The 230,686-nt window shown below is 46.0% G+C and carries 198 protein-coding genes, 4 tRNA genes and 4 pseudogenes (2 of these 206 only partly in view); 63 read left to right on the top strand and 143 right to left on the bottom strand.

What is annotated here, in order from left to right; genetic code table 11:
* Both AC3RV5_RS16410 and AC3RV5_RS16415 read right to left on the bottom strand, forming a co-directional pair.
* Positions 1-812: the 5' portion of an acetyl-CoA C-acetyltransferase gene (locus AC3RV5_RS16410; RefSeq protein ID WP_489728671.1), read on the bottom strand. 373 nt of this gene lie to the left of the window's left edge; only the first 812 of its 1,185 coding nucleotides appear in the window; its start codon is at positions 810-812; its stop codon lies off the left edge, out of view.
* Positions 813-1,239: 427 nt separating this feature from the next.
* Positions 1,240-1,635 carry a VOC family protein gene (locus AC3RV5_RS16415; protein ID WP_489728672.1) on the bottom strand — a complete coding sequence of 132 codons (396 nt, stop codon included), beginning with the start codon at positions 1,633-1,635 and terminating at the stop codon, positions 1,240-1,242.
* Positions 1,636-1,757: 122 nt separating this feature from the next.
* On the opposite strand from AC3RV5_RS16415, the gene AC3RV5_RS16420 reads away from it, so the two are divergent.
* The 3 genes and pseudogenes from AC3RV5_RS16420 to AC3RV5_RS16430 all read left to right on the top strand — a co-directional run.
* Complete coding sequence (locus tag AC3RV5_RS16420; RefSeq protein WP_489728673.1) at positions 1,758-2,489, top strand: helix-turn-helix transcriptional regulator; 732 nt, start codon at positions 1,758-1,760, stop codon at positions 2,487-2,489.
* Positions 2,490-2,964: 475 nt separating this feature from the next.
* Positions 2,965-3,990: pseudogene (locus AC3RV5_RS16425) on the top strand (IS110 family RNA-guided transposase).
* 962 nt (positions 3,991-4,952) lie between these two features.
* Positions 4,953-5,372: pseudogene (locus tag AC3RV5_RS16430) on the top strand (IS110 family transposase); the annotation flags it as partial.
* A 290-nt stretch (positions 5,373-5,662) separates the two neighbouring features.
* Here the strand turns inward: AC3RV5_RS16430 and AC3RV5_RS16435 are convergent.
* The 5 genes from AC3RV5_RS16435 to AC3RV5_RS16455 form a co-directional block, all read right to left on the bottom strand.
* The gene (locus AC3RV5_RS16435) at positions 5,663-6,340 is read right to left on the bottom strand and encodes a hypothetical protein (protein ID WP_489728674.1); all 678 of its coding nucleotides are present in this window, start codon (positions 6,338-6,340) and stop codon (positions 5,663-5,665) included.
* Positions 6,341-6,342: 2 nt separating this feature from the next.
* Positions 6,343-8,049 carry a hypothetical protein gene (locus tag AC3RV5_RS16440; RefSeq protein WP_489728675.1) on the bottom strand — a complete coding sequence of 569 codons (1,707 nt, stop codon included), beginning with the start codon at positions 8,047-8,049 and terminating at the stop codon, positions 6,343-6,345.
* A gap of 68 nt (positions 8,050-8,117) precedes the next feature.
* A complete protein-coding gene (locus tag AC3RV5_RS16445; RefSeq protein WP_489728676.1) occupies positions 8,118-8,552 on the bottom strand; it encodes a hypothetical protein in 435 nt (144 codons plus the stop codon).
* 1 nt (position 8,553) lies between these two features.
* Positions 8,554-23,700, bottom strand: coding sequence for a two-partner secretion domain-containing protein (locus AC3RV5_RS16450; protein ID WP_489728677.1), 15,147 nt, complete (start codon positions 23,698-23,700; stop codon positions 8,554-8,556).
* A 15-nt stretch (positions 23,701-23,715) separates the two neighbouring features.
* A complete protein-coding gene (locus tag AC3RV5_RS16455) occupies positions 23,716-25,407 on the bottom strand; it encodes a ShlB/FhaC/HecB family hemolysin secretion/activation protein (protein WP_489728678.1) in 1,692 nt (563 codons plus the stop codon).
* 523 nt (positions 25,408-25,930) lie between these two features.
* Between AC3RV5_RS16455 and AC3RV5_RS16460 the strand changes: the two genes are divergently transcribed.
* Positions 25,931-26,695, top strand: coding sequence for a hypothetical protein (locus AC3RV5_RS16460; protein ID WP_489728679.1), 765 nt, complete (start codon positions 25,931-25,933; stop codon positions 26,693-26,695).
* 306 nt (positions 26,696-27,001) lie between these two features.
* Here AC3RV5_RS16460 and AC3RV5_RS16465 read toward each other — a convergent pair whose 3' ends face one another.
* From AC3RV5_RS16465 to purL, 3 genes are all read right to left on the bottom strand, one after another.
* Complete coding sequence (locus tag AC3RV5_RS16465; RefSeq protein WP_489728680.1) at positions 27,002-28,903, bottom strand: M1 family metallopeptidase; 1,902 nt, start codon at positions 28,901-28,903, stop codon at positions 27,002-27,004.
* A gap of 467 nt (positions 28,904-29,370) precedes the next feature.
* Positions 29,371-29,583, bottom strand: a complete 213-nt coding sequence (locus AC3RV5_RS16470; protein WP_489732242.1) for a hypothetical protein — start codon at positions 29,581-29,583, stop codon at positions 29,371-29,373.
* A gap of 339 nt (positions 29,584-29,922) precedes the next feature.
* Positions 29,923-33,816, bottom strand: coding sequence for a phosphoribosylformylglycinamidine synthase (purL, locus tag AC3RV5_RS16475; protein ID WP_489728681.1), 3,894 nt, complete (start codon positions 33,814-33,816; stop codon positions 29,923-29,925).
* Between the two features lie 247 nt (positions 33,817-34,063).
* On the opposite strand from purL, the gene mltF reads away from it, so the two are divergent.
* Positions 34,064-35,467 carry a membrane-bound lytic murein transglycosylase MltF gene (mltF, locus tag AC3RV5_RS16480; protein ID WP_489728682.1) on the top strand — a complete coding sequence of 468 codons (1,404 nt, stop codon included), beginning with the start codon at positions 34,064-34,066 and terminating at the stop codon, positions 35,465-35,467.
* 143 nt (positions 35,468-35,610) lie between these two features.
* Entirely contained in the window at positions 35,611-35,760 is a 150-nt protein-coding gene (locus AC3RV5_RS16485) for a hypothetical protein (protein WP_489728683.1), read from the top strand.
* Positions 35,761-35,773: 13 nt separating this feature from the next.
* On the opposite strand, the gene tadA is transcribed toward AC3RV5_RS16485, so the two are convergent.
* Positions 35,774-36,286: a tRNA adenosine(34) deaminase TadA gene (tadA, locus tag AC3RV5_RS16490; RefSeq protein WP_489728684.1), complete on the bottom strand. Its 513-nt coding sequence runs from the start codon at positions 36,284-36,286 to the stop codon at positions 35,774-35,776.
* Positions 36,287-36,491: 205 nt separating this feature from the next.
* Here tadA and AC3RV5_RS16495 point away from each other — a divergent pair, with 205 nt between their 5' ends.
* Positions 36,492-36,725: a hypothetical protein gene (locus AC3RV5_RS16495; RefSeq protein WP_489728685.1), complete on the top strand. Its 234-nt coding sequence runs from the start codon at positions 36,492-36,494 to the stop codon at positions 36,723-36,725.
* 109 nt (positions 36,726-36,834) lie between these two features.
* On the opposite strand, the gene AC3RV5_RS16500 is transcribed toward AC3RV5_RS16495, so the two are convergent.
* The 4 genes from AC3RV5_RS16500 to guaB all read right to left on the bottom strand — a co-directional run bounded on the left by AC3RV5_RS16500 (position 36,835) and on the right by guaB (position 41,853).
* The gene (locus tag AC3RV5_RS16500) at positions 36,835-37,968 is read right to left on the bottom strand and encodes a 1-acyl-sn-glycerol-3-phosphate acyltransferase (RefSeq protein WP_489728686.1); all 1,134 of its coding nucleotides are present in this window, start codon (positions 37,966-37,968) and stop codon (positions 36,835-36,837) included.
* Positions 37,969-38,082: 114 nt separating this feature from the next.
* Positions 38,083-38,616 (bottom strand): YaeQ family protein, encoded by a 534-nt coding sequence (locus tag AC3RV5_RS16505; protein ID WP_489728687.1) that lies wholly within the window; start codon positions 38,614-38,616, stop codon positions 38,083-38,085.
* Between the two features lie 112 nt (positions 38,617-38,728).
* Positions 38,729-40,306 (bottom strand): glutamine-hydrolyzing GMP synthase, encoded by a 1,578-nt coding sequence (gene guaA, locus AC3RV5_RS16510; RefSeq protein ID WP_489728688.1) that lies wholly within the window; start codon positions 40,304-40,306, stop codon positions 38,729-38,731.
* Positions 40,307-40,383: 77 nt separating this feature from the next.
* Positions 40,384-41,853 (bottom strand): IMP dehydrogenase, encoded by a 1,470-nt coding sequence (gene guaB / locus AC3RV5_RS16515; RefSeq protein WP_489728689.1) that lies wholly within the window; start codon positions 41,851-41,853, stop codon positions 40,384-40,386.
* 102 nt (positions 41,854-41,955) lie between these two features.
* On the opposite strand from guaB, the gene xseA reads away from it, so the two are divergent.
* On the top strand, positions 41,956-43,290 hold the full coding sequence (gene xseA / locus AC3RV5_RS16520; RefSeq protein ID WP_489728690.1) for an exodeoxyribonuclease VII large subunit: 1,335 nt from the start codon (positions 41,956-41,958) through the stop codon (positions 43,288-43,290).
* 63 nt (positions 43,291-43,353) lie between these two features.
* Here the strand turns inward: xseA and der are convergent, their stop codons facing one another.
* From der to AC3RV5_RS16625, 21 genes are all read right to left on the bottom strand, one after another.
* On the bottom strand, positions 43,354-44,811 hold the full coding sequence (der, locus tag AC3RV5_RS16525) for a ribosome biogenesis GTPase Der (protein WP_489728691.1): 1,458 nt from the start codon (positions 44,809-44,811) through the stop codon (positions 43,354-43,356).
* A gap of 97 nt (positions 44,812-44,908) precedes the next feature.
* Positions 44,909-46,138, bottom strand: coding sequence for an outer membrane protein assembly factor BamB (bamB, locus tag AC3RV5_RS16530; RefSeq protein WP_489728692.1), 1,230 nt, complete (start codon positions 46,136-46,138; stop codon positions 44,909-44,911).
* 10 nt (positions 46,139-46,148) lie between these two features.
* Positions 46,149-46,772, bottom strand: a complete 624-nt coding sequence (locus AC3RV5_RS16535; RefSeq protein WP_489728693.1) for a YfgM family protein — start codon at positions 46,770-46,772, stop codon at positions 46,149-46,151.
* Between the two features lie 194 nt (positions 46,773-46,966).
* The gene (gene hisS, locus AC3RV5_RS16540; protein ID WP_489728694.1) at positions 46,967-48,247 is read right to left on the bottom strand and encodes a histidine--tRNA ligase; all 1,281 of its coding nucleotides are present in this window, start codon (positions 48,245-48,247) and stop codon (positions 46,967-46,969) included.
* 114 nt (positions 48,248-48,361) lie between these two features.
* Positions 48,362-49,480, bottom strand: coding sequence for a flavodoxin-dependent (E)-4-hydroxy-3-methylbut-2-enyl-diphosphate synthase (gene ispG / locus AC3RV5_RS16545; protein WP_489728695.1), 1,119 nt, complete (start codon positions 49,478-49,480; stop codon positions 48,362-48,364).
* 26 nt (positions 49,481-49,506) lie between these two features.
* Positions 49,507-50,454 (bottom strand): RodZ domain-containing protein, encoded by a 948-nt coding sequence (locus AC3RV5_RS16550; protein ID WP_489728696.1) that lies wholly within the window; start codon positions 50,452-50,454, stop codon positions 49,507-49,509.
* Between the two features lie 10 nt (positions 50,455-50,464).
* Complete coding sequence (gene pilW / locus AC3RV5_RS16555) at positions 50,465-51,502, bottom strand: type IV pilus biogenesis/stability protein PilW (RefSeq protein WP_489728697.1); 1,038 nt, start codon at positions 51,500-51,502, stop codon at positions 50,465-50,467.
* 12 nt (positions 51,503-51,514) lie between these two features.
* Positions 51,515-52,657 (bottom strand): dual-specificity RNA methyltransferase RlmN, encoded by a 1,143-nt coding sequence (gene rlmN / locus AC3RV5_RS16560; RefSeq protein ID WP_489728698.1) that lies wholly within the window; start codon positions 52,655-52,657, stop codon positions 51,515-51,517.
* A gap of 122 nt (positions 52,658-52,779) precedes the next feature.
* Positions 52,780-53,211, bottom strand: coding sequence for a nucleoside-diphosphate kinase (ndk, locus tag AC3RV5_RS16565; RefSeq protein WP_489728699.1), 432 nt, complete (start codon positions 53,209-53,211; stop codon positions 52,780-52,782).
* Between the two features lie 510 nt (positions 53,212-53,721).
* Complete coding sequence (locus tag AC3RV5_RS16570) at positions 53,722-55,602, bottom strand: SurA N-terminal domain-containing protein (RefSeq protein WP_489728700.1); 1,881 nt, start codon at positions 55,600-55,602, stop codon at positions 53,722-53,724.
* Between the two features lie 155 nt (positions 55,603-55,757).
* Positions 55,758-56,030 carry a nucleoid-associated protein HU-beta gene (gene hupB, locus AC3RV5_RS16575; protein ID WP_489732189.1) on the bottom strand — a complete coding sequence of 91 codons (273 nt, stop codon included), beginning with the start codon at positions 56,028-56,030 and terminating at the stop codon, positions 55,758-55,760.
* Between the two features lie 236 nt (positions 56,031-56,266).
* The gene (gene lon, locus AC3RV5_RS16580; protein ID WP_489728701.1) at positions 56,267-58,633 is read right to left on the bottom strand and encodes an endopeptidase La; all 2,367 of its coding nucleotides are present in this window, start codon (positions 58,631-58,633) and stop codon (positions 56,267-56,269) included.
* A 270-nt stretch (positions 58,634-58,903) separates the two neighbouring features.
* Entirely contained in the window at positions 58,904-60,181 is a 1,278-nt protein-coding gene (gene clpX / locus AC3RV5_RS16585; RefSeq protein ID WP_489728702.1) for an ATP-dependent protease ATP-binding subunit ClpX, read from the bottom strand.
* Between the two features lie 93 nt (positions 60,182-60,274).
* Positions 60,275-60,913 (bottom strand): ATP-dependent Clp endopeptidase proteolytic subunit ClpP, encoded by a 639-nt coding sequence (clpP, locus tag AC3RV5_RS16590; RefSeq protein WP_489728703.1) that lies wholly within the window; start codon positions 60,911-60,913, stop codon positions 60,275-60,277.
* A gap of 89 nt (positions 60,914-61,002) precedes the next feature.
* A complete protein-coding gene (gene tig, locus AC3RV5_RS16595; protein WP_489728704.1) occupies positions 61,003-62,313 on the bottom strand; it encodes a trigger factor in 1,311 nt (436 codons plus the stop codon).
* Positions 62,314-63,045: 732 nt separating this feature from the next.
* Positions 63,046-63,130 (bottom strand) — tRNA-Leu (locus tag AC3RV5_RS16600).
* 3 nt (positions 63,131-63,133) lie between these two features.
* Positions 63,134-63,209: transfer RNA gene (locus tag AC3RV5_RS16605), tRNA-His, on the bottom strand.
* A 37-nt stretch (positions 63,210-63,246) separates the two neighbouring features.
* Positions 63,247-63,323 (bottom strand) — tRNA-Arg (locus AC3RV5_RS16610).
* A 32-nt stretch (positions 63,324-63,355) separates the two neighbouring features.
* Positions 63,356-63,432 (bottom strand) — tRNA-Pro (locus tag AC3RV5_RS16615).
* 157 nt (positions 63,433-63,589) lie between these two features.
* A complete protein-coding gene (locus AC3RV5_RS16620; protein WP_489728705.1) occupies positions 63,590-63,853 on the bottom strand; it encodes a DUF5062 family protein in 264 nt (87 codons plus the stop codon).
* A 115-nt stretch (positions 63,854-63,968) separates the two neighbouring features.
* On the bottom strand, positions 63,969-64,148 hold the full coding sequence (locus tag AC3RV5_RS16625; protein WP_489728706.1) for a hypothetical protein: 180 nt from the start codon (positions 64,146-64,148) through the stop codon (positions 63,969-63,971).
* A gap of 244 nt (positions 64,149-64,392) precedes the next feature.
* Here AC3RV5_RS16625 and folD point away from each other — a divergent pair, with 244 nt between their 5' ends.
* Both folD and AC3RV5_RS16635 read left to right on the top strand, forming a co-directional pair.
* Complete coding sequence (folD, locus tag AC3RV5_RS16630; protein WP_489728707.1) at positions 64,393-65,250, top strand: bifunctional methylenetetrahydrofolate dehydrogenase/methenyltetrahydrofolate cyclohydrolase FolD; 858 nt, start codon at positions 64,393-64,395, stop codon at positions 65,248-65,250.
* Positions 65,247-65,807, top strand: a complete 561-nt coding sequence (locus tag AC3RV5_RS16635; RefSeq protein WP_489728708.1) for a DUF1415 domain-containing protein — start codon at positions 65,247-65,249, stop codon at positions 65,805-65,807. The genes folD and AC3RV5_RS16635 overlap by 4 nt, the downstream gene beginning before the upstream one ends.
* Positions 65,808-65,812: 5 nt before the next feature.
* Here the strand turns inward: AC3RV5_RS16635 and AC3RV5_RS16640 are convergent, their stop codons facing one another.
* From AC3RV5_RS16640 to AC3RV5_RS16655, 4 genes are read right to left on the bottom strand one after another with little or no spacing between them, the layout of a single operon-like run.
* Entirely contained in the window at positions 65,813-66,856 is a 1,044-nt protein-coding gene (locus AC3RV5_RS16640; protein ID WP_489728709.1) for a DUF4340 domain-containing protein, read from the bottom strand.
* Positions 66,849-68,741: a GldG family protein gene (locus AC3RV5_RS16645; protein ID WP_489728710.1), complete on the bottom strand. Its 1,893-nt coding sequence runs from the start codon at positions 68,739-68,741 to the stop codon at positions 66,849-66,851. Before AC3RV5_RS16645 ends, AC3RV5_RS16640 begins: the two co-directional genes overlap by 8 nt.
* 2 nt (positions 68,742-68,743) lie before the next feature.
* On the bottom strand, positions 68,744-69,478 hold the full coding sequence (locus AC3RV5_RS16650; RefSeq protein ID WP_489728711.1) for an ABC transporter permease subunit: 735 nt from the start codon (positions 69,476-69,478) through the stop codon (positions 68,744-68,746).
* Between the two features lie 2 nt (positions 69,479-69,480).
* The gene (locus AC3RV5_RS16655) at positions 69,481-70,401 is read right to left on the bottom strand and encodes an ABC transporter ATP-binding protein (RefSeq protein ID WP_489728712.1); all 921 of its coding nucleotides are present in this window, start codon (positions 70,399-70,401) and stop codon (positions 69,481-69,483) included.
* 223 nt (positions 70,402-70,624) lie between these two features.
* Between AC3RV5_RS16655 and AC3RV5_RS16660 the strand changes: the two genes are divergently transcribed.
* Positions 70,625-71,251 carry an AhpA/YtjB family protein gene (locus tag AC3RV5_RS16660; protein ID WP_489728713.1) on the top strand — a complete coding sequence of 209 codons (627 nt, stop codon included), beginning with the start codon at positions 70,625-70,627 and terminating at the stop codon, positions 71,249-71,251.
* A 3-nt stretch (positions 71,252-71,254) separates the two neighbouring features.
* Here the strand turns inward: AC3RV5_RS16660 and AC3RV5_RS16665 are convergent, their stop codons facing one another.
* From AC3RV5_RS16665 to rpoE, 10 genes are all read right to left on the bottom strand, one after another.
* Positions 71,255-72,019: a TatD family hydrolase gene (locus tag AC3RV5_RS16665; protein WP_489728714.1), complete on the bottom strand. Its 765-nt coding sequence runs from the start codon at positions 72,017-72,019 to the stop codon at positions 71,255-71,257.
* Positions 72,020-72,036: 17 nt separating this feature from the next.
* Complete coding sequence (gene pdxH, locus AC3RV5_RS16670) at positions 72,037-72,684, bottom strand: pyridoxamine 5'-phosphate oxidase (protein WP_489728715.1); 648 nt, start codon at positions 72,682-72,684, stop codon at positions 72,037-72,039.
* Between the two features lie 67 nt (positions 72,685-72,751).
* Positions 72,752-73,651 (bottom strand): GTPase Era, encoded by a 900-nt coding sequence (era, locus tag AC3RV5_RS16675; protein ID WP_489728716.1) that lies wholly within the window; start codon positions 73,649-73,651, stop codon positions 72,752-72,754.
* On the bottom strand, positions 73,644-74,327 hold the full coding sequence (gene rnc / locus AC3RV5_RS16680) for a ribonuclease III (protein WP_489728717.1): 684 nt from the start codon (positions 74,325-74,327) through the stop codon (positions 73,644-73,646). Before rnc ends, era begins: the two co-directional genes overlap by 8 nt.
* Positions 74,328-75,233 carry a signal peptidase I gene (lepB, locus tag AC3RV5_RS16685; RefSeq protein WP_489728718.1) on the bottom strand — a complete coding sequence of 302 codons (906 nt, stop codon included), beginning with the start codon at positions 75,231-75,233 and terminating at the stop codon, positions 74,328-74,330. It lies immediately after the preceding gene.
* Entirely contained in the window at positions 75,234-77,030 is a 1,797-nt protein-coding gene (lepA, locus tag AC3RV5_RS16690; RefSeq protein WP_489728719.1) for a translation elongation factor 4, read from the bottom strand. It abuts the gene before it with no gap.
* A gap of 183 nt (positions 77,031-77,213) precedes the next feature.
* Positions 77,214-77,705, bottom strand: a complete 492-nt coding sequence (locus tag AC3RV5_RS16695) for a SoxR reducing system RseC family protein (protein WP_489728720.1) — start codon at positions 77,703-77,705, stop codon at positions 77,214-77,216.
* Entirely contained in the window at positions 77,698-78,750 is a 1,053-nt protein-coding gene (locus AC3RV5_RS16700; RefSeq protein WP_489728721.1) for a MucB/RseB C-terminal domain-containing protein, read from the bottom strand. Before AC3RV5_RS16700 ends, AC3RV5_RS16695 begins: the two co-directional genes overlap by 8 nt.
* Positions 78,701-79,306: a sigma-E factor negative regulatory protein gene (locus AC3RV5_RS16705; RefSeq protein ID WP_489728722.1), complete on the bottom strand. Its 606-nt coding sequence runs from the start codon at positions 79,304-79,306 to the stop codon at positions 78,701-78,703. Before AC3RV5_RS16705 ends, AC3RV5_RS16700 begins: the two co-directional genes overlap by 50 nt.
* A 133-nt stretch (positions 79,307-79,439) precedes the next feature.
* A complete protein-coding gene (gene rpoE, locus AC3RV5_RS16710; protein WP_489728723.1) occupies positions 79,440-80,018 on the bottom strand; it encodes an RNA polymerase sigma factor RpoE in 579 nt (192 codons plus the stop codon).
* A gap of 247 nt (positions 80,019-80,265) precedes the next feature.
* Between rpoE and nadB the strand changes: the two genes are divergently transcribed.
* Entirely contained in the window at positions 80,266-81,867 is a 1,602-nt protein-coding gene (gene nadB, locus AC3RV5_RS16715) for an L-aspartate oxidase (RefSeq protein ID WP_489728724.1), read from the top strand.
* On the opposite strand, the gene AC3RV5_RS16720 is transcribed toward nadB, so the two are convergent.
* From AC3RV5_RS16720 to AC3RV5_RS16730, 3 genes are read right to left on the bottom strand one after another with little or no spacing between them, the layout of a single operon-like run.
* Entirely contained in the window at positions 81,860-82,801 is a 942-nt protein-coding gene (locus tag AC3RV5_RS16720) for a MaoC family dehydratase (protein ID WP_489728725.1), read from the bottom strand. The two genes, nadB and AC3RV5_RS16720, sit on opposite strands and share 8 nt — an antisense overlap.
* Before the next feature lie 32 nt (positions 82,802-82,833).
* Positions 82,834-83,271, bottom strand: a complete 438-nt coding sequence (locus AC3RV5_RS16725; protein ID WP_489728726.1) for a protein YgfX — start codon at positions 83,269-83,271, stop codon at positions 82,834-82,836.
* A complete protein-coding gene (locus tag AC3RV5_RS16730; protein ID WP_489728727.1) occupies positions 83,258-83,509 on the bottom strand; it encodes an FAD assembly factor SdhE in 252 nt (83 codons plus the stop codon). Before AC3RV5_RS16730 ends, AC3RV5_RS16725 begins: the two co-directional genes overlap by 14 nt.
* A gap of 166 nt (positions 83,510-83,675) precedes the next feature.
* On the opposite strand from AC3RV5_RS16730, the gene ygfZ reads away from it, so the two are divergent.
* The gene (gene ygfZ, locus AC3RV5_RS16735) at positions 83,676-84,629 is read left to right on the top strand and encodes a tRNA-modifying protein YgfZ (protein WP_489728728.1); all 954 of its coding nucleotides are present in this window, start codon (positions 83,676-83,678) and stop codon (positions 84,627-84,629) included.
* A 70-nt stretch (positions 84,630-84,699) separates the two neighbouring features.
* A complete protein-coding gene (locus tag AC3RV5_RS16740; RefSeq protein WP_489728729.1) occupies positions 84,700-85,185 on the top strand; it encodes an FKBP-type peptidyl-prolyl cis-trans isomerase in 486 nt (161 codons plus the stop codon).
* Positions 85,186-85,273: 88 nt separating this feature from the next.
* Here AC3RV5_RS16740 and glnB read toward each other — a convergent pair whose 3' ends face one another.
* The 6 genes from glnB to AC3RV5_RS16770 all read right to left on the bottom strand — a co-directional run bounded on the left by glnB (position 85,274) and on the right by AC3RV5_RS16770 (position 90,511).
* A complete protein-coding gene (gene glnB, locus AC3RV5_RS16745) occupies positions 85,274-85,612 on the bottom strand; it encodes a nitrogen regulatory protein P-II (RefSeq protein ID WP_489728730.1) in 339 nt (112 codons plus the stop codon).
* 23 nt (positions 85,613-85,635) lie between these two features.
* Positions 85,636-86,466, bottom strand: coding sequence for an NAD(+) synthase (gene nadE / locus AC3RV5_RS16750; RefSeq protein WP_489728731.1), 831 nt, complete (start codon positions 86,464-86,466; stop codon positions 85,636-85,638).
* A 110-nt stretch (positions 86,467-86,576) separates the two neighbouring features.
* The gene (locus tag AC3RV5_RS16755; protein ID WP_489728732.1) at positions 86,577-88,241 is read right to left on the bottom strand and encodes a type IV pilus modification PilV family protein; all 1,665 of its coding nucleotides are present in this window, start codon (positions 88,239-88,241) and stop codon (positions 86,577-86,579) included.
* Positions 88,242-88,243: 2 nt separating this feature from the next.
* Positions 88,244-89,377 carry a PilX N-terminal domain-containing pilus assembly protein gene (locus tag AC3RV5_RS16760; protein WP_489728733.1) on the bottom strand — a complete coding sequence of 378 codons (1,134 nt, stop codon included), beginning with the start codon at positions 89,375-89,377 and terminating at the stop codon, positions 88,244-88,246.
* The gene (locus AC3RV5_RS16765; protein ID WP_489728734.1) at positions 89,367-89,999 is read right to left on the bottom strand and encodes a prepilin-type N-terminal cleavage/methylation domain-containing protein; all 633 of its coding nucleotides are present in this window, start codon (positions 89,997-89,999) and stop codon (positions 89,367-89,369) included. Before AC3RV5_RS16765 ends, AC3RV5_RS16760 begins: the two co-directional genes overlap by 11 nt.
* A complete protein-coding gene (locus tag AC3RV5_RS16770) occupies positions 89,993-90,511 on the bottom strand; it encodes a GspH/FimT family pseudopilin (RefSeq protein WP_489728735.1) in 519 nt (172 codons plus the stop codon). The genes AC3RV5_RS16765 and AC3RV5_RS16770 overlap by 7 nt, the downstream gene beginning before the upstream one ends.
* A gap of 120 nt (positions 90,512-90,631) precedes the next feature.
* Between AC3RV5_RS16770 and AC3RV5_RS16775 the strand changes: the two genes are divergently transcribed.
* Complete coding sequence (locus AC3RV5_RS16775; protein WP_489728736.1) at positions 90,632-91,009, top strand: type IV pilin protein; 378 nt, start codon at positions 90,632-90,634, stop codon at positions 91,007-91,009.
* Positions 91,010-91,107: 98 nt separating this feature from the next.
* Entirely contained in the window at positions 91,108-91,662 is a 555-nt protein-coding gene (locus tag AC3RV5_RS16780) for a GspH/FimT family pseudopilin (protein ID WP_489728737.1), read from the top strand.
* A gap of 23 nt (positions 91,663-91,685) precedes the next feature.
* Here AC3RV5_RS16780 and AC3RV5_RS16785 read toward each other — a convergent pair whose 3' ends face one another.
* The 11 genes from AC3RV5_RS16785 to murJ form a co-directional block, all read right to left on the bottom strand.
* Entirely contained in the window at positions 91,686-92,159 is a 474-nt protein-coding gene (locus tag AC3RV5_RS16785; protein WP_489728738.1) for a type IV pilin protein, read from the bottom strand.
* Complete coding sequence (locus tag AC3RV5_RS16790) at positions 92,159-96,226, bottom strand: pilus assembly protein (RefSeq protein WP_489732190.1); 4,068 nt, start codon at positions 96,224-96,226, stop codon at positions 92,159-92,161. The genes AC3RV5_RS16785 and AC3RV5_RS16790 overlap by 1 nt, the downstream gene beginning before the upstream one ends.
* Before the next feature lie 26 nt (positions 96,227-96,252).
* A complete protein-coding gene (locus AC3RV5_RS16795; protein ID WP_489728739.1) occupies positions 96,253-96,816 on the bottom strand; it encodes a pilus assembly PilX family protein in 564 nt (187 codons plus the stop codon).
* Positions 96,813-97,634 (bottom strand): PilW family protein, encoded by an 822-nt coding sequence (locus AC3RV5_RS16800; RefSeq protein ID WP_489732191.1) that lies wholly within the window; start codon positions 97,632-97,634, stop codon positions 96,813-96,815. Before AC3RV5_RS16800 ends, AC3RV5_RS16795 begins: the two co-directional genes overlap by 4 nt.
* A 56-nt stretch (positions 97,635-97,690) precedes the next feature.
* Positions 97,691-98,272 (bottom strand): pilus assembly protein PilV, encoded by a 582-nt coding sequence (locus AC3RV5_RS16805; RefSeq protein WP_489728740.1) that lies wholly within the window; start codon positions 98,270-98,272, stop codon positions 97,691-97,693.
* Positions 98,273-98,436: 164 nt separating this feature from the next.
* On the bottom strand, positions 98,437-99,381 hold the full coding sequence (ispH, locus tag AC3RV5_RS16810; protein ID WP_489728741.1) for a 4-hydroxy-3-methylbut-2-enyl diphosphate reductase: 945 nt from the start codon (positions 99,379-99,381) through the stop codon (positions 98,437-98,439).
* 51 nt (positions 99,382-99,432) lie between these two features.
* A complete protein-coding gene (gene fkpB, locus AC3RV5_RS16815; protein ID WP_489728742.1) occupies positions 99,433-99,876 on the bottom strand; it encodes an FKBP-type peptidyl-prolyl cis-trans isomerase in 444 nt (147 codons plus the stop codon).
* Entirely contained in the window at positions 99,869-100,363 is a 495-nt protein-coding gene (gene lspA / locus AC3RV5_RS16820; RefSeq protein ID WP_489728743.1) for a signal peptidase II, read from the bottom strand. The genes fkpB and lspA overlap by 8 nt, the downstream gene beginning before the upstream one ends.
* Positions 100,356-103,184, bottom strand: a complete 2,829-nt coding sequence (gene ileS / locus AC3RV5_RS16825; protein ID WP_489728744.1) for an isoleucine--tRNA ligase — start codon at positions 103,182-103,184, stop codon at positions 100,356-100,358. The genes lspA and ileS overlap by 8 nt, the downstream gene beginning before the upstream one ends.
* A gap of 42 nt (positions 103,185-103,226) precedes the next feature.
* Positions 103,227-104,153, bottom strand: a complete 927-nt coding sequence (gene ribF, locus AC3RV5_RS16830) for a bifunctional riboflavin kinase/FAD synthetase (protein WP_489728745.1) — start codon at positions 104,151-104,153, stop codon at positions 103,227-103,229.
* 136 nt (positions 104,154-104,289) lie between these two features.
* Positions 104,290-105,861 carry a murein biosynthesis integral membrane protein MurJ gene (murJ, locus tag AC3RV5_RS16835; protein WP_489728746.1) on the bottom strand — a complete coding sequence of 524 codons (1,572 nt, stop codon included), beginning with the start codon at positions 105,859-105,861 and terminating at the stop codon, positions 104,290-104,292.
* A 322-nt stretch (positions 105,862-106,183) separates the two neighbouring features.
* Between murJ and rpsT the strand changes: the two genes are divergently transcribed.
* Complete coding sequence (gene rpsT / locus AC3RV5_RS16840; RefSeq protein ID WP_489728747.1) at positions 106,184-106,447, top strand: 30S ribosomal protein S20; 264 nt, start codon at positions 106,184-106,186, stop codon at positions 106,445-106,447.
* 199 nt (positions 106,448-106,646) lie between these two features.
* On the opposite strand, the gene AC3RV5_RS16845 is transcribed toward rpsT, so the two are convergent.
* Genes AC3RV5_RS16845 through AC3RV5_RS16855 form a run of 3 tightly spaced genes read right to left on the bottom strand, consistent with a single transcriptional unit; the run spans position 106,647 to position 108,229 of the window.
* The gene (locus AC3RV5_RS16845) at positions 106,647-107,093 is read right to left on the bottom strand and encodes a flavodoxin domain-containing protein (RefSeq protein ID WP_489728748.1); all 447 of its coding nucleotides are present in this window, start codon (positions 107,091-107,093) and stop codon (positions 106,647-106,649) included.
* 33 nt (positions 107,094-107,126) lie between these two features.
* A complete protein-coding gene (truC, locus tag AC3RV5_RS16850; RefSeq protein ID WP_489728749.1) occupies positions 107,127-107,885 on the bottom strand; it encodes a tRNA pseudouridine(65) synthase TruC in 759 nt (252 codons plus the stop codon).
* Positions 107,882-108,229 carry a YqcC family protein gene (locus tag AC3RV5_RS16855; RefSeq protein WP_489728750.1) on the bottom strand — a complete coding sequence of 116 codons (348 nt, stop codon included), beginning with the start codon at positions 108,227-108,229 and terminating at the stop codon, positions 107,882-107,884. Before AC3RV5_RS16855 ends, truC begins: the two co-directional genes overlap by 4 nt.
* Before the next feature lie 80 nt (positions 108,230-108,309).
* Between AC3RV5_RS16855 and AC3RV5_RS16860 the strand changes: the two genes are divergently transcribed.
* Together AC3RV5_RS16860 and AC3RV5_RS16865 are read left to right on the top strand one after the other, a co-directional pair.
* Positions 108,310-109,332, top strand: a complete 1,023-nt coding sequence (locus AC3RV5_RS16860) for a DUF3549 family protein (RefSeq protein WP_489728751.1) — start codon at positions 108,310-108,312, stop codon at positions 109,330-109,332.
* A complete protein-coding gene (locus AC3RV5_RS16865) occupies positions 109,332-109,637 on the top strand; it encodes a DUF3301 domain-containing protein (protein ID WP_489728752.1) in 306 nt (101 codons plus the stop codon). The genes AC3RV5_RS16860 and AC3RV5_RS16865 overlap by 1 nt, the downstream gene beginning before the upstream one ends.
* 822 nt (positions 109,638-110,459) lie before the next feature.
* On the opposite strand, the gene AC3RV5_RS16870 is transcribed toward AC3RV5_RS16865, so the two are convergent.
* Positions 110,460-111,104, bottom strand: a complete 645-nt coding sequence (locus AC3RV5_RS16870; protein ID WP_489728753.1) for a GNAT family N-acetyltransferase — start codon at positions 111,102-111,104, stop codon at positions 110,460-110,462.
* A gap of 110 nt (positions 111,105-111,214) precedes the next feature.
* On the opposite strand from AC3RV5_RS16870, the gene AC3RV5_RS16875 reads away from it, so the two are divergent.
* Positions 111,215-111,445, top strand: coding sequence for a DUF2789 family protein (locus tag AC3RV5_RS16875; protein ID WP_489728754.1), 231 nt, complete (start codon positions 111,215-111,217; stop codon positions 111,443-111,445).
* Between the two features lie 46 nt (positions 111,446-111,491).
* On the opposite strand, the gene AC3RV5_RS16880 is transcribed toward AC3RV5_RS16875, so the two are convergent.
* Positions 111,492-111,860, bottom strand: a complete 369-nt coding sequence (locus AC3RV5_RS16880; RefSeq protein WP_489728755.1) for a DUF3192 domain-containing protein — start codon at positions 111,858-111,860, stop codon at positions 111,492-111,494.
* 191 nt (positions 111,861-112,051) lie between these two features.
* On the opposite strand from AC3RV5_RS16880, the gene AC3RV5_RS16885 reads away from it, so the two are divergent.
* Entirely contained in the window at positions 112,052-112,348 is a 297-nt protein-coding gene (locus tag AC3RV5_RS16885) for a hypothetical protein (protein ID WP_489728756.1), read from the top strand.
* Positions 112,349-112,362: 14 nt separating this feature from the next.
* Here the strand turns inward: AC3RV5_RS16885 and syd are convergent, their stop codons facing one another.
* Positions 112,363-112,935 carry a SecY-interacting protein gene (gene syd, locus AC3RV5_RS16890; RefSeq protein ID WP_489728757.1) on the bottom strand — a complete coding sequence of 191 codons (573 nt, stop codon included), beginning with the start codon at positions 112,933-112,935 and terminating at the stop codon, positions 112,363-112,365.
* Between the two features lie 127 nt (positions 112,936-113,062).
* Here syd and queF point away from each other — a divergent pair, with 127 nt between their 5' ends.
* The 6 genes from queF (at position 113,063) to AC3RV5_RS16920 (ending at position 119,182) form a co-directional block, all read left to right on the top strand.
* Positions 113,063-113,902, top strand: coding sequence for an NADPH-dependent 7-cyano-7-deazaguanine reductase QueF (queF, locus tag AC3RV5_RS16895; protein ID WP_489728758.1), 840 nt, complete (start codon positions 113,063-113,065; stop codon positions 113,900-113,902).
* 88 nt (positions 113,903-113,990) lie between these two features.
* Entirely contained in the window at positions 113,991-115,349 is a 1,359-nt protein-coding gene (gene ppnN, locus AC3RV5_RS16900; RefSeq protein ID WP_489728759.1) for a nucleotide 5'-monophosphate nucleosidase PpnN, read from the top strand.
* 121 nt (positions 115,350-115,470) lie between these two features.
* Complete coding sequence (locus AC3RV5_RS16905) at positions 115,471-115,845, top strand: DUF3192 domain-containing protein (RefSeq protein ID WP_489728760.1); 375 nt, start codon at positions 115,471-115,473, stop codon at positions 115,843-115,845.
* 13 nt (positions 115,846-115,858) lie between these two features.
* Complete coding sequence (locus tag AC3RV5_RS16910) at positions 115,859-117,598, top strand: HDOD domain-containing protein (RefSeq protein WP_489728761.1); 1,740 nt, start codon at positions 115,859-115,861, stop codon at positions 117,596-117,598.
* 120 nt (positions 117,599-117,718) lie between these two features.
* Positions 117,719-118,726 carry an isocitrate dehydrogenase gene (locus AC3RV5_RS16915; RefSeq protein ID WP_489728762.1) on the top strand — a complete coding sequence of 336 codons (1,008 nt, stop codon included), beginning with the start codon at positions 117,719-117,721 and terminating at the stop codon, positions 118,724-118,726.
* 153 nt (positions 118,727-118,879) lie between these two features.
* Positions 118,880-119,182, top strand: a complete 303-nt coding sequence (locus AC3RV5_RS16920) for a ComEA family DNA-binding protein (protein ID WP_489728763.1) — start codon at positions 118,880-118,882, stop codon at positions 119,180-119,182.
* Positions 119,183-119,235: 53 nt separating this feature from the next.
* On the opposite strand, the gene galU is transcribed toward AC3RV5_RS16920, so the two are convergent.
* Together galU and AC3RV5_RS16930 are read right to left on the bottom strand one after the other, a co-directional pair.
* Positions 119,236-120,129: a UTP--glucose-1-phosphate uridylyltransferase GalU gene (gene galU / locus AC3RV5_RS16925; RefSeq protein WP_489728764.1), complete on the bottom strand. Its 894-nt coding sequence runs from the start codon at positions 120,127-120,129 to the stop codon at positions 119,236-119,238.
* A 1-nt stretch (position 120,130) separates the two neighbouring features.
* On the bottom strand, positions 120,131-121,471 hold the full coding sequence (locus AC3RV5_RS16930) for a UDP-glucose dehydrogenase family protein (protein WP_489728765.1): 1,341 nt from the start codon (positions 121,469-121,471) through the stop codon (positions 120,131-120,133).
* A gap of 357 nt (positions 121,472-121,828) precedes the next feature.
* On the opposite strand from AC3RV5_RS16930, the gene AC3RV5_RS16935 reads away from it, so the two are divergent.
* The 7 genes and pseudogenes from AC3RV5_RS16935 to tnpC (AC3RV5_RS16965) form a co-directional block, all read left to right on the top strand.
* Complete coding sequence (locus AC3RV5_RS16935) at positions 121,829-122,185, top strand: hypothetical protein (protein ID WP_489728766.1); 357 nt, start codon at positions 121,829-121,831, stop codon at positions 122,183-122,185.
* 157 nt (positions 122,186-122,342) lie between these two features.
* A complete protein-coding gene (locus AC3RV5_RS16940; RefSeq protein ID WP_489728767.1) occupies positions 122,343-123,020 on the top strand; it encodes a YjbF family lipoprotein in 678 nt (225 codons plus the stop codon).
* 21 nt (positions 123,021-123,041) lie between these two features.
* Positions 123,042-123,782: a capsule biosynthesis GfcC family protein gene (locus tag AC3RV5_RS16945; protein WP_489728768.1), complete on the top strand. Its 741-nt coding sequence runs from the start codon at positions 123,042-123,044 to the stop codon at positions 123,780-123,782.
* 56 nt (positions 123,783-123,838) lie between these two features.
* Complete coding sequence (locus AC3RV5_RS16950; RefSeq protein WP_489732192.1) at positions 123,839-125,911, top strand: YjbH domain-containing protein; 2,073 nt, start codon at positions 123,839-123,841, stop codon at positions 125,909-125,911.
* Between the two features lie 153 nt (positions 125,912-126,064).
* Positions 126,065-126,736 (top strand): annotated as a pseudogene (locus AC3RV5_RS16955) (DUF6444 domain-containing protein); the annotation flags it as partial.
* A gap of 101 nt (positions 126,737-126,837) precedes the next feature.
* On the top strand, positions 126,838-128,241 hold the full coding sequence (tnpC, locus tag AC3RV5_RS16960; RefSeq protein WP_489728769.1) for an IS66 family transposase: 1,404 nt from the start codon (positions 126,838-126,840) through the stop codon (positions 128,239-128,241).
* A gap of 139 nt (positions 128,242-128,380) precedes the next feature.
* A pseudogene (tnpC, locus tag AC3RV5_RS16965) lies at positions 128,381-129,109 on the top strand (IS66 family transposase); the annotation flags it as partial.
* A 352-nt stretch (positions 129,110-129,461) separates the two neighbouring features.
* On the opposite strand, the gene wecA reads toward tnpC (AC3RV5_RS16965), so the two are convergent.
* The 16 genes from wecA to AC3RV5_RS17045 form a co-directional block, all read right to left on the bottom strand.
* Entirely contained in the window at positions 129,462-130,520 is a 1,059-nt protein-coding gene (wecA, locus tag AC3RV5_RS16970; protein ID WP_489728770.1) for a UDP-N-acetylglucosamine--undecaprenyl-phosphate N-acetylglucosaminephosphotransferase, read from the bottom strand.
* A 530-nt stretch (positions 130,521-131,050) separates the two neighbouring features.
* Positions 131,051-131,791, bottom strand: coding sequence for a glycosyltransferase family 2 protein (locus AC3RV5_RS16975; protein ID WP_489728771.1), 741 nt, complete (start codon positions 131,789-131,791; stop codon positions 131,051-131,053).
* A gap of 40 nt (positions 131,792-131,831) precedes the next feature.
* A complete protein-coding gene (locus AC3RV5_RS16980; RefSeq protein ID WP_489728772.1) occupies positions 131,832-133,010 on the bottom strand; it encodes a glycosyltransferase in 1,179 nt (392 codons plus the stop codon).
* Positions 133,011-134,179: 1,169 nt separating this feature from the next.
* The gene (locus AC3RV5_RS16985; protein ID WP_489728773.1) at positions 134,180-134,929 is read right to left on the bottom strand and encodes a glycosyltransferase; all 750 of its coding nucleotides are present in this window, start codon (positions 134,927-134,929) and stop codon (positions 134,180-134,182) included.
* On the bottom strand, positions 134,926-135,894 hold the full coding sequence (locus AC3RV5_RS16990; protein WP_489728774.1) for a glycosyltransferase family 2 protein: 969 nt from the start codon (positions 135,892-135,894) through the stop codon (positions 134,926-134,928). Before AC3RV5_RS16990 ends, AC3RV5_RS16985 begins: the two co-directional genes overlap by 4 nt.
* A gap of 40 nt (positions 135,895-135,934) precedes the next feature.
* Positions 135,935-136,891 (bottom strand): glycosyltransferase family 2 protein, encoded by a 957-nt coding sequence (locus tag AC3RV5_RS16995; protein WP_489728775.1) that lies wholly within the window; start codon positions 136,889-136,891, stop codon positions 135,935-135,937.
* Positions 136,860-137,399, bottom strand: a complete 540-nt coding sequence (locus AC3RV5_RS17000) for an acyltransferase (protein WP_489728776.1) — start codon at positions 137,397-137,399, stop codon at positions 136,860-136,862. Before AC3RV5_RS17000 ends, AC3RV5_RS16995 begins: the two co-directional genes overlap by 32 nt.
* Positions 137,400-137,409: 10 nt before the next feature.
* On the bottom strand, positions 137,410-138,651 hold the full coding sequence (locus tag AC3RV5_RS17005; protein WP_489728777.1) for an oligosaccharide flippase family protein: 1,242 nt from the start codon (positions 138,649-138,651) through the stop codon (positions 137,410-137,412).
* 154 nt (positions 138,652-138,805) lie between these two features.
* Entirely contained in the window at positions 138,806-139,912 is a 1,107-nt protein-coding gene (locus AC3RV5_RS17010) for a DegT/DnrJ/EryC1/StrS family aminotransferase (protein WP_489728778.1), read from the bottom strand.
* 4 nt (positions 139,913-139,916) lie between these two features.
* Positions 139,917-140,498 (bottom strand): acyltransferase, encoded by a 582-nt coding sequence (locus tag AC3RV5_RS17015; protein ID WP_489728779.1) that lies wholly within the window; start codon positions 140,496-140,498, stop codon positions 139,917-139,919.
* Positions 140,499-140,552: 54 nt separating this feature from the next.
* Positions 140,553-141,497 carry a Gfo/Idh/MocA family oxidoreductase gene (locus AC3RV5_RS17020; RefSeq protein ID WP_489728780.1) on the bottom strand — a complete coding sequence of 315 codons (945 nt, stop codon included), beginning with the start codon at positions 141,495-141,497 and terminating at the stop codon, positions 140,553-140,555.
* Positions 141,498-141,515: 18 nt separating this feature from the next.
* Entirely contained in the window at positions 141,516-142,784 is a 1,269-nt protein-coding gene (tviB, locus tag AC3RV5_RS17025; RefSeq protein WP_489728781.1) for a Vi polysaccharide biosynthesis UDP-N-acetylglucosamine C-6 dehydrogenase TviB, read from the bottom strand.
* Between the two features lie 89 nt (positions 142,785-142,873).
* Positions 142,874-143,836: a GDP-L-fucose synthase gene (fcl, locus tag AC3RV5_RS17030; protein WP_489728782.1), complete on the bottom strand. Its 963-nt coding sequence runs from the start codon at positions 143,834-143,836 to the stop codon at positions 142,874-142,876.
* Positions 143,837-143,897: 61 nt separating this feature from the next.
* Entirely contained in the window at positions 143,898-145,013 is a 1,116-nt protein-coding gene (gene gmd, locus AC3RV5_RS17035; RefSeq protein ID WP_489728783.1) for a GDP-mannose 4,6-dehydratase, read from the bottom strand.
* A 44-nt stretch (positions 145,014-145,057) separates the two neighbouring features.
* Positions 145,058-146,038, bottom strand: a complete 981-nt coding sequence (locus tag AC3RV5_RS17040; protein WP_489728784.1) for a Wzz/FepE/Etk N-terminal domain-containing protein — start codon at positions 146,036-146,038, stop codon at positions 145,058-145,060.
* A gap of 30 nt (positions 146,039-146,068) precedes the next feature.
* Complete coding sequence (locus AC3RV5_RS17045; protein ID WP_489728785.1) at positions 146,069-148,894, bottom strand: SLBB domain-containing protein; 2,826 nt, start codon at positions 148,892-148,894, stop codon at positions 146,069-146,071.
* Between the two features lie 327 nt (positions 148,895-149,221).
* Between AC3RV5_RS17045 and AC3RV5_RS17050 the strand changes: the two genes are divergently transcribed.
* The 3 genes from AC3RV5_RS17050 to galE all read left to right on the top strand — a co-directional run bounded on the left by AC3RV5_RS17050 (position 149,222) and on the right by galE (position 152,167).
* Positions 149,222-150,739, top strand: a complete 1,518-nt coding sequence (locus tag AC3RV5_RS17050) for a peptide MFS transporter (RefSeq protein ID WP_489728786.1) — start codon at positions 149,222-149,224, stop codon at positions 150,737-150,739.
* A 110-nt stretch (positions 150,740-150,849) separates the two neighbouring features.
* Complete coding sequence (locus tag AC3RV5_RS17055) at positions 150,850-151,149, top strand: DUF6170 family protein (protein WP_489728787.1); 300 nt, start codon at positions 150,850-150,852, stop codon at positions 151,147-151,149.
* A 4-nt stretch (positions 151,150-151,153) separates the two neighbouring features.
* Positions 151,154-152,167 (top strand): UDP-glucose 4-epimerase GalE, encoded by a 1,014-nt coding sequence (gene galE / locus AC3RV5_RS17060; RefSeq protein WP_489728788.1) that lies wholly within the window; start codon positions 151,154-151,156, stop codon positions 152,165-152,167.
* A gap of 482 nt (positions 152,168-152,649) precedes the next feature.
* Here the strand turns inward: galE and AC3RV5_RS17065 are convergent, their stop codons facing one another.
* Positions 152,650-154,203, bottom strand: coding sequence for a Fic family protein (locus AC3RV5_RS17065; protein WP_489728789.1), 1,554 nt, complete (start codon positions 154,201-154,203; stop codon positions 152,650-152,652).
* 565 nt (positions 154,204-154,768) lie between these two features.
* Here AC3RV5_RS17065 and abiEi point away from each other — a divergent pair.
* Together abiEi and AC3RV5_RS17075 are read left to right on the top strand one after the other, a co-directional pair.
* Positions 154,769-155,293: a type IV toxin-antitoxin system AbiEi family antitoxin gene (gene abiEi, locus AC3RV5_RS17070; protein WP_489728790.1), complete on the top strand. Its 525-nt coding sequence runs from the start codon at positions 154,769-154,771 to the stop codon at positions 155,291-155,293.
* Between the two features lies 1 nt (position 155,294).
* Positions 155,295-156,185 carry a nucleotidyl transferase AbiEii/AbiGii toxin family protein gene (locus tag AC3RV5_RS17075; protein ID WP_489728791.1) on the top strand — a complete coding sequence of 297 codons (891 nt, stop codon included), beginning with the start codon at positions 155,295-155,297 and terminating at the stop codon, positions 156,183-156,185.
* Positions 156,186-156,684: 499 nt separating this feature from the next.
* On the opposite strand, the gene AC3RV5_RS17080 is transcribed toward AC3RV5_RS17075, so the two are convergent.
* From AC3RV5_RS17080 to ccmA, 11 genes are all read right to left on the bottom strand, one after another.
* Entirely contained in the window at positions 156,685-156,792 is a 108-nt protein-coding gene (locus tag AC3RV5_RS17080) for a hypothetical protein (protein WP_489728792.1), read from the bottom strand.
* A gap of 196 nt (positions 156,793-156,988) precedes the next feature.
* Positions 156,989-157,744 (bottom strand): MlaA family lipoprotein, encoded by a 756-nt coding sequence (locus tag AC3RV5_RS17085; protein WP_489732193.1) that lies wholly within the window; start codon positions 157,742-157,744, stop codon positions 156,989-156,991.
* 5 nt (positions 157,745-157,749) lie between these two features.
* The gene (gene ccmI, locus AC3RV5_RS17090) at positions 157,750-159,009 is read right to left on the bottom strand and encodes a c-type cytochrome biogenesis protein CcmI (RefSeq protein WP_489728793.1); all 1,260 of its coding nucleotides are present in this window, start codon (positions 159,007-159,009) and stop codon (positions 157,750-157,752) included.
* Positions 159,006-159,455, bottom strand: coding sequence for a cytochrome c-type biogenesis protein (locus AC3RV5_RS17095; RefSeq protein WP_489728794.1), 450 nt, complete (start codon positions 159,453-159,455; stop codon positions 159,006-159,008). Before AC3RV5_RS17095 ends, ccmI begins: the two co-directional genes overlap by 4 nt.
* Positions 159,452-160,024, bottom strand: a complete 573-nt coding sequence (locus AC3RV5_RS17100; protein ID WP_489728795.1) for a DsbE family thiol:disulfide interchange protein — start codon at positions 160,022-160,024, stop codon at positions 159,452-159,454. The genes AC3RV5_RS17095 and AC3RV5_RS17100 overlap by 4 nt, the downstream gene beginning before the upstream one ends.
* Positions 160,021-162,027 (bottom strand): heme lyase CcmF/NrfE family subunit, encoded by a 2,007-nt coding sequence (locus AC3RV5_RS17105; RefSeq protein ID WP_489728796.1) that lies wholly within the window; start codon positions 162,025-162,027, stop codon positions 160,021-160,023. The genes AC3RV5_RS17100 and AC3RV5_RS17105 overlap by 4 nt, the downstream gene beginning before the upstream one ends.
* Before the next feature lie 2 nt (positions 162,028-162,029).
* Complete coding sequence (gene ccmE, locus AC3RV5_RS17110; RefSeq protein WP_489728797.1) at positions 162,030-162,527, bottom strand: cytochrome c maturation protein CcmE; 498 nt, start codon at positions 162,525-162,527, stop codon at positions 162,030-162,032.
* A complete protein-coding gene (ccmD, locus tag AC3RV5_RS17115) occupies positions 162,528-162,749 on the bottom strand; it encodes a heme exporter protein CcmD (protein ID WP_489728798.1) in 222 nt (73 codons plus the stop codon).
* Positions 162,749-163,498, bottom strand: coding sequence for a heme ABC transporter permease (locus tag AC3RV5_RS17120; RefSeq protein ID WP_489728799.1), 750 nt, complete (start codon positions 163,496-163,498; stop codon positions 162,749-162,751). The genes ccmD and AC3RV5_RS17120 overlap by 1 nt, the downstream gene beginning before the upstream one ends.
* A complete protein-coding gene (gene ccmB / locus AC3RV5_RS17125) occupies positions 163,498-164,166 on the bottom strand; it encodes a heme exporter protein CcmB (RefSeq protein WP_489728800.1) in 669 nt (222 codons plus the stop codon). The genes AC3RV5_RS17120 and ccmB overlap by 1 nt, the downstream gene beginning before the upstream one ends.
* Positions 164,163-164,792: a cytochrome c biogenesis heme-transporting ATPase CcmA gene (ccmA, locus tag AC3RV5_RS17130; RefSeq protein WP_489728801.1), complete on the bottom strand. Its 630-nt coding sequence runs from the start codon at positions 164,790-164,792 to the stop codon at positions 164,163-164,165. The genes ccmB and ccmA overlap by 4 nt, the downstream gene beginning before the upstream one ends.
* 128 nt (positions 164,793-164,920) lie before the next feature.
* On the opposite strand from ccmA, the gene fliK reads away from it, so the two are divergent.
* The gene (fliK, locus tag AC3RV5_RS17135; protein WP_489728802.1) at positions 164,921-167,161 is read left to right on the top strand and encodes a flagellar hook-length control protein FliK; all 2,241 of its coding nucleotides are present in this window, start codon (positions 164,921-164,923) and stop codon (positions 167,159-167,161) included.
* A gap of 55 nt (positions 167,162-167,216) precedes the next feature.
* Complete coding sequence (locus tag AC3RV5_RS17140; RefSeq protein ID WP_489728803.1) at positions 167,217-167,549, top strand: EscU/YscU/HrcU family type III secretion system export apparatus switch protein; 333 nt, start codon at positions 167,217-167,219, stop codon at positions 167,547-167,549.
* Between the two features lie 119 nt (positions 167,550-167,668).
* Here the strand turns inward: AC3RV5_RS17140 and recA are convergent, their stop codons facing one another.
* From recA to AC3RV5_RS17160, 4 genes are all read right to left on the bottom strand, one after another.
* Positions 167,669-168,712 carry a recombinase RecA gene (gene recA / locus AC3RV5_RS17145; RefSeq protein WP_489732194.1) on the bottom strand — a complete coding sequence of 348 codons (1,044 nt, stop codon included), beginning with the start codon at positions 168,710-168,712 and terminating at the stop codon, positions 167,669-167,671.
* 139 nt (positions 168,713-168,851) lie between these two features.
* On the bottom strand, positions 168,852-169,340 hold the full coding sequence (locus tag AC3RV5_RS17150) for a CinA family protein (protein ID WP_489728804.1): 489 nt from the start codon (positions 169,338-169,340) through the stop codon (positions 168,852-168,854).
* A gap of 102 nt (positions 169,341-169,442) precedes the next feature.
* Entirely contained in the window at positions 169,443-169,904 is a 462-nt protein-coding gene (locus AC3RV5_RS17155; RefSeq protein ID WP_489728805.1) for a hypothetical protein, read from the bottom strand.
* Positions 169,905-169,908: 4 nt separating this feature from the next.
* Positions 169,909-170,031, bottom strand: coding sequence for a hypothetical protein (locus tag AC3RV5_RS17160; protein ID WP_489728806.1), 123 nt, complete (start codon positions 170,029-170,031; stop codon positions 169,909-169,911).
* A 463-nt stretch (positions 170,032-170,494) separates the two neighbouring features.
* Between AC3RV5_RS17160 and mutS the strand changes: the two genes are divergently transcribed.
* Positions 170,495-173,146: a DNA mismatch repair protein MutS gene (mutS, locus tag AC3RV5_RS17165; RefSeq protein WP_489728807.1), complete on the top strand. Its 2,652-nt coding sequence runs from the start codon at positions 170,495-170,497 to the stop codon at positions 173,144-173,146.
* A 20-nt stretch (positions 173,147-173,166) separates the two neighbouring features.
* Here the strand turns inward: mutS and AC3RV5_RS17170 are convergent, their stop codons facing one another.
* Complete coding sequence (locus tag AC3RV5_RS17170) at positions 173,167-173,310, bottom strand: hypothetical protein (RefSeq protein ID WP_489728808.1); 144 nt, start codon at positions 173,308-173,310, stop codon at positions 173,167-173,169.
* Between the two features lie 295 nt (positions 173,311-173,605).
* On the opposite strand from AC3RV5_RS17170, the gene pyrG reads away from it, so the two are divergent.
* The 9 genes from pyrG to AC3RV5_RS17215 all read left to right on the top strand — a co-directional run bounded on the left by pyrG (position 173,606) and on the right by AC3RV5_RS17215 (position 182,985).
* Complete coding sequence (pyrG, locus tag AC3RV5_RS17175) at positions 173,606-175,237, top strand: CTP synthase (RefSeq protein ID WP_489728809.1); 1,632 nt, start codon at positions 173,606-173,608, stop codon at positions 175,235-175,237.
* Between the two features lie 52 nt (positions 175,238-175,289).
* On the top strand, positions 175,290-176,582 hold the full coding sequence (gene eno, locus AC3RV5_RS17180; protein ID WP_489728810.1) for a phosphopyruvate hydratase: 1,293 nt from the start codon (positions 175,290-175,292) through the stop codon (positions 176,580-176,582).
* Between the two features lie 36 nt (positions 176,583-176,618).
* Positions 176,619-177,260, top strand: a complete 642-nt coding sequence (locus AC3RV5_RS17185) for a hypothetical protein (protein ID WP_489728811.1) — start codon at positions 176,619-176,621, stop codon at positions 177,258-177,260.
* Positions 177,261-177,582: 322 nt separating this feature from the next.
* Positions 177,583-179,142, top strand: coding sequence for a 2-isopropylmalate synthase (leuA, locus tag AC3RV5_RS17190; protein ID WP_489732195.1), 1,560 nt, complete (start codon positions 177,583-177,585; stop codon positions 179,140-179,142).
* A gap of 7 nt (positions 179,143-179,149) precedes the next feature.
* Positions 179,150-180,256, top strand: coding sequence for a 3-isopropylmalate dehydrogenase (leuB, locus tag AC3RV5_RS17195; protein WP_489728812.1), 1,107 nt, complete (start codon positions 179,150-179,152; stop codon positions 180,254-180,256).
* Positions 180,256-181,662 carry a 3-isopropylmalate dehydratase large subunit gene (leuC, locus tag AC3RV5_RS17200; RefSeq protein ID WP_489728813.1) on the top strand — a complete coding sequence of 469 codons (1,407 nt, stop codon included), beginning with the start codon at positions 180,256-180,258 and terminating at the stop codon, positions 181,660-181,662. The genes leuB and leuC overlap by 1 nt, the downstream gene beginning before the upstream one ends.
* 15 nt (positions 181,663-181,677) lie before the next feature.
* Complete coding sequence (gene leuD, locus AC3RV5_RS17205) at positions 181,678-182,304, top strand: 3-isopropylmalate dehydratase small subunit (protein WP_489728814.1); 627 nt, start codon at positions 181,678-181,680, stop codon at positions 182,302-182,304.
* Between the two features lie 238 nt (positions 182,305-182,542).
* Complete coding sequence (locus tag AC3RV5_RS17210; protein WP_489728815.1) at positions 182,543-182,866, top strand: hypothetical protein; 324 nt, start codon at positions 182,543-182,545, stop codon at positions 182,864-182,866.
* Positions 182,863-182,985, top strand: coding sequence for a substrate-binding domain-containing protein (locus tag AC3RV5_RS17215; RefSeq protein ID WP_489728816.1), 123 nt, complete (start codon positions 182,863-182,865; stop codon positions 182,983-182,985). The genes AC3RV5_RS17210 and AC3RV5_RS17215 overlap by 4 nt, the downstream gene beginning before the upstream one ends.
* Positions 182,986-183,077: 92 nt before the next feature.
* On the opposite strand, the gene AC3RV5_RS17220 is transcribed toward AC3RV5_RS17215, so the two are convergent.
* Entirely contained in the window at positions 183,078-184,640 is a 1,563-nt protein-coding gene (locus AC3RV5_RS17220) for a sodium/sugar symporter (protein ID WP_489728817.1), read from the bottom strand.
* 483 nt (positions 184,641-185,123) lie between these two features.
* Between AC3RV5_RS17220 and AC3RV5_RS17225 the strand changes: the two genes are divergently transcribed.
* Complete coding sequence (locus AC3RV5_RS17225; RefSeq protein WP_489728818.1) at positions 185,124-185,585, top strand: CreA family protein; 462 nt, start codon at positions 185,124-185,126, stop codon at positions 185,583-185,585.
* 671 nt (positions 185,586-186,256) lie between these two features.
* On the opposite strand, the gene AC3RV5_RS17230 is transcribed toward AC3RV5_RS17225, so the two are convergent.
* Complete coding sequence (locus AC3RV5_RS17230; protein WP_489728819.1) at positions 186,257-187,285, bottom strand: general secretion pathway protein GspB; 1,029 nt, start codon at positions 187,283-187,285, stop codon at positions 186,257-186,259.
* Complete coding sequence (locus tag AC3RV5_RS17235) at positions 187,278-188,189, bottom strand: ExeA family protein (protein WP_489728820.1); 912 nt, start codon at positions 188,187-188,189, stop codon at positions 187,278-187,280. Before AC3RV5_RS17235 ends, AC3RV5_RS17230 begins: the two co-directional genes overlap by 8 nt.
* Before the next feature lie 193 nt (positions 188,190-188,382).
* Between AC3RV5_RS17235 and AC3RV5_RS17240 the strand changes: the two genes are divergently transcribed.
* The 3 genes from AC3RV5_RS17240 (at position 188,383) to srmB (ending at position 191,758) form a co-directional block, all read left to right on the top strand.
* Positions 188,383-189,600 (top strand): multifunctional CCA addition/repair protein, encoded by a 1,218-nt coding sequence (locus AC3RV5_RS17240; protein ID WP_489728821.1) that lies wholly within the window; start codon positions 188,383-188,385, stop codon positions 189,598-189,600.
* Between the two features lie 92 nt (positions 189,601-189,692).
* The gene (locus tag AC3RV5_RS17245) at positions 189,693-190,346 is read left to right on the top strand and encodes a dUTP diphosphatase (protein WP_489728822.1); all 654 of its coding nucleotides are present in this window, start codon (positions 189,693-189,695) and stop codon (positions 190,344-190,346) included.
* 167 nt (positions 190,347-190,513) lie between these two features.
* Positions 190,514-191,758, top strand: a complete 1,245-nt coding sequence (gene srmB / locus AC3RV5_RS17250; RefSeq protein ID WP_489728823.1) for an ATP-dependent RNA helicase SrmB — start codon at positions 190,514-190,516, stop codon at positions 191,756-191,758.
* A 150-nt stretch (positions 191,759-191,908) separates the two neighbouring features.
* Here srmB and AC3RV5_RS17255 read toward each other — a convergent pair whose 3' ends face one another.
* The 4 genes from AC3RV5_RS17255 to AC3RV5_RS17270 all read right to left on the bottom strand — a co-directional run bounded on the left by AC3RV5_RS17255 (position 191,909) and on the right by AC3RV5_RS17270 (position 194,172).
* A complete protein-coding gene (locus tag AC3RV5_RS17255) occupies positions 191,909-192,703 on the bottom strand; it encodes a DUF3108 domain-containing protein (protein WP_489728824.1) in 795 nt (264 codons plus the stop codon).
* Positions 192,704-192,804: 101 nt separating this feature from the next.
* A complete protein-coding gene (locus tag AC3RV5_RS17260) occupies positions 192,805-193,404 on the bottom strand; it encodes an LNS2 domain-containing protein (protein WP_489728825.1) in 600 nt (199 codons plus the stop codon).
* Positions 193,405-193,738: 334 nt separating this feature from the next.
* Positions 193,739-193,960, bottom strand: a complete 222-nt coding sequence (locus tag AC3RV5_RS17265) for an energy transducer TonB (protein WP_489728826.1) — start codon at positions 193,958-193,960, stop codon at positions 193,739-193,741.
* The gene (locus AC3RV5_RS17270) at positions 193,924-194,172 is read right to left on the bottom strand and encodes a hypothetical protein (RefSeq protein WP_489728827.1); all 249 of its coding nucleotides are present in this window, start codon (positions 194,170-194,172) and stop codon (positions 193,924-193,926) included. The genes AC3RV5_RS17265 and AC3RV5_RS17270 overlap by 37 nt, the downstream gene beginning before the upstream one ends.
* 123 nt (positions 194,173-194,295) lie before the next feature.
* On the opposite strand from AC3RV5_RS17270, the gene AC3RV5_RS17275 reads away from it, so the two are divergent.
* Both AC3RV5_RS17275 and hemW read left to right on the top strand, forming a co-directional pair.
* Entirely contained in the window at positions 194,296-194,898 is a 603-nt protein-coding gene (locus AC3RV5_RS17275) for an XTP/dITP diphosphatase (RefSeq protein ID WP_489728828.1), read from the top strand.
* Positions 194,899-194,932: 34 nt separating this feature from the next.
* Positions 194,933-196,093 carry a radical SAM family heme chaperone HemW gene (hemW, locus tag AC3RV5_RS17280; protein ID WP_489732196.1) on the top strand — a complete coding sequence of 387 codons (1,161 nt, stop codon included), beginning with the start codon at positions 194,933-194,935 and terminating at the stop codon, positions 196,091-196,093.
* A gap of 153 nt (positions 196,094-196,246) precedes the next feature.
* Here the strand turns inward: hemW and AC3RV5_RS17285 are convergent, their stop codons facing one another.
* From AC3RV5_RS17285 to AC3RV5_RS17380, 20 genes are all read right to left on the bottom strand, one after another.
* On the bottom strand, positions 196,247-197,035 hold the full coding sequence (locus AC3RV5_RS17285; RefSeq protein WP_489732197.1) for a YggN family protein: 789 nt from the start codon (positions 197,033-197,035) through the stop codon (positions 196,247-196,249).
* Positions 197,036-197,124: 89 nt separating this feature from the next.
* Complete coding sequence (locus AC3RV5_RS17290) at positions 197,125-197,622, bottom strand: Lcl C-terminal domain-containing protein (protein WP_489728829.1); 498 nt, start codon at positions 197,620-197,622, stop codon at positions 197,125-197,127.
* Positions 197,623-199,356 carry an Lcl C-terminal domain-containing protein gene (locus AC3RV5_RS17295; RefSeq protein ID WP_489728830.1) on the bottom strand — a complete coding sequence of 578 codons (1,734 nt, stop codon included), beginning with the start codon at positions 199,354-199,356 and terminating at the stop codon, positions 197,623-197,625.
* A gap of 52 nt (positions 199,357-199,408) precedes the next feature.
* Positions 199,409-200,116, bottom strand: a complete 708-nt coding sequence (locus AC3RV5_RS17300) for an LrgB family protein (protein ID WP_489728831.1) — start codon at positions 200,114-200,116, stop codon at positions 199,409-199,411.
* Positions 200,097-200,477: a CidA/LrgA family protein gene (locus AC3RV5_RS17305; RefSeq protein ID WP_489728832.1), complete on the bottom strand. Its 381-nt coding sequence runs from the start codon at positions 200,475-200,477 to the stop codon at positions 200,097-200,099. The genes AC3RV5_RS17300 and AC3RV5_RS17305 overlap by 20 nt, the downstream gene beginning before the upstream one ends.
* 29 nt (positions 200,478-200,506) lie before the next feature.
* Entirely contained in the window at positions 200,507-201,862 is a 1,356-nt protein-coding gene (gene prsR, locus AC3RV5_RS17310; protein WP_489728833.1) for a PEP-CTERM-box response regulator transcription factor, read from the bottom strand.
* A 26-nt stretch (positions 201,863-201,888) separates the two neighbouring features.
* The gene (prsK, locus tag AC3RV5_RS17315) at positions 201,889-203,907 is read right to left on the bottom strand and encodes an XrtA/PEP-CTERM system histidine kinase PrsK (RefSeq protein WP_489728834.1); all 2,019 of its coding nucleotides are present in this window, start codon (positions 203,905-203,907) and stop codon (positions 201,889-201,891) included.
* Positions 203,908-204,001: 94 nt separating this feature from the next.
* Positions 204,002-205,126: a beta-ketoacyl-ACP synthase III gene (locus tag AC3RV5_RS17320; protein WP_489728835.1), complete on the bottom strand. Its 1,125-nt coding sequence runs from the start codon at positions 205,124-205,126 to the stop codon at positions 204,002-204,004.
* Positions 205,127-205,471: 345 nt separating this feature from the next.
* Complete coding sequence (locus AC3RV5_RS17325) at positions 205,472-206,407, bottom strand: hypothetical protein (RefSeq protein WP_489728836.1); 936 nt, start codon at positions 206,405-206,407, stop codon at positions 205,472-205,474.
* 10 nt (positions 206,408-206,417) lie between these two features.
* A complete protein-coding gene (locus AC3RV5_RS17330; RefSeq protein WP_489728837.1) occupies positions 206,418-207,068 on the bottom strand; it encodes an anti-sigma factor family protein in 651 nt (216 codons plus the stop codon).
* Complete coding sequence (locus AC3RV5_RS17335) at positions 207,055-207,603, bottom strand: RNA polymerase sigma factor (protein ID WP_489728838.1); 549 nt, start codon at positions 207,601-207,603, stop codon at positions 207,055-207,057. The genes AC3RV5_RS17330 and AC3RV5_RS17335 overlap by 14 nt, the downstream gene beginning before the upstream one ends.
* A 124-nt stretch (positions 207,604-207,727) precedes the next feature.
* Complete coding sequence (locus AC3RV5_RS17340; protein WP_489728839.1) at positions 207,728-208,639, bottom strand: hydrogen peroxide-inducible genes activator; 912 nt, start codon at positions 208,637-208,639, stop codon at positions 207,728-207,730.
* 181 nt (positions 208,640-208,820) lie between these two features.
* A complete protein-coding gene (locus AC3RV5_RS17345) occupies positions 208,821-209,729 on the bottom strand; it encodes a porin (RefSeq protein ID WP_489728840.1) in 909 nt (302 codons plus the stop codon).
* Between the two features lie 198 nt (positions 209,730-209,927).
* Positions 209,928-210,644 (bottom strand): phosphate signaling complex protein PhoU, encoded by a 717-nt coding sequence (phoU, locus tag AC3RV5_RS17350; RefSeq protein ID WP_489728841.1) that lies wholly within the window; start codon positions 210,642-210,644, stop codon positions 209,928-209,930.
* Between the two features lie 21 nt (positions 210,645-210,665).
* Positions 210,666-211,490 (bottom strand): phosphate ABC transporter ATP-binding protein PstB, encoded by an 825-nt coding sequence (gene pstB / locus AC3RV5_RS17355; protein ID WP_489732198.1) that lies wholly within the window; start codon positions 211,488-211,490, stop codon positions 210,666-210,668.
* Between the two features lie 90 nt (positions 211,491-211,580).
* Positions 211,581-212,903, bottom strand: coding sequence for a phosphate ABC transporter permease PstA (pstA, locus tag AC3RV5_RS17360; protein WP_489728842.1), 1,323 nt, complete (start codon positions 212,901-212,903; stop codon positions 211,581-211,583).
* Positions 212,896-214,284, bottom strand: a complete 1,389-nt coding sequence (pstC, locus tag AC3RV5_RS17365; protein ID WP_489728843.1) for a phosphate ABC transporter permease subunit PstC — start codon at positions 214,282-214,284, stop codon at positions 212,896-212,898. Before pstC ends, pstA begins: the two co-directional genes overlap by 8 nt.
* A gap of 119 nt (positions 214,285-214,403) precedes the next feature.
* The gene (locus tag AC3RV5_RS17370; protein ID WP_489728844.1) at positions 214,404-215,492 is read right to left on the bottom strand and encodes a PstS family phosphate ABC transporter substrate-binding protein; all 1,089 of its coding nucleotides are present in this window, start codon (positions 215,490-215,492) and stop codon (positions 214,404-214,406) included.
* Between the two features lie 241 nt (positions 215,493-215,733).
* A complete protein-coding gene (locus AC3RV5_RS17375) occupies positions 215,734-217,002 on the bottom strand; it encodes an inorganic phosphate transporter (RefSeq protein ID WP_489728845.1) in 1,269 nt (422 codons plus the stop codon).
* Positions 217,003-217,014: 12 nt separating this feature from the next.
* The gene (locus tag AC3RV5_RS17380) at positions 217,015-217,692 is read right to left on the bottom strand and encodes a TIGR00153 family protein (RefSeq protein WP_489728846.1); all 678 of its coding nucleotides are present in this window, start codon (positions 217,690-217,692) and stop codon (positions 217,015-217,017) included.
* Positions 217,693-218,000: 308 nt separating this feature from the next.
* Here AC3RV5_RS17380 and AC3RV5_RS17385 point away from each other — a divergent pair, with 308 nt between their 5' ends.
* From AC3RV5_RS17385 to AC3RV5_RS17405, 5 genes are all read left to right on the top strand, one after another.
* A complete protein-coding gene (locus AC3RV5_RS17385; protein ID WP_489728847.1) occupies positions 218,001-218,507 on the top strand; it encodes a glycine cleavage system transcriptional repressor in 507 nt (168 codons plus the stop codon).
* 98 nt (positions 218,508-218,605) lie between these two features.
* Complete coding sequence (gene ppk1 / locus AC3RV5_RS17390) at positions 218,606-220,693, top strand: polyphosphate kinase 1 (RefSeq protein WP_489728848.1); 2,088 nt, start codon at positions 218,606-218,608, stop codon at positions 220,691-220,693.
* Positions 220,680-222,212 (top strand): exopolyphosphatase, encoded by a 1,533-nt coding sequence (ppx, locus tag AC3RV5_RS17395; RefSeq protein WP_489728849.1) that lies wholly within the window; start codon positions 220,680-220,682, stop codon positions 222,210-222,212. Before ppk1 ends, ppx begins: the two co-directional genes overlap by 14 nt.
* A gap of 140 nt (positions 222,213-222,352) precedes the next feature.
* Complete coding sequence (locus AC3RV5_RS17400) at positions 222,353-222,667, top strand: DUF4282 domain-containing protein (RefSeq protein ID WP_489728850.1); 315 nt, start codon at positions 222,353-222,355, stop codon at positions 222,665-222,667.
* A 122-nt stretch (positions 222,668-222,789) separates the two neighbouring features.
* Positions 222,790-223,380: an HD domain-containing protein gene (locus tag AC3RV5_RS17405; protein ID WP_489728851.1), complete on the top strand. Its 591-nt coding sequence runs from the start codon at positions 222,790-222,792 to the stop codon at positions 223,378-223,380.
* Positions 223,381-223,405: 25 nt separating this feature from the next.
* Here the strand turns inward: AC3RV5_RS17405 and AC3RV5_RS17410 are convergent, their stop codons facing one another.
* From AC3RV5_RS17410 to tkt, 5 genes are all read right to left on the bottom strand, one after another.
* Positions 223,406-223,744 carry a hypothetical protein gene (locus AC3RV5_RS17410; protein WP_489728852.1) on the bottom strand — a complete coding sequence of 113 codons (339 nt, stop codon included), beginning with the start codon at positions 223,742-223,744 and terminating at the stop codon, positions 223,406-223,408.
* A 131-nt stretch (positions 223,745-223,875) separates the two neighbouring features.
* Positions 223,876-224,775 (bottom strand): fructose bisphosphate aldolase, encoded by a 900-nt coding sequence (locus AC3RV5_RS17415; RefSeq protein ID WP_489728853.1) that lies wholly within the window; start codon positions 224,773-224,775, stop codon positions 223,876-223,878.
* Between the two features lie 105 nt (positions 224,776-224,880).
* Positions 224,881-226,059: a phosphoglycerate kinase gene (locus AC3RV5_RS17420; protein ID WP_489728854.1), complete on the bottom strand. Its 1,179-nt coding sequence runs from the start codon at positions 226,057-226,059 to the stop codon at positions 224,881-224,883.
* 21 nt (positions 226,060-226,080) lie between these two features.
* Entirely contained in the window at positions 226,081-227,100 is a 1,020-nt protein-coding gene (gene epd / locus AC3RV5_RS17425) for an erythrose-4-phosphate dehydrogenase (RefSeq protein ID WP_489728855.1), read from the bottom strand.
* A gap of 92 nt (positions 227,101-227,192) precedes the next feature.
* The gene (gene tkt, locus AC3RV5_RS17430; protein WP_489728856.1) at positions 227,193-229,196 is read right to left on the bottom strand and encodes a transketolase; all 2,004 of its coding nucleotides are present in this window, start codon (positions 229,194-229,196) and stop codon (positions 227,193-227,195) included.
* A 384-nt stretch (positions 229,197-229,580) separates the two neighbouring features.
* Here tkt and metK point away from each other — a divergent pair, with 384 nt between their 5' ends.
* A protein-coding gene (metK, locus tag AC3RV5_RS17435) for a methionine adenosyltransferase (RefSeq protein WP_489728857.1) crosses the window boundary here: on the top strand, positions 229,581-230,686 show its 5' portion. Its footprint extends 43 nt past the window's final position; only the first 1,106 of its 1,149 coding nucleotides appear in the window; its start codon is at positions 229,581-229,583; its stop codon lies off the right edge, out of view.

The raw sequence follows: 230,686 nt of genomic DNA on the forward strand, positions 1-230,686 counted from the left end.
AGACCAAGCTTCTCAGCGTTAGCACGCGTCATGACGATTACCGCTGCTGCACCATCGTTAATACCCGAAGCATTACCTGCGGTAACAGTTCCATCTTTTTTAAAAGCAGCGCGTAATTTACTTAGGCTTTCTGCCGTTGTTCCGTGACGAGGAAATTCGTCTTCAGCAAATACAAGCGGATCGCCACGGCGTTGTGGAATTTCAACAGGAATAATTTCATCCTTGAACTTGCCCGCTTTTTGTGCAGCTTCCGCTTTTTGCTGTGAACCGGCGGCGAATGCATCTTGCTCTTCACGTGTAAAACCGTATTTGTTCGCGATGTTCTCTGCAGTATTACCCATATGGTAATCATTGAATACATCCCAAAGACCATCCGTGATCATAGAATCTTTCATAGTCCAGTCCATCATCTTCTGGCCGCTTCTTGAGTGTGGTAAAACGTGAGGTGCAGCAGTCATATTTTCCTGTCCTCCTGCAATTACGATATCGGCATCTCCACATGCGATTGCCTGATAAGCAAGTACCACCGACTTTAAACCACTACCACACACTTTATTGATGGTCATAGCGGGTACTGATTCCGGAAGTCCAGCTTCGATAACAGCCTGTCGGGCAGGATTTTGCCCTAACCCAGCGGTCAATACGTTTCCCATAATCACTTCGTCAATACTTGCAGGGTCAATACCAGTCTGCTTAAGTAAGTCTTTGATGACGATTGCTCCCAATCTTGATGCTGGAACAGAAGCTAGGCTTCCATTGAAATTGCCGACTGCGGTACGGCCAGCTGCAACGATTACGATGTCTTGGCTCATAATTTTATTTCCTTTTAGTTTATTTAAGATTCAGCGTTAAATAATTTACACCTTCGTCAAAATTATATCTTTAAAAATTGTTGATTCGAGCGGGTATTATCTTGTGGCTTTTGACACGCGGCTCGACGGTAATGGCAGTAGCCAACCGCACCCCCAATTTAATCTTAGTGCATAACGGTAAAACTAGCTTACAGATGTAAACCACCATCAACTTCAATAACGCGCCCTGTGAAATAGTCGATCTCGAACAAGAAAAAAAAGACAAATATAGAGACACCTATTGTAACTAAATTGAATCTGGCCTTCAAAAAACAGACAAGATTATCATGGCTGTCCGGTAAATTGGGCCAGCAATATTCAGGGCTTTTGGAGACTGTAACGAAAACCTCCCAAATTTCGGAAGGTTTACACAACACTAGTTACATGATTAACCGGCCTCGCCCACTATACAAAACGCATTCAGCTTATTGCCATCTAAGTCTCTAAAATAACCCGCATAAAAGCCTGACTCAGCGTCTTGAGGACGAAAACCCACTTCACCTTCACATGTACCACCTAACTCGAGTGCTTTATTATAGAAGGCGTTTACCTGTTCTTGGTTTTCAAGTGCAATAGCAACCATCGTGCCATTGCCTACCGTTGCAGGCTCTTTATTAAATGGCAATGTTACGCCAAGTGACGGTTCGCCTGGCGCTTTCGCCCAAGCAATAAAGTAGTTGGGCTCTTCCATGAACCGTGTTGCACCTATGGTGCCAAGCAAGGCATCGTAAAAAGCGCCTGATTTAGCTAAATCTGCAGTTCCTATCGTTACGTATCCAATCATTGCGTTCTCCTGTAAGTTATTAATTAACGCAACCTCATAGTAGCCATTGACTACTGACAGTTAATGTCAGTAGTGTTTGCATATAATAAAAACAGACATTCAAAGAGATGAAGTAATCACATATGCGCAAAGCCGAGAGACTAAACGATATTGTTCATCACTTAAGAAGAATGCATCAAGCTGTTACAGCGCATACATTGGCTGAGACATTTGAAGTTAGCCACAGAACCATTTATCGCGATATCCAAGATCTGATTGATTCAGGTGTACCTATTTTAGGTGAAGCAGGTGTAGGTTACGTAATAGATAAAAAATATCATTTGCCGCCGATTATGTTCGACGTGGATGAATTAGAGGCGATAGCGTTAGGTATTGGCATGGTAAGTAATTGGACCGATGAAAAATTCGCGGAAAAAGCACAAAGCGCATATCGAAAAATTCAGGCTACATTGCCCGCGCCGTTAATAAACGAACTTCATCAGATCAGTACGTTTTCTGCACCTAGTCGTTACAAGATTCCATGGGAGGTAAATTTCACTGAAGTAAGAGAGTGCATTAGACGCAAGTCCGTAGTCAGCTTTACGTATTTAGACCTTAACGAACAACAAACTCAGCGCGTCATTCGACCTCTCGCCCTCATATCGTTTAGTCCGATTTGGTTGCTGGCCGGTTGGTGTGAGCTACGAAGAGCATTTAGAAATTTTCGTCTTGATAGGATATCTGAATTTACAAGACTTGATACCCGCTATAAAGATGAAAAAGAAAAGAGTCTATCTACTTATCTCAAGCTAGTGAAAGAAGAGGAAGACGCATCTAGTAATGCTAATAGCGATTGCTCACGGTCAAGTGGCTAGCTTTGGCTCTAAACGATTCTCCGTGGTCACAAGGGTAAGATTCTGACACTGGACATCCTGTTTAAAAAATTCACCTTAAACATTATTAAATACAGAGACATCCACTGTAACTAAATTGAATAGTCAAACGCCAAATGAAGTCTATGATGAACTTAGTGGTGCGCTTCATTTTAGAATCTAGGCTTCAAAAAACAGACAAAATTATCAATCGCCGTCCTGGTAAATTTTGTTTTTTGAAGAGGCACTTCAACTGCTCGAAGAACTTAAGTTAATCAATAGTAGACCGTGGGAAATTAACAAGACACCCATTGTAAAAAAGTAAAAATTAACTAGCTGATATCATGACTAACCTGATTATCAAGGTTCAAGAAACAGGCGAAATTAACATGGGTGATGAGATGGACACTCCCTAATACGGCGTCAATGCGCCAAAATAGTAGTGTTAACCAAACTATTTACATAAGGAGTGTCCACCATGAAGTTTAAAACAATTAGTATCGATTTGGCAAAGAATGTATTCCAAGTATGTGGCGTGAATGAGTACATAAAACCGCAGTTTAATAAGAAGCTTAAACGCAATGAATTACTTGATTTTATGCGCCAGCAATCGCCGACTGTGGTGGTAATGGAAGCCTGTTATTCATCACATTATTGGGGCAGAGAGTTAAGCAAACTCGGTCATGATGTGAAGCTTATCCCAGCGCAGCATGTCACGCCTTTTGTACGTGGAAATAAGAATGACCACAATGATGCCTTTGCCATAGCGGAAGCCAGTCAACGGGCACATATTCGGTTTGTGCCGGTTAAATCAGAATATCAACAAGAAGTGTTGTGTTTACATCGCATTCGAGAGCGTTTAATCAAGAATAAAACCGCATTGAGCAATCAAATACGTGGCTTACTCAGTGAATTTGGCGTGGTGTCACCTTGTGGCCACAAGTCTCTGTTAACCGGCCTGGCCAGGGTGATTGATCACCCACAATACAGCGCCAGATTGCAAAACATGATGGACGAGATGCGCAATGAATATCAAGATATACGTAACCGTCTCCAGCGTATTGAACAACAGTTACGCCACTTTGTAGATGAGTCCCAAAGCGGTAAAATATTACTCAGCATCCCCGGTATTGGCTATCTGAATGCTTCGGCTTTTTTAGCGGCTATCGACAAAGGCCAGGCCTTTAATAACCCCAAAGAATTTGCTGTATGGTTAGGGCTCACGCCCAAACAACACGCCTCAGGAGATATCAGTAAAATGGGCGGCATCACCAAACGGGGAGATCGTTACTTACGCAAACAACTGATACACGGTGCCAGAGCCGTGGTAAGTCGAGCCGCTAAAAGCGCTGATCCTTTAGCGTTATGAGCGACCAAGCTTAGGGCAACCAAACCATTTAATAAAGTGGCGGTAGCAGTCGCCCACCGCCTCGCTCGGTTGATCTGGATATTACTCACTCGCCAGGAATCTTATCGCGCTATGCCTGCGCAGGCGAGCGCATGAGATGAGACAGTTTACGTTATCCCGGTCTGGTTCAAATCCGGTGAAGATAAAGGCTCCAAGCCTGTATGGATGTTGTGGAAGGTTAGACACGGGATAACACTTTTTTACCCAACCAGCTTAGTCGACACATGATGAAGAAAACGGTCTACCCTACCTCATCAAAGCCATGACGCGGTCACCGGACAAGGCACGGATATAACAATCCGTATGGGTGAATAAAAAGGCGATAAGGTACGCGGTACCCGGTACGGAGTTCATCAGAGGCCTGGAATAATAAACCTATTCCTATTAAGAGCCTGAATATATGTCAGAACTAAGCCACTTTTAGACTTAACTTCACACGATTAGACGAGCTGGAACAAGAAAAGAAACAAGACTTCATGCTGCTGCGCAGCATGAAAAGATCACGGCTGTGTTGACATAGCGGGAGTGTCCATATATGTCTTTGTAATTTTATTTGAGCTATTTTTTTATTAATATCGCATTTACGTGCGTGAAAGGTTTGAAGATGGATATTGTGCTTTACACAATATTCAGGCGCAGTTAAATCGCTATCTTGCTGGGCAGCAAGTATGATTTCCCACTCATCTTTTGTTCGGCGTTGTCGGCGCATAATATCCTCGAACAATTATCAAAGATATTATTGTGCTGTACCACGCGGATATTTATAAGACGGTCTTTAAGCTACGCTTACGACAGGTAAGTTAGTCCCCGTATTTGAATCTTTCACTGTCACAATAAATTCTGGTTGCTGTTCCGTAGCAAAAATTAACAAAAAAATTAACAAGACACCCATTGTAAAAAAGTAAAAATTAACTAGCTGATATCACGACTAACCTGATTATCAAGGTTCAAGAAACAGGCGAAATTAACATGGGTGATGAGATGGACACTCCCTAATACGGCGTCAATGCGCCAAAATAGTAGTGTTAACCAAACTATTTACATAGGGAGTGTCCACCATGAAGTTTAAAACAATTAGTATCGATTTGGCAAAGAATGTATTCCAAGTATGTGGCGTGAATGAGCACATAAAGCCGCAGTTTAATAAGAAGCTTAAACGCAATGAGTTACTTGATTTTATGCGCCAGCAATCGCCGACTGTGGTGGTAATGGAAGCCTGTTATTCATCACATTATTGGGGCAGAGAGTTAAGCAAACTCGGTCATGATGTGAAGCTTATCCCAGCGCAGCATGTCACGCCTTTTGTACGTGGAAATAAGAATGATCATAATGATGCATTTGCTATAGCGGAAGCCAGTCAACGGGCACATATTCGGTTTGTGCCGGTTAAATCAGAGCATCAACAAGAAATATCCTGCTTGCATCGTGTTCGTGAATGTCTCATCAAAGCCATGACGCGGTCACCGGACAAGGCACGGATATAACAATCCGCATGAGTGAATAAAAAGGCGATAAGGTACGCGGTACCCGGTACGGAGTTCATCAGAGGCCTGGAATAATAAACCTATTCCTATTAAGAGCCTGAATATATGTCAGAACTAAGCCACTTTTAGACTTAACTTCACACGATTAGGCGAGCTGGAACAAGAAAAGAAACAAGACTTCATGCTGCTGCGCAGCATGAACAGAGCACGGCTGAGTTGACATCACGGGAGTGTCCATATATGTCTTGATAATTGTTATGATGATTTTTATGTTCTCGTGGTAACTATTTAATATTGGTTAAAAACTCTGGTTCCCATTCCCGTAGTAGTTCCTCTAACACATCTAAATTCCATTTTCTATTGAGATCATTTTCAGGCCTCTGGATAAAGTCTAAATAACACCTTTTAAAAACCGGTAAATATTCAACCCACCCTCTCGACCTTATTTTATTGCTCAGTGTCTCAATATCCAATACGAGCTCTTTAGATAACTTAATGATTTTTACTAAAGGAATATTAATGCGCTTTCTAGCTTTTTCACCCAAAGGACCATTATAAGTTTTGAATTTAATGTAGTCTCTTTCTGTGTATCTTACATGGTACTGAAATAGCGAATCAGCCACTCTTTCAAACGTTGTATCGTAACATGTATGCAACCTGTGAGGATCTAAGTTACCTAAGCGGTCTATACGTTGATCAATGCATACTTCAAAATAATCAACTGCTTTCTCAGAACCCCAAGCGGCTAATAATTTAGCTGCTTCAATGGAGATTTGGGAACTTCTAGCATCAGTAATCGGTATCAATAAAGCTTCTAACTTGAGGATACGGTCTTGAGAAATATCCTTTTCATCACAATAAAACACATCCGCCATATCCTCAATGAGTTCACCGCTGTGGTCATAATGTGTATAAAGTAAGTCATACACTTCCTGTCCCATTAACTTTTGTAAAGTCACCATTACTAACCTCCTTTAATATATTCACTAGGAACACACCCCTTAATTAAGCACTCGTTATCTCTTACAGCATGGTGAAAGTCACGTTTGGCATCATCAAGTTTATCAATATTTTTTTGTGAAGGGTTAGCATCATACCGTGCTTGAGCTTCATTTATTTTCTTATGTAATTCTGTTTGAACAAGCTGTGGAGATATTATTTCAACATCTTGCACTTTGCCCGTATTAATATCTTGCTGCAAACGTTGAGTATCAATTTCAATAGTGTTGTTGCCGTAATCCTTTGGTACTGTAGCAACATCATCAACCGCAGTGGTTGATGTATATTGACTATTACCTTTCGTGGGATCGGCGCCTCTTACATGTTGCTGAATAGTAATGTTCCCATCAGGATTAGCTGGCGTTAAATTACCATCCCCATCAAGGTAAGATTTTTTCTTATGCTGATAGTTTGTCGTCGCGGAAAAATCATTGTCACTTCGAGTTACACTATCAGGAACTGATTGTGGGTTTGTTTTCGTAAAATCATTTGCACCAACTTCACTACCATCATTAGAACCACTCCCACCCTTCCCTTTGGCGCCTTTCAGTCCAATCAACAAGCCCGCCAACTTGACGACACCCTCACCACCGCCTTGCATGCTGTCAAAAAAGTCGCTGCCGCCGTAGCGTTGCTCGGCAGTAAGATCGTCGGTGAACTCATCAATATTTTCACTGCCTGCTGCAACAGTACCGACGTGGTTACCCAGCGTCGTCATACTGTCATCTAACGTAGCAAGCACCGCCTGCCCTGCCTCTGTTTGTGCCAAGATCTCCATCACGACCTCGGTCACAATAGAGGCCGCGCCACCTGCAGCAACTAACACCATATTGGTGACTGTAGCTATTTCATCTGGCGCAGAATCAATGATTTTCATCAGACTATTAACACCATCCACCACCTGAGTAACTGCGGCGACCTCCCCGCTACCTGTAATGGTGATGTGATTTTCGCCTTGTTCGTCGGTAATAAATTTGACTTCCAGCCCCTGTGCTAACTGGGCTTTTAATGCTTGTGGATCAGACTTTGCCAGTTCAGCCAAAGGCGCGAAGGCCGCTATGGATTCTTTAACTCTGCCTGTGCGCATCACCTGCAACACCTCATCCACATCCTTACCGTCCAAAATGGCTTGGTCGATGATGGCTTCTATTTCAGGCAGCACAGCCTGTATGGCGGCGGGTGCCTGGTCGCCCCAGGTTTGTATTTCACGCTTTACTGCAATGGTTACTTCTGCGACTTTCTCAGCATCTTGCGCAATCTGTGCCCACCCTTCCTTGGATAACAACCTATGGTCAACCGTCAGCTCAATATTCCCTTGCTGGCGATCTACGTCATATATCTCTTTATCAAGGTTAGCGGTATCGCGGTTTAATCCTTCCAGGTCAGTGCTGTCTTGCTCGTTGCCTACACTGATATTACCTTGGCCAATCGTGGCTAGCGTTTTATCCAGGCTTTGGCTGTTGGTGTTGCTGTAACCAAGGTTAGTGCTGTTGAGTGCCAGGTCGGTGTTGCTTTGATTTGGGTCGTTGGGGTTGGCAGAGTCACTCACGCCGACACTGGTGCTCAGCCCCATGCTTTGTTCGCTGCTGTAGTCGGTGTTGCTGAGGTTGGTGTAGGTCAGGCTATCGGTGCTTAAATTGAGTTGGCCTAAGTCGTTGCCCTGTGCGTCCACATTGGCAATCAGCGCCCCGGTGAGCTGGGTATTACCTTGTACAGTAATGTCTGCTGTGCCACCTTAAATTAAATTTCTAACCTTTCGTATTTTTCTTTGAGTTCATTAGCAAGTTTTCGATCCATTAGCAAGAATTTATAATCTTTGAAAAATTTCAAACAATTCTTTACTTTTTCTAATTTATGCATTTTACTTGGTAAATACTCTTCCTTTAACTTTCCACCCAAATACTCCACTATAGTCCAACCAATACTATACCTTTCCCAAGAATCGCTAGTATTCCCACTACTTATACATGGCAATAAGTAATCAATCCAAACTGTCTCACCATAACGTTCAAATATAATTTCAATAATTAATTCATTAGATCGATAAGTGATTTTAAACTCGTTATCAAGCTTATAATACATTCCTTCCTTTTCAAGAAAGTGACATATTTCACGGATTTCTTTTTCGTAATCCGTTATATAATAACCATTAGGGGGTAGTGTATTACATGTCACTTTAGTTGCCTTTTGTCATTTTCTTAGTTTTAGGATCGTAAGTATACCCATGCTGTATTAAGTATGCGTACTCCTTACCAAAACCCGTTAACTTGCCAGTTTCTTCGTTTTTCAATAGACTTATTTTTGGTTGCGTAGCTAACACGATATCATCACCACGATTAATAGCATTATCCAAAAATGGTTTGTTATATTGCTCCCAAAATTGATCTGCACTTTTGAACTGACCATCTGGTACATTTAAAATATTCAGCGAACCAAGCTTTGCATCAAAATTACTTGTTTTAGGATAACCTATATCATCAATAATAGGTTTCATGTCTAGTATATAATTACCAAGAACAGTTGTCGTTTTATCAGGAGCAATGGCCAGCTCTAAGCCGCTAGTTGGCTCATGAGTTATAGTATTAGCAATATATTTATAGAAATCCCCGCTAACACCATAAACTTCTGTGCCTGCATAAAAGTCCACTTCGCCATTGCCATTGATATCACTTGTGCCATTAGCATTTGGCTTAGGTCTCCCTGTACCAATTAGATTATCCAACCCTGATTTAAGTTTTCTCAGGGTAACTATCGCTTCACCTTGCAACGTTCCTGCTGTCTCAGCCGTGCTCTTCAGTACCCCAGTTGCTTGAGCGATGTCGGTAACCCCGGCCGCCACCATTTTCACTATCAACTGACCTGATGCGTAGTTTTCCAGGGCCTCGTATAACTCACTATTATCGTTGTAACGGTCTAACCATAGCTGCGCGGTCTCTTTCGCTTCGGCAACGGTATCGGTGTTTGATACACTGGCTAAATCTGCGCTTTCGAGTACCTCAACAAAGTGGTGCAAGGCATCCACGCCACGGTTGGAGAAATCAGCAATGACCTCGCCATAACTGATACTAACGGTTTGACCTTTGGCATCCACCACGGTGACCGTATCCGTGAGCTTAACATTCTCCCCAAAAAGCTGCATAGCAAGCTGTTGTTGCGCTTCTTGCTCAAATTGAGCTGCTTGCTGCTCACTCTTGACGTTGATTGCAGCTAAATCTGCCGGTAAGGCATTGTTAATATCATCCTCTAAGGCGACTAACTCGTCCTGAGACAAGTTCGTTATACCCCAAGCATCGGTGAGCTGTTCAACCCCGTCGGCCGCAGCGATTAGCACTTCACCTGCTGCCTTTTGGATCGATTGCACATCCTCTGCTATCTGCTTTCTACCGTCCTCACTGAGCAACCTATGGTCAACCGTCAGCTCAATATTCCCTTGCTGGCGATCTACGTCATATATCTCTTTATCAAGGTTAGCGGTATCGCGGTTTAATCCTTCCAGGTCAGTGCTGTCTTGCTCGTTGCCTACACTGATATTACCTTGGCCAATCGTGGCTAGCGTTTTATCCAGGCTTTGGCTGTTGGTGTTGCTGTAACCAAGGTTAGTGCTGTTGAGTGCCAGGTCGGTGTTGCTTTGATTTGGGTCGTTGGGGTTGGCAGAGTCACTTACCCCGACACTGGTGCTCAGCCCCATGCTTTGTTCGCTGCTGTAGTCGGTGTTGCTGAGGTTGGTGTAGGTCAGGCTATCGGTGCTTAAATTGAGTTGGCCTAAGTCGTTGCCCTGTGCGTCCACATTGGCAATCAGCGCCCCGGTGAGCTGGGTATTACCCTCTACAGTAATGTCTGCTTTGCCCCCTGCGGTGATACTGCTTAGCTGCGTGTCTTGGTTGCTGTAACGGCTGTTGCTGGCATTTATGCCGCCGTTAACGCTGCTCACGCCTTCGCTGGTATCGCCCACAGTATTAACACTGGTCGCGGCTGTCTTGCCGGTATGGGTTGTACTGTCGCCACCAAAACCAAAGCCGCCGCTGATACCCGCGCCTTTGCTGCTGCCGCTTTGGCGGTTTTGCGCCGACTCTAGGGTTAAATTACCGCCGATATTCATGCTCATATCGTTGGCGGCCTGCACCGTAGCCCCGATAAAGTTGGCATCGCCTTGGGTGCTGATAGTCAAGTTATCGGCACTCAGGGTGCTGTTGTTGTAAGTGGTGCTGGAGTCTTTACTTTGGTTACGGTTATAGCTGGCATTTACCGTGGGGCCACCCGCTGCCCCCCACACTGTTTGGGCAACCGTGATATGGCCGCTCTGGTCTTCTGAGGTGCTGCTGGTCGTATCGCGACTGGCCAGTACATTGAGCTTATCGGTGTGAATATTCAGTTGGCCGGTGGCGTCAATCTGGCTGCCTTGAATCAGCATTTGTGCCGCGTCTTCAGTATTTTGGCCGCTGACTAGATTAACATTCGCCCCGCTAACGGTTGAGGCCAGTGAGGTGGTTTCTTGATAATGACTAACCGTTTTGCTGGCGTCTATATCCAGCTGTAAGCCAGCATTAAAGCCATAAGTGCCAGTGCTTTGCGCCGCAGTTGCTGTCTGCTGTAGCAACAAGGTGCTTTTGGAAACCACATTGGCGGTGGCGGTAGCCAACCCCGCTCGATACCAGGCTTCATCATCTTGCACATCAGCCAGTAATTCGCGTAGCGCCAGTACATCGTTGTGATCCACCCCTGGTGTGCTATTGGCGTATTCTGCTTCTCGCTGTGCGAGTGTGCCTGTTAGCTGGTCTCGCTCTTTTTCATATTTGCGGTAATCTTGCTCGGCCTGTTTTAACTGGTCTTTAGCTTCATCGACTGCCACAGCAGCCTTCACCACTTCGACCGCCTGGTGCTGCACCACCACACTTAGCTGGGCACTGCCTTGGGTTTGTTCTGTGGTTTCACTGTAGGTATTGTCAGCTTCTTTGATGATGAGGTCGTTGCCGGCTAGCAGGCTGGCTGCGCCTTGGCCGTTTTGCTCAGCATCACCGATTATATCGGAGCCTTCCACCCGGATATCCGCCACTGAGTCTAAAGTGAGATTGCCATTGGCGGCTAAGGTTGAGCCCTGCTGGGTAGTACTGCTGCTAGCAAAATCCGTTTCGGTATAATTGGCATTGCCAATAGAGAGCTTGAGTTGGCCGTCTTCTTGTTTAATGAGCTCACTGGGGTTGGTTAAACCTTTTAAGGTATCACCCAAACCCACATCGATTTTGCGCGCGTGAGCGTAGGTTTCCAGGGTTTCTTGTGCTGCCAGCACTTCAATGTCACCAATGTCGGCGTTGATGGCGGTGTCACCGGCGGCGATTATATCTGAGCCCACCACGGCGGCGCTGCCCGCATCCACAGTGATATTGCCACCGGCATCCAGCAACGAGCTATAGGCAGTGGTCGCCGTTTCACCCTGCATGCTCTCTTTTGAGGAATATAGGCTGCCGCCACTTAACAAGCCGCCTTTTTTACGCAGGCTCTCAACCTGGCTACTTTCTTCGCCAGCACTGATGAGCAGCTCATCAAAGGCCGCGATATTGATATCCCCATCAGCCAATAACTCACTGCCGCCTATGGTCACATCATCCCCTGAAATCAGGGTTAAATCACCCGTAGATACCAGTTGGCTGGCGCTTAACTGCTGGGTTTGTTGTGCATCCAGCTTGGCTTTAGATTTTAAACCCCCAAAGCTTTTTTTACTGACCGATTGCATTTCATAATCGGTATACGTTTGGGCCAGCACGTTAATGTCATTACCGGCAATAACCGTGTCGCCGCCTGATTGCAACTGTGAGCCAATAATATTCACATCACCGCTTTGCTGGATGGCAAGCGTGCCATCCGCATTTTTCTGGGCGTTAATTAATACATCGCCCCCCACCACTACTGAGCTACCAAGCACCTCGTCATGCTGTGACTCGTTAAGGGTGACTTTCTTGGAGAAGGTCTTTTTCTTGGTGGTTTTACTGCTACTGGCGTGAGACTCCACCACCGCTAACAGATTCAACTCATTACCCGCGGCTAAACTTACATCGCCGTTGGCGGTAAATTGTGCGCCATGGGATTGCAGGTTGTTGCCGGCCATCACGCTGAGGTTGCCGCCGCTTGTCAGGCTGGCGACGTCATAGGTGGTGTCGGCGGTGATGTCATAGCCGCCTTTAAAATATTTTTCGCTGCCGCTGGTGCGCTCAACTGCGCCTAATAACACATCGTTACCGGCACTTAAGCTGATGTTGTTGGCCGCGGCTAATTGGCTGCCTTGCAGGTCAATATCATGTGCCGCGTTCATGCTCAAACTGTTAGTCGATACAATCTGCGCCGCGGGCCCAACTGTGGTGTACGTAGTGCTATTGGTGCCGTGTTTACCCGCTTGGCTGGCGGTATGTTGGCTAAACTCGGTACGATTGATAATGTCGTTGCCGGCGCTTAAGGCCACATCAGCGCCTTGTATCAGCGCACCGCCTTGGTTGATCAGGTTGTGTCCGGCGTTTAGGTTCAGATTACCGTTAGCGATTAGGGCACGGTTATTGAGCAAGTCCCCCCCGGTAGTGATATCAAGTCTATTAGCTTGCACCAGAGCATTGTTGGTAAAGTCGCCGCCTATATCTAACCACAGGGTTTCACTGGTTAAATCCTGGGTATTGGTAAAATCGCCGCCCAGTTGCAGGCCTAAGAGGGTATCGCTGGCAAATGAGCCGGTAGCGGTAACAGTAAATGCGCCGTCGGTACGTAGGATCAAGCCGGCGTCTCCCTGAATACCGGCATCCAGATATATGCCGCCATCGGCGCGGATATCGATAAGCCCGGCTGAGCCGATGGTCACGCCATCGGCCAATAGATCATTTTGGCTGATAGTGGCATAAAGCACGTCTTGGCCGGCCTGAATATGGGCTTGATCAAACCCCAAGTCTTCGGTCAGTACTCTGACCTGCTCGTCGCTGATAAAAATATTCTGCCCGACTTGAGTATTAGCTGGGTTTGTTGCCAGCGGCTTGCGGGCTGTTTGGGCGATGTCGGTATTGGCCTTTACTTGTTGGGCTTGTTGCTCGGTCATATTTTTGAAAATATGCTCCGGGTTAGGCATGGCATCAAGTGGCAGTGCGGATTGCTGCTGATTTGTGGAGCCGCCACTAGCGGTTGGCAGGGTGATGTCAGGTGCGTTGTTAGTTTTTGGAGCATTGATGTTTAGCTGGTCAACATCAGCGGATAACGCACCCTCATGGGTATTTTGCCCGTCAAATTGGGCCGGGGGCAGCGCATCTGGATCATTCAAGGTTTGCCCAAAATTGGCATCGTTGGCACTGAGCAAGCTTCGCTCATCTTGGCTTAGCACCTTGCCTGAGCCGGCAACAGGGTCAATTTGAGCAGGTAAAAGTGCAACATCTGCAAGCTCATTACCCCCAGCCTCAGAGCCTGTATTAACGGTCTGACGCTGGGCCAATGTATTGCCTGCTGCGGTTTTGTCTACTGACGTGAGGTTGCGCTGGGTGTTTGTTAGATCATCGTTGAAGTTTTTATCTTCACGATTGATGGGTGCGGTAGTGTGTGCATTACTGGCGGCTTGACCGGCGATGACAGCTGTTGCCCCAGCGACGGCGGCACTGGCCTGTTGCTGGCCTGCGTAGTTATTGTCCGCCACATACGCCACCCCGCTTATGGCCGTTTTACTGGTTGCGCTGGCAGCGCGTTGGGCGCCCCCTGTGCTGCGGGCGGTGCCACTTTTTTGCTTTACTGAGGTGCCTGCGGCACTTTGCGTGCCGGTATTGGTGCCCCGCGTTGCTGTACCCTTAGAGCCGCTGGCGGATGTGTCGACCGTTTGGCCACCGACACCTTCTGGATTAAGTTCGACGTTTGTTATGGCGCCCACCAAATTGCCGGTGATGCCGCCGCCTGCGGCGATGGTACCCAAAGCGCCGCCGGTAAAGGTGGTTTTGCTATAGGTATCAACTATCGTTTCGCCATTATAACTTAGTCCATCCGGCTCAGTGCATCTATCTATCTCACTAAACTGTAAACAAATAGAAGTCCAACTTTCCTCAGTCACTTCTACTGAGGATACTTCTTTGTTTTGTGCCGTATTGTTGGTTAGGCCGGTACCCGCCAAAGTTAATACGCCGCCGGCTGAAATCGTGCTGTAGTTATTGGTAATATTGCCTGTCAGGCTGAGGTTATTACCCGCGGCAATCACACCCGCTTGACCTGTTGACGTGGCGGCATAGGTGGTGGTAGTACGAGTTTCTTTGGTTATACTGAAATGTTCAAGTTTACGCGTTTGACCAGCACTCTCATAACCGGACTCGTCCCCATAGGGATAACGGGTGCTGACCGTGGTTTCCCCTAGGCTAAAACTAGTCGTGCCACTGCGGTTGTTATTGATGGTACCGGTGAGCGCCAGGTTATTGGCCGCCGAGATCGACCCGGCATTATTGTCTATGGTCGTGCCTACTATACTGGCGTTGCCTGCAGAAAAAATGCTGCTGCTATTGGTCACTGAGCCATCTATGCTCAGATTACTGCCGGCATACAACAAGTTGCTGTTGTTAATACTGCTATTGATATCCAGGGTGTTGGCTGCCGCCAAGGTGCCGCTATTGGTGATAAAGCTGGCGTCGACGGTCAGGGTAGTATCACTGCTGATGGTGCCTTGGTTATCAAGGCTAGTACTCAAATCCAGGTGATTATTACCCTTGGCCTTGATATCGGTGTAGTTCGTTAACTTTCGCGCCGCTAACGCCATATTGCCACCGGCTGACAAGGTGCCATTATTGCTAATGTCAGCGCCTGAGCTAAGTACTAAATTATTGCTGGCACTGAACATATCCCCCGTAAACAGCGTTATCCCGGCCGTAATATCAACGTTCACATTGCCGCCTGTCACCTTACCTACGGCCGGTAAACTGGCAGCAATCAGGTTAACGCTGCCGTCTGATTGGATTTGGCCGCCGGCGTTATTAACCCGGTTGGCCGTCACATCGGTCACGGTTTTAGCGGAAATACTACCTTGGTTGGTTAAGGTGCCGCCAGTATCCAGGTCCAGTTTGGCGTTACGACTGGCCATGGTCCCCTGATTGGTTATGGCGCTTGCGGTGATAGTTAGGTTACCAGCCGAGGATATTTGCCCGGCGTTGGTAATTTCACGGCCGCCATTTATGCTCAGCGCGCCGTTACTGTTAATATTGCTGCCTACCACATCGTTGAATACAGCGGAGGCGGTGATAGCCAACGTACCGCTACCGGCCAACAAAATATCACCCCTACGGTTGTTTAGATCCCCTGCGCTTATGCTCAGGCCGTTGCCATTGGCTGCAATCAAACCATCGGTATTATACAAGGCATTGGCACGAATACTGGCACTCCCCGCGCCTGTACTTAACACCTTTCCATTGGCATTGTTTAGGTTGCCAAGGCTGTTAATCGCCACACTCTTGGCGCTGATCATTCCAAGTTGATTGTTAAGGCTGCCCACTGTCAGGTTCAAATTACCAGCGGATGTAAGGCTGCCATTGTTTTGTACCAGTGCCCCGGTGCTACTGAGCACAAGATTACCGCTCCCAGTGTGGCTTATTTCACCATTGCTATTATCTACACCACCATTCGTGGTGATTATGTTGAAGTGGGTGTTGTTGGACTGGATGGTACCGCTACTGTTATTAATGCTGCCGGCGCTTAACATGCCGCTGCCACTGCCCAGTGAGGTAATAGTGCCACCGGTGTTGCTGATACTACCGGCGTTCACATTCAGGTTATTGCCTTGCAGTACACCGCTGTTATTGATCACCGCACCAGTGGTATTGATCCCCAAGGTACCGTCGGCAATCAGGCTGCCCCCTTGATTGTTAAGGGCGCTATTGATTTGCACATTGCCCTGGGTGTACAAAGTACTGTTGCTGTTGGTAAAGGTGCCTGTGGTGTCGACCCTTATCGCTTTTTTGGCAAAGACACTGCCCGCGCCGCTTACACTGCCTTTAAACTGCGCCGTACCGGCTGTGGCAACTGAACCACCGGCAATATTAACACTGCCGTTATTGCCAAGGGTTAAGGTGCCGCCCCCGGCATGCACCAAGGTGCCGCTATTGGTTAGGCTGCCACCCAAGATCATGTTAGCGCCGCTGTTGTACAGGGTGCCTTGGTTAGTTAATTGGCTAACATTGAGCAGCAAAGAATTGGCTGAGGTCGAGCTATTGATCAATACACCGCTATTACGCAATTCATTGCCGCTGTAGCTGGCCGTTACGCTCTCTACCCTGCCCAGGTTTTGTAAACCGCTAAAATCCGCCGACAGGTGGTTGGCAGAAAGGGTGCCACTGTTGGTGATGTTAAGCGCAGCTAAATCCAGCGTGGCGGCGCTATATAGCAGCTTGGTGTTGCTCAGGTTACCGGCCCGAATAGCCAAGGAATCCGTGGCGGAGATTGTACCGGCGTTCATCACATTATGCGTGCCTGCATTGATGGCGATATTGCTTGCCACTAGTTTGCCGGCAGCGCCATTAGTTAGCCCGCCATCCAGACTTAAGGTGTTTTGCGCCTGCAAATTGCCTTGATTGTTCACCCCAGTGGCTAATAACGATAAATTCGCCGCCGAGGCAATAGTGCCGCTATTTTGTAATGTACCGCTGTGGGTCAGGGTAAAATCCCCCTGCCCCAGATGAAGTAATTCACCGTTTTGGTTGTTCAGCTTAGCCAGTGACAATGACAAGCTATTACCGTAACTGGTGATATTGCCACCGGTATTGTTCAAGCTATTGAGGTTGGTGACGCTCAGCGCATTATTCATGTTGCCACTGGCCAGCAGCAAACCAGCGTCGTTGACGATGGTGGCAGCATTCAAGGTGAGTTGTGCTCCTTGGGTAGCGCCTTGGGTGTTGGTCAGTTGACTAGCTGATAGATTAACCTGGTCAGCCTGGATTGCGCCGCGGTAGTTATCGAGCAATCCATTTGTATTGATACTTAACTGTTGGCCGGCAACCAGTTGGCCGTTGCGGTTGGTAACACTCTGTTGTGCATCCAGGGTTAGCGCGGTGACAGCTTCAACTCTGCCGGCGTTATTAATAATACTATTGGCATTGATACTGGCATTGTGGGCAGCGGAAATCAGCCCATTGTTATTAGTAAGTTGCTGAGCTACCAGCGCTATGCTGCCGTTACTTTGCAAAGCCCCGGCACTGTTATCAAAGCCGTCTTGGGCAACAAGCTGCAACACCCCTGCACCTAAATGGCGTATCTGCCCTTGGCTGTTGTTTACCTGCCCCAACTGATCCAGGGCTAGATCGTAAGCATAACTTTCTAACACTCCGCCGACGTTATTAAACGTATCGGCGGCTAAGGTCAGTGAATCATTGCCAGTACCGAGGGCCAACAATAAACCGTTATTGTTGCTAACAGTTGCGGCATTGATTGCCAGGTTTTGGGCTTGAATGGCACCGTTTTGATTATCAATACTCTCGTTAACATTCAGTTCAACAGTTTCACCGACCACCTGACCGTCAGCTTGATTGCTTAGATTATTGGCTGATAACTCAACCTTCCCCTGGGAGCTTATATTGCCGTTAGCATTGTTGATATCGCCACTAGTAATCACCAATACACCGGCGCCTTGCTGGGTTAACACACCACCAGTGTTAGTGACGGTTTGGGCGCTGATTGTCATATCGTCAGCGCTACTGGCCATGATGCCGTTATCGCTGTTGTCCAGCTCGCTCGCTACTGTTATTGCAAATTGGCTGCCGGTGGCGGAGATTTCACCCTGTTGATTGCTCAGGCTAGTGGCTGCTATCGCCAATTGCCCAGCGCTTTGAATTAAACCTGCCTGGTTGCTCAAGGCACTCGCGGTGATTGTCAGCGCCTGTTCTGCTTGCAGCACACCGCCATCGTTATTCAATGCCCCTTGGCTCACTATCGCGCCTGTGCTGTATACCTGGCCGTAACTGTTATTCAGCTCACCCAGCAGTAAACTGCTCTGGCTAAGCAGTAAAATTTCGCCTTGGCGGTTATCCACTTGCCCGGTTAAGACCATATCTCCACTTTGGCTTTGGATAACACCCTGATAGTTGATGATCTGTGTATCAGCGCTGAGCTGTAGCGCCTGCCCTGTTTGCCCCTTGGCGGCCAGAATACCTTGGCTGTTGTCTAATACATCGGCATCAATGCTGATATGATCCGCCACCAGTTGGCCACTGTTAAGCAGATTGGCGGCGCGTAGCTGTGCTGTACCGGCCTCTATCACACCACTGTTATTGATCTGCTGAGCTTCGATGGCCAGCACTGAAGAAACACCGATTTCACCTTCATTAAACAAACGCTTCAGCGTCAGACTTAGACGCTCTTGGGCCTGTTGCAACACTAGCCCATTGCCGTTATCGAGTGTATCGGCTTCGATGTTGGCGTTGCCCTGGGCGTTATACAACAAGCCATCTTGATTGTAGATAAGGCCGCTACTTTGTAGGTTAAGGCCTTGGCCCGCTAAGACTTGCCCTGCGCTGTTGTTAATGTCTGCACTTTGTAACTGCATCTGCCCTTGGGCCTGCAACACTCCGCTGGTATTATCAATGGCGTAGGGGCTAGTGATCTGCAAGTCGCTGGTAGCTTGAATAGTTCCTTGCTGGTTGTTCAGTGCCCAACCACCCAACTGCCCATTAAGCGCCAGCTCCAGCGCTCCTGTACTTGCTATCACGCCCAATTGGTTGTTCAGCATTGCATCACTTTGGATGCTCATTGTACCTTGCCCAAGGTGGGCCAACGTGCCGCCCTGATTGTTTAGCTGCATCACGCTAAGCGTTGCATCCTGGCTGTGAATTTCCAGTAAACCTTGCTGACTGTTGTCAAATTCTTGGCTGACAGTCAATCCAAAGTCTTGGCCCAAGGCCAAGATTTGCCCGCCGTGATTGACCAGTTGGTCCGCCTCAATGTTCATGCTGCTGGCCGCTTCAATCAGTCCCTGATTGTTATCCAAGGTATTGGTATTCAGGCTCAACTGCGCCGCGCTTAATACCCCTTCACCCCGGTTGCTTAGCTGCTGAGCAGTAATGGTTAATCCTTGTTCGGACTGGATCAGCCCGCCAAGGTTATGGAGATTATCTGCGCTGATCGCCAAATCACCGCTGCTGGTGATGGTGCCATCACCTTGCACAATGTCAGTTGCGGCAATCGCACTGCTGAGGCTACTGAGTAAAATCTGCCCCTCTTGGTTTTGCAACGTGTCGCTTAGGTTAATCCTGGCTAGTTCGCCCTGGCTGGCTATTTCGCCATTGCGGTTATCAATTGATGTCAACTCAAGGACGAGATCACCCTGGGCTTGTAGCTGACCATGTTGGTTGTTCAACTCTCCTCCAGTTATGCGCAGGGCTTGTTGGGCGTAGATTTTGCCCAGATGATTGTCGAAATACTCAGCTATCAGCGATAACTGCCCGGCGCTCTCTATCTGCCCGGCATTTTGCAACACTGCGCTAGTATTAATGCTCAGGCCCTGGCCATCACTGCCGGTAGCTAAAATAACCCCTTGGTTATGTATATCTGTGCTGTTGATCTGCAGTTCGTCGCTTTGCATCACGCCCTGATTAACCAGGTGCATAGTGTTGGCAATCATCTGGCTGGCGTTGATCAGACCTTGATTATCCAGGGTGCTCACATCAAGCACTAAATCGCTGCTGGCTGTGAGCGTTCCGCCGCTATTACTTAGCGCTTGTGCCTTTATTGCCAACTGACCAGCCCCTTGTAGGCTGATCAGGCCCTGATCATTGTTTACGTCGCCTGCGGTGATAATTCCTTGCCCACCAACACCGATGATTTCCCCCTGGTTATTATCCAGTAAACCGCTAGTGATATTGAGCCCTTGCTGGGCGGTGATACGTCCCTGCTCATTGAGCAAACGCTCGGTGTGTAATGTTAGCTGGCTGGCATACAGTGTACCCTCGCGATTATCCAGTTCCTTGCTTGTCAGCAGCAACTGCTCAGCTTGGACTTGCCCCTGGTGATTATTGAGCTGGGCGATATCCAGCTTGAGCTGACCGCCACTATCGATAACGCCGCCTTGGTTAGTCAGACTGTCGGCGCTTATGTAGCCAGAAAGATCACTGCTGATCCGGCCGCTATTGCTTAATGTACCAGCAACGAGCTGTAAATCATCGCCATAGATCATGCCCTGATTGTCCAGCTCATCAGCGGTGACTGTTAGTACTTTGGCATTCATCTGTCCGGCCGCGGCGTTGGTCAGTTGTGTTGCGTTGGTAACTAGGCTCTTGGCAGTAATCAATCCCTGAGATGTCAGCTGCTTGCCGGTTATGTCCAGACTACCGATAGCTTGAATTTGCCCTGCGTTATCCAGGTTATCTACCTGCAAAGCGGCGTTATTGACTGCGATATCACCGCCGGTATTAAGTAGTAGCGCTGCGCTTAGTAGACCAGCGTCGCTATTTAAAGCAATCTCACCCTGACTATTATCCAGGCTAGTAGTGGCGCTAATCTGCTGCTGTTGTTGGCCGAGCAGTAATATCTGCCCTGCCTGATTAATTAGGCTGTCAGTGCTGATAAGCGCACCTTGCTGGGCCTCAATCAGCCCATCAGTGTTGTCTAGTTGTTCGGTGGTAAGCTCAAGATATTCAGCCACCAACCAGTCACCACTGTTTACTAGCATTTGGCTTTGTACCATTGTATTGCCGGAGTGTATTTGCCCCTGATTGATTAACTCAGGTGCAGTGATGAGCAAATCAGCGCTTTGAATACGTCCGGTTTCTTTGTTGGCTAACTGCTCGAGCGTTAACTGCATCCCTTCATGAGCCTGGACCAAACCCTGATTTTCTAGGCTAGTCGATGCAATTATTAATTCGTTTGCCTGCAGAACTGAGGTTTCATCGTTGTAAATGCTGGCGCTATTAATACTGACCGTTACTGCACTTATCTCTGCTTGTAGCGTGTTTTGTAGCTCATCCGTGGCAATTGATAATTGACTGTCGGACACAATCTGCCCGCCCATGTTAAACAGCTCGCCGGTAATGAGAGATAAGTCTCCCCCTGCCTGTATGGCGCCACCATCATTGTTAATTTCATCGGCGCTGATGGCGAGTTGGCCTACAGCCGACAGTAAGCCTTGATTATGTAAGCTCGCCATATCCAGAGTCAGATCGCCGTTGGAGGCAATACTGCCATTGGTGTTTTGCAGCTCAACGTTTTCCACTTTCAACTGACCATTGCCCGCCAACTGAATTTGCCCATCCTCGTTATTGAGGTTCAACGTGCTGAAGTGCAGGTTTTGGCCTGCGCTGTGGATAAAGCCCTGAGCGCTATTATCTATAGCAGTTTGATAGTCAAGGCTGAGCGTCTCAATTCCTGTGCCCGTAGCCCAAATCACTCCCGCGCTGTTTAATAATGTATCGCCGTGCAAATCTACTTGTTGAGCTGTCAATTGCCCCGCTGAATTATCAAATTGGTTGGCATTAATGGTTATACTGTCGGCACTAATATGACCACCAACATTCCCCAGATTTGCGCTGGTGATCACCAATTGTTCTGCCCCGTGCAAGCTACCGAGTTGATTGTTGAGTTGTGCTGTTGTTAACGCCAGCGAGCCATCGCTGATTATCTGACCGGCGACATTACTTATTGATTGCTCGGCATGGATCGTGAACTCCCCTAAACCGGCGTGGTAAATCGTACCGTTATCATTACTCATTAACTCAGTTTCAAGTAAAACGTCGTTGCTACTAAACTGAATTACCCCTTGATTGGTAAAATCATCAGCAATATTTAGCTCAGGAATGCTTTGCGCCAAAAATTGTATGACGCCGTTATTTTCCAGCATGTCAACTTGCAACAGGCTGGCAGCATGAAATTCCATGGCGCCACTATTGGCCAGGGCTTGAGTGGTAAACGTGGCGCCGCCGCGCAATAGCCAATCGCCATTATTGGCAAAGGAATCGGCCAGTAGTAAGGCTGTGCCATCCACGATCACTTGCCCACTTTCAATGGCAATATCCTTGCCCTCTAAGTGCAGCGTTCCGTCCTGCCCGAACTGATATATTGTGCTTTCGATTAACTGCACAGTTCCCGCATTGAGCTGAATATTGCCCGCTTGCACTTGGCCACCACTTATTAGCACGTCGTCGGCCGCAATACTTAGCTCACCGCTGGCATCAACATTGCCATCAGCATCCAGCCCCGCCACTACATTTCCCTGGTTGCTAACGCTACCTGCTGCCAGAGTTATCGATTCAACAGCGGCTAAACTGCCGGTATTCACCAATTGTTGGTTAACGTCTATATTGACTGTCTGGGCGTAAGTTGTGCCACTGGTTACCAATCCGTCATTGACAGATTGCAGCTTGAGGCTGCCATGGCTAATGGTGTCTTTGAGGCGTAATTCTCCTTCTGCGGTTAGTTCAAGACTGCTAACCGCATTGATCAGGCCTTCACTGCGCACGCCAAGCCCGGCTTCGGTACCCAGCAATGTAATGCTATTGGCATACATGGCTCCAAGCGCTGAGGCATCCAGTGCAAATTGCAGCGGATTTACCGATGTATCGGAGGTGCTCGCGGTGACTTTCCCGCTGGCATAATCGTAATAATTCTGCCCGGTAACAATATTGATCTCATTGGCATACAGCGCGGCATTCAGTTGCATTGCCCGGGTGACAATATCAAACTTGCTGATATTGCTAGCATTTAACCCTTCCCCCTCGAAGGCGACAGTCCCGCCACTAACATTGATCCCCTGTAAGTTGCCGTTCACCATATCGGGTGTCCCAGTAGCAAACACCACTCTAGGGGTATTGATAAAACCACAACCGTTACAGCTAATGCCATTGGGATTGGCCAGCACAAACTCAGCGGCAGAGCCGAGGATCTCGGTATAACCCAATAGTGACGATATGCCAGAGCCGGTTACCTCGGCCAGAATGATATTGGCCGCGCCCCCAGCCAGACGCCTGTTACCGTCTGTCCAGCCTCCCAATACGGATATGGCGGGCGCCGCACTGTTGTTGAGAATGACGCCATTGGCTGAGACATTAAACTGATTAAATTGGTTATGAGATACCCCGGCGAGGCTTGGCTCGACTATATCAATTACGCTGGTGCCGTTGGCCGATAGCCTGCTACCAGGCTGGCGACTATTTTGCGTAAAATTGCCAATGACAATATTGGTACTGACAGGGGCTTCAAACGAACTGGCCAGTCGTAAAGCAGCCTCCCTCCTGTCGGTAGGATCCTCACTTGCTATTCTTTCAATACCTTTTGCTGCTACCAGTACAGGGTTGAAACATAGAATATAAACTAGAGCACGAGCTGTTTGGCGCTGGATATTGGTAGTAAACATAGTGATGGCAGTCCTTTAAAAACTTAAACGAACGGAAAAATCTATTTCCTGTTGCTGAGTATCCAAAAAATCCGGGGTGCGCAGGGCTCTAGCATAAGAAAGTGTCACCATTAATCTTTCATCAGAAAGAACCAGCCCTAAGTAACCGCCGGCAACCCACTCGTTATCTTGCCCACTGACTCCTTGTACATTCGTACTGCCAGCATCAAGCCCTAACTGCAAACGCAGGCGATTTAACACTGGCCAAGATGTTTCAAAAGGCAGGCTAAAATCATTTCTAACGTAACCTCCTCGATAGCCAAATAAACTGCCTTGCGACAAACCACGCACCGAGTAACGGCCACCGACAGTAATGCCTTCTGAAGCTAAAATGATTTCGGGGGAGTACAGAAGATATAACTTGACGGAATAGCCAACGGCTTGCTGGTTGAGTTGAAATTGCGTATTGAAGCCAAAATCAAACAAATATTTAGTAAATTGAAAATCGTTTTCTGCGCCAGCTAATTCTTGTGTGGCATCTAACCAAGCAACGCTTTTATTAATGTGAAAGGTTGCATCTACACTGCCAGAGGTAACAAAACGCACATATTGAGCCGAGCCATCCCAGACATAAATTACGCGAGAGGAGGTGTCTAAAAAAATGTCTTCAATAAAATTGCGACTTTCTTTGCGGGTCAGCGTCAGCGCTAGATCAAGTTTATCTGCTTGCCCGCGATAATAGGTATGTTTGCTAGTAAGGCTAGAGTTAAACGATGAGCCATGAGTCAAAAAATCAACACTTTCGCCCATCACTGTCTGCTCGTACTCAAAAAAACTGTTATTTAAGCTGAATAACCAATAACCATAGGGGATGGAGTTTGATAGCGAATAGCTGCGAGACGTAGCCTGTGGTAATTCATGTTTTCCTACATTAGACGATGCAGAGGCGACAAAGCTGTCATTTAGGCCAAATAGATTATCGTATAGAAAGTTAGCATCTAGTTGATATTTCCCGGTTTCTTTGACACCGGTATTATCAACCCCAATCGAACCGTGCCATGGCTTAGAAAACTGATTTTGGATGTTGACGATACTGCCGCCTTGCTCAACCCCGGGTACCAATTCTAGTTTGGCTTGATTTTGCCCCAAGCTATTGAGATTTTCTAAGCCTTGCTCCAAGTCACGAAGATTCAACACTTCATGTAACTCAATTGGAAAAGCCGTTTGCAACTGAGTCGCGTTCAAACCATCACCATGTAGTGCCTCTACTACCCCTTCAAGCACCACAATCTGCAAAATACCCTCGGATAGGTCTTGAGGGACGACATAGGCGCGGCTGGTGACAAAACCGCTTTCAAGATAAAGGTTAGAAATCGCCGCGACCAGACCATTAATTTTCTGTAAACCAAGGCATTTATTCTCATAGGCGTTGGTTATTCGTTTAACAACGCTTGTTTGAAGGAGTGTTGCCCCCTCAATAATAATTTTTTGAATAGCAAAGCAGGTATCCGCATTATCATCGACTTGAGAACCCTGCTCCACAGAGGTGTAACTTTCTTGCAGAAACACATTCTGGCGTTGCAACAAAGGATCGATTTGATGATTTAGTCTGTCATTGCCTTGTTTGATTTGTTTTTCATGATTGCTAATAGTTTGCGCTTGCGCCCACAATGGTAAAGAAAAAGCAGACAGCAATATACCGATGTAAATCGTCCTTAATCCGCACATTTCCCTACCATCTCCTAAAGAATCAACACTTTTCGACTATTATTCGAGCTAAAATAGTCTACGGCGCAGAACTCATAAGGAAAGTTTTTTTCTTTATTTGGGAGCATTTATACTCATACAAAGGTATAAAATCCCATGCTTACTAAAGGCAATGTAAAGAGCGTAATGCAATTTTTGAAGAGGCACTTCAACTGCTCGAAGAACTTAAGTTAATCAATAGTAGACCGTGGTAGATGTACATAGACAGTATGAATTAATAATGTATTTTTAAACCTGTTTGCACGTTTATGCCACAATTAACCAACCGCAGTTATATCTACTATTTAGCGTTATATTTTATCTGGGTAATGGATATCCATTCCTTCTGGACAGACATCGTAAACGTGTCGCTTGCCAATTATCTGCCGACTTAAAACCTTTCCTTCAGCCAAAAAAAACGGGAGGAAAATACACACTTGGTAATTTCCTCAAGATCAAAGGTATAATCCTTTTTAAGTTACTCGCAAAGGATCACCCAACGTTTATGTCGACCGATAAAAATAACGACGAAATGCCGTCACTTGTGCTGGATAAAGATGATCTTGATTCCTATCACCGCGCTCGTTCTGTCGGCGCCAAGAAATCCCCTAACGTGGATAAAACCGTAAAACCTGGTAAACAGGGCAGAACTGGCGGCCCATCCTGGTTAGCAGTGTTGTTTTTCGTTATTCTGCTGGCAGGGGCTATAGGTTATGGCTTTTACAATATGCAACTTCAACAACAAGTTGTCATCAAAGCACAAGAGCGGATCAGTGAGCTCGAACGCCGATTATCCGCCACAGGGGAGGAAATGGGCGAGTCTGCGGTGGCCATGCAAGTCAGGGTCACTGAGTTAAGTGATAAAACGCAAGATCTGTGGGAGCAAATGGATAAGTTATGGGCTTCAGCATGGCGCAAGAATCAGTCAGAAATAAAGGATTTAACGGCCAGCCTGAAATCCCAGAATACCCAACTGGCACAAAGCATTAGTGCGGTAAAAGGTGAAAATGACGTGAATGCAACCACTATAGGTTTGCTTCAGGAGCAACTGGATTTTAACGTAAAAGCCTCGGAAAAAATGTCGACTTTATTGAGGAAAGTAGAACAGACAGCCAATGAATCGGATCAACAATTAGCCAGTTTGCGCGAAAAGCTTATGTCTACCGCCTTGGCAAACAACGACCTTGCCAGCCGTTTAAATCAACTTGAAAGATGGCGTAAAGACGCAGAACAGAAACTAAACAGCAGTCCCCAGGGTTCAGCGCCATAATCCCCTCTTAATGGATGTTAGTTCTAGCACTGAAAAGGAGACCATCGGGTCTCCTTTTTACTACGCGCTATCCCTGCGCTTCACCTAAAGGCCGTCCGATGGACGTTCAAATAGGCTCCCGGCCTATTTGTACTACGCGCTATCCCTGCGCTTCACCTAAAGGCCGTCCGATGGACGTTCAAATAGGCTCCCGGCCTATTTGTACTACGCGCTATCCCTGCGCTTCACCTAACGGCCGTCCGATGGACGTTCAAATAGGCTCCCGGCCTATTTGTACTACGCGCTGTCCCTTTCGACTATTTCGGCTTATTCCACAAAGCCTTCATTAGCTTTAACCGTCAACGGGTGATAACCCGGCTTAGCTTCGGCGAATGCCTTACGGGCTAATTCTTTGCCTTTAGGGGTTTGTGATAACGCCTTATAGATGGGTTTAACCAGCTTATTTCGTCCGATACTAACCAAGTAACTATGCACCCGTGGTAAGGCTGGCTGATACCAGTTCTTCACCGCCATCAATAACCAGCTATGCGCAATTTCATTATTCTTGCTCTGGGTAAGATTAAACACGTCATCTAGCTCAGTAAGTTGAGCCTGGGTGAGTTGTTCTGGCATATTATTTAAAAAATATAACCATTGGTGCACGACCCAGTCGTCGCTTTCGATTTCATCGGCGGCTATCTCTCCTGCTAACCAGTTGTTACGTGCATCATCAACTTCAGTGAACGCATCAGACTCGGCCACGGGTGCCCCTGACGGAATACCTGGTTCGAAAATCCACTGCTGGATACGTTTGCCAGACAGTTGTTGAGGGTAGTCTTTTAACAAGGTGCTACCCAGATAATCGATAAACTGATCTGTGGTGATACTCTGAAAGGCAAAGTGCTCAAAATATTCAAGCAGGAAGGCATCAAAATTCTCACGCCCGACTTTTTGCTCCAGTTCGCGTAAAAACAGTGCACCTTTTTCATAGGGAATATTACTAAAAACCACATCGGGATCCCGGCCTCTAAGATCAATGGCTAAAATCTCGTCACTGTCTGGCAGCGAATCAATATCCGCCTGCAAGTCTTGCTGGCCCAATACCGATTCCATGGCGTAACGCTCGTCGCCGTAGACCATCTGCATGATGCGATAGGTCAGGTAGGTAGTGAAGCCTTCGTTTAACCACAGATCACGCCAGGTGGCGTTAGTAACCGTATTGCCTGACCAGGAATGGGCCAGTTCATGGGCAATCAACGAAACCAGGCTTTTATCACCGGCAATAACTGTCGGGGTAATAAAGGATAGACGCGGGTTTTCCATGCCACCAAAGGGAAAAGATGGCGGTAAAATGAGTAAATCGTATCTATCCCAACGATAGGGGCCATAGGTTTTTTCGGTCATTTCTAACATGGATTCGGTATCAGAGAATTCCTCAGCCGCGGCATCCAGCAAAGCTGGCTCAGCATATACGCCTGTACGTTTGCCCATAGGTTTAAATTGCAAATCGCCCACCGCTAACGCGATTAAATATGCGGGTATAGGTTGAGGCATAGAAAACTCATACACACCGTCACGGGCTGTATCTGGATCGTTGGACGCACTCATCACCGCCAGCAATTCCTTAGGTGTATGAATGATCGCCTCGTACGTTACCCTCACCTGAGGGGAGTCTTGCAACGGCATAAAACTGCGGGCATGGATCGCCTGAGATTGTGTAAATAAAAACGGCTGTTTTTTACCTGCGGTTTGCGCCGGGGTTAACCACTGCACACCGGTCGCCTGGGGAGAGGTATGGTACGAAACGGTGACTTTATCTGCTTCTTTAGGAACCGTGATCTGTAAGGCCGCGCCCAGGAATGAATCTTCTTTGACAAGGGTATAGGGCACGGGTACACCGTTTGCGGTCACGCCATTAATTGTCAGATCTCGGGTGTCCAGGATTAAGGTATTGGCGCCTGGCTGCACGCGCTTAAAGCTGATTTGTACATCGCCTGAAATAACTTTTTGGGTGAAATCAACATTCAAATCCAGCGCTAAATGGGTGGTTTTCATCACCTCGGGGTTAGCAAACGAATGATAATCTTTACCCACCTCCAGCGCCTTGTCAGTGGTGACCGCCTCAGTAGAGGGAGTTGAGTTAAAAGGTTGCACGGCAACTTCTTTGTCTGAGCAGCCGCTGATAAGCAATAGCGCAGAAATGGTGGTTATTAAAAATGTCGGTCTCATTATTATTCCTGTTTTAGGGTATCGGATAAATTGTTGCATACTCTGCAAGCGAACAGAACAGTAAGCCCTCATTGAACCATGTAAACACATGTACAGTGAATGTTACCCTCAGGCTCTCTAGCCTATTTGGCAGTTGGCAAGTCAAAACGCTAATAACGACGAAAAACAGCTTTTCTGTGGGCTTTTTAACTGCCAGTCGGGAGTATGGCTATATTTGGGTTCCAAGCGGTATATTTAGGCATTAAACACGCGAGATAAGAATTTTTTGGGTATTTTTTTGGGTGTAGTGAACGGCAGTTTACTCAGAGCTTATAAATGTTGAGGCGATAGAAGCGATGTTTCTCACTACCGCGAGCGTCCCGCTTCGCAAGAACAGCCCCAGCAGAGATTATGCAAAAAAGTCAGCACCCCCTAAGTAACGAGTGACAAAGGCTGGCAATAACCCACTAACGGCTTTGGTTTATTAACTATTTTTTGTTCGCCAGGCATACCTGGAACAGGCGTACCTGGAGCAGACTGATCTGACGTGGGCTTAATTGGTTTGCAGATCCATGTTTGCTCAGCATGCATGAGTCAAAGGTCTGAGATTTTGCAGACGCACTAAATATGGCTGCAACAATCAAAAAGACTACAGTGGCTAGCACACCGGCCAAACCAAAACCTTTCGATGAACGATTCATAAACGTCTCTTATTATTTTCATTAAAATTTGTACTGATATTCATAACGTTCTCATAATTTATTAACAATCAGATTTGCAACGTCCTGTCAACAAACGAGCAAATAATAATCAGATATTATCCGCGATACAAGGTTTTATTTAATTAAATCAAAGAATTGACTCAAAATAACTGAAAATAGCCTAATAACTGCCGTAAAAAGACCAGCAACGCCATTAATATTTTCACCTTTGACAAATAAGTGTTTCCCGCTAAAGCCGACCGCAGGCCTTTGAATACCTGGCTATTGGGCTGTCTTTCATATCAAATAACCCCTGCACGGGGTTATTTTTGTCAACTTTTAGCCTAGATATACCCGTGCATTACGAAACATACGCATCCAGGGGCTATCTTCTTGCCAATCAGCGGGATGCCAAGAATTTGCCACTGTTCTAAATACCCGCTCGGGATGGGGCATCATGATAGTGGCTCGACCGTCGGCACTGGTTAAACCGGAAATCCCCAGGGGAGAACCATTGGGGTTTGCGGGATACTGTTGGGTTAAATGACCATAATTGTCTACATATTGCAGGGCAATAGTGCCACTTTCTTGCATGGTTTGCAGCCCATTAGCAGCGGCAAATTCCGCGCGTCCTTCACCATGAGAAACGGCAATAGGAATACGTGAACCTTGCATGCCTGCAAATAAAATAGACGGTGAGGCGTTGACTTCAAGCATGGCCACCCTGGCTTCAAACCGTTCTGATTGGTTAGTGACAAAATGCGGCCAGTGCTGTGCGCCCGGGATCAGCTGTTTCAAATTTGATAACATCTGACAGCCATTACAAACCCCTAAGGTAAAGGTCTCATTACGGGCAAAAAACGCCTCGAATTGATCCCGCGCCACGGGGTTAAACAAGATCGATTTCGCCCAACCCTCGCCCGCTCCCAGTACATCACCGTATGAAAAACCGCCGCAGGCTACCAGCCCCTTAAATTCGTCCAGAGACACTCGCCCTGCCAACACATCACTCATGTGCACATCTATTGCAGTAAACCCTGCGCGGTCGAAGGCTGCCGCCATTTCCACCTGAGAGTTAACCCCTTGCTCTCGTAAAATGGCAATTTTAGGTGCCACACCTTTAGCAATATAAGGAGCAGCTATATCTTGGTTAATATCGAAACTCAACTTGGCGTGTAAACCGGGATTCAGGGCGTCGTTTTTGCTGGCTAATTCCTGTTCGGCACACACTGGATTGTCACGCATACTTTGCATTTGGTGGGTGGTTTGCGCCCACAAGTTACGATAAAACCCACGACTGTTTTGCAATACCCGTTGCTTGTTACGGCTAAAACGGATTTGATCGTCATCATTAGTGGTGCCAATTACATGTAACATATCCATCAGGCCATGCTGCGTAAACACCTCCTGTACGTGTGCCAATTGGCCGGCATCAAATTGAATGACCGCACCGAGTTCTTCATTAAAGAGCGCGCTGAGATCATCCCCCGCAAGGGTATCGAGCACAATATCCACCCCAGTATTAGCAGCGAAGGCCATTTCGGCAACGGTTGTGAACAAGCCACCATCAGAGCGATCATGGTACGCAAACAAACATTTTTCGTGCAGCAACTGCTGGATGGCCAGAAAGAAACCTTTGAGTATTTCAGGAGAGTCTACATCAGGCGTACTTTGACCTAACTGCTGGTAAACCTGAGCTAAACACGAGGCACCCATTCGGTTTTGACCCGCACCCAAGTCAATTAACATCAGCAAGGTGTCGCCCTTGTCGGTATTAAGTTCAGGGGTCAGGGTTTTACGAATATCCTGGACCGCACCAAAGGCGGTGATCACCAAGGACAAAGGTGAGGTCACGGCTTTGTCACCACTATCTTCTTGCCACTGGGTTTTCATCGACATCGAATCCTTACCCACGGGAATGGTTAAACCTAAAGCCGGACATAACTCCTCACCAATGGCTTTAACCGCCGCATACAAACCTGCATCTTCCCCGGGGTGACCTGCGGCCGCCATCCAGTTGGCCGACAGTTTGATGCGTTTTAAGTCGCCGATATCCGCCGCGGCTATATTGGTCAAGGCTTCGCCCACTGCCAGGCGCGCTGAGGCTGCGTAGTTTAACAACGCAGCAGGCGTGCGCTCTCCCAGTGACATGGCCTCTCCTTGATAGGTATCAAAGGCCGAAGCGGTGACAGCGACATCCGCCACGGGTATCTGCCAGGGGCCGACCATCTGATCCCGATTAACCAAACCCGTTACCGAGCGATCGCCTATGGTGATCAGAAAGGTTTTTTCGGCTACAGCAGGCAAACACAGGATGCGCTTGGCGGCCTCCTGCAAATCGATATGGGCCAAGTCCAACGGCTCGCTGTGCACTGTTTTAGACACCACGTCTCGATGCATTTTGGGCGCTTTACCCAACAGTACATCCAAAGGCATATCTATGGGTTTGTTGGCAAAATGGCTATCATCCAACATGAGATGTCGTCGCTCTGTGGCTTCTCCGACCACCGCAAAAGGAGCCCGTTCTCTGGCACATATATCGGCAAAGGTAGCCAGATTTTCTGGGGCAACTGACATGACATAACGTTCCTGGGATTCATTACACCAGATTTCAAGGGGTGTCATACCTGGCTCGTCATTTGGCACGCTGCGCAGATCGAAGCTCCCACCACGTCCGCCGTCGTTAACCAATTCAGGAAACGCATTGGACAGGCCCCCCGCTCCCACATCATGAATAAACTGGATGGGGTTGTCTTCACCCAACTGCCAACATTTATCTATGACTTCCTGACAGCGGCGCTCCATTTCCGGGTTGCCCCTTTGCACTGAGGCAAAATCCAGATCCTCGCAGGATTCACCGGACGCCATAGATGACGCAGCCCCGCCGCCCAAACCAATGTTCATAGCCGGGCCGCCCAAGGCGATTAACTTGGCGCCCAGGGTAATTTCACCTTTTTGGGTATGTTGTTTGCGAATATTGCCCAGCCCACCAGCCAACATAATAGGTTTGTGATAGCCCCGCACCTCCACCCCGTTAAAGCTGTTGACCTGCTGCTCGTAAGTGCGGAAATAACCCAAAATATTCGGGCGGCCAAACTCATTATTAAAGGCTGCGGCACCCAGTGGGCCTTCCTGCATGATATCCAAAGCCGTCACGATCCGCTCAGGCTTGCCATAATCCACTTCCCAGGGTTGCTCAAAACCGGGGATTTTCAAGTTGGAAACACAAAACCCGACCAATCCGGCTTTGGGTTTTGAGCCCCGCCCCGTCGCCCCCTCATCACGGATCTCACCACCTGAACCGGTAGCTGCGCCAGAGAAAGGTGAAATGGCGGTGGGGTGATTATGGGTCTCTACCTTCATCAAAATATCGATATCTTCATGATGGTAAAGGTATTGGTTGTTTTGGGCTTGGGGGAAAAAACGGCCAGCAAAGCTGCCTTCCATCACGGCGGCATTGTCGGAATAAGCTGAATGCACAAAATCCGGGCATAGTTCATAGGTATTTTTGATCATTTTGAATAAGGACTTTGGCTGTTTTTCACCGTCGATGGTCCAATCCGCATTAAAAATTTTGTGCCGGCAATGTTCAGAGTTTGCCTGGGCAAACATATACAGCTCTACATCGTGGGGGTTACGGCCGAGTCTATTAAAACTCGTGAGTAAATAATCAATTTCATCTTCAGCCAAGGCCAGACCCAAACGCAAGTTTGCGTTCACCAACTCATCCCGTCCGCCATTGATAATGTCGATACTGGTCACGGGTTTGGGTGTGTCATGGTTAAATAATACATCGGCGGCCTGCACATCGCTGATCACAATTTGGGTCATGCGGTCGTGCAACAAGGTTTTTAACTGGGCCAGTTGGCTGTCACTTAACAACTCGTTTGAATCGATGTAATACACGCAGCCACGCTCTAACCTGACAACCTTTTGCAATCCGCAATTGTGAGCGATATCAGACGCTTTGGAAGACCAGGGTGAAATCGTGCCTGGCCTGGGGATCACAACTAATGCCTGGCTCTGGGGTTGTTGCCGGGCAATTTTTGGCCCATAGGTTAGTAGTTTATTTAATACCTCCTGCTCATGGTCGCTCAAAGGCTCAGATAAACGCGCAAAATGCACAAATTCGGCAAACAGATCGTTCACAGGCAGATTAAGGCCAGCAATAGATTGCATCAATTTTTTACTACGAAATTCAGAAAGGGCTGGAGCGCCGCGCAGGACAAGCATAAGGTAGTCACCAAGTTGCAGGGCTCGCCCACTTATCGTGATGGCAAACCGATTTTCGGGAAATTTTTAAGCGCAGGATTATATACTGAATTTACTAGAATTGATAAGCACTTAAGTACCAGTAAATCAAATTTCCAGCAATAATAAAGAGCTGGATGAAAATCGATAATTTGTTCACAATACCCGGTGATTTCCTTTTATTGAGGTGTGTTTTATCTCCATCCGTTACTACTTAGTACTTTCGCTGTTGTTATTTGTCAGCGCCTGCGATGAACCTAAACAACCAGACAGCTTGCAAGATGTATTGGATACGGGCGTGTTAAGAGTGGGTACCACCTATGGCCTGACAACCTATTTTAATGGTCCCAGTGGACCAGAAGGTTTTGAGTACGACTTGGCGGCAGGCTTCGCTGATTACCTCGGTGTAAAGCTGGAAATATTTCCCTACTACACGGTCAATGAACTATTTCCCCAGCTCGACAATGGCCATCTTGATGTGGTTGCTGCCGGTATCAATGTGACACCGGAACGTTATGCGAATTTCCGTTTTGGTCCCGCTTACCAGACTGTCAGTCAAAAACTGGTCTTTAAACAAGGCAATGTACGCCCCAGACAGTTGTCTGATTTAATAGGCGATTTAACGATAGTGGCGGGGGGCGCCCACAGTGAGTCATTACGTCGTTTCAAACGTGAAAATGAAGCATTGCAATGGACTGAAACCAATGACAGAGATGCCGAAGAGCTGCTGGAAATGGTGCTCGATGATGAGCTGGATTACACCATAGCGGACTCCAACATTTTGGCTTTAATGCGCCGTCGTTATCCCGAACTTAGCATAGGTTTTTCCCTTAGCTCTTCACAAGGGATCGCCTGGGCCACCAGTAAAAATCGTGATAACGCGCTTCGGGCGGCAGTGATCGAATATTTCGGTCGAATAGACGCAGACGGTACCTTGGCTGCACTGGAAGACAAACACTTCGGCCACGTACGGCAATTTAACTACGTGGATACACGTGATTTTATCCGCTCTGCAAATCAGGTATTACCCCAATACCGGGCACTTTTTGAGCGTTATTCTGATGAGCTTGACTGGCGTTTACTGGCGGCACTTAGCTATCAGGAGAGCCACTGGAAACCTAACGCCCGATCGGTTACCGGCGTGCGTGGCATGATGATGCTCACGTTGACCACTGCCAAAGATCTCGGCGTTGACTCGCGCCTCGATCCGGAACAAAGCATTGCCGGAGGGTCGCGGTATTTAGCCAGTTTATTAGTCCGTTTGCCGGACCGTATTCCGTTTCCTGACAAATTATGGTTTGCCTTGGCAGCCTATAACGTGGGTCTGGGGCACTTGGAAGATGCCCGGGTCCTAACACAGAGGCAAGGTGGTAACCCGGATATGTGGGTCGATGTAAAAAAACGTTTACCCCAATTACGTCAGAAAAAATATTACAAAACGACCCGTTATGGGTATGCCCGAGGCAACGAAGCGGTGATCTATGTAGCCAATATTCGCCGTTATTACGATACCCTGGTATGGCTCAATGATCAGCAGCCCGAACTTCTGGAAGAATTACAAGATTTGTCAGTTCAGCCCCCCCTCTCCCCTCTTATGGAACCGCTAAAATCAGCGGTTGGTGAGCAACAATAATCCCTTGTCATTTTTTCTTCACGGAGAGGTGTTACAAATGATATTTGAATTGTTCCCAGACAATGAAATAACCGGGGAACTTTTGGGTCACTTAAGTGCTCTATGAAAAAGGAGCGCCACGGCCAACAACAAGGAGGATCGCCATGAAGAAACGTGCAACTATCAATAATCGTCCACGAGTGTTAACCGCCAACCGAAGAAGACATCTTCTCAAACGTGTGCATCACAAAATTGCACTGAGAAGACAGCAGTTCCAAACAACTGAGCCGGAAGATATTTCCTTAGCAAGCTAAGCGGTTGGTCTTTTCAAGGCTTTTTTGGCAGCCGGCTGGACGCAGCCCGGCTGGACGCAGCTCGGCTGGCAGCCCGGCGCTGACGAAAAAACGCCGACAACAGATCACCGCAATCTTTGCCTAACACTCCTCCCTCAACTAACACTTGATGATTTAAGCGTGGGTCCGCTAACACGTTCATAATACTGCCCGCTGCGCCAGTCTTGAAATCGTAAGCCCCAAATACCAGGCGTTGGATACGGCTATGCACCAATAAACCGGCACACATAGTGCACGGTTCCAGCGTTACATAGAGGGTGGTGTCAATCAGACGGTAATTTTCTACTATTTGGCCTGCCTGCCTGATGGCCTGCATTTCGGCGTGGGCTGAAGGATCATTGAGCATGATGGACTGATTCCACCCTTCACCAATAAGTTTATTATCCTTGAGCAACACCGCTCCCACCGGGATTTCGTCCTGGGCTGCGGCTTTTGCCGCTAATCCCAACGCATATTGCATCCAATATTGATCTTGTGGTGAACTCATCTTACTCTTAGTCGTGATAGAAACAGGGATGCTTGAGTTGGTGAAAATGAATAAATAATTCGTCAAATTCGCCAGATTGAGCAAGTGAAAATACAAAATTAAAACATAACTTATTGATAATAATCGATTATAAATTTTGGTCGATTAATTGCTTTACTAAGATAATCGCAAAAATAATATTATCATAACTAACCGAGGAATTGACATGAACCTAACCGCAATTGCAATAGTCGCTATCATTTGCTGGGCCATTGTTGAATTAACACAAGGCTCAAAATCCAAAAAAAAAGACAAAGCCGACAGTCAGCTAAATGACGAGCTTAGGCAGCAAGTGGCCGATTTAAAAGCCCGGATTGAAACACTGGAGAAAATTGTCACCGATGAGAAATATGATCTGAATCGCCAATTTGATAACTTAAACAAAGATAAGGTAGCTTGAGAGGATCACCGGGATTTGGTGCCTCCCGTCTATGACGGGGTTTAAAAGAATAAATAGGTATGCAAAGTGCCCGTCAGGCCAATGGCAACTTCAAGCGGCCCCAAGTCAGTTATGTTTTGCTCTGCGTAAGGGGCATAACATACATTTGCAGTAATTTCGTGGCCACCTGTGGATCCAGCTTCTGGGTACGCTTTGCCATATAATCTTTGGCCACGGACATTTCCCGTTCTGAAAAGTCCAGCTTAGCGGCATACTCCGTCAGTCCGAGATGTTCTGCTGCCACAACGGCTGAAGCAAACGGACGATAACCCGCCATAATTTGCTTATCTAGATGCTCTGCTACTTCCTTGGCGCTGGCAAACTCCCCGTGCAAGACCTCACCGAAATGCACATGTACCTTGCCCTTGTAGCCAGTTATGCCATCGATGATACTTTTGATGTCTTCGCTGTCCTTTTTATCGTAAGCGCCGGTTAATTCTGTTTCGTGCAACTCCGTGGCCTTACTGATATCACAGGGGTCAAATTCGTAGGATATTGACACAGGTACTATGCGTAGCTGGCGGATATAACTTGAGAATTCCTCTGTTTTAGGTTTATTTAGGCTTAACATTGAGATGATTGCCGGGTTGGTTACATCTCTTCCGTCCTTGGCTCTACCTTCGCGCTGGGCGATCCAGATATGTTGATCATCAGTTTTCAAGGTATGAAATATATATTCACTAAGCAGTTTAGCGTCGGCTAATTTTTGCCGCCTGTCTTTGGCCGAGCGATTAACGATAAAGCATTTATTTAGCCGGATTAAGTCTGTGATCCAGTCTTGGGTTAGCAGATTGTCGCCTACGGCAATTCGTACCGTATCCTGGCCATTTACATGCAAGGCCCAGTTAACAAAAGCCGGATCCAGGGCGATATCCCTATGATTGCTGACAAACAGACAGGGGACGGTCAAATCGACCTGCTCTAACCCACTGATGCTGAATTTATCCGTGGTTTTGTCGATCATACGTTGCATGTAAGGTTCGACCAATACCTGAAAATCCCGCAAGCTACGAATATTTTTGCTCTGCTTGAGCACATATCTGCGTGTTAACCAACCTAACAGTGGGTGCAATGACTTTGGCCAGGAGGAAAAACGAAAAGATAGCAAACTTGCCATTAGTTGACGGTTATTGACCAGTCTATCGAGCACACATGGCAAATCACTGTCATTAAAGGGTCGTATGGAGTCAAACTTTGCGGTCATGCGTCTCGTTAACTGTAGGTTATTAAAATGGGGCCAGCATTTTGCCTGTGAAATAGCCAATCGGCAAACCTAAATGTATCATTTAGCGATAAAAAACACCTATCAATTAAGCTGTTAAGCGCTAAGTTCAAGGCAATGCACTTCAACTTCACCCGTTTGTGCTGCGATATACGCTGAGTCTCCGGTAATAGTCACAGACATATCTGTGGTGCGCTGTACCAAGGATGCCATCGTCTGCACCGCCAGCCATGGAAACTGAAATACGCATACTTTCACAGTTGAAAATTGCGTCCGGTTTTGTTGCCACCAGGTATCTGATTTGGAATTGAAACTATAAACCTTAACCGACTTGGCAAGACGGCTGGCTTTTTTGATCCGCTCAAATGCCGGCTCTCCTACGTCTATCCATTGATTAAGCTGGCCGTCCAAGCCTATCAACCAAATGTCTGGCTCATCCACCGAGCTAAGTCCTTTAGTAAAACTTAGATGGTCCTGGGCATTAAAACAAAATGCCAAGACACGCACCATCATGCGTTCAAGGGTTTCAGACGGATGCTGAGCGACTGTTAGGTTCAGTTGCACATAATGATCTCGGTTTAGATCAGACAAGGCAATTTTAAATTTATAAATAGTCGGCTTTAACGCCATAATTGAGCCTTAAGGGTAAACAAACAATGACAGACAGCTGATGCAGTGGTGAAAAAAACGGCCAATAAATATTGGCCGTTAAATTCGCTATGCAAAACTTCTAACAGCAGGGTTATTCCCACTCAATGGTGGCGGGTGGCTTACCTGAGATGTCGTAGACGACTCGGGAAATGCCGTCTATTTCATTGATGATGCGATTGGACACCTTACCCAAAAATTCATAGGGTAAATGTGCCCAATGAGCCGTCATGAAATCTATGGTTTCTACCGCGCGCAACGACACGACCCAATCGTATTTGCGCGCATCGCCCATCACCCCAACCGACTTAACCGGTAAAAACACCGTAAAGGCCTGGCTAACTTTTTGATATAGATCATGGGCGTGTAATTCGCTGATGAAAATGGCATCCGCCCGGCGCAGCAAATCACAGTATTCTTTTTTCACTTCACCCAACACTCGCACACCTAAGCCTGGCCCAGGAAAAGGATGACGGTAAAGCATATCGTAGGGTAGCCCAAGCTCCAGGCCGATTTTGCGCACTTCGTCTTTAAACAGTTCCCGCAATGGCTCAACCAGCCCCATTAACATGTCGGCTGGCAAGCCGCCGACATTATGATGTGATTTGATGACATGGGCTTTGCCCGTGGCCGAACCCGCCGATTCGATAACATCGGGATAAATGGTACCCTGGGCCAGCCATTTAGTGTTGGCTAGTTTTTTGGCTTGCTCGTCAAATACTTCCACGAATACCCGGCCAATGATTTTACGTTTGGCTTCCGGCTCATCTTCCCCCGCCAAGGCGGATAAAAATCGCTCTTCGGCATCCACTTTAACAATATTGAGGCCAAAGTGATCACCGAACATGTCCATCACTTGTTTACCTTCATTGAGCCTTAACAAACCGTTATCCACAAACACGCAGGTTAGCTGCTTGCCTATCGCACGGTGCAATAACATGGCCACAACAGAGGAGTCCACTCCACCAGATAACCCCAAGATAACGTTATCATCACCGATCTGCTTTTTCATGCGTGTTATGGCATCTTCAATTATGGCATCCGCGGTCCACAATTTTTGACAGCCACAGATGTCTAATACGAAATGGGATAAAATACGTTGTCCCTGGCGGGTATGGGTAACTTCAGGGTGAAACTGCACACCATAAAACTGCTTTTGGGGGTGCACTATGGCGGCAAAGGGGCAACTGTCAGTTTTCGCAGCACTAATAAAACCTTCAGGCACGGATGCCACTTTGTCCCCGTGACTCATCCATACATCAAGCAAGGCATTACCATTGGCGCCAACGTGATCTTCAATATTATTCAACAGGGCCATATCGGCTGTCACTTCGACCTGGGCATAACCAAATTCCCGTATATCAGAACCCAATACTGCCCCACCTAACTGTTCGGCCATGACTTGCATGCCATAACAGATGCCAAACACTGGCACGCCGGCATTAAATACATATTGGGGTGCCCGGGGAGAATCTTTAGCGTGCACAGATTCCGGCCCTCCGGATAAAATGATGCCATTGGGATTAAATTCACGAATCTGCGCTTCGGTCACATCCCAGGCCCAAAGCTCGCAGTACACACCGATTTCACGCACTCGACGGGCGATAAGCTGAGTATACTGAGAACCAAAATCGAGGATTAGTATGCGTTGTTCGTGAATATTTGTTGTCATCTTGTACTCATTTATTAAAAGCGCGTTTACGATAAAAGAAGGCTGGTTCACCCCAGCCCAATCGAATGTCGTTGTTCTTAACCTAAGCGATAATTGGGTGCTTCTTTGGTAATGCTCACATCATGCACATGGGACTCGCCCATACCCGCAGCGGTCACTTTTACAAATTGAGATTTGGTGCGCAGATCATCAATAGTCGCTGAACCGGTGAGGCCCATGGCCGAACGTAGACCGCCCATTTGCTGATGTATAATGTTGGCAATCGGGCCCTTGTATGGCACACGGCCTTCAATTCCTTCCGGTACCAGTTTGTCAGCACTTTTACTGTCTTGGAAATAACGATCCGACGAACCGTTGTTTTGATCCATGGCGCCAAGTGAGCCCATACCGCGGTATGACTTAAAATAACGGCCTTGGTAAAGTTCGACCTCTCCCGGGGCTTCTTCGGTTCCCGCTAACATACTGCCAACCATCACCGAACTGGCACCGGCTGCCAGGGCTTTGGCTATATCCCCGGAAAAACGAATGCCGCCATCGGCGATAACAGGTACATCGGTATCTTTGAGGGCTTCGACCGCATCCGACACTGCCGTGATCTGTGGCACACCACAGCCTGTGACTATACGTGTGGTACAAATTGAGCCTGGGCCTATACCTACTTTCACCGCATCGACACCGGCATCGGCCAGGGCTTTGGCGCCCTCACCTGTGGCTACATTACCGGCAATAAGCTGAATATCGGGATAATCGGCCCGCACTTTCTTAACTCTATCGATTACGCCTTGTGAATGACCGTGAGACGTATCAATGAGCAACACATCAACCCCGGCTTCAATCAACAGTTTGATGCGTTCGTCTGTCCCTGGTCCTACACTGACCGCTGCACCCACTCGCAAACGACCCAACTCATCTTTGCAGGCATTGGGTTTACTTTCGGCTTTTTGGAAATCTTTCACGGTGATCATGCCAGTGAGTTTAAAGGCATCGTCCACCACCAATATTTTCTCAATACGATGTTCATGCATCAATTCCAGTACCTGCTCGGACTTCGCCCCTTCTTTAACCGTGACGAGATCTTCTTTGGGAGTCATAACTCTGGAAATGGGATAATCGAAACGCTTTTCAAAACGTAGATCGCGGCCGGTAACGATGCCCACCAGCATGTTTTCTCTATCGACGACTGGAAAACCGGAGAAACCATGATGTTTACTCAGGGCATTAATTTCGCCAATAGTGGCGTCGGGGAACACAGTAACGGGATCAGATACCACACCGCTTTCGTATTTTTTGACGCTGCGCACGTGATCTGCCTGTTGCGCTGCTGGCATATTTTTATGAATAAAACCTATACCACCTTCTTGCGCCAGGGCAATAGCCAATCTAGCTTCGGATACCGTATCCATAGCGGCTGAAATCAGGGGAATATTTAGGCTGACTCCGCGAGTTAATTTGGTTTTCAAATCTGCGGTATGGGGGAGAACGGTTGAGTGCCCAGGCACTAACAACACATCATCAAACGTGAGAGCTTCTTTAACGATCCGTAACATGCAACAACACCTGTAAATGGGTTTTTATTGCGGCGCAATTGTAGCTGCTTTGCCTTATCAGGTAAACTGTATTCCTATTATTTATGAAAGATTTTATTTGTTATGTTTAGTGCCACACCAGCCAATCGCAATATTTTTACCGTCAGCAAACTAAATCACCTCGCCCGTTCCATTTTAGAATCGGAAATCGGCCAGATTTGGTTATCTGCTGAAATCTCCAATTTCGTAGCTGCCAGCTCCGGTCACTGGTACTTCACCCTCAAAGATAATCGCGCCCAGGTGAAAGGGGCGATGTTCAAAGGTGCCAACCGCAAGGTCATCGCTGCCCCTAAAAACGGTGACAAGGTACTGGTGCGGGCCAATCTTAGCTTATACGAGCCCAGGGGCGACTATCAATTGATCGTTGAACACCTGGAGCCTGAGGGTGAAGGGCAACTCAAACAAGCATTTGAACAATTAAAAATTAAACTGGCAGCTCAGGGTTTATTTGCTCAACAACACAAACACCCCTTACCCCAACGTATATTACGGGTGGGGATCATCACTTCGGCGACAGGTGCAGCCCTGCATGACATATTAACCGTTATGAAAAGGCGCAACCCCGCAGTGCAGGCGATCATCTATCCCAGCCAGGTACAAGGCGACAGTGCCTGCGGACAAATTTGCCGGGCGATCCAACTGGCCAATACCAGAGCTGAAGTGGATATATTGATCGTTGGCAGGGGCGGCGGCTCGCTGGAAGACCTATGGTGTTTTAATGAAGAGCAACTGGCTTTGGCAATATACGCCTCTACGTTGCCGATCGTCAGCGCTGTGGGCCACGAAGTTGACATTACCATAGCGGATTTTGTGGCCGATATTCGTGCCCCAACGCCTTCGGCCGCTGCCGAGCTGGTATGTCGCGATCAGGCAGAATTGTTAACTAGCCTCAAGGTAGCCCAGGATAAACTGCTCAGGTTGACAGCAAATCGACTCAAAGAGCTTAACTATCAGCAACAAACAAGTGAACATAAACTGCAAAAGTATCACCCCAAGAATCAGTTGCAGCAGCACGGTCAACAAATAGACAGATTACAGGCTAGCCTGACAACGGGGTTTAGCGCCCACTTGCAACGTAGCCAGCAATATAACGCGCAATTACTCAGTCAATTACACTTGGCATCCCCCAAACATTTGCTCAGCGAACATAATCAGTCGAGCAAGGCCCTCAGCCAACGTTTAGCGTTAAGTTGGCAACAGGTGTTGACCAACAAACAGCAAACACTGGCCACTAATAGCCATTTATTAGACACGGTCAGTCCCCTGGCCACCCTAGCTCGGGGTTACAGTATCAGCTTTAAAGACGGAGAAATTGTTAAAAGTCGTAAGGCATTAAATCCGGGGGATGAATTGACCAGCCGTTTTATCGACGGAGAGGTCATCAGTAAGGTGTTATGAAAAACAGCCCCGCACAGAGGCGGGGCGTAAATAGCAAGCTAAATTCCCTAGGTGAAAAAAACGCTAGCCCTTGCTCTTGCCGGTTTGATGCAAACGCATCAAACGATTGCGTTTACGGCGCTGGGAATCTGTCATCATATTTTTATTACTTTCATAGGGGTTAGCCCCTTCACGAAATTCGACTTTAATCGGCGTGCCCATGATCTTGAGCGACTTGCGAAAATAGTTCACCAAATAACGTTTATAGGAATCCGGCAAGTCTTTTACCTGGTTACCATGCACCACAATAAGGGGAGGATTATAACCACCGGCGTGGGCATATTTCATTTTAACCCGTCGGCCACGCACCATCGGAGGTTGATGATCCCCTTGGGCCATATCCATGATCCGGGTCAGCATGGCGGTATTCACCCTTTTGGTTGCCGAATTATAAGCTTCTTGAACCGATTCGAACAAATGCCCTACCCCGGTGCCGTGCAAAGCTGAGATAAAATGTAACCGGGCGAAGTCAATAAAACCCAGACGTCTGTCGAGCTCGCGTTTAATCTCTTCTTTAACATCTTTTTCAAGGCCGTCCCACTTGTTTACTGCTACTACCAGTGAACGTCCTGAATTTAAAATAAAACCCAGCAGGCTGAGATCCTGATCGGTGATCCCCTCTTGAGCATCGACGATGAGCAATACCACGTTCGATTCTTCAATGGCTTGCAGGGTTTTAACAATGGAAAATTTCTCCACCGCTTCAGATATTTTTTTGCGTTTGCGTACGCCAGCTGTGTCGATCAGTATATATTCCCGGCCATCACGCTCCATGGGAATAAAGATACTGTCTCGGGTCGTACCCGGTTGGTCAAAAACCACCACCCGCTCTTCACCCAAAATGCGATTGGTCAGGGTTGATTTACCTACGTTGGGTTTACCCACTATAGCCAGTTTGATCGGCAGACCAAGGAGCTTTTCCAGCTGGGCCTCGGCATTTACTTCTTCGGTCCCCTCTTCCACAGGCTGGACATGCATATCAGGGAACTGTTCAGAAATCGGCCCCAGGGTATGCTCCAGCAACTGAGCCACGCCGCGGCCGTGGGCAGCAGCGATTTGGCTCACATCACCCAAGCCAAGGGCAAAGAAATCCGCGCATTCGCTGTCACCATCAATACCATCGACCTTATTGGCAACCACATAAACAGATTTATCCTGTTTGCGTAAGTGGGTGGCAATGCCCTGATCGGCAGGTGTCATACCGGCTCTGGCATCCACCAGAAAAAGCACCACATCCGCCTCTTCAATGGCCAGTAACGACTGTTGGGCCATAGCCATATCAATACCCTGCTCGTTACCGCTTATCCCGCCGGTATCCACCACAATAAATTGTAAACCCTCATAATTTACCTGACCGTATTTTCGATCACGGGTTAGGCCTGGAAAATCGGCCACCAGGGCGTCTCGGGTCCGCGTCAGACGGTTAAATAATGTGGATTTACCCACATTAGGGCGGCCAACAAGGGCAACAACGGGTAACATATAACTATCCTTAAAACAAAAACGGCTCAGGAATGCTTTTTCCCAAGCCGATAAAAATATAAACAAACGGCCTACAAGCCGTCTATCAACCGCAAATCTAAGGCGTTTTTAACGCGACCAGTTTGCCGTCACGAGTTTGAGTATACAGCACCTTGTCCTCGACAACAGGATCGCTATAAATGCTTTCATCCTCATCATCATCGCCTACAGCCAAACGCGCCACGATTTTTCCGTCACTTTGGTTAAACCAATGTAAGTAACCCCACTTATCACCAGCTACCAAATACTCACCTATGGGCACAGCAGAAGTTAACGAGCGTTGCTTGAGTGCACCTTGACTCCAAAGTTCGATACCATTGCGGCTATCGAGGGCAAAGACATTGCTGTTTGCATCAACTAAAAACAGGGTATTGCCCACGGCAGTCAGTCGACGATAAGATTTATACTCGCGCTTCCAAATCACCCGGCCACTTTTCAACTCAACCGACGCCAGAGAGCCATCATAGGAAATCACATAAATCACGCCCCCGGCAACCAGGGGTTGGCTGTCGATATCCACAATTCGGTCCAACTCAGTCGCACCCGTAGGTGACGAAATGACTTGCTCCCACGCTGTCTGACCGGTTCCCAAAATATTAACCGCCAATTTACCCGAAGCCGTCCCCACTATGGCGCCACCACTGGCCGCAACAGGAGAAGCGATACCCCGCAAAGATAACGGCGGCACTTCTGACTCATAAGACCAAAGCTGGGCACCTGTCTCGGCATCTAGTCCAAACATCAAACCGGAGCCGGTATTAACGACCACTACACCTTCATCAATGGCGGGCTCTGCCAGCACTTCACCTTTGACTTTAACCAACCATTTCTGCTCGCCGGTAAGTGCATCCAGGGCGACCACTTCACCGTTTTCGGTACCGAAAAACAGGGTTTCGTAGGCAACGCTCAAGCCACCGGAAATTTTGGCTGCTATGCCACTTGACCACAAATTTGTGATACTGGAGGTAAAACCTTCATGTTTAAACTGGGCGAAATTCTTGCTCCACACTTTTTTGCCGCTATCTTGCTTAAATGCTACGACACGCCCCTGGCGATTAGCGGCAAAAACCATTTCATAACCCACAGCGGGACGCAGATGGGAGAAATAATGCCCCACACCATCCCCCAAATCCGCTGACCAGATTTCTTCAGGCGTAAATTGGGCCTCGATAGGTTTTAAAATCCGCACTTCCAACTCTTCGTCATCGGCAAACCAATTGGAGACAGTGCTGCATGCAGATAATCCAAATGTGCTAACTAACAGCAACGGCAATAAGGCTTTTTTCACTATACTGTCCTTAACCATTGGCAGTTAATGCCAGGTTATCTAATTTCATTTTTAAAATACTGTTAGCGTTATTCGCTTCCAATGCGGCGCTATAGGCGGCTCTGGCTTTATCAAACAGTTTTTGCGAGACGTATATATCCCCTTTGATCTCTTGTTGTTGAGCGGCAAAGGCTTTATCGGACGCTTTATTTATGGTCGCTAGTGCGTCATCGCTATTGCCCAGTTCAAGTTGCACCCGCGCCAAACGAAGATTGGCAATAGACTCTACCGCAACGTTATCAGCATTGGCTGCAGCAAAGGAGAGTTGTTTAGCTGCTTCAGCCAAATCACCTCGTTCAATCGCTTGTTGAGCCAGTTTAAAGGCCATCAATAAGGCATAACCGGTATCAGAATACTCATCGATATATGCTTGAGCTTGACTGAAACCAGATTCATTATCCCCAAGTTGAGCCGCTTGCTTTTCGAAATTGGCAGATGCTAGTTCCTGCGAACCCACTTGCTGTTCGTTGTAATAACGCCAGCCATAAAGGCCGCCTAACCCCAGTACTACGCCGACTATGATCGCCGTACCGTTTTCCTTCCAAAAGCGCTTAATGGCTTCGATTTGTTGTTCTTCTGTTTCGTAATGTTCCATCGCCAATTCCTCTTACTGCTGCACCGTCATCTATTATGCGGTGATAATTAATGCTATGTATACCCATCCCCCTTGAAGCTGCAGCGTTGTTGGCTGCTGTCACTCACCCCAATCACTTAGTAGGTCTAAGCTCATGGGCCGGAGACCTTTGCCGCCTGGCTGCAACTCCAATGGCTTTGGGAATATAACGTTGCCTAGGCTAACAGCAAAGCTGCTAAAAATGGCGCTAATTCATCCCGGGATACACTTTGCTGCGGTTTGTCTTCGCGCAGGTACTTGACTGTCACCAGATTTTCCTGCAATTCACTTTCACCCAATACCAAAGCCAAAGTAGCCGCGCTTTTATCAGCCCGTTTCATCTGCTTCTTGAAATTACCGCCACCACAATGACTCTGCACCTTTAGCCCAGGCAACTGGTCGCGCAGTGCTTCGGCAACGTGTAGGGCATATAATTCAACCTTGTCGCCCATGGCTGTGACGTATACATCCACAGGTGTTGCTATTTTTTCACCGATCCCCTTGGCCTGTAACATCAATACCAGACGTTCAATACCCATGGCGAAACCGACCCCCTGGGTCGCTTTACCACCAAGTTGTTCAACGAGTCCATCGTAGCGTCCACCGGCACAGACTGTGCCTTGGGCGCCTAAACTTTCCGTTACCCATTCAAAAACGGTACGATTGTAATAGTCCAAACCACGTACCAGTCTGGGATTAACCCGATATTGGATGCCTAAGCTATCTAATCGTTCACACAGCAATTGAAAATGTTGTCTGGACTCGTCGTCCAGGTAATCAAGCAGGCTTGGTGCATCTTTGATGGCGGCCTGCACCTGAGGATTTTTACTGTCAAGGACCCGAAGTGGATTGGTCGCCAAACGGCGCAGGCTGTCTTCGTCCAGCTCAGATGTCCGCTGGGTCAGAAAGGCGACCAGGGCTTCACGATAATCCGCACGCGCCTGAGTCGAGCCCAAAGAATTGATTTCCAGACTGACCTGGTCGGCAATGCCAAATTTTTGCCACAAACGGGCGCTTAATGCTATGACTTCTACATCAATATCCGGCCCGGGCAAACCGAAAACTTCTACCCCGAACTGGTGAAACTGTCGATAGCGGCCTTTTTGCGGTCGCTCATGGCGGAACATTGGGCCCAAATACCACAACCGTTGTTGTTGATTGTACAACAAACCGTGTTCGTTACCGGCGCGCACTACACTGGCAGTCCCTTCGGGACGCAAGGTCAAACTGTCATCATTACGATCGGCGAATGTGTACATTTCTTTTTCAACAATATCCGTCACTTCACCGATAGAACGTTTAAAAAGATCCGTACTTTCCACTATAGGCGTGCGTATTTCTTGATAGCCATAGCTGGCTACGACCTCACGAATGGCATTTTCTGCCCATTGCCATACACCGGATTGCTCTGGGAGGCAGTCGTTCATGCCGCGTATTGCCTGTATTTGTTTGGACACTAAAGAAATTCTCTTTGACTAGATAACATTAAAAGCCAGGCATTATAGGGGCTTTGCCGATAAACGTAAAACGCTAGCGACGCTTATTTGCCCATTTACCTATCAAGATAGGAATTAACTGACATCTTTGATTTGAATTTGCCTGGTTTGATCTAATTTAGCTGCTTTGGCCCGGATCCGTTTTTCCAATTGATCCACCAGGTCATCGTTGGACAAGCGTTCTTTTTGGCGCTTGCCGTCAACATAATAACCACTCATGTTACGTGCCCCCGTGAGTCCCAAATCTGAAACTTCCGCTTCCCCGGGACCATTTACCACACACCCGATGATGGATACGTCCATAGGCGTGAGTAAGTCTTCCAGGCGTTGCTCCAGTGCATTGACTGTGCTTATCACATCGAATTCCTGGCGTGAACAACTAGGACAGGCGATAAAATTGATCCCACGGGCGCGAATGCGCAAGGATTTAAGTATATCAAAGCCAACCTTGATCTCTTCCACCGGATCCGCCGCCAGTGAAATACGAATAGTGTCACCAATACCTTCTGCCAACAACATACCCAGCCCAACGGCACTTTTGACCGCTCCGGCCCGGAATCCGCCAGCTTCGGTTATACCTAAATGCAGGGGTTGATCAATTTTTTTGGCCAGGGCCCGATAGGCACCTACAGCCAAAAAGACATCCGAGGCTTTGACACTGACTTTGAACTGGTCAAAATTCAACTTATCCAAGATATCCACGTGGCGCATGGCCGATTCGACTAACGCTTCTGGTGTAGGTTCACCATACTTTTCTTGTAAATCTTTTTCTAACGACCCGCCGTTAACCCCGATACGGATAGGAATACCCATATCTTTGGCACAATCCACGACCGAGCGCACGCGATCCAGACTGCCAATATTGCCTGGATTGATACGCAGGCAATCCACCCCGTATTCCGCCACTTTCAGGGCGATACGATAATCAAAGTGAATATCGGCTATCAGCGGTACGCTCACTTGTTGCTTGATCAGCTTGAACGCTTCGGCGGCATCCATAGTAGGTACCGACACCCGGACAATTTCTCCGCCCACGGCCACAATACGTTTGATTTGCGCCACAGTCGCTGCAACATCTGTGGTCGGCGTATTTGTCATGGACTGCACCGCTATGGGAGCCCCGCCACCTATAGGCACGGTTCCCACATTAATCCGAGTAGACACTCTGCGCGTAATGGGTGATTCTGCAAACATGCTTATTCCTAACTTTTTTGCTTAACTTACTGAATTAATGGCAACGAAAACTCTGCGGTATGCTTGGCGTTGAACCTTGTCATATCCAAATCCTCTCCAGAGTAATTAATTTTCACTACGCCGGGGGCGCCTAATATAACCTTAAAAGGTGGCACGCCAGATACCGTCATCACTCGCCCGGATACCTTTACTCCGTATGCAATAGCTTCACCCGTGGCGTCGGTTAAACTCATCCAGCAGTCATCCATAAATTCAAACACCAGTTGCACTTTTTCCAGCCCGGCGTCTGAGGCATTCACAGCTGTATCTAATAAACCAGTCAGCTGCCCGGCGTCTTGCTGCAAAGAGGGTATATCGGTTTGCTCTTGCGGCAGTTCCTCTGGCTCTATTGGTGCATCGTCCTCTTCGACTTGTGTCACGGCAGGTTGGGCAATAAAGGGTTCTGACGTGACGGCTTTGGTACCTTTTATCGCCGATCCCCCGTCTAATGCAATAGGATCCGTAACAGCCGCAATGGGCGCTGGCGACTCAGCTAAAATTTGTGGCCCCGAGACCGAGGTGTCTTTATTATCTTGCTGGAACCACCATACAACGACCAACGCAACCACGGCCGCTAGAATAAGATATGTCACTAACATTAACTTGTCGTCATTGGCCTGGTGCGCCACCCGCCTGGAAAAACTCTGTAGCTTGGCCGGCTCTTTTTTATGCATGTTAAGCGTATCCAGGGCGTCAAGAATTTCGGCATCGGTGACGCCTACTTGACGCGCGTACAATTTCAAATACCCCTTGATAAAGGTCATTGAAATTCCCTGATCGTAATGATCATTTTCCAGCTCTGTCAGTAAACTCACTTTGAGGTGGATGCGGCTACCGATTTGTTCGAGACTTAGATGATTCGCCAGACGAGCATTTTTCAATAGTTGGCCCGGGCCGATAGGTTGTGGTACTTCTGGTTGTTGTACTTCACTCATTAAACTGGCACTACTCTTCAATTTTAGGGTCTACGACAATTAATTTTTTGCCAACATAAATAGCTGACGGATCTTGCATTTGGTTCCATTCCATCAGACTTTGTATTTTAACGTTATACTGCAGCGAAATGCGATAAAGGTTTTCTTTGGGTTGTACAACATGATAACGCGTTTGCCCGTCGGGGTCTTGTGCGGAAATATCAACTGCAGCTTGCTTATTTTGTTCAATCTGAGCAGCGACTGGTTTGATGGTTTTGCGAGCATTAGGTGCGGATTTAACCCTATCGCGCTGCCCAGCCAAATAGTCTTTTGCCGCTAGATAATTGGGGTAAAGACTGACTATCATGTTGGCATAATCGATAGCAGCTTGCTCTTTGCCAGCGGCTTGCTCTATACGACTGGCTAACCACAAGCTCTGGGCAGATACTTGACTGACATTTTCATAACGGCGCAGGGTCTCTCTTGCCGCATCTGGTTGTTTATTGGCCAACAACATGTCCGCCAACAAAAATAGACTCTTGGCCCGTCCCGGTTGATGATTCAGAGCACTGCCCACATATTCTATGGCGTCGTGCAACTGCCCGTGGCGCTGGCTACACAACGCCAAATTTTCATAAGTTTCGGCAGAAGAGATATAAGAATCGCTATTAACTGCTTTTAAAAAATACACTTTGGCCTTGGTGTAGTTGCCCCTTGCGCATAAAAAAGCGCCATAGCTGTTGGCAATATCCGCATCCCTGGGTGCCAAATTCAAGGCCAGCTGATAGGATTGCTCAGCAGAATTAAACTCTTCTACTGTTTGATAGTAGTAGGCCATGCCGTAATGATTTTGCGCAGAATGCGGAGCAAATTCCAGTGCCTTATCCAGATTGTATTTAGCTTGGCTAAAATTACCGTTTTCTAAATAAGTCAGTCCCAAAGATAATCGGGTTTTGGCTGCTTTAACTTTATCGAAATCCTGATTTTTAGGGACGCTTTGACTGCTACACGCGCAAAGTAACAACAGCGAAAACACCAGCATAACCCGCAAATTTGTCATCAACTTCATGTTATTCCTCAGCTACTGAGCCATTTTCACCGAAATTTCCTCGCCCTTGAGCTGTTTTTTTAACATTCTTTTGGTTCTATCTACCACATCACCAACCAATTGACCGCAAGCCGCATCAATGTCATCACCGCGGGTTTTACGCACCACAACCATCAAGTCGTAGCTGCCCAATACCTTTGCAAAGCGATCGATGCGTGAGTTGCTCGAACGCGTATAAGGTGAGCCAGGATAGGGATTAAACGGGATCAAGTTTATCTTGCAAGGTGTATCGGCCAAAACCTTAGCCAGCTCGTGGGCTTGATCAGTACTATCATTGATGCCATTTAACATCACATATTCTACTGTCACCTTACCCTGATTAGCATTAGATTTCGCCAAATAGCGACGCACCCCGGCTAAAAATTCTTCAATCGGATACTTTTTGTTCACTGGTACCAGCACATCGCGCAGTTTATCGTCAGGGGCGTGCAGGGAAATCGCTAGAGCGACATCGATTTGGTCTCCCAACATATCCAAGGCAGGCACCACTCCCGAAGTACTTAACGTCACTCTCCTTTTGGATAACCCAAAGGCTAGGTCGTCCAGCATCAGGTCCATCGCCGGCACTACATTTTTCAGATTGAGCAAGGGTTCCCCCATACCCATCATCACTACATTTGAGATAGGGCGTTTGGCAGAGTCATTGGATAAACCTATGGTTGTGGCAACGCGCCATACTTGACCGATGATTTCAGAAACACTGAGGTTGCGGTTAAATCCCTGTTGGGCCGTTGAGCAAAAGGTGCATTCCAGCGCACAGCCGACCTGGGAAGACACACACAATGTGGCCCTGTCACCATCCGGGATCCAAACTGTTTCCACTTCTTGGCCACCCTCAAGACGTAAGGCAAATTTTATGGTGCCGTCACTAGCGGTTTGTTGGTAAGCTATTTCTGGCGCCTTAATCTCACAGCGTTCAAGCAGTTTACCGCGCAGGGTTTTATTGAGATTGGTCATTTGCTCAAAATCTGCCACACCCTGCTGATAAATCCATTTCATCACCTGATCGGCACGAAAGGGCTTTTCGCCCATGGCACTAAAAAACTCACGTAAACCCTTACGGTTTAAATCGAGTAAATTAATTTTGCTTGATTTGGCTGAAATAGGCTCAGACATGGATCGGGGTACCTCGGATAAAAGAAAATAGTGTACATTTTTTGCACTGAAACTACTATTTTGTTGGGTTTAAAAGATCACAAAAGGGAGCCTAGGCTCCCTGTCAAAAAATTTTGTTTACATTAACGCGTCCGTGGACAAATTTCTTCGTCAGAGAAAAAATAGGCAATTTCTCGGGCCGCTGACTCGGGAGCATCAGAACCATGACAAGCATTTTCGTCAATTGAAGCGGCATAATCTGCGCGCAGAGTACCGGCTAGTGCATCAGCTGGGTTAGTCGCGCCCATGATTTCACGGTTTTTAAGTACAGCATTTTCGCCTTCTAAAACCTGAACCATAACTGGACCAGATGTCATAAACTCAACCAATGCGCTGAAAAAAGGACGTTCGCTATGCTCAGCGTAAAAGCCTTCTGCTTGTTCTTTGCTAAGGTGTAACATTTTAGAGGCGACTATGCGCAAGCCCGCTGACTCAAAACGATTGTAGATAGCGCCAATAACATTTTTAGCGACTGCGTCAGGTTTAATGATGGAAAAAGTACGTTCTAAGGCCATGTGAGGTCTCCGATGAAAAAATAGCTGATTAAAAATTCGCGCGGATTATAAGGGTTTACCACCTAAAAGCCTAATAATACCCGCGGATATTTTCCAGCCAAGTTTATAACCCTGGGTTGGTGTACTATCTGCTCGCTGGTTGAGTTAGGTATTACTGCACAGGCTTAAACGTAGTACCTGTGAGCCAGGCATTTATAAATGCCTTAAAAATGCGTAGACTGCCCCTATCAGTAACAGTCACTACATAGGGAATCGCTTGCTTAAATTACTCTTTATGCTGCCCTTGGGCCTTTGTCTTCTCTGGTTTGGTTATTTACGACTCAGGGGTTACAGTTTGTCGGATGGAAAACAAGGTTTTGTCTATATCCTGATTTTTTCTTTAGTCGTAGCAGCATTTTATACCCTGATGATGTGGTTAACGGCAACCTGATTGTCAATAAAATACGGCTCTTAGGAGTAAATAAAAAAGGAGCCTAGGCTCCTTTTTTATGGCATTAGCAAAATACTTGGCTAATAAATCGTTATATCCGCTTGAGCCCTCAGAGATTGGATAAATTCTCCATAGGTAAATTGGGCTCGAGTTGAGGCTAAACGATTACGTAAACTTAGCACTTCATTCTCAGGTATGGCGGGGGCTGGATTAACCTTAGTCAGTTGAACCAGGGCGACATCACCATTATATAATTCCACAACATCAGCATTTTTCTTGGCATCAAGACTCAACTGAAACAGCGTGTCCACTATACCCAATTCAAGACTTGAGCCTACGCGTGCCACGCCTTCTTGTAACTGCCACTGGAGTTCCATCTCGGCAAGTTTGGTGCTGATATCCTCACCGGTCTGCATTTGTGTTAGTAGCTCATTAGTCCAAGTTTTAGCAGCCGCTTGTGACTTTTCGGCCAACAAGGTTAATTCAATATCGGCACTGACTTCGTCCACGGATTTGGTTCGTTGTGGCTCTTGCTCAGCCACCCTAACCACAATCACATGATTATCACCCAGTTCGATAACGTCGCTGTTAACATGATCCCTAAGCAACTCATCTGAAAACGCCGCGTTTAATACATTGGGCGTAACCACTTTTGGCGGAGCACTGCGTGGGAAAAGAGCCGTTGTTTGCACTTTTTTATTGGCAATGGCGGCTACTTCATCCAAGCTGTCTGGTAATTCAAAAGCCACCTCAGCCATACGTTGCTGCAAAGCGTAAAACTCTTCTTCGGCTTTCTGGGTTTTCAGTTTGCTCAGTACTTCATCCTGAACTTCACTAAAAGGCGTAGTTTGGGCTTCTTTGATCTCTGTTAACTTGATGATGTGATAGCCGAAGGTACTTTTAACAACAGCCGACACGGCCCCGGCTTCTGGTAGCGCAAACGCTGCTTCTTCAAAGGCTGGATCCATCATGCCTGGGGTTATCCAGCCCAGATTGCCGCCGTCTTCGGCACTAAAAGTGTCGCTTGATGCCGTTTTGGCCAACTCAGCGAAATCATCTCCTGCTTTAACCTTAGCTAAAATATTTTCAGCTTGGGTCTGGGCAGCATCTTCATCATCTGCAAACTCAACTAATATGTGTGAGATCCGGCGCTGCTCTTCGCTACCAAACTCCTGGATGTTTTGCTGGTAATAGGTTTGTGCATCTTCGGCACTAACACTGATTGCTGGCAGCAAATCAGTCAATTCCAGTTCAACATAGGCCAAACTAACTTTCTGTTGGGTATCAAACTGGGAAATATTATTTTGATAATAAGCCGCGATATCTTCTTGGGAAACTTTTATCGCTGATTTGAAAGGACCAGTAGCAACCTGTAAGTAACGCCCGTCACGGGTTTGCTCTTGTAACAGATAGGCAAGCTGAGATTCGCTGCCTAACGTAAACTCACTAGCTAGCAACGCGCTGGACAACTGCCGGCGGGTCATATCAATACGCATATAATCACGGAATTCGTTGGGCTGAAATCCGGCTTGGCGCAATACGGCCTGATAACGCTCGTTATCAAATTTACCGTCGAGTTGGAATTCAGGCATCGCCACAACAGCTTGCTTAATTTGGGCATCGCTGACTCGTAGGCCCAGATCGTCAGCCGTTTGTTCAAGTAACTTCTCGCCAATCAAGCGGTCGAGGATCCCTTGCTTAAACTGCTGCAAATAAGCAGAATCTGCCGCCAGGGCGGAAAAAGCTTCACCAAACTGCGACTCCATGCGTGCACGCTCATTTTGATAGGCGCGTTCCAGGCTAGCCTGACTAATAGATTCATCGTTTACTTCAGCGGCCGACGTATCAGCCGAGGAATTGATGTAACTGCCAACACCGGCAAACACAAAACTTAAAACGACCAATCCTAGGATCCCCATGGCCCATACGCCCTGAGAGCCTTCTCTGATTCTTTCCAACATGTTCGTTTAAAACTCCCAATGAGTTGCTTTAGGTAAGCTGAATTTTTTACTGACTAACTAAGAGGCGGGATTATATATTAATAGTTGTCATTAATTAACCGCAGATAAACAAAAGGCGATGATAAATCATCGCCTTTTCATCAAAAAAGTAGAGCTTAGTTACAAGCGTCTTTTAACGCTTTACCAGCTTTGAACGACGGTACTTTCGCCGCTGAAATTTGGATGGTTTCACCAGTTTGTGGGTTACGACCGCTTCGGGCAGCACGTTCACGTACTGAGAAAGTACCGAAACCTACAAGTGCAACCTGATCGCCTTCTTTAAGAGCCGCGGTAACTGCATCTGTTAATGCATCCAACGCACGGCCTGAGGCAGCTTTAGAAATGTCTGCACTAGCAGCGATGGTGTCGATAAGTTGAGACTTATTCACAATATGATCCCCTTCAATTGTTATTATACTATTACCCGCAAAATGCGATGCGGAAAGTGTTATACCAAGCCTAAAATTTAACTTCAAGCTTAAATTCACAAATCTTTAACTTCTTGGTATCGCCGCAATCCCTTTTGTGACAAGGCCTAAGGCGAAACTGCGACAAAGGCTACCACAACTTTTTGTAGAGTGAAGCCCTAAAATCCAATAAAATCAAAAAAAAACAGGTTTTATGGCTACTTTTTAGCCAATTTGGTCACAACTGGGACAAACTTTTCCGGATTGTCTTGCAGGGCTAACTCCAAAACTTCGTCAATCCAACGCACTGGGTGGATATCTAAATCCTGTTTGACGTTGTCCGGGATCTCTTCTAAGTCCCTTTCATTTTCCTTAGGAATGATCACCGTCTTGATCCCACCGCGGTGGGCAGCCAATAATTTTTCTTTCAAACCACCAATAGCCAGCACTTCACCACGCAGGGTAATTTCACCTGTCATTGCCACATCACAACGAACGGGGTTACCCGTTAATGTCGACACAAGGGCTGTACACATGGCTATACCGGCACTGGGTCCATCCTTTGGCGTCGCCCCTTCAGGGACATGCACATGAATATCGCGCTTTTCATGAAAGTCGTTATTAATTCTCAGTTTTTCGGCACGGCTTCTGACCACTGTCATAGCGGTTTGGATCGACTCCTGCATAACGTCCCCCAAAGAGCCGGTAAAGGTCGTTTTCCCCTTACCTACCACAGAGGTGGTTTCAATGGTTAGCAAGTCACCACCAACCTGAGTCCAGGCTAACCCTGTGACCTGGCCAACCTGATTGTTTTTATCTGCTTTACCATAATCGAAACGTTGTACACCTAAGTACTCCGACAAATTATCCTGGTTTACCCGCACTTGTTTGATATCGTTATCAAGTAAAATACGTTTTACCGCCTTACGACAAATTTTAGAAATTTCTCGTTCGAGGTTACGCACTCCAGCTTCCCGGGTGTAATAACGAATAATGCCAATTATCGCCGACTCGTCAATCACCAGCTCCTTGGCTTTAAGTCCATTGCGGGATATTTGTTTGTCGATTAAGTGACCGGTGGCGATATTGAGTTTCTCGTCTTCGGTATAGCCCGAAAGGCGGATAACCTCCATGCGATCCAGTAAGGGCCCCGGTATATCCATGCTGTTTGACGTCGCAACAAACATCACGTCTGACAAATCATAGTCGACTTCCAGATAATGGTCGCTAAAAGTGCTATTTTGTTCCGGATCCAGCACTTCCAACAGCGCTGAAGCGGGATCACCACGCATATCCGATGAAATTTTATCTATTTCATCGAGTAAAAATAACGGGTTTTTCACGCCTATTTTGGCCATTTTCTGGATCAGTTTACCTGGCATAGAACCTATGTAGGTACGGCGGTGCCCGCGGATCTCAGCTTCATCTCTTACGCCGCCAAGCGCCATACGCACATACTTGCGCCCTGTCGCTTTGGCAATGGATTGACCCAAGGATGTTTTACCCACACCGGGGGGGCCAACCAAACAAAGTATGGGTCCTTTGAGTTTCTTGACCCGCTGTTGCACGGCCAGATACTCGAGAATACGTTCTTTGACTTTTTCCAGACCATAATGGTCTGTATTGAGCAGCGTCTCTGCGGCGGCTAAGTCTTTTTTGACCGCACTGCGTTTGAACCAAGGTACATTCGTTAGCCAGTCAATGTAACTGCGCACCACCGTTGCCTCGGCAGACATGGCTGACATCATTTTTAATTTTGCTAATTCAGTAGTGGCCTTTTTCTTGGCCTCTTCCGGCATTTTTGCATTTTCGATTTTTTGATTCAGCGCTTCAAATTCATCTGGCGCATCTTCCAACTCGCCTAATTCTTTCTGAATGGCCTTCATTTGCTCATTAAGATAATACTCGCGCTGGCTTTTTTCCATCTGCTTTTTAACCCGGGTACGGATCTTTTTCTCAACTTGCAGTAAATCGATTTCACTTTCCATCAAGGCCATCAGATATTCCAGACGGTCGTTGACACCGTCCATTTCTAATACCTTTTGCTTCTCCGCAAGTTTCAAAGGCATATGTGCCGCCATCGTGTCAGCCAAGCGTGCAGCCTGTTCTATACCACTTAGGGAGGTCAAAACCTCGGGCGGAATTTTTTTATTGAGTTTGACATAACCTTCGAATTGGGAGATGGCTGAGCGGATCAACACTTCCTGCTCATTTTCTGGTGCGTCAATGTCTTGTTTGCCGTTAACCTGAGCCACAAAAAAATCATCGGTGCTCACAAACTCGGTGATTTCGCCACGGTGGTTACCTTCGACCAACACCTTGACTGTGCCATCGGGTAATTTAAGCAATTGTAAAATAGTGGCAATAGTACCGACTTGATAGATATCGTCAGTTTCTGGTTCGTCGACCCCTGCATCTTTTTGGGCGACCAAAAATATCTGTTTGTCCTTATCCATTGCAGCTTCCAGGCAACGAATGGATTTTTCTCGACCGACAAATAAGGGAATAACCATATGCGGATAAACCACTACATCACGCAATGCCAAAACTGGCATTTCTGTATAATTAATATTCTCTTTGGTCATATTTGCTCTCGGATAATAAATAGTAAAACTGGCACAATGAAATTGTATATGGGGCTGGGCTGCTAAAGTTCAAACGAAAAAGTCAAACAAACCTGTTTTAACAACGATTAATTATTAGCTCAGAATAAATTCCGCAAAAATTTAACGATAACAGATATAAGATGAATGTTTTGAATTTGTCTGTTTACTCAGCCTAAGACGCAAAGTGACAACCTTATTTAGGACGGGTCAAAACCAATAAAAAAGGCTCCCTGGGGAGCCTTTTATCAATTATTCAGATACGGATTTTTTATCTGGTGCACTGTCATAGATAAGAATGGGTTTGGATTCCCCTCTGATGACAGTTTCGTCCACAACGACTTTGCTTACATTGCTCATAGATGGCAGTTCGTACATGGTATCGAGCAACACCGCTTCAACGATTGAGCGCAGTCCTCGAGCACCTGTCTTGCGTGTCATGGCCTTTTTGGCTATGGCTTGCAGAGCATCATCTCGAAACTCCAATTCGGCCCCCTCCATGGCAAACAAAGCGGAGTACTGTTTGGTCAAAGCGTTTTTAGGTTCCCGTAGGATCTGGATCAAGGCTTCTTCGCTTAGCTCTTCAAGACTGGTCAATACCGGTAATCGCCCGATAAACTCAGGGATTAAGCCATATTTAACGAGATCTTCAGGTTCAACCTTTTTGAACAGTTCGCCTTCTCTGGCTTTATTGCTCGTATCTTTTAAATCAGAGCCAAAGCCAATCCCGGTGCCCTTATTGGCCCGTTGCTCAATCACTTTGTCTAGTCCGGCAAATGCGCCCCCACAGATAAACAGTATCTTTGAGGTATCAACCTGCAAAAATTCCTGCTGAGGATGTTTACGTCCACCTTGGGGGGGTACCGATGCTACCGTACCTTCGATAAGTTTAAGCAAGGCCTGCTGTACACCCTCACCTGACACATCCCGGGTAATAGACGGGTTATCAGATTTGCGTGATATTTTGTCTATTTCATCGATATAAACAATACCGCGCTGGGCCTTCTCGACATCGTAGTCACATTTCTGTAACAGCTTCTGAATGATGTTTTCAACATCTTCCCCCACATAACCTGCTTCGGTCAAAGTCGTGGCATCTGCCATAGTGAAAGGCACATCGAGTAACCTAGCCAAGGTTTCAGCCAACAACGTCTTACCGCTTCCCGTCGGTCCCATCAGCAGAATATTACTTTTACCCAGTTCCACACCATTGTGCACATCACCTTTGCGCAGGCGTTTATAATGATTATAAACCGCTACCGACAACACCTTTTTGGCGTGCTCCTGACCGATAACATAATCATTAAGATGGCTGTGGATCTCCTTGGGAGAAGGTAACTCATCATGCTTTTGCTTAGGGGCAATTTCTTTGATTTCTTCACGAATAATATCGTTACACAGCTCAACACATTCGTCACACACGAACACTGAAGGACCGGCAATTAACTTTCTGACTTCGTGCTGGCTTTTGCCACAAAAAGAACAATACAGTAGCTTGTTATCGCCATCTCCGTTTTGCTTATCACTCATCTATTATCTCTTCTTCATTTTGGCTAACACTGTTATGCATCAGCTCACTATCCGCTTTACTCAAACTTCACGCACAACATCTAGGGTCAGCGGTTACTTCTTAATGTCTAGTTTACCAACATCAGGACGGCTGGCTAGCACTTGATCGACAATTCCGTAATCCACTGATTCCTGGGCTCCTAAAAAGTTGTCACGGTCGGTATCTCGCGCTACTTTTTCATAATCCTGACCAGTATGTTCAGCCATTAAACGGTTCATCTTCTCTTTAATAGACAGAATTTCTTTGGCATGTATTTCAAAATCCGACGCCTGTCCTTGAAATCCTCCCAGAGGTTGATGGATCATCACTCTGGCGTTCGGTAAGCAATAGCGCTTTCCTTTGGTACCACCTGAAAGCAAAAAAGCTCCCATACTGGCGGCCTGGCCAATACAAACTGTACTGACATCAGGTTTAATAAAGTTCATGGTATCGTAAATCGCCATGCCTGCTGTTACTGAACCTCCAGGAGAATTAATATACAGAAAAATATCCTTCTCAGGATTTTCTGCTTCTAAAAATAACATCTGGGCGACAATCAAGTTAGCCATGTGATCTTCAACTTGGCCAACCATAAAAATCACGTTTTCTTTTAATAAACGTGAATAAATGTCATAAGAACGCTCGCCCTTGGCGGTTTGTTCAACCACCATTGGAACTAACGCATTTGTAGGATCAAACGGTGTATTCATCATAAATAGGATTCTTCACAAATAAAAATGCTCGGTATTTACCGAGCATTTAAGCAGCTGCAGACTAGATAAGTCAAATAACAAAGGGCAAATTAAGCCTGTTTGTTCATGATCTCATCAAACGCTTTGGTAACTTCTTTTACTTTCGCTTTAGCGAGTAGTACTTCAACGGCCTGTTCTTCCAGGGCAACATTATTCATTTGTTGCAATAACTCGTCGTTAGTCTTGTAGTACTCAATCACTTCTTGCGGATCTTCATAAGCTGAGGCCGCTGTTTCAATTAGCGCATCAACCTTAGCAGTATCTACTTTCAACTTCTCGGTTTTGATCACTTCACCAAGTAATAAACCTATAGTGACTCTCTTGCGGGCGTTTTCTTCGAACAAATCGCCAGGCAATTCAGGTAAATTAGCTACATCCCCTCCTTGCTGTTGACTAAAGCGCTGTTTAGCTTGCTCTCTAAGTGCACCAATTTCTTGCTCAACCAAAGACTTAGGCAAATCAATTTGGTTTTTTGCTAACAAACCAGCAATCACTTGCTCTTTTACATTAGCTTTTAAGGTTTGATCCAGCTCTCGCTGCATGTTTTTGCGTACTTCAGCTTCAAGAGAATCGATGTTGCCATCTTCAATGCCAAACAACTTGGCAAATTCTTCATCTACCTTAGGTAAATCTAACTGTTCAACTTTCTTGATGGTGATAGTGAACTGTGCTTCTTTACCCTTAAGTTTATCTGCATGATAATCGTCTGGAAAGGTGACATCGGCAATGACTTCTTCACCGGTTTTATTGCCAACAATCGGCTTTTCAAAACCTGGGATCATGCGGTCTTTGCCCATTTCCAACTGGAAATCTTCGGCCTTACCACCTTCAAACTCTTCTCCGTCAATGGTACCAACGAAATCTAGCGTGACGCGATCGTCGCTCTTGGCTTTACGCTTAACTTCTTTGAAAGATGCATGTTGCTTACGCAAGGTGTCCATCATGTTAGCTAAGTCTTTGTCAGAAATTTCAACAACTGGTTTTTCAACTTCGATCTTGTCGGCGTCTTTAACTTCAACTTCAGGATAAACTTCAAATGCCGCCACAAACTCTAGGTCTTGGCCGTCTAGATCTGTTTTCATTTCAAAATTTGGCATACCCGCTGGGGTAATTTTTTCTTGAACGATGGCTTCATAGAAGTTGCGCTGCATGGCTTCGCCAGCAATTTCTTGACGCACAGCTTGACCATAACGCTTCTGTATAACACTGACAGGAACTTTACCTGGACGGAAACCATTAATGCGCTGAGTCTTAGCTAATTGTTGTAAGCGTGACTTGACTGCTGTATCTATGGATTCAGCAGGAACAGTGATGGTAAGACGGCGTTCTAAACCTTGAGTCGTCTCAACGGAAACTTGCATTCTTCTACCTCAACTTTGCGCCGTTTGGCGTTTTATTCGATCATACTGTGGATAACTACAGCAAACTTATGTCAAGCAGCGTAAATTAACTTATCACAGTGTGTAGCGAACCTACTGCGGCCCGCCTCAGTTAAATTTAAGACGCAGAAGTATACAGCCAGGTAAAAACAGAGTCGAGCTTAAAAGTGATATAGGCCAACCTTTTGTCTAATTTGTGGAAAAATAACGAGAATGGCTAAACCAGACCGAATCTCGATTGCTGCCCTTGACTAAAGATTGGGAAGTATTTTTTGGTGCCCGAAATTTTCTTGGGAAAATCAAGGCTTAAGATAAATGACTTAAAATTAAATTAAGGATCAGCCAGAAGTAGATACACCAAGGGGCAACGAAATTGCCAGTGGTCTCTCATCAGGTTACCGCGAACAACTTATTGGTCGTTTTAATTGTGCGTTGTTTGTTGTTTACTATGGATTTTGTGGCCAACAAACGAAATATATTCGTCTGTTTCGAAAAAAATTATAATTTTTGTTAAAGAAAAGACAATCTAAGCAGAGGTAATTATGAGCTTAATTGAGATAACTACGTTGAACGTTGAGAAGTAAAGTTTATTATTCTGACCGGTATTAAATCATCACTATGTAAACCGGAGACTGGCTAACCGATAGATAAGTGATCAATGATACAAAACGCTGCGTTTAACAAACCAAATATCGATTTATTTAACGCTAAATATGGTGCGGAAGGAGAGACTTGAACTCTCACGCCGTGAAGCACTGGAACCTAAATCCAGCGTGTCTACCAATTCCACCACTCCCGCGAATGGGGTGGACGATGGGATTTGAACCCACGACAACCGGAATCACAATCCGGGGCTCTACCAACTGAGCTACGCCCACCAAAGTTATTACTCTTGCTGCCCAGAACCCCAAAAGATGGTGCGCCCGGCAGGATTCGAACCTGCGACCCACGGCTTAGAAAGCCGTTGCTCTATCCAGCTGAGCTACAAGCGCTTGGGTTACAACCTTTACAGCAAATCAGAGAATGGTCGGTGAGACAGGATTCGAACCTGCGACCCCTTGGACCCAAACCAAGTGCGCTACCAAGCTGCGCTACTCACCGACTTAACCCGTAAAGTTATTCTCTGTCTCTCTACGGGGAGCGCATACTAACCAGTTGTTTTTGCCTCGTCAAACACTTTTTCAAAGAAAAATGTCGAGTGCGGTTTTTTTTATCGGATTGGGTACAATTCAAGCAAAAACCTGCCGTTTTTGCCAATTTAGGCATTTCGTAACGGATGGTCTTCAGGGAGTTTATTACGCAACCACATCGCCAGCTTGTGTTTCATACTTAATAAATCTTCTGAGTCGGCTGGTAAAGGGATAACTAATTTATCATTTACCAGCAACCGGTAGATACATTCAACCTTTTGTTTGGCAGAGTCAGTTGGCGAAAATGTTTGATAACCGCGATTTTTGGCATAAGCCTCACCAACTTGCAGCGCTTTTTTAACTAACTGGGTTTCATTGGGTAATTTTTTCATGGTACTGCCTTATTTAACGATCAAGTATTAATGTTGGCCATCGTAGGTCCAACGTCCATTTTTTTGGGTGTTAAGCCCAGAGCAGTCAAATAGTGTTCGTGTTCATAGCTGTCCGCTAAGGCGAGACCTCCTGGTCGTCAAATTGCTTGGCCAGCTGCTGACCATGACCCAGGGTGTAATGCCCTAATCTGCAATCTCGATAAACGGGGATCACAAAATCCAAATCCTCCACAAAGATCCCGGGCCCCTGTTCATAACCCGATAATATACCAACCACTGCTGTGCGTTCGGTCAAAAAATAATAGTCCCGCTTGGGGCCGGCCGCGACCTTTAAGAAGCGAGAGAAAAGGTGTTTGATTTTTTCGCGATGATAACTCAGGAAAAAATCCACATAGTTAGAAAGACGGCTTATCTTTGTTTAGAAACGAGCGTTGAGCAAGCAGATTCATCACAATTGTATTTTTTATGGATGGGTCGATTGCCTGGGTAGGCCGCATTATGTGACAATAGCCAACATAATCCTTTCAGTTGTTTTTCCTATGTCTGCACAAAAAATTGATGGTAAATTAATCGCTAAACATGTTCGTCAACATGTTGCCGCTCATGTTCAGTCCATTGTATCTTCCGGAAAACGCCCCCCCGGCTTAGCGGTGGTACTGGTCGGCAGCGATTCAGCTTCCCATGTCTATGTGGCAAATAAACGTAAAGCTTGTGAAGAAGTAGGTTTTGTTTCAAAGTCCTTTGATCTGCCCTCAACGACGTCCCTGCAAGATTTGCTAGAACTGATTGACAAGTTAAATGCTGATGAAGCCATAGATGGCATTTTAGTGCAGTTACCCTTGCCTGCGGGGTTAGATAAAGAACAGATATTGGAGCGCATTCATCCCCATAAAGACGTGGACGGCTTTCACCCCTATAACATAGGCCGCCTGGCCCAGCGTACCCCGGCTCTTAGGCCTTGCACCCCAAAAGGCATTATGACCCTCATTGAATCGACCAAAAGACCGATCAAAGGGTTAGACGCTGTCATAGTAGGTGCTTCTAATATAGTGGGCCGCCCCATGTTTATGGAATTGCTGCTAGCCGGTTGTACCGTCACCAGTTGCCATAAATTTACCAAAGATTTGCAATCCCACGTGCAGCGCGCCGATTTATTGGTAGTCGCGGTAGGCATTTCAGCGTTTATTCCAGGGGAGTGGATCAAGCCAGGGGCAATAATAATAGATGTGGGTATCAATCGACAAAGTGATGGCAGCCTGGTTGGGGATGTAGAATACAGCTCAGCTGAACAACGGGCCGGCTGGATAACGCCAGTGCCAGGGGGAGTAGGGCCGATGACGGTGGCTAGCCTGCTCGAAAATACCCTGGAAGCCTATGTTAAATATCATTCACAATGAACACCCCCTCACACACTGAGCCCGTCGTGCAGATTGTCCGTACCTGGCTGACTGAGATCATCATCGGCCTTAATTTTTGCCCATTTGCCAAACGTGAATTTGAGCGCAATAGCATTCGCTACCAAATCAGCCATGAACAGAATGTTAAACAGGCCTTGTCAGTGTTGCTAGATGAATTGGCGCTACTGGATGGCTGCAGTGAAGTGGAAACCACATTAATCATTTTCGATATTGGCTTTGGTCAATTTGAGGATTACCTGGATTTGGTTGACTTAAGCAATGCCCTGCTTGAACAGGGTGGGTATGCCGGGATTTATCAGTTGGCAACCTTCCATCCGAATTATTGTTTTGCCGATGAATCGATGGATGACCCGGCAAATTTCACCAACCGAGCCCCCTACCCGATCCTGCATATCTTGCGTCAAAGCAGTATAAACAGAGTATTGCGCACCTACCCCAACCCAGAATCTATCCCCGATAACAACATGGCAAAAGCCAGGGCATTAGGCCTCAACCATTGGCAAGGGGTAATGTCTCGTCTTAGAGGCGTGAAGTAACGCAGCTATAGCGGCGATTCGCCTTCATCTACCTCTCTTGCACCAGACGTTATCACACCGGTTTTGTCCTCTTGGGGTTGCATTAAAAAATCACGTTGGCTTTTATCCAATTGCTCAGCGGCAAAAGTCGATATTTCATATACCCAGTCCAACCAATAATCCTTGGTCAATTCACTGCTCAAGCGCACATAAACCTTGTCGTTGCCCTTCGCCACCTCGGCAGTAAAGGCATGTCCGTAAAAAGTAGTGACATCCAACTCTACTAAGGTGCTTAAGTTGTGCCACTGCAATCTAGCAGGCGCAATTAATCCGTCGAAATTCAAACTGGCAAGATTGATAGCTAACGCCTCCAATACACCTGCATATTTCAACTGGCGATCCTGGGGCATGTTGGTTAAGGTAAACGGAGCATTGGCATCCGCCCGTTGTATATGCCAGGGATTTTTGTCCACTCGGGCGATTTTTGAAAAATCCGTGTCCTCAAAGGGTAAAATAGGCTGTTTAAACCATGCGCTATTGGTCAAGGGCAGTTCAATATTTTTATCCACTAACCATGCCTGTTTACCTTGGGGTAAACGCACATAACTGCCATTGCCCACTGTGGCGTGATTACCGACTAATACTTGCCAACTCTGTTTATCACTACTCAAGCTAACCAGGATGGCTAAGCTATCAGTAGCGTCTACCGCCTGCACCCCAAGGTGATGATAATTACTGGTCTTTGCGGTCTTGGCTTCTATCAACCTCGCCTCGGCCAAAGCAGATACCAAGGCCCCAAGTTCGTCCTTTGCAACCGGGTAACTGCCGATGGTCTGCCCCTGTTCGTCCTGCACCGTCGCCAACCATCGTTCCTGGGTGCGTTTGGCCTGAAATAAGGTGCCCGAAGCGTTGCTCAATTCAATCTGAGTAATAGCGCTCGCCTGCTCATCCAGATTTGGGAACAAAGCTGTTTTGTCCGTTTGGGGCACGACTGCGGTAAATTGCACCCAGTACCCCCCAGCGACAGCGAATACAGCTAACAAAAACAGAACTATTAACGACTTATTCACTCTTTAGCTCCGTCATATTTGATTTGTTTGATTTGTTTGATTTGGGTCGTTTGAATTTACTGCGTAGCAGTCGCCCAAAAAACATCAATAACAATACAAGTATCCAAGGCGCGGCGACAATATTAATAAACTTCAAGCCATTGCCCAGCCGCTCTATATCCTTGTCCAGTTGGTGCCTGACGTCCCTGAGGGCTTTGCGGATTTGGATTTTCTGAGCCGTAAAATTATCAATGGCTTGCTGCTGTTGTGGGGTGATGACCAAAGCGCCATCCTCACTTTGTTGTTCTTGAAGTTGCCTTAACTGGTTCTCGGTATCTTCCAACTGTTGCTGCAGCAATTGTTCTTGTTCACGAAACTTCTCTTCCGCGACAACAGTCAACTGGTCAACCTTATTAAATGGACGGGCAAAAGTTCCCCTGCTGCGGATACTGATTAGGGCGTCACTGCCACCGAGGTTTTCCACCGCATTGGTAACAAAATCACCATTATTGGCAAAGGGCGTGGTAATGGTTTGGCCGAAGAAATCTGACTGCTGTACCCAGAACCGATCGGACAGTAAATCCGTATCCCCTACCATAATGACATTTAAATCTGTTGTTGTGTTTATGAGCTTCACGCCATCAATCCCTTCAGGTGCAGCATCGAAGGCAGATTTTGCTTTTCCAGAAATCCGCGCCGCCAACACATATTCTTTATTTGTGCTGTGATAATCCTTGCTTAACTCCTGGGGATCCCGGGTAGCGGCGTATTTTGTGGCATCAATCAAATCTGCATTAACAGTAGAATGAAACAAGGGGGTCCAACGAACTTCACTGGACGCTAGTTTGTTAAAAACGCCAAAAGAGGCACCGTTGATCACATCGAGATTAGAGGTGGTCACGTCTTTGTCATCAAGCTGATCGCTGGACAAACCAACAAAGCCAAAATGCCGGGCAATCCCGCCTTCCTGAGTACGAATATCCAATCCCGCCATGGCATCAAGAACTACTTGGGAAGCACTAAACTCAATTCCCCATGCCGTTAACAGGGAACCAAGGTTGGAACTGTTACTTTCCAGGGCACCACCGGCAAACATGGCCATCTGGTCAGACTCATTATGTGGATCAACAAAGGCCAGCATTTTCCCGCCCCCCATCAGGTATTGATCTATACCAAAGAGTAACTCATCACTTAATCCACTCGGATGAACTACCATCAATACATCTGTGTCAGCAGGTAGTTCGCTGGCATCGCTGGCAATTTTTTCCACCACGTACAGCTGTTCTAACTGGGCATAAAAGGCCCACTGGGGATCGAATGCACCGGTCATAGGGTTTTGCACTCCCCCCACAGGTAAATCTGTAAGCAAGGTGACTTTTACTTGTTTAGGTTTGGCTAACTGATGGATTAACTTACTGATTTCATATTCCAGAAAACGCTCTTGTTGGGGATCAAAAAACGCGATGACTTTTTGATCATCCAGAGCATTGGTGGCCGCTAGCCCCATGTAAATAGCTTCGCCGGCGGCACCTATATTAGCGGCCGTCAAACCAAATTGGTTGGCGGTATCTTCTTTTTCGGAAAAGGGTTCAGGATCCAAAATCTGTAAGTTAATTTTACCGTTTGCGATACTGGCGTATTCCTCCAACAAACTTTGCACGCGGGTCGCATAATTGCGCAAACTGATCATGTTTTTACTAGCTTTGTCGGAAAAGAAAAAATACAAATTAATCGGCTCATCAATTTCAGTCAGTATTTTTTTACTACCGTCGGAAAGCGAATACACCTGATCTTCGGTCAAATCCAGACGATAGGGAGAAAGTAGCTGGTTGTTAAGCAACACCAGGGCAAAAAACAGTACGGCGATAAAGAGCATACTGAACCAGATCGTAAGTTTATTGTGCATGCCTAGTCCGCCTTCTTCTGTTCAATAATCAACAAGCCGGCATATAACCAGCTAAGGGTTACTAGCAGGAAATAACCAACATCGTTCAGGGCTATTACACCTTTAGCCAGCGCTTCAAAATGATTCAAAAAACTAAAGGAGGCTATGGTATCGAGCAACAATGACGGCGCCCACCCTTTAAATGAATCCAGCACTATGCCACTGCCACTTACCACAAATAAAAAGCACACAACCACGGCCAAAATAAAAGCTACCACCTGATTTTTGGTTAGTGCAGACATGCACATGCCTATGGCCAAAAATCCCCCGGCCATTAGCCAGCTACCAAGGTAGGCGGCCAAGATAATACCGTTATCCGGTTCCCCTAAATAGTTGACTGTTAGCCACAGTGGAAAGGTTAACAACAACGCTAATCCCAGTACCACCCAAGCCGCAAGGTATTTGCCTAACATCACCTGCCAGGTGCTGATAGGTAAGGTCATCAACAGCTCGATACTGCCGCTTTTGCGCTCTTCAGCCCAACTACGCATGGCAATGGCTGGCACTAAAAACAGGTATAACCAAGGGTGAAAATTGAAAAACGGCAACAAGTCTGCTTGCCCCCTTTCATACAGGTTACCGATGAAAAACGCAAAGACGGCCGATAGCACCAAAAAAATCCCGATAAACACATAGGCCACGGGTGATGCAAAAAAGCTGGCAAATTCTCGCCTAAATAAAATACTGACATGCCCCATAATTACACGGCCTCCTTAGTAATATCTCGAAATACTTGATCCAGACGTCCCTGCTCGATAAACAAGGTATCAACAGGCAACTTATTACGCTGCACATGGGCAGTCACCTGATGCAATATTTGACGCCCAGGTTCAGGGAACAAAGTGACATGGCCGGTTTTGCGCTCCACTTCCATATCCGCGACGCCATCGAGCTCTGCCAGCCCGGAAATATCTGCTAAATAACTGAAATGCATAGTTATCGCCTGGTAATAGCGAGAACGTTGTTGTAAGTGCAACGGCGTATCATCAAACAGCAATCGGCCTTTGGCGATGATCATCACCCGATTACACACTGCCGTGACCTCCTCCAGAATATGAGTCGAAATAATCACGATCTTGTCTTTGGCTAACTGGGTAATAAGCTCTCGAACCTGGTGTTTCTGGTTAGGGTCAAGACCATCGGTGGGCTCATCTAAAATCAGTATATCCGGATCGTGCAGTAAAGCTTGAGCCAGACCCACCCGGCGCTTAAAACCTTTAGACAGGTTTTCTATGGGGCGGTTAATGACCTCCTGTAACTCCACCTGTTCCACTACGTCTAAGATCCGTCGCTGCTTTTCCTGACCACTAAATCCCCGAATTTCAGCAATAAATTTAAGAAACTGATAAGGCGTCATATCACCATAGGCAGGGGCACCCTCAGGCAGATACCCTATCCTTTTTTGCAACTCGGTAGCGGCTTTGGCCATAGGCAAATCAAAGATGGTGATATCACCACTGGTAGGGGGTAAAAAGCCCGTGAGCATCTTCATGGTGGTGGACTTACCGGCCCCATTTGGCCCTAAAAAACCCACTATATCGCCGGGCTGAATGTCGAAATTCAAGTCGTCTACGGCGGTGAAATGCCCAAACGACTTAATCAAATTTTTTACAGATATCATAGTGTCCCTATAATGACCGAAAGTTTAGCGCGAATAAGATATAGCTATCCATCTTGGGTTTCAACGGCTGATCACGTTGATTGCTGATTAATATTTTGATGGTTGAGCTATCCCAAACAAAGTTGTTGGACAAATGAACGATAGTGAAAATAAGCGACTCTTTTAGCCGATGAAACAGGAAATATCTTGGCAAATATACTGGCTTCCCTTATTGTCACTCCCTATGAATATGGCAAAAACATCCTTACCTTCTGCTGCTCAGCAGATACACAGTCGCTACTCTATAGTTAAGCGCATTGTAAATCTGGCGTTGGCGATCATAATCAGTCTGCTTTTTATCAATTTGTGGTTACTTGGCAACGAGCAAGCTGAAAACTGGCACCACAAACAAATGAATCAACTGGGTAATAGTTTAAGCCTGTTAGCCAGTAGAGTGTTAGTGACACCGATAATTCAAAAAGATTCAATGGGCATAACCAGCTTATTGCAACATTGGGTGAATGATCCCCATGTATTAAGCGCTGCCGTGTATGACCAAAATGGTCAAATACTAGAACAACAGGGGGACAACAGGCCACTGGTAAGTCGCTACCATGAGCAGCAGGATCTGCCGTTGGTATTTGTCGAAGACATCCACAACGAGCAACAAATATACGGATATGTACGTTTGATGCTCAGTGCCGAAAAAGTCATGGCCTATCACGGGGACTATCAACGTCAACTTCGCCAGCAACTCGAATTGTTTATCTTATTAGCTGCCTGTGGTGCGCTAATAGTGACCCGAGCCTTTTATAAACTTCGTTATCGCAATTATGCCAAAACTGACAAACCTGCCGCTAAAATAAACTAAAAACTAGTCCAGGGAGAATATATCCTTGGTGTTTTTTTCACAGGCGTAGGCGACGTCTTCATCACTTTCATTTCGCAACTCTTGCAGGGCAGCGAGTATCAGAGGCAAATAAACGGGGCTGTTACGCTGCCCCTGCTTACCATGTAATGGCATATCCGGAGCGTCGGTTTCCAATACCAAACTCGATAGCGGTAGCACACTGATCACCTCGCGGGTTTTGCTCGCCCGGGTATAGGTAATAATTCCACCGACGCCCAATTTAAAACCCATTTCAACATAGGTTTGTGCTTCATACAGGCTACCGGAAAACGCATGTATTATGCCGCCTTTGCTGGGTAAATGACCTTTCAGGGTGCGGATAAGCTGGTTGTGCGAGCGCCTATGATGAACAATGACAGGCAACTGGTGTTTCTCGGCCAGTAGCAACTGTTGCACGAAGACTTGTTCCTGCACGTCAGGCGCGCATTTTAGACTGTTATCCAGGCCTATTTCACCTACTGCCACCACACTCTGTCTGTGCCGGGTTAAGAGTTGATCCAGCAACGTCAGGTCATCCTCGTTATATACCTCGAGGAAATAAGGATGCAAACCTAAGGCAAATTCCAGCAGAGACGAAGACTGACACAAAGAGATCTGTCGGGGCCAACTTGCTGCCTGGGTGCCGGGGATCACCACCTTGTGAATATTGCTTGCCTGACACTGGAGCAAGATGTTATCAACATCTCCAGCGAAACACGGGAAATCCAGGTGACAGTGACTATCAATCATCTACGAGCTGCCTGTTTTTAGGGCATGAGACGCTGAATAGACCAGCTTTTGTGCATCTCTGTCTGTCTGCTAAAGACAAACCTGTCATGCAATCGGTGATCTCCCCCTTGCCAAAATTCAATTTCTAAGGGGAGCACCCGGTACCCTCCCCAAAATTCAGGTACAGGAATAACAGCATCTTGAAATTTTTGTTTAATACACTCAAATCTGGTCAGTAGGGCTTCGCGACTGGCAACAGGCGCACTCTGATGGGATGTCCAGGCAGCGAGCTGGCTTAACCTGGGGCGAGAGGCGAAATATACAGCCACCTCTTCACGCTCCAGCATTTGTGCCCTGCCTCGTATCACTACCTGACGTTCTAGTGGGTGCCAGGGGAAATGCAGGGACATTTGTTGGTTAGCGGCGAGATCCCGTGCCTTGCGGCTGGCCAAATTTGTATAAAAGGCAAACCCCACCTGGTTTACGTCTTTCAACAACACAATGCGCTGGGAGGGTTGTCCTGATGCATCAACAGTGGCCACTGTCATGGCAGTTGGATCGCTCAACCCGGCCTCGACGGCCTCGGCCATCCATCGCTCAAATTGCGCAAAAGGATCGCTACTAAGGCTGTCTTCGGTTAAATTAGCTCGGCTATATTCACGTCTTATGTTACTCAAGGGTTGCACGGCATAGTTCCTAAATAGACTTAATATTGCTGACTAAACGGCCATGAAATAAAAACGGATGACTAACCTACTCTTGACCGTAACCCAAGCTGCGCAAAGCACGCTCATCGTCAGCCCAACCAGATTTCACTTTGACCCACAGCTCTAAAAACACCTTAGTATCAAATAAATGTTCCATGTCTTTACGCGCTTCGGCGCCGATGGTTTTCAGGCGCTGTCCCCCTTTGCCTATCACCATACTTTTCTGGCTATCGCGCTCCACCAGAATTAAACCATTAATCCGATAGATGCCATTATCAGCCAGCATAAATTGCTCGATTTCCACTGTTACCGAATAGGGTAATTCGTCACCGGTGAAACGCATTAATTTCTCGCGAATAATTTCTGCGGCCATAAAGCGGCTCGAGCGATCGGTAATATAGTCTTCGGGAAAATAGAACTCACTAGGAGGCAAATTTTGCTTAACCAATTCCCGTAACTGACTAACATTCTTGCCATTTTTTGCTGAAATAGGCATGATTTTTTGAAAATTATGTTGCTCACCTAACCATTTAAGATGAGGCATCATGGTTTCTTTATCTTTAACGTTGTCAGACTTGTTGACTATTAACCAGCATTGCACACCACTTTGTATGATCTTGGTCAATACCATTTGATCATCATCTGTCCAGCGCGTCCCTTCTACTAAAAACAGAACCAGGCCCACATCTGCAATCGAGCTTGAGGCCGCCCGATTCATAAAACGATTGATGGCGCGCTTTTCTTCAATGTGTAACCCCGGGGTATCTACGTAAACCGCCTGATAATCATCCTGAGTATCTATACCCATGATCCGGTGTCTGGTGGTTTGAGGTTTACGAGAGGTAATGCTGACCTTTTGACCCAGCAAAGCGTTTAGCAAAGTGGATTTTCCAACATTCGGCCGGCCAACAATGGCAATCATTCCGCAATAGGTTTTTTCAGACATGTTTAAGGCTCTCAAATGCTTGCTTGGCCGCTTTTTGTTCAGCTCTGCGGCGACTTTTTCCTTTTCCTAAAATAGGTGAACTAAGACCGGAGACACTGCACTGCACGGTGAATGTTTGTTCGTGGGATTTTCCGCCGATATTGATGACCTCGTAGTCAGGTAAAGGCAACTGCCTAGCTTGAAGGTACTCCTGTAAGCGGGTTTTGTCATCTTTAGGTGTGGCATCGGGATCCAAGGCATCCAGACGCTGGTTAAACCAGGCAAGGATAAGGGGTTCACACTCCTGCATGCCCACCTCTAAATAAATAGCACCTATTATCGCTTCAACCGCATCGGCTAATATCGAGTCACGCCTGTGGCCGCCACTTTTTAATTCCCCCGGCCCCAGCAATAATAAATCGCCTAAGGCAAACTCCCGGGCGACTTCGGCCAGGGTGTCTCCTTTGACTAAACTGGCCCGCATGCGAGTTAAATTGCCTTCGGGTTGTTTGGGAAAACGCTCGAATAGCGCCTTGGCAATAACCAAACCTAACACGGCATCCCCCAGGAATTCCAGTCGCTCATTATGTTTAGCGCCAACGCTGCGATGGGTCAGTGCCACTGTCAAATTATCGGGGTTGGCAAACTTATACCCGAGCTTGGTGTACAAAGGTTTATAGGGATCAATCAACTGCATCTAAACTATGCCACCAACACGATTAAACCGCACGCCAGTGGGGACCCAGCTTGGTACCCAACTACTAGGTGCCCGATCAAATTCAAAGCTTATCCAGATGGCAACCGCTTTGCCGACCAAATTGGCATCAGGCACAAACCCCCAGAATCGACCATCGAGACTATTATCTCTGTTATCACCCATCATGAAATAATGTCCCTCAGGTACTATCCACTCGTCTGCCTGGGTACCGGGTTGTTGATAATAATCCTGGGTGCGAGTCATATTACTCGCCATGCGATAGATATCATGGCTTACCGCGCCCAACGTCTCTTGGTATTTTTCAAGAGGAACGAAACTCTGAAAAGCATCCCCACGACTCTCGAAATTAAGCTCAACAGGAGCAATGGGCTCGCACTTATCGGCTTGCTCGCAAGCCGCTTTGATAAACAGCTGTTTGTTACGATAGATAACCGTATCACCAGGTAAGCCGACCACGCGTTTTATGTAATCTTGGCTGGGATTCTTGGGATATTTAAACACCGCCACATCACCGCGTTCCGGTGCCCCTATATCCCAGAACTTATGTCTGGCCACAGGATCTTTAAGACCATAAGTGAACTTCTCCACTAAAATAAAATCCCCTACCAACAGAGTTGGCATCATCGAGCCTGATGGAATTTGAAAAGGTTCATACAAAAAAGAACGCAACACTAAAACAAAAGCGATAACGGGAAATATCTGCTGAGCGGTATCGACCAGCCAAGGCAGCCTGTGTTCTTGGGGGTGTGCACTTACATGGGAACCGTCTTGCGCCACTACCATGCGTTCTTTACGCTTGGGTGCAAACATAAGTGAATCAGCCAACCAGATTAGGCCTGATGCGACTGTCAGCACCACCAGAAATATAGAGAAGTAATTTGCCATTTATTTTCCAACCTTAAGGAGTGCCAGGAAGGCCTCTTGGGGTAACTCAACATTGCCTACTGACTTCATGCGTTTTTTACCATCTTTTTGTTTCTGTAAGAGTTTCTTCTTACGACTAATATCACCACCATAACATTTGGCGATAACGTTTTTACGCAACTGCTTGATCGTACTACGAGCGATGATCTGGTTACCGATAGCCGCCTGGATAGCAATATCAAACATTTGTCTGGGGATCAATTCGCGCAGTTTTTCCACTAGTAGGCGACCACGGCCCTGGGCATTATCTTTGTGGGTGATCATGGCCAATGCATCGACCCGTTCACCATTGATCATGATGTCCAGTCTAGACATTTCTGCTGTTTGAAAGTGTTTAAAATTGTAATCAAGTGATGCAAAGCCACGACTGGTCGACTTAAGTTTGTCGAAGAAATCCATGACTACTTCAGCCATAGGCAACTCATAAGTGACGGCGACCTGCTTACCGTGATAGGTCATGCTGGTCTGCATACCACGCTTTTCGATGCAAAGGGTAATCACATTACCCAGATATTCTTGGGGCACCAATATATGCGCCTCGACTATCGGCTCGTGAATTTCGTGGATCTCATTGACTGGCGGCAGCTTAGACGGATTATCCACATAAACGGTATCACCGGATGTCGTTACCACTTCGTAGACCACCGTGGGCGCAGTAGTGATTAAATCTAAGTCGTATTCCCGCTCCAGGCGTTCCTGAATGATTTCCATATGTAACATACCCAAGAAACCAATCCGGAATCCAAAGCCCAACGCAGAAGAACTTTCAGGTTCAAAGAATAACGATGCATCATTGAGGCTTAATTTCGCCAGCGCGTCGCGGAAATCTTCGTAATCGTCTGAACTGATGGGAAACAAGCCAGCATAAACTTGGGGTTTGATTTTTTTAAATCCCGGTAAAGCTTTGTCCGTGGGGTTGCGGGCAGAAGTGATGGTGTCACCCACTGGGGCACCATGAATTTCTTTGATGCCAGCGACAATAAAGCCAACTTCGCCGGCCCGCAGAACGCCGGTTTCGGTGGCTTTGGGGGTGAAAATTCCGACTTTGTCCACTTGATGAATAACGCCGTTAGACATGATTTTTATCTTGTCATTTTTGCGTAATTCACCCTGCATAATGCGCACCAGTGAAACCACTCCCTGGTAGTTATCAAACCAGGAATCCACAATCAGAGCCTGTAAGGGGGCATCAATTTCTCCGACCGGCGCAGGTATGCGCCTGACGATAACCTCAAGCACGTCTTCTATGCCCAGCCCGGTTTTGGCCGAACAACGCACTGCGTCAACTGCGTCTATGCCGACTATATCTTCAATTTCCTCCGCCACCCGATCTGGTTCAGCTTGGGGTAAATCAATTTTATTGAGGATCGGCACGACTTCCATATTCAAATCTATAGCCGTGTAACAATTAGCCAGGGTTTGTGCTTCCACACCCTGGCCGGCGTCAACCACCAGCAAAGCTCCTTCACAAGCAGCCAGTGAGCGGGATACTTCATAAGTGAAGTCCACATGTCCGGGGGTGTCGATAAAATTCAGTTGATAGGTTTCCCCATCTTTGGCCTTGTAATTGAGCGTCACACTCTGGGCTTTAATAGTAATGCCCCGCTCCCGCTCGATATCCATTGAATCGAGAACTTGTGCCGACATTTCCCGCTCGCTCAAGCCACCACAGTGCTGGATCAAACGGTCAGACAGTGTGGATTTACCATGATCGATGTGCGCGATTATTGAAAAGTTACGTATGTGCTTGTGTTGCATAGACTTTTGAAAAGTACCTAGTACGTTTTGCCTGCCCTAAGCGTAATTTTGCAAGCAGCGCATATGTGCTGAAGGAAACTAGGGGAACAAATTAATTAAATAGAAGGGGATTTTACAATTTTATCGACCAATTTGCGATAAAGAACTCGGCAGTTATGCATAATTCTTACTTAATGAGGGGTTTTAGTCGGAGACTTCTAGATCGAGACAGTCAATTCGCCTGGGCAATACAGCCAGCAGGCTCGGTTCATATCGTTTCGGATTATAAAGGGTCAAGTAATACCTTACCCCGTAAAAACTGACACTCGCACTAGCAAACGCCAGCAAAATCACCGCGCCTTCTCCTTCGATCCCCATTGCTTTAAGCGCAAAAGAGCCAACCACTGATGCCAGCAGTAACATGACCAGAGGCAATATATACACGAGCAAAGATGCGCCCAGTAACAGGTTTTCCGGAATACCCAATTTCACATCTTGGCCAATGCCCACAGCTTGCTCACAAGCTAACCAAAGCTGATCTTTTTTAGGGGAGAAAGCTCGGGCGATGATACCGGTGCCACACTCGTCTTTGGCCTGGCAACCACCACAAGTAGATTTGATCTGAGTTTCGATACACACATAGCGACGTCCCTGTTTAAACTCGATAGCGGTGACTGTGCCTATTTCTTCAATCATGACCTGGTGCCAAACGTATAGAATTGGCTATATTATTGGCGGTTTTCGGGGGAAGTTTGCCGATCACCGTTACATTGAGTTGGCCTTGATTGCGCGTTAACAGCGTATCGGATTCGTGACGCAATAAAATATCCTGACTTAATCCGTCATTTTGCGCCTCCCGCATGTAAACCGACACATCCACCAATCCGTCACTTAACATCACGTATTCAACAGTTTGGCCGGTAATAGGCAAGCGGTGCACATCGCGTTTTATTTCCGTCATGCCCACTGGCAAATAACGGATATTCCAAATAGGTTTATTGTCTTGCGGTGGACGCATTTTTAACACTTCCGGTAACATCGCAGGTTCGATTTTGGCGAAAAAAGGATCCGGCTGTTCAGTAACTTGACAGGCTGTTACCTGAATTTGCTCTAAAAGTTGACCGTTTAGATCAACCAAATTGAGTTTGAGCATCAAACCCGTTTCCTGATCCAGCCATATATTCATGCCAAAGCGAGTTTTATCTTTACTTACCACACGGATCTGTTGAGCAGCTCGTCCGGATATACGACTACGACCCACCATTACAAAATCGTAGCTAGCGCGCAATTCTTCTGGCTGTTGAAAGAACTCACTGGGAAAGGGACCGTTGATCACCGATGACTGCAAAGAATAAGGGGGCACATTGGGTTCAAAATAGCTGACCTTGTCGCCAATGCGCACCACTTCACGCCCTGGGCCATTGAGCAAGTTCAACTGTTCCATTTTCACCGCGTTGCTATCCACAGCATGGCGCCACAAGTAAGGCTGCGAATCCACCCCAGGTTTGAGCAATACAAAAGAAATACTGTAATTGAGCGTAGAATGGGCTTGAGCCATCTTGTCGAGCCAGGCCTGAGCACTATTGGAAGGGTATGATTTTTCGCTACTTTGTTGAACTTCGGCGCCCTCAACGGTGACGCCAAAAGACAACAGACAGATTAAACAAATCTGTCTTAGCGGGAGCCCAAAATTATTTTTGCGGCGCGTTTTCAACGTTGTCGTACTGCTGACTGATATCATGTGATCCTGAATCTGCTTGTTCTTCAATCGGCACTGCCTTAAATCGTAATTGCTGTTTATGATCATTTAAATAGGCATTTATTACCCGTCTTTGCTCAGAAGCATCAGTACGGGGTAACGTGCGGGTTTGTTCCAGACTAACAGGTGACAACCCACCTTGAATGCCTAAAATCGACGGTGCAGAATTAAAAGGTTGATCCAGTTCCGGTTGATTAAACTGTTGCACGCCAATAATCATAGCAACCGCGACCGAGGCAGCAATGGCCATTTGGCCGCCCTGTTTGGCAAAGGGTACCACACTGCCAATTAAAGGCAGATCTCGCCAGGATTTTTTGGGTGCCAATATTGAGGGTTCAGATTGCAGCGCTGCGGCAACATTCGCCGCAATATCAAAATTGATTTGGTCCGGTAACTCTTGACGCAGCCCATCGCGTATCAAATGATAACGCTGCCACTTTTGCGCCAGAAGTTCATCGGTTTTCAGTTCATCGATTAATTGATGCGACTGTAACTCACCATCAACCCAAGCAGACAAATTTTCAATCTTTTGCGACATATAAGAAGGTTCCTGAATATACGCTTAAACTCATTCTCATTCGAAATAAACCTCTATCTCAAATATCTGTTGTACCGACTATCCAATTGTCATAATTTTTTTGTTACGGTTGCCTGCTCCAACCCCTTTACGCCTAGTTTTGCAATAAGGGTTGAATAACTTTATCAAGGGCTTCCCGTGCTCGAAAAATTCTTGACCTAACCGTACCAACTGGACAATCCATTACATTGGCAATTTCTTCGTAACTTAACCCTTCCAATTCACGCAAACTGATCGCCATGCGTAAATCGTCGGGTAACTTTTCCATCGTCTCAAACAGCAATTTCTCCATTTGATCCGACATTAAACTTTTTTCCGGTGAGTTGTTCTCTTTCAACGCCTCACTGCCGTCATAATAATCTGCGTCGTCTGCATCGACGTCGCTGGCCGGTGGTTTTCTGCCCTGGGAAACCAAATAGTTTTTCGCACTGTTTACCGCTATTCGGTATAACCAAGTATAAAAAGCACTGTCGCCTCTAAAGTTAGGTAATGCACGATAAGCTTTAATAAAGGCTTCTTGTGCTACGTCAGCAACATCCCCGGAGTTTTTCACGTATCGTGAAACCAAATATGCAACTTTGTGTTGGTATTTAATCACCAACAAACCAAAAGCATTTTTATCCCCGCGTTGCACTTTTTCAACAATTTGCTGATCTGTTAACTGCTCGCTCATTCGAGCCACTACTCCTGCTACAATAACTACTATGGCTCATGCAAGCACTATAATTGACCGTGCTAGATACAATAAGTTCGTTTTATCTCATGCTTTTTGCAAAATTAATTTAATTAAAGCCGGTAAAAGACTCGAGGTCTTCAGTTAAACCGCACCATAGTCAGTTAAATTTTATAATCCATTGTATTTTTAAAAACATTAATTAGTATTGCCTGCCAATATCGACATTCCAGGTCTAGTTTACCTTATGCGCTCCTCATTTGAACATCGTTGTGACGTACTTATTATTGGTAGTGGTGCTGCCGGCCTGAGTCTGGCCTTAAAACTTGCGGAATATTGCCAAATAATAGTGTTAAGCAAGAGTAGTCTGGCAGAGGGATCAACCAAATACGCCCAAGGTGGCATAGCAGCGGTATTTGACGAAGATGATTCCATTGAATCCCACGTTAAGGATACCTTACTGGCCGGGGCCGGTCTGTGTGATGAAAAAGTGGTGCATTACACGGCATCCCGCGCCAAGGCGTGTATGCAATGGTTGATCGATTTTGGCATGCCCTTTGACCAGGTTACGGACAAGCCCGGGGAGCAAAAATTTCACTTAACCCGTGAAGGCGGACACAGCCATAGACGCATTTTACACGCCGCAGATGCAACCGGTGCCGCTGTGCAGGTCACCCTAATTGACGCAGTAAAACAACACCCTAACATCCATTTGTTCGAACGCTACAATGCGGTAGATTTAATCAGAAGTGTTGAAGATCCGAATTTGCTGCTCGGTGCTTATGTGTGGAATCGTAATCAGGAACACGTCGAAGTCATACGAGGTAAGTTTGTCGCCCTGGCAACAGGTGGCGCCAGTAAAGTCTATCAATATACGTCCAATCCCGATGTATCCAGTGGTGATGGTATTGCCATGGCATGGCGCGCAGGTTGTAGTATAGCCAACATGGAATTTAACCAGTTTCACCCCACTTGTCTGTTTCATCCTGAAGCGGGAAATTTTCTGATAAGTGAGGCGCTGCGTGGCGAAGGCGCTATTTTATGCCACGCAGATGGCACGCCTTTTATGCAGAAATTTGACCCGCGCGGGGATTTGGCGCCCCGGGATATCGTAGCCCGAGCCATAGATTTTGAAATGAAACGCCTGGGGGCAGACTGTATGTATTTAGATATCAGTCACAAACCCGCGGATTTTATCACTAAACATTTCCCCAATATCTACCGTAAATGTCGTGCCCTAGGCATAGATATTACGCGCATGCCAATACCAGTGGTACCTGCCGCCCATTATAGCTGTGGCGGAGTGGTTACAGATTTCGATGCAAAAACCGATTTAGACAACCTCTATGCTCTGGGTGAAGTGGCCTATACCGGGTTGCATGGTGCCAATCGAATGGCCAGTAATTCATTGCTCGAATGCATCGTTTTTGCCCATGCCGCAGCCGAGCATATCACCCAACGTCTGGGGGATAAGGAGTCCATTGAAAGTATTGAACCCTGGGATGAAAGCAAAGTTGGCAATTCCGATGAAGAAGTGATCATCCAACACAACTGGCATGAGTTACGGCTTTTTATGTGGGACTATGTGGGGATAGTACGCACCAACAAACGCTTGGAACGGGCGCAACATCGTATCGATTTACTCAAGCAGGAAGTCGACGAATACTACTCCTACTTTAGGGTGAGCAACAACCTGCTTGAATTGCGCAACCTGTTAACTGTGGCCGAACTCATCGTAAAATGCGCCCAACTGCGCAAAGAAAGTCGGGGCCTGCACTACAATCTGGATTATCCCGATTTATTGGCTGATCCCAAACCATCAATTATAAAACGTCAAACCGTTAAATGACCTTTATCGCCCCGGTTAAATGGGGCACCTGAGTTTCCCTCTCCGTCAGACTAGTTGTCGCGCTTAAACTGAATGTTATTTCCTGTGACTCGCCGCCGACTATTTTATCACTCTGAATAAAACTGATCTTGGCGGGTAAAAAAATAGGTTTGATGAATTTCGTTTGCACAGAAAAAGCCACGTTAAAATAATCCGGGTATAACTGATACAGTGCTGAAATGCAACGTGCCTTGCTGCACATTCCATGGGCAACCTGACGTTTTAAACCAAAGAGCCGGGCACAAGTTCCATTCAAATGTATGGGGTTAAAATCACCCGATATCGAAGCATAACGGCGACCTAAGTCACTGCCAAGCTGCCAAAACTGCTGTGAGCCACCGTCGAATTTGGTTACAGGCCCGTGACTGGCAGTTCGGCTACCGTGTTGCGAGCCATCTTGAAACAAATTAATGCTTTTGGCTTGCCAACATAGCTGGTCTTTTACTCGCACCTCGGTTTGTAGGGTAAAGACCCAACCTTTTACATGGCGCTGAATGTCCGTTAAATAACAACTTAGCAGCAATTGGTCATCCGCCTTAATCGGTCTAAACTGGCTGATTTGGTTACTGATATGGATAAGACCTAACAACTTAAAAGGGAAGTCGGCCCGGGTCATGAGCAGCAGATGTAAGGGAAAGGCTAAAATATGTAACAAACAAGGATGTAACATCTCACTGTCTGTCCAGTTTACTAACTTGTGGTAGCGGTGTACTTGCTTTGCTGCCATGGGTCCAAGTTCAAGGTGAATAGGTTCCATGCATAGGGCTGGGGGGACAAGCACTCCATTGTGCGCTAGACCCACAGTATAGTTATTGCCTTTAAGGCCCGCTTTGAGCAGGGTTAAAAATTGATTGGGTAAACTTTGCGGGGTGAACATAGAGTCACGTTTTGTCATAATAGGTTTGTTCTTAGGTTTAACGGGCCAGACTAGGAATTTTTTTGCGCGGCGCATACGATACAACGGCACAGACGCCGATAATCCTGCTCGCTCACCTGATCTCTGAAAACCCACTGCCAACTTGGCTTGCCCACCAGTTTGGGCTGTAAACGGATCCACAACACCAGACTGGTCATTTTCGAATCAGGGCTAAGGATCCAGCTGGGCGTGGAGCGTTGATCTAAATAAGTCCACTCCCCTTGGTAAGAGACCACAGCGGCAAAACGTTGTGGTTTGGCCGCTATTTGACGCCAAGTTCGCACAGCATAATATCCTAAAAACACAATGCATAGGCCTTGAAAGACTGCCTGATAGGGCATTATTTCACGCTGCCACAAACAGATAGACAACATCAACACTAAAACAAGAGCGACAAAGCTCCAATATTGAATACGTGACGGACCGAATTCAATCCTATACTTTGACACGATGCAATACGTGCTCAATCAGTCGCTTGAAATCTTTGTCGTGGCAGGCTTGGTGGCCCATAAACCAAGCATATAAATCAGGATCATCACTGGTCAACAAACGCTCAAATATTTCTTTGTCTGCCTCTGACAGGTCATTGAAACCTTCGTCCACAAAGGGCATAAAAAGGACGTCTAATTCCAACATGCCCCTGCGGCATGCCCATTTAAGACGGGCGTATCTGTGCTTGGTGAACATAACTAATCCTTTGATTTAATTTTGAAATAATTTTAACACGAGTTTACCAAGTGCCCCCTTATTTACCAACGTGATTCTGTTTAATCTCGAACCTGCACTTGCTAAATAACTAATTAGCCTTATATCTTTAAGCTAATACTATTAATTGTTGTGAACTTTAATCACTATGTCTCGAATTGATACTGCCAACCAACTACCTGAAAACTTTCTCACCCGCCTGGACAAACAGGGTGTCATTCAAGTCGATGGCGAACAAAGGATTAGCTATTTGCAGGGACAAGTCACGGCAGATATGCAAAAGCTCAGTGCCGATCAGAGCTTGCTAGGATGCCACTGTGATTTCAAAGGTAAGACCTGGAATGTGTTTTACGCTGCACAATTGGGCGGATCGGTATTGTTAATTAGCCATCAAGAAAGCCAGATCACCTCGTTTGCCCAATTACAGAAATACGCAGTTTTCGCCAAAGTTGAGTTAACCCAAAATCAGCAGTGGGTGTGTTTAGCGGGTGCCGGGGAAAGGTTGCAAAACTTGATCAAAGAGCGTTTCCCAGGGCTGCCTGTTGGTGACCGACAAACTGTCAGCAATGCACAGGGCTTGGTCATAGCCATCCAGACTCCAAGACCAAGGTATTTGTTAGTGCTTACCCCTGATGCAGCTCAGGAATTGGTTGAAAACTATGGCCAGGAACTGGCCGACCCTAGCCTTTGGGAGCTGCTAGATATTCAGGCTGGGATCCCTGAAATTCAACAGGCCACCAGCAATGAGTTCGTGCCCCAAATGATGAACCTGCAAGCCTTAAATGGCATCAGTTTCAGCAAGGGCTGCTATATGGGTCAAGAGGTGGTGGCACGCACTAAATTTTTGGGTAAAAACAAACGCGCTGCATTTATTCTCAAAGCAGAGCAAGCCGGGCCTGTGGTCGCAGGTGATGTTTTAGAATCTCCTGCCGGCGAAAATTGGCGCAAAGGCGGCACGGTACTGCGCGCGGCACAACTGAATGAACAGACCTGGCTGTTGGCAGTCGTGGCCAATGACACCGAGGTTGGCTCGATTATGCGCCTCAAGAACCATCCAAATTGTGTATTTACAGTGCAATCTTTACCTTATTCATTAGAATAACCCCGCAAATTCATTTCTTATTATAGCGAATACTCCTTGAGTATTCGCCACCGATTATAGTGGACAATTTATGAACATTTCAGAAAACACAGTCGTGACCATGCACTTCACCGTCAGCTCTGCAGACGGAACCCAAATTGACTCATCAAAAGAAAGCGAACCTATGGTGTTTTTACAAGGTAGCCATTATTTAATTCAAGGCCTGGAAGATCACCTTGAAGGCAAAAAAGCCGGTGACAAATTCGTTTTGGATGTGGAGCCAGAACTGGCCTATGGGGAGCGTCACGATACATTAGTACAAGAAGTACCTAAGACTATGTTTGAAGGTATGGAAATTGAAGCCGGCATGACATTTCGCGCCACCACTGATGACGGTGAGCAATCGGTGATGATCCTGGACGTTGACGAAGAAACAGTTGTGGTAGACGGGAATCATCCCCTGTCGGGTTTAACCCTAACGTTTGATGTGCAAGTGTTAGAAGTACGCCCGGCCAGCGAAGAAGAAATCGCTCACGGCCACCCCCATACACCTGAAGGGTGTGGCCATCAGCATTAGTAATGTGCAGTTGAAGTGATAAAAAAAGGGTTAGATGCTAGCAGCATCTAACCCTTTTTTTTTGTGTTATTGACCCCAGTGCAAATTTCTAAACCGCATCTTCATTTTCTTCTCCGGTGCGAATGCGGATAACCCGCTCGACGTCATACACAAAAATTTTGCCATCGCCAATTTTACCGGTTTGGGCAGTTTTCAGTATAGCTTCTATCGCCAATTCCAGCTGATCATCGGGAAGTATGACCTCAAGCTTCATTTTAGGTAAAAAATCCACGTTATATTCGGCCCCGCGATACAGCTCGGTATGGCCTTTTTGGCGACCAAAACCTTTTACTTCTGTTACTGTCATACCGCTGACACCGACCTCAGCGAGTGCTTCGCGCACGTCATCCATTTTGAAGGGTTTGATAATGGCTTCAATTTTCTTCATTTGTCGTTCTCCTGGTGAGGCTGTTAATCATATATATTGGGGATGGGCACACGTTTATGCTGGGTTTTGTGATAGATATCCAATAAACGCTGGGAAATTTGCAGTGCCACTGGTTTTCCTTCCAGAAAATCATCAATATCGTCGTAACTCATACCTAAAGCCGCCTCATCGGATTTTTGCGGTGCTAGGTTTTCAAGATCCGCCATAGGCGCTTTGTACACCACAGTTAAGGGGGCGCCCAAATATAAAGCGACCTGGCGCACTTGTCGCTTATTTAAACCAAATAATGGTGCCAGATCACAGGCACCATCACCATATTTGGTATAAAAACCAGTGATATTTTCCGCAGAATGATCAGTACCTAACACAAGTCCGTCTAACAATCCGGCAATCTCATATTGAATGATCATACGGGTCCGCGCTTTAACATTGCCTTTGACAAAATCTTGTTTACCCGGGCTGTCAGGCAATAATCCTACCCCCGCCAATGCCTCGCAGGTCTGTTGATCAATAGCGTCTGCCCCTGGCTGTACATTGACACACAAGGAATGACTGGGTTGAATAAAATCAATTGAAGCTTGCGCATCCGCTTCATCCGCCTGCACGTTATAAGGCAGGCGTACGGCAACAAACTGGTATTCTTGTTTTTGCCCGGCATTTAACTGATTGATGGCAAGTTGCGCCAAGCGACCCAAAGTGCATGAATCTATGCCACCGCTAATGCCTAATACCAGCGTTGTCAAACCTGAAGCTTTTAACTGTGTCTTGATGAAATTCACGCGCCGGGTAACTTCATATTCCACATCTATTTCCGGTATAACGCGCATCTCATCAATAACCGCTTGCTTGTGCATGTTTTGTCTCACTGTTGCTGGATAACTTTATGATAATTAATTTTTCACCAAAATACCGCGATAATTTCGGATAAATCTGTGGCAATTTCAATATTCGGCAGTGCGCTTGCCTAAGGCCTGACCGTTAGCAGCACACCATCACCACTTAACACCTGCAAGACATCGAAAGGCGATAACGGGAAACCCGCAACCAGACCTGCATTGCCTTGCGCTAACGATACGCTGATTAGGCTAGTGCCCACCTTAACGCCCTGCACCCATCCCCTACTATAACTCGCATAATAATCCTGCCGTGGATTTGTTATATTTTGCAAGACTTGGCTAGTCACAGTAGCAACTTCCTCATCGGATGAGACCCAGTTTGCTAACAAAGTCACATTTAAATCAAAATACGGCGTCAAGGCCAGCCAATCCGAATCATCCTGATTTATTAGTCGGGCCAGTTTGTGCCTATCCACCGCTTTCAGGCGCTCTATGTACAAAGCTCGGGCCACAAATTGATGACTCACTGTATTGCCTGCATGGGTTCTTGCACTTGGTATTTCAAGCTGATTACTGCCAGTCACGGTGGCAGCAATTTTTTGTTGAATGAATTGCATATAAATATTGCGCTTATTTTGCTGATCCAAATAACCCGGGGGCAATTCAGTCACTGCCAATAACTGCAAATCGGCAAATATTTGATAAAAACCATCTTGACGCTTGAAGTGACAGACCTCCTGATATTCATCTCCCTCGTTTGACGCCAAACGATAAGTACCGTCTTGTGAACGGTTATAATGCTTATGGGCGGCACTTTGTTCAGTGCGATAATATTTATCTGCTTTTACCATGGCGTCTGTGTCGTGATGATCCCGACAGCACTGGACGCATTGCTCAGACTGTACCGTGTCTACCGGTTGGCCGGTCAATTTAGTTGTCCATTGTCCTGGCTCCACTATTTGCCTGTCGCCCTCTAAGGTGATCATGGCAGGCGTCATGCCCAACCCGCGATAAGTCAGGGCACACAGGCAATCGGTCACTAACAGGCTTTGTTTTTGTTGCTGGAGGCGGATAGGCAAGTGTTCAGTAAAGTTGGTGTGGGAGAAATTGACGGTGGCCTTATCCCCATTGAGTCGAACCTGGGGTGAGGAAGTTTGCATAAATTGCTCAGGGGTAACAGCTAGAGGAAAATTATCCGCCGACGGTAAAGAGGTGAAACTAACCTCGGGCCTTGTCTTAGACCCTAACCCCTGATTGTCAATTTGCGCACCGGCACCGATACCAACCGGTGACAAATAGCTGCCCAATGTAACCGTTAGTGTATGCCCTTGATATCCTTGCCAGCTAACGGTCACTACCAAGCGTTTTTGGGGGGCCATAACAGGTAACAAATTCGGTAAATTGAGGGAGCCCTGCTCTAACCAACTGTCGGGAATTTGGTCGTCATCGGTATCGATATAATACCTGTTAGTCACCTGCCAATGTCTGGAAAATACCATCTCATGTTGGGGTTGAGCACTTAATCTCACCTGAACATCCCCAGCAGCAATCAAGCCACCACTGTCAGTGGCTATATAGCTGTAAGCCGAGACACCCTGGTGAGTTTGCAAGGCAGCAAAACTTTGTAAATCGTCCAGTTTTTCCTGAGCAAGATAAAGCGCATGCTGACGCATATTTAAGCTGCTGTCCAAACGAATATACTGGCTTTGTAAGCTCACATAACCCGTTACCCCAAGTAACATAATGCCGCAGGCCACCAACACTTCGAGTAAACTGAAACCCTGATTGTTCACGGTTAAAAATCTCGCCAACTGCCGGGCACACGAGCCAGGCGCTGCAGATTGTCATTCTGCATCAGGGCACTTAACACCCCTAAGTGGTAGCGGACCCGAATATAGCTTCCTGCATCATGCAAGGATTGATTAGTGACCAATGCACCGCTGACATAAGCGCCAACTTCCATACTTACCCCATAGGCATGCAGAATATCAGCCGGGCGAAACATTAAAACCAAGCCAAAAATCATGCTGGTGCTGGCCATAGTCAGATTACCCGATTCAACAATCAGTACCACTGGGTGATCAGGGGAGCCAATAGTTTGACCGTGGGACAAATGACAATCGCCCAAGACCCAGATGTAGGGTGCCTGTTGCCAAGGCAGTTGTGCACAATGATCACTGATCACATCCGCGTCAGCTTTAAGTAATGGCCAGTCTTCGCTGGTAATATTAAACAGGTATTTCAGTAAGTCAGGCGGGAAATCTGCGCCGTTATCGACAATGTCTGCATCGGCTTGGCCCAAAGTGGCATAACCATCCAGTTGGCAACGTTTTTCATCAAAGGCTTGCAAAGCACAAGTGTGGGCGTCACTGACAGAAAGAACACTCGGCTGTCCAGCCCACAGTGAAATAGGTACCCCCGGGGCCCCGCCGTTTGGATTGGCTCCCAGTTGCAAGCCAAGATCCTCAGTTAATTTTTTTGCACTGATCAGCGGGGCCGGCGGAATGACGCCAACTAACGGAAAACGTAATCCTTGCTCACTCATTGTGACTTGTGCCAGGCCATCACTGGAAAAACCAGTGGCACTAATTGTAAATAGCCGCAATGTCAGGGTATTTCGAGGGATATCTTCAAATACTGCAGACACACCAGCGCGTCCGCTGGCTCCCAGTGTCAGGGATTTCGCCTCACCTAACCAATTTACATCCTGTTTAGCAAGGGTGAAACCATGGGCCAGCCCTGCCTTAGCGGCGGCCTTGGCCTGGATATAATTTTGATTATTGAGAATAATTTTATATTCGAGGGATTTCACTCTACTGGTATGCAGGGTTACCAGAGTGATTAACGTCAACAGCAAGGTGACACTGACGATTAACATTGCGCCTCGTTGCCCGTCATGCCGGTCTTGCTTTTGCAATTTACAAGTCATGATTGTTGACTGCAAAACGAATATTCACCTGGCGTGAAATGTCGCTGTCTTTGACTAGATTGGCTACCAGTAACAGAGCGACTTGAGATTGCCTAACCGCTCCTGCCTGTTGTTCGTGAAGCCTAAATTGCAAGCTGACAATTCGCACAACCTGGTTATCGGTTAGATCTTGCCAGCCGCCTGAGTCGCAAGCTGCGCCGTCTACTCTCATCTCTATAGCCTGGTCATGCAATCGATAACCATAGTTCTCGTTGCCATCCACAGTATCCAGCACGCCATTGTGATTGCGATCATAAGTAAATACGATGCAGCTATTTGGAGATTCTCCTGGATAAGCCGACAGTGACACCGAATCAACAAAGGGCCGTTCATTTTCCCCTGGGTGGGTCACCTGTTGACTGGTCAGTCCGTCGAAACCCGCCCGGGAAATATCTCTGCTCATTAGAGTGCTGATGGCCTTAACTTCCTCGTTTAATCTCGAGCTAGTCAGTAGTCTGGCGTTAACCCCTACCCCATAACCAACAAAAGAGCACAACGCAGATAAGGAGGACAAGCCCAGTACCATTGCAATCATCATCTCTACCAGACTGCTGCCAGCTTGTTGTCTTAAATCGACTAACATGGCGGATACCCTCCAAGCTCGCCTGCCGAAATACAGATCCTGACTCGCCCAAGGTTACTAACAATTAATTTTGCCTGGGTCTCATTGTCGCTAAATACCACAGAGCCGGCGTTGCCCATAGCAATACCACGAGCGCCGTCAAATACGGCACTGGTGTCAACGCCAAAACGCAGATTGGTAAGAGATACAGTGGTGAAATCCTGCTGAGAAACCCGCATATCCAATGCATTGAGGCGACAACTACCGGCTATTGCACATTCGCACGGTGCGGCCACATTTAGGCCCAGGCACCAGTTAGGCCCAGGGGTGAATGTGGCGAAGACATCGTTTCCAGAGGCGATAGCTGAGGATCGGCCATGTTGCATAAGAAAATAGCTAGCTTCAATAGCGTGTTTGAGTTGCAGATCATCCTTGGCAGACAGCCAGGCTGGGGCACCGATAGTAACCAATAACATAGTGATGGAAATAATAACCATCAGCTCTAATAAAGACATTCCATGTTGAGCGTTCATTTGTCTTCCGTGTCAATTCACCCCATGCCATCAACCCCAAAAACTCGATTGACATGGCGACTTCAGTCATTCAGGTTTATAAATATAGTTCAATTTGGCAAAAAGATAAGTGACGGATAAATGCAGACCCAGACGGAACGTGGGGTGACCTTGTTGGAATTGATGATAGTAGTGGCGATTGTCGGTATCCTGTTAATGTTGGCTATGCCCAGCTATCAACAACAGATCCAGCATAGTCGCAGAGATGAGGGGATGACGCATTTGTTGCAATTGCATATCCAACAGGAGGTTTATCGTATCGCACAGCCCCGATACGCCAATACCGATCAGCTAGGCCTGCCAAGCAGTGAGTTTTATCGTTTCTCCGTGGAAAATGTAAGTCCGGTCACTTTCACGCTAAGTGCCACTGCGATCAATAGCCAAATATTGGATACACAGTGTAGGGTACTGTCCGTCGACCAAAGCATGACAAAAGTCCCCCGGGACTGCTGGCAATGACAAGCCATCTGAAGCTAATACCTTAGGGCCAGCGGCTATACCTTAAAATAGATAAAAACCTGTATGCTGTTATCTTTTGCAAAAAGATTGGGCACTCCTTGCAGTTATTATCTAAACAAACCGGCGTTACGCTAATAGAGTTGATGATATCAGTGAGCATAGTAGGTGTGCTGGCCACTACTGTGGCACCTAGCATGCAAAGCATGCTCATCAAAAATAGTATTACCGCCCAGATGAACGAACTTAGTGCCGTGGTGCAATATGCCCGCAGCCACGCGATAGATCAGCAAATAGACACCATCCTTTGTCCTTCCAGTGATTTTGCTACTTGCAACACTAATTGGCAGCAAGGTAAAATCGTGTTCGTCGACAGCAACGCCGACGGACGACGCAATGAAAATGAAGAATTGTTAGTGGCCAAAAGCGCCGTAAGCGCACCCAGTGTAGTCACAGGTCCGGCAATTGCACTGAGATTTTTAGCCAATGGTGCCACTAACACCCCGGCCAAAATAGTATTTTGCTCGCAAACAGGTGCCACTTCCCAAGCCAGGGCCTTGTTAATAAGCCTGCAAGGCCGGGTTAAAACCAGTATCGATAGCGATAAAAACGGCATCCATGAAGATATGAATGGCGTCCCCTTAAGTTGCAGCTAACCTAGCTTTTGGTACCAGTGGCTCTAACAACGCCAGCAATATTCTGCGTTGGCCAAGATAGCATCATTGTTTTGATCCCAGGCTTTTCGCCCATCACTATAAAAATATAATGTACCATTGTCGCCGCTAACTGGGGTCGCTTTGAGCCGGTAAGCTGTGCCCGTGGCCGACACACTTTCAATAACTAAATCATACTGTTTATTCGCTGCTGGTTCTCTGGCGGGAGAATGGTCGGAAAAAATGGCTGGCTTACCCGTATTCGCTCCCGCCAAGGCTGCACCGGCGTAAGTGAAATTAGCCGTCTTGTGGCGCTCCATGGTGCCAGCAAAAGCCATTAAATCCGCTTGGGCAGCACCGCGTTTGCTGTTTTGCAAATAACTCTGGTAACTCGGATAAGCGAGCATGCTAATAATGGCCACAATGCTCACCGCGACCATCAATTCTACTAATGAAAATCCCCCTTGCACCGGGATAGACGTCTGCATTTTTATATTCATTAATTTTGCCTTTCCGTTTCAGTTTTCCAACTGCTTTTTTGTACCCTTTCGAAGCGCCCATAAATATTCTGCGAAAGACAAGCAAAGGCAGAGCCACAGGCCACTTCATTGCCGTTTTCATCGATTTGAATCACGGCTGAAGCACACTCCGTGCCTAAGCACACCACAGGCTGCAATATATCTTCGATCAGAATTTTGCTATCCGGCGCAATTCCCGTTTGTTTTAACTGTGCGTAGCGGTCAACGTGCTCCCCTATACCATCGTGATCCATATCGACTACCGCATTGCCATTGATCAGCTCCACCAGATAAGCTCGGCCATTGCCCGTAGGCGGTGCACAGAGACTGTCGTTAGCGGTAGCGGGTAAGTAAGTAGTGAAAAACACCTGATAATTCAGTATTAAAGGCGATGCCAATACTTTCTCCCCTCCCGCGGCTAGCCTCACCAACCAGCCTGATCGGGAAGCAAACAATTCTGCTTGATATTGTTGTTCGCTACTGACGGCGGATGTCAGTAAATGGTCAGTTGCATCATACAAGTCGACGGTGGTGAAGCCACTAGCAGGCAAACTATAATTGCCATACTGGTCGAGATTAAATACACCAAAGTCTTTGATCATATAAAAGCTGTCGTTAATTTGCGCGTTCAGAGGATGGGCGCGATATCCTGACCCTATGGCTACAGCGTAAAAATGTTGATCACCGGTACTGATCTCTGACACATCCGGTGCATAATAGAAACGTCTGTTCTGCTCGTCCGTATCGCCCCCTAAACTGGCCAGTAATCCGCCGCTGACCAATTCGCTCAGGCTGTTGCCGTTATGGATATCCAGGCGAAATAACTGACCCCCTGTATCCGCCACATACATATGATCGGCAAATCCATCATTATCCCGATCAATTACCGACACTCTTGCCGGGACACTGTATTGCATGTCGGGCAAGAGTAAGTTGGCACCCGCGTTGCTCGCAGACCAGATAAGCTGGCCGCTGTCTGCATCCACGATAAATACGGCATTGCCCACTGTATCGGCGCTGCGCACTGCCTTATTATCCTGTTCAGGATCATAACCACCACCGAAGATCATGACATTTCTGACGGTTGCCCCGAGGCGAATTTTACTCAGGGTTGGCCTAGACCAGGTTTGCCCCAGCTTTTCAAAGCCCGGGCTGCCCCCCTGGATTTGATGCACTAAAATTGGTGCAGTTTTACTTGAAATATCAAAGGCGTAGTAATTTCGACCGCCCCTGCGCATGCCTAAATACAAATAAGTTTTGGCATCCACTTGACGCAATACCAGGTCACCGTCCAGGCCATAAATATGCTCAAGGCTCGATGTATCCCGATAAAAGTCATGCAGATTAGTCAATAATTGTTGCGGGATGATGGCAAAGTTTTCATCACCGGTTTGGGAATCAAAGGAATGTAAAAATCCTTGGTTAGTGGCTACCAGTATGGCGCTATCCGTCGGCGAATAATTAACAATCACCGGCTGGGAATGAATAGGGTCGCCCATTTGCAGACGCACATCGTTCGTTAAGCCATCGCCATCATCATCTTTAAGATCCACTCCCCGTACCCATTGTAACAAATTTGAACGCACGGTAGCGGCATCGGGCAGCGCCTCTATGCCCAGCTGTTGCAGGGTGATGTTGCTGTTGCTTTCATGAACTATATTGGCACTGGTAGCGATGTTACCCAACGCATTAAATACATACATATTACGCATTAGATCCATTCGGCTAGCGGCACCGCCTTGACGGACATCATTGCCATCGACCAGTACAGACCAATAACTATGCGAATTTTCAGAGAAGAATCCATTGCCCTCATCTATAGCGGGTAAGCCATTTTTATCCAAAATCGTATCGCCATCGATTTTGTATTTTTTCAGATTACCTGGCCATACATTCCCTTCAGCAGGCTTGAATAACGCAAAGTACAACTCGTCTTTATGAGTTAAACGATTGAGTTGGTTCACTGCAACGCCAGGAGAAACAAAAGTTGCGTTAACGTCTTTGACTGTTTTTAAAATAGATTGAAATGCACTGACCAACTGCAGGCTATTCTCTGCCTGATAGAAACCGCCGCCCCCTTGTAAAGCCAACTGATTTAAAAAACTGTTCGCCTGAGCGCTAGCGGCAAAACCTATGGTGTGGGTCACGACCCGGCTACCGATGACCGTATCTTCAGTATCGCCGATATTTTTAACTAGATTCAACCCGCATTTTTCGCCACCACTGCCCGAGCAGGACGCCGCCAACAGGGATTCAATTTTACCCACGCTATGATTATTGTTGGCCGCACCATCGGACAACAACACTATATGATTATTGGTCTGACATTGGCGGTCGACGACAGGCGAGATATAAGCTGCCCCGGCGGGAATACTCTGTTCAATACAGGCCGAAGAGCTTAAGTTATCTGCTTCACACCCCGCTGGTAAGTCAGCGTTCAGACCAGTGTAAGACAGCCTGTGGCTGACTCTTGTATTGCGCCTGACGGTATTACTCACCGAGTAATCACCTCGGCGTAATCCATAATCAACCGCTTTGCCACCGTAGTATAGTGCCGCCTCGTAAAGCGTATCTACGATAGGGGTATAGCCGCTAGCACTGAGTTCATCGACCTTGCTGATCAGATGCTGGCGTACGGTCGACGTATTGCTCGGCGTCGCCTGGCCTTGGTATTCAATGATCAGTTTTGCCGCGCCTGAAGGTCGGCCTGAATAGGTATAGGCGCCGCGGCTACCGATAAAATCAGATAAAATAAATAACATGTCGTTATTACGCAGCCAGTCGGGGCGATCGACCAATTGTTGCACTATGCTTTTCAGCGACGGAGTGCGATAACTGGTGTTTCGATACCATGTGGGGATGGCACTCCAGGTCACGGCTGTGGTTTTTGCCTTGTCGCGCAACAGGTACCTGGGATATTTTTTGAAACTGCCGGGATCTGCTTCATTGGCCGCCTGGATCACTAAGGATGCCGAACTAGATGAACTATTCTGATAGGCGCTAAATTCCAGATAGGCATTGCTGATGACCGCCCCTGGAGGCAACGCGATCTGCCTAAAACGTAAACCTATGTACGTATTACTAGAAGCATTAATCGTTAGCTCACTGCCGGTAGACTGATAGCCATCGGCTCTCTCTTCGGCATTATTTCTTTGTGAATCTATTTGGTAGGTCAGGCTGCCTTGCACACATCCGGTGGCCGTTGAATCGTCATAGACTACGACTAACTGGGGAGACAATCCGCCTCCCTGCTCAAAGGCTTCTGCAATGCGAGCGCTAGCGGCGCTTAAGCCCGTGCCAGTGATAAGTAAACTCAAGGCGTTGCCTCCACACCAGGCGGCTTGATCCACCACTTCTTGTAACACAGGGGTAAAATCAGCTGTTGCCACCGTTTCTCCTGCGGCTGGCCATTCGTTACCGATGTCCCAAGTGACTTCACTGAGGGTTTTGGTGCGTGCAGAAAGATTGTTATTGCCACCGGCAAAAGTGGTTGAGTTAGGCGTTAACTCGGCACTAAATACCAGGGTAGTGGCGGTGCTGTTAAAACTTTTTGAGGTGAAACGCAAATAGGCGCTGGTTATTGTCGCGCCTTGGGGCACATTGATATTTTGATAACGCAGTCCAGTGATGACGCTGGCCGTGCCTTGGGTAAGTGTTAAGGTATTGGCACTCAAATTGACCACAGAACTTATTTCGTTAGCATCGTCACTGCCTTGAATGATGGGTACGATCAACTCGGGCGTTACACTTTGATCAATCGCTCTGACTGGATACAATACTGGCCCCCCAAGATCGGAAAAGCGCATCAGCCCGGCATTAATGTTGGTCACCGAACTCAGGGTCTGTTTGAGAGCATTTTGTACCCTGAGCATACGCGATTCTGCGGTACCATCGGTGGCGGCCATACTGCCCGAAGTATCCATAATAAATAACACATTGGGATCGTATTTGACTAGCTCACTGGCGCTGCCCAAATAGATTTCTAAATCATCAGCCTGAGCCAGGAAACAAGCCAATATACAGCCCAAAACCCCAAGTCGACCTGTCATGCGTGATAAAATCATAATATTTCTCATTACTGTGAAGCAGGAGCAAACACCGCTGCAGTTAGACTATTGGCGACGATCAGTGGGCTACCTTGCTGCTGACCACATCCTTTAATAATAAATATATGGCAAGTTATATGACTACCGCCAATGACGTTACTCGAGCCAAGACAAGCTTGCTCGCGCACATAAGCGGTGCGTGACCAGCTATCCATGGGTGGGCGGTTAGCATAGGATCCGTTGGCCGTATGTTGATTGCCACCGACCAAGCCAGCAGCTGTGACTTGGCGATTGGTCCAGGTTAGATCTTCCTGGCAGCTTAACTGTTGATTTTGCAGATCAATCGCCACACTCTGTCTGGCATCTGTTAGCGGATCATCCAGTAACGGGTCGGTTAGCAAAATCTTGTCTTCTGACTCAAAAAGCACGCCCGCAATGGCTGCTTCTGCGGCATCAAATGCCAGTGTTTGGGTTTGCAATGAACTGGCCATCTTATTCTGCAACAGGCTGCTTGAAACCGAGGCGACTCCCAAGACCGTAATGCTCATCAATACCAATAAGGCGAATACCATGACTAAACCATCTTGTTTCATAATTTCCTGTTCCGCATAAAATTCTTCATATTTCTAAGGGTGACAGTGGTTTCAAACTGTTTAAACAATCCGTCTTCGCTGGCGACTATAGCTAGTTCATTAAGCAGTTTCACTTTAGGTTTAGGAGCGATCTTGACCGCCCCTTCCCCCTTTAATAAAAGAGCGATACGCACCGCTACTACCTGGCTGTTATTGGCAATCTCCGCCGCCAGTTCATCTGCCCTGGCATAACGTACTGGCTTGGCTGAATGATCGCCATTGACCCCGTGATTGGTCACGCCATAGAGCACCTGAAAACTGAACACATCGTCAAGCAAAGTGATGGCAATATTGTCCACAACTATATTTGCAGGGGTCTTGCCGCGTACCACTCGACCGTCATAACCCCGACATTTAAGCTGATTTTCTTCGACAAAATATTGGTTGATGACATAAAACTCCGTACCTGGCGGATACCCCAAGCTATTACCGCGGCAATCCGTACTACCTTGAAAACCCACGACCAGGGTATCGTTGGCGCCATTACTGCCCTGCATGGCACCTAACGTGGGCTGCAATACAAACTCATTGGGTAACAAAATCGGATGATTTTGCACAAAATCCGCTTCTTCCACCGTATCCACATCGCGATTCAATTGCACCGACAGTGGATCGTAGCGCCCTGTCATCAGGATTTCCCGGCGCAGCCTGGCGATGATAAAACGGCCGTTTTCCTGCACCGATGCAACCGAGCGGTTTAGTTTTTCAGTGACACTGGTGCTAACCATCACCTGAATAACGGCCCCGGAGATCACCAACCCCAAAGCCAGGGCGATCATCAGTTCAACCAGACTAAAGCCAGCGCTGGTGCGTATTGAATGACTACCGGTGCCACTCACAAAGTGGGGTCCAGGATGATACAAGCATGGGGAGTAGGTTGATCGACATTGCAGTCTGGATTAAGAATACCTTGATTGTCCTGCCAGTTTTCGATAGGCCAGGACAGTATGATGCGCTGACGCGAGCCCACACTGCACAAATCGGCGTCCGCCGGGTTATTGTCATTACAGGTCAAGCCAATCTTGACAATGGGGTTTGCAGACGTAGCCGCACACGACACCTCATAGGCATCAAATACAGCGAACTGCGCCGCACTGCACAGATTAGCATGGCAATCAGGAATAGTAGCCGGTAAGGCCAGACAGTAACATTGTTCCGGCGTACCGCCGTCTGGGCAACTCAAGTTGGTAAAATTGTATAGCTCGGGACTGAAGTAGTCATTGTGCACCACCAGCCCATTCCCTGTAGCTGAAAGGCTGGCACTGGCACGCAGTCGCTCACTAAATTGCTGGGCCACCAACAGCGATTGGCTACGATTAAGCGCATCGGCATTAGAAAAAGCACTGACAAATTGTAACGATGCCACACCCAACAAACCGATAGACAGGATAAACAGCGTCACCAACACTTCTATCATGCCAATACCCGCTACCCTGCCGCGCGTTGATAGCGCTAACGTACTAGCTGGTTGAAAACTGAATGTAGAAATGTGTGAGAACCTTTTTATACTACCGGGTAAACTTAGCTTAACTCACTATAGGCGTACAAAGGTTATCGGCTTTAGGATAAAGGTATCAGTCCCTAGACTATTTGTTTTACCCGCAACTCTTTAGGCACGGCAAATTCAATATTTTCCGCTCGTCCACTACGCTCCGTGGCACTGACCGCCCCCCACTCCTTGAGCCGCTCGACGACGCCCTGCACCAACACTTCCGGGGCTGAGGCCCCAGCCGTTACGCCTATATGCTGGGCTCCTTGCAGCCACTGACGCTGAATGCAATTGGCATCGGCGATCAAGTGGGCCTTGGCCCCAATTTTTTCTGCCAGCTCCCGCAATCTATTTGAGTTAGAACTATTTTGCGCTCCCACCACTAACAACACGTCACAATCGGCGGATAACTCGCGTACCGAATCCTGGCGATTTTGGGTGGCATAACAAATATCATCTTTGCGCGGCCCTTCAATCGCCGGAAATTTTTCACGTAAAGCGTCGATGACGTCTGCGGTGTCATCAACCGACAGGGTTGTTTGGCTGCAATAATATAAGGCCTGGGGGTTTTTAACGCTTAAACTTGCCACGTCAGATACCGATTCAACCAGATATATACCGCCCTTGGCGTTGTCATACTGTCCCATAGTCCCCTCCACCTCAGGATGCCCTTGGTGGCCAATCAATATACATTCCGTTCCTTTTGAACTGGCGCGCATGACTTCCATATGCACCTTGGTGACCAGCGGACAAGTTGCATCAAACACCTTAAGACCCCGTCTAGATGCTTCGCTGCGTACTGCCTGTGACACGCCATGGGCCGAGAAAATCACAATACTGTTATCGGGTACTTCACCTAATTCGTCGACAAACACCGCACCTCGGGCCTTTAACCCATCCACCACAAATTTGTTATGAACCACTTCATGACGCACGTAAATAGGGGGAGAAAAGATTTCCAACGCGCGCTCGACTATGGTGATGGCGCGGTCGACACCGGCACAAAAGCCACGGGGATTAGCCAGATGAATTTGCATATATTTTCCTGTTAATCGGTTATCCAAGTTTGGCCCCTGAGACAGCTAAACTCAAACAACCGATAAAATTTCTACGTCAAAAGTAATAGTTTGCCCGGCCAGCGGATGATTAAAATCTACCGTGACCGACTCTCCGGCTACCGAGCGAACTATGCCTGGTAACTCACTGCCATCAGGCTGGGAAAAGGCCATAATCATGCCTTCCTCGGCCGGCGTTTCGGTGCTGAATTTGCTGCGATCCAGATGATAAATATTATCCGGGTTGGGTTGGCCGAACGCTTCGCTGGGCTCAAGGGTAAAGGATTTTTTATCCCCTGCACACAAGCCCAGTAAACATTGTTCGAAGCCTGGGGTTAAATTGCCATCACCTATGCGTAACTTGGCGGGTTTGTTAGCCACTCTAGTACTGTCGGCGGCAGAGCCATCGGCGAGTTTTAAATCAAAATGCAGCACGACCTCACTGTTTTCACCTATAACTTGGGATTGATCAGTCATGCTTTTTATCCTTGCTGGTAAACATGTCGACGATCATTAATATCGCCCCTAAACATATGGCGCTGTCAGCCACATTGAAGGCTGGCCAGTACCAGTCCTGATAATAAAATACCAAAAAATCGATAACGTAACCATGGATCATACGATCATAAACGTTACCCAAAGCGCCACCCAAAATCAGTGAAAACGCCACGGGCAATAACACCTGTTTGCGGCTGGTTTCTTTAAGCCACCACAAAATTAAACCACTGACGCCAAAGGCAATGATGGTAAAAAACCAGCGTTGCCAGCCTCCGGCATCACTCAAAAAACTAAAAGCGGCACCATAATTATAGACGTGAGTCAGATTAAAAAAGGAGGTGTACTGGATGGCTTGGTAAGGTTCCAGGTTGGCTACAATCCAATGTTTACTTAGCTGATCGAGCACAAATGCCAGCGCAGCCAGCCACAAGAAACGCATACCCGTTTGTCTGAATAAATTAAGCATAGGCTCGAGTCTCCCCCTCACCATCGACATTGGTGACACAACGGTCACATAATTCCGGGTGAGCAGCGGTGTTACCCACATCTTCCCGGTAATGCCAACAGCGCGTGCATTTCTGTCCTTGTGAGGCACTGATCTGCAGCCACAATCCCGGAACCTCTGTGACTTGTGCATTTTCAGGCGCAACAGACACTTGCTCCACTGTCGCTGCGGAGGTGATCAACACAAAACGTAATTCATCTTGCAACTTTGCCAAGGTGCGGGCGAGGTCGGCATTGGCAAATATTTTGACTTCAGCCTGGAGTGAGCCACCTATAGTGCCTTCTTTTCTGGCCAGTTCAATGCTGCGGTTCACCTCATCCTTAACCGCCATGACTTGCAACCAGAACGCATTGTTGAATTGGGTCTGCTCGTGCTGGGCACTCAACCCCTGATACCAGTTGCCAGTGAATACAAACTCATCTTCTTGCCAAGGCATTTCTTGCCAAAGTTCCTGAGCAGTAAAACTCATTATGGGCGCCATCCAGCGAACCAGCGCTTCGACTATATGATAAAGCGCACTTTGACAGGAACGACGTGCCACGCTATCGCCCTTAGCCGTGTATTGGCGGTCCTTAATAATATCCAGATAAAAACTGCCCATTTCAATGGAACAAAAATGCATTAATTTCTGGGTCACAGCGAGCAGATCATATTGCTCGTAGGCCTGGACAATTTCTTGTTGAATAGTATTGGCACGACTCACGGCCCATTTATCCAGTTCAACCATGTCATCAAAGGGCACTAAATCTGTTTTAGGATCAAAACCATTTAAGTTAGCCAAAAAGAAGCGGGCCGTGTTACGTATACGCCGGTAGGCATCTGCCGAACGTTTAAGAATTTCATCGGAAACGGCAATTTCACTACGGTAATCCGTTGATGCTACCCACAATCGCAGAATATCCGCACCAAGTTTGTTGGTCACTTGTTGGGGTGCAACCGTGTTACCCAACGACTTCGACATCTTTTTGCCATTACCATCGACCACAAATCCATGGGTCAGTACTTGTTTGTAAGGTGCATGTCCGGTGGTCGCAACTGACGTCATCAAGGACGACATAAACCAGCCACGGTGTTGATCCGAGCCCTCAAGGTATAAATCTGCTGAGGCAGGAATATCTTCCCGTCGGTCAACCACAAAATAATGGCTTACACCCGAGTCAAACCACACATCCAGGGTATCGAGTACTTTGACATAGGTATCGGCATCGTCACCGAGCATGTCCCGGCTATCGATATCCCACCAGGCTTGAATTCCTTGTGACGCGACTTTTTCAGCGACTTCTTCGATCAGCCTGTCGGTGTCAGGATGCAAGGCGCCGCTATCTTGATGTACAAACAGCGCGATGGGCACGCCCCAGGTACGCTGACGAGAGATACACCAATCCGGGCGACCGGCCACCATATTTTCAATGCGGCTGGCACCCCACTCGGGGATCCACTGCGTCTTATGAATTTCCTTGATGGATGCTGCGCGTAAGCCATTTTTATCCATACTAATAAACCACTGTGGCGTCGCTCGAAATATCAGCGGCGTTTTATGGCGCCAGCAATGTGGATAGCTATGGCTGTATTTGTGATGATGCATCAAGGCACCACGCTCGCCTAATACCTCAACTATATGTTCATTGGCTTTGAATACATGTTCACCGGCAAATAACTCCGTGCCTTCAACAAATACACCATTGGCCCCCACAGGGTTGGCCACTTCAAGCTGGTAATTGCGCCCAACATTGAAATCTTCCACACCGTGGCCCGGCGCGGTGTGCACACAACCCGTGCCCGACTCGGTAGTGACGTGATCACCGAGGATCAGCGGCACCGTAAAATCATAAAAAGGGTGGTTAACCTGCTGATTCTCAAGGGCCTGGCCCAAACACACCGCCAATACCTGATGTTCACTAAAGCCGAAACGTTGCAGACATTCTTCAAGTAAGTCACTGGCCAGTAATAAACGCTCGGGGCCTTGAATACCCGTGACTTGCACCAAACTGTATTCCAGGCCCGGGTTAAGCGCGACCGCGCGGTTAGCCGGTAATGTCCAAGGCGTAGTGGTCCAGATAACCACCGAAATAGTGCCCTGTCCGCCGTTGTTAGCAAGTGTGTCAAAACTGTTCAAGAAAGCCTGTTCATCTGACACTGCAAAACGCACATCTATGGAGGGGGACACTTTGTCCTGATATTCCACTTCGGCTTCTGCCAATGCCGAGCCGCAATCCGTACACCAATGCACAGGCTTGAAACCTTTTTCAAGGTGGCCTGAGCGCACTATGTTGCCCAGCTCGCGAATGATGTCCGCTTCAGATTGGTAATCCATGGTTTTATACGGCTTATCCCATTCCCCCAGAACGCCAAGACGAATAAAGTCAGCTTTTTGCCCGGCAATTTGCTTTTCTGCATATTCCCGGCATTTTTGTCTAAATTGTGCCGCCGTGACTTTTTTGCCTGGTTTACCGACTTTCTTTTCCACCATCAATTCGATAGGCAAGCCGTGACAATCCCAACCAGGCACATAAGGGGCGTCGAAGCCCGATAACGTTTTGGCTTTGACGATCACATCTTTGAGAATTTTATTTACTGCATGACCAATATGGATATCGCCATTGGCGTAAGGAGGGCCGTCATGCAAAATAAAGGTTGGTTTACCTTTTTTAGCTGCACGAATTTTGTGATACAGCTGCTTTTCGGTCCACTGCTGTAACATTTTGGGCTCGCGCTGAGCCAGGTTGCCACGCATGGGAAACTCGGTCTCAGGTAAATTCAAAGTATGTTTATAATCGCTCATTGATTGCTAAATCCAAAAATCGTCGTTGGTCACTATTAAATTTTAGTTAATACCCATCAGCTGTTTAGCTTGCTGGGCATCACGTTGTATTTGTTGATGTAAAAATTCGAATGAATCAAACTTGATCTCATCTCGCAATTTCACCCTTATCGCCACTGAAATAAAGTGACCATAAAGATTGCCAGTAAAATCAAATATATGCACTTCAAGTTGTGAACGCTGGCCGTTCACCGTTGGTCGGCTGCCAATATTCGCCACCCCAGCGTACTCCTGCCCATTTATATCAACCTGCACAGCAAACACGCCATTAATCGGCGCCTTGCAGCGCTTGAGCAATAAATTGGCGGTGGGGAAACCTATAGTGCGTCCTTTTTTGTCGCCGTGTAACACTTTGCCGGCAATGGTAAAGGGTCTGCCCAACATTTTTTCTGCCAGCACAAAATCATCGTTGTGTAAGGCATCACGCACTGCCGTTGAACTGATGCGGCAATTTTCTACCCGAAAACTTTGGGTACTGACCACGGCAAATTGACATTTTTGCCCTTCGGTCCGCAACATGGCGAAATCCCCTACCCGGCCTTTGCCAAAGCGAAAGTCATCCCCCACCACTAAATATTTAACCCCAAGATCGCCTACCAGCAGTTGCTGCACAAAATATTCTGCACTGTAGGCAGCAAAACGCCTGTCGAATTTTATACACAACAACCGATCAACCCCTAAGGCTTTAAGTTGAATGTACTTGTCACGCAACAGACTCAGACGTGCCGGGGCCCGGGTTGGATTGAACAACTCTTCAGGCTGGGGTTCAAACACCATAACGGTAGAAGGCAAACCCAGCTCTCGCGCTTTTACGATCACCTGGCTCAATACCGCTTGGTGACCTAGGTGGACTCCGTCAAACTTGCCAATTGTCAATACACAACCCCGATGTTTGTCGCGAAGGTTGTGTAAACCGCGGATTAATTCCACCCTGTTCCTCTAATAACGTATATGCCCTTCGCCGCCTGAGCTGCCATGCGCACAGCCAATATATTGGCCAAATTCAAAACGAAGGATTATAACTAACTACGCGCATAGTTACAGCCCGTAATAGGCTGTGTGCACATTAATTTAACTGAATAACCCGGGATTTAAGTTGTCCTGGCCGGATACCTATTGCTAACCCACTGATTATAAACACCAAAGCCGCCCCCCCTATCATAATGCTCAGGTGCAAACTTTGCTGCATCAGCGACCAGGTCAGCCAACTGTCAATACTCGGTCTGAAATATAGCAGGGCTGCAGACATCATTAAGGTTGCCGTCAAAACTTTAGCCAGAAAGGCCAGCGTACTGGCCGATACGCGATACACGTCTAATTGATGCAATTTGGCATAAAGCAATCCGGCATTCATGGTTGCCGACATACTAGTGGCAATAGCCAAGCCTAAATAGCCAAAGGGGATAGCGAAAATCAAATTGAACAGCATATTCATTGCCATACACCAGATGCCATATTTAACCGGAGTTTTGGTATCTTGACGGGAGAAAAACCCCGGAGCGAAGACCTTGACTAACATAAAACTTAACAGGCCAGTGGCATAGGCAATCAAACTATAAGAGGCCAGAGTGGCGTCCAAGGCAGTAAATTCGCCGCGGTGAAATAGTACCAATAACATAGGCTCTGCTAAGATCATCAAGCCTGCAGAGGCCGGGATCCCCAGCAAACAAATTATTTTTAAGGCCCAGTCTATATTGGCACTAAAGGCTTTATGATCACTGGTGACGTGATTGCGCGACAAGGTCGGTAAGATCACGGTGGCAATGGCAATACCAAACAACCCAAGCGGGAACTCCAACAGACGATCCGAGTAATACAGCCAACTGATCGAACCTGTGACCAAGAAACTGGCAATAAACGTATCCAATAACAGATTTAGCTGACCAACCGACACCCCAAATAAGGCAGGAAGCATTAATTTACGCACCTTGGTCACTTGGGGATCTGACCAGCCCCATTGGGGTTTAACCAATAATCCGGCTCGGTGTAAAAATGGAAGTTGAAAGGCAAATTGCAAAATTCCGCCAATAAACACCCCCCACGCCAGCGCAAAGCCCGGTTCTTCGAAGCTGTCAGCCATAAATAACGCGCAACTAATAATAGCCACATTCAGCAATACCGGGGTAAACGCCGCGACGGCAAACTGGTTTAAGGTATTGAGAATGGCGCCCGTCAGCCCCGCCAAAGAGATAAACATCAAATAGGGGAACGTGATTTTTAACATCAAGGATGCCAGCTCGAATTTGGCCCCTTGAGGTTCATCGTTAAGGTATTCGACAAACCAGCCAGCGCCAAACAATGCCGTAACAACGGGCGAACCAATTACCCCGAAAAAAGTCACCACAGTAACCACAACTCCCAGGGTGCCGGAAACTTTGGCCACAAATTGTTTAAGTGCCTGTTTATCATCCTGATTATGCACTTCAGTTAATACCGGGATAAACGCTTGGGCAAAAGCACCTTCGGCAAATAAGCGGCGCAGGAAGTTGGGAATTTTATTGGCGAAAAAAAACACATCTGCAGCGGCCCCTGCGCCCATCAAATTGGCGACAACGACATCCCGCACCAGGCCCAATACCCTTGAGATGAAAGTCATGCAACTGACAATTAATCCCGACTTCAACAATCGATTCGACACTCGGCTTCCTTAGGGGAAAATACGTAAAGCAAATAATGGTTGCGCATTATGCGCTAAGGCCAAAACAGTTAGAAGTGCTGTCAGAAAAAACAGCAGCCTTTGTTGAAGTAAAACAAGAGACCTACGGTTAGCCTGGGTCATAAAATCAGGCAAAAAGTACACAACTTTGGTTTTCATTCAGCAGATAACTCGGTATAAACTTAATCTCGCATCATAAGGAGTCTTATGCATATTTATGCCGTAAAAGCATTTGACAAAGTCTGCTTTGGTAGGCACAATCCGCACCCTTGAATTTTGACTAGAATTTTTTGGGAGTTCCAACTTGGCTAACATCAAGTCTGCTAAGAAACGTGCACTACAATCTGAGAAACGTCGCCAGCATAACGCTAGCCGTCGCTCGATGACACGTACATCTTTAAAGAAAGTACTTGCAGCTATCGCCTCTGGTGATAAAGCTGCTGCTCAAACTGCATACACTGCAGTAACACCTTTGCTTGATCGTATGGCAACTAAAGGTTTGATCCATAAAAATAAAGCTGCTCGTCATAAGAGCCGTTTGTCTGCACAGATTAAAGCCTTGGCTTAATATCAGTACAGAAGCTTAAATGATAAAAAGCGCTTAGGCGCTTTTTTTATGCCTGGCGTTTAACAAGTCCTGCCCACTTTGGGGGTTTGATTATCGCCAGGCTTAATGTACCCATAGCCACTAAGGTGCGTACAATCGCTAAAAGGGAAAGGCACAGAGTTCCCAGTAGCGCCCATGTTATTGTTTGATACTGACGCTGTCAGCTAAATTGCGGCACCAACTTCTCCAGCCAGGCCAGCGCTTCTATTTCCGGTTCCAGGGTTTCACACGCATCTATTCTTAATAATTCAGCCACAGGTGTACCTTGCAATTCGAGTAACAAGGCTTGTATTTGTTCGCCCGCACCACAGAATGAATCACAATAGCTGCTGTCCCCTAAACCTATTACCGCGAAGGGTTTTTGTGCCATCAAAGGAAACATGTCTCGCAAGTCGGAGATGAAAAATTCCAAATTAGGGGGGATATCTCCCTGGCCTGTAGTGGAGCTGATGAATATATAACCCGCACTGTTTTTGAAATCATCAATACTGGGATCATCATACAATTTATTTTTCACCCCCTTACTCGTCAGCATGGTTTGTACTTGTTCCGCCACATGTTGTGCATTGCCGTAAACCGACCCCACAAATATACCTACTCCACTCATATTCCTGTTTTCCTCAATGTTATCGATGTAATGTTACCTATTATCCAGCGGCAAATCTAACTCACTAAAATCCTTTTCCTTCAGCCCCCAAAGTTCGAGCAATGCTTGCAAGCGCGGATCAAATACCGCGCCTATCGTCAGGGGTTGGTCACTGAAAGGATGCAGAAGTTCGAGTTGATGACAGGTTAAAGCTAACCCATCAAAGGTGAACTGCTGGCGCACAAAGTTGTTATGTTTACCATCACCATGGGTGGTGTCGCCCACTATAGGGTGGTTGATGTGACACATATGTCGTCGCAACTGATGTTTGCGACCTGTCTTAGGCGTTAATTTTACCAATGAATATCGCGCACTGGCATACCTACCAACAGCAAAGGGCAATTCGAAGGTGCGAAGTGGCGTGTAATATGTCTGGGCTGTTTGGGCTGGCTTGTCAGTTTTGACCATCTTATCGGCAATTTTATCCAGTTTTTCTTTCAAGGCATAATCGATAGTTCCCGGCTCTTTCACATGACCACGGACAATTGCATAATAGGTCTTGCTGATCTGATGTTGGGCAAATTGCTCATTGAGTGATCTGGCCACATCAGATGAAAGTGCAAAAATAAGTACCCCAGAGGTCGGCCGATCCAGGCGATGGACCGGGAATACATGCTGACCTATCTGATCTCTAAGCATCTGCATGGCAAAACGTGTTTCGTGTTTATCAATAGGGCTACGATGAACCAACAGACCTGGTGGCTTGTAAATCGCCACCAAATAGGTGTCTTGATACAATATTTGCAAACTCAACCCCTGGCTCCTGTGAGTAGAAGATCAAACCTGGCAATAGTCCCCAGTGCCGCACCCATTGTGTGTTGCGTCTTATATCGTTCTTGAGCCATGGGCAATAGGCCAATCTTATTTGGCAACTCTCGCCCCTGCTCAAGTAACTCACCTAGGGTTGGGATAAAAACAAACTGTAACCATTGCTCAAAGTACATGCGATCACAGGCAAAAGGCGCGGTACTGCTTATAGCCCAATCAGAGGGGCATTCAGAGCACCACAAATTTGCGGCTTTTAGTGACGTTTCAAGTTCAATCAACAGCGCCTTGGTTTGGACTTCCAAGGCACTACGTGGCATTCTTTGCTGCATAAAATTCCAATTCAAAAACGGTGATAAATTCACCATTGTTAATGTGCTTCGTACGTTTTCGCGGCAGTTTATAGGTAAACATGAATCAAATCAGCTCCATCAGCGAATTTCTTCTCCAGGCCAAAACCGAATACCGGGTGTTTGACATGGGCCGGGGGATCCGGCCGGTTACAGACCAAACCTTTTTAGAAATAGAAAATGCCAGTCTTGCGGCCCCTAACCCACGGTTACAACACGCTTGGTTTGGGCTGATTTTTTTTAGCCGAGAATTAAGCAATGAACATTATATTTGGTTTGTAAAGTTACCTCTGGACGAGCAAGGGCTGGTCATTACGGCGACCCGTAATCATTTTTTGCAGATCATTACCGATGCCCTGGGCCAACAACTTGAATACAACAACGACCCCAAAGGCAGTCTGCCGGAGAACCCCTATAGCTTTTTACCAAATCAACAGCAATTGGCTGATTTTAATAGCATTAGTCGCAATGCTTTATCTTTGCCACCCAGCACCTTTTATCCATTGGCACAGACATATTTTAAGCACCCCAAACAACAAGATTGGCAACAAGTGCCGTTGCAGGGGATTGCGGACATTGCAGCGCTTACGTCCCAAAAAGCCACGGTATCATTACTTATAAACAGCTTTTATGACCTGGCACCACAGGTGAGAACACACTTGTTAGCTTCCCTGGAAAACCACGTCATCGACGCACGTCTAAGCCATTTTCTCATCGACTGGTGTCAGGCTAATTTAGATCAGGTTTCACAGCTCCAACATGGACTGCGAGCCTTGTCGCAAAGTTCAGCTCAAGTACCGGTAAAAAACCTACTAATTAAAGTCTTACAATCCGAGCAGGGTATTAACGTTAATATTATGGTATTGATCGCCGCAAGGCATTGGCAGTATTTCAGTGATGCAGATCTTCTGGCGTTATACATCAACCGATTGGCTGAACTGGACGAGCAGTTATTTATCAGCTTGTATACCGATTTAGTTCAGATCCCTTCCATTCGCCCTTGTATTTTGGACGTGCTCCGCTGGCCAGAAAAATCTGCCACGCTCACCGGGATCATCGGTCAACTATTGAGTGGCCAAGCCTGATGAACCTTTTTGATCTCACAGTGCTGTTAGTGATCCTCGTTATCGGTCTGCAATTTTGGCGCATTAGGGCAATCACCGAGAAGGCTAACCAGTATCTGACGTCTTATTGTGAAACCCACCAACTGCAACTAATAAGTGTCGCCAGACATAAAACCCGTTTAGGCAGTTATCGAGGCAAGTTAGACTGGCAAAGCGGTTTTATTTTTGAATTTTCCGGAAATGGGGAAAACAGTTATCAAGGAGAATTGATGATGAGCGGATTGGCGATATTGAAAGTAGATACACCAGCTTACCGGGCTGATTAATCTGCGTTTGTCCGTCAGGCCGCCACTGCGGTGGCCTTTAAAAGCGTAAAGGCCTAACCTGAAAAACTTCAAGCCACGCCTTTACAGAAAAGTGAAGGTTCTTCTCAGCCCTCCATTGCTAATAAAGCCTTAATTACATCCTTGTTTTTTGTACTTCCATCTATTCATCCCTGCGACACGTCCAATGTGGCATTTCCATTGCGACACTCCCTGTGTGGCACCTCCGGTGTGGCACTCCTCCTTGAGCTGGTCCTTATCTTGTTACCCATTTCCTAAATGGGCGGCTCATCATGAGCTCTTTTGTCCTTTACACATTCATCCTAAATGTGGCACTTCCATTGCGACACTCCCTGTGTGGCACTTCCAGTGTGGCACTCCTCCCTAAGTGGTCCTTTTCCTTGTTACCATTTCCTAAATGGGTTGCTCAATATCCGAGCCTATCCTGATAATCCCTATTACGGCTAAATCCATTAGCAGTATTCCTCATCTATGAGGTTGTCCAAGCCATCCTTGTATCATCCTGATCCGTCGTGATTCCTTGTGACGCAGATAAAGATATAACAACCAGAAAAATTTTCGATAGTCGTTTCCCTTAATTATCGCGGGGTTATTATACTAAAGTCTAATACTGAGGAATTTTTTGTGCAAAAACAGCCGGTTATATTTTTTACCTGCACAAAACCAACAGATATCAGTGCTTTTGTCTTACACGTCTGTACGAGATTTCGTACAAACGTGTGGGGTTATTTCTTACGAGGATTTATGGGAAGAAAATTCATTAAATAGCAGATCCACTTTAATAGACGCAATAAAAGTAAATTATTAAATTTTTTGTCGAAACATTAACTGGCCAGAGAATTGTCCGACTTGCAATTCTTCAAGCAACTGGTAATTTCCATCAGCAAAAAATGCCAGACACTTAGGTAGGGTTACAAACACTGCGACCCCCTCACTCCTGTCATCTTCAAACATGACACTGTCGATAGCATTCATTAAAATATGACCAAGACCGTGATGTTGATGATCAGGATGCACGCCTATAAATGACAGCATATGATAATGTTCAGCAGGAATATGCTCTCTTACTTTTTGCTCTTTATCAACCATTTGTCTGGTACCAAGGAAGCCCGCAGTAAGCAACATTTTGAGCCGCCAATGCCAGAAACGACCTGGACCAAACGCAGCATCCGGGCCTATTAAACAAGCAACAGCCAATAATCGGTCTTCGTCAAACAGACCAATCATCGGTTGCTTTGCCAACCAAAACGCGTTTAACTCTTCCCGTATAGCAGAACGCAAACGCGATTCATATCCGTCTTTTTCGATCTGAAATATATTTACAAAAAGCGGGTCATCATGATAAGCCTGATACAAGATCGATGCGGCTATTTTAAGATCCTCAGCAGCCAGATACACTGCTTTGATATTGTCTAGTTTAAGGTCCTCGACCGCGTTAGAAATGGCCATGCTGGTCTCTCCTGGAGATTTGGATACGCTAGTGGAACATACAACATATGTTAATATATTGTAAATAATTATTTGATTTAAAACAAAAAACCACTATTTGGAGTATATCGATGGAAAAGTATCACACAACTATGAGCGATTTATTCGAACAGTTGGGTTTAGCCAGTACAGAGGGTGAGATAGAGCAATTTATCTCGGAGCACAAAGGGTTGCGCCAGGGCATACACATAGAAGACGCAGAGTTTTGGAGCCGGCAGCAGGCCGACTTTATTAAAACAGCACTGTTGGAGGATGCGGAGTGGGCTGAGCTCATTGACCAACTTAATACTCGCCTTCGCTAATATAAATTGGCATCAAGGCCCACGCCATGATGCCCTTACCCCAATCCTATTTATTCAGTAGAGCGTAGGCTGAATCTCCCCACCCCACTAACATGTCATTACGCAATACCAGTGGGGTACATTCATCTTTTGTGGTTATACCGTCGCTATCTTTGCGCTGGGTTCTAAAATACAATACATGGTATTTATCACCATCTTTTTCAAAAAACTCACTGTAATCTGGCACCCCTAGCCGATCCGAGACCTGCTGCATGCTGAGCTGCGGTTGCAAATTAGCAATACTTTTGCGATTTTTTTGTTCTCTGTCTTGCCAATCTGAGTGATATTCATCACGTCCGTCACCATCTACTGAGATAACGCAACCTGATAAGGCTAATGTCAAACCGAGAGAGGTGATTAAGAGTAGTTTTTTCATGTATGACTCCTTGAAAGTCGAGTTTATTATTTTAGTTGTAGGCACTATTTACTTATGCGCTTGTAGAACCTTGTATACAAAAATAACGCCACATCTATATCTTATTGATTTAACTAAATATTAAATATTTACAGTGGGTTCGGATTAGTTTTAAATGGGACATCACACTACTTATTCGTCTAATTGACTAAATGAACAACAACCAACTCTATATTGTTAGCGTATGTCAGCAGCTGGTAAGCGACGGCAAAAAGCCCACAGTTGCCTTAGTGCGTAATCGTGCACAGCGCTCACTAACCATCCCAGAAATAATCAAAGGCATACAGAATTGGCAACATAGTCCGAAGCAGACTGTGCTTGTGCCAGACGATACGCCGCCGAACATTAAGGACTCACCAGCAAATCTGGACAAGCGGGTCAGCTTACTCGAACAACAGGTTTTACAGTTAACTGCGGCCGTAAAAGCGTTAACAAACAGAGACAGCTAAGGGTTAAGCTGGGTTTATGTCAGGCTTGGGGCCGAGTCACTGGGCGTGATATCAGTTAAAAAAGCGGCCAAGTTAGGCGCTATAACTTTTTGCGGTTGCAAACCAACCTGTTCCAACATCACTTCCCCACTTTGATTATGCACACTTAAGATAAAGTCATCTTGATCCGTGAGAGCAAAAAATAAGGTTTCCGGCTGGCGCAACCGCCTTTTCATTAATATATGCCCCACCAAATTTTGTTGCAGTATGGCAAAATCTTCGAGGTTCCAGGCCTGCAGCAATTGCAATTGTCCATGCTCGCTGTGAGCATAGATATTCTCACTCCAGTAATGGCCATAATAATCTTTAATATCCGGGTGAAGGATCAACTCCAGAGCCTGCTCCAAATCAGAAAGGTTTCCGGTTGGCCAGCGTTTTACCGGCTGCCAGCTAACAGTGACTATTTCCTCATGATCCGCCGGCGGCTGATAACACTCTGACGGCCACTTTGGATCATATTCGATACAGGCTATCGCCGGAAATATCATGCTGTGTTGCTTAAAACGTTGCATGAAATCATCCAGCGCTTCGATTACCGTTGAACTCATATACCTGTTCCAGCTAGGGCTATAATTTCGGCTAATGTATCATTAACAGAGTAATTCTGCGGCGAAAATTTTAGTCTGAGCAACGACTTGAGTTACAATGAACCCAGTGTAAGCCAAGGCCCAAAATATGAGCGAACTACCCAACACATCTGAATTATTAAGTCATCTGAGTCTCGGTAAAATCTCGGAATATAAAGAGACTTACTCCCCTGAACTACTTCAGGCAGTGCCAAGAAATTTAAATCGCCAGGCGTTAAATTTAACCGACACCTTACCTTTTACCGGGCAAGACAGATGGAATGGTTATGAACTTTCCTGGTTAAACCTCAAGGGCAAGCCACAGATCGCCATCCTGCGCTGTGAAGTTCCATTTAACTCTCCCAACCTGATTGAATCCAAATCTTTCAAGCTGTATTTAAATAGCTTTAATCAAACTAAAATAGCCTCCATAGAAGATGTGAAAAAGCTGCTTCGTAAGGATTTATCCGGCTGCGCGGGTTTACCCGTTAACGTACAAGTTTATAGTCGCCAAGAGTTTCCAGGTCTACAACTGGGCACCCTGGAAGCAGAATGTATAGATGATCTTGATATCCAGATTGACGAGTATCATTTGCAACCTCAAATATTAAAAATTGGCCACAGCGACACAACTGAAACCCTTTGCAGCCACCTGTTAAAATCCAATTGCCTGATCACTAATCAGCCCGATTGGGGCAGCGTATTGATCCGTTATCATGGTAAAAAAATAGATAAAGGATCTCTGTTACGCTATTTAATATCGTTTCGTCAACACAACGAATTCCATGAACAATGTGTCGAACGCATATTTTGTGACATCATGCACCACTGTCAACCACAAAAACTAACCGTCTATGCTCGTTACACCCGCAGAGGCGGGCTGGATATTAATCCCTTTAGAAGTAACTTTGAGAGCATTTACCCTGAGCAGCGATTAGCCCGCCAATAGTTACCCAGTTGAAAATTCAACCAATAGTGCCGGGCCCGGGTAATTTTAGTAAAGATGAATTCCTGTTTTATTTGAATTAAGGAAAAAGATGAAGAGTATACAACTGAACCCCGTCGGGTCGATGAGCCAACTTTCAAAAATTGAAGTGGACAGGTTAAATCAATCCCCCGATAGCCTACTTTATCGGTTGTTTCGCAATTGCTGCCTGGCAGTGTTAAATAGCGGTGCGGAAACCGATAATTGTGAAGATTTATTTATCAAGCACCAGGATTTTGATGTTCGCTTAATTAGCCGTGAGCGTGGGGTAAAGGTAGAACTGATCAACCCACCTGCCATTGCCTTTGTGGATGACAAACTGATCAAAGGCGTACATGAGCATATATTCTCCGTACTGCGCGATCTGTTGCACATGGGCGTAAGTTTTAACGGAGCAGAGTTTCCAGGCGTACCTGAAACCGCTTATATCACCCATAAAGTATTTGATATGATGCGCCATGCTCAAACCATAAAAAATACTGCCGAGCTGAATTTAGTGGTGTGCTGGGGTGGGCATTCCATAGGTGAGACAGAATACCAGTACACCAAAGCCGTCGGTTATCAATTAGGTTTGCGCGAACTAAATATCTGCACGGGCTGCGGCCCTGGCGCCATGAAAGGGCCGATGAAAGGTGCAACGATTGGCCATGCCAAACAACGTTACCGTACCGGCCGTTATTTGGGGATCACCGAGCCCAGTATTATTGCCGCCGAGCCCCCCAATGCAATTGTCAACGAACTGGTGATCATGCCTGATATCGAAAAGCGCCTCGAGGCTTTTGTCAGAATGTCCCATGCGATCATTGTTTTCCCCGGTGGCGCCGGCACGGCAGAAGAATTGCTGTATTTATTGGGGATCATGCTTAATGAGCAGAATAAAGAGCAAGTATTGCCTATCATTCTCACCGGGCCTAAGGCTTGTCAGGGCTACTTTGCCGCAATAGACAAATTTATTGGCGCTACCCTGGGCAAAGAAGCGCAGTCTTTGTACCAAATTATTGTCGACGATCCGGTTTTGGTGGCACAAAGTATTAATAATAAACGTGCCAAAGTCAGGGCTTATCGTAAGGAAACGGGTGACTCCTTTGATTTTAATTGGTCTTTGAAAATAGACCCGGAATTTCAGCAGCCCTTCACCCCAACCCATGCCAATATGACGGCTTTGAACTTACATTATGATCAACCTAAGGCAAGCTTGGCGGCTGATTTACGCAAAGCTTTTTCTGGGGTTGTAACTGGTAATGTTAAAGCTGAAGGCGTTAAACTCATCCGGGATAAAGGCCCATTTAAATTAAATGGCGACAGTGAATTAATGCAGATGATGGATGAGTTGCTGACATCGTTCGTGGTACAGCAACGCATGAAGCTACCGGGTAGCAAATATGTGCCTTGTTATGAAATTTTGCAGTAAAGTAGTGCCAGGGTGGATGTATAGGATGAGAAGCACAGATACGCGCTTAGTATATACTTCACCCCAAACGTAAAATGTATACACTGTTAAGTGATTAATCACAAATTGATATTGGCGTTCAATGAATAAAAAAATACTAATGAGAATTGGCTTTGGTGTGGTCTTGTATGGGCTTTTTGTAGCAGCAGTGCTGCTGTTTTATCCTGACAGACCCCAAGACATGGATTGGAAAGACAGAGAAGAATACAATAAGGTCCAAGTCTCCAAGCTTGAGTTGGGTTTGAGCAAACATCAAATACTTGCCATTTTCGGGGGCCCGGACATCAGCGAAGCCAAGAAGTCGGCGCAAAATACCTGGCAGGTGTTGTTTTACCGCACTCAGCATATCAAAGCCGACGGCATCACCACCCAGGATGAATGTACTGCCCTGTTGCTAGAAAATGATAAGTTGGTGGCTTGGGGTGATAGCGCCTATCAAGATTACGTAAACCGATAGGTAATTTCGCTCTGTGCCGGCAGAATTAATTAAACAGCAGTATCAGAGCTTAGCCACACTGTTGTCGTCTTATCGTAGCGAGCCATTGTCTAGCGACCTGATCCAGCAAACGCTGAAATTTTGTGGCTCGCTATTACACGTAGCTAAATCCCACCCAGATGCAACCTTTGCCCAACTGCAGCTCTACAAAAAAAAGCTGCCTTATGTTTATAACCTGAGCTTTAATTGTTGCCTGTATAGCGCATTACTTGGTGCGCGTAACAAAATAAATGACACGACCAGCCAACAGCTCATGTGTGCGGCTATTACCTTATTTGCTTTCGAACAGAAAATTATCGAACAATATTATACTAAGGATACCGAGGAATTAGCGGGAAAATTAAACCGGCGCTTATGTCAGGTATTGCAAAAAACCCGGCAAGAAACCTGGCTGAGGGGTTATCAGTTAAGCCCCCATATCCATCGTAATCTGGGTGATCAAATAAGCCAATTAGATCGATTAAGCAAAGACCAAGCAATATTAGTCATTGCGGCCAGACTCGCCTTTTTAACCACCCCAAATGCACGTTTTAAAAAGCTCAATTTTGCCGATGCCCTCAGAAAAACTATTATTGCCAGCCCTGCCCCCTGTTATCAGCTATATGCCCCGCTGCTGGATTACCCTGGCCTGGTGCCACCAGGCAGCTATATACGACTGCCTGACACGGGCTATGCCGTGGTATTGGCGGTTACCAAGCAAGACGTTGTGGTTCGCAACTTAAGCGGTAAGGAAACCAATTGGGCTTCGCAAATTAGCCGGCTGGCTCGCAGCACGATCAACCGAAGTTTTACCGGCGATGGACTGAGCCGGTTCGACAAAATTAGTCAGTGGTGGGGCGATGATTGGACCCAGTACCAAGGGACTCCACAAACAACGTCTGAGGATATTATAAATACACCTTTTAACCACAGTTACAACATTAGTCACCCGCCTAGCACCTTAGTTGATATCCAATGCCAACTGAATCAGCCCGAGCAAGACATTAAAAAACTGGCCAAGGCTATCGCTAAAGAGCCGGCATTCGCCGTGCATCTGCAAAACACAGCGACTCAGAGCAGCCGCGAAAAACTGCCTGTTTTGGCAATACAACACAGCTTGATGGTGCATGGCTTTGCCCGTTCCGGCAGCATTATTATGCAACAGGCTTTGCTTAGCCGGATCAATCAGCATTATTTCCCGCTGCAACACCATTTTATCAACTTCACCCAACTAAGAGGTTACCTTGCCAGTTGCCTGGCTAAAGAATGTGACCTGGGTCTTCCTGAACAGGCCTGCACCTTGGCTTATTTTGCCAGCAGTGGTTTATTTACCCATCCCGCCCTGAAGATCCAGAGCAAGTGGGTAAGGGGCGAGACACAGATCTTTGATATCAGCCAACTGGTTGTTTGCCAACGAGCAGAACAACTAGGCTTGCAAGCTGTTGCACTGGCAGAGGCCTGGCATCAGCCGAGTCATGAAATTGTTGCATTACGTACCCATAATCACATGCCACAACCGCAAACGAGCAAAGGCAGTTCAGCGAAACTGGCGGCCTTATTAGGTATGAGTTTGCTGATGGCCAGACAAGTGTTTTTTGCTGAGCCCCAGTTGTGCAAACAGGGGCAACAGTACGCCAAAGACGCCTTGCTGTTGCTTGACCTAAAGCCTCAGAAAATCGAGACAATTAAAGACCAATCTGTGGCCTATTGTCATGTGTATTCGCCAATTGATTGAGGCGCCATGGCATAGTTTCACTGGTGAAAAAGTGCTATTTGTGGTATAAATCGCGCCCCAAAATATCGCTCACGCTGAACAATTTTATAGAAAGCCACGACTAACTTTAAGGAATTTATTATGACTCAACAACGTATAACAGTAATACGCGGGGACGGAATAGGCCCGGATATAATCGACTCCGCGTTACAAATTTTAGACAAAGTCGGTTGTAACTTTGCATATGACTTTGCGGATGCAGGTTTAGTGGCGTTGGAAAATCATGGTGAGTTACTACCCCAGGAAACCCTGGACCTTATCGGTAAAAATAAAGTGACTCTTAAAGGGCCGCTGACCACACCTGTTGGCGAAGGGTTTACCTCAATCAATGTGAGTCTGCGTAAAAAATTCCAGTTATACGCCAACTTGCGCCCGGTATTGTCATTCAAGGGTACCAAGGCTAGATATGAAAATATCGACATCATTACCGTACGTGAAAATACCGAAGGTATGTATTCGGGGTTAGGCCAAGTGGTTTCTGCCGATGGCAACGAAGCACAAGCGATGAGTAAAATCACCCGCACCGGCGCCGAACGTATCTTGGTATACGCCTATGAAATGGCCCGCAGGGATAAACGCAAGAAAGTGACCGCAGTACACAAGGCAAACATTCTAAAATCCACTTCAGGGTTATTCTTGAAAGTCGCCCGGGAAGTAGCCCAGCGTTATCCGGATATTGAATCGACAGAAATGATCGTCGATAACGCCTGTATGCAATTGGTAATGAACCCTCATCAATTTGATGTAATAGTCACCACCAACTTGTTTGGGGATATTATATCTGACCTGTGTGCCGGTTTAGTGGGTGGCTTGGGTATGGCACCCGGTGCTAATATCGGTACTGATTGCGCCATATTTGAAGCGGTACATGGCTCTGCTCCTGATATTGCAGGTAAAAATCTGGCCAACCCCACATCCGTGATCCTGGCTTCTATTCAAATGCTCGAGTATTTGGATATGAGTGAGCAAGCGGAAAAAATTCGTTATGCCCTAAAACAAGTCATAGAATCCGGTGATCGTACCACTCGTGACTTGGGTGGCGTGCACGGCACCAGTGATTTCACCCAAGCGATGTTAGAGCGCTTGTAAGCTCAAATATCTGCTGAAAAAAGTGGCCATAATGGGCCACTTTTTTTGACTTTTTTTTTAGCTTGGATTATTTCTTTACCAAAATACAAAGCTCGACTAGGGTTAATTTTGTGCAACTGCACTTAAATGGAACAATTTAACAAGGAGTTAATCATGAAAAAAATCCTCACCCCGCTATTTTTTGCATGTTTTATGTTGGTCAGTTACTCAGGGTTAGTACTTGCCCAGTCGGCTAGCGATGGAAGCAGTATATCAAAAACACAAAAAATTGATCTCAATACTGCATCAGTCGAGCAGCTTGTCTCTTTGCCTGGCATAGGTAACAAAAAAGCCGCCACCATCGTTGCATACCGAGAACAAAACGGTAAGTTCAGGTCAGTGGATGACTTGGCGAACGTTAAGGGTATCGGTTCAAAAATGGTATTGAAGTTGGCAGATGCTGTAGAAGTAAAATAAAAAAAAGCCGCTTGATAATATATCAAGCGGCTTTAACCCTTCTTATAGTGAATTTATTTCACTATCTCGTGTAAAAACTCGGTGAATTCTGCCCCCACTTCAGGATGACGCATGGCATATTCAACATTGGCTTTCATGTAGCCCAGCTTGCTGCCGCAGTCATGGCTTTTACCTTTTAGAAAATAAGCATCAACCTGTTCGGTACGCATCAGCGCATCAATGGCATCCGTTAACTGTATCTCATCCCCAGCGCCTGGGGGGGTTTTAGCCAATAGATCCCACACTTTTTCAGATAACACGTACCGCCCTACAACGGCTAAATCAGAAGGTGCATCGGCCAGATTTGGCTTTTCAACCATACCGTGAATTTTCGCTGACTCACCAGGTGAAATATTAACGCCGTCTAAGTCTACAATACCGTATTTGCTAATATCCTCCTGGGGAACACTTTCCACCATGATTTGACTGACTTGACTGGTATTAAACTTAGCCGTCATATCTGCCAGATTGTCCTTCTTAAGATTACACGTACCTTCATCAATAATAACATCAGGCAATATCACTGCAAAAGGTGCATTACCCACCATAGGGCGAGCGCACAGCACAGCGTGGCCAAGGCCTTTAGCTACACCTTGGCGAACATGCATTATGGTGACATCACGGGGGCAAATGGCCTGAACCGCTTCTAATAATTGACGTTTAACACGTTTTTCTAACGTCGCTTCTAACTCGAAGCTAGTATCAAAATGGTTTTCTATGCTGTTTTTACTGGCGTGGGTCACCAATATGATTTCTTTGATCCCGGCATTCACACACTCGGATACCACATATTGAATAAGAGGTTTGTCGACCAGTGGCAGCATCTCTTTGGGGATCGCCTTAGTGGCGGGCAGCATACGTGTACCTAATCCAGCAACTGGGATAACTGCCTTTTTCACTTGACTCATTTTATTTCTCCTTGACTGATAGTCCGCGACCTATGGCATAGTAATGCAAGCCGTATTCCAGCATCATGTTAGGTTCGAATAAATTACGCCCGTCGAATATCAGCGGCGAAGTAAGTTTTTGTTTTATTAAGGCAAAATCCGGGGCCCGAAAGGCCTGCCATTCCGTACAGATCACCAGGAAATCTGCGCCATTAAGCGCTGACTCTTTCGTGCCCATCAGGCTCAGATCGTCACGGCTACCGTAAATGCGTTGGGTTTCTTCCATCGCTTCTGGATCATAAGCTTTCACTTTAGCTCCGGCTTTCCAGAGGCTTTCCATCAGCACACGACTCGACGCTTCACGCATATCATCGGTATTAGGTTTAAATGACAGCCCCCAAATAGCAACGGTTTTGCCTTTCACATCACCGCCAAAATGGCGCATGATGTATTCAAACAGTTTCTCTTTCTGGGCGTAGTTGACCGCCTCAACAGCTTCGAGGATTTGGGCGGTATAACCCACACCAGTGGCACTGCGAACCAGGGCTTGTACATCTTTGGGGAAACAAGACCCCCCATAACCACAACCGGGATAAATAAACTGATAACCAATACGCGGATCAGAGCCAATGCCGCGACGTACGTTTTCGATATCGGCACCAAACAACTCGGCCAGATTAGCCATTTCATTCATAAAGCTGATCTTGGTAGCCAGCATACAGTTGGCGGCATATTTGGTCAGCTCGGCGCTACGAATATCCATCATGATGATTTTGTCGTGATTACGATTAAAGGGTGAATAAAGCTCCCGCAGTTTTTTCTCGGCGGACTCACTGGTGGTACCCAAAATAATGCGATCAGGGCGCATGCAATCATTAACCGCCGCCCCCTCTTTTAAAAATTCCGGGTTGGATACCACATCGAACGTTAAATCCTTGCCCAATTCAGTGAGCGTCTCATTCACTTTGGCTTGCACTTTATCTGCTGTGCCCACAGGCACAGTAGATTTGTTGATGATGATTTTATGTGATTGCATATGCTGAGCAATACTTGTGGCTACAGCTAATACGTATTTTAAGTCAGCTGAGCCGTCTTCATCGGGCGGCGTGCCTACGGCAATAAAAATGACTTCGCCGTGTTCGACACCGCGGGCAGCATCAGTAGTAAAATCAACACGACCGGCTTCATAGTTACTGTTTACCAGCGGTGTAAGGCCCGGCTCATAAATAGGAATGTGGCCTTGTTTTAATCTATCAACCCTGTTCTGGTCAATATCCACACATACCACATCGTGGCCCACTTCAGCCATAACCGCGGCTTGCACCAGCCCTACATAACCAATCCCAAATACTGTAACTTTCATCTAACTAAACTTCCTTAAAGTAATTCCTGACAGACACTACTGACTAAATATGACAAAATTTTGATAATAAGAGCAAAAACAGTGCCTAAACGCAAGGCTGGGATGAAAGAGATTTTTAACCTAACTGTTTGGTCTGACCCCGCACCAGGCAAGCTGATCATTTTATCACTGACAATGAGCAAAATATGCTGTACCCTGCCGGTGAAAATTAATTCTCATGGTAAGACTATCAACGGATGGCACATGGGGAATAATTATTCATTTTCGTAGCTGATTTGCGAACACCTATTGAGCTTGGCAAAGTATTCAATTAGAATCACGAGAGTTGCGTTTTAATTTAAATTGAAGGGAAATACTATGAAAAAAATTCTTATGGCTGCTGCAGTCGCTTTATGTTTCGCAGGTAACTCCTTTGCTCAAGAAAATGCCGGTGGTAACGCTGCATCTGATTCAGCATTTGGTGATGTAGACAAATCAACTGTTGCCGCGGGCGTTGTAGGCCTTGGTATTCTTGGTGCTGTTGTTGCTAACAACCGTGGAAACGCAAAAGTAGCTCCAGACCCAGGCCCAGGTGACCCAACTTGTAATGGCGATGACCCTTTAGTTGACGGCGTATGTGTTGGTACTACTAGCACTGTTACTGTTACTGGCACTGGCACTATGACCAGCACCGTTACTGTTCCAGTGACTTTCACTTATACACCCACTGCGTAATATTACTTTTAGTTGAAAAGCCGCCATTAGGCGGCTTTTTTATTACGCGCTCTCCCTGCACTACACCTAAAGGCCGACCTGCGGGCGTTCTAATAAGCTCCCAGCCTATTAGTATTGCTGTTTTCAAATCCTTCTTTTTCCGGACAGATAGACCAAAATGAATCTGAAATCCTTAACGCTTAGCGCAGTGGTATTAATATTTATCAGCGGTTGTAGCGGTACTTACCATTCATATTATGAAACTCTGAGATTGGCCATTGCAGAACCGACAGATGCTCAGATGTCGCTTTCAGAAGTGCAACAATCAGATATAGATGTTATTTCAGTAAAGCGCGGGGAGCGACCTGCCGTCATAATGGCGTTAGCTTACCTAGAAAATGGCCAGCATAAATGGGTTTCAAGCGACAACGCCATGCTCATAATGGATCAGGGCCGCATTGTTCGTACTTTGGGACTAAAAGAAAATTTACTTTATCTTGGCAATACCGAAACAGATCCACTCAAAGCTCTTCCTTCTGACATGCAAAAAAATCAATGGCAAAGCGCAGCAGATTACACCGGCGACCAATACGGTTACCCGCTAGTATCAACGTTCACTGCAGGCAAAAGTATTGAGTTACAGGCACTAACACTGAATATAGACACCTTACATTTTGTTGAAAATGTAAGTTACTTAGCGCCGGCAAACTTTATTCGTCTTAATACCCATTGGCAAAACCATTACTGGTACGACAAACAAAGCGGCGAACTGCTCAAAAGTACCCAGCGCATTTCTCCTCTGGCGGAACCACTGGAAATTACCTACTTAAGCCGTATGGCCCGCATGAATCAATAATAGTCACCGGATAAAACACCAATGAATAAATTATATTTGATACTTTTGTTATCAGTAACTTACTTGGCATGCAATAACGCTAAGGCCGAAGTAACAGTGATGGTTAACCAACAGCAATATGTATTTGCAAACGAACCTCGTTTGGTTGAAGTTTTAGCCCCCCTGGCGGCTCAGAAAAACGGGTATTGGCCCGCCGCTGCATTATATAAAATAGATAATAGTGAGCTGGAAGATACACGCCAACAGGCACTTAACCAGTTATCGATATTGGCGGAAAACCAAAGGCAAAAGGACTCACAACTCAAATTAGCTATAGAGCAACTTGCTACAGATATCGCAAGCTGGACATTAGCGCGCAGACTACCTATAGCAATTGATTATGACCTGGCACGTATCACGGCCGCTGCTAATCCACGATTTACCCAGGGCCGGTATCTACTGCGCTTAACGCAACGCTCAAACATTGTGCGGGTATTGGGTGCGGTTAATTACTCACAGCAAATTGCCCATTTGGGCCACGCCGATGTTAGTGATTATATAACTAAGCTACCTCTCACTGACTTGGCCGATAAAGACATAGTCATACTTATTCAAGCCGATGGCAGAGTAATCACAGCGCCGGTAGCTTACTGGAATAAAAAGCATCAAGAAGTCATGCCTGGCAGCCAACTCTTTGTGCCCTTTAAACAGAGTCTGTTTATCCCTGAACTTAGCAAAATCAATCAGCAGTTAATAAAACTCGCCGTCAACAGGGTGTTGTAAATATGACAAACAAGAAACAAATCCCCATAAATCATTATTTAATTGTTTTCGCAGCGATGGCTATTAACACAACAGCCGGTGCACAAGCAGCTACAGAAACCTGGGATTTAACGCCCATTGGTAGCTCGTTAATGGTGCACGGTGGCACAGGCCTTATTCAAACCCCCACAGCACGCATGCTCACCGACGGTGACTTACGAGTAAGCTACACAGACAACGATCAATATCGCTTTTGGTCAGTAACCATGCAGTTGTTCCCGTGGATGCAAACTACTTTTAGATACACAGATACTCGAACTCGCCTTTATAGTAAGTCCCCAGGCTTTAGTGGTGATCAAACTCTCAAAGACAAAGGTATTGATGCCAAGTTCCGTTTATTAACTGAAAGTTACTATCTACCTGAGATATCCATAGGTTTTCGTGATTTTGGCGGCACGGGTTTTTTTGAAAGTGAATTTATCGGTTTAAGTAAACAAGCGGGTAATTTCGACTTTCATGTGAATATGGGCTGGGGATATTTGGGCACATCGGGCAATACATCCAATCCGTTTTGTGATTTCAGCGATAGCTATTGTGATCGCCCCAGAGGGTTTAGCGGCCGTGGCGGCAAAGTTGACTATCAGCGGTTCTTCAAAGGCCCAGCTTCTGTATTTGGAGGCGTAGAATACCAAACCCCTTGGCAGCCACTGCGCATAAAACTCGAGTATGAGGGTAATAACTATATTAACGACCAAGCCGGCGCATTAACACAAGATAGCCGTTGGAATATCGGTGCAGCATACAGCTGGAATGACTTCGATTTTAGTGTTAACTATCAACGAGGCAATACCATTGGCTTTGGTATCAATTATAATTTTAATTTACATACTATAAGCCAAGTAAAAGTTGATAGCCCACCTCGCGCGTTATCGCTTACAAAAATAAATAATTTCTCAATGGAGCAGATAGATCGAACTAGGTTTACTCAAGATTTATATTATCAAGCCGGTTTTGCGGTAAGTACATCTCATCTCACTAAAACAGATGTCACTCTTTACGGGCAACAAACGAGCTACCGGAATGAAGAGGAAGCGGTAGAACGAGTCGGACGTATCATGGCTTCGGAGTTGCCTGAATCGGTAAAAACCTATCATATAGTCAATACCGTAGGCTCTATTCCTTTGGTGGAAACAATTATCGATGCTGATGCCTTTAAAACTCAAGCTAAATACCAAACCCTTGAGCCTGATTTACCTAACACCTATCAGCGCCAAGATCTTAGTCAAACCACAATAGATAACTACCACCCCAAAAATACCGCCGGCTTTTTTACCGGTATCGAGACCTTCTGGATCCAAACCTTTGGCAATCCAGAAGATTTTTATTTATACCAGGCAGGGGTTCTAGTTAATGGGGGTTATAGTTTCGATGGTAAAACCAGTATTGCAGGTGCTATCAAGGTTAATCTATTTGAAAATTTCGATAAATTTAATTTCACCACCGACAGTGCACCAAGCAGTTTACCCAGGGTACGCACTAACGTTAGGGAGTATGTATCCAATCGTGAAGTAACCATGGAAAACCTGTTTTTACATTGGAACGACCGCATTGCGCCTAATCTTTATGCCCAAGTCTATGGTGGCTATCTTGAGACTATGTTTGGTGGTGTGGGTGCTGAATTGCTCTATCGCCCAGTAGATAGCAACCTGGCGTTTGGCTTTGATATCAACTATGTGCAGCAGCGTTCTTACGAGAATGATATCGAGTTTTTTGATTACAAAGTATTAACCGGCCATGCTAATATATACTGGCAACCGCCATTTTTACCAGACACCCAGCTAACCTTCAATATTGGCCAGTACTTGGCCAAGGATAAAGGTGTAACCATTGATTTCGCTAAACGCTTCGACAGTGGCATAGTTGTAGGTGCTTATGCGGCGATTACCAATGTAAGTTCGGTCGAATACGGCGAAGGCAGCTTCACAAAAGGCTTTTACCTATCTATACCCTTCGATCTGTTTTCACTCACGCCAGCCAAAGGCCGCGGCCGCTTACCTTGGATCCCCATTGCAAGAGATGGAGGCCAAGCGTTAAATAGACCCATTAGCCTTTACAATATTACAGAGGATCGCTCACCGTTTTATAAGTAATCCCCGTAAGATTAAGCAAACCAACTGAATTGAGTTTGCTTAATTTTTATCTATTCATATAACACATCAATATATCAATGCCTTTCAGCCAGATTACGGCGTAACCGTTCACCCAGGGCAATCGCATTAAAATATTTATTTTGCATGATCCCGATGATCCTATTGCGCGATCCCGCCCATGTGGCATGGTGTCAACATGACACGCAAAAAATCCCGTCCAGCCCCCCTAAAGCCGACACGCTTGAACAAGCCAATGCGCTTATTCAGTCGTTATGGGATAGGCTCAATGACATTGAAGACAGGCTGAAACAATCCAGTCGCAACTCTTCTCGCCCGCCTTATTCCGATGGCCCAGCGGCTGTAGATCGCCCGCGTAAAAGTAGCGGCGAGGCGCCCAGCCGGGGCATAAGGGCAGCAATCGCGCGCGAGTAGATGAGGTGGATGTGACACTGTCATATTATCCTCCCGGCGAATGTGCATGCGGGGGGGAAAGTGGTATCCAATGCCACGCCTTATTATCGTCATCAGGTGTTTGATATCCCTCAACAAGCCTACAACGTGACGGAGCACCCGCTTTATCAAGGTAGCTGTTGTCGCTGTGGGAAGGCTGTTCAGGCGACGTTGCCCGAAACCGTCGACAATGGTCATATGGGGGCCAACATGTTGGCCTTTATCGCCATACAGGCCGGGCAGTTCCATCAGAGTATCAGCCAAATCCAGCAACAGTTGCAGTAGAACTTCGGGGTGTACTTTAGCCGAGGGGCCATATCTGAAGCCCAAGGCAAGGTCAGCGCGATGCTCACGCCCGTTCATCAGCAGATCAAACGTAACCGTTCACCGGACAGGTATTGACATGTAAAAATATTTATTTTGCATGATCCCGATGATCCTATTGCGCGATCCCGCCCATGTGGCATGGTGTCAACATGACACGCAAAAAATCCCGTCCAGCCGCCCCTAAAGCCGACACGCTTGAACAAGCCAATGCGCTTATTCAGTCGTTATGGGATAGGCTCAATGACATTGAAGACAGGCTGAAACAATCCAGTCGCAACTCTTCTCGCCCGCCTTCTTCCGATGGCCCAGCGGCTGTAGATCGCCCGCGTAAAAGTAGCGGCAAACCGCGAGGCGCCCAGCCGGGGCATAAGGGCAGCAATCGCGCGCGAGTAGATGAGGTGGATGTGACACTGTCCTATTATCCTCCCGGCGAATGTGCATGCGGGGGGAAAGTGGTATCCAATGCCACGCCTTATTATCGTCATCAGGTGTTTGATATTCCTCAACAAGCCTACAACGTGACGGAGCACCAGCTTTATCAAGGTAGCTGTTGCCGCTGTGGGGAGGCTGTTCAGGCGACGTTGCCCGAAACCGTCAACAATGGTCAGATGGGGGCCAACATGTTGGCCTTTATCGCCATACAGGCCGGGCAGTTCCATCAGAGTATCAGCCAAATCCAGCAACAGTTGCAGCAGAACTTCGGGGTGTACTTTAGCCGAGGTGCCATATCTGAAGCCCACGGCAAGGTCAGCGCGATGCTCACGCCCGTTCATCAGCAGATCAAACAGCTAGTCCAGGATTCTACCGTTATCCACGCTGACGAAACCCGGCACAAGCGTGAGAATGAAAACCGCTGGATGTGGCTGGCCTGCACCGATGAATTATCCTGTTTTATGATCCACTACTCCCGGGCGCAACATGCCGCCAGGGCATTATTAGGCGACGTCACCGAAGCCGTGATCGTTACCGATCAATATGCGGGCTACCATTATCTCCCCCCATCTCAGCGGCAATTTTGCTGGGCCCATATTTTACGTAATGTGGGGGCAATAGCAGATAGTTGGGGGCCGAATAAACCCATAGGGCAGCGATTAGAAACCTTGATCCATCTTATCTTTCGTACCCGCCACCGATTTGAGCGAGGGGAGCTATCGCCTTATTTGTATCAAAAGCGTATGGGTAAACTACGCAAACGTTGGCAAGCCACCCTGGAACATGCCACCGAAGCTTGTGTTACCCCGCGGTATCGAAACCGCTGCGGATTATTGCTCAAACACGATGAAAGCTGTTGGACATTTCTGACGGATAAGGATATTCCTCTGACCAACAACGAGGCAGAGCGCTCCTTGCGCAGCTATGTACTGTGGCGCAAAGGCAGTTATGGCGTGTACTCACACCGGGGCGAGCAATTTCGGCAACGCATTCTCACCATTGTAGAAAGCTGCCGCAAGCTGGGGGCCAATCCTCTGGACTGGCTAAGGCAAATCGTCCACGCCGTGATCACTCGCTCGGAATATCCGGCACTGCCTGAACTAACGGCCTTAAGTCAATAGCTCCCCGGTGAACGGTTACAGATCAAACAGCTAGTCCAGGATCCTACCGTTATCCACGCTGACGACAAATGCTTCGGGAAAGCATTTGAACCGCTTCAGCGTGCCGTGAAACGGTGAGCCTCAGGGATGAGGTGAGTAAACCCGGCACAAGCGTGAGAACGAAAACCGCTGGATGTGGCTGGCCTGCACCGATGAATTATCCTGTTTTATGATCCACTACTCCCGGGCGCAACATGCCGCCAGGGCATTATTAGGCGACGTCACCGAAGCCGTGATCGTTACCGATCAATATGCGGGCTACCATTATCTCCCCCCATCTCAGCGGCAATTTTGCTGGGCCCATATTTTACGTAATGTGGGGGCAATAGCAGATAGTTGGGGGCCGAATAAACCCATAGGGCAGCGATTAGAAACCTTGATCCATCTTATCTTTCGTACCCGCCACCGATTTGAGCGAGGGGAGCTATCGCCTTATTTGTATCAAAAGCGTATGGGTAAACTACGCAAACGTTGGCAAGCCACCCTGGAACATGCCACCGAAGCTTGTGTTACCCCGCGGTATCGAAACCGCTGCGGATTATTGCTCAAACACGATGAAAGCTGTTGGACATTTCTGACGGATAAGGATATTCCTCTGACCAACAACGAGGCAGAGCGCTCCTTGCGCAGCTATGTACTGTGGCGCAAAGGCAGTTATGGCGTGTACTCACACCGGGTCGAGCAATTTCGGCAACGCATTCTCACCATTGTAGAAAGCTGCCGCAAGCTGGGGGCCAATCCTCTGGACTGGCTAAGGCAAATCGTCCACGCCGTGATCACTCGCTCGGAATATCCGGCACTGCCTGAACTAACGGCCTTAAGTCAATAGCTCCCCGGTGAACGGTTACCATGCTCCGTTGGAATAATGATGAAATTTTGCCGGTGCTCCGAGCAAAAAAACAGACGTGCTATATTGATCGCTTACAGTGAAAAGATACTAACGGTCCGTGGCCACGCACAGATAAAAACGTTCTAGTTAATAAAGCTATTACACAGCAGGCTGATCCTGACTAAATAACAAGTGTATGTTAGCTAGCAAACTACAGAAAGGCCTCGCTAAGCGACAAAGTCTGAATTAAGATTTATAGGAAATTGAATATGGAAACCTAGAGGTAAATTATGGAGAGTGAATATATTACGACCTTGATGAAAGACTCATCAAGGCCTAACAGTTTAGTTTATTACTTTCTGAACCAGCGGGATATTTTCCACACATGAATAAACGAATAGTCGTACGCAAGAAATATACCGATGAACAAGGCTAACATCAGTACCTCTGGGAGATCGTAAAACTCACCCGTCAAACCAAAACCAGCCATGCCAATTGCAAGCGCAGCTATTGATACCAACGCCTTCTCAGATGAGAAACCAAAACGCATAAAAATATGATGCAAATGATCACGGTCGGCAGACAAAGGTGATTTGCCCTTTTTTACCCTTCTGTGCATTACAGCAAACATATCCATCAAGGGTATGGCAATTATCCATAGAGCAGTAACAGGTCGAAAGCTCGCTTCACCGTTTTGAGTGCCTAATACCAACAGCCAAATAACGCTAAGGCCGATCATCATGCTGCCCGCATCACCCATGAAAACTTTACCAAACACTCGGCGCAAACCACCTAGATTAAACAATAAAAAGGCAGATAGTGCTGCTACGAAAATAGCGGATATCGTAAATAAATCGACATTATTAGCCCAGTAAAACAACACACATAAGCTAGCGAAGGTGACCCCACCTAATACGCCCACTAGACCATCAATGCCATCGGTCATGTTAAAAGCATTAATAGCTGTCGCAACCGCCAGTAGAGTAACTGGTAAAGCGAATATGCCTAAGTGCACATTCCCAAAACCTAAAAGGTTCCCCATGTCGTATAAAGCATGCCCTGCACCTACCACCAAGATAGAAGCAATAAGCAATTGGGCAATCAAACGCACTTTAGCGCTGACATCATAAAAATCGTCTAAGCCACCAATCAGCACCATAAACGAACACGAGATCATATATAGTTTAACTAACTGAGATTCAGGCAAAAAAACCTGTGAGACAATCAGTACGGTAAAATATATAGCGATACCGCCTATAAGGGGTATTTCGCCTAAATGCTTTTTGCGCGCATCGGGCCGGTCAACCAAACCGATATTGGCTGCAATTGGCCGCAATCCTACAATAGATAAGCAAGCTACCGCAAATGCCCATATAAAAACTGAGTTGTATCCCTCAGATATAAAATCCATTGTATATCTCCAAAAATAAGTCGACGGATTATAGCATGCATTTTTTACCAAAAAACTACTAAAGGAGGTGATTTATAATTCTTTAGGCTTTTCGGCAAGCGAACTCTGTAATGTATCCCAGTCAATAGTCCCCCGGTGAACGCTTACGGTGAACGGTTACTTCTCACCATCGTAAAAAGCTGCCGCAAGCTGGAGGCCAATCCTATGGACTGGCTAAGGCAAATCGTCCACGCCGTCATCACTCGCTCGGAATATCCGGCACTCCCTGAACTAACGGCCTTAAGTCAATAGCTCCCCGGTGAACGGTTACTCGATGGCTTTGCGCATATCAGTTACCCCACACACGAGGATCACATTTAAAGATGTTGTGTCTGCAAACATATTCATATTGGCGCCCAAGGGATTGAATGAAACCCAGTGTGCTTAATATGTTCCAAGTATTGAAGACGGTGTTCGCCGGACGTTTACGGAAAACCTACCTAAATTACAATCAAGAATTAGTTCACCATTGCAAATAGGTACATTGTTAATTAGAAAAACTGAGGAATTTTAGATAGATTTTTACCTAATATGGCTCTTATCGCAGGAACGGAGTTATTTTTCATCGCTGAATAATCTTCCCTAGATTTAAGAAAAATATTTTTTAAGCTTCGATTGCTTTCACCACCAACGCGCATATTTATTAATACTTCAGGAATATAAGTTGACGAAACATTTTCTTTCCAAAGATAGCGGAGAAGAGAGTCATAATCAGCAGCAATACTATAATTTAAATCAAAACTACCATACTGCTTATAACATTCACGTTTCATATAAAATGTTGGGTGAGGTGGCATCCAACCATTTAAGATTTTCTTTCGATCAAAATCACCACTTACCCAACTACGGACGATATTGTGAATATCAGTGCGGGATACGTAATTTAAATCGCCGTAAACACTATCTACGTTGTGTCTCTGCAAAGTATACGCGATGTTTTTTAATACAGATTCATGTGAAAAAGTATCATCAGAATGTAGAAAACCAATAACATCACCTGTTGCTAATGCAATTCCTTTATTAAGCGCGTCATATATTCCATGATCCTTTTCACTCACGAAACAATCGATCATATCTTTATTATTTCTTAAAATGTCCAGTGTTCCATCTGTAGACTTACCATCTATAATAATATACTCAGTGTTCTTATAACACTGAGATCGAAAAGACTTCAATGTATCTTGTATGGTAGCTACACTATTCCAAGTAGCTGTTATTACCGTTATTTTCATAATACCGTATTACGTCCTCAAATATATTATTGGGTCAAGTTTAAGTGTATACGACACCAGGTGCGCTCTTACCCGTTTCGATAAACTCGATAGCTTGGCCGAACTTTAAAGCTTGTGCCGCCCAAGTATAATTATCTCTAATTAATGACTTACCATTTGCGGCCATCTTTCGTAATTCTTCCTTTGATAAGGCCATCATATGCCGCAAAGATTCTTCTAAATTTTCAGAGGATAACGAAATTTGCTTCCCACAATTTCGAACTTCTATATCAGCCCAAGGGGTTCCTGTTGTAGTAATAGTAGGAAGTCCAGCCGCGAGTGCCTCGCCGATAACAACTCCAAAGTTTTCAGTGAAACTTGGTAAAACAAAAAATTCAGCGCTTGAGAACGCACAGAGTTTATCAAATCCTGTAAGCATACCTAAAGTACTAATATTCTGCTCTATGCCTTCATCAACTATAATCTTTTTGATTTTTTCTTCATAATTCGAATAATCGGGGCCTACGATTAATAAACACCAATCTGTATTATTTTTTGCTACTTTAACCCAAGAATCCAAAAGCAAATCTAAACCTTTCTTTTTATGTAGACGCGACATGAACAGTATATACCTCTTATCACTGGTCAAGCCTAAGTGCCTTCTAGCAACACTACCTTCAGGCAAATCTTGATAATCATCATAATTTATACCATGAGGGACAACAGCTATAGGTGATTTAATACCTAAATTACGAACGGCATTGAGTTCTGCATCACAAGTTGTATGTATTAAGTTGGCTTGTTCGAAGGATTTTTTTTGGAATAATCCCCAAGCTATTTTCTTGCGTAACTCCCCTTGTGATAATGACCAGGGGTACAAAGCACCTCTGACAGATATTATGTGAGGAACATTAGTTTTTCTTGTCAAATTGTATGCAAGAAATGCTGGGTAATTCCATAGATTATTAGAGAATAAGATATCGGACGACTTCAATTCTGAAGTCAGTCTAACTCTTAATTCTTTAGAATAGCTTATTTTTTTTATACCGCTTTGCCGACACTGAACCCACGGAATCGAAAAACGCTCGATAAACTCGTTCTTCTCGTGCTCTGAATTTGCAATTGAATATATTTTCGAGTTGATAGCAAGTTCCTTTTGAATTGCATTTAACATGTTTGGCAAAGAATTGGCCGGACCGCCATATTCATCTGCAATATTTTCTATTACCGAAACCAACACCGAGAAAACCTCCCAAAAGACAAACAAAACCAAATAGCCAAAACCGAGTTAATAACCATCCCCGAATATGTATATATTTCTGAGGAAAAATATAGACTTAATAAAATAATATAACAACAAAGGATACATAAAAAGCATAAAATACTTTGTTCGATTTCGGTATTCCATGAAATATAGTAATAAACAAAAAACTAAAAGTCGTTCAGCACCAACCACGTAAATTGGGAAAAGCAATATCAAAAACTTAAATGATATAGACTTCTTTTTGGTGGTTGATATAAAAACAATCACATAAAAAACCAGCCATTTCAATATACTAGCGAATGTGTTATCTCCATAGTAGGTGACATAAAATACTATTTTTTTCGCTAGCCGTGGCGCAAGGAATAGAAGTAAACCCAGGAACAAAATACATGAGAGTATAAATATCGGTTTAACTCTCAACGTTTTAAATACTTTAATAAGACGAGCGAAGAAATCTTGTAGAAAAATAGTACCATACAATATAATTAATTGAACATGTGAAAATATAGAAAGCAAGAATAAAACCAACAAGATTTTAGGGGTGTTTTTAACCGAAAAGAATAAAAAAAGAAATATAAATGCGAATTTCAACCGCTCAGCTGAAAACATCAATACAAATATATAATAATTACTCAACAATATAAAAAAGGATAGAAGAAATGAAAAACCATAAGCTTTTAAAAACCTTAAACCAGCTGCAACTAATACGGCATTAAAAACAGACATATAAACAAATTTATTAATACCCAAATTACTACCTAAGTACGTCAAAAAGAAATGTACGAACTCAATTTTTGACAGCTTCATTGAGTAATACAAATAACTATCAACTAAACTTTTGCCTTTCATATATTGATAAACATCAATGTATATCAATTGATCCCCTCTATCTCCGAGATATGAAAAGAGCAATGAAAAAAAGAAAACAAGAGTTAATGTGAATAACCATACAATTACATTCTGTTCAAAATATTTTCTCATTTTTAATCAGCCCCGACTACACGCAACACGAACAAAAACATAAGTTTAGAAAGATGATATGGAATCCAATCTACGCAATACACTTTTAATATAAATCACATTAAAATTGGTGATAGATAAAATCACTGAAAAACCAAAAATCACAATATCATTTAGCTAAAAACCTAGCGTATGAGATTTCGAAGGTGAGTGAATTGCAGAGATAACCATCGACGAGAGGTAAAATATAAAGCGTACATCAATGACTCTGTGCCAGATATTATCTCATGTTTCATTCTAGCTCGATGGTATGCAAAAAACGTCTGTTTATAATTAGATATACTCAAGCCAGAGTCATCCATATATACTAAGACATTATCAAAAAAAAGAAAAGAATCATGCCAATCATGAATGAATCTCAAGCTCCACTCATAATCCATTCCTAATTTATAATCCGCATCGTACAAGCCAACATCCCTGAATAATGAACGCTTAATTAACATGGCTTGATGAGGAAGATAATTACGTCTTAACTGCATTTTTGCAGTGACTTTACTCCCAACTATACGACCGCCGAAGTCAACTTTTGCAACAGCAATATTACCATTTTTACCTTCTAATTCTTTGGCTATATATTCGCAAGATTTAAAAAAACCCTCTTTAAGAGAATCGCCTGCATTAAGAAAAAGTATATAGTCACCTTTACTATTTAAAATGCCTTTATTGAAAGCATCGGCTATTCCACCATCTCTTTCTGACACCCAATAATTTATAGAGTCCAAATTATTGACTATATACTCTTTAGTGCCATCAGTTGAAGCTCCATCAATAACTACCCAATCTACATTATCTGGTTTCATAGCCAGTGAATCATGCGTAAATTGAAGCCCAATTTGATCGTTACGCACAATAGTAACAATCGTTAACAAACTCATTTTTTTCTCCTAAATGGACTAAATAAAGGCAATATATCTTTTTTATGTAAAAATCTACTCAAATATATATTACGAATTAAAACGCCTATCGAGGATAATATATGAGAGGATAAATATTCACACTTAATAACTTTATACAATAAATTAATATCTCTGTTTTTAACAGCGAACGTTAAAAACCTCTGACACAAATAAGAATTATACTGTCGACTAAAGTGTCGATAAAAAGCAGCTCCAAATGTAACTATTAGCTTTTCCCGCCAAACCTCCAATGATTTATTAATACCAATAACCCTTTTATCAAAATTTGTAGTCATTTTTTCACTTCCAGGCAAAGAAAATGCGTCTGGTGTTACAAGTGAGCTAGCGATAAATACAACTTTTGTGTGGGGTTTACTAGCCACTATATTTATCCAAAGGTCGTGGTCAACACCGGTTTTGACATCGGTATAACCATTGACAGATTTGAGCAACGGTAGATTATAAAACTGGCCGCCTACAGGTGGGGTATAACCGAGCAAGAAACAATCATATAGAGTAGTTGTGCGCTCTTTAAAATTAAAGGAAATATCCCGATTTTTACTTTTGTAACCAGTTAATACCACTTCGGGTGGTTCGTCTGAGGATACTACGGTATCAACCATCTCAAGCAGAAAGTTCCGGTCCCATTCATCATCATCATCCTTGAAAGTGAAATAATCACCTGAAGCATGGTTTATTGCCAGATTACGATTATGCGCTAGACCATGATTCACTTGATTAAAAATAAAAATCACTCGCGGATCCAAAATACGTTTGGGTAGCGATAAAATGGCACTCTGGTGCTCAGATACTGAACAATCATCGATAACTATCAATTCTAAATCTGTATATGATTGATTAATAACATTAGTGATTGTCTTTTCGAGAAGTTCACTGCGATTAAATGTAGTTAAACAAATTGAAACTTTTATCTTGTTCATCATTTCCAAGTAAACATTATAAATTAATTAAAGACATTAATATTTATTTCTTAATACGTTTAATAAACATACTAAAAACTATACGTCCTAAACGTACCATATTCAGCACTTTCATTGGTCGAAGTAACAACGATGACCAATAGTAATGGATTGATTCGTTGCCCCCTTCGGAAATATAATTAAATTTTTGTTCGTATAACCACCCGAGCTTCTCATGATAAGTTGCTTTAGCTTTAGGGTACAAAGCGTACTCGGCCTCGTGTTTTGATAGTGTATACAATAAGCTATCGATATGGGTTTGAATACGGTTTGCTGAAACTAGTCCAGTCATGCGAGTCCGCCCTTCTGTCACATCCACCGAAACCATAAAACATTTAAGAATACTTATATCGTATCCAGCTAATACTATTCTTCTAAAGAAATCCGAATCAGTCCCCCTCTGCTTTAACTCGTCGAAGCCATTGACCATAAGCCATGCTGCCCTTGATACCATTACAGCAGATCCACATATCAACCCGCCGCCTGAAAGAACTCGCTCTTTTAAATCTTGAGGATATACCGGCATTTTTGGTGTTTTAACTCCGCTTTTTGAGTTAAACTCATACCACCAGGTAGTTGAGATACCGATATTATCAGATTCTTTAAACTTACTGACCTGGCTAGTTAATTTGCAATTATCACTCCAAAAATCATCATCGCCCAAAAGACAAATGTATTCTCCAATACATTTAGAAAATCCTAAATTACTGTTATACGAAATACCCATATTTATTTTATTTTTTAATATAGTTATATTATTTGAATATTTCGCTAATACTTGTAATGTATTATCTGTAGAACAGTCATCAATTACAATAATCTCGGTGTTGCAGTAGTTTTGACTTAATACACTGTCTAAACATCTCGAGATAAACTCTGCTCTGTTATAAGTTGCAATAATGATACTCACAAGAGGTGCATGATAATTTTCATCTGTGTTGTTTCTTTCTGAGAGATTCATAATGAACTCCGTTCCTCAATTTAATCAATTTAGGTTTATTACTGCCAATTATTTGCCTTTGGGCAATCTCACCCCAGATGGTACTACCAAGTCCAATAATTGCCCCCTCTCTAATGATAGTACCTGGGGAAATGGTCACATTCATTCCAATCCAAACGTTATCTTCGATAATCACTTCCTTTAAAATATTTGTGTTATCAAATGGCAACTTATTTCCTTCGTGATTATGGCTTGTCGTGTACAATACTAAGTTTCTAGAGATAACTACATTATTCCCAAGCTTCAATCCTCCTTCCGCACGCATAAAAGAGCCTGTTCCAATGCTCACGTTATTACCAATTTCAACCTTCCCGAGTCCAGATATCATCACATCATTACCAATGACAAAGTTCTCGCCAACCTTCCCTCCTAGGTTTTTGATATTTTCCTCTAAAATCTTCAAATCATAGAGTCGGGATTTGGCTCTAAACCAAGTATTCAGTTTTAGGTAACACCTATATAAAAACATCTTCCTTTCCTTAAATTTTGTTTTTTGAAAAAATATAAGAACGAATAATAACAAATATATATACAAAACTATAAGTTACAGAAAAGAGCATTATAGTGGACAGAAAATCATTAAGATAAACACTTCCTACGTAAAAAACTAAAATCAGTAGAGTTAGCAGTACCACTTGAATCATGAAGTTTTCTTTTTGTCGATCCTTAATAATATATAGGTAACTAAATATTCGAGATATAAATTGAAAGAAAAACATAACAACTAGCACTTGGATAATATTTCCAGACACGATCCAATCTTTACCAAATACAATACTGAATAATTTAGGTGAGATAAAATATATAAGTAAAAACAAAGGAGTCAAAAGTAGAGAAATTTTAATTAAAAGTGATAAAAATAAGCTATCGCACCTTCCTGCCGTTCGCATTAGTTGTGTGGCTTCTGCACGAAAAACATTTCCTATCGCTGATCCAACGAACTGTAAAGGAATAGCTGACGTACTATATGCTAAGGTAAAGTACCCGACCCATTCGCTTCCAAAAAAATATGCTGTGAAAATGAACGGTGATTGAATCGATAATGTGTTCACAAGGTCTGATGCAAGCAACCAAGTAGTAATTCTTTTATACCGCTTAAAAAGAAATTTCATTTTAAGAAAGGTGCGGAGGTTTAGCTTTATGAACGTTTGATTTCTTAAAATATCATATAAAATTAATATTGCTGTGATTGCCCTACCAATCAATACACCAAATATTAACCCTGTCGATAATCCTGCGAAGCTACCTAAGATGAGCTTAAATGCGCCTTGTGAACTAGAAAAAACTAAAGTACTAATCGCAAAACGATTATATTGCTCTGTTCGGTTGTAATAATTATTACCCACACGATAGACAGCAAAAAATAAAGCTGACAATGGTACTAGATATAAGAAATTACCTAACCTATTAAAGGTGAAAATCATCTCTAATATATATAAAGAAAAAATGGTAATAATTGTAAAAAATATAGAAGTAAATAATGAAATGTAAGCTAGAACCATTGCGTTGTCGGATTTTCTAGGGAGTAGTATAGCTTGTTCTAAGCGCAAGGTAAAAAACACCACCAATATCGAACTAAAACTAACGAAAAGCGACATATCTCCAAGTTCAGCTGGACTATACATTCGTGTAAGAAGTGGCATTATTGATAAAGATATGACTTGAGCAAATATAGTTGCAGAACTTAAAGTCATTACACTTTTTAAGAATTTCGGATTCACAACTACCATCTTTTTTTATTCAACTGAATAATATAACTTAATAAATATTTCTCTAATCTACTTTTAAAACAAAAATAGTGCATCATACTGCCATCATTAATTTCGGATAAAATATTGCTATATTTATAGCTCTGTTCTGCGGTTAAGATATATTTTAAAGAATTAGACAGTCAATAATTCGTTTTATGTCGTCTTCAATTAGGTAACCATGCATCGGCAGGCTAAAAACATCGTTTGATAAATCCTCAGCAATTGGAAAATCGCCATCTTTATAACCTAAATATTCAAAAGCAGATTGTTGGTGCATACATTTACTGTAATACACAACTGAGGGGACACCTTTAGCACAGAGAATAGACATAATTTGTTCTCTATCTTTGCTAATCAAAGTGTATTGTGCCCATGAAGTTATATACCCATTAGGAACTTGAGGCTGGCTATACAAACTAGATAATCCATTTCTGTAAATAACTGCAGATCTAGTTCGATTTATCAATTCGTTTGGAAATTCAACTAATTTTTCCAATAATATTGCTGCTTGAATAGTATCTAAACGGCTGTTCATGCCAATTCTTACGTTGTCATATTTATCCCGCCCCTTCCCGTGAACACGGTAAGAACGCAATAATTCTGCATACTTGTCATTATTGGTAAATAGCGCACCACCATCACCATAACAACCTAGAGGTTTTGCAGGGAAAAAACTGGTAGTAGCGATATGACCAAAACTTCCAGCTCGCTTACCATTAATTTCCCCACCAAAACCCTGTGCAGCGTCTTCCACGAGTATCAAGTTGTATTTATTTGCTATTACTTCTATTTCGGGATAGTTAGCCGGCAGTCCAAATAGGTCAACAGCTATAATAGCCTTCGGATTGAGCTTACCTTCTTTAATAATTGCAGAGATTCGTGATTCAAGATCTTTAGGGCATATATTAAATGTATGGGGGTCTGAATCAACAAAAACTGGTGTAGCCCCCTCATACGCAATTACTTCTGCGGTAGCAAAGAATGTAAATGTAGGGCAAAAAATGGCATCACCTTCTTTAACGTCCAGCACCATCATGGCTAATGTTAGAGCATCAGTGCCATTCGCACATGTGATAGCATGTTTTACGCCAACATATTCAGCAAGTTTTGTTTCAAACTCTTTTACCTCTGGTCCCATAACATAATGACCATGATCCAATACCGTTTGAATTCGCTTATCAATCTTTGCTTTTAGATGTTTATATTGAGCTTTTAAATCGATGAATTCCATATTATTATTTCTCTACTCTACTTAGCTCACTACCTTCTAATTTATAAATATCGCTGGTATGCTGACATATTAATTTTTCATGTCCTTCTAAGGGCAGTAGTAATTTTTCACCATATGCACTTATCCAACCGATTTGTTTACCCGGTACACCGACAACTAGCGCAAAAGGTTTAATCGATTTATTAATAACAGAGCCAGCCCCTACAAAAGCATATTCGCCAATAGTGACACCACATACTACGGTGCAGTTAGCCCCAAGAGTTGCGCCTTTTTTTACCAAAGTATCTCTGTATTCATCTTTACGTTCTACTAACGAGCGGGGATTATATACATTAGTAAAGACCATGCTTGGACCACAAAATACGCCTTCTTCCAAATGTACATTGTCGTATACCGACACATTATTTTGTATTTTGCACTTATCACCGATACTTACCTTATTACCAACAAAAACATTTTGCCCTAATGAAACTTCTGCGCCAATCTTAGCTCCACTGCATACATGGGCCCAATGCCAAACTCGGCTACCGTTACCAATAACCGCGCCATCATCTACAATGGCAGTATCGTGCTTAAAATACGACATAGTTCAACTCACAATATAAAGAACCGGCACAAGTAAATATACCGATTTTGAAAGTTATTTTAGTTTTCTCATCAATGGATGAGCGTTAGAATCATCGAGTGTAATTGGACTGTTTCGAATAGTTTCTACAGTAGTAATAGCGGTCCTGTTATCTTCTAGGCCATATCCATTTCCTGCCAATATTCTTTGATAGCTTTTGGTATGTAGATCGGTAAATCCGCCGGAAAACTCAAGTTGCTCCCCCTCGATATCAATATTCCGATACGTCGTTTTTTCTCCTTTCACTGCATTTTCTGGGAGATTGTTTGCATCGATTGAAAGGAACCACTTAACCCGTGCTTTTCTAAACTCTAAATATCCAGAGGTGGTGGTGTCGCTGCGATAATGCACTTCGTTGTGCAGAACGTCTCCAAAAATAAAGTGCAGCATATCATAGAAATGCACGCCTATATTGGTTGCGACTCCCCCCGATTTGTCATCAAAGCCTTTCCACGATTTCAAATACCATTTACCACGTGACGTCATATATGTTAGTTCCACGTCGAATATTTTATCTACTGGTGAGGCTTGGACTTTCTCTCGTAATGCTAAAATTGATGGATGTAATCTCAGTTGTAGTATGCTATTTACTTTTGCACCGTATTTATCTTCATATAATTTCAACATATCAATTTCTGACGAAGCAAGTACTAGAGGCTTTTCGCATATAACGTCAATACCATTTTTTAAAGCGAATTTCATATGTGGAGCATGCAAATAATTAGGTGAACAAATTGATACATAATCTAATTTATTACCTTTTAGTATTTCATCTTCAACGTATGCTTCAAATTGTTCGAACTCAGTAAAGAATTCAGCTTTAGGAAAATGACTATCCATGATACCTACAGAATCATTTACATCCATTGCAACAGCCAGAATATTACCTGTGTCTCGAATGGCAGTTAAATGACGTGGTGCGATATATCCAGCGGCACCGATCAAAGCAAATTTTTTCATTCTAAGTATCCTAAATATTTATAATCGCAAATCAGCTTCATTTGCAGCAAAAACATATTTCACATCATAAACGACATGGTTACGTTTCCCTAGAGCTCGCACTTTATCTATTCCCATATTCTTCAGTTCGCTATGATCAACTGCTAAAATAATTCCATCATAAATATTATTTTTTAGTTCGTTAATTAACGTAATACCGTACTCACTTTTAACTTCTGTCGGATTGGCCCACGAATCATATACATCTACATTTATATTGAAGCTTCGAAGTTCTTTAATGATTTCAATTACCTTTGTATTACGCACATCAGGACAGTCACCTTTAAAAGTGAAGCCCATTATCAACACGTTAGCTTCATCAATATGAATTTTTTTGCTTGCCAACTTTTTAACCATCTGAGTAGCAACATAGCTGCCCATCCCATCATTAATACGCCTTCCCGCTAATATTACTTCAGGAGAATAACCAACTTCTTTAGCTTTGAATGTTAAATAATAAGGATCAACGCTGATGCAATGCCCCCCGACCAAACCTGGTTTAAATGGCAGAAAATTCCATTTAGTTCCGGCGGCTTTTAACACTTCTTCAGTGTCTATGTTTAATCGATTAAAGATTTTAGCGAACTCGTTAATTACCGCAATATTCAAATCTCTTTGAGTATTTTCAATTACCTTTGCTGCTTCAGCCACTTTAATAGAGCTTGCCTTGTGAGTGCCGGCCTTGATAATGGATAAATATAATTCATTGACACTATGAGCGACTTCAGGGGTTGAGCCAGAGGTTATTTTCATTATTTTGGTCAACGTATTAACCTTGTCACCCGGATTGATTCGCTCTGGCGAATAGCCTGCAAAAAAATCTTTATTAAATTTCAGTCCTGATTTATTTTCAATGATAGGTATGCAAACTTCTTCAGTAGCACCTGGGTACACTGTAGACTCATAAATAACGATATCACCTTTACAAATGATATCACCTATCATTTCGGAAGCCTTTTTCAATGGGGTTAGATCAGGAGAGTTATTGTCGTCGATCGGGGTAGGAACCGTAACAATATAGACGTCGCATTGTGAGATATCACTTAATCGGTCTGTATATTTTAAGTTCGTAGATGTTTTTAACTCAGCAGGTGAACACTCAAGGGTCGAGTCTTTTCCTTGCTTGAGCTCTTTTACTCTGGATGAATTAACATCGAACCCTATAGTTATATATTGCTTCCCAAACTCGACAGCTAAAGGTAACCCAACATAGCCTAATCCAATTATTGCAATTTTGCTTTTATGCATATTCTCTTATCTTCCGACCTTTTAAATACTGTTAAAGTTCTCTTAATGTATTTACCTATAACAAGCTAAGTTTCACGGTGCTTCAAATATCAATGTCTAACCACGTTTAGGTATGTCTCGAACCATTTATAGGTTTCCATTAAGCCTTCTTCGAGTGAAATTGAACAATGCCACCCTAGTGAATTTAAACGGGCGGTATTCATTAATTTACGTGGTGCGCCATCTGGCTTACTAGAATCAAATTCAACTCTGCCATTAAAACCTACGACTTTAGCGACGGTCTCGACCAACTTCCGAATCGTGCAGTCGACACCTGATCCAACATTAATATGGCTTAACATAGGCTCGGTATTGGCATCGTAAAGCGTTTTTTCTAATCCCATAACATGAATTGATGCATCAGCCATATCATCAACATGCAAGAACTCGCGCATTGGCTTACCACTTCCCCAAGCAATAACTTTAGCATCACCGCTGTATTTGGCTTGATGAAATCGTCGTATCAATGCAGGAATAACGTGTGAGTTATCCGGGTGAAAGTTATCATTGGGGCCATAAAGATTTGTAGGCATAACACTGCGGAAGTCACGATCATATTGTCGGTTGTATGACTCGCAGAGTTTTATACCCGCTATTTTCGCTATTGCATAAGGCTCGTTAGTTGGCTCTAAAGTACCTGTGAGTAATGCAGACTCGCTCATAGGTTGCTCTGCGAGTTTTGGATAAATACACGATGAACCTAGAAATAGCAATTTTTGTATATCTGCTTCATGAGCCGAGTGGACGATATTGCACTCAATCATTAAATTTTCATAAATGAATTCAGCAGGATAAGTATTATTTGCAATAATACCGCCGACTTTAGCTGCGGCCAAATAGACTTCATCTATTTTTTCCTTTTCAAAAAATTTACGCACTGCTTGTTGATTAGTGAGATCTAATTCATTTCGACTACGTAAAACCAAGTCAACATCATTTTGATGTTCAAACTGGCGTACTATAGCTGAACCAACCATACCTTGATGCCCTGCAATAAAAATCTTTTTCTTCATTTACTTTTTCCTAAACACATATCAGCCTATAAACAAAGGCTGATATTATTTCAGATTATCGTTATTCTTTAGCTAAGGCGACGTCAAAGCCGTGTTTTTTCAATAATGAATGTTGCTTAGCTTTATCCAAGTCATGTTTCACCATTTCAGCACACATCTCTTCAACAGTAATCTCTGGCGTCCAACCGAGCTTTTCTTTCGCTTTTGTCGGATCACCCAATAATGTTTCAACTTCTGCGGGCCGAAAGTAGCGAGAGTCAACCTTAACGATTACATCCCCAACTTTTACACTTGGAGCATCTTCTCCCGTAATACATGTTACTGTTGCGACTTCATTGATACCTTCGCCGCTAAAGCTTATAGTGAGTCCGGCCTCAGCTGCGGACATGCGCACAAATTCGCGAACAGAAATTTGTTTGCCTGTGGCTATAACAAAATCTTCTGGATTTTCCTGTTGCAGCATCATCCATTGCATACGCACATAATCTTTCGCATGGCCCCAATCACGGAGGGCATCCATATTGCCTAAGTAAAGACAGCTTTCTGCGCCTTGGGCAATGTTGGCTATTCCACGTGTAATCTTGCGAGTAACAAAAGTCTCGCCACGTCGAGGTGATTCGTGATTAAACAAAATACCGTTACAAGCGTAAATGCCATAAGACTCACGATAATTAACTGCTATCCAGTAGGCATACATTTTAGCCACAGCGTAAGGTGAACGTGGATGGAAAGGAGTTGTTTCTTTTTGAGGAATCTCTTGTACTTCCCCATATAACTCAGACGTTGACGCTTGATAAAATTTGGTTTTTTTTTCGAGACCAAGGAACCTTATTGCTTCTAACAAACGGAGTGTACCCATAGCATCTACATCCGCCGTGTATTCCGGCGCTTCAAATGATACCGCAACATGGGATTGAGCCCCCAAGTTGTAGACCTCATCAGGCTCGACTTCACGCATAATACGTATTAAATTAGATGAATCGGTTAAATCGCCATAATGCAATTTAAAATGTGCATTCTTCACATGCACATCTTCGTAGATATGGTCAACTCTTTGGGTGTTAAACGAAGATGCCCTACGCTTAATGCCGTGTACTTCGTAACCCTTTTCTAATAATAACTCTGCTAAATAAGAACCATCCTGGCCTGTCACACCTGTAATTAATGCTTTTTTCATAACTATTCTAACACCCTTAAAATGAATTCATAATTTCATATTAATTAAAATTGTCGTTTTATAATGACAAAGACCGTACTGAAAAACACACCTAAAGCGCCAATAATAAGTACAACTATTGAACGTCGCGGCTTCACTTTAGTTTCTTCCACTATGGCGGGGTCTATTGTTTCAAACACATATTCATCGCGGACTTCGGCGAACATCAATGTTTTAGCTTGTTCTTCTATCAGTTGATAAAGCAAGGTTTGGTGTTCGACGATATAAGTTTTCTCGATTTGAGATTGAAGATACGTAATACTACGCCCAGCTTCATGTTTATCACGCACTTTCATAGTGTGGTTAATGTCTTCAACTAACCAATCTACCCATTGTTTCGCTACTGATGGAGAAAAATGTTCAACTTTAATTGTCAACATGCCCGTATCCTGACTTTGTTCGATATTTGTTAGGCCATCAAATACATCTTTTGCTTCTTGCAAAGAAGGTTGCGATCTTCTCGGCGGCTTAACTTCTCTCAGCCACTCGTCAAGCTCAGGGGAATATACTTCTTCAGTATATATAACTGTATCAGTGCCTAAATCCCAACCTTTCGCAGCCATCAAATCAGGCAATATATTGTGCTTTTCAGCGAATTTGGTGAAAAATTCGCGAGATTTAAGGATTTCAATCGCCATAGCGGTTTTGTCCGTTTTAGCCCCACCTAAATTAACACCTGCTAATGATGCCAAACCACCAAACTGACCAGCTAAAGCACCTAAGCCACCTTGTTGTTCGCTGTTAGCGGGGGCAAGTAACGCTTCAGATTTATAAATATTAGGCAAGCTCAAAGCATAAAATACAGCTGCAATGGAAAATATTACGGTCACACCAATAATTATCCATTTACCACTCCAAATGGCGTTCCAAAGTTCACGCAGATCTATTTCGTCGTCGTTGTTATTTTGCCCCTGCAACATGTCTGGTGATATCGCCACGTATTGCACATTGTCAGTTGGTGGCTGCTTGTTTTGAATATCAGTCATATCAATTACTCAATTATATTCGTCTGTGAACTACAGTCCACTAATTGCGATAAGCGCGATAGCCGACTGATAAACGATTTGTGTGACGGTTTGCCACAAACCTAGGCGTTCGTAGTTGGTTACGTCTCTTGGTACTACTATGGTATCACCTGGCTCTAAGTGAGTGTCTCGTGAGTCAAACCAAAACGATGTATTGGGGATTGATACTGACCCGTCGGCCTTAACGATATATATATTGCCGTTATCGGCGCGATCCGTCACCCCACCGGAATGTTTGATGTACTTATCGAGGCTCATACCCGCTGTAAACATATGGGTGGTGGGTACAAACACTTCGCCCACCACAGATACTGAAGATGAGATATTTGGCACAAACACTTTGTCACCGTCTTTAAGGGTAATATCTGCATTTGGATTACCGGCAATAAGTGCAGGCATATCGATGACTAAACGGCCAACTGGCTCCACCAATAGCAGTTCATCCAATATAATACTGGCTTCTTGATAGTCGATTGTTTTTACGTTTTGGCTGCCGGAGAAATTGGTTGAGGCGATCTGCTGGCGCAGGTTTTCTACCGACTTATCTAAGTTCTCTCTTTCCCGTTCTTTTAATTCTTCACGGGTGAAAATAGCGGCTTTTACGGTCGCCTCGCCTGTTAATCCACCGGCACGTTTAATTAACTGCGCAAGTGATTCGCCTTTTTTGATCTGATAAACACCCGGAAATACCACTTCGCCTACTAGCTCAACGGTCTTGTTTTCTTGCCAGTCTGGGGTGCGCAAAACATTCAGGGTGTCTTTGCTTTGTAAAGCAATGTTGGTGGTTTTTTTACCTAGCAAGGTGTCGACTAGGTCTATTTCGATATGCTCTATCTTCAAGGCCTTTTCACTATCCAGTGCTGTGCGGGAAATTTCGGCTTTTTGTAGATATGCGGATTCCAATAACCCACCACCTGCTAAAATCAAATCCCGTACCTTGGCGTCTTTTTGCACCGGGTATACCCCCGGAAATTTAACCTGGCCGGTAATTTCAACCAATTTTACTGGTGAGCGTTGATTACTCTCGTTTTGTAAACGTGCAATAATCGGCTCCAGTAATTCTTCTCGCGAATAATATTTGGTTTCGTTAAGGATCAGGTGTTTTTCGGTAAAACTGGCCAATTCCAATTTTTGTAAGAAGTTTGGCTTGTTATCCGCAAACTCATCTTCATCATCTTCACCATTGCGACTGCGCTTGCGTTCGGGCTGCTGATCTCGCAAGGTGGTTTCGTGTCTTGCGATGTTATTGTCGCTCTGCCCTAAAGACGTATTGTCGTAAACCTGTCCCGCTTGATTATACTGCTGACCATTTTGCGTACTTTGTTGACCATTTTGGGTATATGGCTGATTGTTTTGTTGGTCTGGTTGATTCAAACCGGTTTGCCCAGGGTACTGCTCAGAGTATTGTTGCTGCTTCATCCAATCCGGTATTTTTGGCTCAGGTTTAACCGGTGTAAACCGATTAAATAACACTACTTTGTCATAGGCTTGCAAGGCAAGGTCAAAGTCACCTGATATTACCATGGCCGGCTCAAACTGCACTATTTCACTTTGGCGGCTAAATTTATCGCCACGCATCACCAGGGCATAATCCACATCTGTGGTATTTAATAAGCTGTTTCTGTCGATCAAACCCGATAGTTTAAGATTCTCTGTCCATTGGGTTAAGCCTGGTGTGGCATAAGCCCCCAAAATAATTACCGCGTTTGAAAACTCGTTATTGGCCGCAGGTACATTGATAAAATCACCGCTTTTCAGGCTAAAACCGGCTCCGGTTCTGCTCTGCATATCAACGGTGTTAACTTCTAACCCTTTTGAGGGCGTACTTCTGGCTATTTGTAATCGGCTGGCAGCGGCGGTGGGTAATAAACCTCCGGCGATGTTAATTAAGGTTGAGATATCTTCGTTATCTTTGGCTTCGTAAATCGCAGGGCGGCGTACGCTGCCATCAATACTCACCAGTTTTTTGACGATGGGGATAAAAATCACGTCACCCTGTTGCAGACGTAGGTCTTTAGCCGTTTTGCCAAACACTAGTAAATCATAAAGATCAAATTCGGTGACGGTTTTACCACCACGATTAAGCTGTATATGCCTAAGTGAGCCCACGTCGTTTACCCCGCCGCTGGCAAACAAGGCATTGGTAATACTCGATAGTGAACTGACCACATAAGCGCCGGGCTGATACGCCTCACCGACCAGATACACCTGAATGGTACGTAATTCGCCCATGCTAATATTCGGTGTCACTCCAATCATTTGTTCATTGTAACGCTGAGTCAATTTTTGTTTTAATTCGCTGTAGGTTAGCCCTGCCACGTTCATCGGCCCCAAGTCTGGCACTTCAATTACACCTTCATTGTTCACCTGCAATTCGTACTGATTGTTTACCTTGCCAAAAAGCTGAACACGAATGCTGTCGCCGGGGCCCATAATATAATCTGCCGGCACAGGTAAGTTGGTTGGCGGCGCAAAGGAAGCGCTGGATGCCGCAAACAAGTCATATCCGAACGGTTTTAACTCTTTGGTTTTATCTTTATAGGCACTTTGCTCGGCCAACCGCTGGGCGATGCTGTTGGGATCAACATAACGGTCTACCCTGGTTTCTGGCTGAACTTGTAGTTTATTAGTGCCGCTGCCGGATAAATTTAGATCCGATAAATTAATCCCCATCTGCCGGGCAAGGGTTTCTTGCTGGGCTTTAGGCATATTTTTAAATTGTTCAATTTGCTGGGTTGTAGGGGTCTGTGCAAAAGCAGGTGCTATAAATGCGAAAGCGACTAACGCTAATATATAAATTTTCAACTTTCTTAACATGCTGCTATTCCTAACTCTCATAAGGCTGGCAAGGGATTAATTACGCCAAATAAATGGGGCCGCATAATAGCCGATTTACCTCGGGAGTGAAACGGTTAATTATGGCTTATTATGTTAATAACTTGGATGAATTACTCCACTATCTCGCAAACAAGAATTAACCTGTTTTCTTGTTTTCGCCCGCCAGCTCTAGTATAAACAGGGCTGAAAATCGTCTCCACCTAACGGGTGGCTTAGGCAAATATAATAATTATAACCAGATTAGCTGATGCCAGTTGAACGTATATTCTTCCATTTAACGGCGCGGCTATTCATACGGCAGGTAACATGACAACTAAAACCAAAGACTTTTTAGGCCAACCAGGGGGCCTTTCAACCCTGTTTTTTACTGAAATGTGGGAGCGCATGAGTTATTACGGCATGCGCGCCTTGTTAGTATTATTTATGACCGCCAGTATCCAGGAAGGTGGCTTGGTCATTACTGTGGCTTCGGCGACGGCCATTTATGGCTTATACACTGGGGCTGTGTATTTCATGGGTTTACCCGGCGGCTGGATTGCTGATCGCTTGATTGGTGGGCAAAAAGCGGTGTGGTACGGCGGTATCATCATTATGTGTGGCCACATTGTTTTGGCCATACCTAACGATTCAACTTTTTTTGTGGGTTTAGTGCTTGTGGTATTAGGCACTGGCTTACTTAAACCCAATATTGGCGCCATGGTTGGGCAACTTTACGCCGATAATGACGGTCGTCGTGATAGTGGGTACACACTTTATTATCTGGGCATAAACCTAGGCTCTATCATCGGTTATATCGTCTGTGGTTACCTGCAGGTGAACATGGGCTGGCATTGGGCCTTTGGCGCGGCGGCCATAGGCATGGGCATTGGTTTGTTACAGTACCGCTACACCTTGGGCAAACTTGAAGGAGCCGGCGCAGAGCCAGCAGTCAGAATGTCGCCGGCCAGTACTAAACGTAGCTGGCAGATCATCGGTTTATTCCTGGTGGGGTTAGCTGCTGTCACCTTTATGATGTTAACCGGTCGCCTAAGTTTTGATCCCGTTACCCTGGCCCAGTACACGGCCATTGGTATAACTACGGTATTTTTGGCTTATTATATTGGCATATTTGTGTTTGGTAACCTGGATGCCAATGAAAAAAGAAGCTTAGGCGCACTATTTTTGGTGTGTTTGGCGTCTATATTTTTCTGGACGGGGTTTGAACAAGCCGGCTCTTCACTTAACCTATTTGGCCGTGACTACACCGAACGCATGATCGGCGCGTTCGAAATACCCACTGCTTGGTTCCAATCAGCTAATTCCTTTTTCATCGTACTGCTATCGCCCTTTTTTGCTGCCCTTTGGATAAACCTAGCAAAACGCATGATGACCCCGTCTTACGGTTTAAAATGTGCCGTGGGCCTGATCATTATGGCCACCGGCTTTATCGTGATGTTTTTTGCCGCCCAGTTAGCGGCCAGCGGAATGCGTGTGGCACCCTATTGGTTAGTAGCGACTTACTTTTTACATACAGTAGGTGAACTGTGCTTAAGCCCAGTGGCGTTAGCCGCAGTAAGCAAACTTTCACCCAAACGTTTTGCCGGCCAAATGATGGGGGTGTTTGTATTAACCTATTCCATCGGCAATGTGGTTGCGGGCTTGTTAGCGGGCAACTTTGATCCCAACAACGTCGAAGATATGCCTGCCTTGTACTTGCAAATCAGTTTGATCACCATAGCGGTGGGCGTTGTTATCTTACTGCTCAGTTTTAAAACTAAAGCCTGGGAAAAATGTGCCGAGCACGATACCCCAGCCGCTGAGCCTCAACCGGCTTTATCTCAGTAAAATACTTTACCCTTGCAAACCGACTGGTTTGAGAAGTAATAGTATTATATTATAATTAACGTCCAATCTGCTTTGCAGTTGGGCGTTTCTTTTAACTCAGCAAGAGTAAAATGACGATCTATTTTTCTTCCAGAGACATTCCAGGTTTGGCTAATTTACCCCTAACCCAACGTTTAGCGGTCATTGCCCAGGCCCAACAAAAATTGACGGCTCCAGAAAAGCTCTGTCTAAACCTGTTAAAACTGGCAATTTTACTGCCGGTATTCATCTTGATTTTCAGAACCAGTGAAAGCTGGTTTTCGTTATTGTGGGCAGCGCTGGTTGCCCTGATCTACCCAATAGTACTTAAACCTATCCAGTATGGTTTATGCGCTAAATATATTGAACAACCTAAGGCACAAGGAGAATAAACAGATGCAAACGATTTTAGTCACAGGCGGCGCTGGTTACATCGGCAGCCATACGGTGTTGCAGCTACTTGAAACAGATCACCAGGTAATAGTGTTAGACAACCTATGTAATTCATCTAAAGAAGCGTTAAAGCGCGTAGAAGAGCTAACGGCTAAAACCCTGACCTTTGTGGAAGGTGATATTCGTGACAGTGAGACCTTGGATAAGCTTTTTGCTCAGCACAGTATTGATTCAGTGATCCATTTTGCCGGTTTAAAAGCGGTAGGCGAATCTGTAGCACAACCTCTTAAATATTATGATAACAACGTACATGGCACCTTGGTCTTATGCGCAGCAATGGCGCGGAACAAGGTTAAAAACCTGGTATTTAGCTCATCAGCAACGGTATATGGTGATCCCGTTGAGCTTCCGCTGCATGAAGGTTTACCCACGGGGCAGCCAACCAACCCCTACGGCCAGTCAAAACTCATGGTTGAGCTGGTCTTGCGGGATTTATATAAATCTGACCCTAGCTGGAACATAGCGGTGCTGCGCTACTTTAACCCAGCAGGTGCACACTCTTCGGGGCGCATAGGCGAAAACCCCAATGGCATACCCAACAACTTGATGCCTTTTATTACCCAGGTCGCCACCGGCAAGCGTGAGTTTTTATCCATCTTCGGCAATGATTACGATACCCCAGACGGTACAGGTGTACGGGACTATATTCATGTTGAAGATTTAGCCAACGGCCATTTAAAAGCCCTGGCAAAACTGCAACAAAATGTGGGTTTGGTAACCTATAACCTGGGTACGGGCCAAGGTTACAGCGTACTGGACATGATCAAAGAGTTTGAGAAACAAAGTGGCAAACCGGTTCCGCACAAATTTGTACCCCGTCGTGAAGGCGATGTTGCAGCTTGTTATGCTGATCCCACCCTGGCCCATGAAGCCTTAGGTTGGCAGGCCCAAAAAGGCCTGGCAGACATGTGTCGCGATTCATGGCACTGGCAATCAAATAACCCCGAGGGTTATTAAATATCGTTGGGGTCAGTATCGTTGGGGTCAGAGTTAATATCGTCAGGGTCAGAGTTAATGATATGACTTCTTGGTACGAGATACTTGATACTAGGATAAGACGAATTGACATTACCCATGTTAATTTTAAAGGGATTCTTAGCCATTATTCAGAAAATTTAAGATGGGTGACTTCAAAATTGCAAAATTGTTCATCAAGTACCCCTGATGGGTATTAAAAGGTTGTAAAACCCAAATATTTTCATGAATGGGGCATTTCTGAGTAAACAGAAATCGCCCTAGTTTTGCATGGTAAATCCGTACTTTGTAATGGAGTAATCGGATTTATGATGCAATTTAGCTAACAGTGTAATAGTAGTAGAACACATAACGTTTCAGCTTCCCTTTGATGGTACAACTAAAAGTGCTCCCCATGAACGTGAAAAGTAATTATCGGCCATGAAAAACAGTTATATCTACTAATAGCTGTGAATTTTGATTATTTATTTACCTTTTTCCTCTCCTGTCTTTTGCATCGACATCAAAACAAATTCAGCAAAGGGAGTACCTAGATGGTCGATGGAGGCTATCTCTAATGAGCTTAAATATTTAGTTCTGTCCTCTAGCCTTATAATTGTCCAACCGTAACCGCCCAGTGTTAATAAAAAATTCATCAAAAACCTGGCTGTTCGCCCATTCCCATCGGGAAAGGGATGGATGTAACCTAAACAAAGGTGTCCTAAAATAGCTTTGACAATGTCGTTAGGCTCGTCCTCTATTAACATTTTGAGCGCATCCATGCAGTCCCGTAAATAGGCGTCAGCGGGTGGCGCATGCCTAGACGTTCGAATATATACTGGCCCTTTGCGATACCCTGCAATATCTTTTGCAGCAATGAGTCCAGCCGTAACACAGGGTTGAAATAAAGAGGTATACCAATCGGTTACGCCAATTGAAATGGCAGAGGATAGCGAGCTTATTTTTTGTTCATGCATTGCTGTTAAGGCCGATTTCACTGCGCTGAACGCCTCAAAATAATCTCTGGCAGCTAATGCATCTTTTGCCTCCTTATCTTTTGCGATCATTTCAGGATGCCAGTCTCCGCCCCGAACTTTTTCAATCAACTCTGGTGTAACTCTACAACCCTCAATCGACAATGAGTGGTAGGCATCTTGAACATATAAATCTTCCATATCCTTAAAGGTCTCTTCCAGTGGACGAGACATAAAATCAAAGCTAGGTCTAATATCGATGAAAACCCGTTCAACCTCAACGCGCAACGAATGCCACAATGCGCGTATTCTAATAGCTGCAGGGTTTTCCTTATGCGAGGCTCCTATTTGAGTCATTGGCTGTTCAAATGGGTTACTTTGGTCTAACTCTAGAAAGCCAATTCCATCAACAATACGTTTTAACCTTTGATAATCTTCCGCTCGACCTAAAGTCTTGAGTGCTCCTAATATACGACCCACTGCTGATGCATTACGAATATGCTCAAATGCGCCAGCTAATTCGCTGGTATCAGCCATACTCAAAGCGATCTGAACAGAGACCGGATTTCGAATATATGCATACGGATTAATACTCGCTAATACGCCTTCGATTGAAATGGTATTAACGCCAGCAATTTTCTCTATTTTATAAGGTTTTTTTGTACTGTTAATAACCCGCAAGCTCATGTTTTGGGGCAGGTTAACAATCCGCGTAGAGCTTTGTGCATAAACAACAATCTGTTTTGGCAACGCATTGTTAGCGGTCAATAAATCTAATGAAGATTCTGGACTCAGCCAATATTCTTCTCCAAAGAGTTCTTTTAAATATTGACCAATAAATCCCCAGATAGAATCAAACCAAAGTGCTGATCCGCCAGCATCAGTTGTTGTGATATCTGCATCAAGCATATACCAGCCACGTATCACAGGTTTAAGAAACCCTTGTTTGACCAATATATTTCGATGCCTTTCTGTAAGCATTTTAGCTTGCACAATGTTATTGAGAGCAACGTTAGATGCTTTTTCTAACGCTTTAGCTAGCTTTTCATTTGCTATTTGAGCCATAACACAACAACCTTATTGATGAACTTAATTACCGTGAGCGCTCATGCGAGCTGAATATTATATGACTGCAAGGTATTTAATAAATATTATTGCATTTAAAGCACACCTTAACATTGCATTTAAAGCACGCCAATAAGTTGCATTTAAGGTACGATAATTATCGTTGGGGTCAGAGTAAATGATATGACCTCTTGGTCCGAGGTACGAACATAACATAATTTGCAATTAGGAGACTTCGTGCAAAAAAATGCACTCAAAGTTGCGTGATTTAATCAAAAATAAACGGTGATTATAAGCAACGACATCGACTTAAAGCCGTAACTTGCGGGTTTATTGTAGCTATTTGCGACATTCGATCAAGAGAGCGTCAGTTCACTTGATACGCAATGACGGCAAAAGTATGCACGAGAGTAATTGTAGTCATCCCCCAGGGAAACAAACGGAGGTTGATCTACAATTTATTACATTATAGGTAAAATTATGTCTACCTTGGTGATCTTATATTGACCAGTGAGTATTCAGGTTTACAATTCATTACTATACCGGTAATAAAGTGTAGACCTGCATGACTAAGAAAGAAAAATTATTATCTGCATTTTCGAGTGCTGTTAAGGCTGGCGGCGGCATTCACACAGGGGCAGAGTTAGCCTATATGATTGGTGAACAATACACTCCAGCATTCACAAAATTTCTCACAGACTGCGTAAAAAAAGGCGTGGTGCGCAGGGTTGCAACTGGGATTTTTGAAAGCACACTCACCCCATCTGATCCATCCTCTGCCGTTTACAAAATAGTGAAGAAGCTCCGTGGAGGGGTTTTAAATTATATTAGTCTAGAAAGTCAGCTTAGTTACTCTGGCGACATCTCTCAAGTGCTAATGGATAGACTAACTGTTGTAACAAAAGGGCGAAGTGGGACGTTTTCAACCCCATATGGCGTTATTGAACTCACACACTCAAAGAAGCCTATCCACAAGATCGCACCAAACCTATATCTTGATAATGACATAAACATGTATCGAGCAAAGACTGCCCAGGCTATTGCTGACCTAAAAGATTGCAATAGAAACGTGCATATGTTGGAGAACTAACGTGCTAAAAGAATACATACGACACATCGTTGACTCAAATCCAGAATATGCTGCTGTTACGCCAGTATTAGAAAAAGAAATCCTTCATCACGACATCATGGATGTGATGGTAAAGCAAGGTGCTATGCAATCCCTAACATTCATCAGAGGGACATCTCTTCGCTTGTGCTACAACAGTTCTCGACTATCTGAGGATTTGGACTTTAACGGTGGGCATGATTTCAAGCCGGCCGACTTTGATGGATTGGAAGTTGAGATCCAAAAGTACATACAAAACAAGTATGAAACGAAAGTGTGGGTGAACAAGCCGAATAAGGATAAGCAGGGCGACACATCCTCGTGGAAAATCAGCATTGAGAGAGAAGCTAACCGGCCTGACTTACCACGTCAGAAAATGCATATAGACGTGTGCTCTATTCCGTCATTTGATGTTGAAAAGAGAGCGCTGATAAACCACTACAACATTGTTGTTCCAACAGAAGGTTTACTCATCCCCGTTCAATCCCTAGAAGAAGCGTTAGCAGACAAATTTATTGCCTTGGCATACCGTGCAAGGCGCATAAAGCCTCGTGATGTGTGGGATATCGTCTGGATCAAGCAGAGAGGGATTGGCGTTTCGACAGATCTGATCGACAAAAAGCTTGAAGCGAGAAACAAAACTAAAGCCGACTTTACTGAAGAACTTCGTATTCAAGTAGATAAGTTGCTGCAAGACGATGAGGTTCGCAAAGACTTTAACATGGAGATGAGTCGCTTCGTCCCTAAGCATATTAAAGAGAGGACTGTTGATAACTCAGATTATTGGACTTACGTGCAATCAGAAATCAAAAACATGTCAAGCCCACTACTTAACGGTGATAAGCCAAAAAGTAAGTTTGATATGAGTTTCTAAAACTAACAAGGTCTACAACATATCACCCAAAAAGGTAGTATTTTGTAGACCTTAAAGCAGGGTGGGACAACGATTACAGAATGAAAGTACTGACAGTCTGCTATCTAGGGCGCTGCATATCTCGTGCAATAAATGACAAAAATTCACCCAGTACAGGGCCACTTTCTCTTGCTTGAGCGCGGGACATCTAACCACTGCCATCCGCTTGCATAGTGTATTTTATTTTGTCTTTTTTGCCGAAGTGCAACGCCTGGGGGACAGAACTAGGCACAGTTGTCTGCAAACAGCCTGTTAGGCCAGATCCAGTTTCTAAAGCTAAATGTATCATGATGAAATCAGATAAATAACTGTCGCGAAACGTGAAAACGCTCTGACAGTTTGCGAATATGTCTAAAATTTAAAGAGCGTTTGTCATTCAATATCATCGATACTAAGCTTTTACCGCCAATTTCATTCTCGAAATCCGTTGCATTAAGGTTATGTTGATCCATTAATACGGTTACGCTGAAACCCCAGAGTTCATTTCTGCCAAACGTTGGTTGAAAGCATGAAATTGTTCAGCAGTATTTTCGTATTTTTCGATACTAATACACAGTAGATCTATCAATGGTTCGTGGTTGTCGTAGTTTTCAATTAGCTACTCCATTAACGCTAACGCTTTTTCATGCTCCGTTTTATTATCTATTCTAAAAATAAAACTAGCCTGGGCGGCAATGCTGGCTAAACATTGCTCAATACGTTGTAAGTTCACAAATCCCTCTTTGTATATTTTTCGCCTAATTTGTCGTAATCAGGAAGAGGGACTATAAATCATTCAGATAAGCATCGATGTCATCTTCCAGGGCTTCTTCTTCCACAGTTTGTTCCACTTTGCCGTCTTTGACCTTAAACTCCAGGTTCTGGAAATAGGCATTTTTCACAAAGCTGTAAGGATCAACGGATTGCTCTAATTGCTGCTCTTGTTGGATAAGCATTGCCCGGGTCTCCAGTACCTTTATCCCGCTTCTAAATAGCGAAAAGTAGATATTCAGGGCATCCAGAGGGCCATAGGCAGTGTCCACTATATCACCGGTACCACTGCGAATATCATTGGGCCCCAGGGCGGGTATCATCAGGAAAGGGCCGGTACCCACGCCCCACTTACCCAAAACTTCACCAAACTCTTCATCGGCCCGCACCAGGCCCAACTCGGTGGCCACATCTATGCTACCTAACAGGCCCACGGTGGAATTAAGTAAAAACCGCCCCAAGCTAATTAACATGCCGTCCAGCTTGCCTTGCAACAAGTTATTCACCGAGTTGCTTGGCTCTTCCAAATTCAGGGCCATATTGTACAAACCGGTGCGGGCAAACTGCGGGGTATAATCCACATAAGCCACGGTAACCGGGCGTAGTATGTGTTTGTCGAGAATATCCCAGTTAAAATCCCACATATCCCGGTTAACTGACTCAAAGGGATCCTTAGGATCCTGGTATCGCTGCGCTTGCTGGTCTGCGCTGTTGTTTGACGCACAGCCACCAAGCAGCATCAGGGTCAAAAATAGGGCTGGGTATCTCATTTTGTTCACTGAACTTCCTCGTCAATTAAAATAGTCAGTTCAACGTTGGCGTTATTTTCAACGTCTACTATTACTGTGCCCAGCAGGTCGCCTTGGCTTTGACTGACATCTTCACTGGCAGAAACCCTGGCGATCACCCTGGCCTTGCTCAACTGCGAAAGGGTCAAAGTAGGCATTACTGAATTCTGATCAGATAACTGCACTTTTATTGGCAAATCAGGCAACGGCATTTTACTCACCGCAGCTGGCATCCTGCTGCTGCCTGTGCCGTCTTGAGCATAAACAAACAGGTATCCTGATTTAGGCAATTTAGCGCTTAACTTTTCAGCCAGTGTTACCTCAATCGTCAGCCGCGTGCTGGAGGTGCCAGACGCCGCATTTTTTGCTTGCTGGGTACCGTTACCGCCGTTTTTTGCGGCTGTTAATTTAGTAATTTGCAGTTCTATAGACTGGTAAATGGGATCGGATTTGGGAACAAATTGCTGTAAGCGCCGCCAGCTTTTAAGGGCCAATGCCTGATCACCAAGCTGGGTAGCCACCATCGCCAACATGCCCACGGCCCCGGTATTTTGTGGCTCAAGGGTCAATAAATGTTCCAGTAGTCTGCGCGCCTGTTGCAAATAGGCAGGTTGATTGATTATCAACAAGGTTTGGCTGTAATTGGCTAAAGTGTCGACTTTGTTTGGCTCCAGCTCCAGGGCCTTGTCAAACGCTTGCAAGGCACTTTCCAACTGATTGGTGGCACTGTATACCCGGCCCAATAACGTCCAGGCAGTGGCATCGTCGGGTTTGTCTCTTAAAGTGGTACGCAGGCCCAAGGCAAATTCACGCATATCTTGCATGTCAATGTCTTGGTCACCTTCGGTGACGATCCTGGTGGCCAGCTCAGGGAGTTTTTCCAGGGCCTGTTGCCAATTTGTCAGGGCTTGCACATTATTTGCCTGCCAATATACACCGCCCACCACAATCAGGCTCAGGGCCAGCCCGGCTCCCAGCACCCAACGGGCCGAGGCACTCGATGTGTGTCCTTGTTCAACTTCGTCGAGCAAGGCCATTTTTAACTCTTGTTCTGTTTCCTGGCGATCCTTTGGACTCAACAGGCCCTCTTGCTCTTCTCTTTTTAACTCATTGAGACGCTGGCGGATCAAAGATGTATTGGTCAGCGCATCCTGGCGTTTACCTTTGATACTAAACCACCAAGGTACCGCTGCAAAACCCAACGCAGCCAGCAGTAATACACAGGCTCCTAGCCAAAATACACTCACTTATCATCCTCCAGTAGCTTGTTGGCTTTGGCCAGTTTCGTCTCATCTTTAAGTTGAGGTTTTGCTTGGCGACCAAGTACCACCACAACAATGCCCCCTAATACAAATAATATGGGTAACAACCACAACCACAGGGTCATTGAATTCACCGGCGGCTGGTAATACACAAAATCGCCGTAACGTTGTTTCATATAGGCGATGACTTCCTCTCTACTTTGGCCTTGCTGCACTAACTGATAAACCTTGCGTTTAAGATCGGCGGCTATCATCGCATCCGAATCGGCAATGTTCTGATTTTGACATTTAGGGCAGCGTAACTCCTGAGTCAGCTGAAAAAACAGGGCTCTTTGCTGAGGATCGTCAAACTGATAGGTTTCTTCAGTTGCAAAAGCGCCCAAGCTGAATACTGCCCAACAGGCGGCCATTAACCACACAGAACATTTCATTGGGCGAGTAACTCCTGATAGATAGTCGCAAACTTGTTACGCCACACTCTTGGGTTAATGTCGCCTATATGGTGCAGGCGCACCACCCCTTGTTTGTCGATCAGGAAGGTTTCGGGTGCCCCTGTCACGCCTAAATCCAAAGACAAATCCCTTTTTACATCAAAAATATTGTAGGTGTAAGGGTTACCCAACTGGGTCAGTTTTTGCTGCACTTCTTGCTGTACCCGGGCCACGGTTTTAATGCCAAAATCCGGATCGATATCCTGATCGTAATACAAACCAACTATGTGTTTTCCCTCGTTCTTTAGCTCAACCAGATAAGGGATTTCAATCGCGCAAGTAATACACCATACCCCCCATACATTGAGCAAGGTCACTCGCCCGTCAAACACTTGTGCAGTATAAGTCTGTTGGGTATGCATCAAATCCGGTAAGTTAAAAGCTGGCACCGGTTTGTCCAGTAAACTGGATTTATGCACCCGGGGATCGTCAAATAAGCCCTGAAAGAGAAACACGGCCAGTGCAGTAAAGAGCACCAGAGGTAACAAAAAAACACTGATTTTTTTCACGACTGACTCTCCACTGGCACACCAGGCGGCGACTTAATCGGGGATTTGTTCTTAACCAGTTTTGACATGCGATAGCGTTTGTCAGAAATCGATATCAGTCCCGCGAAGCCTATTATAAAAGCACCGGCCCAAATCCAGGTGACAAAGGGTTTAACGTAAATGCGTAACGCCCAGTCTCCATTTTCAAGCTGTTCGCCTAGGGCAACAAACAAATCCCTGCTAATACTGGAATCGATACCCGCTTCTGTCATGGTATTTTGTTGCACGGTGTAAATACGTTTTTGCGCATCCAGACGTGCAACAACTTGCCCCTCTTCAAACACCTGTACATCAGCACTGTAGCCCGTGTAATTGGGGCCCCGTATGTTGCTCACCCCATTAAATACAAATTGATAACCCATTAAATCCAAACTATCTCCGGGTGCCATACGTACATGCCGCTCCTGATTGTAATTGCTGACCAAGGTGATGCCAATGAGTACCACGGCAAAACCCAGATGCCCGACAACCATGCCCCAATGGCTGGGGGTAAGCGTTTGCAACCCACCCAGCAAACCCGCACCTGATTTACCGCCCTTAGCTGCCAGGCGCTGGTTAACTTCCATTATAGTGGTCACCACTATCCAAAAACTCAGTACCATACCCAGCGCCGCCATATAGGAGGTCTGCTCGAAACTGGCGGTCACCAGCACGGCCCCTGACAAGCTGAGCCCAAAGGCCAGCAGTAACTGTTTATACAATGCCGAGGGCGGCTGATTTTTCCAGCGTGACAACGGACCAATGCCCATAAAAAATACAAAAGGCACAATCAGATACGTAAACATTTGATTAAAAAAGGGCGCACCTATGGAAATCGAGCCCATACCGAGCTCTTTGTGCACCAAAGGTAACAAGGTCCCCAATAACACCACCAGGCAAGCCGCGCTCAAAAACACGTTATTGCCTGCCAGCAACACTTCCCGGGAGAAAAGCTGATAACGCCCGGCGCCTTTAAGTGACGGTGCCCGGATAGCAAATAACAACAAAGAACCACCGATCACGACGACCAGTAAACCCAAGATAAACAGGCCACGACTGGGATCGCTGGCAAAGGAGTGAACCGATACCAATATGCCAGAGCGCACTAAAAAGGTGCCCAACAGGCTCAACGAAAACGCAGCGATGGCCAATAATACTGTCCAGGCTTTAAATACCTTGCGCTTTTCTGTGACCGCCAAGCTATGGATCAAAGCGGTGCCCACCAACCAGGGCATAAAAGAGGCGTTTTCCACTGGGTCCCAAAACCACCAACCACCCCAACCCAGTTCGTAATACGCCCACCAACTGCCCAGGGCGATCCCCACACTTAGAAATGACCAGGCGGCTAGGGTCCAAGGGCGCGACCAGCGCGCCCAGGTTGAGTCCAATTGCCCGGAAATTAACGCCGCCAGGGCAAAGGCAAATGCCACGGAAAAGCCCACATACCCCATATACAACATAGGCGGGTGAATGATCATGCCAAAATCTTGCAACAACGGATTTAGATCCTTGCCATCCACCGGGAAAAAGGGCAGCAAGCGGTCAAAGGGATTGGAGGTAAGCAGCATAAACAAATAAAAGCCCATGGCCACCATGCCCAAAATGGCCAGTACCCGGGCGACCATTTTCAGGGGAATAGCCTTACTGAATAGGGCAACCGCCACAGTCCAGATAGAAAAAATCATCACCCATAATAAAAATGAACCTTCATGACCTCCCCACACAGCGGTAAATTTGTAATGCAGTGGCAGGGTACTATTGGAGGTATTAGCCACATAGGCCAGACTGAAATCATCGCTGACAAAGGCATAGGTCAAACAGATATAGGCAACTAAGGTAAATATAAACATGCCGATGGCCAAAGGTTTGGCCATCTCCATCAATTTGTTATGCCCTTTATATGCGCCCCACATCGGATAAATGGCTAACAACATGGCCATAAGCAAGGCCATAACCAGGGCAAAATTACCAAGCTCAGCGATCATAATTAATTGCTCCCTGTAGCCGCGCCATAGGCAGGTTGTTGGGGTTTGACATGTTTAATACCTTTCATTTTTTCTGCCAAATCCGGGGGCATATATTCTTCGTCGTGTTTGGCCAATACTTCATGGGCCACAATATGATTAGGTTTGTTTAATATGCCCGTGGCAACTATACCCTGGCCTTCGCGAAAGAGATCCGGCAACAAACCTTCGTAACTCACGGTGACAATCGGCCCGGTATCAATCAAATCGAAACTCACCGCCAGACTATCCTTATCTCGGCGCACCGAACCGGGCACCACCATGCCACCTATACGCAGACGCTGGCCAACTTGGGGAACGACCGTATTTTGGCCAATCTGTTTACCATCAATGATTTCTGAAGGGGTGTAAAATAAATCAATGTTCTGGCTCAGGGCATAAAGCATTAAACCTATGGCGGCCCCTATTACCACTACTACTGCTGATATGGCCAACAAACGCTTCTGTCGTCTGGGATTCACCTATTTTTCCTCCTTAGTCTGTGCTTGGGTAGCGTTGCGCGCCGCTTTAATTCGAGCCTTCCTGCTCACTTCACTTTGCACCAGTTTAAACAAACGTTTTTTGTCCAGGCTTGAGTCGATTGCCAGGATCACCAGCGCCAACAAACTCACCCCAAAGGACAACCATACAAAAAAGCCATAACCGCCCATCTGCCAAAATTGACTCAAGCTGTCGAAATACATTATGCCTCCTTACCCGCACGGCCGACCAGACTGATCACCCAGGGACGATGTATTTCCCGGCGTAAGATCTCGTTTTGCAAGCGCAGTATAAATAGCGCGCTCATCACTAACGCCAAACCTAATATACTGATCAGCAACGGCCAGAGCATTTCGGGTGCCACCGAGGGCTTGGCGAATTTACTGATACTGGCACCTTGATGCAGGGTATTCCACCACTCGACCGAATAATGGATAATGGGTAGATTAATCACCCCCACCAGTGCCATTACCCCTGCCGCTTTCCCGGCTTGTTGTTTGTCATCAAAGGATTTATACAGGGATATCACGCCCAAATATAAAAACAGTAAAATCAGCTCTGAAGTTAAACGTGCATCCCATACCCACCAGGTTCCCCACATGGGTTTACCCCAAGCTGCGCCGGTGAATAAGGCAATAAAAGTGACCACCGCACCTATGGGTGCCAAGGCCACCATCGCCATAAAAGCGGTACGTACCTGCCACACCAGGCCGATAAAGGCGGCGATGGCCATGGCGCTATACGCCGCCATTGACAGGATCGCACTGGGCACATGAATATAAATAATACGGAACGAATCACCTTGCTGATAATCCGCTGGAGCAAACGCCAACCCCCATATTAGGCCCGGCAACAGGGTGCATACCGCCAATACGCAAAACCAGGGCAACAGGGTTTGACAAAGGTGATAAGCACGTTGAGTTTTGGCATAAGGGTGCAACCATTTCCACATCAGTTTTGACTCACTCTTAAAGCATAAGCGATGGCAAAAGGTGCCAGCGCCAGTGACAGTAATAACATCGCGGCAATCATAGCCAGTTGCGCCGTATAAGGCAGCTGCAAGGCGGCCGCGTCCACCGCCGAGGTGGCAAAAATAAGTAACGGAATAAATACCGGCAGTAATAATAAAGCCAGCAGCACCCCGCCGCGATTTAACCCCACCGTTAACCCTACTGCTATGGCGCCAACCAAACTTAGCAGGGGTGTGCCCAGCAGCAGGGTTAACAATAAAGCCCAATACATAGCTTCGGTTAAGTTTAAAAATAGTGCCAGCAAAGGTGACAATATCACCAGGGGCACAATAGTGGTCAGCCAGTGGGCAAACACCTTAACCAAGGCCACTAACGGCAAAGGCGTAGCAGAGAGGATCATCTGTTCCAGGCTACCGTCCTGAAAATCATCTTTAAACAAGCGCTCCATGCCCAGCAATGAGGACAATATCGCTGCCACCCAGATCACCCCCGGCCCAACTTTTTGTAATATTTGTGGGCCCGGCCCTATACCCAAAGGAAACAAACTGATCACCAGGATAAAAAACATCATAGGTTGGAGTATTTCCGCTCTTTTTCGATAGGCTAAAGCCAAATCACGTTGTAAAACTGCCAGCAAAGTTGCGCTCAAATTCGATACTCCAACAACAGCTCTTTGGTTGGATAGTCCAATTCAAGCTCTTGATGAGATGTGATGATCACACAACCTTTTTGTTGCAGGTGGCCAACAATACGTTGATTTAACAGGGCCACACCTTGTACGTCAAGAGCAGTAAAAGGCTCATCCAGGATCCAGATTACCGCGTCTTCTTTCAACCACAAACGCGCCAGCGCTACGCGCCTTTGCTGACCGGCAGACAAATTATTGACTGGCATATCTTCCAAACCGACTAAGCCTAAGACCGCTAATACCTCGAAAATCTTCTGGAAATTAACCCTGATCTGATGCTGTTTGCACCAAAAATCCAGATTCTCCCGGGCTGTGAGGGTGTTATTGACCCCAAGTAAATGCCCACAATACAGCAAATTTTGATTAAACCGCTCACGGTCGTAGTTTATATTGTTGTCTCTGAAGCTGACATGGCCCTGGTCCGCACTGACCAAGCCAGTTAACACCCGCAGCAAACTGGTTTTGCCAGCACCGTTGGGGCCTTTGATATACAAAAGCTCGGATTCATCAACAGACAGATTTACCTTGTCAAACAAAAGCCTATCTCTTTTGCTTACACATAAATCATGAGCGGAAAATAGCGACAAAACATTCCTTAAATCGACAAAAAAACGCCGCGATAATACCACAGGGTGCCACAGTGGAATACTCATCAAACCAAAAAAGTGTTAGCAAATAATGCTTAGGTTATTGCCTAAAAATAACATAAACCTGTATGGTGATTTTATCCAAGGATCACTGCGTATTGGCCGATACCCCCTGTATGTCTGAAAATACTATCTCATCATCCCAACAACTGGCCCAGGCGTTAACCCAGCTAAGCCAACTTGCGCCCCAATCAGAACTCGCCAAGGCTGGCGTGGAAGTGTTAGTTAAACACTTGAGTGGCAACCTGCTAAATCTGGCCAATACCACCAGCGGGCAAAACATCACCCTGGCCAAAACTGATTTAAGCGGCACCTTGCAGAGCAAGCAAACATACGAAGTTAAGGTGATCCAGCGGGAGCAAAACCCCGTGCTGCAATTTATTCTCCAATCCCCAACGGCACCCGTGCTCACATCGTTAAACGAAAAACAGTTGGATGCCTTGCTTAAACTGCCTGCAAATCAGTTACTCAGTACAAAGATCCCCCCAAATTTACTCAAAGTTGATACTTTGGTGACTGCAAATACCAACAATCAACTCACCTTGCACATCATTGGCAGCCAACCCAAACAGACGATGACCCTGGATATGCCCAATGCGCAAAAGTTTGCCATGGGCAGTAACGTGAGTCTCGAACTCAAACCCGCGGCTAAAAACTGGCAAGTCAGTCTGTCCCCTTCACCCGTCAAGCAAAGTGCGTCTTTGCCCACTGCCGCGCTTATTACCCCTAAACAATCTGACCGGGTCAACCTGGTGGCAAGCCAAGCATTGCCTTTACTAAAGACTCTGTTGGCACAAAGCCAAGGGACAAGCGCCAGGCTATTACCTGTGGATAACAAAGCCGTACACCAGTTAACGCAATCTGCGGCCGGGGTCGAAAATAATATCCCCGTGCTTAATGTAGCCAAATTAACTGGCCCAATTGGCCTGCAAATCCAACCTGATGGCAAGGCGACCTTGGTAGAATTAAGCACTAGGCCCAGCGCCGAAATCACCGCTAGCAAAACCAACATCGCCAACTTAAGCAAACTGCTGCAGACTCTGGATATTCCTTTAAGCAAACCCGTGATCCGCCGTCTGGAAGCTATTTTAACGGCGGCAAGTCCAGCGGCGCCGATAAGCCCGGGCTTATCGCAACATTTGTCAGCGGCCATTAGCCCGGCGCCTGATCAGGTGCGTCTGGGGGCTCAAAATCCTGCTATGGCTGTGGGTCCCGGGCAAACAGTACCTGCTGGCGTTTTGCCAAACACGGCCAAGGTACAGGGCAGTAATATTATGCCGCCGACTGCAGTCACGGAAAATGCCACCTCAGTTACCCAAAATAAAGATGTGCTCGTCAAGGCCCCCCAGATGAGCGACAGCGTCAAAGCACAAGCGCTGGGTGTATTGCATAGTTTGTTAAGAGTTGTACAGGCTCGCGCTGAATTACCCAGCGACAGTTTACAACGTATTCTTGGGGCGCTGGGGGATCCACAATTGGCCAACGACCCTTCCATTAAACAACTTACTGAGCAATTAGGGCAACAAGTCAAACAGGGGCTGCCACAAGGCAAAGAGCAGGATGCCAGTCAGATCCGCCAGTTATTAACCCAACCCACTCTAAGCTTGAACCCACTGCAGATCCTCACACCCGTGCCTGGCCAAGGTTTACTTGGCGGACTATTAGCCTTGGTGCAAATATCCCTGGCTTCGCGTTTGTCCCGCTCGCAACCCGGCCAGACCCAGCGCCTGGCCGATGCCTTATCACCACTGACGTCGAGCGAGTCATCTGGTGCGGCAAAAACCGCCACCGGAGTGAGTCCCAAAGGCCTAACTGAGTTTTCCCAAATCGAACAAAAACACCAATTACTCAAAGAGCTCAGCCGCTTATTTGCCGGGCACCAAACCAGTAAACTGGGCAATGCCGAGCAGTTATTGCAGGGCCAGGATAGCTTTTATTATACTTTGCCCAGCGCCTTTGGGGATAACCTGCGGGATATAGAATTACTGCTGCGCCGTGAAAAACAAAGCAGGGAGGAACAAACATCAGGGGACGAAGCAAAAAACCGTCAGTGGCACCTGACCATGAAACTCAGTGTGGGCGAACTGGGCGAGCTGTTAACCAAAGCCAAACTCAAACAGGATATCCTGGAAATTGATTTTTATACCTCTAACGAATCAACCCGTAACCAGGTATTAAATTTCCTGCCTTTGTTGAAAAAACGTCTAACTAGCCTGGGTATTGACGTGGCCAAAAGCAGTTGTCAGCTGGGTAAAATCCCCCCTAGCCTGCAGCAAAAGCCCTATCATTTGGTGCAAACTAAGGTATGAACTGTCAATATCACTACAGGTCTCACAAAAATATGTATATAGCGGAGCAATATCCATGAGTGAACAACCATCAGCTACGGGGGCAAAAGCCAAAAGTGCCGTTGCGTTAAAACACCATGAAGGAGACAAGAAAAACGCCCCTCAGGTTGTCGCCAAGGGTTTTGGTGAATTAGCGGATGAAATTATTGCCCTGGCCAAACAAAACGGGGTATTGATCCACGAGGATCCTTATTTGAGTGAATTTCTCGCGGGCTTAGATTTAGGCCAAGAAATCCCCGAACAGCTTTATCACGTTATCGCCGAGCTGATCAGCTTTTCTTATGTATTGCAGGGTAAGTACCCCGAAAGCTGGGCCAAAGAACACCATAAAGTATCAAAATTAGTTTAAGGCCGATGGGTATTAAGCCAATCCGTGTCCCGCGCAACACTAAAAAATTATCGCTAAAACCATAAGAAACCCCGCGTGGACAGCGGGGTTTAGGGTCTTACTTATTGTTCTACTGGTCTTTATTCAGCGGTGGCTTTTTCGGTCTTTTCGGTGTTTTCAGGTTCAACGTTTTTAGCCAATAACAAATCTCTCAAACGTTTATCAATTTCGGCCGCCATCTCAGGATGCTCTTTCAAATAGATAGTTGAATTGGCTTTACCCTGACCAATGCGTTCGCCATTATAGCTATACCAGGCACCGGCTTTTTCTACCATCTTATGGGTCACTCCCAAATCAATGAGCTCACCTAAGTTATTGATACCCTGACCATACAGAATTTGGAATTCAGCCTGCTTAAAGGGCGGAGCTATCTTGTTTTTAACCACTTTTACCCGGGTTTCATTGCCGACAATCTCGTCGCCATTTTTGACAGCGCCAATACGTCTGATATCCAGACGCACCGAGGCGTAAAATTTAAGGGCGTTACCACCAGTGGTGGTTTCAGGTGAACCAAACATCACGCCGATTTTCATGCGGATCTGGTTGATGAAAATAAGCATGGTATTGGATTGTTTTAGATTACCGGTCAGTTTACGCATGGCCTGACTCATCATTCTGGCCGCCAAACCCATGTGTGAATCGCCGATTTCTCCTTCGATTTCCGCTTTGGGAGTCAATGCCGCCACAGAATCTACGACTATCACATCCACTGCCCCAGAACGGGTCAGCATGTCGCAAATTTCCAGTGCCTGTTCGCCGGTATCCGGTTGGGAAACCAAAAGCTCGTTAATATCCACACCTAATTTTTTCGCATAAATAGGATCAAGTGCGTGTTCGGCATCGATAAAGGCACAAACTTTACCGTTACGTTGGGCTTCTGCAATCACTTCGAGGGTCAAGGTGGTTTTACCGCTTGATTCCGGGCCATAAATTTCTACTATACGTCCCAGTGGCAAGCCACCCGCGCCCAAAGCGATGTCCAAACCTAATGAACCCGTAGAGATGGTCTCTACGTCCATGGATTTGTTATCACCCAGTTTCATAATCGAACCTTTACCAAACTGCTTTTCAATTTGTCCTAACGCCGCCGTCAGGGCGCGGGTTTTGTTATCATCCATCGAAATGTCCTCTTTTTACGGCTCGCATTATTCTCAAGGTTTTCGGATACCCGAGCCGTTTAGTGTGATTTGTCTGCCGCAAGTATACTGTACAACCATACAGTTACAAGCCGCATATCGAAATTATTTAACTTGCTGCTTTGTTCTATGACTCTTGGCAGATTTCAATCGCCCGCCGTAAGGCATAATCCACCGCGGCCGCCCTTATCTGTTGTCGGTCGCCACTAAATAATTGTTTTTCTGAGTATATCTGACCACAAGTGCTAAAACCAAACCACACCGTGCCCACAGGTTTTTGTGCACTTCCCCCATCCGGGCCTGCAATACCGCTCACCGAAATGCCTATCTGCGCCCCGGCTTTGGCCGCGGCGCCTTGGGCCATTTCTTGTACTGTTTGCGCCGATACTGCACCATAGGTTGCAAGGGTGGCTGGCAAAACCCCTAACAACAACTGTTTGCTCTCATTTGCATAAGTAATAAAGCCGGTTTTAAACCAGCTTGAGCTGCCAGAGATACTTGTGATCGCGTAGCCTATGCCCCCGCCCGTGCACGACTCAGCGCAGGTCACCTGCCAGCCTAAACGCTCCAACTGTTCACCGAGTTGTTGTGCTAATAGAACTGAATTATTGGTCATATTTTACATCCATCATGAACTTATCTAACCCGCACATTTTTAAATAACGGGTTTGTACTTTTATGGTTATTTCGAACATAGCGAGATCACTCGATAGCGTTTTTATGGTCTCGTCAGGGTCTGTTGACGAACAACCCAGAGGATCAACGGTGGTAAAATCAACCATTGTAAAATTGGCAGCAACCCAGTACCGACTAGCGGCAGCTCAGGCATGTTTGGCGCGTACTGCCAGCGATCCCATACGTCCGTTGCGAGCCACTCCATAAAGATGGTGATAACGAGCCCGGTGGTAATGTAAACTACCGTTGGAGCGGCGGCCATCACATGGATCCAGTGTCTGGAACGAGCGATCACGATGGCGCTCCAGTATGCCAAGACACTGATCACACCATCACCTAGACTCGCTTGGGTACACGTGCGAACGACGCTCATGTATTCAAGTGTTTTGAGTCCCTCGTAGAATGGCATTTGCCACATTTCCCAAACAAAATTGAAGAGAAAGGAAAAAAGCAAAAAGTTCGCTTCTGGATTGCGGAGCGAGCGCTCAATCCAAGTCTGTCCCATCAAATTATTTTTTCCCTGAACGCACGTACTTCCACAAAGCAGCAATCGACAAAACCAAGAGGCCAATCAACAATAGCCAAACCAAACCCATTCCCAACATCATACCCACCCCCATTTCATTAAACATATATCTGTCCTCATTTAAGCATATTCCGTGCGACCACTCATTCTGATCGCGTTTGCCCTTCAGAGTACCTAACGTACAGAAGCTGCGCGGTTTGCATCGAGATCATGCTGCGCACCTCGATTGGTATACAATGTCGAATAACGCCACATTAAATAATGCAATACCCTTAAGTTCAACCCAATTTTATTGTCGAGCGTCATTATTTTCAGTGCCATCGTTGATAAAGGTTTGTTATTCTTTGTTGTGTCACTATGCCGGTTTGTCATCGGACGATTTGAGCGGGTTAATAGTTAATGCCTTAGATCACGAACGACACTCAAACGTAGAACATTTTCTAATAAATCACCTCAATACAAAAAAATGTTACATTTATGAGTAAAAACTTGATATTCATCGAAAATTCATGAGTTTAAGATCACACCGTCATATTCGCTAACTGAAACAAGAAACCATAAAAATTAGCATGAAAATAAAAAATCCCCCAATAACGTCAGGCGCAAACACGCCAGATCACACACCTATGATGCAGCAGTACTTGAAAATAAAAGCCCAACATCCGGATATTTTGTTGTTTTATCGCATGGGTGACTTTTATGAATTGTTTTTTGATGACGCCAAACAAGCCTCACAATTGCTCGACATTTCCCTGACGGCTAGAGGCAAGTCTGGGGGAAATGCTATTCCCATGGCTGGGGTTCCTTATCATGCGGTAGAAAATTATCTGGCTCGCCTGGTAAAAATGGGCCATTCGGTGGCCATAGTGGAACAAATTGGCGATCCGGCCACCAGTAAAGGCCCGGTTGAACGCCAGGTTCAGCGGATTGTGACCCCGGGTACTGTCTCAGACGAAGCCTTGCTGGTTGATAAACAAGATAATATCCTGGCGGCAGTCATGGTGTTGCCCCACAATAAACAGACCCATAAAATCCGTTTTGGCTATTCGACCCTGGATGTCACCAGTGGTCGTTTCACCTTATGTGAGCTGGACGGCGATGAGGCGCTCAGCGCCGAGTTGCAACGCACTAACCCTGCAGAACTGCTTTACCCCGAGGAATTTGCCTTTTTGCATCTTATTGAGCAACGTAAAGGTCTGCGTCGCCGCCCCAAGTGGGAATTTGATTTTCACACAGCAGTTGACCAATTGACCGCCCAATTTGGCACCAAGGAGCTAACAGGTTTTGGAGTAGACCAGCACCAGTTGGGTATTTGCGCCGCAGGCTGCGTGATGCAATATATCAAGGATACCCAGCGCGCCTCCCTGCCCCATATCCAACGTATCTTGCTGGAATCTCACACCGACACAGTGATCATGGATGCTGCCACCAGGCGCAATCTTGAACTCACCCAAAATTTGGCCGGAAGCAGCGAAAATACCCTGGCCAGTGTGCTAGATAAAACCTCTACCCCTATGGGCAGTCGTTTGTTACAGCGCTGGATCCACCGGCCGCTTACCCATGTACCCACCCTGAGTTTGCGCCAGCAAAATATTGCCACCTTGCTGGATAGCGATTATGCCCAGTTGCAGTTGACCTTAAAACAGGTCGGCGACATGCAACGGGTATTGGCACGTTTAGCGTTGCGTAGTGCCCGCCCCCGGGATTTTGCCAGGCTGCGCCAGGCGTTTAGTTTATTGCCTGAGATCCAGGCATTTATCAACGGACAAACTGCGCCAAATACCCCCTGCAGCTTGAACACTTTGGCATCGCAGGTCAGTCAATTTCCGGATTTCGCCGATTTACTGGAACGGGCCGTTATCGAAGCTCCCCCTGTGCTTATTCGTGATGGCGGGGTGATCCAAGCTGGTTACAATGCCGAGTTGGACGAATTAAGAGCCTTATCTAAAGGAGCCAGCGATTATTTGCAAGAACTGGAATTGCGCGAGAAACAGCGCACCGGTATTCCCAGTTTAAAAGTCGGTTACAACAGAGTGCACGGCTATTTCATTGAAATCAGTCGCAGTTACGCCGATCAGGTCCCCCCTGAATACGTGCGTAGGCAAACCCTGAAAAATAATGAACGCTATATTATCGCCGAACTTAAAGAACACGAAGACAAGGTACTAACCAGCCAAAGTCGTTCCTTGGCCCTGGAAAAACGCCTGTACGATGAGTTATTTGATTTGTTGTTGCCTAAATTGCCTGAGCTAATGGCCAGTGCCGACGCCCTGGCCGAACTGGATGTTTTAACCAATTTGGCTGAACGCGCCGATACCCTGAATTATCACTGTCCCACCCTAAGCACCAAAAGCGGCATCCATTTTGAGCAGGGTCGCCACCCTGTGGTCGAAAGCGTATTAAATACACCGTTTATTGCCAATCCGGTGGCGTTGTCACCCAACAGACGCATGTTAGTGATCACCGGGCCAAACATGGGAGGGAAATCCACTTACATGCGCCAAACGGCGTTGCTGGTTTTAATGGCCTATATCGGCAGTTATATTCCCGCAGAAAATATTCAGATTGGCCCCATAGATCGTATTTTCACCCGCATCGGTGCTTCCGATGATCTGGCCTCAGGCCGCTCAACCTTTATGGTGGAAATGACTGAAACCGCCAATATACTCAACAATGCCACGGCCAATAGTTTGGTATTGATGGATGAAATAGGCCGCGGTACCAGTACCTATGATGGCTTGTCATTGGCCTGGGCCTGCGCAGAATATCTGGCTCGCAAGCTGCAATCCTTTACCCTGTTTGCCACCCACTATTTTGAATTGACCAGCCTGGCGGGATCCTTGCCTGAATTGGCCAATGTACATTTGGATGCGGTGGAACATGACGAAAGCATTCACTTTATGCATGCGGTGCAAGAAGGCGCGGCCAATAAAAGTTACGGTTTGCAGGTGGCTCAGTTAGCGGGTGTACCTAAAGCGGTGATCCTGGCCGCCAAACACAAGTTACATGAACTGGAAGCTCAACATAATCCTGGATCACCACCTAATACTGCGCAATCCCCGGTAACACCCAAGAGCGCCACTGATCCAGCGCCCCTGGGGCAGCTCGATTTGCTCGATAATATGGATGAAGTCAAACAGCTACTTGCAGCTATAGACCCTGACGAACTGACTCCCAAGCAGGCCCTGGAATATTTATATCAGTTAAAATCCCTGGGGTGATAGATAGCGCAGTGCCGCTCTTAAAGCCGTTCCAGTGCGCTGACTAAACCTATCTCCATGGCCAGCTGCACGGTTTGCTCGGAACTAACCTGGGAACACATGACAATTTTGGCGTGGGGCCGCACCCGGAGCATTACCTCCGACATGTATATACCCCATGTCATGCAGCGTCCTGCGTAAAAACGGGCAGATAGCTTCCACATCATCGAGCACTAAATCGGGACGTAATTTATCCATTTATTTCCCCTTAAATTAAAGCCAAGCCCTGCTTTAACACACAACTAACTGAGCCAAGTAGATTTTTTGCACGCCATAAAACCTTTTTCAATTGTCTGTTTGCCCGGCTTTGGGTATACTATTACGCCGTCTGATACTGAATGTTTTTCATTTCAATTATATGGAATGATTGGGTTCAGTTTCAAAAAAAATCTTTTTCAACTCCAACGCCTTAGGGTTCTCATGACAAACTATATTTTCGTCACAGGTGGTGTCGTTTCATCACTTGGAAAGGGCATTGCTGCTGCCTCTCTCGCCGCTATTCTTGAGGCGCGCGGGTTAAATGTCACCATGCTCAAACTCGACCCTTATATCAATGTCGATCCTGGCACCATGAGCCCCATTCAGCACGGTGAAGTGTTTGTTACTGATGATGGGGCTGAAACCGACCTCGATTTAGGCCATTACGAGCGCTTTATTCGCACCCGTATGACCAAACGTAATAACTTCACCACTGGCCGTGTCTACGAAGAAGTGATCAAACGGGAACGTCGGGGTGATTATCTGGGGGCTACCATTCAGGTTATCCCGCATATTACCAATGAAATAAAGCGCCGTATTATCGCCGGGGCCGAAGGGGTAGACATCGCCATAGTAGAGATTGGCGGCACTGTGGGTGATATCGAATCACAACCCTTCTTAGAGGCCATTCGCCAGTTAGGCACCGAAGTTGGCCGGGAACACGCCATGTATATGCACCTGACATTGGTGCCTTATATAGCTGTATCCGGTGAGGTTAAAACCAAACCCACCCAGCATTCGGTGAAAGAATTGCGCTCTATCGGTATCATGCCAGACATACTGGTCTGCCGTTCCGAAAGTGCCCTGCCGACCAACGAGCGCTCAAAAATTGCTTTATTTACCAATGTACCCGACAAGGCTGTCATTTCCTTGCGCGATGCCAGCAGTATCTACAAAATTCCGGCGGCATTAAAAGCCCAGGGCATGGATGAATTAGTGGTGCAGCGTTTTGGCCTGGATTGCCCGGAAGCAGACTTGACCGAGTGGGAACAAGTGCTGTACGCAGAGTCCAACCCCGTAGGTGAAGTCACCATAGGTATGGTGGGTAAATATGTAGAATTACCCGATGCCTATAAATCGGTTAATGAAGCCCTTAAACATGCCGGATTGAAAAACCGTCTGACGGTGAATATCCGTTATATTGACTCCCAAGATGTCCAGAGCAAAGGCGAACAAGTGCTGCAAGGATTGGATGCCATATTGGTGCCAGGTGGCTTTGGTGAACGGGGCATGGAAGGTAAAATCGCTGCGGCCAAATATGCCCGTGAGCAAAAAATTCCTTATTTGGGTATTTGCCTGGGCATGCAGGTGGCTATTATCGAGTTTGCGCGTAATGTGGCGGGGCTTGAAAATGCTAACAGCACAGAATTTGATGCCCAAACGCCTTATCCGGTAGTAGGCTTGATTACCGAGTGGATGGATCCTGCCGGTGGTACTGAAATGCGTGACGAAAGTTCTGACTTAGGTGGCACCATGCGCCTGGGCAGTCAGTTGTGTCATTTGATCCCCGGCAGTAAAGTTCATCAACTTTATGGGTCCAGTGAAATATACGAGCGCCATCGCCATCGTTATGAAGTTAATAATAATTTGCGTGACAAACTTGAAGCTGCGGGTTTGAAAGTCACCGGCCTGTCGACCGACAAACGTCTGGTTGAAGTCATTGAGCTGGAAGACCACCCCTGGTATGTGGCGGGTCAGTTTCACCCGGAATTTAACTCTACGCCTCGCGACGGACATCCTTTGTTTACTGGATTTGTCAAAGCCGCGGGGGAATATTATAAAAATAATAATTAACTAGTCTATCTGCTCGCAGATAATCGATAAATTTTTATACAAGGCAACAACTATGTCAAAAATCAGCAAGATCATCGGTCGTGAAATTATGGACTCCCGGGGTAACCCGACAGTAGAAGCAGATGTTTATTTAGAGTCTGGTGTGATGGGCAGAGCCTGCGCACCTTCCGGCGCGTCGACGGGCTCCAGAGAAGCGCTGGAATTGCGCGATGGTGACAAAAGCCGCTATTTAGGCAAAGGGGTATTAAAAGCCGTTGCGGCCATTAATCAGAATATTGCACCTGCCCTGCTAGGTAACAGTAGTTATGAGCAAAAAAAGCTCGATCAAATTATGATCGACTTGGATGGCACCGAAAATAAAGAAACATTTGGTGCTAATGCTATCTTGGCCGTATCATTGGCCGTGGCCAAAGCCGCCGCCCTGGATAAAAAAATCCCCCTCTATCAACACATTTCCGAGCTAAACGGCACCCCTGGCAAGTATTCTATGCCTGTGCCTATGATGAACATCATCAATGGTGGCGAACATGCGGACAACAACGTAGATATTCAGGAATTTATGGTGCAACCAGTAGGCGCCCCCAATTTCCGTGAAGCGCTACGTATGGGTGCAGAAATTTTCCATAGCTTGAAAAAGGTGTTGTCAGAAAAAGGCTTAAGTACCGCAGTAGGAGACGAAGGTGGTTTTGCACCCAATCTGTCCTCAAATGAAGAAGCCCTGAAAGTCATCATCCAGGCGGTTGAAAACGCCGGTTATGAAATGAACAAAGACGTAACCCTGGCCTTGGATTGTGCCTCATCTGAGTTTTATAAAGACGGCAAATACGACCTCAAAGGCGAAGGCAAGGTGTTCGATTCTGAAACCTTCGGTGATTACCTGGCAGAACTTGCGGCCAAATACCCTATTCTGTCTATCGAAGACGGTTTGGATGAGAGCGATTGGGATGGTTGGGCAAGTTTGACCCGCAAGATAGGCGACAAAGTGCAACTAGTGGGCGACGACTTGTTTGTAACTAATACCAAGATTTTAAAGCGTGGTATAGACAACGGTGTGGCCAATTCGATTTTGATTAAATTCAACCAGATTGGCACCCTCAGCGAGACGCTGGAAGCCATTCGTATGGCTCAGGCAGCGGGTTTTACCGCGGTTATTTCACACCGTAGTGGTGAAACGGAAGACGCCACTATCGCCGACTTGGCCGTAGGTACAGCCGCGGGCCAAATTAAAACCGGTTCGTTATGTCGCTCTGATCGTGTGGCGAAATACAACCAGTTATTGCGCATCGAAGAAGCTCTGGGCGATGCCGTTAGTTACGGTGGCCGCCAAGAAATAAAAGGTCAATAAGCCTCAAGGGCAGCGAGTTTAGCTGCCCTATTTCTTATGCTCACCCCGTCTGCTAGTCAGCAAAGCGATATATTCTGTGACTCACAGCAGCAGCGCTATGTGGCTGAAATCTGTAACGCCCTGTACGAGCGCGAGTTATTTATTCTGTCCCAAACAAAGTATACCAATATCAGCCTGTTGCAGCGCAAAATAGGTGGATTACGCCACCACGTTAAACGCGCAGCCTTTCACTTTCTTCATCATAATGGCCCGTTAACGGTCGACGTACACAATGCCAGTTGGCAAGCCAAACAGGCGACTAAATGTATGGCTGCTAAACATGATCCAGCCAAAGCCACGGCCTGGTTTAGTGTATATAGTCGTTTAGGGTTACCTGTGCCCTTACATGTATCGACTATAGGCGCAGAGCATATTGAACTGGATTCCATCGACCGAATTGAAAAGCAACGAGTCCATTTGAATAAATATGGCTGGTTCACCCTAGATGGTGAACCTGAAATGGTTCACAGCAATGATGCTGGAGCGGTCAACACCACCCTTTTACAGCCTAACAAAGCCCTGCTCAGTGCGGCTTGTTGCGGACATAGCTGGGATCACAATGGGCGAACGGCCCCCCGAACCCTCAGCCTGCGAGAATTATTGTTATCTGCCAACGTTAACTGGAAGAACTTTCGTTAAGTCATTGCATATACTGCAGCCTGCTAATCTTTTTATGTGTTTGTTAGCAACTCAGTTATGCTATTTTGTTATATCAAGTTTTGTTAACTAAGGTTGACGCCTGCGGGCCAAAGAGTTACAAATACACTACTGACGTTTCGGACCTAAAATAATGAAATTTTTACAGCTCTCAACTCTACTACTGCTGGCAGCAAGACTGCCCGGGTAGGTTGTAAGCGAAACGCAAACAATTGTTAAAACCCGTGCCCAGCACGGGTTTTTTCGTTTTGGCGCCAAAAAAGCGCTGCATATCAAAAGAGGAAAGGTTATGTCTAACAAGGTTATAGCTAACCAGGTCAAAATATTCGACACCACATTACGTGATGGCGAGCAGGCGCTAGCTGCCAGTTTAAATATGAAGGAAAAACTGCAAATTGCCTTAGCCCTGGAACGACTTGGGGTAGACATTATCGAAGCTGGTTTCCCGGTTTCCTCACCCGGTGATTTTCGTTCGGTGCGAGCTATTGCCCAAGCAGTGAAAAACGCCACCGTATGTGGTTTGTCCCGAGCTCTTGAAAAAGACATTGACGCCTGCGGCGAAGCATTAAACATAGCCGAGCATTTTCGAATTCATACCTTTATTGCCACCTCAGATATTCACGTTACCAGCAAATTGCGTAAGACGCAGGACGAGGTGGTTGAAATGGCGGTCAGGGCCATCAAACACGCCGGTCGATACACTGACGATATTGAGTTTTCCTGTGAAGATGCCGGGCGCACTCCAATCGATTATCTATGTCGCATGGTCGAAGGCGCAATTAAGGCCGGCGCTACCACAGTTAATATTCCGGATACTGTAGGTTACACCACCCCCACGGAGTTTGGTGGTATCATTCAGAGCTTGTTTAACCGCGTGCCTAACATTGATAAAGCGGTTATTTCCGTGCATTGCCACAATGACCTAGGTTTAGCGGTGGCCAACTCTCTAGTGGCAGTTGAGCAAGGTGCCCGTCAGATTGAATGTACCATTAATGGTATCGGTGAGCGGGCGGGCAACTGCTCACTTGAAGAAATCGCCATGATTTTGCAAACCCGCCAAGCCCTGTTGGGTTTACACACTAATATTCGTAGCCAGGAAATTTCTCGCACCTCAAAACTGGTCAGTCAGCTGTGTAATATGCCCGTTCAAGCCAACAAAGCGATTGTAGGAGCCAATGCTTTTAGCCACTCCTCTGGTATTCACCAAGACGGGGTATTAAAGGCGCAAAACACCTATGAAATTATGACTCCCGAGAGTGTGGGGATCAACAAAAACAACTTAAACCTGACCTCGCGATCGGGCCGTCACGTGATCAAACACCGCCTGGAAGAATTAGGTTACAAAGAACAGGATTATGATCTGGATACCCTTTATAACGCCTTTGTGAAGTTAGCGGACAAAAAAGGCCAGGTATTTGATTACGACCTTGAAGCGTTGTTGTTTTTCGACAAACAAAAGCCTGCGGATGAACATTACAAGTTGGTATACTTGCAAGCCAGTTCAGGCAAGGAAATTATTCCTAGCGCCACGGTAAAAATGCAACTTGGCGAGCAGCAGATAACCGAGTCCGCCGTGGGTAATGGCCCGGTAGATGCAGCCTACAACGCCATTATCAAAGTCCTTGGCCATGACCGATTAGACATAGTTGATTTCAAATTGGATTCAAAAGGCGAAGGCGCCGATGCCCTGGCCCAAGTCAGCGTAATCGTTGAATATAATGGCCGCCGTTTCAATGGTATTGGTTTAGCCACAGACATAGTGGAAGCAGGCGTAAAAGCCTTAATCCACGTTTTGAATAATACCTATTTAGCGGATCAGATTGATCACCAGAAAAAGCAACAAACCCAGATTGCCGGAGTATAAGGAACACATGTCGAATTATAACATTGCCGTATTGGCGGGAGATGGCATTGGCCCAGAAGTCATGCAAGAAGCAAAGAAGGTTTTATCTGCAGTAGAAAAAGCCTTTAATTTGTCGTTTGCCTTACACGAATTTGATGTGGGTGGCGTGGCCATAGACAACCATGGTCAGGCATTACCACCAGCCACCCTAAAAGGTTGTGAGCTGGCAGATGCGATTTTATTTGGCTCAATTGGCGGACCGAAATGGGATAACCTACCGTTGGAGCAACGCCCGGAACGCGCCGCTTTGCTAACCCTTAGAAGCCACTTTGATTTATTCAGTAATTTGCGCCCGGCGAAAATATACCCTGGCCTTGAGGGCTTGTCGCCATTACGCGCCGATATCGCTGCCAGTGGGTTTGATGTGTTAGTGGTGCGTGAGTTAACCAGCGGTATTTATTTTGGTCAACCCAAAGGGATTGAAGGCGAAGGCGAAGAACAATTTGCTTTTGATACCATGCGTTACAGCAAAAGAGAAATCCGCCGCATTGCTATAAGTGCATTTGAAGCGGCGCAAAAGCGCGGTAAAAAAGTAACCTCGGTGGATAAAGCCAATGTCTTGGTCTGTAGCCGTCTGTGGCGAGAAGTCACCGAAGAAGTGGCCAAAGACTACCCAGAAGTTGCCCTGGAACACATCTATATCGATAATGCCACTATGCAGCTGTTACGTTACCCGGGCGATTTCGATGTGATGTTGTGTTCAAACCTGTTTGGCGACATTATTTCTGATGAATGTGCCATGATCACCGGCTCCATGGGTTTATTGCCTTCGGCCAGTATCAACAGCGCGAATTTTGGTTTGTATGAGCCGGCCGGTGGCTCAGCCCCCGATATCGCTGGCCTTGGTATTGCTAACCCAATTGCCCAGATCCTGTCGGCATCCATGTTATTACGTTTTAGTTTAAACCTGACGGATGCTGCAGATGCAATTGACGCCGCCGTCGTTCAAACCCTGGCAGACGGTATATTAACCGGTGAGCTACTGAGCCCACAAAACCGCGCACAGGCAAAATCAACCAGTGAAGTAGGCGATTATATTGCCAAGCTTATCGCTCAACCACAGGAGGCTAACTAATGGCCACAACCTTATACGACAAGATTTGGCAACAACATATCGTAGATGAAATTGGCGATGACGGCTTGATCTATATTGACCGCCACCTGATCCATGAAGTCACCTCTCCCCAGGCATTTGATGGCCTGGATTTGAAACAGCGTAAAGTACGCCGGCCCGATCTGACTTTCGCCACTATGGATCACAGTATTTCCACCCGCTCACTGGCCATAGACGCCTGTGGCCCGGCTAATAAACTGCAATTGCAAACCTTGGCAGATAATTGTGTCAAACACGGTATTCGTTTGTATCCCGTGGGCCACCATAAACAGGGCATAGTGCATGTGATGGGCCCGGAACTGGGTTTGATAAAACCCGGCATGACGGTGGTCTGTGGTGATTCTCACACGGCTACCCATGGCGCGTTTGGTGCTCTTGCCTTTGGTATAGGCACATCCCAGGTTGAACATGTGTTTGCCACCCAAACACTGAAACAAAGCAAAGCCAAGTGCATGCAAGTCAAGGTCACAGGCAAGCGCCCTAACGGCGTGACGGCCAAAGATATTATTCTGGCCATAATCGGCAAAATTGGCCATGCGGGCGCCACGGGTTTTGTTATCGAATATTGCGGTGACACTATCGAAGCCCTAAGCATGGAAGAGCGCATGACAGTGTGTAACATGAGTATCGAAGCCGGCGCCAAAGCCGGTTTGATTGCTCCTGACCAGACTACCTTCGATTATCTTGAGGGCCGCGAATATGCCCCCACAGGCACTGATTGGGACGACGCTCTTGCTTATTGGCAAACATTGAAATCTGACACCGGTGCCACATTTGATGCCGTGGTTGAAATGGATGCTCGGGAAATCGCCCCCCAAGTCACCTGGGGGACAAATCCAGGTCAGGTGATAGGCGTTAATCAACCCATACCCGCCCCCGAAGATTTTAGCGATCCTATCGATCGAGATTCAGCAATAAAAGCACTGAAATATATGGATGTAAAACCTGGGCAAAAATTATCTGAACTGACCGTTAATCATGTATTTATTGGCTCTTGCACCAATGGACGCATTGAGGATCTGCGTTCTGCCGCCGAGATTGCCAAACAAGGCAAGGTGGCCAGTCATGTGACGGCCATAGTGGTACCGGGTTCGGCAGCGGTAAAAGTTCAAGCGGAAGCCGAACAGCTGGATAAAGTATTCCTCGATGCCGGTTTTGAATGGCGTTTACCTGGGTGTTCTATGTGTTTAGGCATGAACGATGACGTACTGCAATCGGGGGATCGCTGTGCCTCTACCAGCAATCGTAACTTTGAAGGTCGCCAGGGCCGCGGTGCACGTACCCATCTGGTTAGCCCCGCCATGGCGGCTGCAGCGGCCTTAGCCGGTCACTTCGCCGACAGCCGTGACTTTGCTGACAATATTTAAGATACAGGAATGAAAATGACTAACCCAATTGCTAATTCAAGCCAAGGCATAAATCTGCACAGCGGTACCGCGGCACCTCTGAACCAGGCCAATGTGGATACTGACCAAATTATTCCTAAACAGTTTTTAACGTCGGTAACCAAAAGTGGTTATGGTAAACACTTGTTCCATGACTGGCGTTATCTGGATCTGCATGAACAAGAGCCCAATCCGGCTTTTGTACTGAATAAGGCACAACACCAAGGAGCGAGTATATTACTGACCAGGGAAAATTTCGGTTGTGGCTCTAGCCGAGAACACGCCCCCTGGGCCCTGGATGACTATGGTTTTAAAGTAGTGATTGCCACGAGCTTTGCGGATATTTTTTACGGCAACTGCATTAATAACCAACTGCTGCCGGTACAACTGCCAAGCGCGCAGATAGATGCACTTTTTGCTGCTGTGCATGGCGATGCTAAATGCTGTATAAAAGTGAATTTGGCTGCCCAGACAGTAGCGGTTAATGAACATACCTTTAAATTTGAAATTGCCCCCCACCATAAAAACAATTTGCTTAAAGGTTTGGATGCCATAGGACAGACGTTGGAATTGGCAAATAAAATCAGCCAATACGAAAGCAAACAAATGGCTTGGCAGGTATAAGCTGAGCCAGTGATCGAAACTAAAACTCGCCAGACAGCCAACAACAGGCGGTTTGGCGGACTCAGACTCACTGCTACCGAATCTTATTATAAATCAAAACTTTTGCCGTTAAAATCATCCTACCCCTTTGATACTTTAAAAACGTTTACACCCAGTCTGCCTGCGACTAAGCCGTGTCCAGTGACGTATTTTTTATCAATGAGGATGGCACTTAGCTAAACTAAGTATCATAGATACAGTGGCAATATCAGAGGTGTCCCCGGCAACTCAATCCGGTCAGGCTGATGGGATCTTGTTATTCTCATTTTGCCTTCCTTTTCAAACCAAAGATGACATTCCCTTGGCACAGCAGTTACCGCTTCTGGTGAATTACAGTGAAAACATGGCACTCGAAGGGATCAATAAGGTGATGGTTGATAACGTGGCCGGTGCCAAAGCTGCTGTTGGCCATTTACTGGATTTTGGTCACACCAAAGTTGGCGCGACAATGGGTCCCCTTGATACTCCCAGCGCCCAAGCGCGGTCTTTTGTTTCAGTGATGACATGGCCATCGGTGCCATGAACATATTACAGGCCAGTGGTTTTCGTATCCCACAGGATATGTCGATTATCGATTTTGATGATAACCGTTATGCTGCAATTATGACCCCGGCCCTGACCACCATACGCCAGCCACGGTAAGATGTAGGCAATGCTTGCATGAAGTTGTTACTTGAGCAACGCAGTAACTACAGGGCCTGTCAAAGGCCCTAATAGCTTACTAAGCCTCATCATTACCACCAGCTAACGTAAAACCCCGACAGGATTAAAATTACCGCCAAGCTGCCAAAATTAAATTCTTTGGATGTTGAAAAGGACACCTCAGACAAGTCGGTGGCATTTTCGGCGTGACCCTTGTTTTCCAGTAAAGAGACGACTACGGCTATTGCTACGCACAATAAAAAGACCAACCCTACCCGATCGATAAAGGGCAGGCTTGGCCAGAGTAATTTAAAGGCCAATGACAAAAGCGCAGAACTTATCGCCGCACAAATAGCTGCGTTGGATGTGGTCCGTTTCCAAAACATGCCTAACAGGAACAGGGTCACTACACCTGGTGTGAAAAAGCCGGTAAATTCCTGAATATATTGAAAGGCCTGATCAAAATTACCCAGCAGTGGTTGGGCAACAAACGCAGCCACAGCCAAGGCGAAAATGCTCACGAGTCGGCCCACAGTAACATAGTGGTTCTGGCTGCAATTGGGACGTTTATGGGCGTAGATATCCATAGTAAAGATGGTGGATACGCTATTGCACATTGAGGCCAAGGAAGACACGATAGCCGCGACCAATGCCGCAAAAATCAAGCCCTTCAGACCACTAGGCATCATGTTCATTAAAGTAGGATAGGCTTCATCTGCACGTTGCAGATCCGGCACTAACAACACCGCCGCTATGCCAGGCAAAACCACTATCAAGGGCATAAGCAGTTTTAGAAATGCAGCAAACACTATACCTTTTTGACCTTCCGCCAGACTTTTGGCCGCCAGGGTGCGTTGGATGATGTATTGATTGAATCCCCAATACGATAAATTCATTATCCACATGCCTCCCACCAGCACCGAAATCCCGGGTAAATCCATGTAATGCTCATTGTCTGGCGTCAATATCATGTCGAATTTTTCCGGAATACTGCTGGTCAAAATGGAAAAGCCTTGCCACACGCCCTGGCCGTCAGAAATCAGGTTTAATGCGGTATAGGACAAGAAAAGCCCCCCAAACACCAGCAACACCACCTGGATGATATCGGTTTGTGCTACCGCTTTGAGGCCACCATAGAGTGAGTAGCCAAGAGAAAATACACACAAAAAGACCATGGCATAGACCATGTCGACACCCGCAATCGAATTAATAGCCAGCGCCCCTAACCATAATACGGCGGTAAGATTAACAAACACATATACCCCGAGCCAGAAACATGCGGTAATGATCCTTACTCGGTGATCGTAACGCTGCTCAAGGTACTGGGGCATAGTGTAAATACGTTGCTGTAAGAAAATGGGCAGGAAATACTTGCCCACTATAAGCAGAGTGATAGCAGCCATCCACTCGTAGGACGCAATAGCCAAACCTACCTTGAAACCCGAGCCAGACATACCAATAATCTGTTCCGCGGAAATATTGGCCGCGATCAATGAGGCCCCAATAGCCCACCATGACAGACTTTTACTGGCTAAGAAGTAGTCACTGGTATCTTTGTCATGACCTGCTTTTTCTCTGGATACCCACAGCGCAACCGCCACTAGTACCACTACATACAAACAGAAAACGGTCAGGTCTAATGTGCTCAAATTCATCTAAATGTCGTCCTATTTGGTAAAGCGTCTCGGCTAAACAACCTTGCGCCGCTAACTACCCAGGTGCTAATAAACACCTGGAGTTAATCTATTTATGTGCCTATCTTGCCTCACACAGGCCCATACCGCCAAGAGTAAATTGGTTCTTAACCAGAACAACTTTCTCAGTTATATTATGCGTCTCTAGATTGCACACAAATTTACTGACCATAGCTTGGGGCCCTTCCCGCCAGTATGTATGGGATTGGCAAAATATCGGCTCAGCCCTTGCTGGCCAGCCCCAAAAGAACATAGGTCAAAGGTTTGCTGGATATTCTCGAAAGAAAGCAAACCTCTCACAACGTAAAGTACCAACAGCATTGGCACTTTTGAGGATTTTAACAAAACAAAAAAAGCCCGTTATTAGGGGAAAAAAACACGGACAAGCGTTTTCCTTGGGAATACTTTACAATCGGCTCAAGTAATTTAAAGGCGAATAAACTCATGCAAAAACTCCTGCTGGTACTTACCACAGCTTTTACCCTTGCTGCTTGCGATTCTAACGAAGTTGGCGATGTTAGCCTGGGGATTTTCACTACCAAAGATATCAAGCTAAATATCTTGGTCGACCCTATCGTGACTGGCGTTACCTGTCATGTGGCAAGTATCGAAGCCAATTTGAGCTTTTCGGACCCTTCCGACAGCTCTATCGCGTGCCGCCAAACGGGTGAGATAACCCCGGAAATGATCGCCAAGGTCGACAAATCGCCCTCGGGTGATGTGGTGTTTAAAAAATCCAAAAGTGTATTTTTCAAAAGTATGAAAATACGCCGGATTTTCGATGAGCAGAGTCAGACGCTGATGTATGTGTCTTATTCAACCAAAGAAACATCAGGCAGCTTTAAACATAGTTTATCGACTGTGCCATTGTGGGGAACCAAAGCTTATGGGCAGACGAGTCCATAACGACGCTTAGTCTGATTATATGCAATTAACCGTTCCGGGCGATCGGTATAAAAAGCCTAGTACTCATTGATGCCGCTTCCCAGTGACTTGGGGGGCAATATTTTTGCATCTCAAAATTAGAAAGGTGTCGAGCTAAAAAGTCGGTTACCCCCACCCGCAGGTACGCCTGCATGCAACGTCCCAGGCGATCACACCGATGGCTAAAACGGCAAAGGCCAGAATGCTAAATTGCATGCAGGCGGCCCAAACGATACCCATCATGCCCCAGCATGAGGTAAAAAGTCGTGATGGAGGAATATAAAATTCCAGGTAACTAGCCACATAGTGCCCGAAATATCGACCCTGCTCAGTGCATTTGATAGTCCCAACAAATACCAGGGCTGAGTCTGTCCGCCCCGCTAATAACTCTCTAGACTTTGTAACGCTTTGCGCTTACCTAGCAAACCTATACCGATAATTTCTTAGGTTGCGGGTTTTCGGGGCTGGCAGCTTCGAGTAATACAAACCTGTTAGCAGCCCAAACCGTCTGCAATGGATTTAATACTGCTGTGAAAATAAAAAAGCATCGGAGCAATAAGTCAGCATAAAATGACCAAGGATCAGGGCCAAAAGTAATGAGATTTTACCCATTGAAGTATGTCTTCGCATATTGACCTGTGAACGGTATCGGCTCACCAATCGGTTAAAGCCGCCATGCTAAAGGTTTGACCGTCAAAATTTAAAATAACGTGCTGGGGTTCAATATTTTGGATCTTCACCTTAGCGTCAATCATATCTCCTTCAACCTTACGCACACCATTGACTCGCACCCAACGATCTTGCGCATTGGAAGCATACATATGAGCCGAAAACGCCATAGCCGGTAATTGGGTTAATACCCAGGCCGGCAGCTGGTCGATACGTGGCACATCGCTGGCGCTGTTAGGACGCGGCTCAAACCCGGTTTCAGGCTCACTGTCCACATCCTTGATAGCATTTTCAAAACGTTTGAGTAAATCACTGGAAATGCGTGGTGCCTGGGTGGTTTGCGTTGACGTTGGTGCTTGGCTCTCCTTGACCTGACTTACTTTGGGTTCAGTTACCACAGATTGTTTGGGTGCAGTTTTTTTGCTATCCGTCTCATCCTGGGAATTATCGCCCTGTGGGGCCGGGTTTGTGTCGACTTGGGCGTCAGGGGCCGTGGTCTTATCTGGAGTTGGCATTGCTTGGGGACCGGCAACCTCATCTTGGGTTGAAATCTGAGTGGGTACTTTAATAACGACGTTAGAGTGATTACCCGGTAACCATTGCTGGTAAGTCGCCCCTAACCAGCCGATCCCCAAACCACACGCCAGCACTAAGGCTCCGGTAATAAGACGTTTGGCGTAATACTGCCAAAGGGATGGTATTTGTGTTACCGAGGGCAAAAACAAACTACGAGTAAACTGCTCAGACAATGCATTATCAAGGCCGTGCACCGAGCGTTTATCACTTTGTAGCAATTGCTGGGTTGGCGACTTTTGCGCCACCGCCGGATCGATTTCCACGGTCTGAGCCGGATCGATCTCTAATTGCTGCACCCCCATTTCATTCAGGCCGCTAACCATCTCTTGGCTAGTGACCAAGCCAGATTTGCGTATCTTGATCGGGCCATTTTGCCGGGTAATCTTGACTATCACCATTCCCGGCAATAGATCGTCGATCTCAATTAACCTATCCATACCAACTCCCGGCGAGATAGCCCAGGACGATACCAGCGGCCAACAAAATCCCCAATAGCAGATTCCACTGTTTACCCCGACGCTGATACACCACATCAGCTCCGAGTATTTGCTCCGCGGCGGCATAAAAAATATGTTTTTGCACCACGGTTTGTTGTTTGGTAAAAGTCAGGGTCAGGGCCCGATCACACAATAAGTTGATCACCCTGGGTATGCCCCCTGTGATCTGATAAACAGCTTGTAAGGTTGCCTGACTAAAGATACTGGCGTCACCGTGGGCCACACTTAAACGGTGGGCGATGTAAGCCTTGACCTCACCGTCAGTTAACGGCAACAGGTGGTAACGGGCGGTGATCCGCTGGGCCAGTTGGCGCAGTTCGTTACGTTTAAGTAATTGCTGTAATTCAGGCTGGCCGATGAGCACTACCTTAAGCAGTTTTTCCCGGTTGGTTTCCAAGTTAGTCAACAAACGCAGTTGTTCCAGCACTTCAGGCAATAAATGTTGGGCTTCGTCAACGATCAATATGGTATTCAAACCGGCCTGATGATTACCGGCTAATTTGGCCAGGATCAAGTCCGTGAAGTATTTCAGACTGGGCCGATTATCGACGTAGGTTATACCTAACTCGTCGCAGATGCTGGCCAAAAGCTCGACCGCCGACAAGGTGGGGTTAAGGATCATCGCCACCTGGGTATTGTCCGGCAGCTGTTGTAATAGCTTGCGAGAAACCGTGGTTTTTCCTGTACCGACTTCGCCGGTTAACATCACAAAGCCGCCACTTTCACGCAAACCGAAGGTCAAATGAGCAAGAGCTTCTTTATGCCTGGGGCTCATATACAGATACGCAGGGTTAGGTGCTATGGAAAAGGGATTGTCCGATAATCCAAAATAATTTAGATACATGAGTCTAAGCTGGTTACCAGTAGGAGGATAAGCGGAAGATAAACTAACCAGTAAAAACCTGCTTGTCAAAGAGAACCAAAAGATTCTCTTCCCGGTTATGTGCCCATTCGATACGCGCTGTTTTGCGCGCCGGTTGTTTTGAAGGCAGACAAAATTCAGGCATACTGATGGCAACGAAACCAAAAAGAATATTATGCAAATTTATTTAGTGGGCGGCGCCGTGCGTGATGCCCTACTTAACAGACAGGTGAAAGACAAGGACTGGGTAGTTGTGGGCGCCACACCCGAGCAGATGCTTGCCTTGGGTTACCAGCAAGTTGGCAAAGACTTCCCCGTATTCCTGCATCCTAAAACCCAGCAGGAATATGCCCTGGCACGCACCGAACGTAAAAATGGCCAAGGTTATACCGGCTTTGCGTGCGACGCCTCGACCAGTGTCACCCTGGAGCAAGATCTTGCCCGCCGGGATCTGACCATCAACGCCATGGCCATGGACGACAAACACAATATTATCGATCCCTATAATGGCCAGCAGGACTTGAATAACAAAGTGTTGCGCCATGTATCCAACGCCTTTGTAGAGGATCCTTTACGGGTGTTGAGAGTCGCTCGTTTTGCCGCACGTTATGCAAGTTACGGCTTTACCATCGCCCCGGAAACTTTGGCCTTGATGGGTGAAATCAGCCAAAGTGGCGAATTAGCGCACCTAACAGCCGAGCGGGTCTGGCAAGAAACCGCCCGTAGTCTGGGGGAAGACCACCCGGAGGTCTATTTTGAAGTGTTGCGGTCCTGCAACGCGCTTAAGGTATGGTTCCCTGAACTGGATACATTATGGGGTGTGCCTAATCCTGCCAAGTGGCACCCTGAAATTGACACAGGCGTGCACACCATGCTGGTACTGCAACAAGCGGTGCTGTTATCTGACAAACTCACCGTGCGCTTCGCCGCACTGGTTCATGACTTGGGTAAAGGTAAAACCGATCCACAGTTGTGGCCCTCCCATCACGGCCATGAAAGAATGGGGCTGCAGCCCATTGTCGACTTGAGTGAACGTTTAAAGGTACCCAACGATTGCCGCGAGTTGGGGGTGATGGTCAGCGCCTACCATAGCCATATCCATCATGCATTTAAGCTTAAAGCCAGCACTATTATTGATATGTTTGATCGCTGTGACGTATGGCGAAAACCCCAACGATTTGCCGACTTGCTGCTCACTTGTACCGCAGATGCCAGGGGGCGCACCGGCTTTGAAGATGCCCCTTATCCGAATGCTGATTATATTTGGCAAGCTTACCTTACTGCCAAAGAGGTGGATGTTCGGGCTATTGTTAACGCCGGCTATCAGGGCCCACAAATAAAACAGCAACTTAGGCAAAATCGCATTCAGGCAATCCAGGCGAACATGGCATAATGACTTTAATCCCGCCAGCGCAACCAACAGCAGATGCGACTGGGCACCTATACCCAAGAGACTCCAACACTGGATCACGAACAAGGTTAACTATGTTATCAACTACCCAACTTAATACTATGCTGGCGCTGCAAGACGCCATGAATAAAAAAGTCAACCCACGGTGGCTCACGGCCAACTACGCTTATCTGCGCGCCGCCATGATTGAATCCGTGGAAGGCATAGAACATCACGGCTGGAAGTGGTGGAAAGCCCAGCACAAAGACCTACCTCAACTGCAGATGGAGCTGGTGGATATTTGGCACTTTGCCCTGTCGGCTATCATCATCCAGTTTGAAGGGCATATTGAACAGTCCGCCCAAACCATAGCAGCCCAACTGGCGTCCAAACGCAGTACACTTATCTTCGATGGTCAAAACTATGACTTTAGTCAGTTGGACATATTGGATAATCTGCAGTTAATGGCGGGTTTATGTGCCGCCAAACGTTTTGACGTGCCACTTTTCATGCAAATAGTTGAACAGGCACAGATGGATGCCAACGAGCTTTATCGCCAATATGTGGGCAAAAACGTGCTGAATTTCTTCCGCCAGGACAACGGTTACAAAGCCGGTAGCTACCAGAAAGTCTGGCATGGCCGGGAAGACAACGAACATTTGGTTGAGGTGTTGGAGTCGTTGGATATCGGCTTGGCCGATTATAGCGAGCAGGTTTACAGCGGATTACAAGAGCGCTACCCCGCATAAGCGGGCTGACCCCACTAAGGGTAACCGCTAAACTCCGCCAAAGTCAGCGTTGTATAGGGCCTTGGCGCTTAAACTTGCGATTTTTTGGCCACATTGGCAACAAGCTGTGCCTTTATGCCCTCGAGTCCTTTATAATTACGGCAACTTAGAGCGCTATAGAATTCCCCATGTTTGAGCAACTAGAATTAGACGATGAACTTTGCCGCGCAGTCGCGGAGTTGGGTTATACCGAACCGACCAGTATTCAACAATTAGTTATCCCGATAGCGATGGAAGGCAAAGACATTCTTGCGTCAGCCCCCACAGGCACGGGGAAAACCGCGGCATTTTTGTTGCCCGTATGCCAGTTTATCCTCGACTTTCCGCGTAGGGAGCCGGGATCGACGCGCATATTGATCCTCACCCCTACTCGTGAACTGGCGTTACAAGTGTATGAACAAGCCACGTTATTAAGCAAATACACCGACATAGTGTGTGGCGTCATCACCGGTGGTATTAACTATGGAACGGATCGTGAGACCCTGGAAAAAAGCCTGGATATACTGGTAGCCACACCTGGACGCCTGTATGAGCATATCGAACAGGAGAGTTTCGACTGTCGGGATATCGAATGCCTGATCCTGGATGAAGCGGATCGTATGTTGGACATGGGTTTTTCAGCCATAGTCAATCAGATATCCGCCGAAGCGCAATGGCGCAAACAAAGCATGTTGTTCTCAGCCACCCTTGAAGGCTCAGGCATTAATCGCTTTGCAAAAGATATTCTCAAAGAGCCGGTAGCACTGGAAGCCGTTCCCAGTCGCAAAGAGCAAGGGAAAATCCATCAATGGATCCATCTGGCCGACGACGTTAAACATAAATACGCCCTACTAAAACATATTCTGCAAAACCAGGTCGAATCCGCCGTGGTGTTTGTGAAGACCCGAGATCGCATCAACGAACTCAAACAGCTGCTCGATCGTGACGGCATTGAATGTTGCTGGTTGCAGGGGGAGATGCCCCAGGATAAACGCAATTTATCGATGTCCCGCTTTCGCTCGGGGGAAGTAAAAATCATGATCGCCACTGACGTGGCGGCCCGGGGCATAGATGTGGATAACATCAGCCACGTCATCAACTACGATATGCCGCGCACAGCCGATATCTATGTACATCGCATCGGCCGCACAGGCCGGGCGGGTAACAAGGGCACCGCTATCTCTCTGGTAGAAGCCCACGATGTCGGCATAATACCCAAAATCGAGCGTTATACCGAGCAGCCCATCAAACGTCGGGTGATAGCTGAGTTACGCCCAAATAACAAAGAAGCTAAACCACCCACCAAAAAGAAATTAACGGCCAGGGCGAAAAAAGTCGCCACAAAACCGGTTAAATCTAAAGTGAAAAAGCGTAAAAATCGCGCCAAGAAATAGCAGGCTGAAAATTGAACGTGCTGGATTGACGTTGTCAGATAAAAATATGGGGATCATAAAACCCCCAGTTTTTTCATTTGATCGACACTGAACATCGCTATCCTCAAGCAAGGAGCGCATAAACCTACATTTTTACTAATTTGACAGGACTCAGCAATTTATTTTCCATTTTTGGCTCTCTGATGTTTGATTTTTTTGGGTTATAATAGGGGACGCGATAATTAAGGTAGCCTGCTCGTCGCCATCTTTTTCCTGCATCACTTTTATAGGTATAAATTGATTATTGATAGCAAGCCAGAAACTGGTGCGCCGAGAACTATTTTGCCTTACTCGGGTATATTTAACGGTTTTAAATACACCCACTGGGGTGTTCACGTTTTCCAATCCTTGGAAAATAAAGCTATATTGTGAAAGTCGTTGATCATCATATACGGGAAATTGCAGATCTCTGTGCTCGCCTTTTTGCGCAATCAGTCGCAAATTTTCCACTACCAGTAGCGGATCGAACACCTCACCTGTAAAAAAATTTGACCAATCTTCTTTGCCATTGGATCCCCTTAGTTGAGAATTGCTGTGATCAAATTCCAGATGCAGTGTCTTTTTGTCTTTGAAGGTACGGTTGTCAATCTTGTCATAGGTAAGTGGCATCAAGCTGTCATTAGCAAACGAAAACTGGCTCCTTTCACAGGTTTTTATGGTGTAAAAAAACATAGAAGCTTCTGCTTGCATGGTCAATGCAAGTTTGCCATCAGCGCCCTGTGAAATTTGTCGCTGCGCGGTCCCTCGGCGTTTACCACTGCGAAATAGTTCGTATGACGCGAAGTAGTCACCGAATACTGCTGATCCATCAATAACTGGAGTCTTTGCCGGTTGGTTGCCTATAGTTTGCTCTGCATGTGTCAACAAACAAATCAACATGGCCAAAAGTAAGATCGCCGTTTTCATGTAAATAAGTCCCTATGTAAGACAGTCGAAGCGTTTTGCTGCAACAAAATACGTTATCCTGTTAGTCATCGCTTTCACAGCAAAATTGCAGGTTGTTTGTACTATGGATGAGAGACCTGGACATCTAATGCGGAGTTAGGGCTGGGTAACTGGGCAACAGAAGGCATTTGTTCAGACCATGAGTCCAAACATTTAGCCCATGGACCTGGCTGACATGATTTTTCCCCGGCACGTTTGACTGCGTAGATATTATCCTTGTTTATACCTGCGTCAGCGTAGGCTTTAAAATCTGTAGAAGAATCTCCGTAGGCCGCCGCAAGATCCCAGCCCTTTATCAGATAGCGCTCCAGGATCCGCTGTTTGAATGCAGAAAAGTCATCTCTATCAGCCGCTGATTGTGGAACATGCACGCTCCCACGGGGAAAACCGTTATCTTTGAGAAAGTCAGGTATATTGAACTGAAAAAATCTATTACGGGCACTAAGGTAGATAATTTTGTAGCCTTTGTCAGCATATAATCTTACAACATGGGCGGCATTATTTCGCGCTGTGTAAATACTAATATTTTTGGGGGTCAGGGTACCATCAATATCAAATACTACTGCGTGATCAGCTTTTTTGGATGCGACCTGCACCTCAGTAGGTTTTAAGCTGCAACTTGTGTTTAATAACACGAACAATAAGATGACAATATTTCGCATGGGATTTCCAAATACAACTAAAGCAATTATTATCGAGTTGGTCACTATCAAACCGCAGAATTCCGTTGCGTGCATGTCATTATCAACAACTTCAGTAAACTTTAAGAAATCTTTAAGCCTATCTTAAGATAGGCTCCATAATATGCCGCCATCGTTAAGGTCCGTGGCAAAGCATACATTCATTTAGTCTAGTCAGACCGGTATGTGGCCAGATTGGCCGCGAACAGCCAAAACCAGGCTGACTCCAAGGCGTTCCATTGGTTTTTAGCCCGTAAGTTGGCAGTTAATTCGCTGGCAAGGGGCAACTTCCCTTTATCTCATGCATCTTTGGCAACTATATAAATACTACGAAATATACGCCGCACGCCTTTGGCCGTCTCATGCATCTTAAAATCAAGTTGCACCTTTCACTGCATTGTTCAACGGCCTCACCATCCATAAAGGCCGGTTTGTATTGCCATTTTTTTATCACCCGAAAGGCCGCTTCTTCAAAACCGCTGATCCCGGACGAGTATTCTACTACCGGGTCAAACACAGCCCCATCTTTGCCGACCACAAACTTAACTGTACCCAGCCTTCGCTACCGGAACGGGCTAACGAAATAGGATAGGCGGGAGGTACACGTTTAATTGGTTTGGGCATCACCCCGAACTCGAGTAATTTGGAACTGGGAAGAGCAGTGCCTCCTGATATGGTTGCATCTTTTGCAGTGTTCTGGGCATTCATGCTTAACAATATGATATTTATTAAACTGAGGAGTTTATTCATGAAGCATCCTTGCTATCAATCGTCAGACCTTAACCTAAGAAATTTCACCAGTAAGTGCAATATCATTTTTACCCGCCAGAGGGTAAAATCCGCCTTCATTTATAGATGTAACGGGTAACTAAATTGACGAGCAAAATAGTATTAGCTACAGGCAATAAAGGTAAAGTCGCGGAGCTGGCCGAAATGTTAGCGCCCCTAGCCATGGATGTAGTGGCACAAAGCGAATTCAAGGTGCCCGATGTTGCCGAAACCGGCACAACTTTTGTAGAAAATGCCATCATTAAAGCCCGCCATGCCTCCTACATCACTGGTCTGGGGGCTATCGCCGATGATTCAGGTTTGGCAGTTGATGCCCTAGGCGGCGCCCCTGGAGTCTATTCCGCCCGTTTTGCAGGCCCAGATGCCACAGATAACGATAATATTCAAAAATTACTGGCAGAGTTGACGGGGATCCCAGCCCAACAACGTCAGGCGCGTTTCCTTTGTGTATTGGTGTATATGCGCCACGCTGAAGACCCGACTCCTATTATTTGTCAGGGTCAGTGGCGGGGGCGGATAACCGACAAAGTTATTGGTGAAAACGGTTTTGGTTACGATCCGGTGTTTTGGCTTGATCAGCACAAGTGCACCTCGGCTCAACTGAACCCCAAAGAGAAGAATTCCTTGAGCCATCGCGGCCAGGCACTAAGATTATTACTTGAGCAATTGGCAGCACAACGTGGATAATACGGCCCAAAACCACTCCTATAACGCGCCAAAAGTGCCGGGGTCCAGCCTATTAAAATTACCGCCCTTGTCGCTCTATATTCATATTCCCTGGTGTGTGCAAAAGTGCCCTTATTGCGATTTTAATTCCCACGGTCAAAAACAGGCTACCTTACCCGAAAGCGAATATGTCAGCCATTTACTGGATGATTTGGCTGCTGATGCGCCGTTGGTAGGCAAACGAGAAGTGCAGAGCATCTTTATTGGCGGCGGCACCCCGAGTTTGTTTTCCCCCAAGGCAATTGCCAGATTACTCACAGGTGTAGGCCAATTGGTCAATTTAAGCCTCAACGCAGAGATCACCCTGGAAGCGAATCCAGGCACGGTGGAAAGTGAACGCTTCAACGGTTTCAAAGACGCTGGCATCAATCGAATTTCCATAGGAGTACAAAGTTTTCAGCAGGATAAATTACAAAAATTGGGCCGCATACACGACGAAAATCAGGCGCTCAATGCGGCCGGCTACGCCAGAGGCGCCAAACTTAACAGCTTCAATCTGGATTTGATGCATGGATTACCGGAGCAATCTTTAGAAGATGCCATCTTCGACTTACAACAAGGCATAACACAAGCCCCCCCCCATTTATCCTGGTACCAGTTAACCATAGAGCCCAATACCCAGTTTCACTCCAAGCCACCCATCCTACCCGATGATGAAATACTGTGGGACATTCAGGATCAAGGCCATGAGTTATTACTCAGTGCCGGATACCGGCAATATGAGATATCTGCCTATAGCTTGCCTGGTCACCAGTGTCAGCACAATCTCAACTATTGGCGCTTTGGGGATTATTTAGGCATAGGCTGTGGGGCGCACGGCAAGCTGACCTCCCTGGATGACGACGCTATAATACGTACCGTCAAAGTTAAACATCCCAAGGGCTATATGGATTTCACCCGGCCTTATATGCACCAGCAAAACACTGTACTTAACGCCGAACTGCCCTTTGAGTTTTTTATGAACCGGTTGCGTTTATTGGAGCCCTGCCCAAAACAGGACTATCAGGATTTTACTGGCCTAGCCATCGATCAGCAGCTAACGGCCAAGCTGCAAATCGCCATGGATAAGGGTCTGTTAAGCGAAACTCTGAATCACTGGCAAGTGACTTTACTGGGACGGCGTTTTTTAAATAGCTTGCTGGAATTATTGGTTTAAAGCACGGGCGATCCTGCTTTGCACAAACTCATGGATTATAAATATCTATAGGACTAGGCAGTTAAAAATGGTCGTCATACTACCAGCGAGACAGCATTATTCCAAAGTGGCCTCTACATTTTGAGCTCACTTTGGTACAAACATAGCGTTTAGCTATTGCACTTGATGCTCTGGGGTAACGATAACGTTATAAGGGTGTAATTGGGGAATATCCCGGCGCAACTGCTCTTCTATTTTATCCAAGTGTTGAAACTGATTACAGAACCATTGGGCTTTGTGTTTCAGACTGTCGGCTTTGGGGCCAATTTGTGTTTCCATCTTGCCTCCCAAGTTTTCTATCCGACGGGCCAAGGAGGCAATTTTTTCATCTGTGCTGGCACTGTCAGATACCAAACCGCCAATAGCGGAGAGGATCCCGCCTAAGGAGGTGTTCATGGCTTCTTCAATCTGTTCCTCTAGCTCCCTGTCCACCAGATCATCCACATTTTCCAGAGTCCCCGGGCCCATATAGAAGTTATCGCCGGCATGAATAAACTTTTCTTTGATACGCATTTGCACCCGGTGCAAAGACGACTGCAGCTTATCGTAGCTGTCGTGCTCTTTACCGACTAAACCTGTGTAGACATGCTCTATGGTATCCACCGCCAGATCTACGCCTTCACTGGCAAGTAAAATCATTTTGGGCACCACACTATGCACGCCTTCTGCCAGCTGAGTTAATGCCTGTTGCTGTTTGGGTTCCAGTTCAATCCAGTTACCTTCGACCAATAATTGAGTGTTGTGATTGATTTGATAAACGGTACGGCTGTTGTCGATGACGCGAATTTGCTGGTCGTTGACCACCAGGCCATAGTTAAGCTCGACTTCACAGTTGAAATCCGCTCGGGCGACGGAGCTGACGGCCATGCCCACCAGTAAAACTAACCACCACAAAAAGCGCATAAAGTACCATTTAAACAATAACTAATCCTATTCTGGCGTTTCTTCACTGACAATTGAACCGATTTGGGACAAGTCTCTAAAAATTCAGGTTAATCAGCTGTTCTTACCAGACGAGTGTAGACTGACAGGCTTTTCTGTTTAAGAGCGTTACTGCTATTGAAAAAAGCCACCACCCAGGCACGTTGGGGATCGCTGACCGAGGGGGTTGAAGTCCAGTAGTCATCTGCCAGCGTATTGGCAAACACAGTGATATTGATGGCCGGACGTACACAGGCACGTTCGGTGATGGTGGCCAGTTCTTTGATATTGGGTACTCGCCATCCACCCAGCCCTGCGTAACTAAAACCGTGAGCGGTAAGTAAGGCCTGTTGCCAATCCAGCTTGCTGGCCTCCCCCAGACAGCTGCCATTGCTAAAGGTCTGCCCCAGACTGCAACGCATCCAGGTCAGGCCAGTAGCTGGCTGAGTCGCGGTACCGTTTCCATTTAGTTCAAACTGCGTGCTACCGGCGGTTTCGTCCACATCACTTAAACAGGTTTGTGCACTAACATTGCAGCAAAATACGGCTAACAGACAATATAATTTCATTTATCTTCCTGCCCTGACTAAACGCACACTAACGGCCTGCGACTTATTTAAAAAATTGTCATTGCCCGTGGCAAAGTCGATTGCCCAGGCATTTTGCGCAGTGTCATTGGTGCCATCCACGCTGGCCTGTCGGGTCCAATACCATAACTCTGCAGTCAGGGTGTTATCTGTATAGGGGAAATAACTGCTATCGAGCATGAGGCCCAGACTTTTGCCGAAATGTACAATAGATAACAGTTGCTGGTGCGTAGGCAGTTGCCAGTCATAAAACCCGCATAAACCTTGGGTATTGACCGCATCGGTAAATGCCTGGGTATTACAGCTGGCCAAGGTACAACTAGGTAAATCAGGATTAACGGCGCCACTGTAACCCCCGTTTGCGTCTTCAGAAAACCAGCTGTAAGTATGGCGTCTGCCATGTAAATCACCGTTGCTGGTTTTACTTTCCCACACCAGGCCTGTGACGTTATCCCGCACGCAGCGCCAAGGCTGGGTAATATCATCAACTTCATCACCTATATCGTCCAGTCGGGTAAAATCAAAACCGCCTTCACCTCGTCCTGCCTTGGCCAATAATCCATTTTTTGCCACTATGTCCTGGCCACGCTGGCCGTCCTGCCCAGGATACAAGGCTTGATGTAAATTGTTCACCTCAGACTGACTGGCTTGCATCGTCATCCCGGTGTCATTGATCAAGCTCACAGGCAATGGCTTGACCTTGACCGTAATGCTGTCATCCACCACATTGTTATTCGCGTCGGTGACCCGTAGGGTAAAACTGATATCTTGTTCTGTGTTTACCTGCGGGGCCATCGCAAAGGTGTGCAATGCATTTTCATTGTCGATAACCGGCTGTAATTCTGAATCATTCAACCACATATAAATCAAAGGCTTAGCTGCAGAAATAGTGGTATCTGCCAATCCTGTTAACACGATACTTTCACCGGAAAATAGCTGATGATCGACGCCGGCATCCACAGTGGGAAAATTATGGCTGGCCCCTAATACGTTGATGCTGAGTTGTTTGCTGTGCTGCGCGCCTTCAAAATCGGCGACCGTTAACTCGAAGGTTAAACTTGAATCGTCATCCAGTATAGGTGTCACAAATGCAATACGTTGGCCTTGATTGCTCAGCCCCTGCAAAACATCTTGTCCGGCAAGTTGTTGCCAGTGGTAGCTCGCAATTGGGTTAGTTGGATCCTCGGCATCTGAATCACTGCTGCTACTGCCATCGAGCACCACTTCAATACCGGCCTGCAACACCTTGGCTGGCAAATCGCTTGACTGCTCAAAGGTGATCCGCGCCACAGGCGACTCATTCACTGGTGCAATTTTCACCTGCACGCTGTCACTGCCAATGTTTCCTGCGCCATCTGTGACTTTAAGGGTAAAAACGTAACTCAATTCGTCGACAGTAGCCGGTGCAATAAAAGACGCCAGTCCTGAGGCCGTATCCTCATGTATGATGCCTAAGGCGGGGGTCACGGACCAGGCAAAACTCAATTCTGTGGTTTGCCCCAACGCATCACCAGTTAGGCTAACGGTAGTGCCTTCATTGGCCGTTTTAGCACTGCCTGCATTAACAATCAGCAAGGGCTCAGCAGGCGTATCACTTGAGTCAGTAGAGCTACCGGAACAGCCCAGCAAAACAAACGCCAGTACCATAGGTAACAACAACTTACATCTAATTATCCCGTTACGACTTAAGCTTAAAAGTCTGACTGCAATCAACATACTCTCCTGTTATCACCCATTATTTATTTAAGACCGCGGAATAATAAAAATCTTAGCCCAACCATAAAAACAGCAAAGGCAAAAATATCGCCGTCAGCACCCCATTAATACATAATGCGAGGGTGGCAAACGCGCCGGCTTTTTGGCTGATTTGAAACGCCTGGGCCGTGCCAATTGCGTGAGCCACAGTGCCCAGCGCTATGCCCTTAGCATGCTCGTTTCGAATCGAAAACAGTGTAAACAGTCCCCCACACACAGCGGCTCCAACGATACCGGTAAAAATCACCATCACTGCCGCCAACTCAGGTACCCCGCCGATCAAATCCGCCGTATCCATAGCCAAAGGTGTGGTAATGGATTTGGTTAACAGACTAAATTTAATACTGTTATCAATCGTTTGATCGTATAACCAGGCCAAGGCTAATACGGGTGCTAAAACACCACCTATGATTATGGGCAGCAGTATTTGACTGCCGGTTTTCTTAATCGCCTTGAGTTGACCAAAAAGCGGGATTGCCAAGGCTACTGTCGCCGGCCCTAACAGCCAATGTAAGAGTTTAACGTGTTCCTGATACTCCCTTATCGGCAGCTGACAGTATTCCAATATAGTCCAGATTAGTAACAGGCAAAAAATCAATGGATGAAAGAGTGGGTTACGACCAAGGAGCGTAAATAAACGCATAGAAACCAGGTAAACCAACAGGGTCACCCACAACCAGATCACAGAAGACGGCATCAGATCATAAAGGTCGTGGATCATTGGCGAGTCGACGTTGTTGCCACTGGCAAATGCCAGCGGTAATAACCAGGCTTAACACTGTACTGAACAGTATTGCAGCGATGATTGCCCAAAGATGCGCCTTGAGTTGCTCGGCGTACAATAACACCCCCATGGTCGCAGGAATAAATAGCAACAACAGGTGCAGCACCATAAATTGCGCCACTCTCAGCAATGCCTTTGGCACTTCCCCTAACAACAACAGTGCGCCGACCAGCAACAATAAACCCAATAAAGCCGGCGGTAGAGGAATGAGTAAACTTAACCATACACCGCATTGCCAGCACCCGACTAAGGCAACAAAGGCCAGCAGATACCTGATGACTATTATAGTGGATCTCATTCGTAATCCTCAATACACCTGCCTTTGGCTCACGCGCCGGTTTTAATGTCTTCCAGATGGTATTTATCAATCAGTGCATACAGCGTAGGCCGGGTAACCCCCAGCAATTCGGCGGTACGTGACATGTTGCGCTCTGCCACCTGAAAGGCATTGCGGATAGCCCGGCTTTCGGCTTGCTCACGTACTTCACGCAGGTTCAAGGTCTCCATGGTTTCATTGTCATTTACCTGCAAACTCATGTCATCGGCCTGGATGTGTGTGCCTTCTGCCATGATGACCGCTGACTTTAGCTTATTCTGCAATTCACGAATATTACCAGGCCACTGATGTTGCAACATCGCCTTCACGGCTTTATCGCTAAAGCCTTTGATCTTGGTTTTAAAATCTTCGTTGTACTGAGTCAAAAATGTGCGGGCCAGCAAAATGACGTCGTTTGCCCTATCTCTCAAAGGGGGGATCAGGATACTGATCTCACCGATACGGTAATAGAGATCTTCCCGGAAGGTTTCCTGCGCCACCATATCCTGTAAATTACGGTGCGTTGCACAGATCACCCGAATATTTACCGGGATCTCCGAACGTCCCCCCACCCGCTCAATCACCCGCTCTTGTAAAAAGCGTAGCATTTTGGCTTGCAGCCCTATGGGCATATCCCCAATTTCATCCAGAAAAAGTGTGCCCCCCTGGGCCGTTTCAATTTTACCGGGTGTGGTTTTATTGGCGCCGGTAAAGGCCCCTTTTTCATAACCGAATAATTCGCTTTCTAGCAGGTTCTCGGGAATAGAGGCACAGTTGATAGCCACAAAAGCCTTGTCTTTGCGCAAGCTATGTTCATGAATGCTACGGGCAAAGACCTCCTTACCCGTGCCGCTCTCACCGAGCAGTAAGGTACTGATGTCGGTTTGGGCAATTTTTTCCGCTTTACGACTGGCCGCTAAAATCTGCTCACTGTTGCCGATGATCCTGTCCATAGAAGGAGCCACCAGTGACAAGTGGCGATTCTCCATTTCCAAATCAAACAGGTGAATGGCACGGCTTACCAGGATCTGAATAGTTTCCGAGTCGATTGGCTTTTGATAAAAGTCGTACGCCCCACATTCTATGGCTTTTAAGGCATTGCTTTTGTCATTATTGCCGGTGACGACTATCACCTTGGTCTGAGGGGCTAGCTCAAGAATTTCCTGCAGGGTCGCCAGCCCCTCAGTGGCATTAGCAGGATCCGGCGGTAAACCAAGATCCAAAGTGATAACCTTTGGCTCGTGACGACGCAACTGGGCGATGGCTGAAGTGCGGTCATCCGCAAAAATCACTTCATAACCCGAAAAGCTCCACTTCAGCTGCTTTTGAATGCCCAAATCGTCATCTACAACTAAAATTTTGTCCATGTATAATTCCTGTGCTACTTGCGTTTTTAGTCTGTGGGAATAACTAACGTAAACGTTGTTCCCACCCCTACTTCACTTTTGACCTGTAAATGTCCACCAATTTTTTCCAAAAACGTTTTAGCATCATAGGCTCCAATGCCCATTCCAGCATTACCCTTAGTGGTGTCAAACGGCTTGAACAAGCGTTTTTGAATAAAGTCTTTACTCATGCCTGTACCATTGTCGGATATAGTGACCAGCATCTGTTTAAGATTGTCAGCCTGACTGATGTCAATCTTCACAAACCCATGATCTTGGGTGGCCTGCTGGGCATTGCTGACCAGGTGATAGATCACATTACTAAATTTATCCTGCTCCAGTACCACATCAGTTTCACTGTGTACCTCTATAGTAGCCAAAGGTAGTTGGCCTGCACAGCGCTGGGACAGCACATTGTTTATACACACAGACAACTTACACAAACTTTGGCTCTTGGCCTGTTCGCCGCTTTTTTCCGACAGTTGCTGCAACATTTTTTCCATGCGTGCCTTGGTATGTTGCAGTGTCTCAAAGGTGTCGTCGATAAATTCCGGGTTATCTTTATGTTGCTGGGCATTACATAAAATCAGATCAATTTGCGCCAGTACGTTTTTTAAATCATGTAATACAAAAGACGACATCCGTGTGAAAGCGGCAAACTGAGCATTTTCGGCTACTTCTTTGGCTGCCTCGTGGTGAAATAAAAAGTTCGCCACTTGGGCGGTGACCGCAGTTAAATAATCCCGCAACTCCCAATTTAAGCTACGGCCTGAATTTTCGTTGTTACTTAACGCCGCCAGTCCCCATAAAGTATCCCCCCGATAAATGGGTACGACTAACTGAAATGACGCGCGATTAAGCAATGCATGGTTCACTTTTAAATCTTCATATACAAAGGGCTGAGTACGCAACTCTGCGATATCTATGATCCAGTTTTTGTGAGTGAAATATTCAAAAAACTGCCCCAAAATACTGACTTCATCAGCATTCAGAGCGGCAGCGTCGACATCCGCCAGATACTCAATTTCACTGCCCGCCCTGCGGATCAAGATACCTGACTGGTAATCTATGGCTTGCAAAAAGGCTTGTAAGGCGGTGTGGTAAACATTCTGCTCAGGCTCGGTATCTTCCAATGCCCGAGTCAACTTAAGCCACTCGATACGATAGTCGAATTGGTTGGCAAAAAAATGTTTGGTGATAAATACCTTTATCTGGGTGCGAAAGCCCGCGGATAAAAATAGTGTCACCAACAATGCCAAGGATAAAAAAATCAGTACAACTTGGACTGTAGTGCTCCACTGGCCACCGAAATATTTCACCCCATAACCGATCAATGCCATCAGAAACAGGTAGCCACCAGCTACCACCAGCAGTGAGCTATGTAGCACCACTTCTCTGGAAACAAAGATATTTACTCCCCAATTTTGCACTCGGCGAATAGCCAGCACCAGAAATGGGATCAAGGCAAAATAGATAAAGCCACGGGCTGCGATATAGGTAAAATCAATTTGTTCCACCATCAAGGCGTTGGCAAAGGTCACAAATTCGAATAAATTGGTTGCCCCCAGATACAGAATTAGGGGTTTAAGCGCCCAGCGATTATCCCCCGCCTGGCGGTATATAATTTCAAGCAAAATCAAGACCTGCAGGGCAATCACGGTTTGCAACAAAAACTGCCAGGTGTCTGCCAAATTGAAAAACAGGGGTAATACTAGGGCAAATATAGGCAAGGCTAAAATCAGCCAAGTTTCAGGTCGGCGCAACACATCGGTAATATTGCTGAAGTTATCTTTCAAACATGACGCTAAAAACAGCAACCAGAATAGTTGTTTGATGTTGTCGTAAAATAGCAGTTTGTCGATGGAAATTTCACCACCTAAAAAAGGTGACAAGGACCACAGGCAAGTGGCAGCCGTGGCTAAGATCAATAAATATTTGGCCAGGCCTGACTTGCGCACTGTCAGCAATAATAACAGCAGCAGTGCGTAACCCGCAGCACTGATTGCGTATCCCAAAATGGCTAACATTAGGTTCCTTTCTTGATATTATTATTCCATGTTCAGCGCGGTGTGATTGCTGGGCCGCCTCTGTCCCTGGTGGTGCTTAACTATAAACCGAAGATTAACATTTTTTAAGTACTAGACTGCCAATGGAGTACCCTGCTCCAAAGGAGCACAACACCCCATAGTCACCTGGTGATAAATCCTGATGATGCAAGTTAAATGCAATTATTGATCCCGCAGAAGCGGTATTGGCATACTGGTCGAGTACTATAGGGGCTTCTTCCAGGGTCGGCGTGCGCCCTAACAGCTTCTTGCTGATCAAACCATTCATATTAATGTTTGCTTGGTGTAACCACCAACGGGTCACATCTTTACTGCTCAGATGGTGTCGGGCCAAGTGTTCATTGATATGTTCCACCGCCATCGGGCAGACTTCCTTAAATACTTTACGCCCTTGCTGGTGGAACAGCTTGTCTGGTGCAAAGGGGTCTGAATCATTCGCCCGGCTGACATAACCAAAGTTGGAACGAATATTATTGGAATAAGACGTGACGGCCTTGGTGCTCATGATTTCAAAGACATGTTCGGCGTTAGCCGTCTGGGCACTTTCCACCACCATGGCAGTAGCCACATCACCAAAGATAAAATGGCTGTCACGATCGCAATAATTCACCTGTGGGGATGTGAGCTCGGGGTTGATCACCAACACCCCCTTGGCCGTACCTGCAGTGATCATTTCAAAGGCTCGGTGTATGGCAAAAGTCGCGGCGGAACAGGCTACCAGCATATCGAAGCCAAAACCCTTGATCCCCAAGGCGTCTTGCACTTCTATGGCCAGCGCGGGATAAGAACGCTGGGTATAGGCACAAGCCACTATTACTACATCAATATCATCGGGGCTTTTATTGGCGGCCTGCAACGCCAACTTGGCCGCCTTCACAGCCATTTCAGCCTGGTCTGACATTTGTTCGTCAGACCGCTCAGGTATGGCGGGTCTCATACGATGAATATCTAAAATACCCTCTTTCACATAGGCAAATCGACTGCGAATACCCGAGGCCTTTTCGATGAATTCGGCACTTGACTGGGGTTTAGGCTCGATGGTTCCACTGTCGATGGCTTGTGCATGCTGCTCGTTATAGTGATTGGCATAAGCATTATACGCTGTCACTAACTCTTCATTGGAGATACTGTGGGGCGGATTCCACAATCCAGAGCCACTAATCACTGCAGGCAGGGTCATATTATTTTTCCTAATGAAAATATCAGTGTAGCTTAGCGTTTTGCTGATCAAATGTCATGAGTGTTGATCACCCTTGGTACAAGGAAATGTCAGGATTGGGTGCATAATCAAACTTATGGTCATTTTTTGTCACATAAATCCATTTGAAAAAGCACTAGATACAAATTTTCACTTCACTTTTACACCACAAAGGGATTAATGACTAACCGTTGTTCTTAACGAGAGGAAATAGCACCACAACCGGGAGTCAAGAACGACACAGGTTGTGGCAACGGGTCCTGAAAAGGTTATGGCACCGCGCAATAACAAAAACCTAATTGGGATGTTAACTAAGTCAGGCAAGCCTCAAAAATCATAGCCTCTCCCCCCAGCCAATAATTTGTCTTTACTTATCTTGTCGCGCACACAAGCTTGAATATCCTTATGTTTAAATACATATATCCTGTCTTGTTTATTACGACTGCCGCCTTGTGGTGGACTGAAGTGGGGTAAAATGAAGTTCACGTATTCATCGCTATCCAGGGCTTTCAGACCGGCACCATAGCGGCATAGGACCTCGCCGACATTGTTCTCAAAACTGGATAAAAATTGTGTATATTCTTGCTGTTGGGCTAATTGACGCTGGTTAGCCTGTTCTTTACGTTCTTTTTCAATGCTGGCGCGATAGCGTTCCACTTCCGCTCGCTTGCTTTGAACTTGCTCAAGCTCGCTGTTGAGTTCCTGCAATTGTTGTTCAATCTCTTTACGTCTGCCCTTATCGCTATTGTTTTTTTCAAACTCCAAGTCTCGGCGACGACGTTCATATTCTCGCTGCTCCCAGCTAAATTCGCGTAATTTTTCACCCAACGAGCGTAACTTACTCTTTGCCTCTCGGGTCATGTCGTGGGCCAGTTCCATTGCCTGTTCTACTACATCTTCAATTGCGTCTTCATCAATGCCGAAATCAAACTCGTCCATTTCAACAAATTGCTGTGGCGCTTCAGGTGGCATAGGCGCGGTTCGCGGAGACCCATGAGTGACAAAGTCAAACACCCGGGATGAAGCCGAACGGCTGGTATCGACCTGAAATAACACCCCTTGATTTTTAAGGTAGGTAAAGCCCACAGAACGCAAACGAATACCACCCGTGTTGCCGTCTTGCTTTAACGCGGTTTGTAAAATGTTGCTCATAATTTCCAATTCGTCATTGAGCTCGTTTGTATTGGTTTCGCCATACACCGAGCTCACTGTCATAGTGGCAAAAAGCGTGGCTAACAGAGTTTTTCGATTGATAATTTTCATAGTGCTACCTCTACGGATTAATACTGTCTAGGGCAACGCCATCTGCGTCACGATAGATATCTTGTTGCAATTTATTCAGTTGCCGAGCATAAAAATATTGGTCGTCACTGCGCTGCTCGTTGACAAATTTAATTAATTCGGCAAAGTCCTCACGGCGCTCCTTGCGACTCGAAGTAAGCAAATAACTGGTCAATTGATTGCTGGTATCCAGCTGCTGTTGCTGCAACGACTGGGCATACAAACTGAGCGCGGCTTGCTGGTTTTGTTTAAACTCATCAAGCCTGGTATCGAGCATTTGTGTCAGTGCTTGCTCGGCCTGCTGACTACCGAAACTGAGGCGCACTTCCCCCTCTTTAAAACGCACCTGAGTGCCGCTGAACACTATTACAATGGCCAGCAAAGAGGTGGCAAACGAGACCCCAGGCAGCCAGCGCCACGGCCGCCTCGTTTGGGGCATATCAAAGATGTGTTTTTTATCCCAGGATGGAACCTCTTGTTCCATAAAGTTATCAGCGCGCAGGCGCAGCATGTTGGCCACTTCTACCTGCTTGGCAAATACCGGATCATGCATACAACGCTGTTCAAACTCTTGGCGCTGGGTCTCATCTAGTTCGCCATCGAGCCATAATCCAAGCAATTGCTCATTGTCATACATCGACATATTCAACCTCCATCAAGCGTTTAAGATTGGCTAGGGCACCATACAAACGAGATTTAGCCGTGTTGGCTGACATCCCGGTTTGCTCGGCAATTTCTTCAAAAGTAAATTGGCCAAAAAACTTCAGTTCAACCACCGCTTTTTGGGCGATAGAGAGACGTTGCATGGCCTGGATTAATTCAGTATTTTGCTGCCCAGTGGCGATTTGCTGTTCACTGCTAATCCCCTCACTGACCATTTCCGGGGTATCTTCCAAGCCCTGCATGGGCCGCTTGCGCCGATAGAATTCGATACAGCGATAGTGGGCTATGCGGTACAACCAGCTCTTAAAACTGCCTTCTTGGCGGTAAGAGCCCAGATTGCGAAACACCGAAATAAAAACTTCTTGCATCAAGTCCAGAGCATCTTCATTTTTTCCTGTCATACGTAAGCCATAGTTATAAATGGACTTTTCATAGCGCTTGAGCAGGTTAAGCCAGGCCTTTTTGTTGCCCAGTAGTGCTTTGTCTATTAGCTGTTGATCGCTTTTTTCAAACACTCACTGTGTTCCCTGTTTTAATGACTAGTAATATACTCAAGTGACCTCAAATGCAGAGGTTACTTGGGTATATAGTCGAGGGGTTAACAAAAATAGTTTGGTTTAATTAGGTTTTATTGCGGGATTATTTTTCCAGCGTTGGGATCGGGGTAAGGGGGGCAAGCAATTGTGCCAGATACCGAAACAATTGAACCCGGGTGGTCGCATTACGCCACACCATACCGATTTCCCGATAGGCGCTGTCCTCGGCCGGCATGGACACCAACTGGGTGGTACTGAGAATATGATTTTTTATCGCCAGTTCAGGCATAAAGGTAAAACCTAATTTACTGTTCGCCAGTTGCACCAAAGTATACAAACTGCTGGCGGCCAGGGAACTGACTTGTTCCTTATGTTTCAGTTTGCAGGCACTGACGGCATGTCCGGTCATACAATGTTCCTGTTGCAGCAAAAATACACTTTTTGCGGGTAAAGCAGAAAAGTCCATGGGCATAGGCAGGGTGTTTACCAGATCGCTATGGGCTATGAGGTGAAAAGGATCATTCCCCAGGACCAGCTGTTTACAACCAGGGGTTTCCATCGGCAAAGCCAAAATCAACAAATCGAGCTGCCCTTCATTTAATTGGCCGAGCAAATTCGCCGTGGTGTCTTCTTGCAGCTGCAAGCTAATCTCAGGTAAATATTGTTGCACTGTGCCAATCAGTCCTTCGAATAAGAATGGAGCGATGGTGGGTATCACGCCTATCTTCAAATTACCGGACTGCCAGTTTCCTGCTGTCTGGGCAAAATCTATTAGCTCATTTGCTTCGGTTAACAAATCTCGGCTGCGCTCCACCAGCTCCAGACCAAAAGGCGTGAAAACAAAGGTTTTATGTTCCCTTTCCAACAATTGGCAGCCAAATTGTTCTTCCAGATTTTGGATGGCCGTGCTTAAAGTTGACTGACTGACATGACAATGTTTGGCCGCCCGGTGAAAGTGCTGCTCTTGGTGCAGGGTCACGAGATAATAAAGGTGTTTAAGGTTGGGCCATTTCATCTACATTACGCTTCAATTTAAACGATTATAAATTGATTTTAAATCAATTTATTAGATATGTAAGTGTTTTTTTGTTCTTCCTTTATATCGCTTTTAAAATCAAACAAGCCGTTCGAGTTACCCAGAACGGCTTGTTATTGATACCGGCCAGTCTTAACCCGGCGGGGTTGGTCAGGATTGTCTAAAATTTATGTTCCAGACCAAGCGCCAACCAAGATTGGTCTTCACTGCTATCAAGGGCGCGGTCGGTGTACCAGATAAAAGCTTTGGTGGCCTTGCCCAACTTGTAATCGCCGCCTACTGTAACGCTGTTGTCATCTTCCAGGGTTTGATATTGCGCTTTTAATACCACTTTATCGATAGTATAGGCCGCACTTAACATTACCCCGTCTTTTTCTATGCCTGTTTCAATTGACTCCTGGCGGTGCAAAATTGCACCGAGCGTCACTGCATCCAGTGTGGTTTGCACAGATGCACGAATAGTATCGTAGCCTTTCATATCAAAATCTGCGGCTACTGAGGCGAACCACCGGTCTTTTTTGAGATTTTTATCACCGTAACTAAGAGAAACAGATTGGGCGTCGTCGCCTGCAATATCGTCTTGTGCAATATAGCTTGCTCCAAGGGTAAAACCCGCCACGCTAGGAGAATAATAGCTCACCGAATTGCCCATACGATTCTCGCCTTTCCACAAACCTTTAAGATCGGCCTCGTAATCATTAAATAAATCAATTTTGCCCTGAGACTGTTTTAAAACCGTGTCATTACGGCCCAGCAGCACTGTACCAAAATTGCCTTTTAAGCCAACATATTGATTACGTGCTTTGATATTGTCAGAACCGGCTTCATCAGCCATATCGACTTCCCACTCTAACAGGTATAAAACTTCGATATCGTTATCCAGTTTATGGTCACCTTTGACCCCAAAACGCGAAGCGTTACTTTTTAACTCCGTAAAGTTACCTTCTCCTTCATCCGCCGCTTGCGCAGAAATGTTGGCCTTACCATATAGGGTTACAGGATCAGCATAACTCAGGGCAGAAAAGGCACCGGCAATCAAGGTTAGGGATAGTGATGGAAGAAGTTTCATATATTCTTTGCTCTCATTGATTAAAATTCTAAAATGATTCGACAAGGAATATATGGCAGTTTTGTGACATTTGCATGACAAGGTGACAGTTTCATGAAAGATAAATGACATTGCCTGTCAGTAATTAAGCAGTGTGGTGCTCATGGGAGCTGGGCCGTCCTTAAGCTCTAGTATAACAAGACAACCCAAACTACCATATCAGGATTTGTTTAATTTTTCCTCCATCTCACTGACACTGGTATGACGCACATCTAGCCCTCTGACCAGATAAATAATGTGTTCGGCGATATTACGTGCATGATCACCAATACGTTCTAATGAACGCAGAGCCCACAGGATATTCATGACCCGGCTAATGGAGCGTGGATCTTCCATCATATAGGTAACAATTTCACGCATCGCAGATTTGTATTCACGATCAACCTGTTTGTCGGCTTTCGCCACTTCCAGCGCCTGATTAACATCGAAACGGGCAAAAGCATCCAGCACCGAATTTACCATTTGTTGCACTAACGCCCCCATATGCCGCACTTCATCGTACCCCCCTGGCGCCGCACCACTTTCATTTAGCGCAATAGCCATCTTGGCAATTTTTTGCGCTTCGTCGCCCATACGTTCCAGATCCCGGATCATTTTAGTAACGGTTAACACCATACGCAGATCGGAAGCAGCGGGCTGTCGGCATGCCAGTACCATAGTACATTGTTCGTCTAAAGCGACTTCTCGTAAATCAACATCGTCTTCAACTTGGATCACGCGCTCTGCAATTTTACTGTCGGCAGTTTCAAGGGCTTTAACTGAATCAATAATTTGCTGTTCAACCACTCCTCCCATTTCCAGAACCTGACTTTTCAACCTTTCCAGGTCGGCATCGAAGCGCTGTGAAATGTGTTTATCCAGATGTAATTTTTCCATTTTTATCTCCTGTATTACCGACTAACCGAAACGGCCAGTAATATAGGCCTCGGTAAGATCGTGTTCCGGGTTGGTGAACACTTTTTTGGTATCGTTAACTTCAATCAGTTTACCCATATGAAAGTACGCCGTGCGATGCGACACACGAGCGGCCTGTTGCATGGAATGGGTCACGATGGCAATCGTGTAATTTTGGCTTAACTCTGCCATTAACTCTTCAATTTTAGCCGTGGCGATCGGATCGAGAGCGGAACAAGGCTCATCCATTAATATCACTTCGGGGCTGACCGCTATAGTGCGTGCAATACATAATCGTTGCTGTTGTCCACCGGAGAGGCCCGTACCTGGGGAAAATAAACGATCCTTTACTTCCTCCCACAAACTTGCCTTACGCAAACTGGTTTCAACAATCTCATCCAACTCCGCCCGTCTGGTCGCCAAACCATGAATTTTTGGCCCATAAGCGACATTTTCATAGATGGTTTTTGGAAAAGGATTGGGTTTTTGAAAGACGATACCTACCCGGGCCCTTAGCGGTACCACATCCTGTTTAGGATGATAAATATCCTCACCTTCCAAGGTTATATCCCCGGTTATTTTGCACGATTCTATGGTGTCATTCATGCGGTTTAAACAACGTAAAAAGGTAGATTTTCCGCATCCTGAAGGACCGATCATCGCCACGACTTCATTTTTGCCTATATCCAGACTGATATCGTGAATAGCTTGTTTATCAGCATAAAATACATTCACGTTACGCATCGACATCTTGGCATTGTCTGAAAATGGTTTTCCCACCGTACTGTGGCTAGATATATCCTGTGCAATATCTGTGGTTTTTTCCATCTCCAGTGCCGTTTGACTATTTTCAGTCATTGCTTTTTTCATAACTGTTTCCACGATAATCCTCCTACTATACGCCGTAATCCAGACATTTTACCAACGTCGCTCTAAGCGTTTACGCAACCAAATAGCTAATGTGTTCATTGTAATAAGAAAGGCTAATAACACCATAATAGCGGCCGATGTGCGCTCCACAAAGGCCCTTTCCGGGCTATCAGACCATAAAAATATCTGCACGGGCAATGCGGTAGCCGGGTCTGAAACACCACCGGGTATATCCACTATAAAAGCCACCATGCCTATCATCAGCAAGGGAGCAGTTTCCCCCAAGGCTTGAGCAAAACCAATAATAGCCCCCGTTAACATGCCTGGCATTGCCAAAGGCAAAACGTGATGTATAACCACTTGCATCTTCGACGCCCCCAAACCTAAGGCCGCGTCTTTTATGGACGGCGGTACCGATTTAATCGCTGCGCGACTGGAAATGATTATAGTGGGCAATGTCATCAGGGTTAACACTAAGCCCCCTACCAAAGGAATAGAACGATGCATGCCAAAAAAACCAATAAAAATGGCCAGACCCAATAAGCCAAATATAATCGAAGGCACGGCGGCCAAGTTATTGATATTCACTTCGATAAAATCAGTAATACGGTTGGTGGGCGCATACTCTTCCAAATACACCGCAGCCGCGACCCCTATGGGGAATGATAAGGCAATAGTCACCAATAAGGTAAACAGGGAACCGGCCATTGCCCCTGCGATACCCGCTTGTTCTGGCTCTCGGGAATCGCCACTGGTAAAGAAGGTGCGGTTAAACTGCAATTCAATGTGATCATCAGCGATCAAGGTTTCTACCCAGGCAATCTTCTTGGGATTCATTCGCGCCGTAAAGGTTTCCGAATCATCATCGTTGCGGCTTTTCAAATAGGTATCAATATCATCGTCTGCTAACAACCATACGCCTATTTTCTGATCCAACAAACCAGGCTGCTCTTCGAGCATTGAACGCAGGGTGAATCCAGCTCCATTACTGATTAAGGTATATAAGTCCCGTTTATCTTGACGTCCCTGCGCGTCGGGAAATTTTGTGCGTAACGCAGTTTTAACCGCGCCCTGATAATCGGCCACGGCCAACTGCTTGAGATCTGTGTTATCGGTGATCTCCAGTTGCTGTGCATCCAAGCTCACGTCAAGGTATATATAGGTCTGTAAAAACGCCGTGTGCCCCTTACCGATGATATCGGTAAATAACACCACCAAACAGGCTAAACCAAATAAAATGGCTGCTATGCCATAGGCACGAAAACGCTTTTCTGCCCGGTAGCGTTTTTTGAGGTTTTTGTTAACCAAGTCAATGGTGTTTGGTTTATTGTCTTTAGATTTATGCATAAGTGTCTCGCTTTCTCTACTCATACTGCTCTCGATATTTTCTAACAACATGCAGCGCGACATAGTTAAATGCCAAAGTGATCACAAATAACATCAAGCCCAAAGCAAAGGCCGAAAGCGTTTTGGGACTATCAAACTCCTGATCGCCCACTAGCAAGGTAACGATTTGCACGGTTATGGTGGTCACCGACTCCAGGGGATTGGCGGTTAAATGTGCGGCTAAGCCAGCTGCCATCACGACTATCATGGTCTCCCCTATTGCCCTTGACACTGCAAGCAACACCCCCCCAACAATCCCCGGCAGGGCCGCAGGAATGATCACCTGTTTAATGGTTTCCGACTTGGTGGCTCCGAGCCCATAGGCGCCGTCACGTAAAGATTGAGGAACAGCATTAATCACATCATCTGACAAAGACGAAATAAAAGGAATAATCATCACGCCCATGACCAATCCTGCGGCCAACGCGCTTTCAGAAGACACACTTAATCCAAAAACCGTGCCGGATTCACGAATAAAGGGCGCAACCGTCAGGGCGGCGAAAAAGCCATATACTACGGTGGGCACGCCGGCCAATACTTCTAACATGGGTTTGACTATAGTACGTACAGTGGGCGTGGCGTATTCAGATAGATAAATAGCTGACATCAAACCCGCCGGCACAGCAATAAGCATTGCAATCAAGGAGATCAACATGGTGCCTGCAAACAAAGGTACCGCACCAAAGGCCCCGGAGCCACCTACCTGGTCAGCACGAATAGCAGTTTGCGGACTCCATTCCAGACCAAACAAAAATTCGCTGATGGGCACGGACTTAAAGAATTTAATAGACTCGAACAAAACCGATAGGATAATTCCGGCGGTCGTGAATATCGCCAGACTGGCACAAAGTAACAGGAACCATTTGAAGGCTTTTTCAACCTCAACCCGGGCTCGCAACTTTGCATTGATCCGTAACCAGGTAATCAACATCAACGTTATAGCAACGCAGCCAAATACCACATTGAGTGCCATTTGACTGACAGACTGCAAACCTTTTAAACGTTGTGCTGCCGCTACAATATAGGGCTCAAGATTGGGTTCAACGAAACTACCGGTGGCTAGATTACTGACGGTGTTTAATAACAAACCTAAATCGGATTTGGATAATTGGCGAATATCAGCGGGAAATTCCTGGATAACAATTTGTTGAATAAAATAATCATCAAAAATGCTCCAAACCCCCAGCAACAATATGCACGGCAGTCCACACCACAACGCGGTGATAACACCATAATAAAACGGTAGAGAGTTAAGATTACGTATCCCGGCTTGACCACCGGCCACCGCTACGGCGCGATTTTTTCCCATATAATAGGTTGCCACTATCAACAACATGGCAATCAATATCAGCTTGGAAGTATCCATAAACCCTCAAATATAACGCTATTCACCAAAAAATTAGCCTGGTTAATACCAAATGGATTAACCAGGCTAACCTATTAAACGCATACTAAACTAGCTACCAGTCATATGCGAACTTATGCTTATAGGATCAAATTTTTCAACGTTTTCACATCAGTTTTGACAGTGGCACGCATTTTTTCATCAAGGGGGATCATGCCTTTCTCGGTTAAATAACCTTCTTCACCAAAGGCTTTCTCGCTAGTAAATTCCGCAAGGTACTCAGCTATCCCCGGGATAACCCCTATGTGTGCCTTTTTGACGTAGAAATAAAGCGGGCGAGATACCGGGTAAGAACCATCGGCAATGGACTCAAAAGTCGGGGCAAAACCGTCAATAATAGCGCCTTGGATCTTATCCGCGTTTTGGTCCAGAAAACTGAACCCAAAGATACCCAAAGCGTTATGGTTAGCATCCAGCTTTTGCACAATTAGGTTGTCATTTTCCCCCGCTTCTATAAACACTCCATCTTCACGTACTGTATGGCAAATGGTTTTATATTGGTTTTTAAGCTCAGATGCTAATTGGCTATTTCCGGCCTTTTCAGCTGCACTAGACTGCTTTTTAAGGGCGGCAATCCAATCCGTTTTTTTACAACCACCTTCTAAAACCAGTTCAGAAAATGCATCCCGTGTACCAGAAGTTGGCGGGGGTCCCAATACTTCAATTTTACGGTTAGGTAATGCAGAATTAACCTCGTTCCAGTTTGTATAAGGGTTGCTGATCATGGTTTGAGTGCCATCTGGATTCGGCACTTCTTTTGCCAGGGCAAGGAAGAGATCTTGGCGAGTTAGCTCTAGCTGTGCGGTCTCATTTGATTTACCTAAAACTATACCGTCGTAACCAATGAGGACTTCGACTATGTCAGTGACACTATTTTTTGCACAAAGGGCCACTTCAGATGCTTTTATTCTGCGCGAAGAATTTGTAATGTCCGGCGTTTGAACCCCTACACCTTGACAGAATAATTTCAACCCCCCACCTGAACCGGTTGATTCAACTTTAGGGGTTTTAAACTGGGTAGATTTACCAAAACGTTCAGCTACTACTGTTGAGAAAGGATAAACAGTAGATGAACCTACAACGTTTATGTAGTCGCGAGCGGCGTGTGCAGCATTGATTGTAAACGTAGATGAAAGTGCTACGGCAGCGAGGATTAATGGCTTTTTCATATTAACTTCCAGATGGTAGTAATTAAAATCGCGGCCAGTATATGACAGCTTTATGACGCTTATGTTACAGCGCAAAATTTAAATTAAGTGGTGAAGTGATATAAACTAATTTTACCAAATTGAAAATTTCACCTGCCCCCAGGAAGGCCACAAAGTGGGCGATTGCCGTTGCCGACAAACATACAAAAAAGCCGATGGGGTTTAAGCATCGGCTTGGTAACGGATCATAATAATCGACGATCTAAACAACAAATATGGCTTTGAGTATAAAGAAAAAGATAATCGACAAGCCCGCGCCTGCAGGCAATGTTATTACCCAGGACACGACTATGTTACGTACCACGTTCATGTTGATGGCCGCAATTCCCCGGGCCATGCCTACCCCTAATACGGCACCGACCAGTGTTTGGGTGGTTGATATAGGTAAACCCGTGCCCGACGCTATAACCACTGTACAGGCTGCTGCCAGTTCTGCGGCAAAACCACGACTGGGCGTCAAATGAGTAATGCCATTACCAATGGTTTTAATTACCCTGTGGCCAAATAATGCCAGACCAGCCACTATACCCAAACCACCAAGGGGTAATATCCACCAAGTGAGGGCGGCTTTTTTGGCTATTTCGCCACCGCTGCTAACAATACTGACTACTGCGGCTAACGGGCCAATGGCATTTGCCACATCGTTGGAGCCGTGAGCAAAGGCCATACAACAGGCCGTCACCACCATCAAAACCGCAAATACTTTTTCCACGTTGGCGTAATGCATATGTTTGTCAGCTTTGGGATCAAACTTAAGACGATTAATCGCCACACGTCCCAGTATACCCACCACTATGGCGATCCCTATGGCAATGTAATACCCCTGTGCATCGGGGAGTTCTAAACCCACATGGCTCAAACCTTTTTTGATGGTTACCAGCGCCATAACAAAACCCGCCATCGCCATATAATAAGGTACATAACGTTTAGCGTTCTCAAAAGGTTTATCCGTATCAAAAATCAGTTTTTGGGCACTTTGGAAAATCAGATAGGCGATGAAACCGGATATAGCCGGAGTTATAATCCAACTACCCACTATGCCGCCCACTTTCCCCCAAGAAACAGCATCAGTACTGACCCCCACGGCCGCGAAGCCTACTATAGCCCCGACTATTGAATGGGTGGTCGATACAGGCCAACCTAAATAGGATGCAAATGCCAGCCAGATCCCTGCGGCAAACAAGGCCGAAATCATGCCAAACACCAACAGCTCCGGTGAATCGACAAAATAGGCACTATCTATAATGCCCTTACGTATAGTGGACGTGACTTCGCCACCGGCCAAATAGGCACCGGCAAACTCGAAGACCATGGCAATAAAAATGGCTTGTTTGATGGTTAATGCTTTAGAGCCGACAGACGTGCCCATAGCATTAGCAACATCGTTGGCACCAATGCCCCAGGCCATTAAAAATCCAACCCCAGCAGCGAGTACGATTAACATAAAACCGTAAGTTTGAATAATATCCATGCTAAATATCTCTTATTTGGCTAGCATAAGTTCGAGTCTGGAACCGACCCGCTCAGAAATGTCAGCCAACTCGCCGACCCATTCAATGATGTTATAAAGGAACATAACATCGACAGGATTAAGATCTTTTTCCAAGGCCAATAGATCTTTACGTAGGTGGATTTGTAAGCTGTCTGTATCGTCTTCAATAAGATCCAGTTCGCTGATCATATCTTCTACCAAGCGCAGTTCGCGCCCTCTGAACCCCGTTTCCAATAAATCATCAAGTTCGTAAATGACCTTCTTGGCTTGTTTGGTCGCATCCAGGCAACGTTTAAGGTATTGCATAAAGCTTTCTTGCATAGGCAGCGGTATATTTAACTCGCGGCCTAAAATGCGCCCGGAAATATCCTTAGCTTTATTGGCAATTTTGTCTTGTTGGGTTAACAGGTCCAGCACATCCTGGCGTTGGATAGGCATAAAGATACCGGCGGGCAAATTAATGCGTAATTCGCGCTTAAGTTCGTCAGCTTCCTTTTCCAGAGTTGAAATTTCATGTTGGCATTGAGCGGCATTGGGCCAATCAGAGGCAAAGACTGCGGTAAAAAAAGGTAACAATCCCTGGCTACATTTATGCACCACTTTGATATGTTGCTCGAGTGGCTTAAGAGGAGATTTAGCGAACACCCCTAAAAATGAATTTGAAGACATATGTAATTATCTCGTTGGTTGAGGAATACCATTCTTACTATTTGTGCGGCGCATCATACCTGAAGAAATATACCAGTAAAATGACCAACCACCGCTTTTTACATGCACTATATACTTGCAATAGCTGCTCAAGGGTTACAGTACTTAAATACAGAGGCAAACTTTGTAACCCAAAAAGATCAGCCTAGTTTATTAAATACTATGGCCTAACACCTGATTATTAACAGAAAATGCACCCCAGGGTGTAAAGTATTACACTATGCTATAAGAGCCTATAGCGGCCTGGCAATTATCTGGAATGAAATATTATGAAACCTATGATTTTTACTTTAGTTGGCAAAGACAAACGGGGCTTAATTGAGTCCTTAGCACAATCCGTGTTCGATTTAGGTGGCAACTGGCTAGGCAGCAATTTTTCCCATATGGCTGGCCACTTTGCCGGTTTTGTGGAAATACGTTTACCCGAAGAACGTCACAGTGAGCTCATTCAACGTTTTTCCCAACATCCTGATCTGAGTATAAAACTGCTGGCAGGCAACGATGACAGTGCCGTCACTGATAAAACTGCTCAGATTGATATTATGGGCAATGACCGACCCGGAATAGTGCAAGAACTCACAGCGATATTGAGTCGCTTCAATCTCAACATCATCACCTTTGATTCAAGTTGTCTCAGCGCACCAAACTGGGGGGGCCAGCTATTTAAGGCCAAGGCGTTAATTGCAGTAGACGAAACTTTCCAACTGGATGAGCTGCGTTTTGCATTGGAGGAGTTAGGCGACGATCTGGTCGTGGATATCGCCATAAAGGAGTAATGCTTTATTCTTTCAGTCAACAGCCTTGTCATAAATTTGTCACAGGTTGTTGACAAGATAACGCCGCATTTTTGCATCCCAGATGAAAACAGGATCCTATGACCCCCCAACCCAATTTATACTACTCTCGTGAAATCAGTTGGTTAGCCTTTAACCAACGGGTTTTACAAGAAGCCGCAGATCGTAAAAACCCCATAATGGAACGCATCCGTTTTTTAGGTATTTTCTCCAGTAATATGGATGAATTTTACCGAGTGCGGGTCGCTGATGTTAAACGCAAGATATACATTCATCTGGATGAAGGGGACACAGAAAAGGCTGAGCAAACCAAACTATTGATGGAGCAAATCCAGGACAAGGTACTGGGTATGACTGAAGATTTTGAGCGGGTCCGCACGGACATAGTGCATCGTCTGGCTCGATACAACATTTTTTTAATTGGCGAGGAAGACCTTAATGAATACCAGTCGACTTGGCTTAAAAACTACTTTAAAAATAAAGTGCTACGCCATATCGCGCCTATCTTGTTGCACAGTAAAGTCAATCTGGTGTCACGCCTCAATGATTCAGCCACCTACTTATATGTGGCGATAAACAAAACAGATAAGGCCACACAATATGCCACCATCGAGGTACCTACCAGGGCGCTATCACGATTTGTGGTCATCCCCCCTGAGAAGAGCCGCAAGAAAAAGTACATCATATTGCTGGATGACATCATTCGCCTAAACCTGGAGAGCATTTTTAAGGGGTTCGTGGATTTCGATACCGGTGAAGCCTTTTCCTTTAAAATGACCCGGGATTCGGAATATTCCATTAACGACGAAATTGAAGAAAGTTACGTCGAAAAAATGTCAGAAAGCATGAAACAACGCCTGATTGCTGAACCGGTGCGAGTAGTATATGACGAGCAAATGCCCAGTGAAATGGTCCGCAACCTGAAAAAACGCTTGAAAATATCCTCCTATGACAGCCTGATTGCCGGGGGCACATATCGTAACTTTAAAGATTTTATCGGTTTTCCTAATGTGGGCCGTGACTATCTGGAAAACCCTAAGTTACCCGCCATCACCGCCAGTGATTTTTCACGTTATAACACCGTATTTGATGCCATAACTGAAAAAGACATCTTACTTTATTACCCTTATCACAGATTTTTGCATGTCACCGAGTTTGTGCGCCAGGCGGCCTTTGATCCCAATGTGAAACAAATCAAGTTAAATATTTATCGAGTAGCTAAAAATTCCCGGATCATCGATTCTCTCATTGATGCGGTGGATAACGGTAAAAAGGTCACCGTAGTGGTAGAGCTCAGAGCCAGGTTTGACGAAGAAGCCAATATAGGCTGGGCGAAAACCATGACAGATGCCGGTATCAAGGTGGTGTTTGGCATGCACGCCTTGAAAATCCATAGCAAGTTATGTCTGGTCAGCCGTGAAGAAAAAGGTGAGCTGGTGCACTACGCCCACTTCGGCACAGGTAACTTTAACGAAAAAACTGCGCGTATTTACACCGATTTCAGCCTATTCACCCGTAATCAGGAACTGGCCATGGAAGCGGACAGTGTATTTACCTTTATCCAACAACCTTACCGCCGACAGAAATTTCATCACCTGCAAATCTCACCCATTAATGCCCGCACCAAACTGCAACTGTTGATCAGGCAGGAAATTCAGAATGTCAAGGAAGGGCTACCGGCAGGTATCACCCTGAAATTAAATAATTTAGACGATAAATTGTTAATAGACGACTTGTACAAAGCTAGCCAGGCCGGGGTGAAAATCCGCGCTATTATTCGTGGCATGTGCTCCCTGGTGCCTGGTGTCAAAGGCTTGAGTGAAAACATCTCGGTGATCAGTATCGTTGACCGGTTTCTGGAACATCCCCGGGTATTGATGTTTGAGAATGCTGGCGATAAACGGGTATTTATTTCATCCGCCGATTGGATGACTCGCAATATGGATTTTCGCATTGAAGTCGGTTGTCCCATATATGACAAGTCACTGATCGCCCAAATAGTCGATATTTTGCAAATACAATTTCAAGATACCCTTAAAGCCCGTATCATCGACCAGGATCAAACCAATAAATATGTGCGTCGTGGTAATCGTAAAAAGTTGCGCTCACAAATCGAAACTTACGAGTATATAAAGGAACGGGAAAACCGCCCCAATGCAGAAGATTAATGCTCCATTTGATAGTGTGGAAGTGCGTGACACCAGCAAAATCGCAGCATTAGACATAGGCTCAAATAGTTTTCATTTAGTTGTTGCCAGGGTGGTAGCCGGTTCAGTGCAAATAGTGCATAGGGTTAAACAAAAAGTGAGACTCGCCGAAGGATTGGGCGCCGACTACAGCTTGAGTGACGAGGCCCAACAAAGAGGGCTGGATGCCCTGACCGCTGTCGCGGAAAGCCTGCAAGGTTTCGCGCCACAAAACGTGCGTATTGTGGCCACTTATACCCTGCGTAAAGCCAGAAATGCCAAGACCTTTATACGCGCGGCAAGCAAACTATTACCCTACCCCATTGAAGTGATTAGCGGCGCTGAAGAAGCACGTTTAATTTACCTCGGCGTGGCACATACCAGTCATGACAATGGTCAACGTCTGGTGATCGATATAGGCGGAGGCTCCACTGAGTTTATTATCGGCGAAGGTTTCAATGCTAAAATACTGCGCAGCCTGCAAATGGGTTGTGTCAGTTATACAAAGCGTTTTTTTAAAAACGGCGAATTAAAATCAAAATCATTTGATAGAGCCATCACCGCGGCCCAGCAAGAGCTGGAAATGATCGATAAAAAATATATGCTCCTAGGCTGGAAAATCTGCATCGGCACTTCCGGCACCATACGCAGCATAATCGAGTTGGCACAACAGATTAACAACAAAGCCAAGGAAAACTGCGTGACCTTGGGCGAACTGAACAAACTGATAAAGTTATGCTGCGAGGCAGGCTCCCTGGACAAATTGCAATTACCTGCTCTGAGTGACGATCGTAAACCGGTTTTTGCGGCAGGTTTGGCGGTATTAACCGCCATATTTAAAAGTTTACAAATAGAAGAAATGGAATTTTCCTCAGCGGCCTTACGGGAAGGCGTGTTATATGAAATGGAAGAGGAACAACTGGCTCACCAGGATATTCGTCAGCGCAGCGCAGAAAGCCTGGCGACCCGTTATGATGTGGACATCGAACACGCCACACGCGTGCATGCCACGACCTTGACCCTCTATCACAGTATTAAACATGACTGGAAGATTGCTGACAAGGAGTCCAAAGCGATGCTCGGCTGGGCAGCGCTGCTGCATGAGGTTGGACTGCAAATTAATACCCAAGGTGTGCAACGTCATTCGGGCTATATATTGCAACACATTGACTTACCTGGTTTTAACCAAGAGCAGCAGAATCTGGTCGCGACCTTGGTGCGTTTTCATCGCAAAAAAATCCGTATCCATGATATTCCCGAATTTGCCTTGCACTCAAATGAAGTGGTCTACAAACTAATCGCCATTCTACGTTTGGCCGTGTTACTTAATATCAAACGTCAAGATGATATATTGCCGCAGATAGATATCGAGGTTAAAGGCAACACCCTGCAATTGGCCTTCCCGCCTGATTGGTTAGCGGTTAAGCCGATTTTTAGTGCGGATCTGGAAAGTGAAGCCAACTATATCAAAGCTTTAGACCTGAACCTGAAATACCAGTAAAGACCTTACCTATTGCCAATGAAAGGTTAAACACTATAACTTTCTCCTTAAAGCACATATAGTTAGCATATGAACATGTAATACTGCCTTGGATGTTCTATATCTATGTTTGCTTGATTAAATTCAATAAGGAAGAACTTATGAAAGACGTTTTCTTTTTCGATTCAATGTTAACCCCGAAAATCATTACTTTTGTTTACTGGCTGATGTTATTTGCTACGGTGGTCTCAGGTATTGGTGCCATTTTTTCCGGATATGGCGGTTTTTTCGGTAATCTATTTTCTGGTCTGGGTATTATTATTGGCGGTGCGATAGCTGCCAGGATCTGGTGTGAGTTGATGATAGTGTTGTTCAAAATTCATGAAAATCTGCAAAAAATTGCCGAACGCGGAGAATCGTCACCCGGTGGAACGTCACCCGGTGGAACACTACCCGGAGATGCTTTAAACGACTGATAAATATGTTTAAACTGGCTGTAGTCTGAGCCAGTTTTTTTGTTCTCCCCCTCCCCAAAAATTAAAATAAATGGCGTCAGATTTAGCCACTAACTGTCTATTTTTGATCCCTAGGAGCATCAATGCCTGAATTACACCAACAAATAGCCTTCATCCTGGAGCTGGACAAACTTAAAGCTGTGCAACGAAAGACTATGGTAATGGCGGATGGTAACCGTCAGGAAAATAGCGCAGAACATAGCTGGCATATATCTCTGTTAGCCCAGATCATGCAACAATATGCCAGCGAAGCTATAGATATCCAGCGGGTAACCAGTATGTTGCTGATCCACGATATAGTTGAAATCGACGCCGGTGATTTGTTCGCCTTTGCCAATGATAAAGAACTGGCCGACCAGGAATTAAAAGAACTGCATGCTGCCCAGCGTATATTTGGTCTATTGCCCGCTGCGCAATTTGCAACCACCAAAGCGTTATGGCTGGAATTTGAGCAAGCACAAAGTGCAGATGCACGATTTGCCAAAGCGATGGATAGAGTATTACCTGTGTTGCAAAATATGAGTAATAACGGGGGGAGTTGGCTGCAACATGGTGTGCAAAAACAGCAGGTTTTGGCACGCAATAATTATTTGCAAGTCTTGGCCCCCAAGTTATGGGATTACGTATGTCAACAGGTAGAACTGGCCGTTGATAAGGGCTGGTTGCGCCCGTAATCTGCCGGTATCCTAAGGCAAGATTTTATCTACCCAGGTATTGATCGATCAGCAGCGCGAGTTTATCTTGTAAATGTTCTTCAAATTGTTCGAGATCTTTGCCAAACACACTTAAGTATTTTTCGGCCTTAACATAGTCCAGGTGTTTGTTGTTGGTTTTATATTCTGTTTCAGCCATGGATTTATCAAAGCGCGGTACGATAACCCAACGCACAAAATCACTGTCCAGATTTGCCACTTCTTTTTTGGCAAACTTACAAAAAGCGCCGATGTGTTGCGCACCATCCGGCCCAAGACAACCCGGTTCAACACGAAAGGTGACGGTCAGCTTTTTATACAGGGGAAGCGGCAGGGATGTAGACATATCGAGAATAGCTATCCTTGAGAATCAAGTATCTAGAATAATTTATCGCCTCACTAAACACTAGGGTTAAAAACAAAAAACCGGGTTTTTGAAGTGACCCGGTTTTCTGCAACTAACTTAGTGCGTCACGCTCAACGTTTAGAAGCCTGATAAATAGCTTCTATGGCGCTATCGAGAACAGTATTGAACTGCTCGTCGCTTTGCTGGGCATTAATCCCCTCGGTTAATGCTCGAGAAAAGCTGGCAATAACGCCGTTATTCTCACTCAAACGATGATTGGCTTCTTCACGGCTGTAACCACCTGAAAGTGCGACCACTTTCAAAACCCGGGGATGGGCCACCAATTCTTTGTAGAAATTGGCCGCTTCCGGCAAGGTCAGTTTCAACATTACCCGTTGTTCACTTGGCAGGTTGTCCAACTCAGCTATAATTGCAGCTTTTAACAACGCCTCTGCTTGGGCTTTTTCAGGACTGTGGATATCCACTTCAGGTTCAATAATAGGCACCAGACCTGCAGCCAAGATTTGTTTGCCCACAGCAAACTGCTGGGCAACCAACTCGTTAATCCCTTGCTCATTCGCTAGCTTTACCACTGAACGCATTTTTGTGCCAAATACATCTTGGGCATTGGCTTTAGCCAACAATTTATCAAGTTCGTCAATGGGTTTCATCAGTTGCACACCATTGGCTTCGTCTACCAGGCCTTTGTCGACTTTGAGAAAGGGCACCACATTTTTTTCTTGCCACAGATAATGAGCAGAGGTTTTACCCGCTATTTCTCTGTCTAGAGTATTTTCGAACAAAATAGCGCCCAATACACGCTCTCCATTAAACGCCTGGCTAGTCACAATACGCTTACGCATCTGGTGTACCTGAGCAAACATCTGTTCATCATTACCATACTGTGACTCGTCAACGCCGTATAAACCAAGGGCCTTAGGTGTGCTGCCGCCGCTTTGATCAAGGGCCGCAATAAAACCTTCCTGAGTTTTTATTTTTTCTAACATATCTAATTGAACTTGTGACGCCATGTGCAACACTCCTTAATTGTGTTGTAAGCCGATGGGCATAACGGCTTGTAGGTTACAAAGGGATTTGAAAGCTTAAGCTTTTCTAATTAATAATTTCAGCGCTTATTACTCAGCTGACCGTGCTTCTAACATGGCAACTGCGGGTAATTCTTTACCTTCTAAAAACTCTAAAAAGGCCCCACCACCGGTGGAGATGTAAGATATCTTATCTGCAATACCATATTTGTCTACTGCTGCCAGCGTATCACCGCCTCCAGCGATAGAAAACGCATCACTTTGGGCGATTGCCAAAGCTAAGGTTTTTGTGCCTTGGCCGAACTGGTCGAATTCAAACACGCCTACCGGGCCATTCCATACTATGGTGCCGGCTTGTTTAATTTGCTCGGCCAATTTGGCGGCGGTCACGGGACCAATATCGAAAATCATATCGCCATCAGTTACCTGTTCAACGGGTTTTAACGAGGCCGTAGCCTGTTCAGCAAACTCCGTGGCAGTAACCACATCAGTGGGCACAGGGATTTCTGAGCCGTTGGCCTTAGCTGCAGCGAGTAAACGTTTAGCTTCGGGGATCAAGTCTACTTCATACAAAGACTTGCCCACATTGTGGCCCATGGCCGCAATAAAAGTATTGGCTATGCCGCCGCCCACTATTAGTTGATCCACCTTAGCAGACAGTGACTCAAGTACGGTTAATTTAGTCGATACCTTTGAGCCTCCTACAATTGCTAACAAGGGTCGGGCGGGATTGTCCAGGGCTTTACCTAACGCGGCCAGTTCACCGGCCAGTAACGGGCCTGCGCACGCCACAGGTGCAAATTTTCCCACTCCGTGAGTGGACGCCTGAGCACGGTGAGCCGTACCAAAAGCGTCCATCACATAAACATCACACAGGGCGGCGTATTGTTTGGCCAGAGTTTCGTCATCGCTTTTTTCCCCTGGATTGAAACGTACGTTCTCCAGAATAACCAGTTCACCGGCTGCCACATTCACTCCTTGCAAATAGTCGCGCTCCAAGCGGACCTTGCAATCCAGGACTTCAGCTAAATAATCTACCACCGGCTGCAACGAAAATTCTGCTTCGAACTGCCCCTCAGTGGGCCGTCCTAAATGCGACATCACCATAACCTTGGCGCCAGCCTCAAGGGCTTGTTTAATCGTTGGCAAAGATGCTTTGATGCGCGCATCAGAAGTCACTTTGCCGTCTTTAATAGGTACGTTTAGATCCTGGCGGATCAGCACACGTTTACCCGCCACATCCAAATCAGTCATCTTTATTATAGACATAATATCCCCTATGAAATTGTATTAGTGTAGTTCGTCATGCCGCCACATTGCCAAAGCGGTGTCGAGCATGCGATTGGCAAAACCCCATTCGTTGTCACACCACACCAGGGTTTTAACCAACTGTTTGTGGCTGACTCTGGTTTGCGTGCCATCGACGATGCATGAATGGGGATCGTGATTAAAATCTACTGAGACTAAAGGCTCCTCGGTGTAACCTAAGATCCCGCTTAAGCGCCCTTCTCTTGCCTGTTTAAGGGCCTGATTAACATCATCAATACTGACCTTGGAATCCACCGTCACACTTAAATCCATGGCGGTTACATTGATAGTAGGCACCCGCACCGCAATTGCTTCAAACTTACCGGCAAATTTAGGCAAAATGCGTTCAATTCCCAAGGCCAACTTGGTATCCACCGGAATAATCGATTGACTAGCAGCCCGGCTCCGGCGCAAATCTTCATGATAGGCATCGATCACTTGCTGATCATGCATGGAAGAATGGATAGTTGTGATCGTACCACTTAATACATTAAAGGCATTATCAAGAACCTGAATAACCGGAACAATACAATTGGTGGTGCAGGAGCCGTTCGACACGATAAGGTCGCTGGCTTTAAGCTCATGATCGTTGATGCCAAAGATCACAGTGGCGTCCATATCCGGTCCGCAAGGCTGGGAAAACAGGACTTTGCTGGCCCCCTGGGCTAGATGTTTTTCGCCATCCTGGCGTGTATTGTGTACCCCTGAGCATTCCAGCACCAAATCTATACCTAATTCAGCCCAGGGCAACTGGGCGATATCAGGTTGTTGCAGCAAGGTAATGTTATCTCCAGCCACAACCAATTTATCGTCAGTCAAGGCTACCGAAAACGAAAAACGTCCATGGGCAGTATCATATTTTAGTAAATGGGCCACCCCTTGTGGTTTAGCCAATTCATTAATGGCTACTATCTGCAGGTGTTTATTCTGACCGGTTTCATATAACGCACGCAAGACGCTGCGACCAACACGACCAAACCCGTTTATTGCTACTCGTATCATCTGGCCCTTATTGATAGTTTTTTCGCTGCCATATAACTAAGGCGCATAAAGCGCCTTAGAATATAGATTTATTGGATTAACTGGAAGCCATTTTACTGGGAATTCAACAATCCTTGTGCCGCGCTGGTTACAGCACTTGCGGTAATACCGAAATGTTTCAGTAATACGTTTCCAGGTGCTGACTCGCCAAAGGTGGTCATGCCCACTACGTCACCATCTAGACCGACATACTTGCGCCAATAATCCACGTGGGCTGCTTCAACTGCCACTCGTTTGGTGACCGCTTTGGGTAACACAGATTCGCGATATGCTGAGTCTTGCTGATCAAATACCGATGTACTTGGCATAGACACCACGCGCACAGCAATTCCTTGGGCCGTTAAGTCTTGGGCTGCATCCATAGCCACACCCACTTCTGAACCTGTAGCCAGTATAATTACCTCTGGGGTGGTCGCACTGTCGAGCAAAATGTACCCCCCCTTGGCCACGTTTGCCAGTTGTTCTGGGTTACGTTTTTGCGCAGGTAAACCCTGACGGCTAAAAACCAGTGCACTGGGACCGTCTTTACGTTCCAGCGCTGCCTTCCAGGCAACAGCTGTTTCAGCTCCATCACAAGGACGCCAGGTCGCCAAGTTAGGTGTCATACGCAAGTTTGCCAATTGTTCTATGGGTTGGTGAGTTGGGCCATCTTCGCCCTGACCGATAGAGTCATGGGTATAAACAAATATATTGGGAATGCCCATAAGCGATGCCATACGCACAGCATTACGTGCATATTCCATAAACATTAAAAAGGTAGCACCAAAGGGACGGAAGCCCCCGTGCAGACCGATACCGTTCATGATACCGCTCATACCAAATTCGCGTACACCGTAATATAAATAGTTGCCACTGGCGTCATCTGCGGTGATCCCTTTTGAAGCTGACCATAAGGTTAAGTTTGAACCGGCTAAATCCGCAGATCCCCCTAATACTTCAGGCAACAAAGTGGCAAAAGCTTCAATGCAATTTTGCGAAGCCTTGCGACTGGCAATATTTTCCCCTTTCTCTTGAGCCTGCTCGACAACCGCTTGGGCCTTTGCAGCAAAATCAGTGGGTAAATCACCATCGACCCGTCGTTTTAACTCAGCAGCAAGTTCAGGATGTACCTTGGCATAAGTGGCCAAAGTATCGTTCCAGGCTTGTTCTTTTTGCTCACCGGCAGCCTTGGCATCCCAGCCGGCATAAATCTCTGCCGGAATTTCAAAGGCGCCATGGGGCCAATTTAGAAACTTGCGGGTCGCAATAATTTCATCTTCCCCCAACGGTGAGCCGTGGGAGTCATGACTACCGGATTTATTGGGAGAGCCAAAACCAATCACTGTTTTACAGCAGATCAGAGTCGGTTTGTCGGTTTGTGTTTTGGCTGTTTCGATGGCGGATTTGATGGCTTGAGGATCATGCCCGTCAACATCAGCAATAACATGCCAGCCATACGCTTTAAAACGTGCTGGGGTATTGTCGGTAAACCAACCTTCAACGTGACCGTCGATGGAAATACCATTGTCATCCCAAAACGCAATTAACTTACCTAACCCCAGTGTACCGGCCAAAGACGACACTTCGTGGGAAATCCCTTCCATCAAACAGCCGTCACCGAGAAAACAATAGGTATGGTGATCCACTACATCAAAACCCGGTTGGTTGAACTGGGCCGACAAAGTTTTTTCGGCGATTGCCATACCCACAGCATTACTCAGACCTTGGCCAAGAGGGCCGGTGGTGGTTTCTACACCAGGCGCGTAACCGTATTCCGGATGACCCGGGGTTTTAGAGTGCAATTGACGGAAATTCTTCAATTCTTCAATAGGTAGGGCATAACCCGTTAAATGCAATAAAGAATACACCAGCATAGAGCCGTGGCCGTTAGACATGACAAAACGATCACGGTTAGGCCAGTGTGGATTGGCCGGATTGTGTTGCATGAAGTCATTCCACAATACTTGGGCGATATCGGCCATGCCCATGGGGGCTCCGGGGTGACCTGATTTAGCCTGTTGTACTGCATCCATACTAAGCGCACGAATAGCGTTAGCGAGTTCTTGACGTGACGGCATTTTGTCTCCTGGTATATTAATTGACTGACGAGCAAAGCTGATTTTACCTTCATGTTTGAAACACCTGGCCTGCGTATCGTCTGTTAACCCCATAGTTATATGCAAATCTTGTTCATGGAGTAACTTACTACACAGCCTGGCTGTCTTTTCAGTGACTTGGGTATGTTTCTCTATAGCTTGGCAAATTGGCCTTCCATTTTGTCTTAGGCCGGGGATAACTGCAACGATAAATCATTGATGAAAATCCTTAGGCCGGTGTCTTTTTTTAACTGGAAGGTTAAATTTACGCCTGGCCGTTTGGACGTCTAGATGTAAAGACTGGTATTTTTGCTCCCAATCAGTAGAATATCGCTATAGTCACCTCTATTCACATAAGGAAAGTCCATGGCCAAACATCTTTTTACCTCAGAGTCTGTTTCTGAAGGGCACCCAGATAAAATCGCCGACCAGATTTCCGATGCCGTTCTCGATGCTATTTTAACCCAGGATCCCAAAGCCCGGGTAGCCTGCGAAACCTACGTCAAAACCGGTATGGTCTTGGTGGGGGGGGAAGTTACGACTAATGCCTGGGTCGATATTGAACAACTGACCCGGGATACAGTGCGTGAAATCGGCTATACCCACTCAGATATGGGTTTTGACGCAGATTCCTGTGCGGTACTAAATGCCATTGGCAAACAATCTCCAGACATCAATCAAGGAGTGGATCGCAGCCGTCCCGAGGATCAAGGAGCCGGCGACCAAGGTTTGATGTTTGGCTATGCCAGCGACGAAACCGATGTGCTTATGCCCGCTCCCATTACTTATGCTCACCGTTTGGTTAAACGTCAAGCCGAGGTGCGTAAAAGTGGTCAACTTGACTGGTTGCGTCCCGATGCGAAAAGTCAGGTCACTTTTATCTACGAGGACAACCAACCGGTTGGCATAGATGCAGTGGTGTTATCAACCCAGCACTGCGATTCAATCAGCACTGCAGATTTACGTGAAGCCGTGATGGAAGAAATCATCAAACCGGTTATTCCCGCTAAATGGCTAACAGCCAACACCAAGTACTTTATCAACCCCACCGGACGTTTCGTAATTGGCGGCCCTATGGGCGATTGTGGCCTGACTGGGCGCAAAATCATTGTCGATACCTATGGTGGCATGGCCAGGCATGGTGGCGGTGCTTTCTCTGGCAAAGATCCCTCCAAAGTAGATCGCTCAGCAGCCTATGCAGGTCGTTATGTGGCCAAAAACATAGTGGCGGCGGGACTTGCCAAACGTTGTGAAATTCAAATTTCTTATGCCATCGGTGTGGCAGAGCCGACGTCCATCAATATTGATACTTTTGGTAGTGGTTTGGTATCAGATGAAACGCTCACGGCTCTGGTACGGGAACATTTTGAGCTACGTCCCTATGGTTTATTAAAAATGCTAGATTTGGAACGTCCCATTTATAAGGCTACCGCAGCCTATGGGCATTTTGGCCGTGATGAATTTCCTTGGGA

This window comes from Paraglaciecola sp. IT1134 (assembly GCF_058068185.1).

What these genes read in the sequence shown, in the direction of transcription:
- lspA (WP_489728743.1), bottom strand. Translation starts at nt 100,363, where the DNA reads ATGCTTAATTTATTCAGACAAACGGGTATGCGTTTCTTGTGGCTGGCT.
- gmd (WP_489728783.1), bottom strand. Translation starts at nt 145,013, where the DNA reads ATGAAAAAAGCATTAATTACAGGTGTGACAGGCCAGGATGGTTCTTAT.
- AC3RV5_RS16505 (WP_489728687.1), bottom strand. Translation starts at nt 38,616, where the DNA reads ATGGCGTTAAAGCCGACTATTTATAAATTTAAAATTGCCTTGTCTGAT.
- AC3RV5_RS16465 (WP_489728680.1), bottom strand. Translation starts at nt 28,903, where the DNA reads ATGAGACCGACATTTTTAATAACCACCATTTCTGCGCTATTGCTTATC.
- fliK (WP_489728802.1), top strand. Translation starts at nt 164,921, where the DNA reads ATGGTGATTTTATCCAAGGATCACTGCGTATTGGCCGATACCCCCTGT.
- ccmD (WP_489728798.1), bottom strand. Translation starts at nt 162,749, where the DNA reads ATGTATTTCGACAGCTTGAGTCAATTTTGGCAGATGGGCGGTTATGGC.
- AC3RV5_RS16705 (WP_489728722.1), bottom strand. Translation starts at nt 79,306, where the DNA reads ATGTCGCAAAAGATTGAAAATTTGTCTGCTTGGGTTGATGGTGAGTTA.
- leuB (WP_489728812.1), top strand. Translation starts at nt 179,150, where the DNA reads ATGTCGAATTATAACATTGCCGTATTGGCGGGAGATGGCATTGGCCCA.
- AC3RV5_RS17085 (WP_489732193.1), bottom strand. Translation starts at nt 157,744, where the DNA reads ATGAGATACCCAGCCCTATTTTTGACCCTGATGCTGCTTGGTGGCTGT.
- AC3RV5_RS16420 (WP_489728673.1), top strand. Translation starts at nt 1,758, where the DNA reads ATGCGCAAAGCCGAGAGACTAAACGATATTGTTCATCACTTAAGAAGA.
- AC3RV5_RS16730 (WP_489728727.1), bottom strand. Translation starts at nt 83,509, where the DNA reads ATGTTCACCAAGCACAGATACGCCCGTCTTAAATGGGCATGCCGCAGG.
- galU (WP_489728764.1), bottom strand. Translation starts at nt 120,129, where the DNA reads ATGAGTCAAGTGAAAAAGGCAGTTATCCCAGTTGCTGGATTAGGTACA.
- AC3RV5_RS16870 (WP_489728753.1), bottom strand. Translation starts at nt 111,104, where the DNA reads ATGGCCATTTCTAACGCGGTCGAGGACCTTAAACTAGACAATATCAAA.
- AC3RV5_RS16990 (WP_489728774.1), bottom strand. Translation starts at nt 135,894, where the DNA reads ATGATGAACAAGATAAAAGTTTCAATTTGTTTAACTACATTTAATCGC.
- AC3RV5_RS16695 (WP_489728720.1), bottom strand. Translation starts at nt 77,705, where the DNA reads ATGATTGAAGAAATAGGCACAGTCACCGCTATCGAGTTTAAACAGGGA.
- tig (WP_489728704.1), bottom strand. Translation starts at nt 62,313, where the DNA reads ATGCAAGTTTCCGTTGAGACGACTCAAGGTTTAGAACGCCGTCTTACC.
- pstB (WP_489732198.1), bottom strand. Translation starts at nt 211,490, where the DNA reads ATGGAAAAAACCACAGATATTGCACAGGATATATCTAGCCACAGTACG.
- glnB (WP_489728730.1), bottom strand. Translation starts at nt 85,612, where the DNA reads ATGAAGAAAATTGAAGCCATTATCAAACCCTTCAAAATGGATGACGTG.
- AC3RV5_RS17285 (WP_489732197.1), bottom strand. Translation starts at nt 197,035, where the DNA reads ATGCGCTTTTTGTGGTGGTTAGTTTTACTGGTGGGCATGGCCGTCAGC.
- prsK (WP_489728834.1), bottom strand. Translation starts at nt 203,907, where the DNA reads ATGTTAGCCATTTTGGGATACGCAATCAGTGCTGCGGGTTACGCACTG.
- AC3RV5_RS16805 (WP_489728740.1), bottom strand. Translation starts at nt 98,272, where the DNA reads ATGATAGAAGTGTTGGTGACGCTGTTTATCCTGTCTATCGGTTTGTTG.
- AC3RV5_RS16845 (WP_489728748.1), bottom strand. Translation starts at nt 107,093, where the DNA reads ATGAGTGGAGTAGGTATATTTGTGGGGTCGGTTTACGGCAATGCACAA.
- pstA (WP_489728842.1), bottom strand. Translation starts at nt 212,903, where the DNA reads ATGAGTAGAGAAAGCGAGACACTTATGCATAAATCTAAAGACAATAAA.
- xseA (WP_489728690.1), top strand. Translation starts at nt 41,956, where the DNA reads ATGTTTAGTGCCACACCAGCCAATCGCAATATTTTTACCGTCAGCAAA.
- AC3RV5_RS17050 (WP_489728786.1), top strand. Translation starts at nt 149,222, where the DNA reads ATGACAACTAAAACCAAAGACTTTTTAGGCCAACCAGGGGGCCTTTCA.
- AC3RV5_RS16760 (WP_489728733.1), bottom strand. Translation starts at nt 89,377, where the DNA reads ATGACTTGTAAATTGCAAAAGCAAGACCGGCATGACGGGCAACGAGGC.
- AC3RV5_RS16995 (WP_489728775.1), bottom strand. Translation starts at nt 136,891, where the DNA reads ATGAATCTCTCAGAAAGAAACAACACAGATGAAAATTATCATGCACCT.
- ppx (WP_489728849.1), top strand. Translation starts at nt 220,680, where the DNA reads ATGCAGAAGATTAATGCTCCATTTGATAGTGTGGAAGTGCGTGACACC.
- AC3RV5_RS16485 (WP_489728683.1), top strand. Translation starts at nt 35,611, where the DNA reads ATGAAGAAACGTGCAACTATCAATAATCGTCCACGAGTGTTAACCGCC.
- AC3RV5_RS16620 (WP_489728705.1), bottom strand. Translation starts at nt 63,853, where the DNA reads ATGAAAAAATTACCCAATGAAACCCAGTTAGTTAAAAAAGCGCTGCAA.
- AC3RV5_RS17105 (WP_489728796.1), bottom strand. Translation starts at nt 162,027, where the DNA reads ATGATCGCTGAGCTTGGTAATTTTGCCCTGGTTATGGCCTTGCTTATG.
- AC3RV5_RS17170 (WP_489728808.1), bottom strand. Translation starts at nt 173,310, where the DNA reads ATGACATGGGGTATATACATGTCGGAGGTAATGCTCCGGGTGCGGCCC.
- AC3RV5_RS16535 (WP_489728693.1), bottom strand. Translation starts at nt 46,772, where the DNA reads ATGGAACATTACGAAACAGAAGAACAACAAATCGAAGCCATTAAGCGC.
- AC3RV5_RS17215 (WP_489728816.1), top strand. Translation starts at nt 182,863, where the DNA reads ATGAACATATTACAGGCCAGTGGTTTTCGTATCCCACAGGATATGTCG.
- ppk1 (WP_489728848.1), top strand. Translation starts at nt 218,606, where the DNA reads ATGACCCCCCAACCCAATTTATACTACTCTCGTGAAATCAGTTGGTTA.
- AC3RV5_RS16460 (WP_489728679.1), top strand. Translation starts at nt 25,931, where the DNA reads ATGTCGACCGATAAAAATAACGACGAAATGCCGTCACTTGTGCTGGAT.
- AC3RV5_RS17155 (WP_489728805.1), bottom strand. Translation starts at nt 169,904, where the DNA reads ATGGGACAGACTTGGATTGAGCGCTCGCTCCGCAATCCAGAAGCGAAC.
- AC3RV5_RS16930 (WP_489728765.1), bottom strand. Translation starts at nt 121,471, where the DNA reads ATGAAAGTTACAGTATTTGGGATTGGTTATGTAGGGCTGGTGCAAGCC.
- AC3RV5_RS17260 (WP_489728825.1), bottom strand. Translation starts at nt 193,404, where the DNA reads ATGCGAAATATTGTCATCTTATTGTTCGTGTTATTAAACACAAGTTGC.
- tviB (WP_489728781.1), bottom strand. Translation starts at nt 142,784, where the DNA reads ATGCATAAAAGCAAAATTGCAATAATTGGATTAGGCTATGTTGGGTTA.
- AC3RV5_RS17045 (WP_489728785.1), bottom strand. Translation starts at nt 148,894, where the DNA reads ATGTTAAGAAAGTTGAAAATTTATATATTAGCGTTAGTCGCTTTCGCA.
- AC3RV5_RS17015 (WP_489728779.1), bottom strand. Translation starts at nt 140,498, where the DNA reads ATGTCGTATTTTAAGCACGATACTGCCATTGTAGATGATGGCGCGGTT.
- AC3RV5_RS16660 (WP_489728713.1), top strand. Translation starts at nt 70,625, where the DNA reads ATGAATATGGCAAAAACATCCTTACCTTCTGCTGCTCAGCAGATACAC.
- AC3RV5_RS17185 (WP_489728811.1), top strand. Translation starts at nt 176,619, where the DNA reads ATGCTCACCCCGTCTGCTAGTCAGCAAAGCGATATATTCTGTGACTCA.
- AC3RV5_RS17245 (WP_489728822.1), top strand. Translation starts at nt 189,693, where the DNA reads ATGTTATCAACTACCCAACTTAATACTATGCTGGCGCTGCAAGACGCC.
- AC3RV5_RS16500 (WP_489728686.1), bottom strand. Translation starts at nt 37,968, where the DNA reads ATGACCGCAAAGTTTGACTCCATACGACCCTTTAATGACAGTGATTTG.
- AC3RV5_RS16785 (WP_489728738.1), bottom strand. Translation starts at nt 92,159, where the DNA reads ATGAATATAAAAATGCAGACGTCTATCCCGGTGCAAGGGGGATTTTCA.
- eno (WP_489728810.1), top strand. Translation starts at nt 175,290, where the DNA reads ATGTCAAAAATCAGCAAGATCATCGGTCGTGAAATTATGGACTCCCGG.
- AC3RV5_RS16655 (WP_489728712.1), bottom strand. Translation starts at nt 70,401, where the DNA reads ATGATATCTGTAAAAAATTTGATTAAGTCGTTTGGGCATTTCACCGCC.
- abiEi (WP_489728790.1), top strand. Translation starts at nt 154,769, where the DNA reads ATGACTAAGAAAGAAAAATTATTATCTGCATTTTCGAGTGCTGTTAAG.
- AC3RV5_RS17375 (WP_489728845.1), bottom strand. Translation starts at nt 217,002, where the DNA reads ATGGATATTATTCAAACTTACGGTTTTATGTTAATCGTACTCGCTGCT.
- AC3RV5_RS17400 (WP_489728850.1), top strand. Translation starts at nt 222,353, where the DNA reads ATGAAAGACGTTTTCTTTTTCGATTCAATGTTAACCCCGAAAATCATT.
- rnc (WP_489728717.1), bottom strand. Translation starts at nt 74,327, where the DNA reads ATGCAGTTGATTGATCCCTATAAACCTTTGTACACCAAGCTCGGGTAT.
- AC3RV5_RS17345 (WP_489728840.1), bottom strand. Translation starts at nt 209,729, where the DNA reads ATGAAACTTCTTCCATCACTATCCCTAACCTTGATTGCCGGTGCCTTT.
- AC3RV5_RS17055 (WP_489728787.1), top strand. Translation starts at nt 150,850, where the DNA reads ATGACGATCTATTTTTCTTCCAGAGACATTCCAGGTTTGGCTAATTTA.
- AC3RV5_RS16470 (WP_489732242.1), bottom strand. Translation starts at nt 29,583, where the DNA reads ATGAATCGTTCATCGAAAGGTTTTGGTTTGGCCGGTGTGCTAGCCACT.
- AC3RV5_RS17325 (WP_489728836.1), bottom strand. Translation starts at nt 206,407, where the DNA reads ATGAAAATTATCAATCGAAAAACTCTGTTAGCCACGCTTTTTGCCACT.
- rlmN (WP_489728698.1), bottom strand. Translation starts at nt 52,657, where the DNA reads ATGTCTGAGCCTATTTCAGCCAAATCAAGCAAAATTAATTTACTCGAT.
- AC3RV5_RS16455 (WP_489728678.1), bottom strand. Translation starts at nt 25,407, where the DNA reads ATGTGCGGATTAAGGACGATTTACATCGGTATATTGCTGTCTGCTTTT.
- purL (WP_489728681.1), bottom strand. Translation starts at nt 33,816, where the DNA reads ATGCTTGTCCTGCGCGGCGCTCCAGCCCTTTCTGAATTTCGTAGTAAA.
- AC3RV5_RS17220 (WP_489728817.1), bottom strand. Translation starts at nt 184,640, where the DNA reads ATGAATTTGAGCACATTAGACCTGACCGTTTTCTGTTTGTATGTAGTG.
- AC3RV5_RS16645 (WP_489728710.1), bottom strand. Translation starts at nt 68,741, where the DNA reads ATGCACAATAAACTTACGATCTGGTTCAGTATGCTCTTTATCGCCGTA.
- AC3RV5_RS17380 (WP_489728846.1), bottom strand. Translation starts at nt 217,692, where the DNA reads ATGTCTTCAAATTCATTTTTAGGGGTGTTCGCTAAATCTCCTCTTAAG.
- srmB (WP_489728823.1), top strand. Translation starts at nt 190,514, where the DNA reads ATGTTTGAGCAACTAGAATTAGACGATGAACTTTGCCGCGCAGTCGCG.
- prsR (WP_489728833.1), bottom strand. Translation starts at nt 201,862, where the DNA reads ATGGACAAAATTTTAGTTGTAGATGACGATTTGGGCATTCAAAAGCAG.
- epd (WP_489728855.1), bottom strand. Translation starts at nt 227,100, where the DNA reads ATGATACGAGTAGCAATAAACGGGTTTGGTCGTGTTGGTCGCAGCGTC.
- AC3RV5_RS17020 (WP_489728780.1), bottom strand. Translation starts at nt 141,497, where the DNA reads ATGAAAAAATTTGCTTTGATCGGTGCCGCTGGATATATCGCACCACGT.
- fcl (WP_489728782.1), bottom strand. Translation starts at nt 143,836, where the DNA reads ATGAAGAAAAAGATTTTTATTGCAGGGCATCAAGGTATGGTTGGTTCA.
- AC3RV5_RS16865 (WP_489728752.1), top strand. Translation starts at nt 109,332, where the DNA reads ATGAACCTTTTTGATCTCACAGTGCTGTTAGTGATCCTCGTTATCGGT.
- pstC (WP_489728843.1), bottom strand. Translation starts at nt 214,284, where the DNA reads ATGGATACTTCCAAGCTGATATTGATTGCCATGTTGTTGATAGTGGCA.
- clpP (WP_489728703.1), bottom strand. Translation starts at nt 60,913, where the DNA reads ATGATGAATACACCGTTTGATCCTACAAATGCGTTAGTTCCAATGGTG.
- fkpB (WP_489728742.1), bottom strand. Translation starts at nt 99,876, where the DNA reads ATGACTGATCAATCCCAAGTTATAGGTGAAAACAGTGAGGTCGTGCTG.
- tnpC (WP_489728769.1), top strand. Translation starts at nt 126,838, where the DNA reads ATGACACGCAAAAAATCCCGTCCAGCCGCCCCTAAAGCCGACACGCTT.
- lepA (WP_489728719.1), bottom strand. Translation starts at nt 77,030, where the DNA reads ATGCAACACAAGCACATACGTAACTTTTCAATAATCGCGCACATCGAT.
- AC3RV5_RS16880 (WP_489728755.1), bottom strand. Translation starts at nt 111,860, where the DNA reads ATGAAAAAACTACTCTTAATCACCTCTCTCGGTTTGACATTAGCCTTA.
- AC3RV5_RS16450 (WP_489728677.1), bottom strand. Translation starts at nt 23,700, where the DNA reads ATGTTTACTACCAATATCCAGCGCCAAACAGCTCGTGCTCTAGTTTAT.
- AC3RV5_RS17300 (WP_489728831.1), bottom strand. Translation starts at nt 200,116, where the DNA reads ATGATCCACGACCTTTATGATCTGATGCCGTCTTCTGTGATCTGGTTG.
- AC3RV5_RS17240 (WP_489728821.1), top strand. Translation starts at nt 188,383, where the DNA reads ATGCAAATTTATTTAGTGGGCGGCGCCGTGCGTGATGCCCTACTTAAC.
- AC3RV5_RS16795 (WP_489728739.1), bottom strand. Translation starts at nt 96,816, where the DNA reads ATGAAACAAGATGGTTTAGTCATGGTATTCGCCTTATTGGTATTGATG.
- AC3RV5_RS16800 (WP_489732191.1), bottom strand. Translation starts at nt 97,634, where the DNA reads ATGATCGCCCTGGCTTTGGGGTTGGTGATCTCCGGGGCCGTTATTCAG.
- AC3RV5_RS16720 (WP_489728725.1), bottom strand. Translation starts at nt 82,801, where the DNA reads ATGACAAAACGTGACTCTATGTTCACCCCGCAAAGTTTACCCAATCAA.
- AC3RV5_RS16935 (WP_489728766.1), top strand. Translation starts at nt 121,829, where the DNA reads ATGAAAAAAATTCTTATGGCTGCTGCAGTCGCTTTATGTTTCGCAGGT.
- clpX (WP_489728702.1), bottom strand. Translation starts at nt 60,181, where the DNA reads ATGAGTGATAAGCAAAACGGAGATGGCGATAACAAGCTACTGTATTGT.
- wecA (WP_489728770.1), bottom strand. Translation starts at nt 130,520, where the DNA reads ATGGATTTTATATCTGAGGGATACAACTCAGTTTTTATATGGGCATTT.
- phoU (WP_489728841.1), bottom strand. Translation starts at nt 210,644, where the DNA reads ATGGAAAAATTACATCTGGATAAACACATTTCACAGCGCTTCGATGCC.
- AC3RV5_RS16550 (WP_489728696.1), bottom strand. Translation starts at nt 50,454, where the DNA reads ATGAGTGAAGTACAACAACCAGAAGTACCACAACCTATCGGCCCGGGC.
- queF (WP_489728758.1), top strand. Translation starts at nt 113,063, where the DNA reads ATGAGCGAACTACCCAACACATCTGAATTATTAAGTCATCTGAGTCTC.
- AC3RV5_RS17225 (WP_489728818.1), top strand. Translation starts at nt 185,124, where the DNA reads ATGCAAAAACTCCTGCTGGTACTTACCACAGCTTTTACCCTTGCTGCT.
- AC3RV5_RS17290 (WP_489728829.1), bottom strand. Translation starts at nt 197,622, where the DNA reads ATGAAATTATATTGTCTGTTAGCCGTATTTTGCTGCAATGTTAGTGCA.
- AC3RV5_RS17150 (WP_489728804.1), bottom strand. Translation starts at nt 169,340, where the DNA reads ATGACCAATAATTCAGTTCTATTAGCACAACAACTCGGTGAACAGTTG.
- folD (WP_489728707.1), top strand. Translation starts at nt 64,393, where the DNA reads ATGTCTGCACAAAAAATTGATGGTAAATTAATCGCTAAACATGTTCGT.
- era (WP_489728716.1), bottom strand. Translation starts at nt 73,651, where the DNA reads ATGTCTGAAAAAACCTATTGCGGAATGATTGCCATTGTTGGCCGGCCG.
- AC3RV5_RS17420 (WP_489728854.1), bottom strand. Translation starts at nt 226,059, where the DNA reads ATGTCTATAATAAAGATGACTGATTTGGATGTGGCGGGTAAACGTGTG.
- pilW (WP_489728697.1), bottom strand. Translation starts at nt 51,502, where the DNA reads ATGAAGTTGATGACAAATTTGCGGGTTATGCTGGTGTTTTCGCTGTTG.
- AC3RV5_RS17320 (WP_489728835.1), bottom strand. Translation starts at nt 205,126, where the DNA reads ATGACCCTGCCTGCAGTGATTAGTGGCTCTGGATTGTGGAATCCGCCC.
- AC3RV5_RS17305 (WP_489728832.1), bottom strand. Translation starts at nt 200,477, where the DNA reads ATGAGATCCACTATAATAGTCATCAGGTATCTGCTGGCCTTTGTTGCC.
- AC3RV5_RS17120 (WP_489728799.1), bottom strand. Translation starts at nt 163,498, where the DNA reads ATGTGGAAATGGTTGCACCCTTATGCCAAAACTCAACGTGCTTATCAC.
- AC3RV5_RS16415 (WP_489728672.1), bottom strand. Translation starts at nt 1,635, where the DNA reads ATGATTGGATACGTAACGATAGGAACTGCAGATTTAGCTAAATCAGGC.
- AC3RV5_RS16860 (WP_489728751.1), top strand. Translation starts at nt 108,310, where the DNA reads ATGAATCAAATCAGCTCCATCAGCGAATTTCTTCTCCAGGCCAAAACC.
- AC3RV5_RS16435 (WP_489728674.1), bottom strand. Translation starts at nt 6,340, where the DNA reads ATGGTGACTTTACAAAAGTTAATGGGACAGGAAGTGTATGACTTACTT.
- AC3RV5_RS17000 (WP_489728776.1), bottom strand. Translation starts at nt 137,399, where the DNA reads ATGTTTTTATATAGGTGTTACCTAAAACTGAATACTTGGTTTAGAGCC.
- ispG (WP_489728695.1), bottom strand. Translation starts at nt 49,480, where the DNA reads ATGTTTGCAGAATCACCCATTACGCGCAGAGTGTCTACTCGGATTAAT.
- guaA (WP_489728688.1), bottom strand. Translation starts at nt 40,306, where the DNA reads ATGACAACAAATATTCACGAACAACGCATACTAATCCTCGATTTTGGT.
- AC3RV5_RS17340 (WP_489728839.1), bottom strand. Translation starts at nt 208,639, where the DNA reads ATGAAATGGCCCAACCTTAAACACCTTTATTATCTCGTGACCCTGCAC.
- AC3RV5_RS16790 (WP_489732190.1), bottom strand. Translation starts at nt 96,226, where the DNA reads ATGACAGGTCGACTTGGGGTTTTGGGCTGTATATTGGCTTGTTTCCTG.
- AC3RV5_RS16940 (WP_489728767.1), top strand. Translation starts at nt 122,343, where the DNA reads ATGAATCTGAAATCCTTAACGCTTAGCGCAGTGGTATTAATATTTATC.
- AC3RV5_RS16885 (WP_489728756.1), top strand. Translation starts at nt 112,052, where the DNA reads ATGAACAACAACCAACTCTATATTGTTAGCGTATGTCAGCAGCTGGTA.
- lepB (WP_489728718.1), bottom strand. Translation starts at nt 75,233, where the DNA reads ATGGCAAATTACTTCTCTATATTTCTGGTGGTGCTGACAGTCGCATCA.
- syd (WP_489728757.1), bottom strand. Translation starts at nt 112,935, where the DNA reads ATGAGTTCAACGGTAATCGAAGCGCTGGATGATTTCATGCAACGTTTT.
- AC3RV5_RS16770 (WP_489728735.1), bottom strand. Translation starts at nt 90,511, where the DNA reads ATGAACGCTCAACATGGAATGTCTTTATTAGAGCTGATGGTTATTATT.
- AC3RV5_RS16570 (WP_489728700.1), bottom strand. Translation starts at nt 55,602, where the DNA reads ATGTTGGAAAGAATCAGAGAAGGCTCTCAGGGCGTATGGGCCATGGGG.
- ileS (WP_489728744.1), bottom strand. Translation starts at nt 103,184, where the DNA reads ATGAGCGATTATAAACATACTTTGAATTTACCTGAGACCGAGTTTCCC.
- AC3RV5_RS17295 (WP_489728830.1), bottom strand. Translation starts at nt 199,356, where the DNA reads ATGTTGATTGCAGTCAGACTTTTAAGCTTAAGTCGTAACGGGATAATT.
- AC3RV5_RS17370 (WP_489728844.1), bottom strand. Translation starts at nt 215,492, where the DNA reads ATGAAAAAGCCATTAATCCTCGCTGCCGTAGCACTTTCATCTACGTTT.
- AC3RV5_RS17140 (WP_489728803.1), top strand. Translation starts at nt 167,217, where the DNA reads ATGAGTGAACAACCATCAGCTACGGGGGCAAAAGCCAAAAGTGCCGTT.
- tkt (WP_489728856.1), bottom strand. Translation starts at nt 229,196, where the DNA reads ATGCCGTCACGTCAAGAACTCGCTAACGCTATTCGTGCGCTTAGTATG.
- ygfZ (WP_489728728.1), top strand. Translation starts at nt 83,676, where the DNA reads ATGTCTCGAATTGATACTGCCAACCAACTACCTGAAAACTTTCTCACC.
- lon (WP_489728701.1), bottom strand. Translation starts at nt 58,633, where the DNA reads ATGACCAAAGAGAATATTAATTATACAGAAATGCCAGTTTTGGCATTG.
- AC3RV5_RS17330 (WP_489728837.1), bottom strand. Translation starts at nt 207,068, where the DNA reads ATGTCGATGTATGACAATGAGCAATTGCTTGGATTATGGCTCGATGGC.
- AC3RV5_RS16855 (WP_489728750.1), bottom strand. Translation starts at nt 108,229, where the DNA reads ATGCAGCAAAGAATGCCACGTAGTGCCTTGGAAGTCCAAACCAAGGCG.
- AC3RV5_RS17270 (WP_489728827.1), bottom strand. Translation starts at nt 194,172, where the DNA reads ATGAATAAACTCCTCAGTTTAATAAATATCATATTGTTAAGCATGAAT.
- AC3RV5_RS17415 (WP_489728853.1), bottom strand. Translation starts at nt 224,775, where the DNA reads ATGGCGTCACAAGTTCAATTAGATATGTTAGAAAAAATAAAAACTCAG.
- AC3RV5_RS17410 (WP_489728852.1), bottom strand. Translation starts at nt 223,744, where the DNA reads ATGTCTACATCCCTGCCGCTTCCCCTGTATAAAAAGCTGACCGTCACC.
- AC3RV5_RS16975 (WP_489728771.1), bottom strand. Translation starts at nt 131,791, where the DNA reads ATGAAAATAACGGTAATAACAGCTACTTGGAATAGTGTAGCTACCATA.
- AC3RV5_RS16650 (WP_489728711.1), bottom strand. Translation starts at nt 69,478, where the DNA reads ATGGGGCATGTCAGTATTTTATTTAGGCGAGAATTTGCCAGCTTTTTT.
- AC3RV5_RS16905 (WP_489728760.1), top strand. Translation starts at nt 115,471, where the DNA reads ATGAATAAAAAAATACTAATGAGAATTGGCTTTGGTGTGGTCTTGTAT.
- ispH (WP_489728741.1), bottom strand. Translation starts at nt 99,381, where the DNA reads ATGCAAATTCATCTGGCTAATCCCCGTGGCTTTTGTGCCGGTGTCGAC.
- AC3RV5_RS17160 (WP_489728806.1), bottom strand. Translation starts at nt 170,031, where the DNA reads ATGTTTAATGAAATGGGGGTGGGTATGATGTTGGGAATGGGTTTGGTT.
- AC3RV5_RS17385 (WP_489728847.1), top strand. Translation starts at nt 218,001, where the DNA reads ATGAAACCTATGATTTTTACTTTAGTTGGCAAAGACAAACGGGGCTTA.
- AC3RV5_RS17040 (WP_489728784.1), bottom strand. Translation starts at nt 146,038, where the DNA reads ATGACTGATATTCAAAACAAGCAGCCACCAACTGACAATGTGCAATAC.
- der (WP_489728691.1), bottom strand. Translation starts at nt 44,811, where the DNA reads ATGTTACCCGTTGTTGCCCTTGTTGGCCGCCCTAATGTGGGTAAATCC.
- ppnN (WP_489728759.1), top strand. Translation starts at nt 113,991, where the DNA reads ATGAAGAGTATACAACTGAACCCCGTCGGGTCGATGAGCCAACTTTCA.
- AC3RV5_RS16635 (WP_489728708.1), top strand. Translation starts at nt 65,247, where the DNA reads ATGAACACCCCCTCACACACTGAGCCCGTCGTGCAGATTGTCCGTACC.
- AC3RV5_RS16875 (WP_489728754.1), top strand. Translation starts at nt 111,215, where the DNA reads ATGGAAAAGTATCACACAACTATGAGCGATTTATTCGAACAGTTGGGT.
- AC3RV5_RS16920 (WP_489728763.1), top strand. Translation starts at nt 118,880, where the DNA reads ATGAAAAAAATCCTCACCCCGCTATTTTTTGCATGTTTTATGTTGGTC.
- AC3RV5_RS16775 (WP_489728736.1), top strand. Translation starts at nt 90,632, where the DNA reads ATGCAGACCCAGACGGAACGTGGGGTGACCTTGTTGGAATTGATGATA.
- tadA (WP_489728684.1), bottom strand. Translation starts at nt 36,286, where the DNA reads ATGAGTTCACCACAAGATCAATATTGGATGCAATATGCGTTGGGATTA.
- AC3RV5_RS17010 (WP_489728778.1), bottom strand. Translation starts at nt 139,912, where the DNA reads ATGGAATTCATCGATTTAAAAGCTCAATATAAACATCTAAAAGCAAAG.
- AC3RV5_RS16700 (WP_489728721.1), bottom strand. Translation starts at nt 78,750, where the DNA reads ATGATATCAGTCAGCAGTACGACAACGTTGAAAACGCGCCGCAAAAAT.
- nadE (WP_489728731.1), bottom strand. Translation starts at nt 86,466, where the DNA reads ATGCACAAGCAAGCGGTTATTGATGAGATGCGCGTTATACCGGAAATA.
- AC3RV5_RS17405 (WP_489728851.1), top strand. Translation starts at nt 222,790, where the DNA reads ATGCCTGAATTACACCAACAAATAGCCTTCATCCTGGAGCTGGACAAA.
- AC3RV5_RS17230 (WP_489728819.1), bottom strand. Translation starts at nt 187,285, where the DNA reads ATGGATAGGTTAATTGAGATCGACGATCTATTGCCGGGAATGGTGATA.
- AC3RV5_RS16945 (WP_489728768.1), top strand. Translation starts at nt 123,042, where the DNA reads ATGAATAAATTATATTTGATACTTTTGTTATCAGTAACTTACTTGGCA.
- AC3RV5_RS17255 (WP_489728824.1), bottom strand. Translation starts at nt 192,703, where the DNA reads ATGAAAACGGCGATCTTACTTTTGGCCATGTTGATTTGTTTGTTGACA.
- leuD (WP_489728814.1), top strand. Translation starts at nt 181,678, where the DNA reads ATGACTAACCCAATTGCTAATTCAAGCCAAGGCATAAATCTGCACAGC.
- AC3RV5_RS16915 (WP_489728762.1), top strand. Translation starts at nt 117,719, where the DNA reads ATGACTCAACAACGTATAACAGTAATACGCGGGGACGGAATAGGCCCG.
- AC3RV5_RS16950 (WP_489732192.1), top strand. Translation starts at nt 123,839, where the DNA reads ATGGCTATTAACACAACAGCCGGTGCACAAGCAGCTACAGAAACCTGG.
- AC3RV5_RS16985 (WP_489728773.1), bottom strand. Translation starts at nt 134,929, where the DNA reads ATGAGTTTGTTAACGATTGTTACTATTGTGCGTAACGATCAAATTGGG.
- rpoE (WP_489728723.1), bottom strand. Translation starts at nt 80,018, where the DNA reads ATGAGCGAGCAGTTAACAGATCAGCAAATTGTTGAAAAAGTGCAACGC.
- AC3RV5_RS16765 (WP_489728734.1), bottom strand. Translation starts at nt 89,999, where the DNA reads ATGTTAGTCGATTTAAGACAACAAGCTGGCAGCAGTCTGGTAGAGATG.
- AC3RV5_RS17095 (WP_489728794.1), bottom strand. Translation starts at nt 159,455, where the DNA reads ATGAAATGTTCTGTGTGGTTAATGGCCGCCTGTTGGGCAGTATTCAGC.
- galE (WP_489728788.1), top strand. Translation starts at nt 151,154, where the DNA reads ATGCAAACGATTTTAGTCACAGGCGGCGCTGGTTACATCGGCAGCCAT.
- mutS (WP_489728807.1), top strand. Translation starts at nt 170,495, where the DNA reads ATGAAAATAAAAAATCCCCCAATAACGTCAGGCGCAAACACGCCAGAT.
- AC3RV5_RS16495 (WP_489728685.1), top strand. Translation starts at nt 36,492, where the DNA reads ATGAACCTAACCGCAATTGCAATAGTCGCTATCATTTGCTGGGCCATT.
- leuC (WP_489728813.1), top strand. Translation starts at nt 180,256, where the DNA reads ATGGCCACAACCTTATACGACAAGATTTGGCAACAACATATCGTAGAT.
- pyrG (WP_489728809.1), top strand. Translation starts at nt 173,606, where the DNA reads ATGACAAACTATATTTTCGTCACAGGTGGTGTCGTTTCATCACTTGGA.
- ndk (WP_489728699.1), bottom strand. Translation starts at nt 53,211, where the DNA reads ATGGCCTTAGAACGTACTTTTTCCATCATTAAACCTGACGCAGTCGCT.
- AC3RV5_RS16740 (WP_489728729.1), top strand. Translation starts at nt 84,700, where the DNA reads ATGAACATTTCAGAAAACACAGTCGTGACCATGCACTTCACCGTCAGC.
- AC3RV5_RS17065 (WP_489728789.1), bottom strand. Translation starts at nt 154,203, where the DNA reads ATGGCTCAAATAGCAAATGAAAAGCTAGCTAAAGCGTTAGAAAAAGCA.
- AC3RV5_RS17235 (WP_489728820.1), bottom strand. Translation starts at nt 188,189, where the DNA reads ATGTATCTAAATTATTTTGGATTATCGGACAATCCCTTTTCCATAGCA.
- AC3RV5_RS16665 (WP_489728714.1), bottom strand. Translation starts at nt 72,019, where the DNA reads ATGATTGATAGTCACTGTCACCTGGATTTCCCGTGTTTCGCTGGAGAT.
- guaB (WP_489728689.1), bottom strand. Translation starts at nt 41,853, where the DNA reads ATGTTACGGATCGTTAAAGAAGCTCTCACGTTTGATGATGTGTTGTTA.
- nadB (WP_489728724.1), top strand. Translation starts at nt 80,266, where the DNA reads ATGCGCTCCTCATTTGAACATCGTTGTGACGTACTTATTATTGGTAGT.